At 60.4% G+C, this 222,409-nt stretch carries 220 protein-coding genes and 12 pseudogenes (1 of these 232 cut by a window edge); 117 read left to right on the plus strand and 115 right to left on the minus strand.

Translation table 11 applies throughout. From position 1 onward, the window contains the following. The first annotated feature begins 302 nt into the window (after positions 1-302). Positions 303-1,736 (plus strand): hypothetical protein, encoded by a 1,434-nt coding sequence (locus tag RPF88_RS31025; protein ID WP_024505398.1) that lies wholly within the window; start codon positions 303-305, stop codon positions 1,734-1,736. A gap of 358 nt (positions 1,737-2,094) precedes the next feature. On the opposite strand, the gene RPF88_RS31030 is transcribed toward RPF88_RS31025, so the two are convergent. Next, a complete protein-coding gene (locus tag RPF88_RS31030; protein ID WP_127218776.1) occupies positions 2,095-2,388 on the minus strand; it encodes a DUF6894 family protein in 294 nt (97 codons plus the stop codon). A gap of 394 nt (positions 2,389-2,782) precedes the next feature. Between RPF88_RS31030 and RPF88_RS31035 the strand changes: the two genes are divergently transcribed. Beyond that, positions 2,783-4,291, plus strand: a complete 1,509-nt coding sequence (locus RPF88_RS31035) for a phosphomannomutase/phosphoglucomutase (RefSeq protein ID WP_063174059.1) — start codon at positions 2,783-2,785, stop codon at positions 4,289-4,291. Positions 4,292-4,574: 283 nt separating this feature from the next. Here RPF88_RS31035 and RPF88_RS33475 read toward each other — a convergent pair. From RPF88_RS33475 to RPF88_RS31045, 3 genes and pseudogenes are all read right to left on the minus strand, one after another. After that, a pseudogene (locus RPF88_RS33475) lies at positions 4,575-4,717 on the minus strand (ATP-dependent DNA ligase); the annotation flags it as partial. A 495-nt stretch (positions 4,718-5,212) separates the two neighbouring features. Next, on the minus strand, positions 5,213-5,971 hold the full coding sequence (locus tag RPF88_RS31040; RefSeq protein WP_063174058.1) for a response regulator transcription factor: 759 nt from the start codon (positions 5,969-5,971) through the stop codon (positions 5,213-5,215). Positions 5,972-6,661: 690 nt separating this feature from the next. After that, positions 6,662-6,886: a hypothetical protein gene (locus tag RPF88_RS31045; protein ID WP_024505842.1), complete on the minus strand. Its 225-nt coding sequence runs from the start codon at positions 6,884-6,886 to the stop codon at positions 6,662-6,664. Positions 6,887-8,137: 1,251 nt separating this feature from the next. On the opposite strand from RPF88_RS31045, the gene RPF88_RS33480 reads away from it, so the two are divergent. The 8 genes and pseudogenes from RPF88_RS33480 (at position 8,138) to RPF88_RS31085 (ending at position 14,964) form a co-directional block, all read left to right on the plus strand. After that, positions 8,138-8,560, plus strand: coding sequence for an ArsR/SmtB family transcription factor (locus tag RPF88_RS33480; protein ID WP_127218896.1), 423 nt, complete (start codon positions 8,138-8,140; stop codon positions 8,558-8,560). Positions 8,561-8,966: 406 nt separating this feature from the next. Continuing rightward, positions 8,967-9,422, plus strand: a complete 456-nt coding sequence (locus tag RPF88_RS31055) for a MucR family transcriptional regulator (protein WP_027163549.1) — start codon at positions 8,967-8,969, stop codon at positions 9,420-9,422. Between the two features lie 486 nt (positions 9,423-9,908). Continuing rightward, the gene (locus RPF88_RS31060; RefSeq protein WP_063174055.1) at positions 9,909-10,865 is read left to right on the plus strand and encodes an AraC family transcriptional regulator; all 957 of its coding nucleotides are present in this window, start codon (positions 9,909-9,911) and stop codon (positions 10,863-10,865) included. Between the two features lie 130 nt (positions 10,866-10,995). Next, a complete protein-coding gene (locus RPF88_RS31065; RefSeq protein WP_027163551.1) occupies positions 10,996-11,697 on the plus strand; it encodes a nitroreductase family protein in 702 nt (233 codons plus the stop codon). A gap of 156 nt (positions 11,698-11,853) precedes the next feature. Next, entirely contained in the window at positions 11,854-12,771 is a 918-nt protein-coding gene (locus tag RPF88_RS31070) for an NADP-dependent oxidoreductase (protein WP_024505836.1), read from the plus strand. Positions 12,772-13,068: 297 nt separating this feature from the next. After that, positions 13,069-14,145: a TadE/TadG family type IV pilus assembly protein gene (locus RPF88_RS31075; protein WP_027163552.1), complete on the plus strand. Its 1,077-nt coding sequence runs from the start codon at positions 13,069-13,071 to the stop codon at positions 14,143-14,145. A 147-nt stretch (positions 14,146-14,292) separates the two neighbouring features. Next, entirely contained in the window at positions 14,293-14,667 is a 375-nt protein-coding gene (locus RPF88_RS31080) for an alpha-hydroxy-acid oxidizing protein (RefSeq protein ID WP_337123990.1), read from the plus strand. Beyond that, positions 14,567-14,964 (plus strand): annotated as a pseudogene (locus RPF88_RS31085) (alpha-hydroxy-acid oxidizing protein). Before RPF88_RS31080 ends, RPF88_RS31085 begins: the two are co-directional and overlap by 101 nt. 511 nt (positions 14,965-15,475) lie before the next feature. Here the strand turns inward: RPF88_RS31085 and RPF88_RS31090 are convergent. Continuing rightward, entirely contained in the window at positions 15,476-16,291 is an 816-nt protein-coding gene (locus tag RPF88_RS31090) for a class I SAM-dependent methyltransferase (protein ID WP_013525007.1), read from the minus strand. Positions 16,292-16,367: 76 nt separating this feature from the next. Here RPF88_RS31090 and RPF88_RS31095 point away from each other — a divergent pair, with 76 nt between their 5' ends. Continuing rightward, on the plus strand, positions 16,368-16,583 hold the full coding sequence (locus RPF88_RS31095; protein WP_013525008.1) for a hypothetical protein: 216 nt from the start codon (positions 16,368-16,370) through the stop codon (positions 16,581-16,583). Positions 16,584-16,627: 44 nt separating this feature from the next. Here the strand turns inward: RPF88_RS31095 and RPF88_RS31100 are convergent, their stop codons facing one another. From RPF88_RS31100 to RPF88_RS31125, 6 genes and pseudogenes are all read right to left on the minus strand, one after another. Beyond that, positions 16,628-17,176: a hypothetical protein gene (locus RPF88_RS31100; RefSeq protein WP_013525009.1), complete on the minus strand. Its 549-nt coding sequence runs from the start codon at positions 17,174-17,176 to the stop codon at positions 16,628-16,630. A gap of 9 nt (positions 17,177-17,185) precedes the next feature. Beyond that, complete coding sequence (locus tag RPF88_RS31105; protein ID WP_127366655.1) at positions 17,186-18,361, minus strand: zinc-dependent alcohol dehydrogenase; 1,176 nt, start codon at positions 18,359-18,361, stop codon at positions 17,186-17,188. A 213-nt stretch (positions 18,362-18,574) separates the two neighbouring features. Continuing rightward, complete coding sequence (locus RPF88_RS31110; protein WP_245469234.1) at positions 18,575-18,766, minus strand: hypothetical protein; 192 nt, start codon at positions 18,764-18,766, stop codon at positions 18,575-18,577. A gap of 14 nt (positions 18,767-18,780) precedes the next feature. After that, a complete protein-coding gene (locus RPF88_RS31115; RefSeq protein WP_337123991.1) occupies positions 18,781-18,993 on the minus strand; it encodes a hypothetical protein in 213 nt (70 codons plus the stop codon). Positions 18,994-19,191: 198 nt separating this feature from the next. Continuing rightward, a pseudogene (locus tag RPF88_RS31120) lies at positions 19,192-19,495 on the minus strand (DUF2269 family protein); the annotation flags it as partial. Positions 19,496-20,564: 1,069 nt separating this feature from the next. Continuing rightward, the gene (locus RPF88_RS31125; protein ID WP_013525012.1) at positions 20,565-20,891 is read right to left on the minus strand and encodes an MAPEG family protein; all 327 of its coding nucleotides are present in this window, start codon (positions 20,889-20,891) and stop codon (positions 20,565-20,567) included. An 810-nt stretch (positions 20,892-21,701) separates the two neighbouring features. On the opposite strand from RPF88_RS31125, the gene RPF88_RS31130 reads away from it, so the two are divergent. The 8 genes from RPF88_RS31130 (at position 21,702) to RPF88_RS31165 (ending at position 29,873) form a co-directional block, all read left to right on the plus strand. Next, positions 21,702-22,334 carry a hypothetical protein gene (locus tag RPF88_RS31130; protein ID WP_013525013.1) on the plus strand — a complete coding sequence of 211 codons (633 nt, stop codon included), beginning with the start codon at positions 21,702-21,704 and terminating at the stop codon, positions 22,332-22,334. 609 nt (positions 22,335-22,943) lie between these two features. Further along, positions 22,944-23,438, plus strand: coding sequence for a Csu type fimbrial protein (locus RPF88_RS31135; protein WP_024505608.1), 495 nt, complete (start codon positions 22,944-22,946; stop codon positions 23,436-23,438). Positions 23,439-23,461: 23 nt separating this feature from the next. Next, complete coding sequence (locus tag RPF88_RS31140) at positions 23,462-24,181, plus strand: fimbrial biogenesis chaperone (protein WP_013525015.1); 720 nt, start codon at positions 23,462-23,464, stop codon at positions 24,179-24,181. Then, positions 24,153-26,564, plus strand: a complete 2,412-nt coding sequence (locus RPF88_RS31145) for a fimbria/pilus outer membrane usher protein (protein WP_337123993.1) — start codon at positions 24,153-24,155, stop codon at positions 26,562-26,564. The genes RPF88_RS31140 and RPF88_RS31145 overlap by 29 nt, the downstream gene beginning before the upstream one ends. 14 nt (positions 26,565-26,578) lie before the next feature. Then, positions 26,579-27,523, plus strand: a complete 945-nt coding sequence (locus tag RPF88_RS31150; RefSeq protein WP_024505610.1) for a Csu type fimbrial protein — start codon at positions 26,579-26,581, stop codon at positions 27,521-27,523. 89 nt (positions 27,524-27,612) lie between these two features. Next, positions 27,613-27,813: a hypothetical protein gene (locus RPF88_RS31155; protein WP_024505611.1), complete on the plus strand. Its 201-nt coding sequence runs from the start codon at positions 27,613-27,615 to the stop codon at positions 27,811-27,813. 267 nt (positions 27,814-28,080) lie between these two features. Next, entirely contained in the window at positions 28,081-28,242 is a 162-nt protein-coding gene (locus tag RPF88_RS31160) for a hypothetical protein (protein WP_244507004.1), read from the plus strand. A gap of 1,175 nt (positions 28,243-29,417) precedes the next feature. Continuing rightward, a complete protein-coding gene (locus RPF88_RS31165) occupies positions 29,418-29,873 on the plus strand; it encodes a hypothetical protein (protein WP_244507003.1) in 456 nt (151 codons plus the stop codon). Here RPF88_RS31165 and RPF88_RS31170 read toward each other — a convergent pair. From RPF88_RS31170 to RPF88_RS31205, 8 genes are all read right to left on the minus strand, one after another. Then, the gene (locus RPF88_RS31170) at positions 29,870-30,184 is read right to left on the minus strand and encodes a hypothetical protein (protein ID WP_337123994.1); all 315 of its coding nucleotides are present in this window, start codon (positions 30,182-30,184) and stop codon (positions 29,870-29,872) included. The two genes, RPF88_RS31165 and RPF88_RS31170, sit on opposite strands and share 4 nt — an antisense overlap. Before the next feature lie 802 nt (positions 30,185-30,986). Continuing rightward, entirely contained in the window at positions 30,987-31,178 is a 192-nt protein-coding gene (locus RPF88_RS31175) for a DUF982 domain-containing protein (protein ID WP_337123995.1), read from the minus strand. A gap of 577 nt (positions 31,179-31,755) precedes the next feature. After that, on the minus strand, positions 31,756-32,121 hold the full coding sequence (locus RPF88_RS31180) for an SPW repeat protein (protein ID WP_442921314.1): 366 nt from the start codon (positions 32,119-32,121) through the stop codon (positions 31,756-31,758). 24 nt (positions 32,122-32,145) lie between these two features. Further along, positions 32,146-32,469, minus strand: coding sequence for a hypothetical protein (locus tag RPF88_RS31185; RefSeq protein ID WP_024505615.1), 324 nt, complete (start codon positions 32,467-32,469; stop codon positions 32,146-32,148). Between the two features lie 12 nt (positions 32,470-32,481). Continuing rightward, positions 32,482-33,249 carry an NADH dehydrogenase ubiquinone Fe-S protein 4 gene (locus tag RPF88_RS31190; protein ID WP_337123996.1) on the minus strand — a complete coding sequence of 256 codons (768 nt, stop codon included), beginning with the start codon at positions 33,247-33,249 and terminating at the stop codon, positions 32,482-32,484. Between the two features lie 71 nt (positions 33,250-33,320). Then, positions 33,321-33,830 carry an Hsp20/alpha crystallin family protein gene (locus tag RPF88_RS31195; protein ID WP_013525023.1) on the minus strand — a complete coding sequence of 170 codons (510 nt, stop codon included), beginning with the start codon at positions 33,828-33,830 and terminating at the stop codon, positions 33,321-33,323. Between the two features lie 73 nt (positions 33,831-33,903). Further along, a complete protein-coding gene (locus tag RPF88_RS31200) occupies positions 33,904-34,374 on the minus strand; it encodes an Hsp20 family protein (protein WP_013525024.1) in 471 nt (156 codons plus the stop codon). 237 nt (positions 34,375-34,611) lie between these two features. Further along, positions 34,612-34,965 (minus strand): hypothetical protein, encoded by a 354-nt coding sequence (locus tag RPF88_RS31205; protein WP_127367034.1) that lies wholly within the window; start codon positions 34,963-34,965, stop codon positions 34,612-34,614. Positions 34,966-35,250: 285 nt separating this feature from the next. Here RPF88_RS31205 and RPF88_RS31210 point away from each other — a divergent pair, with 285 nt between their 5' ends. Continuing rightward, a complete protein-coding gene (locus tag RPF88_RS31210) occupies positions 35,251-36,591 on the plus strand; it encodes a Do family serine endopeptidase (protein WP_245461868.1) in 1,341 nt (446 codons plus the stop codon). 87 nt (positions 36,592-36,678) lie between these two features. Beyond that, positions 36,679-36,840 (plus strand): hypothetical protein, encoded by a 162-nt coding sequence (locus tag RPF88_RS31215; RefSeq protein ID WP_337123998.1) that lies wholly within the window; start codon positions 36,679-36,681, stop codon positions 36,838-36,840. Between the two features lie 1,508 nt (positions 36,841-38,348). Here the strand turns inward: RPF88_RS31215 and ku are convergent. The 5 genes from ku to RPF88_RS31240 form a co-directional block, all read right to left on the minus strand. Continuing rightward, positions 38,349-39,173 (minus strand): non-homologous end joining protein Ku, encoded by an 825-nt coding sequence (ku, locus tag RPF88_RS31220; RefSeq protein ID WP_337123999.1) that lies wholly within the window; start codon positions 39,171-39,173, stop codon positions 38,349-38,351. A 91-nt stretch (positions 39,174-39,264) separates the two neighbouring features. Continuing rightward, on the minus strand, positions 39,265-40,125 hold the full coding sequence (locus RPF88_RS31225; protein ID WP_128338317.1) for an ATP-dependent DNA ligase: 861 nt from the start codon (positions 40,123-40,125) through the stop codon (positions 39,265-39,267). Between the two features lie 235 nt (positions 40,126-40,360). After that, on the minus strand, positions 40,361-40,681 hold the full coding sequence (locus RPF88_RS31230) for a KTSC domain-containing protein (protein WP_127413906.1): 321 nt from the start codon (positions 40,679-40,681) through the stop codon (positions 40,361-40,363). A gap of 594 nt (positions 40,682-41,275) precedes the next feature. Beyond that, positions 41,276-41,467 (minus strand): hypothetical protein, encoded by a 192-nt coding sequence (locus tag RPF88_RS31235; RefSeq protein WP_337124000.1) that lies wholly within the window; start codon positions 41,465-41,467, stop codon positions 41,276-41,278. Then, positions 41,464-41,604, minus strand: coding sequence for an entericidin A/B family lipoprotein (locus RPF88_RS31240; RefSeq protein WP_032809501.1), 141 nt, complete (start codon positions 41,602-41,604; stop codon positions 41,464-41,466). Before RPF88_RS31240 ends, RPF88_RS31235 begins: the two co-directional genes overlap by 4 nt. Positions 41,605-42,277: 673 nt before the next feature. On the opposite strand from RPF88_RS31240, the pseudogene RPF88_RS31245 reads away from it, so the two are divergent. Beyond that, positions 42,278-42,944, plus strand: a pseudogene (locus RPF88_RS31245) (OB-fold nucleic acid binding domain-containing protein); the annotation flags it as partial. An 85-nt stretch (positions 42,945-43,029) separates the two neighbouring features. Here RPF88_RS31245 and RPF88_RS31250 read toward each other — a convergent pair. From RPF88_RS31250 to RPF88_RS31260, 3 genes and pseudogenes are all read right to left on the minus strand, one after another. Then, positions 43,030-43,760 (minus strand): annotated as a pseudogene (locus RPF88_RS31250) (alpha/beta fold hydrolase). Between the two features lie 149 nt (positions 43,761-43,909). Beyond that, a complete protein-coding gene (locus tag RPF88_RS31255) occupies positions 43,910-44,620 on the minus strand; it encodes a hypothetical protein (protein ID WP_245475888.1) in 711 nt (236 codons plus the stop codon). Positions 44,621-44,625: 5 nt separating this feature from the next. Next, complete coding sequence (locus tag RPF88_RS31260) at positions 44,626-45,219, minus strand: SOS response-associated peptidase (protein ID WP_337124001.1); 594 nt, start codon at positions 45,217-45,219, stop codon at positions 44,626-44,628. A gap of 639 nt (positions 45,220-45,858) precedes the next feature. Between RPF88_RS31260 and RPF88_RS31265 the strand changes: the two genes are divergently transcribed. Then, entirely contained in the window at positions 45,859-46,005 is a 147-nt protein-coding gene (locus tag RPF88_RS31265; protein ID WP_337124002.1) for a hypothetical protein, read from the plus strand. A 121-nt stretch (positions 46,006-46,126) separates the two neighbouring features. On the opposite strand, the gene RPF88_RS31270 is transcribed toward RPF88_RS31265, so the two are convergent. Further along, positions 46,127-46,930 carry a DUF2243 domain-containing protein gene (locus RPF88_RS31270; RefSeq protein WP_337124003.1) on the minus strand — a complete coding sequence of 268 codons (804 nt, stop codon included), beginning with the start codon at positions 46,928-46,930 and terminating at the stop codon, positions 46,127-46,129. A 1-nt stretch (position 46,931) separates the two neighbouring features. Beyond that, on the minus strand, positions 46,932-47,102 hold the full coding sequence (locus tag RPF88_RS31275) for a hypothetical protein (protein WP_013525040.1): 171 nt from the start codon (positions 47,100-47,102) through the stop codon (positions 46,932-46,934). 154 nt (positions 47,103-47,256) lie between these two features. On the opposite strand from RPF88_RS31275, the pseudogene ctaD (RPF88_RS31280) reads away from it, so the two are divergent. Next, positions 47,257-48,914: pseudogene (ctaD, locus tag RPF88_RS31280) on the plus strand (cytochrome c oxidase subunit I). Positions 48,915-48,991: 77 nt separating this feature from the next. Here the strand turns inward: ctaD (RPF88_RS31280) and sdhD are convergent. After that, complete coding sequence (gene sdhD, locus RPF88_RS31285) at positions 48,992-49,381, minus strand: succinate dehydrogenase, hydrophobic membrane anchor protein (RefSeq protein ID WP_013525042.1); 390 nt, start codon at positions 49,379-49,381, stop codon at positions 48,992-48,994. A gap of 663 nt (positions 49,382-50,044) precedes the next feature. Here sdhD and cphA point away from each other — a divergent pair. The 4 genes from cphA to RPF88_RS31305 are packed head-to-tail and all read left to right on the plus strand — an operon-like array spanning position 50,045 to position 55,664. Further along, positions 50,045-52,825 (plus strand): cyanophycin synthetase, encoded by a 2,781-nt coding sequence (gene cphA / locus RPF88_RS31290; RefSeq protein WP_337124004.1) that lies wholly within the window; start codon positions 50,045-50,047, stop codon positions 52,823-52,825. Beyond that, entirely contained in the window at positions 52,825-53,727 is a 903-nt protein-coding gene (locus RPF88_RS31295) for an isoaspartyl peptidase/L-asparaginase family protein (RefSeq protein ID WP_337124006.1), read from the plus strand. The genes cphA and RPF88_RS31295 overlap by 1 nt, the downstream gene beginning before the upstream one ends. Next, a complete protein-coding gene (locus tag RPF88_RS31300) occupies positions 53,724-54,548 on the plus strand; it encodes a cyanophycinase (RefSeq protein ID WP_013525046.1) in 825 nt (274 codons plus the stop codon). The genes RPF88_RS31295 and RPF88_RS31300 overlap by 4 nt, the downstream gene beginning before the upstream one ends. Before the next feature lie 15 nt (positions 54,549-54,563). After that, on the plus strand, positions 54,564-55,664 hold the full coding sequence (locus RPF88_RS31305; RefSeq protein ID WP_337124007.1) for an alpha/beta fold hydrolase: 1,101 nt from the start codon (positions 54,564-54,566) through the stop codon (positions 55,662-55,664). A 602-nt stretch (positions 55,665-56,266) separates the two neighbouring features. On the opposite strand, the gene RPF88_RS31310 is transcribed toward RPF88_RS31305, so the two are convergent. Then, positions 56,267-56,749 (minus strand): DUF2269 family protein, encoded by a 483-nt coding sequence (locus RPF88_RS31310; RefSeq protein ID WP_337124008.1) that lies wholly within the window; start codon positions 56,747-56,749, stop codon positions 56,267-56,269. Further along, positions 56,749-58,035 (minus strand): SDR family oxidoreductase, encoded by a 1,287-nt coding sequence (locus RPF88_RS31315; RefSeq protein ID WP_337124009.1) that lies wholly within the window; start codon positions 58,033-58,035, stop codon positions 56,749-56,751. Before RPF88_RS31315 ends, RPF88_RS31310 begins: the two co-directional genes overlap by 1 nt. Here RPF88_RS31315 and RPF88_RS31320 point away from each other — a divergent pair. Then, positions 57,940-58,416, plus strand: coding sequence for a hypothetical protein (locus RPF88_RS31320; protein WP_164755343.1), 477 nt, complete (start codon positions 57,940-57,942; stop codon positions 58,414-58,416). The two genes, RPF88_RS31315 and RPF88_RS31320, sit on opposite strands and share 96 nt — an antisense overlap. A gap of 53 nt (positions 58,417-58,469) precedes the next feature. Here the strand turns inward: RPF88_RS31320 and RPF88_RS31325 are convergent, their stop codons facing one another. Beyond that, on the minus strand, positions 58,470-58,994 hold the full coding sequence (locus RPF88_RS31325; protein WP_337124010.1) for a YciE/YciF ferroxidase family protein: 525 nt from the start codon (positions 58,992-58,994) through the stop codon (positions 58,470-58,472). A gap of 550 nt (positions 58,995-59,544) precedes the next feature. Continuing rightward, entirely contained in the window at positions 59,545-59,679 is a 135-nt protein-coding gene (locus RPF88_RS31330; RefSeq protein WP_013525051.1) for a hypothetical protein, read from the minus strand. 480 nt (positions 59,680-60,159) lie between these two features. Between RPF88_RS31330 and RPF88_RS31335 the strand changes: the two genes are divergently transcribed. Both RPF88_RS31335 and RPF88_RS31340 read left to right on the plus strand, forming a co-directional pair. After that, positions 60,160-61,128 (plus strand): manganese catalase family protein, encoded by a 969-nt coding sequence (locus tag RPF88_RS31335; protein ID WP_024505775.1) that lies wholly within the window; start codon positions 60,160-60,162, stop codon positions 61,126-61,128. Between the two features lie 128 nt (positions 61,129-61,256). Beyond that, positions 61,257-62,306, plus strand: a complete 1,050-nt coding sequence (locus tag RPF88_RS31340; protein WP_063170815.1) for a chemotaxis protein CheB — start codon at positions 61,257-61,259, stop codon at positions 62,304-62,306. 326 nt (positions 62,307-62,632) lie between these two features. On the opposite strand, the gene RPF88_RS31345 is transcribed toward RPF88_RS31340, so the two are convergent. From RPF88_RS31345 to RPF88_RS31355, 3 genes are all read right to left on the minus strand, one after another. Then, on the minus strand, positions 62,633-62,878 hold the full coding sequence (locus RPF88_RS31345) for a DUF6894 family protein (RefSeq protein WP_063170814.1): 246 nt from the start codon (positions 62,876-62,878) through the stop codon (positions 62,633-62,635). Positions 62,879-62,920: 42 nt separating this feature from the next. Beyond that, on the minus strand, positions 62,921-63,304 hold the full coding sequence (locus tag RPF88_RS31350) for a hypothetical protein (protein ID WP_337124012.1): 384 nt from the start codon (positions 63,302-63,304) through the stop codon (positions 62,921-62,923). 727 nt (positions 63,305-64,031) lie between these two features. Beyond that, complete coding sequence (locus tag RPF88_RS31355) at positions 64,032-65,963, minus strand: hybrid sensor histidine kinase/response regulator (protein WP_127371795.1); 1,932 nt, start codon at positions 65,961-65,963, stop codon at positions 64,032-64,034. 241 nt (positions 65,964-66,204) lie between these two features. Here RPF88_RS31355 and RPF88_RS31360 point away from each other — a divergent pair, with 241 nt between their 5' ends. From RPF88_RS31360 to RPF88_RS31370, 3 genes are all read left to right on the plus strand, one after another. After that, positions 66,205-67,644, plus strand: a complete 1,440-nt coding sequence (locus tag RPF88_RS31360) for an ATPase domain-containing protein (RefSeq protein ID WP_013525068.1) — start codon at positions 66,205-66,207, stop codon at positions 67,642-67,644. After that, on the plus strand, positions 67,641-68,696 hold the full coding sequence (locus RPF88_RS31365) for a sensor histidine kinase (protein WP_127369690.1): 1,056 nt from the start codon (positions 67,641-67,643) through the stop codon (positions 68,694-68,696). The genes RPF88_RS31360 and RPF88_RS31365 overlap by 4 nt, the downstream gene beginning before the upstream one ends. A gap of 395 nt (positions 68,697-69,091) precedes the next feature. Further along, positions 69,092-69,727, plus strand: coding sequence for a hypothetical protein (locus tag RPF88_RS31370; RefSeq protein WP_245461061.1), 636 nt, complete (start codon positions 69,092-69,094; stop codon positions 69,725-69,727). A gap of 179 nt (positions 69,728-69,906) precedes the next feature. On the opposite strand, the gene RPF88_RS31375 is transcribed toward RPF88_RS31370, so the two are convergent. From RPF88_RS31375 to RPF88_RS31390, 4 genes and pseudogenes are all read right to left on the minus strand, one after another. Then, a complete protein-coding gene (locus tag RPF88_RS31375; protein ID WP_127413107.1) occupies positions 69,907-70,797 on the minus strand; it encodes a plasmid partitioning protein RepB C-terminal domain-containing protein in 891 nt (296 codons plus the stop codon). Continuing rightward, entirely contained in the window at positions 70,794-71,681 is an 888-nt protein-coding gene (locus RPF88_RS31380) for a plasmid partitioning protein RepB C-terminal domain-containing protein (protein WP_127388417.1), read from the minus strand. The genes RPF88_RS31375 and RPF88_RS31380 overlap by 4 nt, the downstream gene beginning before the upstream one ends. After that, positions 71,681-72,790 (minus strand): recombinase family protein, encoded by a 1,110-nt coding sequence (locus RPF88_RS31385; protein WP_337124015.1) that lies wholly within the window; start codon positions 72,788-72,790, stop codon positions 71,681-71,683. Before RPF88_RS31385 ends, RPF88_RS31380 begins: the two co-directional genes overlap by 1 nt. 133 nt (positions 72,791-72,923) lie before the next feature. Next, positions 72,924-73,250, minus strand: a pseudogene (locus RPF88_RS31390) (recombinase family protein); the annotation flags it as partial. Positions 73,251-73,515: 265 nt separating this feature from the next. Here RPF88_RS31390 and RPF88_RS31395 point away from each other — a divergent pair. From RPF88_RS31395 to RPF88_RS31405, 3 genes are all read left to right on the plus strand, one after another. Next, positions 73,516-73,830, plus strand: coding sequence for a glycine zipper 2TM domain-containing protein (locus tag RPF88_RS31395; RefSeq protein ID WP_127368942.1), 315 nt, complete (start codon positions 73,516-73,518; stop codon positions 73,828-73,830). 177 nt (positions 73,831-74,007) lie between these two features. Then, on the plus strand, positions 74,008-74,622 hold the full coding sequence (locus RPF88_RS31400) for a class I SAM-dependent methyltransferase (protein ID WP_127413106.1): 615 nt from the start codon (positions 74,008-74,010) through the stop codon (positions 74,620-74,622). Positions 74,623-74,727: 105 nt separating this feature from the next. Beyond that, positions 74,728-75,099, plus strand: a complete 372-nt coding sequence (locus RPF88_RS31405; protein WP_337124016.1) for a nuclear transport factor 2 family protein — start codon at positions 74,728-74,730, stop codon at positions 75,097-75,099. Positions 75,100-75,343: 244 nt separating this feature from the next. Here RPF88_RS31405 and RPF88_RS31410 read toward each other — a convergent pair whose 3' ends face one another. From RPF88_RS31410 to RPF88_RS31430, 5 genes are all read right to left on the minus strand, one after another. After that, positions 75,344-75,655: a hypothetical protein gene (locus RPF88_RS31410; RefSeq protein WP_127413105.1), complete on the minus strand. Its 312-nt coding sequence runs from the start codon at positions 75,653-75,655 to the stop codon at positions 75,344-75,346. 222 nt (positions 75,656-75,877) lie between these two features. Continuing rightward, on the minus strand, positions 75,878-76,087 hold the full coding sequence (locus RPF88_RS31415) for a hypothetical protein (RefSeq protein ID WP_337124017.1): 210 nt from the start codon (positions 76,085-76,087) through the stop codon (positions 75,878-75,880). A gap of 971 nt (positions 76,088-77,058) precedes the next feature. Further along, positions 77,059-77,322, minus strand: a complete 264-nt coding sequence (locus RPF88_RS31420; RefSeq protein WP_127368945.1) for a hypothetical protein — start codon at positions 77,320-77,322, stop codon at positions 77,059-77,061. Beyond that, positions 77,319-77,567 carry a hypothetical protein gene (locus RPF88_RS31425; RefSeq protein WP_337124018.1) on the minus strand — a complete coding sequence of 83 codons (249 nt, stop codon included), beginning with the start codon at positions 77,565-77,567 and terminating at the stop codon, positions 77,319-77,321. The genes RPF88_RS31420 and RPF88_RS31425 overlap by 4 nt, the downstream gene beginning before the upstream one ends. A gap of 129 nt (positions 77,568-77,696) precedes the next feature. Next, positions 77,697-78,002: a hypothetical protein gene (locus RPF88_RS31430; protein WP_127296085.1), complete on the minus strand. Its 306-nt coding sequence runs from the start codon at positions 78,000-78,002 to the stop codon at positions 77,697-77,699. A 187-nt stretch (positions 78,003-78,189) separates the two neighbouring features. On the opposite strand from RPF88_RS31430, the gene RPF88_RS31435 reads away from it, so the two are divergent. Further along, a complete protein-coding gene (locus RPF88_RS31435) occupies positions 78,190-78,621 on the plus strand; it encodes a hypothetical protein (protein WP_127368947.1) in 432 nt (143 codons plus the stop codon). Between the two features lie 248 nt (positions 78,622-78,869). Here the strand turns inward: RPF88_RS31435 and RPF88_RS31440 are convergent, their stop codons facing one another. The 3 genes from RPF88_RS31440 to RPF88_RS31450 all read right to left on the minus strand — a co-directional run bounded on the left by RPF88_RS31440 (position 78,870) and on the right by RPF88_RS31450 (position 82,366). Further along, complete coding sequence (locus RPF88_RS31440; RefSeq protein ID WP_337124019.1) at positions 78,870-79,367, minus strand: metallophosphoesterase family protein; 498 nt, start codon at positions 79,365-79,367, stop codon at positions 78,870-78,872. 439 nt (positions 79,368-79,806) lie between these two features. Beyond that, positions 79,807-80,154: a hypothetical protein gene (locus tag RPF88_RS31445; protein WP_063170798.1), complete on the minus strand. Its 348-nt coding sequence runs from the start codon at positions 80,152-80,154 to the stop codon at positions 79,807-79,809. Positions 80,155-80,731: 577 nt separating this feature from the next. Continuing rightward, positions 80,732-82,366, minus strand: a complete 1,635-nt coding sequence (locus RPF88_RS31450; protein ID WP_337124020.1) for a GMC family oxidoreductase — start codon at positions 82,364-82,366, stop codon at positions 80,732-80,734. A 561-nt stretch (positions 82,367-82,927) separates the two neighbouring features. Between RPF88_RS31450 and RPF88_RS31455 the strand changes: the two genes are divergently transcribed. From RPF88_RS31455 to RPF88_RS31465, 3 genes are all read left to right on the plus strand, one after another. Beyond that, a complete protein-coding gene (locus RPF88_RS31455; protein ID WP_027161855.1) occupies positions 82,928-83,236 on the plus strand; it encodes a hypothetical protein in 309 nt (102 codons plus the stop codon). A gap of 18 nt (positions 83,237-83,254) precedes the next feature. After that, positions 83,255-83,407 (plus strand): hypothetical protein, encoded by a 153-nt coding sequence (locus tag RPF88_RS31460; RefSeq protein ID WP_156949289.1) that lies wholly within the window; start codon positions 83,255-83,257, stop codon positions 83,405-83,407. A gap of 370 nt (positions 83,408-83,777) precedes the next feature. Beyond that, positions 83,778-84,677: an SIR2 family NAD-dependent protein deacylase gene (locus RPF88_RS31465; protein WP_013525092.1), complete on the plus strand. Its 900-nt coding sequence runs from the start codon at positions 83,778-83,780 to the stop codon at positions 84,675-84,677. Between the two features lie 1,684 nt (positions 84,678-86,361). Here RPF88_RS31465 and RPF88_RS31470 read toward each other — a convergent pair. From RPF88_RS31470 to RPF88_RS31485, 4 genes are all read right to left on the minus strand, one after another. Continuing rightward, positions 86,362-86,637: a hypothetical protein gene (locus tag RPF88_RS31470; protein ID WP_013525094.1), complete on the minus strand. Its 276-nt coding sequence runs from the start codon at positions 86,635-86,637 to the stop codon at positions 86,362-86,364. A gap of 313 nt (positions 86,638-86,950) precedes the next feature. Next, entirely contained in the window at positions 86,951-87,202 is a 252-nt protein-coding gene (locus RPF88_RS31475) for a hypothetical protein (RefSeq protein ID WP_024504642.1), read from the minus strand. Positions 87,203-87,441: 239 nt separating this feature from the next. Further along, a complete protein-coding gene (locus RPF88_RS31480; RefSeq protein ID WP_013525096.1) occupies positions 87,442-87,735 on the minus strand; it encodes a helix-turn-helix domain-containing protein in 294 nt (97 codons plus the stop codon). A gap of 996 nt (positions 87,736-88,731) precedes the next feature. Next, positions 88,732-89,661 carry an NAD(P)/FAD-dependent oxidoreductase gene (locus tag RPF88_RS31485; RefSeq protein ID WP_224673150.1) on the minus strand — a complete coding sequence of 310 codons (930 nt, stop codon included), beginning with the start codon at positions 89,659-89,661 and terminating at the stop codon, positions 88,732-88,734. 1,142 nt (positions 89,662-90,803) lie between these two features. Between RPF88_RS31485 and RPF88_RS31490 the strand changes: the two genes are divergently transcribed. Continuing rightward, on the plus strand, positions 90,804-92,576 hold the full coding sequence (locus RPF88_RS31490; protein WP_024504640.1) for an SLC13 family permease: 1,773 nt from the start codon (positions 90,804-90,806) through the stop codon (positions 92,574-92,576). 500 nt (positions 92,577-93,076) lie between these two features. Here RPF88_RS31490 and RPF88_RS31495 read toward each other — a convergent pair whose 3' ends face one another. The 3 genes from RPF88_RS31495 to RPF88_RS31505 form a co-directional block, all read right to left on the minus strand. After that, complete coding sequence (locus tag RPF88_RS31495) at positions 93,077-93,673, minus strand: hypothetical protein (protein WP_013525101.1); 597 nt, start codon at positions 93,671-93,673, stop codon at positions 93,077-93,079. A gap of 22 nt (positions 93,674-93,695) precedes the next feature. Continuing rightward, a complete protein-coding gene (locus RPF88_RS31500; RefSeq protein ID WP_024504639.1) occupies positions 93,696-94,439 on the minus strand; it encodes a DUF4142 domain-containing protein in 744 nt (247 codons plus the stop codon). An 800-nt stretch (positions 94,440-95,239) separates the two neighbouring features. Then, positions 95,240-95,617, minus strand: coding sequence for a low affinity iron permease family protein (locus tag RPF88_RS31505; protein WP_024504638.1), 378 nt, complete (start codon positions 95,615-95,617; stop codon positions 95,240-95,242). 474 nt (positions 95,618-96,091) lie between these two features. Here RPF88_RS31505 and RPF88_RS31510 point away from each other — a divergent pair, with 474 nt between their 5' ends. Next, entirely contained in the window at positions 96,092-96,391 is a 300-nt protein-coding gene (locus tag RPF88_RS31510; RefSeq protein WP_013525105.1) for a DUF1236 domain-containing protein, read from the plus strand. 114 nt (positions 96,392-96,505) lie between these two features. Here RPF88_RS31510 and RPF88_RS31515 read toward each other — a convergent pair whose 3' ends face one another. Both RPF88_RS31515 and RPF88_RS31520 read right to left on the minus strand, forming a co-directional pair. Then, entirely contained in the window at positions 96,506-96,823 is a 318-nt protein-coding gene (locus RPF88_RS31515; RefSeq protein ID WP_050580505.1) for an ArsR/SmtB family transcription factor, read from the minus strand. A gap of 398 nt (positions 96,824-97,221) precedes the next feature. Then, positions 97,222-97,470: pseudogene (locus tag RPF88_RS31520) on the minus strand (amino acid synthesis family protein); the annotation flags it as partial. 97 nt (positions 97,471-97,567) lie between these two features. Here RPF88_RS31520 and RPF88_RS31525 point away from each other — a divergent pair. Next, a complete protein-coding gene (locus RPF88_RS31525; RefSeq protein WP_164752019.1) occupies positions 97,568-97,732 on the plus strand; it encodes a hypothetical protein in 165 nt (54 codons plus the stop codon). Between the two features lie 510 nt (positions 97,733-98,242). Here RPF88_RS31525 and RPF88_RS31530 read toward each other — a convergent pair. Then, entirely contained in the window at positions 98,243-98,752 is a 510-nt protein-coding gene (locus tag RPF88_RS31530; RefSeq protein WP_024504634.1) for a ferritin-like domain-containing protein, read from the minus strand. Positions 98,753-99,407: 655 nt separating this feature from the next. On the opposite strand from RPF88_RS31530, the gene RPF88_RS31535 reads away from it, so the two are divergent. The 7 genes from RPF88_RS31535 to RPF88_RS31565 all read left to right on the plus strand — a co-directional run bounded on the left by RPF88_RS31535 (position 99,408) and on the right by RPF88_RS31565 (position 103,567). Then, complete coding sequence (locus RPF88_RS31535) at positions 99,408-99,707, plus strand: hypothetical protein (protein ID WP_024504632.1); 300 nt, start codon at positions 99,408-99,410, stop codon at positions 99,705-99,707. Positions 99,708-99,936: 229 nt separating this feature from the next. Continuing rightward, positions 99,937-101,334, plus strand: a complete 1,398-nt coding sequence (locus RPF88_RS31540; protein ID WP_013525109.1) for a cytochrome b6 — start codon at positions 99,937-99,939, stop codon at positions 101,332-101,334. Between the two features lie 59 nt (positions 101,335-101,393). After that, positions 101,394-101,996 carry a DUF4142 domain-containing protein gene (locus RPF88_RS31545; protein WP_013525110.1) on the plus strand — a complete coding sequence of 201 codons (603 nt, stop codon included), beginning with the start codon at positions 101,394-101,396 and terminating at the stop codon, positions 101,994-101,996. Between the two features lie 142 nt (positions 101,997-102,138). After that, positions 102,139-102,432 carry a DUF768 domain-containing protein gene (locus RPF88_RS31550; RefSeq protein ID WP_013525111.1) on the plus strand — a complete coding sequence of 98 codons (294 nt, stop codon included), beginning with the start codon at positions 102,139-102,141 and terminating at the stop codon, positions 102,430-102,432. Between the two features lie 50 nt (positions 102,433-102,482). Next, complete coding sequence (locus RPF88_RS31555) at positions 102,483-102,608, plus strand: hypothetical protein (RefSeq protein ID WP_023811906.1); 126 nt, start codon at positions 102,483-102,485, stop codon at positions 102,606-102,608. Between the two features lie 527 nt (positions 102,609-103,135). Further along, positions 103,136-103,336 (plus strand): hypothetical protein, encoded by a 201-nt coding sequence (locus RPF88_RS31560; protein ID WP_013525113.1) that lies wholly within the window; start codon positions 103,136-103,138, stop codon positions 103,334-103,336. Between the two features lie 9 nt (positions 103,337-103,345). Next, entirely contained in the window at positions 103,346-103,567 is a 222-nt protein-coding gene (locus tag RPF88_RS31565) for a hypothetical protein (RefSeq protein WP_013525114.1), read from the plus strand. 144 nt (positions 103,568-103,711) lie between these two features. Here the strand turns inward: RPF88_RS31565 and RPF88_RS31570 are convergent, their stop codons facing one another. The 3 genes from RPF88_RS31570 to RPF88_RS31580 all read right to left on the minus strand — a co-directional run bounded on the left by RPF88_RS31570 (position 103,712) and on the right by RPF88_RS31580 (position 108,635). Continuing rightward, entirely contained in the window at positions 103,712-105,100 is a 1,389-nt protein-coding gene (locus RPF88_RS31570) for a phospholipase D-like domain-containing protein (RefSeq protein WP_013525115.1), read from the minus strand. Beyond that, positions 105,045-105,371, minus strand: coding sequence for a low affinity iron permease family protein (locus RPF88_RS31575; protein ID WP_013525116.1), 327 nt, complete (start codon positions 105,369-105,371; stop codon positions 105,045-105,047). Before RPF88_RS31575 ends, RPF88_RS31570 begins: the two co-directional genes overlap by 56 nt. Positions 105,372-105,482: 111 nt before the next feature. Continuing rightward, complete coding sequence (locus RPF88_RS31580) at positions 105,483-108,635, minus strand: GAF domain-containing protein (RefSeq protein WP_050580501.1); 3,153 nt, start codon at positions 108,633-108,635, stop codon at positions 105,483-105,485. Positions 108,636-108,912: 277 nt separating this feature from the next. Here RPF88_RS31580 and RPF88_RS31585 point away from each other — a divergent pair, with 277 nt between their 5' ends. The 3 genes from RPF88_RS31585 (at position 108,913) to RPF88_RS31595 (ending at position 109,942) form a co-directional block, all read left to right on the plus strand. Beyond that, positions 108,913-109,161 (plus strand): hypothetical protein, encoded by a 249-nt coding sequence (locus RPF88_RS31585; RefSeq protein ID WP_013525118.1) that lies wholly within the window; start codon positions 108,913-108,915, stop codon positions 109,159-109,161. A 111-nt stretch (positions 109,162-109,272) separates the two neighbouring features. Then, positions 109,273-109,557 carry a DUF6894 family protein gene (locus RPF88_RS31590; RefSeq protein ID WP_013525119.1) on the plus strand — a complete coding sequence of 95 codons (285 nt, stop codon included), beginning with the start codon at positions 109,273-109,275 and terminating at the stop codon, positions 109,555-109,557. 196 nt (positions 109,558-109,753) lie between these two features. Then, the gene (locus RPF88_RS31595; protein WP_013525120.1) at positions 109,754-109,942 is read left to right on the plus strand and encodes a hypothetical protein; all 189 of its coding nucleotides are present in this window, start codon (positions 109,754-109,756) and stop codon (positions 109,940-109,942) included. Between the two features lie 3 nt (positions 109,943-109,945). Here RPF88_RS31595 and RPF88_RS31600 read toward each other — a convergent pair whose 3' ends face one another. The 3 genes from RPF88_RS31600 to RPF88_RS31610 form a co-directional block, all read right to left on the minus strand. Continuing rightward, entirely contained in the window at positions 109,946-110,185 is a 240-nt protein-coding gene (locus tag RPF88_RS31600; RefSeq protein WP_032899472.1) for a hypothetical protein, read from the minus strand. A gap of 225 nt (positions 110,186-110,410) precedes the next feature. Continuing rightward, complete coding sequence (locus RPF88_RS31605; protein ID WP_024504626.1) at positions 110,411-110,647, minus strand: DUF6894 family protein; 237 nt, start codon at positions 110,645-110,647, stop codon at positions 110,411-110,413. A 19-nt stretch (positions 110,648-110,666) separates the two neighbouring features. Continuing rightward, the gene (locus RPF88_RS31610; protein ID WP_013525123.1) at positions 110,667-111,401 is read right to left on the minus strand and encodes a Crp/Fnr family transcriptional regulator; all 735 of its coding nucleotides are present in this window, start codon (positions 111,399-111,401) and stop codon (positions 110,667-110,669) included. 391 nt (positions 111,402-111,792) lie between these two features. On the opposite strand from RPF88_RS31610, the gene RPF88_RS31615 reads away from it, so the two are divergent. Further along, positions 111,793-112,443: a hypothetical protein gene (locus tag RPF88_RS31615; RefSeq protein ID WP_245265378.1), complete on the plus strand. Its 651-nt coding sequence runs from the start codon at positions 111,793-111,795 to the stop codon at positions 112,441-112,443. A 474-nt stretch (positions 112,444-112,917) separates the two neighbouring features. Beyond that, positions 112,918-113,091: a hypothetical protein gene (locus RPF88_RS31620; RefSeq protein WP_013525125.1), complete on the plus strand. Its 174-nt coding sequence runs from the start codon at positions 112,918-112,920 to the stop codon at positions 113,089-113,091. Between the two features lie 587 nt (positions 113,092-113,678). On the opposite strand, the gene RPF88_RS31625 is transcribed toward RPF88_RS31620, so the two are convergent. Beyond that, complete coding sequence (locus tag RPF88_RS31625) at positions 113,679-113,954, minus strand: hypothetical protein (RefSeq protein WP_081714367.1); 276 nt, start codon at positions 113,952-113,954, stop codon at positions 113,679-113,681. Between the two features lie 388 nt (positions 113,955-114,342). Between RPF88_RS31625 and RPF88_RS31630 the strand changes: the two genes are divergently transcribed. Then, positions 114,343-115,572: a beta-glucosidase gene (locus tag RPF88_RS31630; protein ID WP_337124021.1), complete on the plus strand. Its 1,230-nt coding sequence runs from the start codon at positions 114,343-114,345 to the stop codon at positions 115,570-115,572. A gap of 87 nt (positions 115,573-115,659) precedes the next feature. Here RPF88_RS31630 and glf read toward each other — a convergent pair whose 3' ends face one another. Continuing rightward, complete coding sequence (gene glf / locus RPF88_RS31635; RefSeq protein WP_024504623.1) at positions 115,660-116,802, minus strand: UDP-galactopyranose mutase; 1,143 nt, start codon at positions 116,800-116,802, stop codon at positions 115,660-115,662. A gap of 2 nt (positions 116,803-116,804) precedes the next feature. Then, complete coding sequence (locus tag RPF88_RS31640; protein WP_024504622.1) at positions 116,805-117,977, minus strand: glycosyltransferase; 1,173 nt, start codon at positions 117,975-117,977, stop codon at positions 116,805-116,807. A 158-nt stretch (positions 117,978-118,135) separates the two neighbouring features. Between RPF88_RS31640 and RPF88_RS31645 the strand changes: the two genes are divergently transcribed. The 5 genes and pseudogenes from RPF88_RS31645 to RPF88_RS31665 all read left to right on the plus strand — a co-directional run bounded on the left by RPF88_RS31645 (position 118,136) and on the right by RPF88_RS31665 (position 122,413). Then, on the plus strand, positions 118,136-119,251 hold the full coding sequence (locus tag RPF88_RS31645) for a hypothetical protein (RefSeq protein ID WP_164752036.1): 1,116 nt from the start codon (positions 118,136-118,138) through the stop codon (positions 119,249-119,251). Between the two features lie 171 nt (positions 119,252-119,422). Beyond that, positions 119,423-120,261: pseudogene (locus RPF88_RS31650) on the plus strand (manganese catalase family protein). A gap of 318 nt (positions 120,262-120,579) precedes the next feature. Next, positions 120,580-121,188 carry a hypothetical protein gene (locus tag RPF88_RS31655; RefSeq protein WP_013525133.1) on the plus strand — a complete coding sequence of 203 codons (609 nt, stop codon included), beginning with the start codon at positions 120,580-120,582 and terminating at the stop codon, positions 121,186-121,188. Further along, a complete protein-coding gene (locus RPF88_RS31660; protein WP_013525134.1) occupies positions 121,185-121,577 on the plus strand; it encodes a phage holin family protein in 393 nt (130 codons plus the stop codon). Before RPF88_RS31655 ends, RPF88_RS31660 begins: the two co-directional genes overlap by 4 nt. Further along, positions 121,574-122,413 carry a DUF3618 domain-containing protein gene (locus tag RPF88_RS31665; protein WP_024504619.1) on the plus strand — a complete coding sequence of 280 codons (840 nt, stop codon included), beginning with the start codon at positions 121,574-121,576 and terminating at the stop codon, positions 122,411-122,413. The genes RPF88_RS31660 and RPF88_RS31665 overlap by 4 nt, the downstream gene beginning before the upstream one ends. 71 nt (positions 122,414-122,484) lie before the next feature. Here RPF88_RS31665 and RPF88_RS31670 read toward each other — a convergent pair whose 3' ends face one another. The 10 genes from RPF88_RS31670 to RPF88_RS31715 are packed head-to-tail and all read right to left on the minus strand — an operon-like array spanning position 122,485 to position 131,643. Then, a complete protein-coding gene (locus tag RPF88_RS31670; protein ID WP_337124022.1) occupies positions 122,485-122,901 on the minus strand; it encodes a c-type cytochrome in 417 nt (138 codons plus the stop codon). Continuing rightward, positions 122,882-123,760 carry a cytochrome c oxidase assembly protein gene (locus tag RPF88_RS31675; protein WP_024504617.1) on the minus strand — a complete coding sequence of 293 codons (879 nt, stop codon included), beginning with the start codon at positions 123,758-123,760 and terminating at the stop codon, positions 122,882-122,884. Before RPF88_RS31675 ends, RPF88_RS31670 begins: the two co-directional genes overlap by 20 nt. After that, on the minus strand, positions 123,757-124,098 hold the full coding sequence (locus RPF88_RS31680; protein WP_013525138.1) for a hypothetical protein: 342 nt from the start codon (positions 124,096-124,098) through the stop codon (positions 123,757-123,759). Before RPF88_RS31680 ends, RPF88_RS31675 begins: the two co-directional genes overlap by 4 nt. Position 124,099: 1 nt before the next feature. Then, a complete protein-coding gene (locus RPF88_RS31685; protein ID WP_013525139.1) occupies positions 124,100-124,705 on the minus strand; it encodes a cytochrome c oxidase subunit 3 in 606 nt (201 codons plus the stop codon). Then, entirely contained in the window at positions 124,702-126,678 is a 1,977-nt protein-coding gene (ctaD, locus tag RPF88_RS31690) for a cytochrome c oxidase subunit I (protein WP_337124023.1), read from the minus strand. Before ctaD (RPF88_RS31690) ends, RPF88_RS31685 begins: the two co-directional genes overlap by 4 nt. Beyond that, positions 126,675-127,667, minus strand: a complete 993-nt coding sequence (gene coxB / locus RPF88_RS31695; RefSeq protein WP_063170892.1) for a cytochrome c oxidase subunit II — start codon at positions 127,665-127,667, stop codon at positions 126,675-126,677. The genes ctaD (RPF88_RS31690) and coxB overlap by 4 nt, the downstream gene beginning before the upstream one ends. Positions 127,668-127,681: 14 nt before the next feature. Continuing rightward, a complete protein-coding gene (locus RPF88_RS31700) occupies positions 127,682-128,215 on the minus strand; it encodes a c-type cytochrome (protein WP_013525142.1) in 534 nt (177 codons plus the stop codon). Next, complete coding sequence (locus RPF88_RS31705) at positions 128,212-129,081, minus strand: substrate-binding domain-containing protein (RefSeq protein ID WP_337124024.1); 870 nt, start codon at positions 129,079-129,081, stop codon at positions 128,212-128,214. The genes RPF88_RS31700 and RPF88_RS31705 overlap by 4 nt, the downstream gene beginning before the upstream one ends. Continuing rightward, positions 129,062-130,942, minus strand: a complete 1,881-nt coding sequence (locus RPF88_RS31710; RefSeq protein WP_337124025.1) for a methanol/ethanol family PQQ-dependent dehydrogenase — start codon at positions 130,940-130,942, stop codon at positions 129,062-129,064. The genes RPF88_RS31705 and RPF88_RS31710 overlap by 20 nt, the downstream gene beginning before the upstream one ends. Beyond that, complete coding sequence (locus RPF88_RS31715) at positions 130,939-131,643, minus strand: heme-binding protein (protein ID WP_337124026.1); 705 nt, start codon at positions 131,641-131,643, stop codon at positions 130,939-130,941. The genes RPF88_RS31710 and RPF88_RS31715 overlap by 4 nt, the downstream gene beginning before the upstream one ends. A gap of 565 nt (positions 131,644-132,208) precedes the next feature. On the opposite strand from RPF88_RS31715, the gene RPF88_RS33485 reads away from it, so the two are divergent. Then, positions 132,209-132,412 (plus strand): hypothetical protein, encoded by a 204-nt coding sequence (locus RPF88_RS33485; RefSeq protein ID WP_275955479.1) that lies wholly within the window; start codon positions 132,209-132,211, stop codon positions 132,410-132,412. Continuing rightward, positions 132,366-132,671, plus strand: coding sequence for a hypothetical protein (locus RPF88_RS31725; protein WP_013525146.1), 306 nt, complete (start codon positions 132,366-132,368; stop codon positions 132,669-132,671). Before RPF88_RS33485 ends, RPF88_RS31725 begins: the two co-directional genes overlap by 47 nt. Positions 132,672-133,278: 607 nt before the next feature. Here the strand turns inward: RPF88_RS31725 and RPF88_RS31730 are convergent. The 3 genes from RPF88_RS31730 to RPF88_RS31740 all read right to left on the minus strand — a co-directional run bounded on the left by RPF88_RS31730 (position 133,279) and on the right by RPF88_RS31740 (position 137,206). Next, positions 133,279-133,791: a YciE/YciF ferroxidase family protein gene (locus RPF88_RS31730; RefSeq protein WP_063170775.1), complete on the minus strand. Its 513-nt coding sequence runs from the start codon at positions 133,789-133,791 to the stop codon at positions 133,279-133,281. 326 nt (positions 133,792-134,117) lie between these two features. Next, positions 134,118-135,590: a protein adenylyltransferase SelO gene (locus RPF88_RS31735; RefSeq protein WP_275954783.1), complete on the minus strand. Its 1,473-nt coding sequence runs from the start codon at positions 135,588-135,590 to the stop codon at positions 134,118-134,120. 671 nt (positions 135,591-136,261) lie between these two features. Next, on the minus strand, positions 136,262-137,206 hold the full coding sequence (locus tag RPF88_RS31740; RefSeq protein ID WP_337124027.1) for a tyrosine-type recombinase/integrase: 945 nt from the start codon (positions 137,204-137,206) through the stop codon (positions 136,262-136,264). Here RPF88_RS31740 and RPF88_RS31745 point away from each other — a divergent pair. The 7 genes from RPF88_RS31745 to RPF88_RS31775 all read left to right on the plus strand — a co-directional run bounded on the left by RPF88_RS31745 (position 137,147) and on the right by RPF88_RS31775 (position 143,695). Further along, a complete protein-coding gene (locus RPF88_RS31745) occupies positions 137,147-138,634 on the plus strand; it encodes an aldehyde dehydrogenase (RefSeq protein ID WP_337124028.1) in 1,488 nt (495 codons plus the stop codon). The genes RPF88_RS31740 and RPF88_RS31745 overlap by 60 nt on opposite strands. 39 nt (positions 138,635-138,673) lie before the next feature. Further along, a complete protein-coding gene (locus RPF88_RS31750; protein WP_127367613.1) occupies positions 138,674-139,747 on the plus strand; it encodes an LLM class flavin-dependent oxidoreductase in 1,074 nt (357 codons plus the stop codon). Next, the gene (locus tag RPF88_RS31755) at positions 139,747-140,577 is read left to right on the plus strand and encodes an alpha/beta fold hydrolase (RefSeq protein WP_127371476.1); all 831 of its coding nucleotides are present in this window, start codon (positions 139,747-139,749) and stop codon (positions 140,575-140,577) included. Before RPF88_RS31750 ends, RPF88_RS31755 begins: the two co-directional genes overlap by 1 nt. Continuing rightward, entirely contained in the window at positions 140,570-140,956 is a 387-nt protein-coding gene (locus RPF88_RS31760; RefSeq protein WP_337124029.1) for a carboxymuconolactone decarboxylase family protein, read from the plus strand. The genes RPF88_RS31755 and RPF88_RS31760 overlap by 8 nt, the downstream gene beginning before the upstream one ends. A 131-nt stretch (positions 140,957-141,087) precedes the next feature. Beyond that, a complete protein-coding gene (locus tag RPF88_RS31765) occupies positions 141,088-141,921 on the plus strand; it encodes a transporter substrate-binding domain-containing protein (protein ID WP_127415985.1) in 834 nt (277 codons plus the stop codon). 59 nt (positions 141,922-141,980) lie between these two features. Continuing rightward, entirely contained in the window at positions 141,981-142,955 is a 975-nt protein-coding gene (locus tag RPF88_RS31770; protein WP_337124031.1) for an amino acid ABC transporter permease, read from the plus strand. Continuing rightward, the gene (locus tag RPF88_RS31775) at positions 142,952-143,695 is read left to right on the plus strand and encodes an amino acid ABC transporter ATP-binding protein (protein ID WP_127415983.1); all 744 of its coding nucleotides are present in this window, start codon (positions 142,952-142,954) and stop codon (positions 143,693-143,695) included. Before RPF88_RS31770 ends, RPF88_RS31775 begins: the two co-directional genes overlap by 4 nt. 311 nt (positions 143,696-144,006) lie before the next feature. Here RPF88_RS31775 and RPF88_RS31780 read toward each other — a convergent pair whose 3' ends face one another. From RPF88_RS31780 to RPF88_RS31830, 11 genes and pseudogenes are all read right to left on the minus strand, one after another. Further along, the gene (locus RPF88_RS31780) at positions 144,007-144,495 is read right to left on the minus strand and encodes an SRPBCC family protein (protein ID WP_013525198.1); all 489 of its coding nucleotides are present in this window, start codon (positions 144,493-144,495) and stop codon (positions 144,007-144,009) included. Next, entirely contained in the window at positions 144,492-144,845 is a 354-nt protein-coding gene (locus RPF88_RS31785) for an ArsR/SmtB family transcription factor (RefSeq protein ID WP_013525199.1), read from the minus strand. Before RPF88_RS31785 ends, RPF88_RS31780 begins: the two co-directional genes overlap by 4 nt. Positions 144,846-144,881: 36 nt before the next feature. Beyond that, positions 144,882-146,219 carry a glycosyltransferase family 9 protein gene (locus tag RPF88_RS31790; protein ID WP_337124033.1) on the minus strand — a complete coding sequence of 446 codons (1,338 nt, stop codon included), beginning with the start codon at positions 146,217-146,219 and terminating at the stop codon, positions 144,882-144,884. 181 nt (positions 146,220-146,400) lie between these two features. Beyond that, on the minus strand, positions 146,401-147,015 hold the full coding sequence (locus RPF88_RS31795) for a hypothetical protein (protein WP_245268673.1): 615 nt from the start codon (positions 147,013-147,015) through the stop codon (positions 146,401-146,403). Between the two features lie 80 nt (positions 147,016-147,095). Next, positions 147,096-147,842 carry a hypothetical protein gene (locus RPF88_RS31800; RefSeq protein WP_013525202.1) on the minus strand — a complete coding sequence of 249 codons (747 nt, stop codon included), beginning with the start codon at positions 147,840-147,842 and terminating at the stop codon, positions 147,096-147,098. A gap of 226 nt (positions 147,843-148,068) precedes the next feature. Then, positions 148,069-149,463, minus strand: a pseudogene (locus RPF88_RS31805) (ATP-binding protein); the annotation flags it as partial. After that, positions 149,429-150,508: an ABC transporter ATP-binding protein gene (locus tag RPF88_RS31810; protein ID WP_337124034.1), complete on the minus strand. Its 1,080-nt coding sequence runs from the start codon at positions 150,506-150,508 to the stop codon at positions 149,429-149,431. The gene RPF88_RS31810 and the pseudogene RPF88_RS31805, both read right to left, overlap by 35 nt. A gap of 11 nt (positions 150,509-150,519) precedes the next feature. Continuing rightward, positions 150,520-151,452 carry a 3-keto-5-aminohexanoate cleavage protein gene (locus tag RPF88_RS31815; RefSeq protein WP_337124035.1) on the minus strand — a complete coding sequence of 311 codons (933 nt, stop codon included), beginning with the start codon at positions 151,450-151,452 and terminating at the stop codon, positions 150,520-150,522. Positions 151,453-151,481: 29 nt separating this feature from the next. Continuing rightward, positions 151,482-152,267, minus strand: a complete 786-nt coding sequence (locus RPF88_RS31820) for a carbohydrate ABC transporter permease (RefSeq protein ID WP_442921316.1) — start codon at positions 152,265-152,267, stop codon at positions 151,482-151,484. A gap of 59 nt (positions 152,268-152,326) precedes the next feature. Then, positions 152,327-153,262 (minus strand): carbohydrate ABC transporter permease, encoded by a 936-nt coding sequence (locus RPF88_RS31825; protein ID WP_027161988.1) that lies wholly within the window; start codon positions 153,260-153,262, stop codon positions 152,327-152,329. A 1-nt stretch (position 153,263) separates the two neighbouring features. Next, on the minus strand, positions 153,264-154,514 hold the full coding sequence (locus RPF88_RS31830) for an extracellular solute-binding protein (RefSeq protein ID WP_337124037.1): 1,251 nt from the start codon (positions 154,512-154,514) through the stop codon (positions 153,264-153,266). A 137-nt stretch (positions 154,515-154,651) separates the two neighbouring features. Between RPF88_RS31830 and RPF88_RS31835 the strand changes: the two genes are divergently transcribed. From RPF88_RS31835 to RPF88_RS31845, 3 genes are all read left to right on the plus strand, one after another. Then, positions 154,652-155,575: a BadF/BadG/BcrA/BcrD ATPase family protein gene (locus RPF88_RS31835; RefSeq protein WP_337124038.1), complete on the plus strand. Its 924-nt coding sequence runs from the start codon at positions 154,652-154,654 to the stop codon at positions 155,573-155,575. Further along, positions 155,576-156,598: an SIS domain-containing protein gene (locus RPF88_RS31840; protein ID WP_027161991.1), complete on the plus strand. Its 1,023-nt coding sequence runs from the start codon at positions 155,576-155,578 to the stop codon at positions 156,596-156,598. A 141-nt stretch (positions 156,599-156,739) separates the two neighbouring features. Continuing rightward, positions 156,740-157,930, plus strand: a complete 1,191-nt coding sequence (locus tag RPF88_RS31845; protein ID WP_064994965.1) for an ROK family transcriptional regulator — start codon at positions 156,740-156,742, stop codon at positions 157,928-157,930. A 33-nt stretch (positions 157,931-157,963) separates the two neighbouring features. Here the strand turns inward: RPF88_RS31845 and RPF88_RS31850 are convergent, their stop codons facing one another. Beyond that, the gene (locus RPF88_RS31850) at positions 157,964-158,392 is read right to left on the minus strand and encodes a hypothetical protein (protein WP_337124039.1); all 429 of its coding nucleotides are present in this window, start codon (positions 158,390-158,392) and stop codon (positions 157,964-157,966) included. A 39-nt stretch (positions 158,393-158,431) separates the two neighbouring features. Beyond that, positions 158,432-159,103, minus strand: a complete 672-nt coding sequence (locus RPF88_RS31855) for a GntR family transcriptional regulator (RefSeq protein ID WP_013525211.1) — start codon at positions 159,101-159,103, stop codon at positions 158,432-158,434. 132 nt (positions 159,104-159,235) lie between these two features. Between RPF88_RS31855 and RPF88_RS31860 the strand changes: the two genes are divergently transcribed. The 9 genes from RPF88_RS31860 (at position 159,236) to RPF88_RS31900 (ending at position 168,458) form a co-directional block, all read left to right on the plus strand. Beyond that, entirely contained in the window at positions 159,236-159,823 is a 588-nt protein-coding gene (locus RPF88_RS31860; RefSeq protein ID WP_027161992.1) for an amino acid synthesis family protein, read from the plus strand. Beyond that, positions 159,816-161,615, plus strand: coding sequence for an alpha/beta fold hydrolase (locus RPF88_RS31865; RefSeq protein ID WP_337124040.1), 1,800 nt, complete (start codon positions 159,816-159,818; stop codon positions 161,613-161,615). Before RPF88_RS31860 ends, RPF88_RS31865 begins: the two co-directional genes overlap by 8 nt. After that, positions 161,612-162,649, plus strand: coding sequence for an LLM class flavin-dependent oxidoreductase (locus tag RPF88_RS31870; RefSeq protein WP_013525214.1), 1,038 nt, complete (start codon positions 161,612-161,614; stop codon positions 162,647-162,649). Before RPF88_RS31865 ends, RPF88_RS31870 begins: the two co-directional genes overlap by 4 nt. Before the next feature lie 10 nt (positions 162,650-162,659). Further along, positions 162,660-164,129: an aldehyde dehydrogenase gene (locus RPF88_RS31875; protein ID WP_013525215.1), complete on the plus strand. Its 1,470-nt coding sequence runs from the start codon at positions 162,660-162,662 to the stop codon at positions 164,127-164,129. A gap of 59 nt (positions 164,130-164,188) precedes the next feature. After that, positions 164,189-165,193 carry an ABC transporter substrate-binding protein gene (locus RPF88_RS31880; RefSeq protein ID WP_064994960.1) on the plus strand — a complete coding sequence of 335 codons (1,005 nt, stop codon included), beginning with the start codon at positions 164,189-164,191 and terminating at the stop codon, positions 165,191-165,193. 58 nt (positions 165,194-165,251) lie between these two features. Continuing rightward, positions 165,252-166,103, plus strand: coding sequence for an ABC transporter permease (locus RPF88_RS31885; RefSeq protein ID WP_337124042.1), 852 nt, complete (start codon positions 165,252-165,254; stop codon positions 166,101-166,103). Positions 166,104-166,113: 10 nt separating this feature from the next. Next, positions 166,114-166,914, plus strand: a complete 801-nt coding sequence (locus RPF88_RS31890) for an ABC transporter permease (RefSeq protein ID WP_337124043.1) — start codon at positions 166,114-166,116, stop codon at positions 166,912-166,914. Continuing rightward, positions 166,911-167,987 (plus strand): ABC transporter ATP-binding protein, encoded by a 1,077-nt coding sequence (locus tag RPF88_RS31895; RefSeq protein ID WP_337124044.1) that lies wholly within the window; start codon positions 166,911-166,913, stop codon positions 167,985-167,987. The genes RPF88_RS31890 and RPF88_RS31895 overlap by 4 nt, the downstream gene beginning before the upstream one ends. A gap of 240 nt (positions 167,988-168,227) precedes the next feature. Then, positions 168,228-168,458 (plus strand): hypothetical protein, encoded by a 231-nt coding sequence (locus RPF88_RS31900; RefSeq protein ID WP_027161998.1) that lies wholly within the window; start codon positions 168,228-168,230, stop codon positions 168,456-168,458. Positions 168,459-168,898: 440 nt separating this feature from the next. Here the strand turns inward: RPF88_RS31900 and RPF88_RS31905 are convergent, their stop codons facing one another. The 7 genes from RPF88_RS31905 to RPF88_RS31935 form a co-directional block, all read right to left on the minus strand. Beyond that, positions 168,899-170,275, minus strand: a complete 1,377-nt coding sequence (locus RPF88_RS31905) for an MmgE/PrpD family protein (RefSeq protein WP_337124045.1) — start codon at positions 170,273-170,275, stop codon at positions 168,899-168,901. Between the two features lie 26 nt (positions 170,276-170,301). After that, a complete protein-coding gene (locus tag RPF88_RS31910; RefSeq protein WP_337124046.1) occupies positions 170,302-171,114 on the minus strand; it encodes an HpcH/HpaI aldolase/citrate lyase family protein in 813 nt (270 codons plus the stop codon). After that, the gene (locus tag RPF88_RS31915; protein WP_337124047.1) at positions 171,108-171,950 is read right to left on the minus strand and encodes an FAS1-like dehydratase domain-containing protein; all 843 of its coding nucleotides are present in this window, start codon (positions 171,948-171,950) and stop codon (positions 171,108-171,110) included. The genes RPF88_RS31910 and RPF88_RS31915 overlap by 7 nt, the downstream gene beginning before the upstream one ends. Before the next feature lie 11 nt (positions 171,951-171,961). Continuing rightward, the gene (locus RPF88_RS31920) at positions 171,962-173,092 is read right to left on the minus strand and encodes a CaiB/BaiF CoA transferase family protein (RefSeq protein WP_337124049.1); all 1,131 of its coding nucleotides are present in this window, start codon (positions 173,090-173,092) and stop codon (positions 171,962-171,964) included. Further along, entirely contained in the window at positions 173,085-173,825 is a 741-nt protein-coding gene (locus RPF88_RS31925) for an NAD(P)H-dependent oxidoreductase (RefSeq protein WP_337124050.1), read from the minus strand. The genes RPF88_RS31920 and RPF88_RS31925 overlap by 8 nt, the downstream gene beginning before the upstream one ends. 11 nt (positions 173,826-173,836) lie before the next feature. Then, the gene (locus RPF88_RS31930; RefSeq protein WP_337124051.1) at positions 173,837-174,985 is read right to left on the minus strand and encodes an acyl-CoA dehydrogenase family protein; all 1,149 of its coding nucleotides are present in this window, start codon (positions 174,983-174,985) and stop codon (positions 173,837-173,839) included. A 104-nt stretch (positions 174,986-175,089) separates the two neighbouring features. Further along, positions 175,090-176,025 (minus strand): LysR family transcriptional regulator, encoded by a 936-nt coding sequence (locus RPF88_RS31935; RefSeq protein ID WP_013893951.1) that lies wholly within the window; start codon positions 176,023-176,025, stop codon positions 175,090-175,092. A gap of 100 nt (positions 176,026-176,125) precedes the next feature. Here RPF88_RS31935 and RPF88_RS31940 point away from each other — a divergent pair, with 100 nt between their 5' ends. The 5 genes from RPF88_RS31940 (at position 176,126) to RPF88_RS31960 (ending at position 180,111) form a co-directional block, all read left to right on the plus strand. Continuing rightward, positions 176,126-176,698, plus strand: a complete 573-nt coding sequence (locus RPF88_RS31940) for a thiamine pyrophosphate-binding protein (RefSeq protein ID WP_337124053.1) — start codon at positions 176,126-176,128, stop codon at positions 176,696-176,698. 5 nt (positions 176,699-176,703) lie between these two features. Next, positions 176,704-177,291 (plus strand): thiamine pyrophosphate-dependent enzyme, encoded by a 588-nt coding sequence (locus RPF88_RS31945; protein ID WP_127368250.1) that lies wholly within the window; start codon positions 176,704-176,706, stop codon positions 177,289-177,291. An 8-nt stretch (positions 177,292-177,299) separates the two neighbouring features. Then, positions 177,300-178,778, plus strand: a complete 1,479-nt coding sequence (locus tag RPF88_RS31950; RefSeq protein ID WP_337124054.1) for an aldehyde dehydrogenase — start codon at positions 177,300-177,302, stop codon at positions 178,776-178,778. 97 nt (positions 178,779-178,875) lie between these two features. Next, positions 178,876-179,655, plus strand: a complete 780-nt coding sequence (locus RPF88_RS31955) for an SDR family NAD(P)-dependent oxidoreductase (RefSeq protein ID WP_337124055.1) — start codon at positions 178,876-178,878, stop codon at positions 179,653-179,655. Positions 179,656-179,661: 6 nt separating this feature from the next. Then, positions 179,662-180,111 (plus strand): VOC family protein, encoded by a 450-nt coding sequence (locus RPF88_RS31960; protein ID WP_013893956.1) that lies wholly within the window; start codon positions 179,662-179,664, stop codon positions 180,109-180,111. A 56-nt stretch (positions 180,112-180,167) separates the two neighbouring features. On the opposite strand, the gene RPF88_RS31965 is transcribed toward RPF88_RS31960, so the two are convergent. After that, positions 180,168-180,821, minus strand: coding sequence for a GntR family transcriptional regulator (locus RPF88_RS31965; protein WP_013525162.1), 654 nt, complete (start codon positions 180,819-180,821; stop codon positions 180,168-180,170). 106 nt (positions 180,822-180,927) lie between these two features. Continuing rightward, positions 180,928-182,106: an NAD(P)/FAD-dependent oxidoreductase gene (locus RPF88_RS31970; protein ID WP_337124056.1), complete on the minus strand. Its 1,179-nt coding sequence runs from the start codon at positions 182,104-182,106 to the stop codon at positions 180,928-180,930. 183 nt (positions 182,107-182,289) lie between these two features. Here RPF88_RS31970 and RPF88_RS31975 point away from each other — a divergent pair, with 183 nt between their 5' ends. Genes RPF88_RS31975 through RPF88_RS31995 form a run of 5 tightly spaced genes read left to right on the plus strand, consistent with a single transcriptional unit; the run spans position 182,290 to position 186,517 of the window. Next, positions 182,290-183,492: a pyridoxal phosphate-dependent aminotransferase gene (locus RPF88_RS31975; protein ID WP_013893958.1), complete on the plus strand. Its 1,203-nt coding sequence runs from the start codon at positions 182,290-182,292 to the stop codon at positions 183,490-183,492. A gap of 8 nt (positions 183,493-183,500) precedes the next feature. Next, positions 183,501-183,941, plus strand: coding sequence for an acetyl-CoA carboxylase biotin carboxyl carrier protein (locus RPF88_RS31980; protein ID WP_013893959.1), 441 nt, complete (start codon positions 183,501-183,503; stop codon positions 183,939-183,941). Positions 183,942-183,946: 5 nt separating this feature from the next. Beyond that, positions 183,947-185,320, plus strand: a complete 1,374-nt coding sequence (gene accC / locus RPF88_RS31985; RefSeq protein ID WP_337124057.1) for an acetyl-CoA carboxylase biotin carboxylase subunit — start codon at positions 183,947-183,949, stop codon at positions 185,318-185,320. Continuing rightward, complete coding sequence (locus RPF88_RS31990; protein ID WP_013893961.1) at positions 185,310-185,705, plus strand: biotin attachment protein; 396 nt, start codon at positions 185,310-185,312, stop codon at positions 185,703-185,705. The genes accC and RPF88_RS31990 overlap by 11 nt, the downstream gene beginning before the upstream one ends. An 11-nt stretch (positions 185,706-185,716) precedes the next feature. Then, a complete protein-coding gene (locus tag RPF88_RS31995) occupies positions 185,717-186,517 on the plus strand; it encodes a LamB/YcsF family protein (RefSeq protein WP_049802454.1) in 801 nt (266 codons plus the stop codon). Positions 186,518-186,567: 50 nt separating this feature from the next. On the opposite strand, the gene RPF88_RS32000 is transcribed toward RPF88_RS31995, so the two are convergent. Genes RPF88_RS32000 through RPF88_RS32025 form a run of 6 tightly spaced genes read right to left on the minus strand, consistent with a single transcriptional unit; the run spans position 186,568 to position 192,297 of the window. Beyond that, positions 186,568-187,593 carry a proline racemase family protein gene (locus tag RPF88_RS32000; RefSeq protein WP_013893963.1) on the minus strand — a complete coding sequence of 342 codons (1,026 nt, stop codon included), beginning with the start codon at positions 187,591-187,593 and terminating at the stop codon, positions 186,568-186,570. Positions 187,594-187,646: 53 nt separating this feature from the next. Further along, complete coding sequence (locus RPF88_RS32005) at positions 187,647-188,675, minus strand: Ldh family oxidoreductase (RefSeq protein WP_013893964.1); 1,029 nt, start codon at positions 188,673-188,675, stop codon at positions 187,647-187,649. 39 nt (positions 188,676-188,714) lie between these two features. After that, the gene (locus tag RPF88_RS32010; RefSeq protein ID WP_337124058.1) at positions 188,715-189,878 is read right to left on the minus strand and encodes an epoxide hydrolase family protein; all 1,164 of its coding nucleotides are present in this window, start codon (positions 189,876-189,878) and stop codon (positions 188,715-188,717) included. Then, a complete protein-coding gene (locus RPF88_RS32015; RefSeq protein WP_337124059.1) occupies positions 189,875-190,855 on the minus strand; it encodes a biotin-dependent carboxyltransferase family protein in 981 nt (326 codons plus the stop codon). The genes RPF88_RS32010 and RPF88_RS32015 overlap by 4 nt, the downstream gene beginning before the upstream one ends. Then, entirely contained in the window at positions 190,852-191,514 is a 663-nt protein-coding gene (gene pxpB / locus RPF88_RS32020; protein WP_337124060.1) for a 5-oxoprolinase subunit PxpB, read from the minus strand. Before pxpB ends, RPF88_RS32015 begins: the two co-directional genes overlap by 4 nt. A 6-nt stretch (positions 191,515-191,520) precedes the next feature. Continuing rightward, positions 191,521-192,297 (minus strand): SDR family NAD(P)-dependent oxidoreductase, encoded by a 777-nt coding sequence (locus RPF88_RS32025; RefSeq protein WP_337124061.1) that lies wholly within the window; start codon positions 192,295-192,297, stop codon positions 191,521-191,523. 240 nt (positions 192,298-192,537) lie between these two features. Here RPF88_RS32025 and RPF88_RS32030 point away from each other — a divergent pair, with 240 nt between their 5' ends. The 7 genes and pseudogenes from RPF88_RS32030 to RPF88_RS32060 all read left to right on the plus strand — a co-directional run bounded on the left by RPF88_RS32030 (position 192,538) and on the right by RPF88_RS32060 (position 198,768). After that, complete coding sequence (locus tag RPF88_RS32030; RefSeq protein ID WP_337124062.1) at positions 192,538-193,173, plus strand: RraA family protein; 636 nt, start codon at positions 192,538-192,540, stop codon at positions 193,171-193,173. A 148-nt stretch (positions 193,174-193,321) separates the two neighbouring features. Then, entirely contained in the window at positions 193,322-194,443 is a 1,122-nt protein-coding gene (locus tag RPF88_RS32035) for a branched-chain amino acid ABC transporter substrate-binding protein (RefSeq protein WP_337124063.1), read from the plus strand. Positions 194,444-194,562: 119 nt separating this feature from the next. Beyond that, positions 194,563-195,474, plus strand: a complete 912-nt coding sequence (locus RPF88_RS32040) for a branched-chain amino acid ABC transporter permease (RefSeq protein ID WP_337124064.1) — start codon at positions 194,563-194,565, stop codon at positions 195,472-195,474. After that, on the plus strand, positions 195,471-196,433 hold the full coding sequence (locus RPF88_RS32045; protein ID WP_337124065.1) for a branched-chain amino acid ABC transporter permease: 963 nt from the start codon (positions 195,471-195,473) through the stop codon (positions 196,431-196,433). Before RPF88_RS32040 ends, RPF88_RS32045 begins: the two co-directional genes overlap by 4 nt. 2 nt (positions 196,434-196,435) lie before the next feature. Continuing rightward, positions 196,436-197,200, plus strand: a complete 765-nt coding sequence (locus RPF88_RS32050; protein WP_337124084.1) for an ABC transporter ATP-binding protein — start codon at positions 196,436-196,438, stop codon at positions 197,198-197,200. Then, entirely contained in the window at positions 197,200-197,928 is a 729-nt protein-coding gene (locus tag RPF88_RS32055; RefSeq protein WP_337124066.1) for an ABC transporter ATP-binding protein, read from the plus strand. The genes RPF88_RS32050 and RPF88_RS32055 overlap by 1 nt, the downstream gene beginning before the upstream one ends. Positions 197,929-198,324: 396 nt before the next feature. Next, a pseudogene (locus RPF88_RS32060) lies at positions 198,325-198,768 on the plus strand (Lrp/AsnC family transcriptional regulator). 102 nt (positions 198,769-198,870) lie between these two features. Here the strand turns inward: RPF88_RS32060 and RPF88_RS32065 are convergent. Further along, positions 198,871-199,629, minus strand: coding sequence for a FadR/GntR family transcriptional regulator (locus RPF88_RS32065; protein WP_337124067.1), 759 nt, complete (start codon positions 199,627-199,629; stop codon positions 198,871-198,873). A gap of 155 nt (positions 199,630-199,784) precedes the next feature. On the opposite strand from RPF88_RS32065, the gene RPF88_RS32070 reads away from it, so the two are divergent. The 10 genes from RPF88_RS32070 to ampH (RPF88_RS32115) all read left to right on the plus strand — a co-directional run bounded on the left by RPF88_RS32070 (position 199,785) and on the right by ampH (RPF88_RS32115) (position 211,363). Further along, positions 199,785-200,786 carry a sugar ABC transporter substrate-binding protein gene (locus RPF88_RS32070; RefSeq protein ID WP_337124068.1) on the plus strand — a complete coding sequence of 334 codons (1,002 nt, stop codon included), beginning with the start codon at positions 199,785-199,787 and terminating at the stop codon, positions 200,784-200,786. A gap of 140 nt (positions 200,787-200,926) precedes the next feature. Further along, a complete protein-coding gene (locus RPF88_RS32075) occupies positions 200,927-201,877 on the plus strand; it encodes an ABC transporter permease (RefSeq protein ID WP_337124069.1) in 951 nt (316 codons plus the stop codon). After that, positions 201,874-203,418: a sugar ABC transporter ATP-binding protein gene (locus RPF88_RS32080; protein WP_337124070.1), complete on the plus strand. Its 1,545-nt coding sequence runs from the start codon at positions 201,874-201,876 to the stop codon at positions 203,416-203,418. Before RPF88_RS32075 ends, RPF88_RS32080 begins: the two co-directional genes overlap by 4 nt. Beyond that, positions 203,418-204,422, plus strand: a complete 1,005-nt coding sequence (locus RPF88_RS32085) for an ABC transporter permease (RefSeq protein WP_337124071.1) — start codon at positions 203,418-203,420, stop codon at positions 204,420-204,422. The genes RPF88_RS32080 and RPF88_RS32085 overlap by 1 nt, the downstream gene beginning before the upstream one ends. 10 nt (positions 204,423-204,432) lie before the next feature. Continuing rightward, a complete protein-coding gene (locus RPF88_RS32090; protein ID WP_337124072.1) occupies positions 204,433-205,491 on the plus strand; it encodes a Gfo/Idh/MocA family protein in 1,059 nt (352 codons plus the stop codon). Continuing rightward, positions 205,488-206,660: an L-rhamnonate dehydratase gene (locus RPF88_RS32095; protein WP_337124073.1), complete on the plus strand. Its 1,173-nt coding sequence runs from the start codon at positions 205,488-205,490 to the stop codon at positions 206,658-206,660. Before RPF88_RS32090 ends, RPF88_RS32095 begins: the two co-directional genes overlap by 4 nt. A gap of 395 nt (positions 206,661-207,055) precedes the next feature. Beyond that, entirely contained in the window at positions 207,056-207,247 is a 192-nt protein-coding gene (locus RPF88_RS32100) for a hypothetical protein (protein ID WP_337124074.1), read from the plus strand. A gap of 446 nt (positions 207,248-207,693) precedes the next feature. After that, positions 207,694-208,950, plus strand: a complete 1,257-nt coding sequence (locus RPF88_RS32105) for a M23 family metallopeptidase (RefSeq protein ID WP_337124075.1) — start codon at positions 207,694-207,696, stop codon at positions 208,948-208,950. Next, positions 208,919-210,160 carry a D-alanyl-D-alanine-carboxypeptidase/endopeptidase AmpH gene (gene ampH, locus RPF88_RS32110; protein WP_337124076.1) on the plus strand — a complete coding sequence of 414 codons (1,242 nt, stop codon included), beginning with the start codon at positions 208,919-208,921 and terminating at the stop codon, positions 210,158-210,160. The genes RPF88_RS32105 and ampH (RPF88_RS32110) overlap by 32 nt, the downstream gene beginning before the upstream one ends. 45 nt (positions 210,161-210,205) lie before the next feature. Beyond that, positions 210,206-211,363, plus strand: coding sequence for a D-alanyl-D-alanine-carboxypeptidase/endopeptidase AmpH (gene ampH, locus RPF88_RS32115; protein WP_127371199.1), 1,158 nt, complete (start codon positions 210,206-210,208; stop codon positions 211,361-211,363). 27 nt (positions 211,364-211,390) lie between these two features. Here the strand turns inward: ampH (RPF88_RS32115) and RPF88_RS32120 are convergent, their stop codons facing one another. Continuing rightward, complete coding sequence (locus tag RPF88_RS32120) at positions 211,391-213,106, minus strand: ShlB/FhaC/HecB family hemolysin secretion/activation protein (RefSeq protein WP_337124077.1); 1,716 nt, start codon at positions 213,104-213,106, stop codon at positions 211,391-211,393. Positions 213,107-213,215: 109 nt separating this feature from the next. Beyond that, a complete protein-coding gene (locus RPF88_RS32125) occupies positions 213,216-215,378 on the minus strand; it encodes a serine hydrolase (protein ID WP_127369170.1) in 2,163 nt (720 codons plus the stop codon). Between the two features lie 477 nt (positions 215,379-215,855). On the opposite strand from RPF88_RS32125, the gene RPF88_RS32130 reads away from it, so the two are divergent. The 5 genes from RPF88_RS32130 to RPF88_RS32150 all read left to right on the plus strand — a co-directional run bounded on the left by RPF88_RS32130 (position 215,856) and on the right by RPF88_RS32150 (position 219,133). Beyond that, the gene (locus RPF88_RS32130) at positions 215,856-216,086 is read left to right on the plus strand and encodes an ATP-dependent DNA ligase (protein WP_245465070.1); all 231 of its coding nucleotides are present in this window, start codon (positions 215,856-215,858) and stop codon (positions 216,084-216,086) included. Between the two features lie 711 nt (positions 216,087-216,797). Next, positions 216,798-217,280, plus strand: coding sequence for a hypothetical protein (locus RPF88_RS32135; RefSeq protein WP_442921315.1), 483 nt, complete (start codon positions 216,798-216,800; stop codon positions 217,278-217,280). A gap of 168 nt (positions 217,281-217,448) precedes the next feature. Next, positions 217,449-218,558: an extracellular catalytic domain type 1 short-chain-length polyhydroxyalkanoate depolymerase gene (locus RPF88_RS32140; protein WP_337124085.1), complete on the plus strand. Its 1,110-nt coding sequence runs from the start codon at positions 217,449-217,451 to the stop codon at positions 218,556-218,558. A gap of 113 nt (positions 218,559-218,671) precedes the next feature. Next, positions 218,672-218,902, plus strand: a complete 231-nt coding sequence (locus tag RPF88_RS32145) for a tyrosine-type recombinase/integrase (protein ID WP_337124086.1) — start codon at positions 218,672-218,674, stop codon at positions 218,900-218,902. A gap of 12 nt (positions 218,903-218,914) precedes the next feature. After that, positions 218,915-219,133 carry a hypothetical protein gene (locus RPF88_RS32150; RefSeq protein WP_063173950.1) on the plus strand — a complete coding sequence of 73 codons (219 nt, stop codon included), beginning with the start codon at positions 218,915-218,917 and terminating at the stop codon, positions 219,131-219,133. Positions 219,134-219,911: 778 nt separating this feature from the next. Here the strand turns inward: RPF88_RS32150 and RPF88_RS32155 are convergent. Both RPF88_RS32155 and RPF88_RS32160 read right to left on the minus strand, forming a co-directional pair. After that, positions 219,912-220,175, minus strand: a complete 264-nt coding sequence (locus RPF88_RS32155) for a hypothetical protein (RefSeq protein ID WP_013525235.1) — start codon at positions 220,173-220,175, stop codon at positions 219,912-219,914. A gap of 123 nt (positions 220,176-220,298) precedes the next feature. Next, positions 220,299-220,490, minus strand: coding sequence for a hypothetical protein (locus RPF88_RS32160; RefSeq protein ID WP_082827649.1), 192 nt, complete (start codon positions 220,488-220,490; stop codon positions 220,299-220,301). Positions 220,491-220,840: 350 nt separating this feature from the next. Between RPF88_RS32160 and RPF88_RS32165 the strand changes: the two genes are divergently transcribed. Continuing rightward, on the plus strand, positions 220,841-221,035 hold the full coding sequence (locus RPF88_RS32165; protein WP_337124078.1) for a DNA-binding protein: 195 nt from the start codon (positions 220,841-220,843) through the stop codon (positions 221,033-221,035). Positions 221,036-221,302: 267 nt separating this feature from the next. On the opposite strand, the pseudogene RPF88_RS33490 reads toward RPF88_RS32165, so the two are convergent. After that, a pseudogene (locus RPF88_RS33490) lies at positions 221,303-221,878 on the minus strand (Abi family protein); the annotation flags it as partial. 297 nt (positions 221,879-222,175) lie between these two features. Here RPF88_RS33490 and RPF88_RS32170 point away from each other — a divergent pair. Next, positions 222,176-222,409, plus strand: partial view of a sunset domain-containing protein gene (locus RPF88_RS32170; RefSeq protein ID WP_013525238.1) — the 5' portion only. Its footprint extends 108 nt past the window's final position; the window shows 234 of its 342 coding nt (coding positions 1-234); the start codon lies at positions 222,176-222,178; the stop codon falls past the right edge of the window.

Consider the following 222,409-nt stretch of genomic DNA (forward strand, 5'->3'; position numbering starts at 1 on the left):
TGGGTGTCATATCGCCTCTCCTCCTTATGGTGGATTCTAGACAACCCGCCCGTTGCCAGCCTTCGGTCCGTCACGCGCATTTCTTAGTGCCGACATAGATGCGGCCATTCAGCCCAGGATCGCATTTTGCGCCGGCCACTGCCTTCACCATCAAGGGCAAGGGCGATGGAGACGAGCGCGTCCGCTACCTCCCTTCGCGGGTGAAGGCTACCCCCTTTGACTCTCTTGCGGGGGATACTCACCTGCCGAAAGATTGGCCATCGGACAGCTTGCTGTATCCGCTCACCGGGAACTCGATCGGCATGCAGGTGTCTTTGCCGGGACTGCTAGTATGCGCGGCTATTTTGCTTGTTGCGTACTATTCAAGGGGAATGCTGATCATTGGCTTGATCGCTTCCCAGGCTTTCGGTGCGACGGCCGTGATGACCCTGAGCTTTCTGGGTGGCTCATCCCCCTTGATCTACACCTTATTCGCGGGCCTGCTCGTCACGGCCGTCGCCGCGAGACGGCGTATCTGGTTTGATCTTGGATTCGTGTTCGGAAGCATCGGGTCGATCTGGGTCCTTACAAGCCTTATGCTTTACGCAATCATCGGATCATGGCTGTTTCCGAGGTTCTTTGCGGGACAGACGACCGTATTCGTGCAGTCCAAGAACCGTGGAACAGTCGTAGAAGATTCATTGGCGCCCGTTTCAGCCAACATTTCGCAGACGGGCTACTTTATTCTTGGTGGCCTCGCCGCGATAGCACTTTGCGCCCTGCTGCTGCACTCCAACCGGATCGATCAAATCAGGCGCGGCTTCTTTTTGTGGTGCGGCCTGCACGCGGGAATGGGGCTGATCGATTTCATTGGCAAGACCGCGGGGGCGGGAGACTTTCTGGCCCCGATCAGAACCGCCAACTACGCGATTATATCGAACGCGGTCGAGGCAGGCTTTGTGCGGATCACCGGGCCTTTTTCGGAGGCCTCTTCGTTCGCCAGCGTTTCTCTCGCCTGCCTGGCATTCTGCTACAGCTACTGGAGAAAGACCAAATCACCGCTTGCGAAATGGCTGGCCGGAATCCTGCTCTTCTTGTCCATTCTGTCGACTTCATCGACGGCTTACGTCGGGCTGACACTGCTATGCATCCCCGTTGCGTTGTCCATGCTACAGTCGGTCATCAGGGGAAAAGTTGCGCGCGAAGAGATACTGATAATAGCTCTCATGGTGGTGGGCGGGACCGCCGTACTGGGCATTAGTCTTTACAAAGCCGAGGCGTTGGACCCGTTCGTCAGACTGATCAACAGCACCATCATTAACAAAGCGGATTCCGGGTCAGGCCATGAGCGCACTTATTGGAATGTAAAGAGCCTGCAGTCGTTTCTCGATACGAGCGGACTGGGCGTTGGTTTCGGCAGTTCAAGGGCATCGAGTTGGCCGATCGCTGTCCTGTCGCAGTTGGGTCTGTTTGGATCGCTGATGATAGTGGCCCTGCTCTATGTCGTGACCAGAGGCCTGGGCGCGGTTCGGGAACGGGTGGATGCAGAGACAGATGCAATCGTGACGAGCGTCAGGAATGCTGCCCTTGCAAGCATAATTGCAATGTCGGTGTCGGGTGGCAGCGCTGATCCAGGCATCCTCTTCTTCATCGCACTTGCAGTTGTTTGCGCCACGAGAGCCCGTGCTCGGCGCGGCGTAGCCGCCTTGGAACGAAGCGTTCCGGCGCCGGGCCACGCCACCGTCAACGTCCTGTAATCCAGTTCCGCCGAATTGGCTTCGCGGTGGCAAAGGTTCCTGGCGATGTGCCAGGCCCCCGTCCTGTGCAATATCGGCAGCGAAGTCGAATAAGGGACGGTCGTCGCGATCGAGCGTGCGACAGTACCGCGGCGGTCGCTTGCGAACGAGTAGAAGGGCTGCCGGCAATGTGCATTCGAAGCTTGCGTGGCTGTATCGAGGAGGTGCAGCAGCATCGTGCGGCCTTCTCCGCTTACGTGGTCTCGGGGTATAAAAGTGATCAGAAGCCGCTGCCGTAAGTCAAGTGCGGCCAGGACAGCTGCACAAAGCTTGCTGCATCCCGACGGAGCCAACTAGGTCCAGGGCTATCGGGAATTTGTCAAAAGACTTTTATGCTGCAATCGATATTTGCTTCCATAACGGGCCGACGACTTTCGTCAGAAACAGTCACCGAAAGGTTGCTTTGTAACCCGCCCTGAACTTCGTCCTGTGCCATGGCGACCAGCATTTTAACCGCGTCTACCCGGGCCTCGAGCGCACCAACGTAGTGGGTGCCCTCTGTATCGGGAGAATGGGATTTGCCGTCCCGGATATCGAAAAAAAACAGCGGCATTTTTGCGCCCGTGCTTAAAGCTGTGCGTTCGTCAGAGCAGAAGACTTGCTTCTTGCTCACGGCTGCTTAAGGCATTCCCCTGGGGGATTCTAGCAACCGCAGATGGTCAATGGGACGCGGCTGTGGAGAACTCGAATGGCGGCGATCACAAAATATTACAAGGTTTATTAACGCCAGGAAACGCTCCTTATGGGTGGTCCTGGAGGTCGCAATCCAGCCTACGTTGGAACGCGGCACGGTCGTCGATCAGATCGCGGCATCACGACATTCAGCGGTATTCGGATCTTTGCGGGCATCAGGGCTTGCAGGGCACCGCGGAAATAGCCCGACAACGATGCTCGCCGGCTTTCCATGTCGTGAAAGGGATCAACCAAACTGATAGATAGGCCGGAAGAACGGTTCCGGTAAGCTACCGCCTCGACAACCGCATTTGTGTCGTTCGGAGTGTCCTGTCTTGTCGCTGAATTTCGTTGACGAAGCCCGGCCCAACACGTTCGAGTTTGAAACCTCGGCGCTGATAAAGGCGTCCGGGTTTAGGGAATATGATGCGCGCTGGTGGTTTGGCCAGGTCGCGCCCGAACTTAACCTGATCGGCGTCCAGGCGCTCGGAATGGGGCTTGGCACGCTGATCCGCCGTGTCGGTGCCGGTCCCGATATCGTCACCGGGCATGATTTCCGCTCCTATTCGCTTGGCATCAAGCTGGCGCTGGTGTCCGGTTTGATGGCTGCAGGCGCTCGGGTGAGGGACATCGGACTGGCGTTGTCGCCGATGGCCTATTTCGCCCAGTTCGCACTGGACGTGCCTTCGGTCGCTATGGTCACCGCCTCGCATAACGAGAATGGCTGGACCGGGGTCAAGATGGGCGCGGCGCGGCCGCTGACTTTCGGGCCGGAAGAGATGAGCGCGCTGAAGCAGATTGTAATGGCCGGCGATTTCGACCTTGTCGGCGGCGGGTCTTATGATTTCGTTCCCAATTTTCGCGAAACGTATCTCGACGATCTGACCCGGGGCAAGCGCATCTCGAAAAAGCTCAAGGTCGTGGCCGCTTGCGGCAATGGCACCGCCGGCGCCTTTGCGCCTGAAGCGCTGGAACGGATCGGCTGTGAAGTGATCCCGCTCGATGTCGAACTCGACCACACCTTTCCGCGCTACAATCCCAATCCCGAGGATATGCAGATGCTGCATGCCATCAGGGACAAGGTGCTTGAGACTGGAGCCGATGTCGGCCTTGGCTTCGACGGTGACGGCGACCGCTGCGGCGTCGTCGACAATGAGGGCAATGAGATTTTTGCCGACAAGGTCGGTGTGATGCTGGCGCGCGATATCTCCAGCCAGCATCCGGGCTCGACCTTCGTCGTCGACGTCAAGTCGACCGGCCTGTTCAACACGGACAGCGTGCTGCGCGCCAACAGCGCCATCACCGACTACTGGAAGACCGGCCACTCCTACATCAAGCGCCGCGTCGCCGAGCTTGGCGCCGTCGCCGGTTTCGAAAAGTCGGGCCATTTCTTCTTCAATCCGCCGATCGGGCGCGGATATGACGATGGGCTGGTCACCGCCATCGCCATCTGCCAGATGCTGGATCGCAGCTCCGGCAGCTCGATGGCCGATCTCTACCGCGCGCTGCCGCTGACCTTTGGCACGCCCACCATGTCGCCGCACTGCGCGGACGATGTGAAGTATGGCGTCGTCGCGCGGGTGGTTGCCGACTTTCAGGCCATGAAGCGGGATGGAACGGTTTTTGCGGGCCAGAAGATCGCCGACCTCATCACCGTCAACGGCGTGCGCGTTGTCGCCGAAGACGGCACCTGGGGACTGGTGCGCGCCTCTTCGAACAAGCCGGAACTGGTCGTGGTCGTCGAAAGCCCGGTGTCGTCGCAGCGTCGACGGGAGATGTTCGAGGCTGTCGACACCGTGCTGCGCCGCAGCCCCGAGGTGGGCGCCTACAACCAGACATTCTGAGTATCCTTAGGCCGCCGGCTGACAGCCGCACGTCTGCCTGATCGATCACACCCCAACGCGCGCGCTGTTGGAGCTCGCGGCGTCAAAAGTACCGTTGTGGGTCACCTGCGCTTCGCCCAGTAATTGCAGGACCCATCCCGGCGTCCGAGTGAACCTTGGTGGCCGCTGGGATACGCATCATGATCGGAGACGCGCCGCTCGGCTGCAACAGGTGCAAACTTCCCCTGTCGGTGATGAGACCCAAGGATCAGTCGCTTGACCTGTCCTGGTTGTGGCGCGCTCTTCTCGTCAACAGGCGGATGCCATCTTCATCCATGATGAGCTGAGTGCGATACCCGTCGAATTTGATCTCGTGAATCCAGTCGCCCCGCTCGGGCGGGTGTCGACAAGCTCCGGCTCAATAGGTGGGATGAACTTCAAACGCATGAACTGCCTCGCAAGACTGCGATTCAATATAGCGTGCGCTAAAAAATGGTTCCGGACCATTTTAGACGAATTGAATGTTTGATAGCCATGGCGAATCCGACCTTGGACCACCAATCCCCGGCAAGCTGCACGGTGGCCAGCCAGCCCACGAGACGACAATTTCCATACCTGCCCGATTTGCGGTCAGCAGGTCGACATGCGCGACCTGCGCCGTCATTTGGCACGAACGGCCGAGGCACAGACCGCTGCTGCTGTTGGTTGATCAGGCGAGAATGCCGCTCGAACGGGGCGGCGTTTCGTTGCCCCGGACCCCTCCGACTGCCTCTTCTCAAAAGCTGTTCCATTGCGCGGAGCAAAGTCACGATTCAGAAGGGAGTCTCGCGTGGCATCGGTCGTGCGGCAACGCGAAATCCATCGACCTTCATTCAAATGTTCTGTTGACAAAAAACACGACCCGCCAGCACTAAACCAGGACGGGCCGTCTTGTTGATGCGATCACTCTTGGCCCAGAGGTCCTTCCGCGAAGAGATCGTTCACCTTGTAGGCGACCTCCGTGCGGTTGGTCGCCTTCAATTTCTTCATGATGTTTCGGATGTGAACCTTCACAGTGCTTTCGCGAAGGTTCAGTTCGTGGGCGATGATCTTGTTCGCCTTGCCGCGTCGCAGTGCCTGGGCGACCTCTGCCTGCCTGAGCGTGAACATGCCCGTCAAGGGCCGGGCGTCGCAGTTGCCTGATTTTATCAGGTGCCGCATGGAAAGGACACTACTGGCCGGAACGAAGATGCCTCCGGCTGCAGCCAAGTTGATCGCCTCGACACACACATCGATCCCGACCGAAGTCGGAATGTAGCCGCGTGCGCCGCATTCGAGAGCCGTCAGCACCTGTGCAAGATCTTCGGTGTCGGCCAGGATGACCACCGGAACGGTCTTGAACTCGGACGAAATATGCCTGATTTCTTCTGCAATGCCGTGATCGGTGACCTTCCGGCCCCCGAGGTTGAAGAGTATGGTTGAAAGGGGAGAAGCCGAACCCTTCCTTATGCGCCATTCCTCGATCGAACCCATGGCGACGACCACCATGCCCAATTCATGATCCTCAAGCGCCGAAGCGAGACACTCGCGGTCCAAGGCCCTCCCGTCCAGCATGAGAAGGTATTGCTTACCTGCTTCTTGGTGGAGATTTTCTGTGCCGCTGGACGGAACTCTTGATCGATTTGACGAACCGTAACTGTGCAGTCCTGCTGTAGAAACCATACCGATACTCACCCTTCCCCAACGAAGGTACCTGTGGCGCCCGATAAGTGCCCTTTCTTAGAATTGGAAGTTTTGGTACCCGACCCCTTTTCCACGCTCAAGGCTGATTGCGAACCTCAAGCAACGTGGCTGCTGACATCTAAAGCAGCCTCGGGAGTGTAGGAGCTATTTATTAGCATTCTCTAACATAAGTTAATTTTTTCGGTAAATTTTTACGTTGAGAAGACGGGACTCCAAACCGGTTTGACCCGCGCGAGCGGCCCGAACTAAGGCGCATGCCCGTGCCGCACCAGGCTATAGATATCCTCGGTTACCGCGCACTGTGTTGGTTGCACGCGCTCTTGCGATTAATTCGGCGGGTCTCATACGATAGGCGGTGGTTGGGTTTGCTCGCACCTCCTGACAACGCTGCATCATACCTCCAAAAGCTTCGTTGACGATGTATACACCACGCTGAACACTGGATTGCCGGCGTCTGCTCGAGCTTACGCTGCCTGTCTGCGAACAAATGCGGAGACAGGATAGGGGAGCCACCGCCGCCCAACACCCCATGGCTCCCCTATCGCTCCGCATGGCGACCCACTTCCGAAATTTGATTTTGAACGGCAAGCACGATCCGCCTGCAGGGCATGGCTGACGTCGGCAGATGAAGCGGTTCATCGTGAGCCTTCGCCAGACAACGTCCGGGTCTCAGGCGGTCCCCAGGGGGTTTGCTTCGCATAGCTGCTGAAAATCCAGAACCGTCCCGTCAGTCTGGATCTCGGCTTCGAATGCCTCGATCAGCCGTTTGGCGGCTTTGCTGGCAATGTGCGAATCGGGGTAAGTTGCCTCCACAACGCGCGCGCGCTCGTAGACTTCCCTGAATTGCCTGACCTGCTTGGGACCGAATACGCGATGTACAACCTGAGTGGTCATACCGCTTCTCCTCCTGGTGGCGGAACTTGAATTAACCTGCCCGTTGTCAAGCGCGCGCATGATTTCATCATCGGCACAGGATTACAACTGAAAGCCCAACAAGCCTGCGCCGGTATTGTAAGATACCAATTTCCTTGGTCGAGGCGTTCTTTAGTAGCGTTCGCTCGATTGCGAGTTAGCCGTTTGCAGGAGGCAGGTCGCATGGTGAAGATTGCCAGAACCGCTGACCAGCCTTCGTGACGCCTTGCTCGAAACAAAAAAGCCAGGAGGCTTTTGCCTACTCATCCCGATGCCGCCCAGGGACTACGCGAAGCTGGCGTCGTCATTGGCCATTCGGTGCTGATCGTGGTTGACATCGACCGGGAAGGAGATCTCAGCGGTTACGGCATCGCTCGCCCCCCTGTCGCAAGCAATCCTCATAATGATGGTGGTTGCTGGGCTACAGAGGGGGCCCGTATCCTTCAGAAAAGAGGGGCGAGCAACGATTTCGGGTCGGGGGCGCCGGTCACCCGTAGCACGAGGCCCATGGTTGCTACTCGATGCTCAGGCCTGCCACACGATTCATTTATGATCTTTCAAGGGGAACCAAGAGTGCTTGGGCAGAGCGATATCCAATCGGCTGGGGGCTCAACGAAGACCGGACGAAGCGACTGGCACTGTAGGTCGCGGATTTACGATTTTGGTAATCAATGGAGCCCATCAGAGGGAAGGGGAGGCGGTGTTGGTCATCGAACGACACTACATCGCACCGGGCAAGTCGATGTGTTGAAAGCTTCGGCCCGCCTGCGTCGGCGCCGAACAACGGAGGCTCGGTCGAAATGGGAAATAACCCATCCGCGCATCCCGTTGATACGCAATGCAATCATACCGTCAAAAGGGCTAACTTCGAAATGCGGTGGGGAGAACCCGCCACCTTAATCATAATGGAGGAGCCGACACTATCGACATGGCTGTGGTATTTTGTCTGCCGGGTCACGTAAAGGAGCGGTGAGTGGAACAGGTCACGACTTGCTGGGCCAGTCAGCTGGCGGAAGGACGCCTCAATGGTTTCGTGCCAATCCAACAACAGCGCTCAACGATGGCTGGACTTGAATCCGAGCGCGCCGAGAGGCATGCCAAGGCTTGTGGGTTGAGACGGCTTCGGTCCTACGCCCAGTGGCTCGTGCCAGATGATCTGGCCGTGTTCATTGAAGAGATCGATTGTTCCGCAGTCTTCGGGCGTGACGGCAAGTTGCTGGGGAAGAGGCATCCATGGTCTCGGACGGACTAAGGGCTAACGCCGCACGAGCGGCCGAATTTCTGGAGGTGCTGGGCAATGCGCGGCGGCTGCACATTTTGAGCTTGCTGCTCGACTATGAATTGCCGGATCGCAAAATTCGCGAACGGCTTAATATTAGCCGGACAGCCTCGTGGCACCACATAGCCAAGCTCCGGGAAGTTGGGCTCGTAAAAATCCGCCGGGACGGCCGGAATGTATATTTTTCCTCTGAAAATCGAGCGGTACGCGATCTGCTTTGCAAATGGAATGTTATGGTTGCTGTCCAGCAGTCTGGGCAAGCGGTTCCGCTCGGTGGCGGTGCCTTGGCGGTGACATGCCAGGATCTTGTGCACTCGGCCCCCGGTCTGGAAAACCGAGTTTGTCAAAGCGTCAGCGATTCCCGGAGGGACGAGTGATCATCCCCAGGAATCTCGATTAGACACCGTTGGATCGAGAAGATCACCCGCGCGATTGTTGCCACCCGCCGGTTTTCTCTGCGGCGTCAGCCCCCGGATCGCGAAACGGCTGACGCATACCCTGTGGATCGGCGAATGCCGCCGACTATGGTCGCGCTGACGACGCGCCCGATTGGACGTACTCCGACTTGCGCTATAAACACTCGGTATCCTGCTACTGCCTCAAGGCCGGCATAGAAATAAATCCTGCGGTCAGTCAGTTGCCAGCGGGTAGGTCAGGTGCGGTGCCACCCCTTAAAATATAGACAGGTTTCTTCGCGTGGAGCCCCATCCATGATCTTTGGGCCGTTGCACGTTGTAAAGTTCCTCAATAGAGACAAAGCCGATCAAATGGGAAACTCGAAATATGCAGAATGACGCTGAAGCACCGCAGGTCCAGTTGTTGCAGCTCACCGCCGACATAGTGGCGGCATATGTCCAGAAGAACGCCATTCCGGCGGCCGGTCTTCCCGAATTGATCGCCAGCGTCAATTCTGCCTTGTCGGGATTGGGTCGGCCGGTGGAAGCGACGCCGCCCGCGTTTGTTCCGGCAGTCAATCCAAAAAAGTCCGTGTTTCCCGATTACATCATCAGCCTGGAGGACGGACGCAAGTTCAAGTCTATGAAGCGCCACCTTGGGTTGCTGGGAATGACACCCGACGAGTACAGAGCCAGGTGGGGGCTCGCCAAGGACTATCCCATGGTTGCACCGAGCTACGCGGCCCAGCGGTCAGCCCTCGCGAAATCCAGCGGACTCGGCCGCAAGCCAACTGCAAAAACGCCGTTGAGGAAAACACCAGCGAATCGGAAAGCTAAGGCCTAACAACAAGTGTCTATCAAAGGCGGCGGGGCAAACTGGATCACTAGGCAAGCATCACAATATCGCTCGGCTCTAAAAATCGGCCTGGATAACAACATACCGTCCTCTGTTGAAAGTGACCGTGAGCCATCAGCAGCTCTGACGAATGCCTGGCAACCGATGGATGGTGAGACCACCGGACACTCATTGGGAGACCCCAGGGCGCAGCGTCCAATCTCATATGGTGCGGGGATGGCGGTAGGCTGCGGCGGCTGATCGGCCTCGCACCTGTTCAGAGGCAGGAAACTGCTCCATCCTTTTACCAGTTGCTCCGTTACGGCCGCAGCAATCTAGTGCGTGGTGCCTCCGCGCTCGGCATGTAGACAAGTTCTTCACCTGGAGACGCATTCATGATCGGCGGGCGTGTTGCCGTCTCTCTTGGTACTTTCGATTTGTGCAAACAATCCATAATTACGATAAGACGTTTCACTATCTCCGTTTCGAGGTCCAATGTCTGAAGTGGACTGGCTGAGCCATCTCCTGCAAATCATCACCGTGACCGGCCAGCTCGAGGTCCGCTGCGCCTATGGTGCACCGTGGCGCGTTGCCTGGAACAAGGCTGCCGCGAACGAAATTCCCTACCACGTCATAGTCAAGGGCCGGGCCATTCTCGAGGATCCGAAGACGAGAGCGGCGCGGGAGCTGCTGAGCGGAGATATTGTGCTGCTGCCTCACGGCGCGGCGCATGTACTGCACGACGGTAGCGGGCAAACACCAATTCCTACCCAGCAACGCCGGGGGTCAGCCGGATGGATGCTGAGCGAGAATGATGGCGAGGGCGAGCAACTGGATCTGCTGTGTGGGCGATTTTTTATCGCGCCACCCCATGATCGACTGATCCGCAACTACCTGCCCGCCAACCTGGTGACACGCGCTGTGGACAGCCATGGAGAAGACGGCATGGGGTCCGCATCCAACCAACTTGCCGGTCTTGTCGGGCTGATGCGGATGGAGTCCTCCGGTGACAGGGCGGGAGGGCGCGCCATTCTCAACGCGCTTTCCTCGGCGCTTTTCACACTGGTACTGCGCGCGGCGAGCCAATCCGGGAAAGCCCCCGAAGGCTTGTTGGCCCTGGCTGGCCATCCGCGGCTGGCACCAGCAATTGCGGCAATGTTCGCCGATGCGGCACGGCCTTGGAAACTGCCCGATCTGGCCGATTTGTGCGGGATGTCGCGCGCTACGTTCATGCGCCAGTTTCAGGACAAGCTGGGTCGCTCCGCCCTCGATTTTTTGACTGATCTGCGCATGAGCCTGGCCGCCAACGAGTTGAAGAAGCCAGCCATCAGCGCCGAGGCCGTGGCCGAGACCGTCGGGTATCAATCCGTTTCGGCATTCCGGCATGTCTTCGCCGAAAGGATGGGGATGACGCCGGGGGAGTGGCGGCGACTGGCGCACAAGGGCGAGTAACGCACACGGTCTGGGATCGCGAAGGCGCAGTTTGATCCTTTCGCGCATCATACTGAGCTGAATCAGTCTCGAAATAATCACTCGTCCTCGTAAATTGGGCTCCGCAATCACTTGATAAGGGAGCCATCCAATGAACTGCATCGCCACCACCGGACCCGCAACCCGCGTAGCCGCCGAGATCTTCGGGGAGAGCGGGAAGAGCGAAAACGCTTTCGCCACGAACGCCGTCATCGAAACGATCCTGAGCCGCAGTGCCGCAAAGTACTACGACCCTGCTGCCACCTTGAGCGACGACCAGATCCGCGACCTGGTGCGTATCGGCACGTCCGCGCCAACCTCCTTCCACCTGCAGAACTGGCGTTTCATCGCCGTACGCTCGCCGGAAGCCAAGGCCCGGCTGCGTCCGATCGCCTGGAATCAGCCCGCGATCACCGACGCGGCCGTGACCTTCATCATCATCGGCCAGCTGGCCGATGCCAGCACCGTTCCAGCCCGCCTGGCACCCGTAGTGAAAGCCGGCATCATGCCGGCGCACCTGGTGCCGGAGTGGGAAATCCCCGCTCGCGGTCTGTATGATGATCAGCCGCAGCGCCAGCGCGACGAAGCAGTGCGCTCCGCGACCTTTGGCGCCGCGGCGATCATCTACATGGCCCGGTCGCTGGGCCTGGGTTCGACGCCGATGATTGGTTTCGACGCTGAAGCCGTGCACCGCGAGTTCGGCCTGGCCGAAGACGAAGTGCCGGTCATGCTGTTGACCGTCGGACCGGAGCGAGCTGGCAACTGGCCGCAGAAGCCGCGCATGCCGGTGGCCGATGTGCTGGACTTCGCATAACGAAAATCCTGGAATCGCGGGCGCGCGAGAGCTCCGAGGAACCCAGGCAGGGACCTCAAGGTCGTCGTGGAGGACGCGAAGCCGACGCGTGAAAGCTCGAAAGAGCTGCCACGCCCGCTAATTACCCCAACACAAATGTCTGAGGAGACAATTCCCATGAAAGCGATCGTAGTGACGGACCAGGCTGCAGGAGAGGCCGGGATGAAGCTGGTACAGCGGCCCGAGCCGCGGGCGGCAATAAACGATGTTGTTGTGGAGGTTCATGCGGCGGGATTCGTCAACACCGAACTGGAGTGGCCTTCGACCTGGGCCGATCGAGCCTTCCGTGACCGGACGCCATCGATCCTCGGCCATGAGCTCGCAGGTGTGGTCACTGCGCTCGGCTACGGCACCACGGGACTGTCAATCGGTCAGCGCGTATTCGGCCTCGCCGACTGGCATCGCGACGGGACCCTCGCTGAGTATGTCGCCATGGAGGCACGCAATCTCGCGCCGCTGCCCGGCGACGTTGACTTCACGGTGGGTGCGAGCCTGCCGATCTCCGGCCTGACCGCGTGGCAGGGGCTGTTCCAGCATGGCCGCCTTCAGGCGGGGCAAAGCGTGCTCGCGCACGGCGCGGCCGGTGCCGTCGGTTCGATGGTGACGCAGCTTGCAAGGGAGGCCGGGGCCTATGTCATCGGCAGCGGACGCGCCGCCGACCGCCAGAAGGCGCTCGACTTCGGCGCGAATGAGTTCGTCGATCTCGACAACGACAAACTGGAGGAGGTTGGCGGCGTCGACCTGGTGTTCGACGTCATCGGCGGCGATATCCAGAAGCGGTCCGCGGCCCTGATCCGGGCCGGAGGAACGCTTGTGACAGTCGTTGGACCGACGGATATTCGACCTGCAGATGGCCTGGCGATTGACTTCGTCGTCGAGGCTGATCGCGGCCAGCTTTGGGAGATCGTTCAGCGGATCCGGGACGGACGACTGCGGACGAATATCGGCAAGGTCTCCAGCCTTGAAGATGCCGTCGCCACCTTCAATTCGACCGAGCGGCGTGCGGGAAAGACGGTCATCCGCGTTCGGCCGTGAGGACTCGGGGGAGAGAGGGCAGTTCCTCTCCTTGAAAGCCTAAGGTCCGCGGCAAATGCCGCAGCGTCAGATGTGATTGCATCTTGGGAGTTCGAGTTCGCTAGCCTCTGCCTGCAGCAATCCCGGTAGCTGGCGAGATTTTGATCCAATACTGCGTTGTTTGTTGAATCTGAAGCCTGGAGGCAAAGACCCAGGCTTGGCGGCGAGAGACGATTAAACATTGATCGATAGCTTTAGACCTTGCTTTGCCGTCGCGTGGTATATGCGCGTAGGCTAATGTCCGTCGGGAGTAGAAACATGCTGAGAATTGTTGGGCGGTTCGCGCGTTCCCATGACGGTTCGATGGCCCCGTTGTTTGTTTTCATGCTGGCGCCCATCATCACCGCCATCGGGTTCTCGGTCGACTATACCAGGGCGGTCCAGACCCGGTCCAACGAGCAGCAGGCGCTGGATGCCGCGGTCCTATCGATCACCGGTATGGACACAACCTCAACGTTGGCGCAGCGCCAGACTATGCTGCAGGATACCTTCATCGCCAACCATGGCCTGGGTACCCCGACACTGAACAGCTTTGTGGTTTCCGCCAATGGCACCGCCACCGCGCAGGCCATGGCAAGTTACTCCATGCCCACCGTGTTCATGCAGATCGCCAGGATCAACACGGTGCCGGTCGCCGTTGGGTCGGCGGCGAGCAAGACGCCGGCCCTGGTGCAGACTACCTTCAAGGTTTCCAAGGTGTCGGGCTGGTGGAACAAGACGATGACGCTCTACGGCACGACATTTGGAGCGACGGTGGCCAAGCCGCTGATGTCGATCGAGTATACCTATAACGGCTTCGGTGATCCGAAAGGCTACGGCACAACGAATGTGTACACAATCACCAACAACGGCGGGGCCGACATCAAGACGCTTGTCCAGTCGCAAGTTTGCACCACCGCCAGCGTGAGCACCTTCACGGGTCTGACTGCAGACGCGATACTCCAGACCAGCGGCACCAAGAAATATTCAACCACTTGCCTCAACACCATGTACCCAGCCAACAGCGCCGGCGCGTCGATCGACGTCAGCCAGATGGCTGGCCTCTCCCTGCAGATGTACGTGCCATCGGGCAACCCGAAGTACCTAAAGTCGGATGATCCGACCACCTCCAACCGACTCTACAGCGGCGTGGACGCGAACAACCTGACCGAGACCCCGACTGGGCAGAAGGTCGACATCTTCACCATCGTGCCTTGTGGTGTAACCAGCTATCAAGCCTGGGAGGACGGCGGCACAACCGTGCCGACGCCGTCTTCAAATGCCGACTTCTTCTACAGCGTCACCGGCAAGTGCGACTTCAACAAGCGCCCCTCGATAACGGCCCTGACACAGTAGGAGGTGCATCTCTTGCCTTTGGAAAGCGGCACGTGCTGCGCGTGTGACAAGACTTGATACCGGGATCACGCTCATCGGGCAAAGTCTGCCGCGTCCGATCATCCTGGCCCGATAGCATATCAGCGGCTGGTGCATCCGGAAGGCGAGGTGGCGGCGGCGCGCGGCGCCGGAGTGGCGGAAGCGGTGTTCACGACGGCAGCGATCGAGGATGGCGTGGCGGTGAGCCAGTCTCCAGTCTGGTTCCTGCTCTATCGGCAAAGCAATCGCGGTTTTAATGGCACGGCACTTGGCCAAGCGATCTGTGTAGCGGTCGACATGCCGAAGCCAGGCGATCGCCGTAGGCAGTTCCGGGCAGGATTCAAAATTCCCGACGGCCTCGCAACGCCATACTTCAAGGACCGGAACACCGGCGTGCTCAAAGTTGGCACTGCGCAGCGTCGGCCATGCCGACCTGGGCGGATATTGCCCGGCTGCGTTCGCTTCAACCCTGCCGCTTATCCTGAAGAGCATCCTCGATCCTGAGGATGCTGAGCAGGCGATCGGAACGGGTGTCGATGCCATCGCGGTCTCGAACCACGGTGCGCGTAACCTCGACACCCTCCCGGCAACCATCGACTCCCTGCCCGCCATCGCGGACCGGCGGCCGGACGGATTCCCATCATCCTTGCTGGAAGCGTGAGCCGTCGCGCCGACGTTGAAGATGCTTGCCCTGGTGCAACCGCAGTCATGATTGGCCGCCCCTATGTCTACGCCCTGGCAACCGATGGTGCCGAGGGCGCAACCTGCTTCGCCGAGACTTGGAGATGGCAATGGCGCTGACAGGCCGGGCGCGCATCGGCGAGATCGACCGGCTGGTAATCTGGTGAAGCCCGAAACTATTTTTCAGCAAGTTCAGCATTGCACTTTTCGCTTCACCTCCGTCGCGCCCTTTGTCCGGCCGAGCGCCGACTACCTGGATGTCCGATTAGATTTACAGCTGGCGGTCTGCTGTCGGCCACAATCGTGCCTTCGCATTTTGACTACTGGCGTCGAACTTGCCGTGAGGATGACTCGGACGGAGGACAGGAGCGCGATGCAACTGACTGCCTTTACCGGCTTCGTAGCCGTTTACCGGCCGTTATAGCACAATCGATGCCGGACCGAAGTGCACGGACAATGGCACCGTCGTGTACAATGTCGCACAATGGTATAGAAAGGCGGTGGTTCGCGAGCCGAACGAAACTGCGAACCATGGTGTTGCCGGTCGCTACTTCTGGTGCTGAGTTGCGCCAACTTCCCGCCGCCAAGGCGGGTTTTTTGTTTCTGCCCTTCGTTACGATCAAGGCTCCGATCAGGCAGGCTTCGAGACGATGATGGCCAGCGATGCCAATCTGCCTTCGCTCAGGCTACGGATGTAGTTCTTGCGTCGCTGCACGAATTCGGTGCCGAGCACGATTTCATTGACCTGACGTTGCACAGGCGAAGGAATGATGCCGGAACTGGCCCTTTGCATCGCCAGTTCGACATGTTCGCCGGTCTCGTCGATGACTTCGTCAATATGGAAGCCCGCGTCGGCGAACAGGGTCTTCAGGGTATCCCGGTCAACAAGGTGGCTGGTTTCCGGCGCAACCGCCCAGGGCAAGGGATAATTCGGCTCGCCGGCAGCCAGCACGGCTTCGGTCCAGATCAGTTTGCCGCCCGGCTTCAGAACGCGAAAAGCCTGCCCGATGACGGCGGCCTTGTCGGCGATGTTCATCCCGACATAGAAGCAGATTGCCGCGTTGAATGTGTTGTCGGCGAAGGGCAGTTTCGCCGCGTCGGCTTCGTGGAAGCGAACCTTGTCGCCAAGGCCGCTGAGCATGGTCAGTCGGCCGGATGCCTCGACAAAGACTGGTGTGAGGTCGACACCGTCGACCTGGCAGCCATAGGTGGCGGCCAGGAAGCGCGCCGGGCCGCCAATGCCGCTGCCGACATCAAGGATCCGGTCGGTGGGCGAGGGGGCAAGACGACCTCCATGGTCTCGCGTGGCGATGAGCTCGCGGCCGTGAAGCTGGTCGAACGGATAGAGCTGCGCGGCATTGATTTTATCGGGCTTCGCATCGGAAATCGCGGCCAATATACGCTCGACGATGCCGTCGCTGCCGTAATGCGTGGTGACGTTGCTCATTGCTGTCCTCCTCGAACAGCCAGCTTCCCATCAATAGGTTGTCTCCGCAACGCGCGCTGATTCAGGAGTGTGATTCATGACCCGCTACGCCACCGTCATCACCGATGCTGACGGCCGGGAAATCGTCAGCGCCATCGGCGAATTCGCAGGCACTGCGCCGCACCCACACCTGGGGCGTGGCGAGCAGGTCGCATCCGGCGTAGAAATCGGCATGGTGCAGGATGGGGCCGGGCCGATAGCAAGTTGCGCGGCTACAATCTCGTCGAGCTCAAAATCGGTAACCTGGTTTTAGGGCTGGAACCCCAGACTAGCTTATAGCGCAAGGTCGGCACTCTGTCAGGCGGCGCCGGACTCCTGGCCGCGCTCAGAGCGGGCAAAGTCGCGGGCTGCGGCAGTGCCTGCGGGAAAGCCGCTGCGATCGCTGTAGTCGCGCGGCTTGGTCCCCCTGCGAGAGTGGCGCGCGGTGACGCCTTTCGCACCGATGATGTCGAGCAAAGCGATTCCGGCGACCACGGCAAGCGCAATGCCCACGTTGTCGCGCTTTGGATTGTCATGCCGATAAGCTGACAGCAACGTCGCGATGTCCAGGCCGTCGCCAGCCACCCGGCTCCAAAGCCCAGCCTGCTTGTCCACGGAAAGCGAGAGTATGCCGCTGCTTATCTCCCGCGCCCCATAGGCTCGGATGAGATCTTGCTTGCCGCTCATGCCGAGCGCACCGGCAATCCGCTCGGCACCAACCAGTTCGACGACGCCCAGCGCGATGCTGAACCAGCCGAGCTTGCGGGCAAGGCCATCGAAGGCACCGGCCACACTCGGCCCGGCCTGCAGCACTTTGGGATCGCCAGGCGATCGGGTGATGTTGGTGAGTTTAGCGACCACGTTCATGACGATTCCCTACGGTTTCAAAACTACCTTGATGCAGCTGTCCTGCTTGTCGCGGAACACCTTGTACATCTCGGGTCCCTGCTCGAGCCCGACGGTGTGGGTGATGACGAAGGAAGGGTCGATCTGGCCGTCCACGATGCGGCGCAGCAGATCCTCGGTCCAACGGGTGACATGGGTCTGCCCCATGCGGAAGGTGAGGCCCTTGTTCATCGCCTGTCCCATCGGAATCTTGTCGACCAGCCCGCTGTAGACGCCGGGGATCGAGATCACGCCGGCCGGCCGGCAGACATAGATCATCTCGCGCAACACATGCGGTCGATCATTTTCCATCAGCATCAACTGCTTTGCGCGATCGTAGACGGTGTCGGGCTGGGCCAGCGAGACATGGCTTTCCATGCCGACGCAATCGATGCACTTCTCCGGGCCATTTGCGCCGGTGAGTTCCTGCAGCCGTTCGACGACACTTTCCTCGGCGAAATTAATGGTGATGGCACCGCCGGCCGCCCCCATGGAAAGCCGTTCCGGCAGGCAATCGATCGCCACCACCTGTTTGGCGCCGAGCAGCAGGGCGCTGCGTATTGCCATCTGCCCGACTGGGCCGCAGCCCCACACCGCAACCGTATCCGTAGGCTCTATGTCGCACTGTGCCGCGGCCTGCCATCCGGTGGGAAAAATATCGCCGAGGAAGAGAACCTGCTCGTCGGTAAGGTTGTCAGGCACCTTTAGGTGCGTGGCGTCGGCGAACGGCACCCGCAGGTATTCCGCCTGTCCCCCGGGATAGCCGCCCGTCAAATGGGTGTAGCCAAACAGACCAGCGGTGGTGTGCCCGAACACCTTGTCGCCGAGGTTCTTCTTGCGGTTCGTACGTTCGCAAACCGAAAAGTTCTGTCTCTTGCACTGGTCGCACTCACCGCAGATTATGGTGAACGGTACGACAATGCGGTCTCCCTTCTTCAGAGCGCCGTTGACGCCCCTGCCGACCTCCACGACCTCTCCCATCATCTCGTGGCCCATAATGTCGCCTGGCAGCATGGCTGGCACGTAGTTGTGGTAAAGGTGAAGGTCGGAGCCGCAGATGGCACAACTCGTCACCTTGATAATCGCGTCCCGTTCATCCTCAATTTCTGGATCGGAGACCTGATCGCAGCGTATGTCTTCCTTACCGTGCCAGACCAACGCACGCATAGCCCGCTCCTCTGTTGGCAAGGTCGATCGGGACCCGCGCTTGGCAAGCGGGCCATGCTATTCATCGACCGTGCCCGCCGCCTGTCGAACCGCAATGGCCGACCTATGTTCCGGGAGCTTGAGAGAATATTTGGGCCATTCCAAACGGCGCCTTCGCCTGACCGCGACTCGCTTGCCGCTCCGTCTGAAGTCGGCTCCTCAGTCTTGATGCAGCTACGGCATGTCTTCGTTGTTTGTGCCATGCACGTTGGAGCCGTGCAGGAGGGACTGGATTTCGTCTAGATCGATGTTGCCGTCACCATTCTCATCGATGCTATTGAACATCCTGCCGACCGCGCTTTGAACCTCGGCCTCGGACAGTGACCTGTCGCCATCCGTGTCCAACAGGCCGAACATAAGTCGCATGCCGGCACCGCGCATCATTTGGTGACCACGGTGTCGAGCCATTCTGTGTCCTCTGCCCCAGTCGCCACGATTTCGCCAATGGTCGCCATGCCGGCTAGCTTCATCGGGGCGGTCAGCATGCCCGTTGCGGTCGCCCTGGTCGTTGCGGCTATCTTCGTCACGGAAAGCTTCTTCAGAACCGCGATCCTGGTGCATCCTCTCCCGGACAGCTTGCTCAACCATCTCATGGCATGCCTCCATCGAACCATCGGCCGTGTTTGTTTGGGTCAAACTGGGGCTCGGTCAGATTGTTCCCTCAAGGGGATGAGGTCACGGCGAAGTTACAGGCCATGTGCCCGTGGGCGCAGGGCGACCACAACCAGAATGGTGGAGATGGTGTTTGCATTCATGTCGTCGTAGCCGCCTTCTGGAATGGCGGAACGTGCCAAGGTGTTGCAGCGCTGTGGTGAAGCTTGCTTCGCTGCCGCGGCCTGCAGGGCGAGAGATCGCGCATCTCGATGCATCCACACGACTGGAAGCCAGAACAGGCCGGTAATGAGGTAAAGCAGGATCGAAAAGCGCAATCCACCTCTCGGTCGGCGAATAGGCGGAATGCCAGGCGAGGGCATGAGCCACCACCGCGGTTGCAGTGAACACGAATTCAGCGATCACGGCGATGCGTGCGACCGCTACGATGGTCGCGGAATTTGCGGTCTGATGGGCGAGCAGCATGAAGAAGGCGATGCCGGCCGGACGGCGAGTTGTTCGCAGACCGCCTCGGACGGTTCAGTGCAAGGATCAATCCCCCTGCGCCGCTCATGGACGCAGCGCCAGCTCAGGGACCTGATCGGCGGGATCCGCGATGGTCATGGACCCGATTCCCGGCGGAAGTGCGGCATGTGGGCTGGATCGTTTGACAAGCGATCGGAATGTCAGGAAATCAGAGCGAGGCGGCGCGGCACAACCGGCGGCCAGCGCCTTGGCGAAGGTGACGCATGTCGACCTGCTGACCGCACGTCGGACAGATGTAGGAATATCCTTTTTGGGCTCGCCGCTGTAGAGCTTGCCGGGAATTGATCCACCAAGATCAGATAGCTCGTCATATCCATCGACTTGTCTCAAATGTTACCGAACTGTTCTGCGCATATTCCCGTCCGCTCGGTCAAAGTCTAACGATCAGGGAAGCACATTGGAAAGCACATGCGGTAACGGTTGATTCAACCATTGCTGGTATGTTGGTGTGGGTGGCGACTCCGACAGTTGGGCGGGCGCTTCAGTGCCGGAGCCGCCTGCGCAGTCCGGTTGGGGTTTGACCGCGCCGTCCTATAATGGGACAGCGCGGTCAACGATTCGTTAAAATGCTCCGGAGCTAATTAAACGTGTGCTAAATTGAATCGCAGTGTTGCGAGTCAGCTCATGCGTTTGAAGGAGGCTATCGCGCAGGAAGGACGAGGCGGTGTTAGCCGTCAGTCATTCTATCTCACGCGCTGACGACCTCTGGCGCCTTCCAAGTCATCACTTGTGACATCAGCCGTTGAATCGAAGCCGGTCCAACCGCCTGCTTCGTATTCGTTTCGCCGGAACCACCGATAGCTTCGCCCGTTGCTAAGCTGCCCCGTGACACACGGAATCATCGATCACTGCTTGATGTATGGCTAGCGACGGTGACTCACCAGAGACATGAACTCAGAAAAGAACCAACGAAGCTGGACCGCGTTTAACGTGTTGACTGGGCAGCCAGCAGACCCGTGGGCGCTACGGCTAAGCTATGCCCGGACTCTTGTTCGCCTTTTGACCGCTGTCGAGTTGAAGCGAAAGGTCACATGCGGCGAAAGATTGAATAAAGAAGCCGGGGTACCGCTTCAGCGGTGCCGACGGGAACCGTCATTATCCAAAGCAGTCCCAGTGCAGCCGCCCATGGCGCGCTCCAGTAGACCGCGAAAAGCCACATCGACGGAAGAAAGATCGGCAGCCATTCGATCGAGTTTGAATTAGCGCGGATTGTCCGCTCAAGCAGCGGATCCCCAGTCATGGTCGGGGCGAGAACGCCCGTCCTCTTGTGGGTTCTGGCGACTGTCAGCGCTATGCCAAAAATCATTAGGCTGCAAAGCAGCGTCACAATAGCCACCGAGAAATACCGTTCCATGCCTGCCTCCTCTCGTCGCGGAACAGGCAGGCAAGCAAAGGTTGTCGCCAGTGGCAAGCTGCATGTGCGTCATCCTGACAACCAATCGCCAGGATTTTGCGGCCGGCTTGAGCCGCGAGCTCATGTCTCTCCTATGGCGACAGGGTCTTTGCCGAAGGACGCTTAGAGCCGCTTATGCTAAGCTGCTTTCACTGCTATATCTGAAATGCAGGCAGGACGTCCGCAACCCCGGAAAGCCAAGGGATGGATTGGGATCGAGAACGCGACGATCGCGATCACCGTCGAAGGCATTGATCGCGCCGATTCCAATGTGCGCCGTGTCGGACTTCCGGCTTTTAGACCATGCGACAGCTCCCTGACTCGAGAGGCGAACCCACTACGGCGCACTAGACGCGGAAAGGGAGAATGCTGGTTCAGTGGGGGGCCTTTGGGCCCAACGGACCGCACCGGCCACTACGGAAGAGATTTGGACAGTCCGCGGTGCTCAAGCCATAGTTCGATGTGTTCATGGCGCGAGGGGCGCCTGCTATCTTGACATGGTACGCGGTCACAGCGTGGACCTCCTGAATGGCGAGGACCCGAAATATGGATGGCCGAGGCAATTCGCTCGTGTAGCAACGCGTCCGGGGCAACCGAGCCACAGTTGTTCTTAAGCATTTTAATAAAATATCAGCGTTGTCCTATATCCGCAGGACACTATACCGCCGGATCATACCGGTTATTGTGCAACTCGGTGGCGCCTTAGCGCGTACTAATATGAGCGGCAGGCGAAGCTTGCTGCACATCGTAAGGCAACCACAGGAGAGTGTCATGGCTAGTATCTTCGCGAGAACTGCCAAAACATTGGCGAGTGGCGTGATCATTTCAGTTTTGTGCATGCCGGCAAATGCCGCCGGAATTGGCGCCGGTGCGGGCGCATCCGTTGGGGGTAGCGGCGGCATCAATGCCGGTGCTGGTGCCTCTATCGGCGGCTCGGGCGGCGTGGACGCCGGAGCGGGTGCGTCTATCGGGGGTTCGAGCGGCGGCAATGCTGGCGCAGGCGCCTCAGTCGGTGGCTCCAGCGGCGTCAATGCCGGTCTGGGCGCCTCCGTCGGCGGCTCTAGTGGCATCAATGCTGGGGCAGGTGCGACGGTTGGTGGCACTAACGGCGTGACGGCAGGTGTTGGCGCAACTTTGGGCGGCACGAGCGGCATTGGTGTTGGTGCTGGACTGGGCGTTGGCAATGGTGTCAATGCCGGTGTTGGCGTTGAAACAAGCCCCTCCAACCCTTCCAATCCGAGCAATCCTTCTAATCCCAGCAATCGTAGACTGGTCAACGTCGTAGCTGACCTGTCGGATACGCAACTCGCACGGATGAAGAAACGTTGTGTGGACGTGCTCGGCAGTCAGGGGACCTACGATCGCGACTTACGCCAGCTTTGCCTGCTGATCTCCCGCCGCTAAAAAGAACAGCCGGGACGGAAGTGCGAACCAGCCGCAAGGCGGTGTGACACTCTCCTGCCTTTGGCCAGTCAGAAAGCCCGTTTCCGCAAGTGACGGGCTTTTTGCCGCCATTAGTTTAAATTGACGCTGCATCATTTCTTCCAATTATTTGGCGCCAATGTGAAGAAAACGGGAACGACGTGCTAATATCGAGTGTGCTCCAAATTATTTGATTTGCCGTGAGCGCTGGAGAAATACCATTCCAATGGCGTAAAAAACATTGGAAAGTGGCCGAAATATCATTGGCGCTAATGTGGAGATTTAAACTAAACTTTAAGATGAAAACCCGACTTTGATTTCTGTCGGGATATCTTACCATGTGAATTGAAGATCAGTATATTGCCACGAAGGTATAATACATGTGATGATTGGATCGTCATTTCCGGCAATACTTCCTAACTGAATTGCGGATACCATTAGCAACAGCAAATATACCTTTACGCGTTGAGCTCAGCGGTCTCTGAGATGTTAGTTGAATCTTAACGGAATTTGTGCCAAATGCATTTTGGGTCGGGAGCTTTCGACGGTTATCGCCATTGGCGAGCAGCCGAAAGATAAGGAGCACACTGAATGCGTGCCTGCCTCGCGGCCTTTTTGGCTCTCATTTCCGCGGCATCCCTGACCGACCCAGCCCTTGCGGCGGTCGCGACAGGCAACATGACGGTTCGCATTACCATTACCGCCGAATGCAAGGTTCAGACCGCCAGCGATCTGGATTTCGGCTCAAAAGGCGTAATCGACGCCAATGCCGATCAAACCAGTACCATCGGCGTGCAGTGCACTTCCGGTCAGACCTACAATGTGGGTCTGAGCGCAGGCGCGGGTGCTGGTGCGACCGTAGCAGTTCGCAAAATGACCGGCCCTGGTGCCGCTACGGTTAACTACATGCTGTACAGGGACACTGGGCGCACCCAGCCGTGGGGGATCACAGTCGGCACCGATACGGTTGCAGGAACCGGAAACGGCAACGTGCAAAACCTGACTGTCTATGGGCGAGTCCCGCCGCAAACAACGCCGGCCGCAGGCGTCTACACGGATACCGTCGCGATCACCGTGACATATTGAACTTCCCAAACGGAGGATACGACATGCGACCCATGCAGTCATGCATAGGGGCGGCAGCGCTCCTTTTGCTGTGCGTCAGCCTTTCGGCAGCCGCTTCCCTTAGAGTGGCCCCAACCAGCCTGGAGTTGATTGCGCCCGACAGCGCGGCAGTTTTGAATCTGCACAATGATGCCAAGCGGCCGATAAACGTGCAGATACGCGTATTCCGTTGGCGCCAGGCTGACGGCGTAGAGCAGTTGGAGCCGACCACCGACGTGGTTGCCAGCCCGCCATCGACCCAGGTCGGGCCGAATGCCGACTATTCCGTTCGCGTGCTCCGCGTCAGCAAGGCGCGAGTGAAGACCGAGGAAAGCTATCGCCTGCTTGTAGACGAGCTGCCCGACCCATCGCGCAGGAAGGCTGGGACCGTGACGCTGGTGCTGCGCTATTCCGTGCCGGTCTTTTTTCGCAATCCCGACTCCAAGGCACCTGACGTGTCCTTCAGCATGTCGCGGAAGGGCCGCAGCCTTGTTCTGACGGCGCGTAACAATGGTGAAAGCCGGCTGAGGTTATCCAACATCGATCTGACGCAAGGCGGCAAGAAGGTCGCCAGTCGCAGCGGACTTGTCGGCTACATTCTTGGCGGAGCCACCATGCAATGGCCGATCGGCAGCAGCAAATCGCTGGCCGCAAGCTCTGTGGTGCTGAAGGCACAGAGCGATTTTGGACCATTTGATGCTCCGGTTGCGATCAAAGGGCGGTAGAATCGCGGTCGTCGCTGCAGGCACCTTTCTAACTTTCCTGCCGGCGAACGCGCAGGCTCCGCAGACTCAAATTGCGGAACCCGCCCCGGACCAAACAGGACGTCGCGACCTTTATCTCGAGGTGTTCATCAATGACGTTTCGACGGAGCTGATAGGGACCTTCACGCAGTTCCCCGACGGGCGCCTGGCGGCGACGCCGGACGAATTGAAGCAGGTCGGCCTGAAGCCCGTAGATAGCGCAAACGCGGACGGGCTGGTCAGGCTGGACCAACTGCCCGATGTTGCCTTTCGTATTGATGAGCCGACGCAGCGCCTCTTTGTCACGACCACGAACGAGGGGCGCGCCGCCCGCGTCGTCGATGTTCAGGCCGCTGAGAAGGGAGATCGTATTCAGGCGCAGTCGGGTTATGGCGGCGTATTCAACTACTCTCTCTTCGCAAGTTCCAACTCCCTGGTTGAGAACAGGGTTGACCTGTTTCAGGGAATTTCAGGAGCCTTTGATGCGCGCGTGTTCAGCCCCTACGGCACGCTCAACCAATCCTTCATTGCCGGCTATTCCGATGGCGAGTTCGGTGGCTTCACACGGCTTAATACGACGTGGAGCTATTCAGACCCTGAACGGATGATGACCTACAGGGCGGGGGACTTCATTTCCGGCGGGCTGGCCTGGACGCGGCCGGTCTATCTCGGTGGCATACAAGCACAGCGCAACTTCGCGCTCCGGTCGGACCTGGTCACGCTGCCGCTGCCGTCCTTCGGCGGAACCGCTGCGGTTCCTTCCACCCTCGAAGTCTATGCCCAGAACGTCCGCACCTATACCGGAGAGATTCCCGCCGGTCCTTTTCAGGTCACCAATTTGCCAGTCTTTGCCGGAGCCGGTGAAGCGCAGGTCGTGTTGAGGGATAGCCTCGGTCGCGAGACCACAACGAGGCTCCCCTTCTATACCTCCAGCGACATGCTGGGACAGGGCTTGCTCGATTTCTCGGCGGAGATCGGGTTTCCACGGCGTAACTTCGGCACCGAGTCCAACGATTACGCCAACGGGGTGTTTGGGGTCGCCACCGCACGCTACGGTCTCACCAATTGGCTGACGCTTGAGGGCCATGCCGAGGGCGGCGAAGGATTGATCAACGGTGGTGTAGGCGCCGCCTTTCCGCTTGGACCATATGGCGCAGCCTCAGTCGCCGTCGCCGGCAGCCATCAGGACGGTCGCACGGGTTCGCTTGTCAACGCGTCTCTGGAAATGAGCTACGAAGGGTGGTCGATCTACGGTCGCATCCAACGCGCCTTCGGCGACTATGATGACATCGCCGCGGTGACGGCAGAGCCGACGTTGTCAGAGCCCGGTGACGTGCCGATCTTCAGCACGGGCGTGCCTCGCGCAATAGACCAGCTCACGCTCAGCATCCCGGCGCCGATAGATTTTTCCAGCCTCAATCTCTCCTACACGCATCTTGAAAGTGCCGAAGGCCAGAAGAGCCAGATCGTTGGCCTTTCCTACAGCCAACAGATATTCAAGCGAAGCAGCCTCTATGCCACTGCCTTTACCGACCTTGAGGATAGCGGCAGCTTTGGAGTCTTCGCCGGCCTATCGGTTCCGTTCGGTGACGATATCACCGCCTCCACGGGAATAGAGCAGGGACCGGACGGCCTGAATGTCGTCGCCGACATCGCCAAGTCGCAGCGGTTGGAAGACGGCAGCATTGGCTGGCGAGCACGAACCTCGGAAGGCGACACGCCCAACCGGTCGGCCGCAGCAAGCTATCGCGCGCGCTTCGCCCGCTTCGAGGCTGGCGTCCAACAATACGGGAAGGACGTGCGGGCAACTGCGCAAATGGATGGCGCGATTGCCGTGGCAGGCGGCGGGGTCTTTGCCACAAATCGCATAGACGATGCTTTCGCCGTGGTCGAAGTCGGCGCTCCTGATGTCGACGTCCAGTTCCAGAACAGGCCGGTGGGAAAGACCAATCGGCAAGGGCGCATCCTGGTCCCCGGGCTTAACTCCTACGAACCGAACACGGTCTCCATCGATCCAAAGAATCTGCCAGTGAATGCGGACGTTCCGGCAACCAAGGAAGTCGTGATGCCAGCCGATCGCAGCGGGGTCGTGGTGAAGTTCGGCGTTTCGGAAGCGCCCGAAGCAGCGGTCGTCACTCTGGTCGACAGCACAGGGACCCCTTTGGAAGCCGGCCTGAAGGGGCGCATGGAGGCTGGCTCCGAAGAGTTTGTCATCGGCTACGATGGTGAGGCGTACATTCGAGGCTTAAGCGCACAGAACACGGTCGTGATCGATCGTCTGGATGGCACCTCCTGCAAGGCCGATTTTTTCTACACGCCCGCACCCGGTCAGCAAGTCGCAATCAAGGACGTGGCATGCAGGTAAACATGGGAGAACGAATGCTCCGTCTTGTCATCTTCATGGCCTTTGCCATGTTTCCGTTGTCCGCTTTGGCGCAAAGCTGCAGCTTCAGCGTCTCGAACATGAATTTCGGGTTGGTTGACACCCTCTCGGGCAGTCAGACCAACACGACCGCGACCATCAACATGAATTGCAGCGGCATTGTCGGTCAGCGCATCCTGATCTGTGCGCATCTTGCGGCCGGCACAGGCGGCGCGTCGTCGGCGACGGCCCGCCAGATGTTTAGCGGAGCCAACGCACTCAACTATCAGCTCTATTCCGACTCGGCACGCAGCGTGGTTTGGGGTTCTTATGCCTGGGCCTACGCTTCCCGCCCTCCGGCACTGGCATTGACCCCAAATGTATTGGGCTCAGCCACTGGAACGGCGACTATCTATGGCGCCGTGGCCGGAGGGCAGGGAACCGTTCCACCTGGAACCTACCTTTCGACATTCTCCGGTGCGCAGGTCGAATTTCGCTATCGCTATACCTCCGGCAGCAGTTGCAGTACCGCCTCCGGTACGGTGGCGGCTGATCCGACTTTCACCATCAATGCGACGGTCGCCGCCAACTGCCTTGTATCGACGCAGAACATCGATTTTGGATCAAAGGGGGTACTTGACGGCAATGTTGATGCCACCGGCCAGGTGTCAGTCACCTGCACACCAGCAGCGGCCTACACGGTCTCGCTGAATGGCGGCACGACAGGATCGCCGCCGACAACTCGCAAGATGTCGAAAGGCGTGGAAACAGTGACCTATGGCCTCTACAAGAATGCTGATCGAACTCAGCCTTGGGGCGACGCTTCCGTGCCCGGCAGCACAGTGCCGGGAACTGGAACTGGGGTCCCGCAAGTCTTCACGGTTTATGGTCGCGTCCCGCCGCAGGCCACTCCTTCCGCAGGCGTATACACCGACACGGTTGTCGTCACTGTGACCTATTGAGCGATGAAGGCCTTTCCGACAAGACCTTGGTCCGAATTGACATTTAGCTGACCCGCTCGAATGATCCGGCCAATGCAGGGGCAGGGATCATGCTGGTAACAAGCATCGCGAACGGCACCTTCGAGCCGGAGGAACTGTCTCTTCTCCAGGGGCTGTTCGATATGCTTTGTGAGCTGCGCGGCATTAACCGCGAAAGCCCCGAAGCTACGACGGCTGCCGAAAGCCTGATTGCACGTTACAAAGCCGGCCTTCGCGGCGATGAACTTTTTCTATCGGTCGCGCCGGAGTAGCTGCAGCTCCAACTCTCTTCAGGCAATCCATCGGGAACCATTAAGGTCACAAAGGGGTTGGGCTCGGTCTAACCGTGCGGGCCAACCATGCAAGAGCTTTCTCCCGAGCAACAGCAGGCTACATCGCGTCTCATTCGGTCGTGGATTACTTCAGAGACGCTGCGCCATCAAATCCGCCAACTGCTGGGAGGTCCAGCAGATTGGGATGTGACCGAGCAGCATCGGTCCATGCTTGACGAGCTGGATCGGAAGCTGAACGAATGACCCATGGCACAGCAGCGGTACGACTTAAGGCAAGAGCCAGGTAGAAGCTGGACGGTGTTCGACGTGTTCACCGGCCTGACGGCTGATGCGTGGGGCGCGCCGGCTGAAGGTCTGGACATGGGACATGCCGACGATCTGGTTGGCCTGCGAACGGCATTGACCTGAAGCGTAGGGTCGCCCGAGGTGACTTCTAACCGTTGCTTCAACCTTCCCGCCGACCGCATCGACAGATGGTGATTTGGCAGGCTCGCCTATCGTGCTCTCTACCCGCTGCAGGATCGTATCGAGGGGCTCCGCGACCAGGATCTCGGCGAGCGGTCGATAGACGAATCCCAGGGACTCGGCGCGAGCAGACAGCTGAAGGCCCTTGCGATCCTCGGATTTGACTTCGCCGCGTCGGGAGTAACCCGTCCTTTCAGCGTGCGCAGCCCAATGGTAACTCCTGGGCGTCTTGCTCCCAGCGCTACAGCTCGAACCGCAGTTGACGTTGATCCGGCGGCAACACATCGCCTAGCGACGAAGCGTGACGCCATTCGGATGAGTTTCATGCCGCCCGTTCGCCAGTCGCTTCAATTGCCAAAGGGGGTGCGGTTCTATGTCAAAAGGGTAGGTCGGCACGATCAGTTTACCAAGCAAGGGTGACGGTGACCGTGCCGACCGGCACTGGTCATAAGGAGGGACCCAAACAACCAGATCTACAAACTACGCGCAAAACGGTAATCCCGCAACTAAGCCCCATGGCCTAGGCTGCCCGTCAGGGCCATTGCGCGATAGCACCATAGGCACCAGAGTTGGGTATATATTAGCTTGTGCTTGCGGCGGCCCACCCCCGCCCGCCCGGCCGGCGCCTAACGTCCCAACAAACCCGCCACAGGCGCCGGCCACCCCTCCAATCGCTTACCGAGATGTGTGGATTGTGGGGGATGCGCACCATGTGTCGGCGATGACCAGTCGATGCCCGTCCGCGTGAACGTCTGCGCCCGCCGTCCTCTCGAGTCAACCTGGGGAGAATTCGACCATGGAACACAGTTTGGCTGAAATAGCGGCGCGGCTCTCCCGCGATCGCCTGGGTCGCGGCGGCCCTTGCATGATATGGACCGTCTAGCTCCGATAGTTGGGCTTCGCCATTTGCTCGGCTACAATTAGAACCACTATGGCTCAAAGCCCCTCCAGCATCATCGGTTCGCCGGCTCAAGGATCAGGTAAGTTCCGGCTCCACCTCAGTGATCATCCCTGACGCCAAGGGAAGCCCGCTTTGAACTGCACATTTTACGTCGCGGACCCCATGTCGGTCTGGTCGCCATGTTAGCCGACGCTAAATCAGAGCGATGCGACACTTCTTGCTGGGCCTTACAGTCTGTCTCTATTGCACCACATTGCTTCGTGCCGAAGCATGGCAGCCCTTTGGCGTCCGGCAGCTTGGCTTTACATTCGATATTCCTCCAGGTTTCGTCCTCACCCAGCACTCGGATCAAGGCGCGGCTTTTCAGGGGCCGAGAGAAGCGTCCCTAGTCATTTGGGGCGCACGATTGGGCAAAGCCAGTTTTCGCGCCGAGATCGAGCACCGCATGATAGAGGACAAAAAGTCCGGTTGGCGACTGACCTATCGGCGCATAACATCCAGATGGGCAAGCTACTCGGGTGTCAAGAATGGCGAGATCCGCTATGTCCGCGCAATCACGGTCTGCGGCGACCGCGCCGCGCTTTTCACAATTGATTACAGGAAATCGGAAAAGAAGCCATATGAGCCTGTTGTCGTGCGCATGGTCCGGTCCCTGAAGGCACAGGGCTGCTAAACTGGGGGTGGGTGGGCAACGCAGATTGCTGCGCCCTGAATTGCTGCCCGGGAAGACGACGCGGACAGCATCATCCCGACCGCTTCCTGCAACGGAGGGGCGATCATTTCCATTACTATCGCCGTGTGCCCAGAGAGGTCAGGGACCTCGACGAGCGCTGCGTGCTCGTGCGCCGCGCCCTCGACAACACAGACCGGATAAAGGCGCGCACCGCCCGAGATCTCCATGAGGCTGCTGACAATGCTTTGTGGGCTTCGTTGATGCTGGTGAAAATCCACATCAAGCGCGTCGAGTCCCTGGGATTCGTCCATCGACCTCTCGCAGAGATATTGGTCGCCGAGCTCCTCGGCACGATCCTGCGGACTAGCCGAGAGCACGATAGGCGAGCCTGCCAAATCATCATCTGTTGACGCGGTCGGCGGCCGCCGAGAACAATACACACTGTCTATTCACTGCGCCGCTCGTTCGAAGACCGCATGAAGAACGGTAGGCTCGGCGAGGAGCTTCGGCGCATGTTGATGGGCTACCCGATCTACCGGCCGAAATATGGCGAGGACGGCGACATGAAGATGTGGCAACAGGAACTATGAAGATCGTGTGGCCGCTCGATCCTGGGATCGTATGACCCGCTGACGCACTGCGGCAAGACGTTCTTCCTTCGCCCGGTTGTCCTGCAAGGCGCGTTCCAAGTGGTCGTATAACGGGAGCCATGCCTCACCATGCTCACCTCGTGCCACAATGATTTCGGCGACGCGGTCGAGTACTCGCTCAATCCGCTGTGCCGTGACTGGTCGAGGCGTGGGCGAGTATCGCTTCACGGCTTCGCCCGTCCGCAAGGCCATGAATGCACCATGCCTTATGTGTAGCGGACTTTTTGGTGCAGTGAAGGCCTGTGTTCGGCTTGGGCTGCAATCGGCGGCTGCGGCTTGCAAATGTGAAAGGCTCTTTGCTCATCGGGGTTGGCAGCGGGAGGGCGATCGTCCGGACCCCCCGAATACGATAGCGCGAGTTGCCGGCGCAGCCCGTCCGTCATCTGGTCAACCGAGCCTCTCCTCCTCGTGAGCGCGTGGCAGATTGTTTGCTGCGGCGGCGTGATTGCCGCCGCAGAGAGTTTTAACGGTTAGTTCGTGTGCACTGCCAATCTTCGGCCCTGTCATCCAAGACGGCGCCAAAAGCAAACGCCTTGTGCGCGGCCTCGACCGACTTGCGACCATCATACGCCGAGTAGCATGTATCACAGGCCGCTCCGTGGAGAAGGCCGCGCCTTTCGACCGGCCATTCTTCCAGAAATTCTATGGCATCCATGACGCAACCGATCTTTTTGAGAACGAAACTGTCATCTCGCACGAAAGCTGTTTGAACGTAGCGCTCTCCATCTTGACCTCCCTTCAAGCCCTAAAGCGGCGCTTGTGTCTCTTCGGGTGACGCAGGATGATTCCTCGGCAAACATGCCGGTCTGCGTGACGCCTTCGGCACAGAGAGGATATTGGAAATGCCTCTTTTCAGTTCAAGAGAGAATTGGCCGGCCGAGCCCAGCAGCCTCTTGGCAATTGGCACCTCATCCCGCTGCCAGCGCGTCTGTCCGCGAGGCCCTCGGCCCACCAACCTGCACGTCGGCGATCTTGCCGTCGCGTAGCAAGGCCTCTAACCGGCTATTTGGATTTGCGTCACGAGCTGCGTAGCTGGAAGAGCATCAGCGCAGCGAAGGCGGCGTTGTGTTTTCCTTTACTCATGTCCATTGCGGCCACTCCACACAGCGCGGGATATAGGTCGTCAAACGGAGCGCATCAATTCTGGCACGTCAACGCCTTTCATCGCCGCCGGCATCGTCTCGCGAAAAAAAGAGCGGGCCCGGAAGAGTCGGACCCGCCAGCGGCTATGATCAGGCTGCAGAGAGCGGTCGGTCATTCGCGAGCCAAAGGCTGGCTGCTGCCAGGGCAGCAACCACAGCGCCAGCGATGGCGTGCGACCACATTGCTGCCGCCAGGCCGGCAAAGCCAAGCACCCAAGGTGCGGCCACAATCCACAGGCCGACGACAAGGTTCGCCCATTCCTCATATTTGTGGAACGCCACCAACGCGCGCGCTGCGATCAGAACGGTGATTACGCCCGCGATGAAGGCGTGCCAGACGGCAACAGCATCGGCAGCATAGCCAAGGAGCCAAGGCGAGAGCGCCAGCGCGATGCCGGCAAGGATGTTTACGACATCGAGCGCCGGCCTGCTGCTGTCGGTCTTCAACATCGTCATTCTCCTTTCCTGCGTTTCAGTACGTCAATGTACCGCCCTTGAGTCGAGGGCGGGTGCGGCAGCGGGCCTGTTCGGCCCGATGCCGCAAAGCTTCTTGGGTCCGGATTTGAAACGGACGCAGTCCTTCGGCGAGATCGGCTCAGTCAGGAGGAAGGGTTCGATCTCCCGAGGTTCGAACGCATTGCCGGCGATCTCACTCAATGCGAGATGCGGCCGGCTCTTCGGCCTGGCCGCCAGCCGGGGCGCTGCGCCGCGCGCCAGTGCGCGCGCCCGCCCTGCTGCCGCGACCGCAAGCGCGAAGGGGTTCGGGATGGTCCGTTGGGCGTCGAAGACGATCAGTGGGTCCATTCTTGCCTCCAATCATGCGGCTATCCGGGATCGTACCGGGCTGAGCCGAGTCTGGAATCTCTGGGTACTGCCTTCCAAGGCCAGCAGAGCGAGCTCAACCTCGTCCAATCGCGTCGGACGTGCATTTTCCGGCATGCCTTCAGCGGTGGCCAGGTCGATCAGGTACTCGTTCCAGGCCCAGTTCTTGAGCACGGCACGTTTCTCGTCGGGTGCGAGTACCGGGTCATCCACCACCTCCATCGGAGAGGCATAGAATGTCTCGGGCTCGGAAAGCGCCGTCTGTATGTGCGCTGCCTGTGCACCAGCGCCATAGTTGTGGCTTGCCTGGAGCCATGCCAATTGTAGCCGTTGCCAAACCACGTCGGAAAAGGCGTGCCTCTCCTCCGATGCTTGCCTGTTGCTGACCTTGGCCTGAGAGCCAGAAGATGGAGCCTGCACCACGTAGCTGAGGCCTTGGCGCTCCGCATAACGGATCGCCGCCCCCAGCGTCGGAAAATCCAGTTGAACCTGGGTCGGGGTGTCCCGGCCGCCCGTATAGCCCATCAGCGGCTCGATGAACGGGGCTGTGCGAGGTTCGAAGATCAATCGCCAGTCCTTGCGGGGCTTTGCCGAGGTCGTGGCCGAGCGGCATGGCTGGTAGATCCGTGCCGTCACGCCGTCCGGAAACACTGACCGCCCCATTGACAAAGCCGGTTCGTCGACACGAGGCCGATTGTCATTGTCCGGCCGGCCGGAAGTCCTTGTTGGGTTTCTGATGTCGCTGCTTTGAACTGTCTCCATTGTCTGTCCCTCCCATCATGAAGGGTGGTACGAGCAGCGGCCGTGACGGCCGCTGCTCATACTGCCGTGCGTCAGTTCTTGCCGTTGATTGCGATCCGCTTGGCCTTCGCCTGCGCCCGCTCGGTCTTGGGCAAGGTCACGGTCAGCACCCCGTTCTTGAAGGCGGCGTTGACCTTGTCTTCCTCGACCTCGTAGCCGAGCGGAATGAGGCGCTCGAAGCGACCGTAGAAGCGCTCGGAGAACTGCCGGTCTTTGTCCTCGGTCTCGGAACGCTTCTCGCCTTTAAGCTTGAGCGCCCCGTTGTCCAGCAGGACTTCTATGTCGCTCTCGTCCAGGCCGGGTATTTCCGCCGTGACGCGGACTTCCTTGTCCGTGTCGGAAATTTCGACGCTGGGCCAAGTGGCGGCAAAAGAGGGACTGAAGGCCGGCAGTCTGGCGCCGAAGCTGCGGAAGGCGTCATCGAACAGCCGGTTTACCTCCCGGTGGAGGGAGACGAAGGGGTCTCGATCTCCATCAGGGAAGAGACTGGGCGCCGAGTTTCCGTTGCCCCGGCCCCATGGGATCAAGTCACGTACGCTCATTGTCTTTCTCCTTTCGTAGGTCTGTGAGCCGGGCCGGACGCCCGGCTCAAGCGATGCCTTCATCGTGGATTGCTCAGGCCGCCAGCTTCTCGGTCTCGACCTTGGGGGCTTCGATCTTCGGCATGGGAGCCCCGCTGGAGATCTCGACCTTGCGCGGTTTCATCTCCTCGGGAACCTCGCGCTTGAGATCGATGCTCAGCAGCCCGTTCTCAAGGCTGGCGCCAGCAACTTTGACATGATCGGCCAGTTCGAACCGACGCTCGAAAGCGCGCCCGTTGATGCCGCGGTAGAGATACTGGCCGTTCTCATCGCCGGATTGCGACCCGCTCACGACCAGCATGTTGGGCTGGTGAGTGATGGTCAGCTGGTCCTGCGAGAAACCGGCGACCGCCATCGTGATGCGATAGTCATCATCATCAACCTTGGCGATATCGTAGGGCGGCCAGTTGTCGAACGAGGCCACACGGCTCGCATTTTCAAGCATGTCGACCATGCGGTCGAAGCCGATGCTGGACCGGTACAGGGGGGTAAAATCGAGGTTCATAACCACATCCTCCTTTGAGCAACATGGATCATAGGAGGCGCCAAGAGCCTTGCCGCCTCCTGGTCTTGCCGGCCCCATCAGGCGACCGGCGACCATCAATTTAGAATCGCGACTTGCACCTTCAAGAGGTATTAGGAAAATTTTCAGCGGCAATCCGGGCGAAACGCACCCATGCCACCCCCCGCCGGCGGGGTCACTCGCCGACGGGTCAATGGTTCACGAACAATCAGGTCGCGCTTAAATCCGATCGATGAATGGCACGAACCCGGCCACCATCGCGCTGTCACTGCCATCAGGACCGGCAAGCTCGTCCGATTGATCCAATTGTTGCAATGCATCCATGATCGCATCGAAGCTGACTGGTTCACCCGCCCCCGGCAGCATGCGAAGCGCTGGCACGGATTCTACCGCGCAGGCATCCGACGCCCATGACGAAAGGATGGCGCGCTTCTCCTGACCGTCCAGGGCAACGTCGGCCAAGACGTCGTGGGGATGTTTGAAATGCCGTGCCGGATGCAGCAATCGGTCCAGAAAAACATCGGGGGCCACGGGTTCAATCGAGGCAAAATGGGTCGAAATGGCTGCTTCCATTGATGGTCCTCCGCTTCAGACAATCTCCTGCGTGTTTGAGTTTGGCGGCTCTCGCGATTCCCGCCAGACGAAATTTTGGGACGTCTCAAGCAAGTTTCAATGGCTTGGCACGGGTCACATTTCCCGTGGTCAACGCCTTAGAACCATTTTATCCAGCCGGTGAAACAATCGGCGAGAATCTCAGTTCTGACGTCGGGCGAAAATCAAGGACCCGATCCGGCAGGAGAACCAGTCATGTCTTACCTCTCTAGGAACTTGTGCATTGGCTTGATCACAGGAGCCCTGATGCTCTCGACTGGCGGCCTTGCTCCGGCCACCGCACAGGAAATTCCGAACGACTTCAGCGCAATCGTGCGTCAGAAGCTGCCCGCGGTTGTCGCCATCACGACCAGGCAGATCATCCAGGATCAAACGACGCTCAACGACTTTCTCAATCCCTTCGACGGAGGAGGGCGTATCCAGCCCCAGGTGCGGGAAGCACTCGGCTCCGGCTTTGTGATCAGTCCCGAAGGCTACATCGTCACCAATAACCATGTCGTCGCCGACGCAACTGAGATTCACGTCGTGTTCTCCGACAAGGAGACGGCGCCCGCCCGGGTGGTGGGCCGCGATCCGGCAACCGACATCGCGGTATTGAAAGTCGAGCCTCGGCCCAACATGACGGCGACGGCCTGGGGGGATTCTGACGCGATGCAACCAGGGGCCTGGACCATCGCCATCGGCAGTCCCTTCGGTCTCGGGGGCACGGTCACTGTCGGCGTCCTTTCTGCCCGCTCTCGCGATATCCAGGCCGGTCCTTACGACGATTTCCTGCAGACTGACGCCTCGATCAACAGAGGTAACTCGGGAGGTCCTTTGTTCAACGCGCGCGGCGAAGTCATCGGAGTCAACACGGCAATCGTGTCGCCGTCAGGCGGTAGCATAGGCATTGGATTCGCGGTGCCCTCGCGCACAGCTCGGACTGTCGTCGACCAACTGATCAGCACTGGCCGCATCGAGCGCGGCTTCATCGGCGTGCGTCTTCAGGAGATCACGCCTTCCATCGCCGAGGCGCTCGGAATGCCGGGCGCCAAGGGCGCGCTGGTTGCCTCGGTCGAGGCTGGCAGCCCGGCGCAGAAAGCGGGAATCCAGGCCGGCGACGTGATAACCCGGTTCAACGACAAGGACATCCAAGGCGTCCATGACCTGACGCTGGCGGCAGCAAGCCAGAAGCCGGGATCGAAAGTGACCGTAACAACGAACCGGGGCGGCACAAACCAGGAATTGTCGCTGACTGTCGATCGACGCAGGGACCAGGAGGAACAGACCGGTGCCATTCCAAGCCTGGGTACTGAGGACCAGCGCCTTGGTATGTCGCTGAGCGCCATTCCGGACGAAGCGCGCCAGCAACTCGGCCTACAGGCCGACACCACGGGCGTGTTCGTCCAGGATGTCGCTCCCAACAGTCTTGCGGCCGAAAGCGGCATCCGGCCCGGCGACGTCATCGTGTCGGCCAACAACCGAAACATGACCCAGCCGTCTGACGTCCGCGAGGAATGGGCGAAATCCCGTCAGCAGAAAAAGCCAGTGCTGTTCCGTATCGACCGGCAGGGACAATCGCTTTTCGTTGCTGTGGCAAACTCCTGACTGACAGGCCAGAGACGGCGTCGCGATCTGTGCTGCTGGGCTGGCCCCCTACCGGAGCGCACCAGAGTTGTGAAGCCGATGAGCGGTATGTTTGAAGTGGCGGTCCGGCTCAACATGCGGCTGCGGGAACTGCTCTGCGGCTTTGCGCGCACGGTCGGCGACTCCGGTCGGCGAGGCGAAAGTCCTTACGTTTCGGCGCATCCGGCGACCACACAGGTGGACAAACAAAAGCCTGCGATCCGCTCCTGAGCGCGTGTGCTTTTATCGATGCAAGGAACTTCGCGCACAGGTTTAGACTAGCGATCTCTGGCGTGTGAACGCAAGAGAAGTCGGCGATCTCCGAAATCGGCTGTGTGATCAATGCTGTAGCGTTGTCCAGTGGCCAGCTGAGCCGCACGAGGCCTGTGATGCCTGCTATTCGGCGTACGATGGTCGGAAGTCTGGAGCCCACGCGCAAGACCCATGACTGAACTGAAACGGGCACAAAGGTCGGCTTCACCGAGAAAGTGTCTGCAACGCTGCCGTGGATGACAAGACCGAATGCACATGGCCAGCATGTCAACTTACCCCGAAGATTTGATTTATAGCTGCGATTTGCGAACACTCGGCCCCAAGCCATCTGATCCTCGATGGCGTAGCCGAATTAACCTTTGTAATTGCGGTGGCGCTGCACCGCGGCTATCCACGCGCCGCCGCCGGGCTCGGCGAAATGTCCCGAGAGCTTCTGAAGTTGAGCACGTGAAGGAATGGGGGTGATGCCGATTCTCATCATTATCGACCTTTCGAGTATTGCCTGCAGACCAACAGGATGGATTTGGCCATGAAAGGAAGCCGACCGGGTATTTCGTTGTTGGATTTCGACATACTCTCCCGGGCTCTTACGTCAGCCATCAGGGAGAGCCCGGAATCCGATTCGACGGTCCAGGCCCGCGAGCTTGTGTGCCTATACACCGGCAAAAAGTCAGCCGACCAAAATTTGATCGCGGCCTTGCTTCATGCCAGTCGCGCCCAGCTGGACGTGGAATCATCCAAGGCCAATCGGCCCGGCAAGAATTGACTGAGTGCCTGCATCTGCTCGATGTGACCTCTCGCCGGGTTGTCTCCTCGACGGAGCTACGTCCGAGACGAAGCCCAAGGGCCCGACCGACTGAGACGCAGAGCATAATTCGCGCCGGCGACAGGACGAATATCCTGACCGCGACACGATAGCCAGCAGGTCACCGAATGGACTTTTGGACGTCAAGGCAGCGGGGGTTTTTTCTGCAGGCTTGGAACCTCTTTCTGAAATCGAAGTTGGGTTCGCAGCCTGGCTCCCCGGGCCAGGTCTCAAAGCAAGGCCCGCCGCTGTTTGTGTCCTCAGTGGCGGGCCCACTTCGTTCCGCTCAACGCTACATTGCGATTGACTAAAGCAACGAACATCCAATGAACGCAATCTCACATGGCATCGGTCCATGGCCAGGTCGGCACGATCATTTTTTGGGTGATGGTGACCACGCCGACCAGTTGGTCACAAGGAGTGACCAAATGACGAGCCTATAGCTACGGCACAACGGCAATCCAGCAACAAGGGCCGATGTGTCTAGGCTGCCCGTAGCCTCCGCGATTTGTCGCGTCAGGCGTCATGGTCTTTCCTCCCGATCGCCGCAGCGTCGCATGCGACGAGCCGGTGAGATTGGCCGAAGACCTGACGCCGGAAACGCGCGAGCGCGCCAAAACTACTGGGTCATGCGCGGTGATGGTGGGATTGCTATTTTTAACTATGCCGATTTGCGGCTCTTGGCCTTTGGCCGGTCTTTGCCGATGCCTTCCTTGGCGAGGCTCTTTCGAAGAACCGAGGCCAGGTCGACCACGTTCTCCTGGGGCTTTGGCGCCGGTTTCGGGGGCTTTTTGCCCTTGCGCTTGGCGTCGATCATGGCAATCAACGCATCCTCGTAAGTATCCTCGAATTTCGAAGGATCGAACTTTGTCACCTTCTTGTCGATGAGAAGCCCCGCGATTTCGAGCAGATCCAAATCGTATTTTGGGCTTTTCACATCGTCGAAGACGGTGTCTTCCGACGTCATCTCATTGTGGGCGCGCAACTCGGTCAGCAGCATTCCTTTTTCAAGCGGCTGTATCAACACTTCGCGCCCGCGCTGATAGAGCACGACGCAGGATCGCGCCGCAACGCGCTTCTTGGCCATCGCATCGCGCAGGACAGAAAAGGCCTCCAACGAGGCGCCGTCAGCCGGGATTAGGTAGTATGGCTTCTCCAGGTAACGTGTGTCGATCTCGGCAACCGGAACAAAGGAATCGACATCAAGCGTATGCTGCGACGTCAGTTTCAGTTTCTTGATCTCGTCCGGCTCGACTTGTATGAACTCGCCCTTGTCCGCCTCGTAGCCTTTGATCTGATCCGCGACTTCGACAACATCGCCGGTCCCTTCGTCGACATAGGCGCTCTTGACGGGCAAGCCGTTCTTGCGGTTCAGAATCTTGAAGTGGATCTTGGATGCCTCGCTTGTGGCACCAACTATCTTCACCCCGCACGACACGGAACCGACCCTCAGAAAGCCCTTCCAGACCGCGCGCGGCGCCACCATGCCGTTTCTCCTAGACGTGCCGATGTCGGCACAACGTCAGCCACACGGTTCTGTTCCGCAACGTGGGCACTCATTGCCTGCAGCCCAAGAATTATTCCTCCCGGTAGTCCAGCAGCTTCGCATGGCGAAGCTTCTCCTCGCCCTTCAGGAACCGCACGCGACCGACCAGACCAGGCTTGAGCCATTCGGCCTTTTCTTTCTTTAGACCGATGGGCACTGGTCCGCCGACTTTCCCTTGCACGCGATCCCATAGTCGCTGGCGCTTGTCGGCTTTAAAGGCAACGAAGGCGCCGCCGGCGTAGCGGCCCTTGTCGGCCATGAGCACCATTGCCGGCTTCCCAGCCTCGCGCTGCACGCCAATAATGTCCATTTCCTTTTCGGCATAGCACTTGATCTTGCGCCAGTTCATCGTCGGTCCGCTGCGATAGACGCTGGCCTTGCGCTTCGAGACCATGCCCTCCAACCCCGCCCTGTCGACCAGGTGATAAACCGCGTCTCCGGTGCCGGGCATGGCTTTGCTGACCTGAATGCGACCGACGGCTGGAATCAGTTCCTGCAGGATCTCGCGGCGGTCTTCCACCGGCATGTTGCGCAAATCATGCCCGTTCAGGTGCAGGAGGTCGAATGCCACCAAATACAGATCGCGCGAAGGCTTACGACGGGTGACGGCTGACTGCAGGGCCTGGAAGTCGGACAGGCCGGCCTCGTTGACCGTGATTGTCTCGCCATCGATGATGAAACTTTCCGCCTCGATCGCCTCCGCCTCTCCGGCAAGTTCGATATAGCGGCCTGTCCAGTCGTATCCGTTCTTGGTGAACAGCCGGATCCCGTTTTCATCCTTGATGATTTGGGTCCGATACCCGTCGAATTTGATCTCATGGAGCCATTCGTCGCCCTGCGGTGGCGTTTCGACCAGCTCGGGTTCCATGGGCTTGATGAACTTCAGACGCATGCGCTGACTCGCATAGTGCGATTCAATTAGCGCTAGCTAAAATGGTTCCGGAACATTTTAGACGAATTGAATGTTTGATGGTTATGACGAAGCTATCCGACCTTGGACCGCCGATTCCCGGCACGCAGCACGGCGGCGAGCCTGCCGACGAGCGCGACAATTTCATGACCTGTCCGGTCTGCGGCCAGCAGTTCGACATGCGCGATTTCCGCCAGGTCGCTTGGCACAATCTGCCTCAGCATGAACCGCTGGAACCGGAGCTTGCCACTGGCCGGAACGCGAACTGGTTGCGGATCCGATCATTGAAATAGCGGCCCTTGGCAAAGGCAGATTTGAAATCGGCGACGATCTCCGGCGGTACATCCAGAAAGTCGTACTGCCTGCCACTCGCTACAAACCACACTGAGAGAACCCTGGTTTCCGGGTCGTATTCGAACTTGCGTATTGAGGTCGACGGCATGGTGCACCAGGTCATTGCCGGTGAGCGACCCGCGAGATGGCCCGCCCAGTGAGGAAGCAGAGAGCGGGCCGACCACGGCTGTACGTCCATGGCCATCATCGCCTCCACGGAAGGACGGTGACAGCATTCCAACTCCCATTGGATTTCGGCGTTCCACACATAAACAAAAAGGCCCGCCACCTCTCGGCAGCGGGCAGTGGGTCGCTAGGATCACCCAGCGGTACCTAAAGTACACCCAGCCTCGCCAAAAGGGAAATGTTAGATATCTCTAATGGATGAGTCGGACCCTGGGGCTGACCGTGGGGTATCAAATCCGAGAATATACAGCGGGCCAGGTGATAGCGGAATACCGAGCTGAGGCCCCGACATCCTATTGCGCCGCCGCACAGGCAACGAAAATGCCCGTGACGCTACACCGATCCGGAAACTACTTTCTTGAGGTGACCGATGCGAGCACGGAGGGTGTTCGCCTACCAATACGCCGATTTGCTCTACTGAGTGGCTTTGAGCAGCGGCTGCTGCTTCACCTCCGGGCCAAACCGGCCGCTCCCATTCATAGCCGCAGCGGGCTGTCCTAGGGATAGTTGGACTGGACGGTGTGTTGATTCACCCCTGCTGGATGGCTGAGGTGCAAAACCATGCAAACCACAATGCGCGGATACGCGACAGAAAGCCGTTGCATCGTCGACTTTATTCAAGCCGGAATTCAACCGCATGCTTGTCGTCCTCGCGAATGAGGCCACTGTCCATGGCGGCTTCGAACGCCTTGCTGAAATACTGATCATCGGAGGCCTCGTGATCCTGCTGCGCAAGATCGATCGGCAGCGCTCCGATCACGCGGCCCGTTGTCTTCTCGGTAACCGTGACGGTCCTCTGCATCATGGTTTGTTGACCGTGTCGTCGACTGCGTTGGCCGTTGCCTTGACGTCCCGGCCGACGCCTCGGACGGTGTTGGCGCAGGCCGCAAGGGCAAAGGCACAGGCAAGAATGACAATCGGTGTGATGCGTAGCAGTTTCATGGACGGTGATTATCAAGTCCGCTTTGCCGTAGCGCACCTGTAACCGCCATCACCTTGTTGTGGGCGGCCGCTTCATCTGCGTTGTCAAAGGGCGTTGCGATGGTCGTCCCACCAGAGCCAGTATCACAGCCAGGAACGGAAGGCCGATCAGCGGTGGTGCGTAGACAACGTACGCTGGGCGGGCATTCTTCATCGCCCATGTAGCACCATTTGTCGGTCAGGACCTAATCCACCTTAAAATGCCGATGCGCCTCTATTCTTCACATCGCCGACTTCCTGCACCACCGTGGCAAGCGATTCCTTCTATAGGAAACAGCCATGATTTTCCGTACCCCGACGGCAACACGACAACCTCGTTTGAGCGATAGCTAAGCGGCGGCAACTAGGTTGTGGCGCTGGCCAGGATAACGGAGGGTTGAGGGCAAGAGCGGTGACGAACGCCACGCGTCGCGATCCGGTGCGAACCAGCGGGCGAAGAACTTCGGTCGCGTTGGACGGCAAACTGGCACTCCAGATTGAGGGCTGTCCTGTCGAATTTGACCAAGACTTAGCCAGCCTTCCCAAATCCGGGAACGATGTTAGGGGGAGAGCGCTACATCGCAGGGGCCGACTATTGGGCGCGTCTTTTGCTACCGCCGGCATGCAGCGTGAGCAGTCGTGATCGATCGCAGCGGCACTCCGCGACGAGCCGCTGCCACTGTTTGCGGCGGCCTCCGGCAGCGAGCAGCGGACAGTATCGGAGATCCAGGAGCCCGTTGTCGCGCTGCGTGCGATGACCGCCGGCGGGCGAAGTGGTCGAGGACTACGGGCATGTTGGACTGACCCTGCGCGACCATCCTGTTTCGTTCCTGCGCGCCGACCTGGGGCGCAAGCGCATCGTCTCGTGTCGTGAGGCCATGCAGGCGCGCGACGGCCAATGGCGGGAGGCAGCAGGCCTCGTGCTGGTCCGCCAACGACCTGGCTCGGCCAAGGGCGTCATGTTCATTACGATCGAGGATGAGACCGGCATCGCCAATCTAGTGGTGTGGGTCAAGGTCTTCGAAAAATATCGCAGGGTCGTGCTCGGCGCCGGCATGATCGGCGTCTATGGGCGCATTCAGCGGGAGGGCGAGGTGGTTCATCTTGTCGCTCATCGTTTGAGCGATCTTTCCGCCGATCTGGCCAGCGTTGGCGATCGAGATGCTGCGTTCCCTTTGCCGCATGGGCGCGGCGATGAGTTCCATCACGGCAGCCCAACGCCAGACCCGCGCGGCATGCCGAAAGGACCGGGGCCGAGGAACATCATCGATCCCTATCTGCACATCGACCAGATCAAGGTGAAGACGCGGGATTTCAAATAGGGCGGTGCAAGAACGAGTCTGCCGAACAATGGCTGGGTTCGTCGATACGCATGAGCGATCGCTCAATCGGTGCTTCTGTCATTTTTCAGAGAAAGGCCTTGAACGCTGCTGCGAGAGCGGTAGGATTTTCTTCGGCGACATGGTGCCCGCTCTTGATTCCGTAGCCCCCACGTCGTCGGCCCGGTGCTTCCAGATGGCAACCGGATCGCCATAGATCTGCTCCAAGTCGTCGTCGAGCGACCAAAGGCAGAGCATCGGACAGTGCACCTTCCTGCCGTCATCTCGGTCTTCGCGGTCGTGGCGATGGTCGATCCTGATACCTGCGCGGTAGTCTTCGACCATGCCATGGACGATGGCGGGATCGTGGATGAATGAAACCAATTCGTCATAGGCATCGTGTCCCATCTCATCTGGCCGCAAGGCGCTGTACCATGCCATCGGGTCTGCAAGGATGGCCCGTTCCGGCTTCTCGGGTTGAGCAAAGAAGAACCAGTGGTACCAATCGCGGGCAAAGTTCCAGTCGGCCCGTTCCAGATGCTCGATAACTGGCAATCCATCCACGGCAATCAGTTTCGCACCAGGTTGGGATGGTCCATCGCCATTCTGAAAGCGACCAGACTTCCACGATCATTGCCCGGCGACGAAGAAACTATGGTGGCCCAAGCTTGCTGACAGCAAGTCCGCGACCTGGCCCCAAGTCATATGGGTGCGAGGATGGCCATGGATCAGAAGCAGAGGCGGCCCAGATCCGCCATGCCGAAGCCTTATCGGCTCGCCCTCGGTTTCCAACATTTCAAGCACGAAGTTGTCGAACATCTGCCATCCTCAAAAATGGGCGGTTGTCGGTTTGAAGAACTCCTTGAGCATGGATTGGTTCGGGACGTGCCAATCGCGACTGCAGATCGTTTCGGCTCCCGGTTAGCTTTCGCTCAGGGCTCATTCTGGACGCGAATGGCTAGACGGATTTAACGGAGCAGGCCCTCGTCGTCGAACGCGTTCCAGCCCTTCAACTTGGGCCGGGGAGCGTCATCTCTGGGGTCATTCCCGGCACCGCGAACCTTCTCGCTACCCTTTCCCGCCCGCGTCAGGGCAGCCTTGCCGGCGCCACGTCGCCTGTTCTCTGTAACTTGCTGCGCGTCCTCTTCACGCCAAAGGCTTGGCAGATCACGATCAAGGATGTCCTCGATGTGCCTGGGATCGAACACGTGGAAGGTGACGGCCTTGGATCGACCGCGCATCTTCACGGTGCGGGTCCCAATGCTTTGCAGCCGTCCGTCTTTCAGCCACTTGTGACGCTCACGCGAAGAGATCGCAAGGATGTCTTCGGCCTCGCGCGGCAGGACCGGGAGTACTGCGATGGTTTCCAGTGTCTTGGCGATCTTGTTCGAGGCGGCCTCGAACTCTTCGGCATCGTCTTCGCGCATCCGCAATGTCATGCGACCAGTCTCGGCTTTGACGTACTTCCTCACCGCCCAAGGCAGGCGGGCACGTATTTCACGCTCGATACCTTTCGTGCGCACCGACGAGCCAAGCGTCGCTGATGGCGGAAGGGGCCACTCGGTAATCAGTGACAACGAGGTGCTGACGCTTTGGCGAGAGCCGCGATCTCGAGGGGCCACAATTGCCGCAGCCAAGCCGCCAAGAATCTTTCGTGTTTGCGCAAAACGCACCGGCATCTGAGCTAGTCGCTTCCTTGTCGCACGGTTTCTACCGCCAGCGACCCGGCCGGCAGGGCCTTCAACAGCTCCACCTCGGGTTTCGTGAGGTGGATCCATGCCGCCCAATTATCCGGGCGCAGAACCACAATCTGGCGATTGTGGATGGGCGCCACGTCCAGGCCGGGTTCCGTCGTCAGCATAGCGAATGTCGGGGGCTTGTTGCCGTCGCCATCGCGCCACAGGCCGGCGATCGCCATGAACGAGGCGCCGTTGAGCGTGAAGCGATGCTTAGCCTTTGGAGACTTCTTTCCCGTGAATTCGAAGAAAGCCGACGCCGGAATAAGGCAGCGCTTGCTGTTGGAGAAGTTCCGTCCTTCCGAGCGGAAGTTGAAGATCGGCCCGCCTTTGGGCCCGGAGGGCGGAAAGGCAAAGGTCATGCGCGTGAGTTCGCTCGTGTCGCCGGCGGCGCGCATGATCGGGGCGAGATCACTGATGCGGATGTCATCCGCCTGCGGCAGATCCAGTTCGGTTTGATAAGTGGGAATGTCGAGCGCCAGCAATTGCATCATCCTGCAATATTCGGCCCAGGCGATATGCTGCTCATAGTCGTTGCACATGGCTGCCCACGCTTTCAGTCAGTTGATGACTTATAACAGATAACGCGGCTTGGCTGCGGCGCCACCATCCGGAGATTTTCCGCTATGCCCGAAATCTCGCGATCTGCTTGAGCATCGCGCAGTTGCCGTGATGACATCGCCGTGGCTCACAATGATGCGCTCAAGGTTTGGTTCATCAGACCATCTGCGGAAAGCCGTGCCCAGCAGGTACCGCCGCCAGGTATGGCTCGCTATGTCTGGACCTTTCCGACACCGCAGTACTGACCGAGATTCTGGCAGAGTTGGCCCGTTCTGGTGCTGGCTCCCGTCTCGATCTGATATGCAAGGTCTGCGATGCCAAGGGCAACGAATCCAGCAATTCAGGGTAGCGTTACGGGTCCTGAGAACCGCGACGTGATGCTTCACCGGCCAACCTGCCATTGAAAAATCCGCCACTGAGGGAGCAGTAACGGGCCTTCCGGTGTTATGCTCGGCCAGGGAAACCGAGCGCAATCCAAACTTCATTTTCGGAGCCATGTTGCAGTGGGTCCGCCCCTGCTGGCGGGCAGAGGCGGACCCGGCCAAGGCTTGGGACCCAGGCCCGGCAGCGGGGGACGCTGCCGCCGTTTCCAACCTGCCTCGACATATCAGGTTCCACTAATGCACAAAAAGCCCGCCACCTTTGAGCAGCGGGCCTTCCAAAGCTGCAATTCTCTTGATTACTCGATAATCCCGGAGACCCCGGATGAGTTGGGCGAAGCCGTCACCGACGACAGCCGCTCACGTTTCGTGAATGCCGGCTTCTGATAGCTGTTCTTCATCGATCTTACCCTTTGCCAATCCGCAATGTGCCACTCTTTGCCGTCGGCCAGGCGTGGCAACCGGCCGACAAAAAGCCCGCCATCTTTCGGAAGCGGGCTAGGATGCCTCACTGCTGGATGGGACGACTGCTCGCACCAGCGGCATCGGTCCAGGCGAGGCATCCGGCAATGACAGGCGTTGTGCCGACGACCAGGGCGCCGCGCGCGTGCAGGGTCATCAACCCGCGCCATGAGACTCTATCGACGGCCCAGATGGTGCCGCTGGCGTCGACCCACTTGAGGTCGGCGTCGGCCGCTTGAACCGCCTGCATCATCGCGGCCGGTTGCATCCCAGCTCGAAAGACGATGACGGAAGTGGCGGCACCGTTGAAGAGCGGGCCAGCACCCGCAGCCAGTCCTGCAAGCAGGACGATGCTGGTCAGAGCCGCCGAGGCACCTGCCGGTCCACCGCGGTTGGGCAGCACCAGCACCAACAGCAGCGGCACGATTCCGAAGATGACCAGCCACCCAATATCCCAGGCGAGCGGCATGTCGCTGTTCATCTTGATCCGATGCAGGCCGAGCAGCCAATGGAACACAATGGCGTCCACCAGATGCCAGACGCCGAACCCGATGAAGGCCAGCCGAAGGATCTCGGTCGTCGTTACGGCCCGCCTGCCTGCTGCCCTCGCCGCCACCAGCAGCACCGTGCCGGCAACGGTGAACACGTACATGAACAAGTGGAAGAGGCCGTCGGCCATGATCTGGAAGCGCAGGTCGGAACCCGCCGGGTCGGCGAGGCCCGAGAGAAGATGATGCCATTGCAGAATCTGGTGCAGGACGATGCCGTCGAAGAAACCGCCCAGCGCGAAGCCGAGCAGAAGCCAGCCGACTCTCGTTCTCGGATCGAGTTTCGCGGTGATGGTGTCCATATCAGGACGACTCCGCCGAAACCGGAGAGCCAAGTCTGGTTAGCAGCTCCAGGTGCATCGCCCTGTCCGGCGTCGGGTCGTGGAGATCATGACGGGCCTCGATCCAGAAGGCGGTAATCAGCCCGCCGACCACTGTCGTCAGAACCAAAGTCCCAGCAATGATTGCCAGCATGGATGTCGACCCTTCAACCGCGGGCACGCCGCGCCCGACCCGAACCTTGGCTTCTGCCGTATGTTCCCTCGCGTCGGGCGTTCTGGGGAGGAACAATCAACTTACATCATGGTTCGGATGCCCTGTTGGGGGATGGCTGAAGCGGAGAACATTCATGAGTGAATATTCGGCGGCGGCTCCGAGCAGCCGCGACGACCACAAGCGCGGGGCATCACCCGCTGGCTGTTTTCGACAAACCACAAGGATATCGGAACCCTCTACCTGATCTTCGCCTTCATCGCGGGGGTCATCGGCATGCTCTTGTCGGTGGGCATGCGAATTGAACTGCAGCAACCCGGGATCCAGGTTTTCCCCGGGTTGGGATCGATGATCTACGGCTACCAAGGCGACGCGGCCATAGATGCCGGCAAGCAACTTTATAACGTGTTCACCACGGCGCACGCGCTGATCATGATCTTCTTCACCGTCATGCCCGCACTGATCGGTGGTTTCGCCAACTGGATGGTTCCGATCATGATCGGCGCCCCGGACATGGCGTTCCCACGCATGAATAACATCTCGTTCTGGCTGCTGCCGCCGGCATTGATGCTGCTTTTATTGTCGATCTTCATGCCCAGCGTCCCCGGCGGATACGGTCCCGGGACCGGCTGGTTCCTCTACCCGCCCCTGTCGACGTCCGGCCATCCCGGTCCTGCCGTCGATCTGGTCATTCTTTCTCTGCACATCGCGGGAGCCTCCTCGATACTAGGCGCCATCAATTTCATCACCACGATCTTCAATATGCGCGCGCCAGGGATGACGTTGCATAAAATGCCTCTGTTCGTGTGGTCGATCCTCATCACCGGATTCCTGCTGCTGCTGGCCCTGCCTGTCCTGGCAGGGGCCATCCCAATGCTCCTGACCGATAGAAATTTCGGCACCACATTCTTCGCGCCGGACGGCGGCGGCGATCCTATCCTGTACCAGCATCTCTTCTGGTTTTTCGGCCATCCGGAAGTCTACATCATGATCTTGCCGGCCTTCGGCATCGTCAGCCAGGTGATCTCCACATTTTCGCGAAAGCCGATCTTCGGCTATCTGGGGATGGTCTACGCGATCGTCGCGATCGGAGCGATCGGCTTCGTCGTCTGGGCCCACCATATGTACACCAGCGGAATAGGGCTGGACACGCAGCGCTATTTCACCTTCGCCACGATGGTGATCGCGGTGCCGACTGGGATCAAGGTGTTCTCCTGGATCGCGACCATGTGGGGTGGTTCCCTTAGCCTGCGCGCCCCGATGCTGTGGGCGCTCGGCTTCATATTCCTGTTCACTGTCGGAGGCGTGACCGGCGTACAGCTTGCAAATGCCAGCCTGGACCGCCAATTGCACGACACCTACTATGTCGTCGCACACTTCCACTACATTCTCTCGTTGGGTGCGATCTTCGGCATCTTCGCGGGCTGGTATTACTGGTTTCCGAAGATGACTGGATATTTGTACAATCCGCTTTTGGCTGCAATCCATTTCTGGACGACCTTCGTCGGTGTGAATCTCGTCTTCTTCCCCCACCACTTTCTCGGAATGGCCGGCATGCCACGTCGCTATATCGACTATCCCGACGCTTTTGCCGGTTGGAACATGGTCTCCTCCTTTGGATCGTATCTGTCGGCCGCGAGTGTCCTGATTTTCCTTGCCGGCATCGTGGAGGCTTTCCACCGGCGACGGGCCGCCGGCATGAACCCCTGGGGGCCGGGAGCCACCACATTGGAATGGGAGTTGACCTCTCCACCGCCTTTCCATCAATGGGACAGGCTGCCGAAAATCAAATGAATCCGGCTGGCGAGCGCGACCGGCGGCGGGATCGGCGCTGAGTTGGAAGGCGCGCGCCGCGCTGGCCGTGAATTGACCTATCGGAAGCTGATCACGAGCACGGCGAAAAAGCTGGCGAGGGCTACTGCCCAGCAAAACAACCAGTTGGCGATCAGCAGGACAGATTTCAGCACCGTGGCGTGGCAATAATCTTCGATGATCGATTGCATGCCCAGCCGCATGTGGACGCAGTTCACCAGAATGAAGGCGATGAGGGCGGGTGCGACATAGATCGATCCGACTACGCGGATGACGACATCTCGAGGCTCTCCGCTCAGCCTTATGACGACCGCGACGATGTAGATGACGAGGATCAACAGTGCAGCAGATGTCAGTCGTTCCAGCATGAACGTTTCGGTTCCGTGTTTAGCCGACCCAAGGCCGCGCACTCGAGCTAGCGGAGTTCTGATCGAGCGTCGGTCAGCCATCTTGCTTCCCCAAACTCACCTGGTTCCGTTGCCCGTAACTCAAGCTGTTGCTGTCCAATGCTCGGGCTCGCGTCACGGACGGATAGTGCGCAAGCACGTTCTCCAGTTTGGCGAGGCGAGCTTTTTGGGCGGTTAGCTCGTATCCTGAACGCCATCCAATCTTCCCGGGTCTGCCAGCTTTCCACAACTCCTTTTCAAGGAGCGAGATGCTGAGGCGGACGGCGTCGATCTCTTTGACCAGCGCGGCCTTCACCAATTTCCGACTCTGCATGGCTTTAGTTCCGGTGGGCAAGGGTGGCGCCAAACACAGTGCATTTGGAAATGTTCCCCGGTGGGCGTCCGGCGTTGAAAATATAAATGCTTCGATGCTGCCCTCAAAGCGGTCGCCACAAGCCCACCCGGCACTCGGCACCTGGGATCTCTGTCCCCACCCTGGTCGGGTCTCGCCTCCAATGGGCCGCGGCTTGCCGGGCTATGCTTAGGAACAAGCAGGCGCATGCTTGGCCCGCCCCTTGCGGCAGGTAAGATGACCAGAATCTGTTATTTGGCCAACATATGTTAAACATGCTTTTTGTTTCTCGATCGCGCAAAAATATTTGCGTTTCATCGTCGGGAACGTATCGATCCTCAAGAAGTTTGCGGGGCTAGTCAGGAGAACGGGCTATGTCGGGCAACGAAATTCACCAAGACGCCTCGCGTTTTCGCACCAGAATCCGTGTCGTGGACGCTCGCGTGTTCCGCGGACCTCATCTCTACAGCATGAGTCCAATGGTCCGGATCCAGATTGACCTCGGGGCCCTTGAGGCGTTCCCGACAGACAAGCTGCCCGGGTTTACCGAGGACATCGTTCGCCTGTTGCCCGGCCTTGCGGCCCATGGCTGCAGCTATGGCGTCGCCGGCGGGTTCGTCCGCCGTATGCAGGAAGGAACCTGGCTCGGCCACGTCGTGGAGCACGTCGCCCTGGAACTGCAGAACATGCTGGGCCACCGGGTGACACGAGGAAAGACACGTTCGGTCAAAGGCAGTCCGGGCACTTACAACGTCATGTTCGCCTACAATGATGAGGTTGTGGGGCTGCTCGCCGGACGAGTTGCGCTCGAGTTGGTGGATGGTCTCCTGCCGGCCAATCTGCATGGCCTCGAGGGGCTCGACGAGATTGCCGAAATGGACGGGCCATTCGATTTCGCAGTGAGGCTGCAGCAGCTCAAGGCTCGCGCCGCCGAGCGTGCCTTGGGCCCCACGACCGCCTCTCTGGTGCGCGAGGCCGGGAGACGGGGGATTCCCGCGGCGCGGCTCGATGACAGCAGCCTGGTGCTGCTCGGCCAAGGCAAGCATCAGAAGCGAATCCGCGCCAGCTGCACCGACCTCACTTCCGAGATCGCGACCGAAATCGCCTCCGACAAGGACCTGACAAAATTTCTGCTGCAGCAGGCCGGGCTAACGGTCCCCAGCGGGGAACTGGTGCGATCGGCGCAGGACGCGGTCGCGGCAGCGGCACGGCTCGGGTACCCTGTGGTCACCAAACCACTGGACGGCAATCATGGAAACGGCGTCAACATCGGCCTCGCAACCGAGGACGAAGTCCGCTGGGGCTTCGAACAGGCGCGAGAACACAGTCGCAGCGTTATCGTCGAGCAGCACTTCGTCGGCTCGGACCACAGGATCCTGGTGATCGGAGGAAAGGTGGTGGCGCTTGCCGAGAGGGTCCCGGCACATGTCGTCGGCGATGGCCGGAGTTCTGTCGCCGAACTCGTCGAGGAGACGAACCACGACCCGCGACGGGGAGAGGGCCATTCTTCGGTGCTGACCCGCATCGAGATCGACGAATGTGTCGAGCATTTCCTGTCAAAGTCGCAGCTCACGCTTTCGAGCGTTCCAGCGCCGGGTCAAATGGTGCTCCTGCGACCCACCGCTAATCTGTCGACCGGCGGGACGGCAATTGACCGGACGGATGAAATCCATCCGGAAAACGCACTGATCGCAAGGCGGGCGGCACAGATCGTCGGTCTCGACATTGCGGGGATCGACTTCGTCTGCCCTGACATTTCCCGGCCGGTCAGCGAGACCGGCGGCGGCATCATAGAGGTGAATGCCGGTCCCGGGTTTCGCATGCATCTCGAACCGTCCTCAGGCCGCGCCCGCAATGTCGCACGGCCGGTGCTCGATCTTCTCTTCAGGGGTGGCAAGGACGGCCGCATTCCAATCTTCGCGATCACAGGGACAAACGGCAAGTCGACCACCGCCAGAATGCTCTCGCACATTCTTCAGGCGAATGGTGCAACGGTCGGGCTCACCTCGACCACCGGCGTCTACCTGAACGGCGAGCGGATCATGACAGGCGATTGCTCGGGTCCGCAAAGCGCCAGGATCGTGCTTCGCGAGCCAGGTGTCGATGTCGCCGTGCTGGAATGTGCACGCGGCGGCATCCTGCGCGAAGGCCTTGCATTCGACGCATGCGACATTGGCGCGGTGCTGAACGTCCATGGCGATCATCTGGGGCTGAGAGGCATCGACACTATCGACGACCTGGCGGAAGTGAAGTCGGTGGTCGTCGAGTCTGTCCGCCGCGGCGGGTGGAGCATCCTCAACGCCGACGACATTCACACCTCCGCGATGTCGCGCGAAGCAGGGGGCAGGATCTGCTACTTCTCGCTGGTGAACAGGAGCGACTGGCCCGATTTCCTGTGCAGCCACGTGGCGGAAGGCGGCCGCGCCGTGACGCGGGAGCGCAGCAGGGACGGTTGGGACATCGTCATCCACGAGGATGGGGAGTCGATGTTCCTGATGGACGTCGACGAAATTCCCGCGACCTTCGAGGGGGCCGCTGAATTCAATGTTGCCAACAGCTTGGCGGCCGTTGCGATGGCACATTGCCACGACATACCTGCGGCAACTATCCGCGCTGCATTGGCCGAGTTCACCACCTCGTTCGAGCATTCTCCCGGTCGCCTCAACGTCTTCGACGGGCATGGTTTCCGCACGATCGTTGACTACGCGCACAATCCCGACGGGTTGAAGGCGCTGGGAAAGCTCGTTTCCCATATGAAGCGCGGGTATCAGCGCACGATCGGCCTTGTCGCAATACCGGGCGACCGCCGCGATTGCGACATACGCGAGATGGGCGCGGTGGCTTCGCGAATATTCGACGTCATCGTCTTCAAGGAGGATGAACATGAACTGCGCGGCCGAGCCCCCGGAACGATCGCCGGCTTGCTGCGGGAAGGCGCCTTGAACGCCGGCTGCGCTCCAGGGCGCATACAAGCCGTCTGTCCCGAAAAAGAGGCCGTCGACGTGTGTCTCCAGCTTGCTCGGGAGAAAGACCTTGTCGTGCTCACCGTCGACGACGTTGAGGCGGTCTGGAGCCACGTGACCGGGTTTGAGGGCGCGGCACCTTCTCGGCGAGGGCCCGATCAGACCCGTGTTCGCCATCTGAGGGCTGGCTGATGTGGTCGCTCATCCTGCACGGCGGTGCCAAGGAGATCGATCCAGAAGAGGAGGAGGCGCATCGCAACGGGTGCATCAAGGCGCTTGAGGCCGGTCGCGCCGTCCTGGCCGGCGGCGGAACTGCAGTCGACGCGGTAGAAGCCGCCGGTCGTGTCCTCGAGACGGACCCGACGTTCAATGCAGGATATGGCAGTGCCCTAAATTCGGACGGCGAGGTCGAAATGTGCGCAGGCGTCATGGAGGGCAGGGACTTCAATGTGGGCGCCGTCGCTGTGATCAAGGGCGTGCGCCATCCCATCAGTGTCGCCAAGGCCATGCTGCATGAGGAGCCAATCCTGCTGGCGTCGGACGGCGCCAGGCGTTTCGCGGCCGATAAACAACTGGAGCTTTGCGATCCGGCTGATTTGGTCACGCCGCAGCAACGCGATTTGGCCAGCAAGTCGGAGGCGAAGGATACAATCGGCGTCGTTGCCCTTGACCAGTATGGGGATCTCGCCGTGGGCACTTCGACCGGGGGACTGGACGGCAGCGCTCCGGGCCGTGTGGGCGATTCTCCGCAACCCGGTTGCGGCTACTACGCCGACAACCAGCTGGGCGCCGTGGCCTTTTCGGGAGACGGCGAGCATATCGCGCGAAAGGCTCTCGCCGCTCGCGTCATGCAGGAGCTTTCCGCGCGGCGCGCACTTTCCTCTGGACAGACAGCTATGGCGGGCGTTGAGGAGGTGCTGGAGCCCTCCCTCATGGAGGTTGAGGCGATCGGCGGTGAAGCGGGAGCCATCGTGCTTACCCCAACCGGGAAGTCCGGGTGGGCGCACAACAGCCGGGAGTTCGCAGTCGCGTTCATGACCAGCGAGGACAACCATCCGCATGTCTTCGTGCGCAAGAGAGACGAGGGCAGATGACCGACAGGAAGAAAAGGCGCCCCTCCAATGGCAAAGCCGGAACGCTTGTCATTATCGGTGGCCACGAGGACCATGACGGCGATCGCGTCATATTGAAGGAGGTCGCAAGTCTCGTTCCGAACGGGCGCCTGGTCCTTGCGACCATCGCTTCGCATGAGCCGGATGGCTATCTCGAGAAGTATCAGAAGTCCTTCGGCGAGTTGGGCATCAAGGAAGTCGTCGAGCTCTACGTCAACGACCGTCTCGAGGCGGCGCATGAAAAAAAAATAAGCGCGCTCGCAAACGTGAGCGCTGTGTTCTTCTCCGGTGGCGACCAGCTCCGCATCACCAGCCAGATCGGCGACACCCCCATCGACGAGCGGGTGCACGAAATCTATGAAGCCGGAGGCATAATTGCCGGCACCTCCGCGGGCGCGTCGGTCATGAGCGATACCATGATGGTGAAGGGGCCGAACGCTGCGTCCTTTCGGATCGGCCATATTCGCATGGCGCCGGGGTTGGGCCTGCTGCCGAATGTCATCATCGACCAGCACTTTGCGGAGCGGGGCCGCATCGGGCGGCTCATCGGAGCGGTGTCGCAGAACCCACGGGTCCTGGGCATCGGCATCGATGAAGACACGGCGATCGTGGTGAATGGCGAGATGTTCAAGGTCATCGGCAGCGGCGCTGTCTATCTGGTCGATGCAGCCGGCGTCACGCATTCCAACATCGCGGAAGGTGAACCTGATGCCGCCCTTTCCATCCATGATCTGAGGGTTCACGTGCTGAGCTCCGGCGATGCCTTCGATCTCGCGATGCGACGCCCGGTCGGGGTTCCGTGAGGCTTCGATACCCTAATGGCAAAGATGCGGCGGGACAGGCTGACCGAATTGGCGACGTCGATGCCGATGCACAACCGCGACGCGCTCAACGGTGGGCCACCGTGCAGACCCAGCGCAGGAGTCAGTATGTTTTCAAACCGGATAAAACTCGCCACACTGTTTGCGGCTGCCGCCCTGTCGCTGGCGGCATACAATAACGCACGCGCCAGGAAGGCCTTGGCTCCCCGTTCGAGGGGACGCACTCTGAGGATCGATGGGGTGGACCTGAGTATCATCGAGAAAGGCAGCGGGCCTCCTTTGCTCCTGTTGCATGGCAATGGCTCGGTTGCGGAGGATTTTGCGGTCAGCGGCGTGCTCGACCTGGCGAGTGCCAACCATCGGGTCCTCGCCTTCGACCGGCCAGGTTTCGGCGGAAGCTCGCGACCGGCTCGAAAGCGCTGGTCGGCGTGCGAGCAGGCCGATCTCTTCCACGAGGCCGCCGCCAAAATAGGCATTCACAAGTACCTCGTGCTCGGACATTCCTGGGGCGCGTGGATCGCGCTGGAGATGGCCCGCAGGCACGCTCCCTCGGTCGCCGGCCTGGTCCTCGTCTCTGGATATTACTATCCCTCACCGAGGCTGGATCTCGCTCTTGCAGCACTACCGGCCGTACCGCTGATGGGCTCGGCATTTCTTCACACCTTGCTGCCGCTCGCAGTAAGGCTCGGCTGGCCGTCGGCCATGCGAAGGATATTCCGGCCCGGGCCGATCTCGAACGTTTTTTCCGTGAGCACAAAGGAGGTCGCCAGCCGCCCCTCTCAGTTGCGCTCAGTCTGTGTGGAGACAGCCCTGATGCTCGGCGCGGCGCTGTTTACGAAGCCTAGCTATCGGGACATCGACGTGCCGACCGGAATCGTGGCTGGAGCAGGGGACAGGCTGTTCGACGCTCGGCGTGAAGCGGAACGCTTGCATGCCGAAATTTCAGGGTCACTGATGGAAATAATCCCGAATTCCGGGCACATGGCCCACCACAGTGACCCGCAGGCGGTGCTCGGAATGATCGACAAGGTCACCTGTATGCCTCGTCCACCAAAAGAGGGTGGCAGCAGCGACGCGCTCTCGCCAGCTGCGCGCTGACCATCATCGATCAGGGCAGCCTGCGCCTTGTCGTATTGGCAGGGCAGGGTACTTGCGCCGAGCCGGTTCGCCGGGCGTCGCCCATTGCCCCCAGGCTGAGAGCCTACAGAAGATTCCGATTGCGCCCGACACCAAGCGGCCGAACTGCCTCCTGAAGGCACGGGTCACGCCGGCGATGGATCCGCAGCAGAGATCGCCGAACGAAAGGACTGCGGGAAACGCGTCGACGGTGGTCAAACGGCGCGTATCTCGACTGCGGCCGGACGGCGACCTCGCTGCACCGCTCGGCAACACGATCGAGGCCCCGCGGCATGCGGGAGCGCCGTGCTCGGTGACGACAAGCTCGGGCTGCAATGCCGCAAGTTGCCACCGAAGTCGCCGACGATGCATTTCGAAGCCGTGCACGGGCGACGTGGATAGACGTGTCGTCGGCAATCAAAGTCCCGTCAGCCTCCCGCCACAGAGGTGCTCCGGCGATGGCCGGGAACCTGTGCACCCGGTATGTACGAACGGAACGAGGCAGTCTGCGGCTGGCTCCATCGCCGCCCATTTGTTAGGCGCAACGATGTTGCAGACCGTGACGAGGGAGACGACGTCCGGTGCTACAAGGCGAACCAGTCGATCGAAGGTCGCGAAATCATCAGCCAGAAGATGGCGAGCACTGCCGCGAAGGCAGGAAAGCCAAAGGCGAACCAAAGCCGAAACAAGGTGTCATAGCGCTGTGGTGGAGGTTGCTTCTCTGCCGCGGCCTGCATAGCGAGATTGCGCATCTCGATCTGCATCCACACGACTGGAAGCCAGAACAGGCCGGTGATGAGGTAGAGCAGGATCGAAAGCACAATCCACCCCTCGGTCAGCAGATAGCCGGAATGCCAGGCGAGGAATGCACCGGTGACAGGTTGGGCGACGACGGCGGTTGCAGTGAAGATGAAATCGGCGATCACGACGATGCGTGCGACCGCCGCGATGGTCGCGGAATTTCCGGTCCGGTGGGCGAGCAGCATGAAGAAGGCGATGCCGGCGCCGGTGCCCAGCAGCACGGCTGCGCCGACGACATGCAGGAACTTGAGCATGAAGTAGGTCATCAGCGTTCCTCCAGGACCGCCAGCGCGACAAAATGCAGAACCAGGATCGGCAGGATCTTCAGGAATGGGCCGAGCGGCTCGTTCCACAGTTCTGGTCGCAGCATGGTCCCCGCGATCGCATAGAAAAGAGCCACCGCAATCGCCCCGAACAGCCCCAGCCGACTGGTCGGTCGCCAGGCGATCAACGCGCCGACCGCCATGTCGGCCAGCGCTCCGGCGATGACCGCCGGTTCCGCCAGCGGACCGATGGCCGTGCCGACCAGCAAGTCGACCCCGCGGCGCCAGCCGGTGGTCAGGGAAATGATGCCGGTCATGATCCAGAAGAAGGGCAGGACAGTAAAGATCGCCGGCTTGACGAAATAGAGACGGGCGAACCATCGCTCCTGCACCGTCGCGGGATTGAGCTTTAGCGCCGCTTCGAGGCTGGATGGTTGGATCCCTGTCGCTGTGATCCACGCCTGCGGGTCGCCGACAGCGCCCCGCACGATTTCCTTGGCCGCATTGCTGCGCATCGGCGGGCGCCAGCCGAGCAGAGCCGCCGCATCGCCGACCCGGTACAGGCCGGCCGCGACGCTACCGGGCAGAGTGAACTCTCCAGCCGGTCTCGACCCGAGCCAGCGGCGGTAGAGGCCGACCACCTTGCTCATCGGCAGCGCTTCAGGTCCGGCAAGGTCAAGCGCAAGGTGCGATGCGCTATCGGGCCGGAGAAAATGCAGGACAGTGGCGATCACGTCATCCAACTGTACGACCTGAAGCCGACCCGTGCTGGGCATCACCGGCAACAGTGGCAATGCGGCCAGTCCGCGAAACAGCGCACTGGCGCCGAACGCCGGCCGGCCCAGCACGACCGACGGGCGCAGGATGACCCAGTCCAAATCGCGCGCCATCAACGCCTGGTCGCCAGCCAGCTTGGTGGCCGAGAAGGCGGACGGCTGCAGCCGATCGACCCCGATTGCCGAGAAGTGAATGACTTTTCTCACCCCCGCCTGCTCACAGGCGGCAAAGAGTGCCGATGCGCCACCCGCATGCACACCGCCAGTGCTTTCTTGCGCGCTGTCCTGCAGCACGCCGGCGCAGTTGACGACCGCGTCGATGCCTATCAGATGCGGGCTCCAGTCCTGCGTCTGCAGCGCCTTTGCCATGTCGAGCAAGACAGGCGGCAAGCCTCTGAAGGGAGCGGCGCCGGCACGATGCAGCACGCGAACGATTTCATATCCATCGGTGGCCAGGCGCGCACAAAGAGAAGCTCCGATCAGACCCGACGCGCCGGTGACGAGGACCCTCACCTGGCACCTGAAAACTGCAGTGACAGTCGCGCCTCATCCTGTCTGCACGCGGAGCCGGACGAAACAGCGGTGTCGCTGCGATCGGGCCGCACGATCGAGCGATTCCGCGCGCCTCGCCGAGGGCAGATGGAAGCGAGCGTCGCGGCGCTGCTGGCGCGTCCGGCCAGAGCTCCGACAGTTTCGAGCAACGATATCGAGCGGAAGCTCGGGTTGATTGTTCCTTTGGTTTCTACCATGGGCGCTGATCCCAAGCTGCCACGGATGTTCCTGCAACCATTCATGGGCAAGGCGAGTTGTTCGCGCAGGAATGACCGCCTCGGACGGTTCAGTGCAACGACCGTATCCACTATTTGCTCATGCACGCAGCGCCAGCCAACCTGATCGACGGTGTCGATGGACTCGATCTCCCTCCCGCCCAACGCGTTCAGCTAGATCTAGGCGGCATCTTGCAGCGCCCTTTCATTTACGCTGGTTTCTCCAAGCTGCGTCAACGCGTCGTCCGTTGCCTTCTCTTCGTCGAGCGTCTGCTGCAGCAGCGGAACCGCGTCATTCAAGCCGAGCAGCCTTGCCCAGGTTACCAATGTCCTATAACGGGCGATCTCATAATGCTCGACGGCCTGGGCAGCGGCAACAAGCCCGGCGTCGAGGGCCGGCGCCGCCTGGAACTCCTCCAGTATCTCCCCGCCCTCCTCAATGATGCCGTCGATCGCGGGACAGGTCTTGCCCTGCGCGCGCTTGCCGAAAATCTCGAACACCTGCTGCAGCCGCTCAACCTGACCCTCAGTCTCGTCGCGGTGCTTCTCGAACGCGGCGGTCAACTCTTGCGATTCGGCACCCCTGGCCATTTTCTTGAGGGCACTTAAGATCTTACGCTCCGCGTAGTATATGTCCTTCAAGGCTTCGTAAAATAGATCTTCCAGGCCCTTTGTGCTGCTCTGGGCGCTTTTCTTCGTCGCCATCTCCATGTCCCACTTCGAGTTCAATGCTTCGCGGCATATGCAGCTCTAACAACCAAGGCCATCGGTTGTTCCTCGCCCTCAAAGACATGGTGGGAACACGAGCAAGGACCGTGATCTCGCTCCGTTCTGGTCGGCACAACCGGCGCCATGTCGCCTCTGCGCCTGGCTAGCCTCGCGGCCGCTTGTCAAGCCGCCTGCCGCGCCTTAACCGGCGTTCTCGCCTATCGAAGTCGATTGCTGGTCACGCTTTCGCCGATCAATGTTGATAAGACGGCGGTCGGGGGCCGCGGCGCCGGAACGACCTCTTCAGCGTTTTGTGGGCAAGCTGCTGTGAGACCAGATCGCGCGCTTTTCGGCACATATTGCAAGCCACAATGGTCGCTCGGCTGCCTCTGCCGGTCTAAACGGGACCCGGCCCGCGGCATGCCCGGATGGTTGAAGCGGATTGTTTAAAAGGTGTGTCGGGGTGAACTAGATCATGCGCCGCCATCGGTTGCGACGATCGAGCGACGATTGCTCCTACCGGCCGCCCGACCGCCGTTTCGCTTCTTCATCGATCCTGCGACCTGAGAATCTTGAGTGCCTCGTCCTTGGTGAGGCCGCACTTTCGGGCAAAGTAGTTCGCTTCGATGGCCCTTTCGCGATCCGTCCGAGACGCGGTGTTCTGCTTGGCCTTCTTGCCCATCGATGCTATCGCCTCGATTATATCGCCTGCTGGTGATCAAGCGCCTACGCCGTGGGAGGGCTCACGCGGGGATCGGGTCACCAATCTTGCAGCTCCGCTGCCTGGCTCGAACTGTGGTTTGGCGCGATTGTTCCGAGATCGCAAAACTTCGCAAGAGATGCCTGGCGCCGGACTTTGCTGTGGCCATTCGGGATCTGTCATCCCATCGCTGTGACCTGCAGACGAATGCAGAGCCTCAGCAGTTTTTTCGCCGCTTTCATCGTGGGTTAGTCCCGACAACATGTTCGTTCCAGTACCCGGAGGAAAACGTGCGCGACCAGTCTTTCTCCCATCTGGAGGCGCTCATTGATGTGCGTCCCGACACGAATTTCACCCCTAGCGCGCCATGGCCTCGCGGATCGGCCACTGCGTCACTCGATGCAATATGGAACAATCCTCGCAGGCGGATGTTGGGCAACCCAACCCCCTGGAGGATTGCCAATGTTCATGCACAACAAGCGCCTGCAATACACCGTCCGCGTTTCGGAGCCTAATCCCCGCCTGGCCTGCATGATCATGGAACAATTCGGTGGCGCCGATGGTGAGCTTGCCGCGGCGATGCGCTATTTCACGCAAGGCCTCGGCGAGGATGATCTTGGCCGTCGCGACATGTTGCTCGACATAGCCACTGAAGAACTCAGCCACCTTGAGGTGGTGGGATCGATCGTCACCATGCTGAACAAGGGGCTCAAGGCACAACTTGCCGAAGGCCAGATGAAAGAAGCGGACCTTTATATGATGATCGGCGCCAGCGGTACGACAGCCAAGGAATCCATCCTGTTTGGCGGTGCTCCCGCGCTGTGCGACTCAGCCGGCGTTCCCTGGACCGCGGCCTATGTCGACTCACGCGGTGAACCTACCGTGGATTTGCGGTCGAACATCGCCGCTGAAGCGCGCGCCAAGATCGTTTACGAACGCCTCATCAACATCACCGATGATCCGGGCATCAAGGACGCGCTCGGCTTCCTGATGACACGCGAGATCGCTCATCAAAAGTCGTTTGAGAAAGCACTCTACGCCATCGAAAACAATTTCCCGTCAGGCAAGCTCCCGGGCATCGAGAGGTACGCCAGCATGTACGTCAACACCTCTCAAGGTGACGGCGATACCAATGGTCCATGGAATTCCGGCGAAGAGTGGGATCGGATCGATGACCTTGAAGAGGTGATGCCCGTCGACGGCGGAGACGGCTTGGCAACCGTCAAAATGGGCGCCAGAGACATGAAGGTGGTGGCCAAGATGGCCGACCGTACTCTTTCTGATCCGGCGTCCGATCCGATCACGGGCGCTGATCTAGGTGCCGGTCCGGGAGCTGGCCGAACCAAGAACGCGGATTTTGGCGGCGCGGCAAGCATTCAGGAGGCCCCGGCCGTGGCCGAGGCTGCTGTCAAACGCGCACGTAAGCGTTAGTTTGGAGCTGACGTCATTGCGGGCAACTATGTTCGGGGTCAGGAAGCTAACGACGAAAGCAGGGGCATCCGACTGGCAGCAGCGGACTGGCCGGAGTGCTCGCTATTTGCTGAGTGGGTGAAGCACATATGGCCACCGCCGCACCACGATCAGAGTCGGAACATGCGGGGCAGTCGGAGAAGGTCCGTGCCTACGGTTGCGAGAACCGGTGCATTGTCGCAATCGGAGCCTCGGCGGGGGGCCTCGACGCGCTGAAGAGACTTGTCCGGGATATTTCGCCGGACATTCCGGCGGCCCTCCTCATCGTACAGCACGTCGGTCTCACGAGTTACCTCGGCGACATTCTCGGTCGCGCTGCCAACATGCCCGTAGCGAATGCCGCCAGCGGCACGAAGGTTAAAAACGGGCACATCTTCGTTGCACCGCCCGGAGCTCACCTGCTTTTACATGATGATCACATGCTGCTGCGGCGCGGGCCGCGGGAGAATTTGGCGCGCCCTGCCATCGATCCCCTTTTTCGATCAGCGGCCTGCAGCTTTGGCGGCAGCGTGATTGGTGTCGTGCTCACGGGCAGCCTCTCCGACGGGACCGCCGGCTTGCGCGCCATCAAGATTTGCGGAGGGGTCAGCGTGGTTCAAGATCCCGACGACGCTGCAGTACCCGATATGCCGCTGAGCGCCTTGCAGAATGTGGAAGTCGACCATTGCGTCGCCCTGTCCGAAATGGCTGGCCTGTTGCGCAGGCTTGCGTCCGAACTCGCAGGGCCGACACCAGAAATCCCGCCTGTCATCCGCCTTGAGGCTGCGATTGCTGCTCAGGAGCACAGCACAATGGAACAGACAGAACGCCAGCTTGGCATCCCCTCGACATTTGTCTGCCCCGAATGTCACGGACCGCTTTGGGAGATCGAAGACGGGCCGATTACCCGTTACCGTTGTCACACTGGACATGCATTCGGAGCGGACGTTTTGATGCAGGCCCAGGCGGACGATGCGGAACAGGCCCTTTGGAGCCTTCTAAGAGCGCACCAGCAGCGGGCCGAGTTGGCGAAACGGACGGCGCAACGAGAAGCCGCTCGGGAAAGACATAGCTTGGCCAGCCAAATGGCTACGCGGGCCGCGGAACACGAAGCCGACGCGAAACTTATTGAAGAAATTATCCATCGTCGAAGGCCGTGACAAAACACACGCCCCGACAACCATGACCTTATTTCGGTCCGGGGCTCACAGTACGGGGTTGGCGACTTGCCGGAAACCATGATCCCCACAGAGACAGCGAGGGTGGTCAACACGAGTCATTCTTCAAACATCCTTCAATGCCGGCGGCAAACAACGATATTAGGTCACATTAGCGTCAGGCGGACGACGTCATTTCTACCTCGACGGCAGAAGGCGCCAATCGCATTTTCAGGCGTCTTGCAGTTCGAAAGCAATGATGGCAGCCTCAGCGACCGCATGCCGCTGGCGTTGGTGCGCAGCCATAATGAATAGCTAGGGCCGCGTCCTCATCCGTCGGGCGGCTCACGCACCAACTCGAACGTGACCTTCACGGAGAATAGGAGCTTGCTGGTGTGATCGCGGACATCGATGGCAACCTCTCTGAAAGTGCCGTCCGGCATCCGGTCTTTGGCTATTTCAAGCAACGCTCTTGCTGCCTCATCTTCAGCGGCTTCCCGGCTCGCAATTTCGGTTCCTTCAGGATCGGGAAAGACTTCGCCATCGTCGGTTAAATCAAAGAAGAAGCGGGCCATGCGACCCTAATTCCGAGCCCCCAAAAAGGTTTCCTTGTAGCGCTACTTGCTGGTGATCCAATCCACCAGGCCGGTTTCCATCTGCTCGCACCCGGTGAATTCATGTACCAGGCTCGTGGCCAGATCACGCCATTGATACTCAGGCACACCCGTTTGCCTGACCAACTCTCGGAATGCCGATCGGAGAATGTCGGCGTCAAAGGCGGAGACGGCGAAGCTTGCCACGCCCGGATCTTCCCACCCTCGCGCCATGTCATCGTGGTGACGTTGGCGAAGGCGTTTGAGCAGTTCGCGCGATGTCTCGATTGCGCGCCTTGAACGATCCACGTCTTGGCGAAACTTGGCAGTTCCGATCATGGAATTATGCCGAACAAGATAGCCGGTTGCGATTACGCCTTGTGCAACTTCTAAATGCGTTCGAACCATCGCGGCCTCCCTTCCAGCGAAAGGAATTGTTTACCCTGTTGTCCAGCATAACCCCAACGGATTCGCTGTACGTTTTCAACCAATCGGCTATTCGGCGATTGTCGGCCAATTGCTGGGTTTTAGCTCCGGTGAGCGGCACTTCACCTCAAAGTGCCGCGGCGGCCGGCGCAGAGGTGCGCGAACGTTGGCGCCGACCAACAGAATCTGAGCGGTCATGCCTCGCGCTGGTGGAGTATATCGGCCCTTCGGGAACCACAGTGACGCCAAACGCAACGACCCGGAGAAGTCGGTGCGCACAGTCATTCATTTACAATATTAGCGCAGGCTGAAACTCGGACATGCAGGGTAGCTCGTACATGCCCTTAGCCCCGGTGAAGACCCAGCGCCGGCGCTTTTCTGTTTAGCTGCTGGGTAGGCCTGTCCGCACTCCTGCTTGACTGCGCGACTGCGAGAACAACGCCTCGCGGGTTCCCAATCCTTGCAAGTTAGATCCGGGAGCTAAAGTGCGGCATAGGCTGGTAGGGCAGGCGACCAAAGCGATCTTTCGAAGAACGAAGTCGTCCTCTCGCACGAATCGGCTGCCTGAACGTACACTTTCCATAGAAAACTCCCTTCTGACCGCCGAGCAGGTTGCCGCTTCGCAAGTACTCTCAGAGAAAAATATTGGAGGATCTTATCCCAGCTTAACGCATCAAGGAACTCAAAGGGGGTGGTCTCTAAGGCGACCCTACGCGACATTAGCGGCTGCTATTGCGTTCGCCAATTCTTCTTCAGTAAACGGCTTGCTGAGAATTTTGATGTCGCGAGTCCCCGGGAGTTCGGCGTAGCCCGTTGCTATAATGACGGGTACGTTCGGCCACTGGACTTTGATCGTATTCGATAGCTGCAGGCCCGTCATCTTCGGCATAGCATGATCCGTTATGACGAGGTCGAACGGCTGCTCCTCCAGCAACCTGAGGGCTGCCGCCGCAGAATGCGCCTCCGCGACAGTATGGCCGAGATCCTCGAGCATTGCCGCGGTATTCAAAAGGACCAGCGCATCGTCATCCACTGCCAGAATCCGCAGCGACGCCGTCTCAATGGCTTCCTCGGCAAGAACATCCGGCCCGCGCGCGACTTCCGAGCTCGCGGTGGCCACCGGCAGCCACAGTTCCGCCGTCGTTCCTGCTCCCTTGCGGCTCCTAAGCGTCAGGCGCCCGCCCATTTGTTCTGTCATCCCATGGACCATAGACAGACCGAGACCCGTGCCTTTGCCTACGCCTTTTGTGGTGAAGAACGGTTCTGTCGCCCGAGCTAGTGTTTCTTCGTCCATTCCTTCGCCAGCGTCTGCTACCGAGAGGCAGACGTAGGGGCCCGGGGCCAAGCCAGCCTCTTTGCTTTCGCCGACCTGTTCCATCCGAGTGGAGATGACGATCGTTCCGCCGCCAGGCATCGCGTCCCTGGCATTGACGCACAGATTGAGCAATGCGAGTTCGATTTGACTTTCATCAACCATCACACGATCAAGCGAGAGCGGAAATTTCGTCTCTATGATCGCCCTTGAGCCCAGCGATCGTTCCAAGAGATCCTTCATTCCGTGTATGAGCCCTATCAAATCGACAGGCTTTGGATCGAGTTGCTGCCGCCGGGCAAAGGCCAGCATGCGCTGCGTCAAGGACGCTCCCCGTCGCGCGCCGAGCACCGCGTTGTCGAGAAGACGCAGCAATTGTGGATCGTCGGGAAGCCGTTTGCGGAGCAGCTCAAGACTACCCAGAATCGCCATCAGCAAATTGTTGAAATCGTGAGCGACGCCGCCCGTCAGTTTGCCGATCGCATCCATTTTTTGGGAGTGGAAAAGGGCCTCACGTGCCTGATCCAGGGACTCCTGCGCCTTCTTCCGCTCCGTAATGTCGCGTGTGATCTTCGCGAACCCCAGGAGTTCGCCATCCTCGTGCCGAATGGCGTCGATGACCACGTGGGACCAGAACGCAGTGCCGTCTTTGCGTATACGCCAGCCTTCGCGCTCAACTCGCCCTTCACGGGCGGCGATCTCCAGGGCACTTTGCGGACTGCCTCGCTCGCGATCCTCGGGCGTGTAGAATTGCGAAAAGTGCTTGCCGATTATTTCGTCGGCCGAGTAACCTTTGATGCGTTCTGCACCCGAGTTCCAGCTCGTGATTACGCCTTCAGGATCAAGCATGTAGATCGCGTAGTCCGTCACGCCCTGAACCAGACGCTGGAACTGCTCCTGATTTTTCCGGATTTCCTCCTCCGCTTTCTTGCGCTCGGTAAGATCACGGGTGACTTTGGCGAAGCCGGTTAGTTTGCCGCTTGGATCGAGTATAGGATCAACCACAACGTGAGCCCAGAAAGGAGTCCCGTCGCGACGAACCCTCCAGCCCTCGGTCTCAAATTTGCCATCGCGGGCTGCTGTCTCCAGAGTCCGCGATGGAAGACCAGCTTCGCGATCCTCCTCCGTGTAGAAGCACGAGAAATGCTGACCGATGATCTCGCTCGCGGAATAGCCTTTGAACCGCTCGGCCCCCGCGTTCCAACTCGTCACGGTTCCCGAACGGTCCAACATATAGATCGCATAATCAGTAACGGCCTCGACGAGAACGCGGTAGCGATCCTCATCGGCTTTATCGACGGTCCCTTGAATCATACCCCATCCGTTCATTTGTTAACTCTGTGAAACTGCTGGCGTCTTGGATGGTTCCACAGACGATGGGAAGGCGTGCGCGCTGTGGCACAGGCCGTGACTGCCGTGGCCTGCAACGAGCTACTTGCCTGACGGGGGCGCGGCCGTTACAGAAATTGGAATTTCAGATACCGGGCCGGGCCGCCGATCGCTCCACCCAGTTCTACTTCGAACCTGTGATACTGGCGGCTTGCGATTCCTGTTTGGAGACGATGGCGGAATGACCGAGCGAAAGAAGCAGCCCGTTGTAAGTTCCGGCATTGCCGGCTTGGACGAAATTCTTCGCGGTGGATTGCCCGCTTCAAATTTCTACATCGTGCAAGGCGATCCAGGCGCAGGCAAGACGACCGCGGCGTTGCAATTCCTGCGCGCTGGTGTGGCAGCCGGTGAACGCTGCATCTATGTCAGCCTTTCGCAAACCGCCGCCGAACTGCAAGCGATTGCGTCCTCACACGGCTGGACGCTTGATGGCATCCGCGTTGAGGAATTGTCCGCTTCGGAGACCTTGAGCGGAGCGGCCGATCAGACGATTTTCCAGACTGCGGACCTTCGATTGGATGAGACGCGCAAGGCGATTGAACGCGCGATTGAAGAACACAAGCCACACAGGCTTGTTTATGACTCGCTGCTCGAGATCCGGCTGATTACCGGCGACACACCGAGGTTCCGGCGCGAGCTGATTGGTTTCAAGGCCTTCCTGGCCAAGCGGGGCATTGTGGCAGTGTTGCTCGACACCCAGACCAGCGGAGGCGATCACAATGGCGAGGAAATCGAGGGCATTGCCCACGGCGTGATCCGGCTTGATAAATCTCTCGAGGATTACGGCGGCGTGCGCCGGCGTGTTGAAGTCAGCAAAATGCGCGGCGTGCCGTTTGCAGACGGTTATCACGATATGGCCATTCGCGAGGGTGAAGGCGTTGTGGTGTTTCCGAGGATTGTGCCCGGGTCGCCTGCCGAAGTGACCAAGCCGCAACTGATCAAATCAGGGGTAGCCGCTCTCGACGAGATGTTCGGCGGCGGCCAGGAATCGGGAACCATAACGCTCGTGATTGGTCAGTCGGGGACAGGCAAGTCGACGATGTCGTCGCTTTACGCCACTGCCGCGCTTCAACGGAGCGAGAGCGTGGCCCTGTTCCTGTTTGAGGAGCGGCTGGAGACTTTCTTTCGCCGGTCCGAAGGCCTTGGGATGGATCTTCGGCAGTTCTACAAGGACGGCCAACTCGTCATCTACGATTTTAGTCCGAACGAAATCTCGCCCGGAGAGTTCGGCCAGATTGTGCAGCAAGTCGTCAGTCGCAACAATACCCGGGTAGTCGTGATTGACAGCTTCACCGGCTATCTGAATTCTCTTCCCCACCGGGAAAAGGCGGTGCTGGACATCCAGTCTCTCCTGAAACATCTCGCTCGCGCTGACGTGCTAACCATGCTCATTGTCGCCCAGCATGGTTTGCTCGGGCAGAATGTTGGGATCGACGTGGACGTCAGTTTTCTCGGCGACACCGTGCTTCTGCTGCGCATGTCCGAGCATGAAGGCCGCCTTAGGCGCAATATCACGGTTGTCAAGAAACGCCACGGTCCCCACGATCTCGATGTCCGGGAACTTTTCATCGCGAGTTCCGGCGTTTCCGTGGTTGCCTACAATCCTCTGCCCGAGACGTGAGCGACGTCGAGCGAAACGGGCTGGGAACACTGGATTGGGTGCTCATTTTGGCGCCTTACCGCAAGGATGCTGGTTACACCGCCTCCCTGCTGCAGGAACGTGGTTTACGGGCTCGAGCGGCGAGCCCCGAGGACTTAGAGGGATTGCTTGCACTGTCTCCTGGAGTGCTGGTTGTCACCCACGAAGCCTTGAATCCTCAGGCGATCGCAACAGTTGAAGGTTTCCTTCAGGCGCAGCCCAATTGGTCGGAAATTCCAATCGTTGTTTTGTTGGACCGTGGGGCACAACAGTCACGCATCCAAGCGGCGCTGAGTGCTGCCTGGCCACGTTCGCGCCAGATATACTATCAGCGTCCAGTGGCTGCGCTCGAACTGATAAGCGGAATCCAGTCGGCACTCCTCACCAGAATTCGCCAGCGCGACGTGCGTGACTATCTTGAGCGGGAGACGGAACTCCGCCTTGAGCTAAATCATCGAGTGAAAAACATCCTGGCGACCGTCATATCCATCTTCGATATGACCAGGCGCGGTGCGATCTCGGCAGAAGGGCTTGCAGAAGACTTCAAAGGGCGATTGAGAGCCTTGTCGGATGTTCATTCTGCAGTTTTTGCTGCCGGTGGCGAGACCGTGGCCTTGACGGATGTCGCAAAATCGGTCCTCGCGCCATACCTTTCCAAGAAACAAGCTGCCATCACGATCGACGGACCCGAGGTGCTGCTGTCGCGCGATGCCGGCACAACTCTTGCCCTCTCACTTCATGAACTAGCGACAAACGCCATCAAATATGGCGGCTTGTCCCGTCCCGAAGGCAGAATACGCCTGGAATGGAATATAGCGTCGAGCTCGGAACCAGTGCTGGCGTTGAGATGGACCGAAGCAGGAGGACCAACGGTAGTCGAGCCCTCGCGAGTGGGATATGGGACACGCTATATGCGCGCTGCCTTGACGAGCCTGTTCGGACAGCCTCCGGATCTCGACTTTGCGCCGGAGGGGCTGCGTTTCTCGATTTGCGGCCTAATCTCCCGCCTTGCACCCGATGAACGGCTAGGCTGATCGCGGCAGCGCCCTGTGGACCGTCTGGAAATCACATAATCGCATTGTCAGGCGGGCGCCCGCCTTGATCCGTCGTCGAAGAGATCCTGAAGTTTCTGGTTCGGCATCGGTCAGGAAAGTAAAAAGCCTTGTAGCTGGTCGCAGCCAGCTTGCGCGGGCATTCCGTCGGACGCTGGGAGAGCGTGCTTTCCGTAAACTCCAAACCGAGCCGCCGCGGATCCATTTGCGTTTCCTACAAGATGCCGACACTTTCGTGGCAAAGCTCGGATTGTTCAGTTGCAATCCGATACGTTCACTGCCAGGTCTCGATCGGCCAATGCACCCGGTCTAGGCCAGCGTGCGAGGGCTTCGACGCCCGTCATACTGTTGGTGTCGGCGGCGTAAAGCGACTGATAATGCACCCGGATTTGGCCAGGCGTTTGCAGCTCCTCGCGCAGGTCCAGTTCGAGACCCTTACGCTTGGCCAGCGTCTGATCCCTCTCATGCCGCTGCAACCTTCAACTCGAAATAGCGACGTTCGGGAAAGAAGATCCGCTTTCGGCAGTCAGGACAATGCCCCTGTGTCAAATTCGATTGCCCGCCCAACTCGGGTTTCCTGTGTGAAATGGCCACGGCAGGATTGCCGGCTGCTCCCGCGCGCCCATAGTCGCATCATGAATGCGCAGTACGTTGAACTCGTCTTGTTTGAACAGTCGCTGTCAAATCTAGGCTGCATGAATCGCCCGTTTTCCGAACGGGTGGAAGACGCGGCAGAAAAGACTGCCGGCTCGGTACTGTTCGACGTCCGTGTCGATGGCGACCGGCGATTTCAAAGAATTGCGGCGATCGGATACGGTGCGGACGGCACCGTTGCAATCGCTATGGGCAATGACGGACACCTTGTTTCGGCGCCCATCGATGGAGGCGAGGCCTTGGTTACCGAAATAGCGGCCTGGTGCTCGCTGAGCATGGCCGAGCAGTCATCTATCAGCTACAACGATGCCCCTACCAGACTCCTGGGATATCTGCGAAAGGCCGGCATCCTCGATTGAAACGGCCGCGCAGGCGGCAAGCAGTTGCCGTCGATTGGCGCGGCCGTAATCAGGGCGCGCCGAGTTAAGGTGGCTATCAAAATCTTTTTTCGCAAATAAGCGGCAAGGAGTGCTCATCGGCCGATTGCCGACCATGTCGGCGGCAATGCCTCTTCGCAGAAACTAGCTAGACAGGTGGTTCAGCCAGCAACGGCCATCTTCTGAAATTCCGAGAGAATCTCCGGGAAATTCTGCGCGAGATATCGAACGACACGCGCGTTCTCCAGCAACCGGCCGACATACCCCCTGGCCACCACCAGATCCAGGTGGTCGGATCCGTAGCTCTCCTCGACAAGCTGGTATTCCTTATCGAGTTTGGTTGATTCGTTCTCCATCAATGCGATCTGAGCATCGCTCAGTCCGGCTAGCTTTTTCGGCTGCGACGTATTGGCAAGCTGTGAGGGCGCGGTCGCGCCGACCAGCGACTTTGCGTAGTTGATGGAGAACTTGTTCATGGCGATCATCAGTTGCGCCGCCTCGATCTGACGCACGGCTGCCAGCTTTCGCAGTTCGATAAACGTGTTGGTCGGAACGAAGCGGTCCTTGAGCATGTCGATCGCTTCCGGGCATATCCCTTTTAGCAGATGCTTTTTGAGCCTGATTTGGCCGATGTTGACATTTAGGGTTCTCGCGATGGTCTCTTCGGGGACGCCGCTGTCGATGGCCTTCAGGATCATGAAGTGTTCCTGGATCGTCGCGAGCCGGCTTACCCGTTTGTTGTAGGTGAACGCCTCGTCATCGTTGGCGATCAAACAATCAACCTCAGTGATGCCCATCTCCCGCAAGATCTCAATGCGCATGTGTCCGTCGACCGAGAGGTACTTTCCAGGCGTGTCCTTGTCCCTTGCGACTACGGGCAGTTCCACCAGTCCGATCTCGCGAACGGACGACCTGACCTGTTGGTATTTTGGGGTTCCCTTGGTGCTTTCGGTGATCAGGTGAAGCGGCTGGATGTCTTCAAGCCGAAGGCGGATTGTATCACGCTCAAAAGCGGATTTTACGTCCGGAAGGGTAGGATGCTCTATGGTCATGCGGGCTCAACCCTGCTGATCCTGGCCGCCAGGTTTCGTGGAAGGGTGTTCAGTCCTTCCGCCGCAAGAAGGTCCTGGAATGCATCTTCTGCCAACAGCTGCCGCAAGGCGTGTGTTACAAACAGCAGGCGGTTTCGCGTCGCATCCGCTTTCCGGACCAGAATGCGTTTCCTGTCCGTGTCCGCTTTGAAAGCCTTGATCAACGCTGACGCTGAAGGATTTTTCGTGCGCTCTGGCAGGAACGTTCCCAGGCCTTTTCCCCGCCTGCGGCGGTTCTCAATGAGGCGGCGCGCTATCACAAGCTTATGACCACGCAGCTGGTTCTTTTGATAGGCAAGCTGAAGAACAGCCTGGATCCCGGGCTCGTCTGCGCTGGAAATATCGACTGCTACCGACAGCGGGATCTGGCCGGAGTCGACGGCCCGCAGAAGGCGCTGCTCGCCTTGCGACAGGAGGCGTGAAACTCCTCTGACATATTCGGTCGAAAGACCGATCTTTTCTGCGATGTCGGCGTCCGAATAGTTGCTTTCTTTCAGCCGGCCGATGTCGCGAAGAAGGTCATAAGCGGTGTGATACCGGCGAGCACAATTTTCCACCAAGCCTTTGAGCAGCGCCTCGGCGTCAGTTGCCTCTATCACAAACGCCGGAATCTCGGTCTGGCCAAGCAACCTGAAGGCCTCGATCCGTCCCTGGCCGCACACCAGGTCGTGCGTGAAAGCGCTTTCGTCGACATTCCTCGTGGTCACCGTGATGGGACGCTTCAGGCCGACGCTCTTGATGCTGTCGACAATGTCCTGGAAGGATTTCTTGCCTCGCGCACGCGGGTTGGTGATGTTGATCGCGTCAAGGCGCAGGAGCGAGATTGGTCTGTTGGCGGTGACCATCAGCGAGCGGCCGAGATGGCGTCGCGTTCGGCCAAGGCGAACAGCGGATCCAGCGATTTGTAGAAGAAAGTGTTGAATTCCAGCCTTTTGTTCAAGGCGCAGTTTAAGGGCTTCCCGCCAATCTCATTTGCTGGCGCAATCAGATAGTCGAGGATCGTCTGGTTATCCGGGCTCATGCGGATGGCCACTTTCACGTCCGCAGCGGGACCCCGTTGCGCAGAGGCCACCCAATGAGGATAGCCGTATGGCGTGTTGCGACAGCGACCCATCGCAATGGCTACGGTGAATTCATCGTTGACGCGAAGCACGCCGAGAGCACTCTGACGCACCGCAGTTCCGCCCGCCCGCTCGATGGTCGCGATTGTCGTATGCACGACTTCTGCGAAGATCTCACGAAGCCGCCTTCTGATATCAAGAAATCGATAGTTCTGAGATGGATCGTATCCAACGAGCTTGTAGGCCCGCAGCAGACTGCCGAATTTTTTCCTATAGCGGCTGCTTGGCGGACAGTCAGCCGCCGCGTCAATCATCGGGCCTGAAAGGGTACCGCGCCTCTTCAGAAGTTGGGCGAGCACAACCAACATCTGATCGTTGCTCATCTTAGATGAGCGGGCGTCGGCTATGGCCTGAGCCCGTTCGAAAAGTTTACGCTCTACAATGGGTTCAAAAACGCCATCGGCGCGCACCAATTGGGCAGGACCATTGGTCACCTTCCTTTGCTTGAGCTTGAAGGACTGCCGGTTCCAGACGTTGTTGCCCACATACTTCTCGTTGCTGAGTATCTGGTGAATGGATTCGCGTTTCCACGCTCGGTTGAGATCGGTGACCACTCCCTTGGCATTCAACGACCGCGCAATCTGAAGCTCGGTCCGACCAGCCTTCACGTATTCATTATAGATCCAGCGCACCGTCGCAATTTCATCAGGTGGTCCAGGCACGAGGATAACCCGGTCCGTCTGGAGGCTCTTGTACTCTTTGAGAGCGAGCATGATCTTTGTGCGCCCATGCTGGTCGATGAGCCGGCGCCTCAGGCCCAGGCCGGACGACCCTCCCTGCCGGTATCCCATTCGAATGAGCCTGGACTGGCCGGCAAACACCTTGACCGACAACACCCGACTGTGCTCGGCACGCCATCGTGCGCTTTATCGCCTTGAGCAGGTCTGATCCGATGCTGCCATCGTTTGCAAACTGTTCGCCACAATATTCAATTCGCACTCCGGCAACGCGACACCGATACTCGTACGACGCACTCTCATCGGGGTCCGGGAATCGCCCCCAGCGGCTCACGTCGTAGACGATGACGATTTCGAAATCTGCGTTCTTCGTTTCGACATCCGCCAACAGCCTTTGCAGGCCGGCGCGACCTTCAAGATTCAAGCCGCTGCGACCCGCGTCCTCGTATGTGGCCACGATGTCGTAATTCATCGCATCCGCGAATTCACGGATTGCATCCTTCTGATTGTCAATCGAGTAGCTCTGGTGGTCAGTGGACATTCGCACGTATTGAGCTGCGCGCACGCGTTGTGCGTTCTCAGCAGGTCGACGGACCGTGTGCGCCTGTTCCATCATTCAGTGCCTGAAAGGCAGATTGAACGTCCGCTTGGACCGGCAATCCTAGCGGTATGAGGCTACAATCCCGTTACACATTGATCGACACTTTGTATCGAATGAGACTTGTTGCCATAAACCGAGAAGCGCGGAAAATAGCAGGCAGACTCCTATCAATACCCGAGAAACCATGTCTTTTATCGTGAGGGCTCGTGCCCCCGTTCCGCCGCATTGCGGCCGCACGGGACGAGCCATAGGGATTTCAGGCATTCAAGGGAGACGTCAGATGAATTTTCGCAAAGCCATAGCCACCGTGCTGATGACCGCAGCACTGGCGGGGTGCGCGCAGACCGAAGGCCAGCAGCGGGCCGGAACTGGCGCTCTGATCGGCGGCGCCGGCGGCGCCCTCGTCGGTCAGGCCATCGGCGGCAACACCGAAAGCACGCTCATCGGCGCTGCCGGCGGCGCCCTGCTCGGCGCCGTCGTCGGCTCGGCCACTACGCCGCAACGGCGCGGCGAACAGATGTGCCGCTACCAGGACCGCCGCGGCCGCATCTACACGGCGCCGTGCGACGACAGGTACTATAACGGCGATTATTAAGCAGAGGGTAGTCTGCCCATCCGTTGTCCTAAGTGGGCAATGGGAACGGTTCCGTTGTAGGGAAATAGCCCTGGTCGTACATTTTTCTGATCGCGCCGCCGGCGGCGGCGCTGCGTTGTCATCTTTTGCCCATAACATAGTGCTACCAGCAAGGACGGCGGGGTTCTGGAGGTCGTTATGACTGATAGCCTTGCCGGCACCCTGAAGAGTCGTGGCAAACAGGCAGCCAAGCGGCTGCTTGGCTACGATTCCCGCAACTGGCTGCGCATCCGCCAGATCGAGGCATTCACGCTCTTTCTCGAAGCCGGCAACCGCAAGGCTGCCGACGTGATCGAGATTTCGCCCGGCTGGAACCGCTATTGGCGGGCGATGTGCCCCAATTACCGCTCGGTCGATTTCCCCGCCTTCGACATCTGCAGGGACCGCACCGACGAGCAATATTCCATCGTCATCGCCGACCAGGTGCTGGAGCATGTGCGCCGGCCGCAGGCGGCGGTGGAAAACATCCACGCCATGACCCGACCGGGCGGTTGGGCGATGGTGGCGACACCCTTCCTGTTTCGCGTCCACGCTAGGCCGCACGACTACAACCGGTGGACGCCCGCCGGCCTCAAGCAGCTGATGGTCGAGGGCGGCTTCGCGGAAGTCAACGTCAAGGTCCACGGCTGGGGCAACAAGGCCTGCGCGAGGGCCCATATCGGCGGCCCGGTCCGCGCCTATGGCCTGTGGCGGGATCTCCGTAATGATGAGGAATACCCGCTGATGGTCTGGGCGTTCGCTAAGAAGGGGTGAGTGGCGGAAGCCGCGCTCCATCCCGGTCATAGCCAGGGTGTCTGGCTGGACACTTGACCGGATCTGCCGCCAGTGACCTACTTCGAAATTCGAGGAGCCTCGCGAATGGACATTCGAGCCACATTGACGGAGCTGTGCGAGGCCTTCAACGCGCACGACCTCGGTCGCATTATGGCGTTCTTTGCCGACGACTGCGTTCTGGAGATGCCAAGGGGCGTCGAGCCTTGGGGAACGCGCTTCGAGGGCAAGCGCAGCGTGCGAGACGCGCTTGCGACACGCTTTGAGGGTTTGCCCGATGTGCATTACGGCAGTGGGCAGCACTTTGCGGACGAGGCTGCCAACACGGGCATGTCGAAATGGACCCTCACCGGCACCACCCGCGAGGGCGTCAAAAAGGAAGTTCAAGGTTGCGACTTTTACACATTTCGCGACGGAAAGGTGATCCGCAAGGATTCATATTGGAAGATCGTGGAGTAGGGGTTGCCAATTCCTGTCTGATCTTTTCGTCGTCCCGCATCCACCGCCATATTCACCCACCTAGGGTTAGCCTCGCGCGACCACGCAATGACGCCAGCATGCTTGTCCGCCAGTGTCTTGGCAGTGCGCATCGCTCTGTCCACTCGGCAGCTCTGCCCGGCCCGACGATGGGTTGGAGGTCGCCGGTCTCATTGTCGAAGGCCGTGGTTGCGATCAGCCTGGTGGCTTTGGGTTGGGAGAGCAATTATTTGACATGCAGGGTGTCTTTCACCAACAGCCGGTTAAAGTTGGGTGGCGCAGGGGGAAGAATCTCTGTCATCTCGAACAGAGGCACAGGGACTTCCCGCTCCGGTGCTTTCTGCTTGGCCTTCAGGTCCGTGATCTCCTCGTCCCGCCTCGCAATCCGGCTTTCCAGATTGGCAATTCGCTCCGCAAGGAAATAGCGCCCAACGGCAAAGCCGCCGCCGCCGAACAATACGGCAGACGTAGCAAAAGCCAGCGGGTTAGTCGCCACCAGCGCAGAGTTGCTTTGAATGAAAGCGATAAGGTCATGCATGGCCAAAGAGCACTCCTGTCACGCCGGGAACAATTCACACTGCCGGTTGTCGCGCAAGGGATCGTAATACCAAGTCGCATCCGGCCAGCTTATGGGCAATTTCGTCCTCCGGCCTTGCCCTGCCGTGCAGAGCGCCGCGAGTGCGTCAGGACTCGTTCCATTCATCCGCGCTATCGTCGTCATCGTAGGGCGGGACGGGATCAGTTCGCAATGTCCACGCAGTCATCCCACGACGGGGGGCGTATCGTCATAGCCAATGGAGACTAACCCCGGATGCCTGTGGGCTATAGCGAGTATCTGAGTCTCTAGCTCGCAGTTGTAGGTCATCAGCGCCTTCACGGTCTCAAGTGGGCTGTCGTAGCGGGCGATAAGCTTCACGGCTTCAGAGTGCAGCTCGGCTTTGGCCTCGGCGTCCAGGTACATCGTTCCCATCTCGGTTCTCCTTGCGTGTCGTAGGCGTGATGTAGTGAGCGCCATTGAGCAGCATTATCCGTTTGAGCGCCTTTATGTGGACTGCGATGATCAGCATAAGTCTGGCGGGCGGCCTCTCCGGCATGCGCAGTGAACAAAAAGGGAACATATATGTCAAGCACGAATCCATTCCTGTCTTGACGTTGCCCGCGAGAAGTCGGTCAGAGTATGCTGCAGCCACCCTCAACGGGCACACGGCTTCGCTCGGTCCTTAACCCGCACTGGTTGAGCACTGAAGCGTACGTGCCCGCTCATCGTGCCTTGTTCCATCATCACGAACGAGCCTCGCAAGCCGGATCATATCGATTGTGCCGCCAGTAAGGCTCGCGGCCTTGCATTGACGGTGCTCAGCGCATTCAGGAGCAATCCTGAATCGTCGCTTCAAGGCTGGTCGCCACGTATGCACCGTTGTCCTTGCGTCCTTCACCGCGACTTCGTTGAAGGGCTGAGCCTAGATTGTTGCGCATTGCGCCGGTCGTGCAGTGCCTGGAGGTACGCGTGCTTGTCGCGCAGCACCGGGTAATTCCAATGTCCTGCTCACCTCGGGTCAGAGGAGGATCCGTTGGTGGTGGTGGATAGCTGCCGGCGAATTTCCGACAACAGCATGCCCGCCGCGCTGTGGCGCAGCTCGTGAATAGCCGACCGAGAAGCGATTCACGGCGAGCGAAAGCATCGAACGCCGAGAGCGTGCACACGGGGGCATCCGCATGGCCACCGAAAGGTGGCATATGCGTGAAGTGGGGACGACCCGGGCCGGTCTCCACGGGCGAAGAGCGTACGCTGTCGAAACGTGGCAGGGTTCTGAGCGGCCCCTTGGACCCCTATGCAAGCGTGGCTGAGCGCGCGCGAGAGCCCGCCCATCGGGCGCGTGATGCGCGACCTCGCTAGTCGGCCCTCATAGCTGCGGAAGCGCTTGCGCCATTCCTCGCAGCTCAGAGCCCGAGGGTCTGACCCGTTTCCATCCGAAGGAAACCTGCCGGCGAATTCCGCAACACCGAGTCTTGGAACGCCTCGACGGCAGAGCCGTGGGTGATATCGACCAGCACGGCCGCTGCGGCTTCAACCTTATCGGCCGCTTCGTCTACCTTGTCGAAACGCATCAGCATTCGATCGTGTAGCATCGACAACCGCGTCGCGTGATAAAGCACGCTGCGCTTGTGATAGTCCGAGTCCAGCGGCTCAAACAATATTGTCATGACGACAAATCCTCCGTTTCATTGCGATAGGAGGTCATTTGATGACGCCCCGTAACGATGCTGGTCTGGCGCTCCCGAGCCTCCATAACGCAGTGTCGGGCTGCCCGAATCCTGCAGCACAAGGCAATATTGACCGCGACGCCATTTTCCCGGTCCGTTTCCTCCTTCGCGCGCGACAGCGATTTCTCGGCTCGTTTGACGCGTAACCTTGCACGTCCAAGTTCGAAATCAAGTCTTTCAGCCATTGTTGCGCTTCCAATTCGGTTGCGGTCCCTTCGACCGATAAAGTACGTCTGTTCTGTTTGGTTCCGGCCAACAAGAGCAATCGCGACCCGGCTCCCAGTTTTTAACAGGAGCCAGGCAAACGACTTATCTTAGTCGTCGTTGTCCTCGATGATCACGTGGCGCCGGTGATGGCGGCGTTCGATCGAGCCCGTGGTGACGACCACGTGATCGCGGCGATGGTGCTTGCGATGCCAATGGCGCTGGCCGTTGTCGTAAAAGGCTTCCGTGCCGTGACGGCGATGGTGAAGGCGAGCTCCATCCTCGTTGATGACGGCAATGCGGTTGTTATGGTGACGGTGATGCTTGTTCGTGGTGATGACGATTGAGTCCGCCGAAGCCACGGCAGGGGCGGCCAGGCAAAGGGCCAGCGCGCCCAGAATCAGGGTGGTTCTCATTTTCAACTCTCCAAGGAATTAAGATGCCCTTCGGTCAATAAACATCGTTTGCGCGCTTTGGTTCCTGAAGGTCAGCACGCAGTCATCGCGATCCATTCTCGGGTAAGGCCGCCTTATCAGCTCTTGTCAGCGCCTCGGTGCGCGATAATTTTTGTGGGGAAGGGACTTCAATCAAAAGGAGCCGACGATGGAACACCAAACTCTAAGCCAACTGCAGACAATTGCAGAAGTAGAACCCCTGTCGACATACCCGATCATGACCCGCCAACAGCGCATCGAGCGCTGGGCTGAGTTGCTGGAACAACATCCCGAGCGACGCCTGAGAGCGCTTACCGGCACTGAGTATCTGAAGCGGGAAGCTCGCGACGCAGCGCGCGGCGAGGGCTCGCCGATTACAGTGGCTTTCGAGGACCCGCTACTGCGTGCGTTGGGCCTGAAGGATGACACCTATGGGGAAGCAAAACGCTTCTTCGAACTGTCTGACGGGGAATTGCATGGCATCGTCTGCAGTTGCCATGTCGGAACCATGTTCAGAGGGCAGTGGGCTGCCGCTAGAGTCCGTCGGTCAATCGGAGGGAACAGGTTTCTTAAGTGGGTTAGAGAGAGAATGTGGCACTGAGGTCGCCAAGGACGGCGATTGAAGCTCGTTCCGAGATGAACGACTGGCGCGCCAGCGCTCCGCCGTGGTGACGACGGGGCCGACGCCTGTCCCAAGGTAGTGACGGCTGTGCAGACGGGTGGCGCGCTCCTCGGTCCCGCTTTACTGCAGTCCAGGCAAGGCTGCATACGCCTGGGGTGGGATTCTGGATTCTTCTTTGCGGCTAGCATCACCACGTGACGACGTCGATCGTTCGGCCATCTGCTGCGCTAACCTCGGCGGCGCCTGGCCTGAATGGCAGCAAAAGTCACTGGGCGAAAATCCCAGGCGTCGACCCCGACATCGTGCTGGCGCGTCATTGGCTTCAGCCGGCCATGAGAATGGCCGTGCAGGTTTATTGAATTCTTGCCGATCTGGTTCCAGGTGCGGAACGGGTAGTGGCAAAGAACCAGGAAACTGCCCTCGACAGTTAGCTCCTTGTAGTGTTGCACGCTAGCCCAAGCCGAAGCGCCGAGCGTTACCACGCCGTCGTTGTTGCCGATGATCAGGTGCTTGGTGCCGTGGAGACGGGACAGCAGCGAAGACACTGTCTCGGCAGATCCCTTGGCGAAGTCGCCGAGGTGCCAAACCTCGTCGCTTGGAGCAACAGTCTCGTTCCAAAGTTCAATCAGTGCTTGGTCATGCCCCGCCAATGAACTGAAGGGGCGGGGGGCAAGCCGCAGAATACGGGGATCGTTGAAATGCGTGTCGGAGGTGAAGAAGATCATGCGCCGCCGCTGGCTGAGACGAGCGATCGACGATCGCTTCTAAGTTCGGTTGCCGGAGCTCCTTTTGGGTCCATCATCGATCCTGATTTGGGCTTCCCTGAGCATCTTGAGTGCCTCCTCCTTGGTGAGGCCGCACTTGCGCGCAAAGTAGAGCGCTTCGATCGCCTGTTCACGATCCGCCGTGGCTTCTGAGGGCTGTTTGGGCTTCTTACCCATCGTTCCCAATCACTTTTTGATGCCACCGAACCATCACCGTGGCGGGTTGTTCCCCCTCGGATCTGCTAATCTGCTGAGCGCCGCCGCCTGATGTCGTTCCTGGGTTTGTATAAATTCCATGCCGGCGTGGGGAGGGATCGGCGGTGCGTTTTTTGGGTGAGCCAGTCTGAGGCGCTTCTAAGGGCCACGCCACCGAGCCGGCGGGCGAAGCATTGTCGTTGGTTCAAAGATCCGTTCTGGTCCGCCCTCGCTCAAAAACCGGAACGTCTTCATCATCTCCTTCGCTTAATCCCGTGGGGATGTCTTCCGCGAAGCTGCGGGTCATCTCTTCGGTCTCGCTCAACCCGTCGACCGTTTCATTTGCGCCGGCTCCCTCGTCGTGACGGCCCGTGATCTCGCTTCGAGGCTGCGCGCCGATCGGCTGTTCGATGTCGTGGGACCCCAAAACGCCCGGTCCCGCACCGTGTCTATCCTCGTGGCCGGCGATGCTCTCGAGTACGGCAGCATCCTCCTCGGGGATGGGTTTGTCATTGGCAAAGTCGCTCTTTTGCTTCCGGGTTGTTATCGGCATGTTGTGAACTCCTACGCAGTGAATCGCACAACGTACGACTACGGCCGAAGTTGCGAGGCGGCCGCTTTGATTTTAAGGAACCCCGACTTCGGGCAAGCGGTCGCAAAAATGGAGACAGCGGCGCACGTGCTGAAATGGAACAATCAAGCGCGCAAGTTGGCACGATGGCGGGATTTTGAACGAAGCACTCCTCTCCTCGCTATCGACTCCAGTCGGGTAAGGCCTGCTCCGAGCCACGGTTCTTGCACGGCGCTTTGCAAAAGGCGCCAATCGAGGCCGAACGAACTGCGCTCGGATGCTTTACAGCCGCCAACAGGCTGCGCGGTCGCGTCGTTTTTCGCCGCTTAATGGCACAGCGATGGCGAAGGTGGCGGACGAGCCTTAAGCACCAGCTAACGAGTATGCGTGCCTCGCTGGCGAGCTTGCCCACATTCGCGCGGCGCGAACTAGAGACGCTGCCGCGATACGTGCGGGCAGCAGATAGCCTGACACACAGGAAGCGGCCTGCGAATGTGATGAAGCAGCCCACGTTAGGCGCGAGTTGGGCGCAGTCACTCAGCAGCTGCCGGTGTGATCATCACCGGCGAAGCCTGTCGGCGAGACGGAGCCCAAGGGCCAAGATCGTCAAGGTGGGATTCGCCTGGCTGGATGTTGCCAGAACCGAGCCGCCCGCGATGTGCAGGTTCATCAGTCCATGAACTCGGCATTCAGCGTCAACAACCCCGTCGGTCGGGCTCGCAGACATTCGCGTGGTACCGAGGTGATGACCGTCCATGGCGCCTGATTTGCCTGCCATTTCGATCACATGGCCAGGTTCAAATCCTGAAATGGTAGCTCCGATCTTCTCCAACTTCCAACCGAGCAGTCGATAGGCGCGCGCGATGCTTTGGAGATCGTTGCTCGTGGTTTTCCAATCGACGCGCAGCTTCGGCATACCCAATCGGTCGCGTTCGCTCACCAACGTCAGTCTGCTTGCGGGGTTCGGCTCCTGTTCCGAATGAAACTCAAGATTGACCACATTGGCGCGCGGCCCCAATACGATGGAGGGCAGCTTTCGCCGTGCGAAAGTTCTGTTCGCCATCCAGCGCAAACCGAAGCGCCCGAGGCGCACTGGCGAGGATACGACGTTCTGAACGTGCGCGAGCTTTTCGTCCAGCGTCATTGAATGTTGCAGCCGACCTCTGAGCTGTTTCGGGAGAAATGTCCTTTTCACGAGATACATCGCCGAGAGGATCGGGTCGTTGTGGCTGGGATCGGCTGGATCTGGGAGATGGGTGCGGAAGATCTGGTTGAGCAAGCAATGCTCCCGCTGCGCTCGCTCCGTGAGCGACAGCCGCCTTCGGCAGTAGATGCCGGCCGCGTCCCGGTCGTAGCCAAAAGCAACCGCCTGCTGGGCGTTCGGCAACTTTAGTGCTCCGACTGTGCCTCCCAGATGGGCCATATAGAAACGACCGAGCTGATCTCGGGCGTTGCCGATACCAGCTGGCATCACATCATTCGAGGCAAGTAGCAATCGGGTGGTCTCAAAGCCGCCGGCGGCTACAATGTAATGGCAAGCCGTGACCTCACGCTTTGTGCCCTTCAAGTCAACACAGTCGATGTGGTGGACGCAACGCCCGTTCGGCGCCAGGCGAATTCCCGTCGCCGCAGCGTTTAACCAGATGTGGATATGACGCGAAGTCCGCAGCAACCCGGAAAGCCGTTTCCACACGTTGGTTGGTCGACTAAACCGCTCCAGGCGGGTCCTGAACAAATCGCCGTCGACGCCCTCGAATAGTTCAACGCGAGAACCAGGCAACGCGCTTGTTGGATCGTAGTCGTAAGACCCGACCTCGATCACCTCGTGCGCCCGACGGTAGTAGGGCAGCAGGGTTTCATAGGTGATCGGCCAGCCCGAATTGCACACCCATTCCCGCTTCTGGAAGTCGATGCTATCGAACGGCACGCAGCGGCCACCCCATGCTCGGCTCGATCCTCCCAGCGCTCGTATCCGGAAATTCTGGACAGGCGGGTGGACGAGGGGATCTGCGACAATGCCGTGGTAGAGCTCCTGCGATCTCTTGGTCTGCCACCTGCCGCCCGCTTCCAGAACGCAGACGCGTAGCTTTGCATTTTCGAGCGCCGCGGCAATGGCCAGGCCGACAGTGCCACCTCCGACAATGCAGATGTCGTAGGCAAGTCCGTCGCCCGCTGCGGTGAATTGAGCGATCAACGTTCACTCCGGATTTGTTCGATCCCCGAAGGCACGCTCCCACCCTTCGCGCCCGGCTTGGGCGAAGCAGGTAGCGCGCGAGGAGCAGTTGGCAACCACCCGATTGATCGCATTTGAAGCGCCGGCCCAAAAGAGGTGGCTTTGGTGGCGAGGTCCGTGACGACTTCAAGGGGCCCGAACCGGAAGAGTTTTTGTTGCGACCACCCTCAAAGGGCATGGTTATGGTGAACGCACTTCTCAGCCTGAGTTCGGTGGTGGTATTCCGGTTCCATTCGCGAGATTTCCCGCCCATGGCTCGCCGACAGACACGCTGTTGGCTCCGGCTGAAGCCTTGCCTCTGCTTGCGAGGTTGCCATGGCGATCCGGAACCTCGAGGCATGTGGAGAGTTGTCCAGCAGCCCAGCGGAGATCCAAGCCATGGCGCTACCAGATGCCAGTTCCGGCGCGGCCGCGCAGCCGAAACGCTCTAGCAAGCCGGCAATCCCATCGCCGCACGCCACAAGGCTTCCGGAGCAGGATTATCGATAGACGGGCGCCCAACGATATGAAGGACAATGGCCCATGAACGTCGCCAACCTGCAATTGGAAGGTTTGCTTATGGCGGTCGCTGCCGTCAATAACGCCTTGGTCCGGAGGGGCCTTCTTTCGGTTGATGATATCGATATGGCTTTGAAAACCGCGGAGGCCTCGTTCACGGCTGATGAGCGCCTCTTCGAGGACATGTCGCCCGCCAACCGGGACGCAGTCTGTTTTCCTTTGCGGCTTTTGCGGTTGGCTAACACCAAACAGTTCGAAGCGGGTGTGCCACCGTTTGCCGAGCTGGCCAGGCAAGTCGGGATAACCAAGCAGCCCTACAACGATCAGATGTGAAGGGAGGAAGACAGGCAGGTGCAGGAAATCGTCGTGGTCAACAAGGTGGTCGAATTCCGGGGGGAGGCGGTGACCGCATACCGTGACGGTCACGCACACTGCAATGCCACCGCTTTCGGCGAGGCGGGCCGCGACCCTGGACGCGAGACCATTCCCGCATTGAACCCGTAGCTCTGGCGAAGGCACCACATGGAATATTTTCGAGCACAAGGAACATGTCAGCCCACGGGTGTTTAGGCCGCAATGACAATCATCGCCGTCACGACAATGAACTACCCTCTCGCCGTCTTCCCTGGCCCGAAGCGACGCAGGCTCTCAGCAATTGCGCGACTGGAACGAAGCCGCGGCAAGTGGCTGGCGCAGAACCGGATCCACATGACCGGTAAGCAGAAACAGGAGCCGGTCGCGGGCAGCGAACCACAATGCGGCTGCCATGAGCCGTGCGGTTCCAGATGGTTGGCTGCATTCCAAGATCGACAGCAACCGAAACAACAAGCGCCTTTAGGGTCTGCCTGCGCGCGTGGCCTCGAAAGCCTTGGCCATGAACGATGACCCTGTAGATTCGCTCGCCAACGCAATTCACCACCGCAGCGCAATTCTGTTTGTTGGGGCAGGGGTGTCGATCAGTGTTGGACTCCCTTCTTGGGAGAAGCTGATAGAGCGAATGGCAAAGGAGCTCGGTGTCGACGACGAATTTTCCATGCGACGCGATCGTTTTCAAACCCTGGCCGAGTACTATCGGATCAAGCATGGCAGCATCGGGCCACTTCGCAGTTGGATGGACCGAAATTGGTCTGTCCCCAAGGACCGGATCGAGAAATCCGAGTTGCATCGTCTCATCGTGAAGCTCGATTTCCCTGTCATCTACACAACCAATTATGACCGTAACCTGGAACTGGCTTATGAAATATACGGTCGGGACTACGTGAAAGTGGCCAATGCACGCGATGTGGCGCAGGCCCGCCAGGGCGTTACCCACATCGTCAAATTCCATGGTGATTTCGACGAGGATTCTTCCCTCGTCCTCACCGAGACGGACTACCTTGATCGCCTCTCCTTCAATTCTCCGCTGGACGTGCGTTTTCGCTCGGATGCACTCGGCAGCACGATCCTTTTCATTGGCTATAGCCTTTCCGACCCAAACATTCGGTTGTTGCTGCACCGTCTCTGGCAGACGTGGCATCGGTCCGGCTATGAGAAAGATCGCCCGCCGTCGTTCATCTTCATGACCAGCCGAAACCCTGTGGAGGAGGCCGTGCTTGGACGTTGGGGCATTTCGGTCGTCGTCGGCGAAATCGACGAGCCGCAAGCTGCTTTGGTGGACTTCCTCAGCCGGCTGGCGGAGATGGTTGGGGACGGAGCCGAGCCTGGAGAGACGACCCATGAGGGAACCGTCGTCAGACAAAGAGCGATTGAAACAGTCAGGTCCAGGGGCAGCTAGGCGGGCTCTCAAGGAACGCCTTACGGCAGAGAACGTCGTTCCAGAGGCGATCATAGCCAGTTTGTGTGGCCAGTTTGAAAATCGCATCCCATAGAGCATGCGATCTCCCATGTGAGCTTTCAACTATTCTGGCGGACGCGCTGGAACATTCTCGCATCAACAAGCTTCGAAGGGGGCACTGTTCCCGTTCAGTGTGTTTTCCCCCTGTGAGACTGCCCGCCGCCGAAAGGTGGCGGGCTTTTTTGTTGGGACGCAACCTTGGACATTATCATCGGTGCCGAAGTTGGCGACAGCTTCGAAGTCCTCCCGATGCGATCGCAATTTTTGGGATAGATGTTCGTGTGGTGCCTGTCGGCGACCTGGACGCTGCCTACCAGAACCGGCCTCCTCCGGTCCGAACCACGGCGCTGGAACCCTTGTGAAAAGATCGATGTTCGGCATGCAGCTTGGCCTGCACAGCCAAGCGGTCTGGTGCGGCCCGTCGCCGCCTGGTCCGTTCAGCGGCGGGCCTTTGTGTGGTGATGACGCCACCGGCATTATTTGGCCAAGCTGGGAACCTGTGTCGCGAATCAAAGTTTGGGTGGCAGCTTGGCTTACAACCCCGGGCCAAGTGGTCTCAAAGCAAGACCCGTCATTGCTGATCAATGACGGGTCTTCGCTGTGCATCGATCGATTGACCAACATCCCGAAGCTCAGCGCCGCGCCCCGTCCTTCGCACAGAGCGTTGGCGTCACACGCCTGTCATGGGACGAGCTTATTCGCTGAAGAACCGGCCTGCGGCCAGCGACCTGCGTTTTTAGGATGGCTCGACGCCGAGGTCGGTCCGCTCCTGCCTACCTGGCTGCCGTTGCCGGTCGGAGGGCGGGAGAGGAATGACCTCCTGCTCACTGCGCCCGGCAGCTTCGCCGAGTTTGTATGCCGCATATAAGGCGCCGATTCTGACTAGCCAACGGATCATCGCGATCTCCTTTGGCGCCAGAACACAGCGGCTTTCGATATGTTCCACATGCTGGAAGCGCCACCCTCCGCATCGTGCAGAATGGCGAGTGCTACAGACCATCGCGGCATGCCGACGTTTGGCATGTCTATCAGTGTCGATGCTCTCATCAACGCCTCGGCAATCTTTATCATTTCATCTCGGCCATCGTAATCTGTGCGCCGCGGCAAGGTGCTTGCAGCGGATGAAGGCCGCTCGATCATGTGGCGGCCGCTACGGGACGCCGTCCTAAACGTGAAGCCAGGCTCAAACGAACCTCCTCGGTTTTATGAACCAAAGCTCTGCCGTCGTCGCTGTCATGCAACGAGATGGTCAGAGAACGAGTGATCGAACCAAGCATCAGCCGGACGTGCTGGCAGGCGAACACTCTTCCGCTGCCTCGTCGGTTACCCTTCCCGTCCCGGTGGAGCGTCACTGGCCTTGTCGTTGCCTTGTAAGCTGGGGCACTCGCGCGGCCTCGTTGTCCCTCGCTGCGAGACTGTCGTCAGACGCTTGGTATATCTGTCGAACAATTCCACCTTTTCTGGATAGGTAAGGCGGTGTAAACGCTGGCAACCTTCGCACCGATAGTGGGCGGCAGCGATGAACCAACGCCCCGGTTTGATGAAAGCCGTTCCGCATGCCGGACATTCGAGCGTCATCTCAATCGAAGACAGTGTCTGGGGGAGCGGCATCAGGTCCCGTGGCTCAAACCGCCGCCGCCAGAAGCAGCGTTATACCCACGACCGTCGACCCACAGATCGTCGCTAGAAGCACAATCGGCCGCGGATACTCGGTGGGTGCTGCGCTGGTGAGGTCGGAACCTCGAAATCTCACGGCGCTGGGCGACTGGACGTCGGCAGCGGTAGACTTGTCATTGCACGCTAGCACAGAAAGACGCTGGGCGATATCGGCGGCGATGAGAGGATCGTCCGACACCAACTTCGACCAGTCCGAAACAGTGCCGATTTCGTGATGCAACATCGTTCCCTCCCAGGTGATCGCACAACTGCGAGATCTGACCTTTGTTCCTTTGATTTTTGCGAGGGGGGAAGTCGCGCCCGCTGCCTCGATGGACGGCGGGTCACATGCGACTGATCGCTATTTCCGGGGCTCCGGGAACTTGATTATCGTCGCGCTGTCTTCCGGCTCCAGCGGCTCGTGGCCAGGCCGTTCGTGCCACATGACTTGCCGCAAATCGGTCTGATCGACTTTCTGGCCGCAAGATGGACACGCGTAGAAGCGGTCCTTTTCGCGAATGCAATTACCCCCGTTGCGGGGGATGCGAGGTCCAAGGTCAGACAGTTTTGTCATGGCGACGAAAATCACCGCCGGAGGAAAAAGTTCCCGCCATTTCAGCAAAAACCAACGGAACACTCTTTGGCGCCCGAGGTTCGATGAGCTGAAAGCATCGTGACTGCATGGACGCTTCCGCCAGCCCATCGACAGCCTCTATGGCACGATCCACGATGCCATCTCCACTACGATCCTGGTTTGACCGGATGATGCTCGCGGCCGCAGGTTCCTCGACGATTGGATCGCGAGCCATCTGCCGTTTCCAGAACCGGCTCCCCCCATGGCTGCCAGCGACCTTGCGGACCAGCCGCCGGTGATGCCGGTACCAAGCCTGACGAGGTCAATGAAGAAGTCAGGAGCGTATCCGAAGTAATGTTCAAACGATGCATACAGCAACGACGCCTCACCGGCTTGACCGGTTTCTTGGCTCGCCCCTTTAGGTGGGCCGTGGGTCAAGTGGATTGCTAATACGAGGCTCAAGGACCTTTATCGTTATGCTTGTCTCTGCCGGCTGCGCCACATTCTATTGGTGGTGGAGAGACTGCTATGCCCTTCAGGGCGGGCTAGCGATGGAGCGCCTTCGAAGGTGAAAGCAATTCCCGCGTCCTCAAACGCCTGACGCATGGCCGCGATCTTGTGGGGACGCGGATTTCGAATACCGTTCTCAAAATCTCTGATCGTCATTTCGCTAACGCTCGCTTTTGCGGCAAGCCGTACTCGCGGCCAGTTCAGCAGGGCGCGTGCTGCTCTCGATTGAGCTGGTGAAAGTTGGGTTCGGTTGTCCATAGGATTTGAACATTCGATACGTCTAAAATGTTCCTTCGATCTATGCGACGATCGAAGGATCGAGCAATTCCCGTCGCGGGGGACGTCACGAGCGATGTCTCAGCAATGCATGCGACAGGCAATAGGCGGGCACCGGGACGGGGGGCAAGCAGTGGGCGCCTGAAGCGAGCGCTGCGGGTTGGCGGGCGTCCGCCGCTATCGCAACCAACCCTGTTGCGGCTCGTTGACCTATGCTGGTTGGTCCCAGCACACTCCAGAACCTGCCCGCCACTTCGCGGTGGCGGGCTTTTTGTGAATCAGCGGAACCTGATATGTCGCGGCAGGTTGGAAAAGCGGCAGCGTCCCCCGCTGCCGGTCGAGGTCCCCAAGCCTCGTCCGGGTCCGCCTCTACCCGCAAGTGGGGCGGACCCACTAAATATGTTGCGGATCAAGGCGACCTGGTTTCCGAAAGCCGTTATTGCTGGTCGTTGACGGGCGTTCAAGCTGGCGCTGCTACACACCTCCTGGCAAGCACTCTATCTTGTCTGGGCCCGACCAAAGCCCGACATGGAATCGCAAAGGTCTGACCTGTGAAACAAGGAAGCCTTTTCCACATTTGGAAATGTGACCGTCGATCATCGTCCCTTCATCGTCGGTTGGTTGATACCCGCCACGGCTCGCTTGGCGTGGCGGGTACTCATTCATGGAGAGCGTATGCAGCCTGGTGAGATCATCGCGAATGTGTTTGCAGCGGGGTTGGTAAGCGTCCTGGTAGCAGTCGTTTTCCTGATTTTCGGGAACCCGCTCTGGCCTGAACGACACGTCCGGATGGTCATCATCCCGCCTGTCCATAGAATGACAACCACCGCTATCAAAAATGCCTGGCCAGACCTGCCGGACAAAATTGATTTGAACGTTTCGCGCCCGAGGCCGGCCACCGATGAGCGGATCTGAAGCGTCCTTCGAAGCGCACTGACCTGGAGCGCTATGGCGCGCGCCCTGTGCTAGGGTGGCCGGTCAGCTTTCCGGTCTAGACTGAAGTGCATTGTGGATATGTGTTGCTGCGGTGGCGGCATGGCCAAACGCAACGGCAATTTGATTGAGGCCCTCAGCCACGTCTCCAATGGCATAGAGACCCGCAGTCGACGTTTCGAGGTGTCGGCTGACCAGAACATATCCTTGCGCGTCACACTCTGCACCGAGTGCGACGGCAAGTTCAGAGCGCACATCAGACCCCATTGCGGGGTACACCACATCCAATTCCCGCATTGGCGCACCGTCGGCCATGACAACGCCGAACCCGGTTGCTCGAGCAACAAGATCCTCGACGGTGTCCCAGATTTCGATGCCGCCTGCCGAGGCCATGCCGCGGGCGGCATCGGAAATATCCTCCGGATAGTTGGCAAGCAAGGTAACCTGACCGCTGTACTCCTTCAAAAACAGGGCTTCCTTGAGCGCCAGATGCTCTGGGCCGACGACGCCGATGCGCTTGCCCACGGCCTCATAGGCGTCGCAGACCGGACACAGTCGGACGGTGCCGGCCGCGACGGCCTCCTCCAGCCCTTCTATTGCCGGGGCCTTGTCCACGATCCCGGTTGCAAGAACCACGCGCCTTGCTCGGATGGTCCCGAAGGTGGTCGTCAGCACAAAGGTCCCGTCGCGCTTCTTGGCGCCCGCTACACGACCGTCCACTACGCCTGCACCGTATCTCTGTGCCTGGGCTTTGAGACGGCCGAGCAACTCTGACCCGCCTACGCCGTCCGGGAAGCCAGGACAGTTATGCGATTTTGGAATGAGCTTGGCTCGTGCGTCGCCAGCGTCGACCACGATCACCGAATGCAGGAATCTGGCCAGATACATGCCTGCCGCAAGTCCTGCGGGGCCGCCGCCGACAATAGCCACGTCGAATTCATGACCGGGGGAAGAAATTGGCATTTCGCCCAACATTGCAAACAGGATCTTGTTCCCTGCTTTGGCAGAGGGGATGAGCGACGGTCAGGCCTCCAAACGTGATTTACGCGGCAACTCGTCGAGGTCCCTTTCACCGGGCGATGGCGCGCGCCTCAATCTGATTTGCGCAGTCTTCGCCATCAAGCGATTCCAGCTTCTGCAAATCAGGCTTCAATTCGAGGTGCCCGAAAATGCCGACATGGCATTTCACAGGCCAACTTGTTAGACCTGCGACCGTGCGCATTTCCCAAGCCGACGCGATTCGAATCGGATCGACCTGCCGGGAAAACCCACCTGATAGCCCCGTCCTTCCGATCCGGAGGGCGCAATGCCGATCGTCTGAAGGGCCGCTCAAATTTACTGACCCAGTCGAGGTGCAGACTATCATAGTTGATTGTTGCTGCCGGTGACCTCGCGTAATCAAAGGCTCACGAGGCTTTCCAACAGAGGACGGTATGTTGTATCCAGGTCGATTTTTGGAACCGAGCGATATTGTGATGCTTGCCCGTGTTTGTGCGACGGTCTGCGAACAGCGCGGCGTACCTGTTGCTTCGTGGGCCGGAGAACGGACAGCTGCGCACGTACTCAGGCTGTTTCTGAACGGCTTGACTGGGGAGAATGAGCTGATCGATGCTGAGAAGAACTGGGCTCGCGGGAGTGATCTGGCTTTCGAGGGGGCTCCTGTCAGCTACGAAAACAAAAGAGAGGCCGCGTGATTCAAGCTTCCTGAGAATCGAATGTAGCCAAGAAAACTGCTCGCCCACGGGTCAGGCACCAGAGGCACCTCCCTGCATATCGGGGGTGTTGCTGTGGCACTTCAGGTGAGAAAAAGATCTCCGCACGCCGCCCGATCCGTGGTGTCCGGGCGATTTTCCAGGTGGACTCGACATGAGGCAAGCGCATCCTTTTTGATCCCGGCTCGGCCTTCCTGGTTTGGGGCTGAAGCGTCGGATTGGTCAGAGCACATCGATGTCTGTCAAAGTCCGAAGACCGCTTCGTAAAATCCGTTTCTAAACGCTGCCGATCCGCTCCTGGCCCAACGCCGCCGGACCGCTTTGGCCCAGCAATGAGCGAAGCAACAAAAGGGGCGGTTTGGCCGTTCTCATTAGTCGCACTGGCGGGCCGGGGCATTCGAAGACATGACTACGCCGCAAATTTTGTCATTTGCCGTAACCTTCGTGATGATGGCAGCGTTCGTGTGGGGTCGCTATCGATATGATCTGGTCGCGGCTGTGGCACTGTTGCTTGCTGTCGCGGTTGGCATTGTGCCTTTTGACGAAGCCTTCAGCGGGTTCAGCGACGATATCGTGATTATTGTCGGCAGTGCTCTGCTGGTGAGCGCAGGGATAGCACGCTCGGGTATCATGGAGGCAGCGATCAAGCGCTTTGCTCCGAAATTATCGGGAGTTCGGTCGCAACTGGCGCTGCTGGTGATCGTGGTCACGATCCTCTCTGCCTTTGTAAAGAATATCGGGGCGCTCGCTATCATGATTCCGATCGCCTTCCAGTTCGCGCGCCGGTCTAACATTTCACCCTCGATATTCCTGATGCCCATGGCATTCGGGTCACTGCTCGGCGGACTAATGACGCAGGTGGGAACATCACCCAACATCGTAGTGTCCCGAGTGCGAGAGGAGCTGATCGGAACCGCCTTCACAATGTTCGACTTCACACCTGTTGGAGCTGCCATAGCCGCTGCCGGAACGATCTTCCTGCTGTTTTTCTATTGGTTGTTGCCGGTGCGCGAAAAGCATGGCGGGTCACTGAATGAAGCCCTCGACATCAAGAATTACCTCACAGAGGCTCGAATTGTCGCCGACTCCACGGTGCTCGGGAAAACCGTCGCAGACCTCATGAAGCTCGCCGGGGGCGATGCAATCGTGACGTCGATCCTGCGCAATCGCACGATGCGGATGACGCCACTGCCCGACGTGGTCCTCAAGGTGGATGACATCCTGTTGCTCGAGGGCGACCCAGAAGCGCTGGATCGCCTTGTCTCCCAGGGCAGGCTCAGCGTGACCGGGGATAGGGGCGGTGGTGACGACACCACCAACGAGATGGTCGCTATCGAAGCCGTAATCGGTGAAAGCTCCTCTTTGATCGGCTGGACCGCCCAGCGCCTTGCCCTTTACGATCGCTTCAACGTCAACCTCCTGGCCGTCAGCCGTCGTGGGGAGCGCCTCGACCGCAGGCTGGCCGCAGTCGAGCTGAGGCTCGGGGACGTTGTCGTCTTGCGGGGCAGTGCAGCGAGGATGCCCGAGATACTTCGTGAACTCGGCTGCTTACCGCTGGCAGAAAGGGCTATCCTTCTTGGTAGCGTCCGCAAGGGTATCGTGCCGGTAGTGGTCCTTGCTCTCGCCATGGTGGCGACGGCGTTTGGGCTGCTGCCAGTGTCCGTCGCTTTTTTCGCGGCCGCGGTCGCGATTGTGCTTTTCAAGGTCATTCCGCTCCGCGATGTTTACCAATCGCTCGATGGGCCTATCCTCGTCATGCTCGCCGTTCTCATTCCAGTGAGCGATTCACTACGCAGTACAGGAGCTACGGGAGTAGTTGCCGGCGAGCTTGCTAGACTGGGGACCCTCCTTCCGGCGTCCGGCGCACTGACGCTCATCCTTGTCGCCGCCATGGCCGTTACGCCATTCCTCAACAATGCCGCCACCGTCCTTGTCATGGCGCCTATCGCCGCCGAATTTGCTAGTGATCTGGGCTACAGGCCCGAACCGTTTTTGATGGCTGTCGCCATTGGCGCCGGCTGTGATTTTCTCACCCCGATCGGACACCAGTGCAACACGCTTGTCATGGGGCCGGGTGGCTACCGCTTCAGCGACTATCCGCGTCTGGGACTTCCCCTGTCTTTCCTCGTAGTCATTGTTGCTGTGCCGATGCTTATGATCGTCTGGCCAATGAACTGACATCCGATATTCGGATGCCTTCTTGGAAATCCCACACGACACCACAATCGTGAATGAGGTCGCCGCGCAAGCCTGACGCGGGCTGGCCAACCTGCGGTCAGTGTCGCCAGCAGTTCCCCTCTCGTCCCGCCCGCGGCAACAGAAACTGTGTTCCGGCCGCTCTATCGGGGCAAAGGGAAAGCCAGCAAACAAACCTTAGGCCATGGACTATACACCGCAGCGAGATTGTCAGGGGCTTGGCGGAGTATTGACGTCGTTTCTCACCTAGGAAAAGCCGGTTCACCTTCGTGATGACGACAGGCCGATAACGCTTTCTTCGAGAATACGAGGCCCTTTCGGGCTGCGATCAGCATCACAAGTCGTGTGTTGCTCAGCGGCAGGGCCCTGGTGAACTGCAAGTCGTCGCGACGACCATTCGACCTTGGTGCTACCTGAGATACCAGCGTTGCACATCGCGCAGGAAGGACGAGGGCGGCTGTTAGCCGCCCAGTCATTTCATCTCACACGTTGCGACGACCTCTGGCGCTTTCCAGGTCATCACCTGTGTAGACTTCATCCGTTGGATCGAAGCCGGTCCAACCGCCTGCTTCGTATTCGGTTCGCCGATGGGCTATGTCGACGGAATTATATTGCTTCAGTATCTGTTCCGCGTCGGGGACAAGGTCGTCTTCGACCCTGGCTATAACCATTGTTCCCCCGCGCCGAACGCCTTCGGCATAAACATGTGCGTCGCTTTCCGGCACACCGGACTCTGTCATCGCGCCGATGATGCCGCCAGCTGCGCCACCGACCACGGCACCGCCGACAGCGCCGACCGCAGTCGCTGCCAGCCAGCCCGCGGCAACCACGGGGCCGAGACCAGGTATGGCCATCAGGCCAAGGCCGGTGAGCAGGCCGCCGGCCCCGCCGACTACGGCGCCGACACCAGCCCCTGCTGCCGCATCCTCGCCAGCCTCCGACGCTTCGCCCGTAAGCCGGCCGCCCGAATTACCCGCCACGATGCTAATATCGTCGTGCGGAACGCCCGTGGCTTCAAGCTCGCCCACAGCGTCGCTTGCTTGATCATAATTGTCGAAGAGGCCTGTTACGGTTTTCATTTGATTTGTCCTTGGTTGGAGATCAATTCTTGCCGGCAACGACGTTGCCTTGAAAGTCGAGGGCGATGGGTGCTGCTTTGCCGTCCTTGCTCGCCGTTCCACGCCAGATGCCCTTGTCATCCTTCGTCAGGGCGGAGACGTCCGAGTAGCCCGCCTTCTCGATGGCGTTCTTGGCCTGGTCCTCGGTGAAGCTGTTGGCGCCAGGCACCGGGGCCACAGAATTTGTGGCGGCCGCATCGGACGCGGCTGGCGCGGAACTGTCGGGGGCAGGAGCGGCAGCCGCGACCTTGCCAACCATCTCCTGATGCATCTTGAGTGTCGGCAACGTCTCGCTTGCAAACGACTTGAGAGCGGAATTGTCGCCGTCCCTGGCGTAGCTTTCAAACATGCTTACAGCATCGGCATGCGCCGTCTTCTGCATGTCGGCATAGGTTGCATCGACTGGCGCCGCAGCTGACTGCAACTTGTCGACGTCGCTCTTGTGGGCAGCGTCGAGGTCGGCGGGCACCTGCAATTTCTGTTCGCCGGCAATACTCTCGAGTTTGGCGTTCGCAGCACCGTGGTCGGAGATCATCTTCTGCGCGAAATCCTTAAGGGTCGGATCCTGGAGCTTGCTTTGAGCGACCTTGCTGGACTGCACTTCGAACATCCCGCCGATCGCGGCCTTCGTGACGAAGTCCTGGGCCGTCTCTGCTGACAAGGCAGGCAGTACAGCGGTCATTGCGGTCGCGATCGACAGCGATGCCATGCGTAGTTTGGTTCTCATGCTTAGGTTCCTTGGTTGAGGAGGACGATGAACTCCAATCTCCCGGCGCCATCTTTGTTCCGGGCCTTGATAAATGTCGGATATTTTCGGGGCGCCATTCCCGCCGTCACGAGCTGGGCGGAGTGACACCGATCCCAGATTGTCCAGGAACCCCAGACCGATCGAAGAGTTGCCATTGCTCGCAGAGGGGACCTGATGGCGGAAAACCAACGGTGAATTTGGTATGCTTGCCGGCAAAGAGCCTGAAGCAGACGGGACGGCCGACCAGAAGATCACCACACGGCGGAAAGATGTCAGTAGCGCAACAGATTGCGCTTACCCAGGCATCCCGGCGGCGTCAGCAGGTCGACATGCGTGACCTTCGCCAAGTAAAATGCCGGCCAAGGCTCGTTTCTGAGGGTTAGCTTATGAAAGCCCGCCGCCCCATTTGCGAAGCGGCGGGCTTCATCCGCCCCAACTTGTCAAAGCAACTTTGATGCCAAACCTTTTTGGCTCTTTATAGGACAATGGCCCCTCCGACAGCGATCAAACAGACATCCAAAATGCCAGCAGCAGGGCGCATAAGGACGAGACGAGGGCAGCGGTGGCAAAAAACACGCCCTGCCAATCTGGCGGTGGCTCGGATATCAACTTGTCGGGGGGCGGCTGATTGTCATTCATGAAAGCAATTTGCGACGCCAAGTGTAGTTCCCCCTGATCCTTCAGGTTGTCGGCGGAAATGCTCGTCGCCTACCGAAGGCCAAAAAAACTCAAAATCGCCAAGACGACGACCACCGCACCAACGAGCCAAATGAGATTGTTCATGATCTCTCTCCTGTTGCTTTCGAAAGTTCGCGCCTGGCAGCCCCGATCGTTTGGGACGCTTCTTCTTCGAGTTTTACAAGCTTCTCCCTGATCTCGTCCGGCTCGGCATGCTCCAATCCGACAACGTCGTTCCTGGTTTCCTTCAGTGAAACGATGATCTCGTCGAGTTTTGCGTGAATGGCGGCGGTATCGCGATAGCCTTGTAAAAGGACAACACCGGTGATCACGATGGCGGCAACCGACAGGGCATAGGTGACCGCATTTGTCAGTCCAAAAGGCACCAGGGCGGTGCACAAAACCATTGCCATGAGCATGACATAGAAGCCTGGCGGCCGAGATAGGAAGTCGGAGGCCGCGAAAAGGAACCGATTCATATGCTGGCCAAGGTCATCAAGGCGACCAGTGCGGTAATCGCCACACAAACAGGCACCGCCGCCAACAGGCCTGCCTCTAAGATCCGACTCTCCTTGTCGCGCAACATCAGGTCACCTACTGCAGGTTAAAGATACGGGTTCGGCGTCGGAAGGGACGTTTGCCCGCCGATCCACCACATGCCAGCCAAGAACGAGTGCCATCACGAGAAAGGGAACAGCCGCGAATAACCAGCGTGCTTGGTCCACACTTTATCCATCTGCATTCTTCCAAATTCGAGAGACAACAGCCGCGGAAGCCAAGCGTTCCAGCCGCTGCCGCTGACAGGACCAATGCGGTTTCCAGAACCAGACTTAGGTCCCAAGGGGACTAGACCTAAGTACCTAGGGCGGAACGTTTAGGGCGGCTCCATGTTCAACTTGCCGGGCGGCGCGGGACGATGATCGTGTTGCGCCCGTCCCTACAGGAGTGCAGATATGAACATGCTTCTAAAGAACACCGCAGCAGCGATGTTGCTATTGGCTGGGATCGGCTCAGCCGCCGCGGACGACATCATCATCCAGCCGGAACAGGACACCGTCATCCGCGAATATGTGAAGAAGCAGCCCCTGGCGTCGGTCAAGCTCCCCGGCGTGGAACTGAATGTCGGGACAGCCCTGCCGGAAACGGTTGAGATCCATGAGGTCCCCAACGTCAAATATCGCTACGTTGTGGTCGACAACCGCACGGTGCTGGTGGACCCGGGCACCCGAAAAATCATCAAGGTTTACGACTGAACGAACCATCCAACCCCGCCGCCATCGCCTGGCGGCGGGGTCGAAGCTTACAAATCTCCACAATCCGGTGACGAGCCTTGAGTCCCGACATCGCAACCTTCCAAAGGTCCGGCTTTATGGATGATGGTCGCCGCCAGGCAGAGTTTTCCGCTCAACAAGCCAGTCCAGGAGCTCAAGGACTTTCAGGGCAAGATCTGTGCACGAGTAATACGCTTTATGGCGCTCCTGCCTCCGGGTGACCAGACCAGATTCTCGCATCATGCCGAGATGCTGGGAGAGTGCTGAGTTGCTAAGCCCCAATCGCGGCGCCAGATCAGAAACGGACATTTCTCCGTCAGCAAGAATCATTAGAGCGAGAAGGCGCTTTTCATTAGCCATGGCAGCGAGCAGCTCGGCGGATGGCGCATAAATGCTGGGCTTTTCGGGATTCATGATGTTCCCCTCGCTCACGCGTCGAGCGCGCCTTGCGCCGGCCTCCTTGACGGCAGCGGCGGGCGCCCCAATGAGGATGTGCCGGGATCGTCGCGTGCCCGGCGCGCTAGAACTATTAGCGTGGTGTATGTTCCATCAGAAGGGCGTCGCTGTCTCACGGCCAGCCTCGGCGGCTAAGCGCCTTAGCTCCTGGATCGGCCTTTCTTCGAAGCCTGGGGACCCTTGGCTTCGGCAGCAAGGCGTTGTTCTCGAAGTCGCGCAGTTTTCAAATAACGCGCCTCTCTCTCGGCCGCGTTAGCAACTTTTGCCTCGCGGTCTGCGCGCTCCAATCGGTCTTTGTCGACGCTTCGCTGGGACACTTTTGCCTCCTACCAGAAGACCGTTGAATTTACTGTTCGCTAAATTGTTCCCGTCAATCGGCGACTGCCTTCCTGACGCATGCCGACCCAGCCGCCGTCCGCAGCACCGATGGCCACGACGATCTCGTCGGCAGCCGGGCCGTCTGCGATCTGAAAATTGGCGGTGATGAAGTGTGAGCGGCGACCGTTCTCACTCTTGTGCATCATCGGAAGCGACAGCAGCGCGCCAGGCGCGCTGCGTGTGTTGCAGAATTCGAGATAGGTCGTGCCGCCCACGAGGTGAAGGAAATTGCTTCTCGCCTCGCGGATAATGGCGTCATTAACATGGGCTAATGCGAGAGACCCTCCGAGAGGGTATTGGAGAGCTTAGCGAAAGGGCTGAACGATGACGATAGTCGAACTGGCTTTCGATTTGCTTGCGAAGAAGCTCGCCGCCCGCACCGGCATTTCCAGCGAAGAAGCTAGTGACCTCGTCGCCACTATGGGAGCTGATTGGTCGTCACTCGTGCGAGCAGCAAGGGTAATGAAAAAATACTCCGGTGTTGCCTGACCCGCTCGGCCTGGAAGGACTTCCTCCTCGCATGAGGGCACAAACGACCAGCTTGATGGGACGAATCGTCAGGCCATAACGGAGGCCGCGTGGCACGCGCATTTCCCAGAACGCACTCGATCACCTGCCAAGAAAACATGGCGGTGCGGGTCGCCCCAAACTCCCGAGACAACGCCCGACCGCTGCCGAATGTTTCGTGGCCCGGCCCGACGGAGGTTCTCACTTCAGTGGCCTAACGATGCTTCTTGCGACTTGCGTCTTGATGCAAGATGCCGCTCTCTCAGTTCCTGTTTTCAATCGGAATGACGCTCCACGCCCGCATGAGGAACTGCCGTCATCAGACCAGGTCGTTTTGTCGTTGCCGCCCAAACAGGACGGTCACCCCCAAGACCGATACGAATATTACCTGGTCAAGGTAGTTGCTATGTGGGCCCGCGCCACGGCGGTCAGCGTGGGCCCGTACGCTGCGCTGACCGGTGCTCACTATCGCCTGCGAGCCACGATCGTAGATCAGCGCTTGGCGTTGTCACTCTCCGAGTCGGCCCGCGCGAGGAACTGCTCGGCTGTCGCTGGAATATGGCTTTTCAACCAGTCCGCCATCGCAACTTCCTCACGCAGATTCTCTTCGCAGAGCTGGGCGACCTCTGCTTCGCCTAGCGATTTGGCGGCGGCGATCAGGATTGTGTAGGAGGCGATTTCCATGTGCTCGAACGTGTAGCTTGCAAGCGATCCCTTCATCACTTCGTCCCCGGCGAACACCCCACTGAGCGACTGCGCCATCGCCGTCAGCTTGCCGCCGGCATCCTTCAGTGTGGAAGATCCTTGTCCGATGCGGTCAAGACAGGTTTCCAGCCGAGCAGCCTGCTGTCTGGTCTCCTGGATGTGCTGGCGAATCCGCTCGCTGAGCTCAGGATAGTTCTCTATCCGGTTCAGTTGCCCATTCAACATGGTTTCGGCCTGCTCCTCCATGGCGTGAGCATCCCTGAGCCATTGGACAAGCCATTCGCGTGATTCTGACATTTCATACCTCCTTCATGGGTCGGCCAGAACTTTCAAAGGGAGATATTGTTCCTCATCGGTTGAGCTGCCGAGTCAGCCTGTATTGCAGGCTCCTGGAGGTAGGCGCTGCAAGCGGGCGCTTGGCACCAGGAGAGAGTGGCGGGCGACGGGCATGGTCGCGGTGTCCGCGTTGGCAAAACGCATTCCTGCAGAAATGACGAAGCTGCTGCCTGCCGCGGGTTCCGTGATGGATGATCTCAATGAAGCGTTTCGCGTCGGCTCGCATTCCAATACCCGCACCGCGACGTGTCAGGCTGTGTCTTGCCCGAGCGCCTTGGCCGTTGCTATTCGTCTTGCGAAATCAGCCCGTTGCCGGTGCGCCCCAGCGAGGCAGGTTCAACAACGGAGATCATATCACGATGGAACGTCACGGCCTTTCGCAGGTTGGTATTGGGGTTTTCGCGCTAGGGAAAGAGCCATGACTTCTTCAGACAAGTCTTCAACTGACATATCACACCGCCCCGAGAAATCGAGCGGCAGGACCCCGTCAAAGTCGGCGACACCTTCACCGGCCCCAGAGAAAATATCCGGAGCAGGCCCTGCGGTCGCCGAGCATTCGAAAGACGCCAAGGCGCCCAGAGGCGGGCGTCAACCTGGGGCCTATGTCAAGGATTAGATGGCCGAGCTGGGTGCGTTTGTCTGGCCAACAGGAAGCGACGAGGAGGTTTTTATGCAGATGATGGGAGTTGTCGTCAGCCGAGACCAGGCTCCGGTCGTGGAATTTCGGGGCGAGGGAGGCGAGTGTATTACAGTTACCCTGCAGGCCGGGCATACTCTTCCCGACGATGAACTCATTGCAAAGGCCAGGGCTATGATGGTTCAGGTCGCTCAGTTCGGGACGGACCAGATCAACAATGCGGCGATGTCTGACGGGTCGTCGGCCGATGGGGTGATACAATCCGGAATGTCGGGATAGATAGCTTCGCTCGGTGCGGGCTACAAGGCCACGAGTCGGTAGCGGACGTGCACTCATCAGCCAGAAGATGGCGAGAGCGGCACGCAGGCAAGGCACGCAGATCGCACCCTCCAAAGCAGCGACACCGGCGATCATCGAAAGCCGAGCGTGAGCGTTGGGGCTATCAAAGCTATGGAACAAAGCTGGCGCGCACTGGTTGGGGCCAAATTCAACGCTGTGGGGAGGGGATATGTCGCGCATCTTCAATCTTGGTTTGCCGGTCCTGCTTGGCGCTGCAACGTTCACGCTCAATGTTGCTTCGGACCCGCTGCCGCCGGATCTGACGTATCGACCATTGCCAAGCTTGCCTTTTTCTGCGGTCAAGGAAACTGACGAGGCGCAAAAGCCGGCTGTGACACAACGGCAACGCGGCCTGCTCGAGAGCCGTTACGATCTGGCCGACCGGCCGATGCCCGGCGTCATGATGTCGGGCGGGCGCAAGGCTGTACAAGAAGGCTCGCGAGTGAAACTGCCGGCAGGCGAAACCTGGAGCAGCCTGGCAGCGAAAACCCCTCAGGAAATTCGTGATCGTGGTCTGTTGCCGCAAGGCTTCCTACCGTTGCCGCACGTCAAGCAGGCCGCCGGAGGTCAGGTCTTTCCTGAAAGTGAGATTAGAGAGATCGGCGCTGATGAAGGACGCGATCTGCGCCGCTTCGACGTCGATTTCGATCTACCGGATCACCTTACCCCGGAGTTTCCACCTCCAATATTTCTGACCACGCACCCGGAGCTTGGAGATGTGTCGCGAGGGGATCTGCTGACGATACGCAACTTCTACGAATACATGAACGGCATCATCACGCCCGTGCAGATGGAAGGACTTCGTCTGCTGCTGACGCCATTTCCGCAGGAGGAATTCAACCAGACCGAGGACAGGAAGGTAGCGATGCAAAGCACGGGTGTCGCTTGCCTCGATTGCCATTCCAATTTCCACACCAACGGGGCGTTTCACCTCACCCCGGACGTGCGGCCGCAAGCCGAGCGCTTCCGGCTCGACACAACCAGCCTGCGCGGCTTGTTCAACCAGCAGATCCACGGATCCAAGCGCTCGCTGCGTTCCGTGGAAGACTTTACGGAGTTCGAACAGCGCACCGCCTATTTCAACGGCGATCACGTGAGCGCCACCCGCAAGGGCGTGAACCTGCCGGATCGGCCCAACCAGGTCGCGATGATGGCGCAGATGCAGAACATCATCGATTTTCCTCCGGCACCCAAGCTCGATCCCTTTGGACGACTTGACCCGGCTACCGCCAGTGCGCTGGAGATCAAGGGCGAGCAGGTGTTCATGGGAAAGGGCCGCTGCGGCGAATGTCATGTTCCAGCCCAGTCCTTCATGGACAACAATATGCACGACCTGAAGCTCGAGCGATTCTACAAAGTTGGTCAGACGTTCAACGACCAGGTTGCCATTCCAGATGGACCCATCAAGACCTTCACGTTGCGCGGGATCAAGGATTCTCCGCCCTATCTTCATGACGGCCGTCTGATGACGCTGGGCGATACCGTTGAGTTCTTCAACCTGGTGCTCGGAACGAAGCTCGACCAATCGGAAAAGGAAGCATTGGTGGCCTATTTGCTCACGCTCTAGACATCATCCGGGAAAAACCGTGGCCGACAATTAACTAGGTATTGAATGGAGGACAGTTCATGCGTGCCGCCATAATGACAGTAGTCCTGGCAGTGTCGCCCTGCTGTGCGCTGGCGCAAATCGGCAATCCAGCCGGTCTTGCCCCCGATACCAGTATGGAGAAGCCTGGAGTTCCAGCACCGCACCAGACGAATTATCAGGATCGGCTTTTCGTACAGCTAATTACGGCAGGCGGCAGGGCCGAGATAGAGTTCGGGCGACTCGCGGCTGGAAAGACAAGCCACGAAGACCTCCGTGAATTTGCAAATCGGATGGTCGATGATCACAACAAGGCCAATGAGCAGCTGAAATCCGTGGCCGATAAAAGCAAGATTCCACTTCCCGAAGGGCTCGATCCAGATCACAAGAACATCCGTTCCGATCTCGAAAAGCTCGACGGCGCCGCGTTTGAGCTGGCGTACCTGAGGGCGCAGATCGTCGATCACCAAAGGACGGCGCAGCTCCTGGCTTGGGAGATAGGCTCGGGCGAGGATGCAGCGCTTCAGCGCTTCGCCTCCGAAAAGCTGCCGACGGTGCTTGAACATCTTGACCTGGCCCGCACGTTGCACGCGAAGCTGGCAGGCCAAGCCCTGTTCGCGCCGGATACGCAAAAGGCCAAATGAAGCGGCGGTCATGTGGCACCTGAAAGTTCAGCTGCCTTCCGTGAATGTCAGCGCACGCGCTTCTGTTCGTCTGATTGAGAAAGTGACGCCATGGCGGAACTTCGGATCGCCGCCGCGCTTAATCCGGTGGAGGAGTTATCCGATGAACGCGACCAAAGAGTTTTTTGAAAGCTGGCTGCAGGAGAATGTCGGCACTCTTGCCGGCCAAGAGGAAGTGAGCTTCGCCGTGCTGGCTCAGCAATTCGAGCAGGATGCCGAAGCGGCCGGTTATGGTCGCGAGGTGCGTGAGGACGAGCTCGGAAACATTGAAGATGCGATCGAGCAAGCGCTCAAGAAAGCGCGAACTGGCGTGCATGGTGACGCCGCTGGCGAACCCAGCGATGTGGCAGCCCTCATGGATGCGCTGGAGGTCGAAGATGCCAAAAGCGGGCCGTAGGCCATACCAGATCAGCTCTTTTCGTTTGTCGAAGTTGCCGGGGTAGCCCCATGGAGCAGTTTCGCAAGGACATGGCCGCCTTGGCAGAGCCGGCTTTCTGGGTGACGATAGGTTTGCTTCTGGTCCCTTATGCGCTTGGAACGGTGCTGCTCGTTTGGACCTGCGGCTGCCTGTAAGGTGCTACTGACACACCCCGGTGGTGGTTCAACGGCCCTAACGCCATACAATACCCAGCTAATGCGCTCGCGGGGGGATCCTGCGCTGCAGCAATGTCCGAACGATCTCGTCGCCAGGAAGTTCATCGTCGACACCAAGCTCCTTTGCTGCCGGTAATCGCACCGCCGCGGCTGACAGCTTTTGGGAGAGGGCCGCCGTGTGCAGGCGCCGACGCTATCTGCGCTCTCAAAGTTCCAGCTACGGCCCCCTGTCACGGTTCCCCGATCACGCGCCTGAAGCGCGTTTCCTTGCCTCGAAAATAGCCCAGCAGCTTGCGCGTTGCCTTGGAACACTTGTGTCATATCGAAGTTCGGCCCGCATAGGAGAACCGAGATGGCCATCCCACAAGCGGACAACGACAACCACCTGCGCATGAAGCCGGCTCATCGAGGCAAAATCTCGCCCAAGGGGGCGATACACCAGGTTAGAGCACGACCCAGGTACAAAATGGCTCTGCGGGCGACAAGAATTAAGGCGAGGCGCTGAGATGCCGCGGACCAATAATGACGCTCGCAACGAGAAGACCACATCAGCTGCAGCAATCATTGTCGACAAGGAACGTGCTGAGCGCGCCGCCAAGACGGCGCGGTTAAAGGAAGCGCGCCTCGCACAGGCCATCACGCCGTCTCCCATAGAACGCAAGCAGCGTGTCACCAAAAAGGTTCGCAGGATTTTTGTTGCTGGCTAGGAGGTGTCCGTGACGCGCAATCATGACAAGGAAAGATACGACCGCGCCAAACGCATCAGCCAAGAGACGCTGGACGCTGAACGCGCACAACGCGCCGAGAAGACGGCGCGGCTGAGACAAGCAAGGCTTGCACAGCGTCCGGTGGAGTCGTCGCCGGCGCAGCCGCAAACTCGCCGCAAACCCATCCAGGCTCTCAAAAAGAGAAGCCGTAAGGTGATCGAAGTCTTTTAGGCTCTCCACATCCGTGCGGAACACTGGGAGAGTCCAGCGGCGAGCGCGGCTGGGAGGGAGGGCTTCCGCGACCTGATCCAGCAAGGCTGCGAAATACCTGGCGAGCAATCGCGGGGACTTTGGATCTCCGCCTCCTCGCCATTATCAGAGCTGGGAGCGAAACCTGCTCGCAAAGTAGTCGGTGACCTTTTCGCTTAGCGGACGCGCTTGCCATTCTTCCAGACTGACCTGCCTTGATCGCTTCAGGTCCTCGTTGAAAACGTCTATTTGCGTCCGCGCGAATTCCAAGCCGTAGACGTTCAGACTGGCCTCATCGTTGAGGCGCAAGGATCGCTCATCCAGATTAGCCGAGCCAAAGCTCACCCAGGCATCGTCGACGATCAAAAGCTTGGGATGGTACATTGTGGGTTGAAACTCAAAGATGCGCACACCGGCCTTGAGCAATTCGCCCCAGAAAAAGCGCGAGCCCTTTCGCACCACAGGCACATCCGTGAGCCAATTGGGAACGATGACATCGACCGAGACGCCTCGCTTCCTTGCATCAAGAATCTGCTGCAGCGCGATGTCGTCCGGCACGAAGTAGGCCATGCCGATGCGCAGATGATCCTTGGCCGCGGCTATTGCCGCCAACATCATCAACTCCATGTTCTCCGAGCCGTTTGGCTGCGAAGAAAGTATCAACTGCGCATCGAGACCGCCAGCGGCCGCAACTGCAGGGTAGAACTTCCCGCCCTGCAATGTCTCGCCGGTCGTCTCAAGCCAGTTTTCGGCGAACGCCGCCTGGAATGCGGGCACGGCTGGTCCTTCGATCCGGTAATGCGTGTCGCGCCATTCATTTGAGTTGCGTGCGTTCCCGCGCCAATCATCGGCAATGCCGACCCCGCCAGTGAAAGCGATCCGGCCATCAACGATCAGCAGCTTGCGATGAGTTCGGTTGTTTACACGGTCCAACGTATACCAGCGTAGCGGCCGATAGCGTTCGAACCGCACACCTGCCGTCGTCATGATGCGGATCAGGTCCTCGTCGAAGGGAAGGCTGCCAACCCAGTCGACGTTCACGCGGACTTCCACGCCTTCGCGGGCCTTCGTCGCCAATGCGATCGCGAACTCGTAGCCGATGGCTCCTGACCAATAAATATACGTTTCCATGTTGACGCTGGATCGAGCCGCCCCGATTGCTTGCAGCATTGAGGGAAATATTTCGTCTCCGTTGACGAGAGTTTGGACCGCGTTGGAACCGAACATCTGCCCTTGCGAATAGCTGCTCATCGTCTTGGGAAATTGGGGATCCGTAGCGTCGAACCGGTGGGGGACGATAGATCGTAGAACGCGCGGCTGTGGAGTGAGGTTTATGATCAACACCGTGAGCAGGCTGCCGATGGCGGCAATGGCCAGATAGATGAGCACCTTTCGCCAAGGCGCAATGCGGGAGGTCTTCTTGCGGGCGCCTGACGCAACGGAACCGAAAGGCTGCACGTCAATCGCCCAGTTGCTGGCGATGGCGATGTTTTTCGATCTCCTCAGGCTCTTCATCGTCGATCCGGGTGATGTTTGAAGCCGCGTGATCTGACCGCAGGATCTCGTCCAGCTTGGCGTGGATCGCTTGAGTGTCGCGGTGCTCCGCGCGCTGGATGAACAGCGTCATCGCCCACGTGAACAATGTTGCGGCTCCATGCCAATCCAAGCTCTGTCGCTCGAAAATCATCCAAAGAATTGCGTAGGCCAACAAGACCAGGAACGCAGCGGGACGGGAAGTCAGTGTGCCGATTGTGGTAAGGGCGCTGGTGATCGGATGATTTGCCATTCCAGAGAACTCGCGGCAGTCCCCCCTGGTTCCAGCGAGACATCATACCGCCCCGCCGTGCCTGCAGTGGATTTGGGTCGGCCGCTTGAGTACATCGCCTCTGGCCGATCGTTACTTTCGATCGAGCACCTTTCGGACCTTCTCGGCCAGCTCGTCGATCGTGTAGGGTTTGGTCAAAAGCTCCGTTCCAAAATCGAGCGTGCCATTGTGAACAATCGCGTTTCGCGTGTAGCCGGTGGTGTAGAGCACCTTTAGTGACGGGTGCGATGTCCTGACCTTGTCCACCAGTTCGCGGCCTGACATTTCCGGCATGACCACATCGGTGAACAGAAGCGAAGGCACATGCCCGCTCTCCACGGCGGCAAGTGCATCTCGTGGCCCCGACATTTCCAGGACGGAATAGCCCAGTTCTCGCAGCGCTTCTGCGGCCATCAGGCGTACACGATCTTCATCCTCGACGATCATGATGACCTCGTCTGAATGTCCCGGATGCTCGCCCGCCAAGGCGGCGGCCGGGCTGTCGGGAATGCCGCCATGCGACCGCGGTAGATAGATCTTCAAGGTGGTTCCGACACCGAGTTCGGAATAGATCTTGACGCTGCCGCCGGACTGACGAACAAACCCATACACTTGGCTAAGTCCCAATCCGGTACCCTTGCCGACTCCCTTTGTGGTGAAGAACGGATCGAAGGCTCTTGCCAGCACGTCCGCAGTCATGCCCGTTCCGGAATCGGTGACCGCTATCATCACATACTGGCCCGAGGAGATCGCGTTTTCTCTCGCATACCGATCGTCAATATGGGCGTTAGACGTTTCAATCGTGAGCTTTCCGCCGCCGGGCATGGCATCGCGTGCGTTGACGCAAAGGTTGAGCAATGCGCTTTCCAATTGCCCTGCATCGGCCTCCACATGCCACAGCCCAGCGGCGAGCACCGTCTCGATTGCTATGGTCTCTCCAAGCGTTCGGCTCAGCAGTTCGCTCATGCCGGAGACGAGTCGATTAGGATTCAGGCGCGTCGGTGCCAAGGGCTGCTGGCGAGAGAAGGCAAGCAGCCGCTTGGTAAGTTCCGCAGCGCGTTGTGCCCCATCGATTGCACCGGTGACGAAGTGGTTCACGTTCGTGTCGCCGTTTCGGAGCTTGCGCTGCACGAGATTCAAACCGCCAATGATGACAGCCAGCATATTGTTGAAGTCGTGGGCGATGCCACCGGTAAGCTGTCCCACGGCCTCCATCTTCTGCGCCTGGCGCAGGTGCTCTTCTGCTCGGACGCGTTCGGCAACTTCCTCAGCCACACGCTGCTCAAGAGTGGCGTTGAGCGTCTGCAGCGCTTTGAACAGTCGGGAGTTGTCGATTGCCGTGGCGGCATGACCGGCCAGCCCCAGCAAGGCTGTCTCATGCTCTGCGGCAAAGACACCGCAACCGGAATGTCCGAAGAACAGCCCACCCAGCACTTCGCCCGATCGCGAAATGACCGGCACGGCAAGATAGGATCGCACGGGAAGATGGCCTTCCGGCATTCCCTTCCTCGGCGAATTTTTTCCATAGCGCACATCCATGAGGATATCATCGGAACGCACCACGCCCGTCCCGCGAAAAGTAGGCTCGAACACGGCCGTGTTGCGTGGCATGGGAAAATTTTCGAAAGCGGAGCGTGGCGCTCCCGACAGGGCGTAGAGCACATAGCTGTCCCCCTTGTCATCGAGGACATTGTAGAAAAAAGCTCCGAATTGCGCGCCTGACAGCGCGACGCCAGCGTCGGTGACAATCTGGACAATGCGCTCCACGTCCAGCTCGGCTGCCACGGCGGCGGCAGTCGCATTCATCATCTGAAGCTGGTTCTCCACCCGCTTTCGCGCGGTAATATCCATGACGGTGCCGATGAAACGCACCGCGCGTCCGGACCGGAAAAGAGATTCGCCCGTTGCAGCTATCCAACGCTCCTTTCCGTCGCGCAGCCCGATCGTCCGATATTCGATGTCGTAGCGGGAAGACTCGCCCGGCGCGAGCGCCCGGCGTACGGCCTCATCCGCCCGTTCACGGTCTTCTGGATGGAGACCGGCCAGGAACGCGCTCTCATATGTCACCTCCGCCTCAGGTGGCAGACCGAAGAGAGCTTTGCATCGGTCGTCCCAACGCAGCACCCTTGTGATGGGATCATAGTCCCACGTTCCGATAGCGGCTGCATCGGTCGCTAGCCTTAGCCGCTCCTCGCTCGCTCGGGCAGCCTGTTCCGAGCGGACGCGCTCGATGTGAGCCCATGACCGCTCTGTCACCTCCGCCAGCAAGGACAGTTCGCGCTGCGACCAGACGCGGCGCTGCGTGTCGTGAACGGCCATTAGCGCAGCCAGCCGGCCTTGCTTGACCAAGGGCATGCAGATCGTTGCCGTTATGCCGATATCCTGAAAGGTCTTTGCTTCCTCGGGCGCAATTTCCTCGAGATTGTTGTTGATGACGAGCGGCCGATTGGCGGTCAGATTGCCAACAGCGAGGCGACCGAAATCGGCAAGACTGTAGTATCCCCTGATGCTAGGCGAGCCAGGAGCGCTCCAGTCGCCGCGAATGGTGAAGTGGTCCTGGTCCGGCTCCATGTCAGCGTAGGCGCAAATCGAAACGCCTAGATGTTCGCCAAGTAGACGGGTGGTGACCTCCATGACAGCGTCGGCATCTGTCGCCGGGGATATCTCTCTGCCGAGGCGATCCAGAAAGGCCAGGCGCTCGGCATTTTCACGCAGGGCCTTCTCCGCACGAAGCCGTTCAATTGCGGTGCGCGTCCGGTCAGCCACTTCCGAAACCAGAGCAACCTCGGCCGGCGTCCAGTGTCTTGGCTCGGAGTGATTGAGGTACAATAACGCAACCAACCCGCCGCGCTCCGTAACCGGCATGTTGATGACGGATTGGGCGCTGATTGCTTTGAGAGCCTCGGCATGGTCGTGGGTTCGCGGGTCTGTCTCGGCATTCTCGAAGACGACCGTCTCGCCTCGTTTCAAATCATCGACATAGGAGCCGTAGTCCCTGAAGTTCAGAGTTCCGGCCAGACTTCGGATTCCCGGCGCGTTCCAGTCTCTGTCGATGACTATCGTTTCTTTCTCGAGATCGATCGTGCCATATCCGGCTCGACTGATGCCAAAATGCTTCCCAAGCAATTCCGCTGCCGCAAATGCCAGTTCGGCAGGATCATCGATCTCCCGAATCCTGTCACCCAACCCCGCCAGAAGCTGGAAGCGCTGCACTTCAGACGAACGTTCGCGTGACGTGACTCCCATTTCGCCCCCGGTTGGTCGGACTAGATAATGCCGTCAGTCGCGAAGAGTTCCAGGCGCCGGACAACAGGTCGGGGCTAGGCCGCCGACGCATTGCGAAGAAACTTGCGTCACGACAGCCAAGGACAACTCCGTATGCGCCCTCAACGGGCGAACGACGCGCCGTGCATCATAGTTTAATGACACCTGCTGGGCTGTGCCGCATAAAGCCATTGTCAGCGGCTGTGTAACGGGCGCCGCTGCTGGGAGCAATCCCACTGTAGCCGAATAGGAGCGCCTGATGCTTAGCCGACCAACCCGCACGAATACGGAAGCTCTCTACCCCAGTGACCTGAACATCCTTCGCGACGCGTTCGACGCGCTGTGCCAGGAATTTGCTATCTTGCCCGACACGGCGGCGGCCAACGCCGTAGCGAGAGAGCTGATCAGGTTGTTTGAAACAGGAATGACGGAAGCGGCCACACTGATGATCGCCGTGCGCGCACGTTGGCAAGGCGACTGGGAGATGGGAGGCAGCAATGCTGCCTGAGGTTTGATGATCAAGCGCAATCAACCCGCTGCATCCTTTTCGACACCGCCGCGTTGAGCGTCAAACCTGCCAGAAATGTCCGATGCGCTGGCACAATGACTGGAGCGACCGTTGCCGAAATTTCGCTTCGAGTTTATCGAAGGCATGGCCCAGCCTGCAATCTTTGCCGATATGGCTGATCGAGATGAGGCTGTCAGAGAGGCGAAGCGTGCAGCCAAGGAGGCCATGCTCGACGGAATTGTCGATGGCGTGGACCCGACCAGTTGGGTGACGAAGGTTTACGACGAAGCAGGCTATCTCGTCGCCACTATCGGATTCCAGGATCTGGTCGCCGCGCCCAGGGATACCGAAGAGTTCAAGGAAACAGAGGAGCCAGGCGTCTTGCGATCGGGTTGAAGCCGGTTTCTCCGCTGTCGCCCTCGAGCCAGATGTTGCGGCCGCCGGGCAGATCACGCCGTGAACCCGAAAAAGACCGTTTTCTGGCTGGTGCGGACAGCCTTTTTGTTTAATCTCCGAAAGACGCGCAGAGGCTGCAACACGGCTTCAGCCCACCTCGACGCTCTCGAGACGGGCGCGCGGGAGTTGAGATGCGATGCATAGAGACGCCTTCACCCCATCAGAACTTGCCCTGCTCAGTCGCGTCTTCGCACGCAGCAAAATCAAAAACGAAACCGCAACCGAGAAGGAGCGGCGCGCATCACGTATTCTGGCTTACTACCAGGCTGGGGTAACGGATGAGGATGAGCTAGAACTGCTTTCTCGCCAACCGCTCGGAAGGTGACGATTAGTCTTCCTTCTTCAGAGCTTCCGCCTCGTCTTTGAGCTTCGGCCAATCGGCGCCATGCCTGCGAAGCAGCGTTCGTGCCTGCTTGGGGTCAATTTCCGTGAGCTCGACCAGATGTTCGACCTCAAGGTCCTGGCCTTTCGCAACCCGGCTTGCCTCGTTCGCTTTTCGTTGCATCTCGACGACCCTCTGCTGAGACAACATGAACGAGCGCTGAGAGTGCGCGTTCCAGAACTTCATACAAAAATCGCGACATCGATTAAATCAGTCGGATTGCGCCACTGAGGCGGGCATGCCCTTCTGCTGCGGCTTTCCGATTTGTCCAATGTGGAGAACCCGAGCTGGTCGCAAATGGCGGCGGCATCTTCGTGCGTCAGTCCGGCCACGCGGCATTCGGTTTCGTCGCCGCTCCGTTTGGTGTGCCGGCGTTCGGCAGCGTTCTGTCGCAGCAAGTCCTATCGCACGTTATCTCATCAGCTTGATCTGAAGCGAGATGCTCAGCCTCAGTATCCTGTCGCCGTTTTCGTTCCGCACTTCAACAAATACTTGCTGCCCGTCCACCTCGGTCAGTGCATCTTTCGTAAGGTCGATAAGGCCTTCGAAGCCCACGCGGCGCACCTCCTCCAGACCGGCACATTCGATGCCGATTTCGTCCTGGATGACCACATCGTGATCGCCACTATCAAAGAAAAATCGTGCCATCCGAAAGCTTCCGTCACCACTAAGCTGCGGGGTTCCTTTGGTGCAGGTAGGTCGTTTCGAAATCACCTGCACGAGTGAGGCCGGGCCAATCAAGAGCCTGCACCCTTGGGCCTGTGGTGGCGATGAGGCCTCTACGTCGAAGTTCCTGAAGCATTCGGTTGACGTGGACTGTAGACAAGCCCAATGCATCGCCAAGTGCTGCCTGGGTAATGGGAAGATCCGCGACGTGATCCTGGATGCGTCCAACCGAGCGCAAGCGAAAGATCAGTTCGCACAAGATGTGAGCCATGCGCGTATAGGCCTCTCGTCGTCCCACATTCGTTACCCATTCCCTGTAAATCGCTGCATCGATCAGCGTCGAGCGCCAAAAAGCCGTCGCGATTCGGGGATGCTGTTCGCAAATGGCTCGAAGAGCGTCATGTCGCATGAAGCCCAGTCTGGCTGCTGTCAGGGTCGTGAAATTGCAATCCATGACCGACAGATGCAGTCCATGCAGATCGGGAATGTCCCCAGCCACAAAGAAGGATGTAATCTGCCGTTTGCCATCGCCGGTAAGTTTGGTGGAACCGAGCAGGCCATCCAAAACCACGAACGAATTGACAGGGCGGTCACCCTCACGCACCAGGTCGTAATTGGCAAGAAAATCCTTCTCCTGAATTTGGATGTCTTTCAAAACATCAATATCGCCCTCTCGGAGATCCGAGATGCTCTGGAGCTTGCGGATAAGTACATCCGAGGATGAAGTGGGTGACAAAGTGGCTACCTAGCTGATGTTGGTTATCGAACTTGCATCCGCGTCAAAAGTTCCGGATAGCCGTAACGAGGCGCCGGACTGCTGGTCGGGAACTGGGAATTCAGGATGCCGAGGCAGGTCCTTGGCCGGGACTTCATTGCACGGGGCACAGGAGTGCTGCACACCCATAATCGAGCCCCTCGAGCAGCGCATTAACCTATGACATAGGCTGCGCTCGCAATGGTCGCTGCGACATCACATGAGGTGGTTGATCCGCCAAGGCCTGACGCTGCAACCTCACCTATGAGGGCCAGATGGCTCCGGCCAGGCATCAGGCAAAAGGCGTCTCACCTGAAGCGAGAAATCCGGCCTTGCAAATGGGCATCTCAACGAGCCCGCTTGAGGTGCGGCCGTGCAATGTCGCTACACGGTTGACGAGCGGCTATCTATTGGGGTCACTCATGGTTCATCAGGCGTCTCCAAAATCCGGCCTGGTGGGGAATGGAACTTTCTGCCGATCAGTGGGCTTTCGGATATGTCCTTCGGAAACGATGTGGAGAAATTGATGCGGAACCTTATACTGGCCTTCGCAGCACTTGCCCTACCCGCGTGCCAATCGGCTCCTGAACCGCTGCAATCCGCCGCTATCGAACCTGCTGCCATTCCCTCCCAATCCGCCTTGGATCCTGCCGTTGTTCCCCCCGGCCCGGCAATAATGGATCAATCCGTGGCAATCATTCCTCCTTCAAAGGGCGTTCCAACAAAGTACGCCGCTTTTTCGGGCAATTGGGTCGGGCGATTGGAAGGCACATATGAAGGTAAACTGTCTGTTCAATCTGTTTCTTCAAACGGAAAGGTGACCGTAACCTACGCATGGGGAATTCTGAGCGATGACAATCCGGGTGAGGCCGCGGGCGAAGGAAAAATTGTAGGGAATACGTTGAAGCTGGGGCGCCTCCCGAATGGCGCGGACGTCAGTTTTAGGATGATGCCCGACGGCACGCTGTCCGCAACCCATACGCTCGCCGGCCAGACCTATACGGGCATGTTCATCAGGCAGTGATCAAAGAAGATACGGCCGCGTTCCCGCGGTTTTTGATCCGAGCATCCCGCGCCCTTGGACCATCTCCCATAGCGGCCCTTGAAATGCCAGGCCCTGGCGTCATAGCCGCTACGTTCGAGGACCGTGGCGGCCCCGGACCGAAGCATTTCCTCAACATGGAGGTCAGGAGACCCGCCTGACCGCCCACGTCCCAAAACACACCACCGATGCCAATCCCCCATTAATTCTGAGGGGCTGCGGGGCGTTTCGGCGCGGCTTGCACGGGGTTCGCGCAGGTTCTGTTGGGACCCGGTTTGCGTACGTTATCGAAGGTGTGCGGTGTTGGTTCGCCCCAGGTGGACCTGCTTTGCACCGCCTGCGACAGTCCCGAGCGAATGGCGCTATCCTCGCTGCCGCGAATCGGACGCGGGCTTTTTTCGTGTTTCGTGAAACGAAAGGTCATTCCGCAAGTTGGCTTCCCAAAGGAGGAACCCAATGAAAAAGGATGGCGATGGCCGAGTCGAAAAGGGCAATCAGCAATTGCTTGCCCGACGTCTGTCTGAAGAAGTCGGTATTTCAGAGCCGGATGCGCGCGGTCTGATCAAGCTTATCGGCACGGATTGGAATTCGCTGCTTCGTGAAGCCCGATTTCTGAAAGAGAGGCACTAGAACGCTTCTGCCGGTCACATGATCTCGACTGAAAATATTATTGCTCTCGCGGCGGTAGTTTCTGGGCTCCGCCGGCTGTGAGCGAAGAACATGCTTCCGCCCCAACGGAGGGTGTCATGACTGCTCCCGCTACCACGCGCTTTCAGGCTGTTGAGCCGCGCACCTTATGGCTGGATCAGCTCATTGCCAGAACAGGACCGTCCAAGGGAACTGCTGCAGGTGGCGCCTGGGCCAGATGCCAAGGAAACATTGGCTGTTTCGAATAGTTGAGTTCTGCTGGGGTATTGTCACTGGCATCCGACGAAGGCTAGTGGGTCATACCTCGGCCGGGCCGCGCTATTGGTCCCTCCATGGCACGGCCTTCTTGGGAGAAGAGATTGACCCGTGGGTACGGGTTGGCTCACGCGCGACTGTGCCGCGTAGCGTCGCAGGCGGACCGAAGCGATGGCGCGATGAAGAGGCGCAGGCCAACCGCCGTTGATCTTCAGGCCGTAAGCCCGGCCCCACACCTCAAACGTTGAAGCCGTTCGCTCGGCATTCCACGCCGTGCGTGGTGCCCGTCAGAGGCGTGAGCCTTGACCGTGGGGTCATCTGCAGTGACTGGCAAAGGTAAGATCATTCGAGCCGGCGCCGTATCCCTCCATACAGCTTGCGGCTTGCTCAACTGCGACTGATTTATGCCGATCGTCGGCGCGTTGCGATGGCACCTCGCAGGAAGGGTCTGCGCGGATAACCGGCTCCAGATCGTGGGGGAAGTTCGGCGCATGGACAGGCAGTGCTTCGGCCGAATTGTCGCCCTTTTGAGCCATCGCTGGAAGGATTTCAGCGATCTCGACCAGGATTTCCTTGACCAGATGTCTCATCTGCGCGCCCGCCCTGCGGCCCCTTGCTATGGCGATCAAACTTGCTGACGTAGCCAATGTTCCCGCTTGAGCTGAATGGCGCGCGCTCTGCCGGCAAAGATCGACGGAGCGGCTTGACGCGACGGGCCGCGTCCCTCTCGCCTGCATGATCGATATTGGAAAGTCGAAATTTGAACGGACTGTTGCCTGCCTTCGTCGGAGCGTTGGATGATCCGATCACGGCATGTGCCTGACCCCCGACTTGCCGCGCGCAGCTTCTTCCCTGGCTGCTCTCTGCCTCTGACGGGGTCGACGGGAACAAAGGCTCGATCATCCGGTTTGGAACCATCCCGTTAAGCACAGGACGAAAGTGCAGCGTGGCGGATGAGATACGGCAGCCGGATTGCTCATGGCTGCTTCGATCTGCATTCGGCAGCCGAGACTGAGCCCAAATGCCTGCAGGAGACTTCGTATGAGCGAAGCACGACACAGCGAAGGCAATGAGGTGACTTCGATTGCGGGCACGTCGCCCTTCGCCAGTTTTTTCATGGCTGGCTTTGAGTGCTCGTCGCACCGGCGCAAGGACGGCGTCCGCCTCGATCTTATCCGTGCGACCTCGCACTATTTGCACGCCCTGGGCGACTACCGCGGTTGCGCCGAACTCGGTCTTCGTACCGTCCGCGACGGGTTGCGCTGGCACCTCATCGAAACCGCTCCTGGAAACTATGACTGGTCAAGCTGGACGCCGATGGTCGAAGCAGCGCAATCGGCAGGTGTCCAGGTCATCTGGGACATCTTCCACTACGGATGTCCAGACCACGTTGATCAAGGGTCGATGCATTTCATCGATGCCTATGCCTCGTTCGCTGCAGAAGCTGTGAGGGTTCATCGTTCAATCGCCGGTACAGCGCCTTTGTTGTGCCCGATCAACGAAATCTCGTTTTTCGCCTGGGCTGTTGAGGTTGGCTATTTCCCGCGCGTTGGCCCGAAGAAGCGGGGATGGTTCAAGAGGCACCTCGTGAGAGCTGCAATAGCTGGCGTTCGCGCGATGCGCGAGGTCGATCCCGCTTGCAGATTTGTCTGGGCCGAGCCGCTTATCCACATTGCCCCTCGCGACCGAACGCGGACCGAACGGCGTCGGGCCGAAAATGCCCGTCTCGGACAGTTCGAAGCTTACGACATGCTGCTGGGCCGGGCAGAGCCTGAGTTGGGGGGCAGCGACGATGTTGTCGATGTCGTTGGCCTGAATTTCTACCCGCACAATCAGTGGTACCTCAACGGGCCGACGATTCCCATGGGGCACCACGAGTACCGTGCCCTATCCGAGATGCTGATCGAGGTCGCGCATCGATATGGCAAGTCGATGTTCATCGCCGAGACCGGCTCCGAGGGATCAGGCGGGGCGGCGTGGCTCCATTATGTCTGCGACGAGGTGCGTGCCGCAATTGACCTCGAAGCGCCGATCGAAGGTATTTGCCTATACCCGATAACCGCCTATCCGGGCTGGGACAATTCGCGGCATGCGGAGGTGGGATTGTTTTCGGTCGTCCAGGCGGACGGCAGTCGGCACGTCCGCAAGCCCATCGCGGAGGAATTGGCCCGCCAGCGAGCTTTGTTCGCGGCGAACCTGACGCGTTAATACATGAGCGGCACGAGGGATGTTGCGAGCGCCTGTCGGCGCCGCCTTGCCACGCTCGATGCTCCCAGGTACGTCCGGGTGGGCGAGCTACAGCGCCCCTTCGGCCAACGACGCCTTCCCCGCGCTCGCCCATTCCGGGACGCTCTTCTGGATGCGGGCGAAGGTTGCCAGGGCCTGCCCGACCACCTGATCCATGTTGTAGTAGCGGTAGGTTGCCAGTCGACCGACAAACCACACGTCGGGACAGGTTGCGCCAAGCGCTTCGTAGCGCTTGAAGAGCTCTTCGTTTTCGGCCCGCGGCACCGGATAGTACGGGTCCCCGATATCGGTGGGATATTCGTAGGTCAGACTGGTCCGCGCGTTCTGCTGGCCGGTCAGATGTTTGTACTCGGTGATGCGGGTGTAATCTTCCGTCTGGGGATAGTTGACGACGGCAACCGGCTGAAACTGCTCTTGGTCGAGGGTGACGTGCTCGAAGCGGAGCGAACGATAAGGAAGACGCCCCAGCTGCCAGCCGAAGTACTCGTCGATCGGGCCGGTATAGATCAGGCGGTTGAACGGTATCTCGTCACGAATTTCGCGGAAGTCGGTCTGCAGCATGATCTTGATGTTCGGATGGTCGAGCATGCGCTCGAACATCCTCGTGTATCCGCCGGCAGGCATCTTCTGGAAGCTGTCGCTGAAATATCGGTCATCGCGGTTGGTCCTGGTCGGCACTCGTGCCGTCACCGATTTGCTCAGCTGGTTCGGATCGACGCCCCATTGCTTTCTGGTGTAGCCACGGAAGAATTTTTCGTAGAGTTCGCGTCCCACGGTGCTGACGACAACATCCTCGGCCGTTCGCACGTCCTCTACCGTTTCGCGTCGCGACGCGAAGAACTCCTCCAACTGTGCAGAATTCAGTTCGAGGCCATAAAGGCGGTTTATCGTGTCGAGATTGATCGGGATGGGGAGCAGTATCCCATCCACCGCCGCCAGAACCCTATGCTCGTATGTGCGCCATTGGGTGAACTGCGAGAGGTAGTCCACGATCGACTGGCTGTTGGTGTGAAAAATATGTGGCCCATAGCGGTGGATGAGGATGCCGGCTTCATTATAGCAATCATAGGCGTTGCCGCCGACATGGCTGCGGCGATCGACCAAGAGAACGCTTTCATGACGCTGCGAGGCTATTCTTTCGGCAAGCACGCTGCCGGCAAACCCCGCGCCGACGATCAGCCAATCGAACATGGCTATGCGCTCCTGCGCAACGGGACGACCTTCTTGCGTCGGTAGGCGCCCTCAATGTGAGCGGCCATGGCCGTCCATGTTCTTTCCCACGACATGTCAGCCAGATAGGCATCGACTTGCGGCAGCAGCATCTCACGCGGTCGCAAAAGCATGGAGCGCAGCTTGCTCTCCAAGTCGTCACTGTCGGCGATTTCCACCAGTCCAGCAGCGCCGTAGCTGCGCACGACGTCAACGATCGCCGTCGAGATTACGGGCAGGCCCGCAGCCAGGAACTCTGGCGTCTTGGTTGGGCTGATGAACCGGGTCGCCTCGTTGAGTGCAAACGGCATCCAGCCGGCATCCCAATGGCGCAGATAATCGGGCAGGTCGCAGTAGGCCTTGGCACCCAACCAATGCAGGTTGTCGGCCTTCGGCAGGATTGCAGGATCGATTTTGACCACGGGGCCAATCATGACGAAATGCACGTCCGGCATCGTCCGCGCCGCTAGCGCCACGAGTCCGGCGTCCAGCCGCTCGTCGATGACGCCGAAATACCCCACCCTCGGGTGAGGAATGCCGGCCTGATCGGCTGGGTCCTTTCCTGGCAGCCTTGCCTTGTGAAAGTGTTTCACGTCGATGCTGCTCGGAAAGGGGTAAATAGCCTGATGCAGGCGGCGCTTGGTCTCGAACAGGCTCAGGCCACCGGTGAAAACGAGATCGGCGCGGCGCAGAAGTGCCTTTTCCATCTGCGCCAGTTCGGGCGGCGCATTCTTGAAAGCGGAGAGTTCGTCCATGCAGTCGTAGACGCATATGTCTGGGTCAAGAAACTCCGTGAAGCGGAGAGCCATCGGCGTGTAATACCAGGCGATCAGCCGGCTGTGCGGCATAGAAGCTATGATCTGCTGAACAAACCTCCGCTGCACGGCATCTGATTTCGCGGCCGACGCGCCGAGCGGCAGCACTGGTGTCACGATCAGGATGTTTGGCGATGCCTCGCTCGTCCGCATCTGCGGCTGTGGCAGTTCTTCGAAAACAGGCTCCTCAAAGTAGACCACTCTCTGCTGCTCGGATGCGAGGGTGAGGATATGCTGCGGCCGTTGATGAACGAAATTCCATCGCAAGTGGGAGAAGCAAACCAGTAGATTTTCCCTGCCAGTGTGTTTACTGGCGGATACCCTGCCCAAGGCTGCTTCCATTGAGATGTTCCTTCCCGTAATCTTTAGTTTATGTTACGACTAACATTTGTTAAGCGCGGATCGAGGAGAAATAGACTTCGATGCCAGCTCCTAACTTTCCAGCGCGTGAGTTGTTCCAAGGTGAAGTGAAGAGCTCTCGGTCACCGCTCGGATCACGAATGCGACCATATTTCCGCGAAGCTGAGAACGCCCGCCGCGCATCGCCGGGCTTTGAAAGCGTGAGCGACGGGGGAATGTCGGTGGAGAACGGACCTGCCGTATTTGCGTTGAAGTCGCTGGCTATAAAATGCGCAGGACATCAAGTTGATTCGCCCGCATCGCTGGCGAGTCCGTGCCAGGCGAATTCCGGGGCTGATATGAAGATCGACTTTGCGACCAACGTTTTTCCGCTGTTTCATCCGCAAAGCGTGGATGACCTCAAGGACCCTTGCCCCGTCTTTGATGGCAGCCTGTGGCACGTCTTCGGCTCGAGCGGCACGGTGACCACCGAAACGTGGACGATACTGCACGCCACGGCGCCGGACCTTTATGGGCCGTGGACCGAGCATCAGTCGATCGAGCTTCCAATCAATGGGAGTGGTGTTGCGGCTCCGGGGGTCATCCACGAAAGCGGCGTCTTTCACATGTTCATCCAGACCGAGTTCATGAAGTCTGGCGGCCGCTGCGAGCATGCGGTTTCCAATGACGGGTTCCAGTGGGTGGTTCTTAGCCCCGCCATCCTCGCGATCCCGGACACGGAGGAAGATGGCATTTACGATCCGCATCCCGCACTTATTGGCGGCAAGCGCTACCTCGTCTATTCCGCCATGCCAAAATTCACCAGGGTGCCGCAGCCCGACATCTATCTCGCACGCAGCCAATCCGACTCATGGTTCGGTCCCTGGAAGCGGATCGGCAAGATCCTCGACCACAATGATGTGCCTCACCACAACACGAGAGAGGATCCCGACTATGAATGGGGCATTGAGGGCGCACAACTGGTCGAATTGCCGGACGGTCGCGTGCTTCTCAATGCCACTTGCTTTCTGCCCAATGGCCTTCGCGGGAACCGGCAACGCGTGTTTTTTGCCATCGCGGATAACGTTGCTGGACCTTACGTCTCGATCGGCCCGGTGCTGGAACCAGGCCAGCCGGGAGAGAACGGCCACTCGACAGTGATGATCGAAGGCAGCCAGCTTTCACTGTTTTATCAGAGCCGGGTCGCCACGACTGATCATCGGTGGCGCTACGGCTTGGCCAGATGTGACGTCGCTCTGCTTTCCAGGGTCGCGTGATCCGGTCGGCGCCACTCGTAGCGACTGCATCAACGAACTGGACGGCTCGCATTGCGAATAAGCGTCCGTGGCTCGAGACATTCCCGCGGAAAACTGCCGCAATTAAGTGTTCCTCGCACGGAACAATGCATCAGAGCTGAGGTTCGGCTGACTTCCAACCAGGAGTCAGCCATGTATTACACCGACAAGAAATTGCAGTACCCGGTTCGTGTGGAAACGCCCAATCCAGTCTTTGCCCGTGCCTTGCAGCAGGCCATCGGCGGAGTAGAAGGCGAGATCCGCGTGGCCTTGCAGTATTTCTTCCAGGCATGGGGATGCCGCGGGCCGGCCAAATACCGCGACCTGTTGTTGAACACGGCGACCGAGGAGCTCGGCCATATCGAAATGCTGGCGACTGCGGTCGCCCTCAATCTTGAGGGTGCACCACGCAGGAGGACATCTCGTCGGACACGGTCGGCGGCTCGGTCCTCAACGGGATGAACTTCCGCCATATCTTGTCGACCGGCCTGGCCGCACTGCCTGAAAACGCCAACGGCGTTCCCTTCAATGCTTCGCATGTCTATGCCAGCGGCAATCTTGCCGCGGATATGGTCGCAAACGTCACCGCGGAAGGAAGCGGCCGCGTGCTTGCGACCCGCCTGTACAACATGACCAGCGATCCCGGCATGAAGGACATGCTGTCCTTCCTTATTGCGCGCGACACCATGCACCAACAGCAGTGGCTCGCGGCAATCGAAGATATGGGCGGACTGAACGCGTCTCTGCCGGTCCCCAACTCCTTCCCGCAGGAAAAGGAGCATCAGGACGTATCCTATGCCTTCATCAATTGCTTCGTCGAAGGTGTCGAACCAGCGCAGGGTCGTTGGAGCGAAGGACCGTCGATGGACGGCAAGGGCGAGTTCTCCCTGGTCGCCGGTTCGCCAATGGGCGAGGAGCCCATGCTGTCGCCGCCTCGGCCAAGTTCCGGCGCCCAGAGCGAGCAGATGATCGACAGGCGGGCAGCCGAATAGGCAAAGATAGCAATGCCGGAGGCAGCCGGCACTCGGCTGTCTCCTGCTAGCGGCTCCTGCGGAGTCGGGCGCACCCGGTGGTACCGAGCAACTGGCGCTCCGCACGAGGGATAGCGCGACCCATTGGTGACTGGTGCGTGCCTGACGAAGCTCTCCATTTCCGCTTCGACATAAATGCTTCACCTAGGGAACATCGCCGGCTCCGCGAAGTTGGACAGCCACGGAGGACGTGCACATGAACAGTGTCATCTATCTTATCGGCGTTATCGTTGTCGTGCTGGCGGTCCTCTCCTTCCTCGGTCTTCACTAGGTGGCCCCATGCAGCATGAAAACGATCAGGGCGGACAGCCCACCGATTTCGACAAGGCGAAAAGCGACGTTTCCGAAAGGCTTCGCCAGGAAAATGAGCGTGCCAGCGAGTTGCTTCACGACGCGCGTGACGAGGTGACCCGCAAGGCTGGCGACTATGCATCTGAAGCCAGGGAGGTCATCTCCGACAAGGCGCAGGAAGCGCAGCGCGACATCGGATCGAGCCTGGCGGCGCTGGGCGGCGCACTGCGCGCGGCCAGTGACCACCTGGCCAACAACGATGAAAGGAACGCATCGAAGTTCGCATTGGATGCTGCCGGTGGCCTGGAGCGGCTTTCATCGTCATTGAAACAGAAGCCGTTCGGCCAGGTCCTGGAGGACGTGCAGTCCTTTGGCCGGCAAAATCCCGGTGTCCTGCTTGCCGGATCGGTATTGGCCGGATTGGCTCTCGGGCGGTTCATCAAGGCCTCGCCGCCGGCGGGTCGAGAATTTCAGGATGCGCCGGGAGACCTCAAATCCCACACCGATCAGGCACAAGGTTGGTCCGCTGATCGGTCGCAGGATTCGGGCGTCGTCGGCGATGATGGGGCTATGCAGAGCGCGGAGCAGGACAGATGAACACCCAGGACAACCCAAGCCTTGCCGGGCTGATCACCGACTTGGCCCAGAATGTCACCACTTTGGTGCAAACCGAGGCCAGGCTGTTTCGGGCCGAGCTTTCTGAAAAGCTTGCCAAAGCCGGAGCAGGTGCCGCGGAAGTTCTGGGCGGCGCGATCTGCCTGCTCGCCGCGCTAATGGTGTTGCTGCAGGCACTCGTTATTGCACTGACGCGGGCAGGACTTGGCGCGGGGTGGTCTTCCCTGCTGGTCGGCGTGGTCGTGGCGGCCCTCGGCATTATCCTGCTGCGGACCGGGACGGCCAGCATGGCGCCTTCGGAACTTACCCCCGACCGCACCCAGGAACAGCTCAAGCGCGACGCGAGCGTGATCAAGGAACAAGTGAGATGACTGAGAAATCCGCAGCCGAACTTGAACGCGAGGCCGAGGCAGCCCGTGCGCGGGTGATGGAGACCGCCGAATCCATTCGAGGCAGGATGACGCCGGGACAATTGCTGGATGAGTTCACCGGGCTGTTCTCGGGAGGGGAGAGTTCGGCCATGCTCGCCAACCTCAGAACGCAGGTCCGAGACAATCCTTTGCCGGTCACCATGGTGGGAGCGGGTCTGGCTTGGCTGATGTTCGGCAGTGGTACCGCAGACACCGCCCGCGGTTCGGCTGGCTACTCAATGCCCTCGGCGCCGGGACGACATGATGAACGGGAACGTGGAGGCTTGGGCAGCACGCTTTCCGATGCCGCCGCATCTCTGTCATCGGCTGCCACCAGCGTCGGCGATACCGTTTCCAGCGCGGCAAGCAGCGCCGCGGAGGGTTTGACGGGCAGCACGGCCACTGCAAGATCGGTGACCGGCGACATGGCGGCGAAAGCCGCCCGCTCCGCGCAAGATCTGTTGGAGAACCAGCCCTTGGCCATAGCGGCCGCGGGTCTCGCCATCGGCGCCGCCATAGGTGCAATGCTGCCCCACACCGCAACGGAGGATGAGCAGCTAGGCGCCTATGGCGACAAGCTTCGCGATACCGCCGAAACCATGCTCGACAGGGGTCTCGACGAGGCCAAGCAGGTCGCCGCCGAAGCCTATGGAACCATCAAGCAGGAAGCTGGCCGGCAACATATGGAAGCAGACACGATCGCCGATCAGCTCGGCGAGATCGTGAAGTCCACAGCAGACAAGACCGAGCACGCCGTGCGTGAACGGATTTCCGATCCATCTCAGCGTCAAACCTAGCTTGAATGGATCAACGATAGTCGGTCTCGTCAGAAGGGCCGGCGTTGTTGTTCAGACGATGAACCGCTCAATCATTTCAGAGCGTAGAGGTAGGCCGCGATATCGCGCGCCTGCTGCTCCGAAATTCGGGTCGATGGCATGGCCGTGCGCGGATTGATTTCCCTGGCAGATCGTATCCAGCGGATCAGGTTCTCTGGATTGTTGGCCAGCCCGCCGCCGATAAAGGTGCGGTCAGCAAGACTGGCGTCGAGGCGTGGACCGACCTGCCCTTGCGCGCCCGGCACGCCCGAAATCGTATGGCAGCCGGAACAACCATTCGCAGTCATGATCGGCATGGCGCGCGCAATGTCACCTCCCGTGGCCGCCTCCGCCTCGTGGCGGATGTGCGCCGCCTGATCGGACCACCAGGTCATTCCGGCCACGCCCGCAACGAGCAGCACCAGCACGGCGCTGGCGCCGGCAAGCAGCTTAGACAAGCTCGTAGGCATGCGCAGCCTCCCCCCTTCCGCTCGCCTTGATCCACAGCGCGGCCAGCAGCAGCGCTGCGCCGCCATAGATCAGTCCAGCGGGAACCCACATCACCAGCCCGGCAAGTTGCTGGTCTTCCAGGGGGCTCAAATTCCATAGTGCCGCACCCACCGCGTTCTGCGGGTACCAGAGCCGCGGCGAGAGCAGCAGGAGCACGCCAAGCAGGCCAGTGTGCAGCGAGGTGACGAAAAGATGCATCACTGCGGTCCCATAGGCATGCTGGCGGCCGGGACGCGGCAAGAGTACCCACCAGAACAGCAGCCCTGTTCCGAAGAAGCTCGCGTGCTGTGCATAGTGCATCACGCCGCGTTCGAGCGCAGCCTCGAACAACGCCGGAAGGTGCCAGATCCATATGGCCAGGCCGTGGGCAATGGTCGCGCTGAGCGGTCGAGTTACGAAAGACCAAACCGCATTCAGCCATCTGCCGTGCCCGGCCATTCCAAGAATGCGCCGGACCCCGGCGGGAAATCCCCACATCAAGGCCGCAGCCGGGCTGGCGGAGACCAGCAGCGGCGCCGCCACGGCCATCAGCAGTTCATGCTCGATCATATGCGCCGCAAAGATCTGCTCACCGAGTGCATGAATCGGGCTGACCAACGCGGCCGTCAACACGCCCCATCCGGCCGTGAACAGCAGAGCCTGGCGCAGCCGCAGAGTCCTGCCGCGGCTGCTGCGCCGCCAAAGCCGGCCAGCTCCAACGACATATATCAGGGCAAGCACGGCAAGTGGCAGGGTGATGGGCAGCGCGAGCGTCCACCCGGCCTCGGGTGCGCCGGCGCCGTAGCAGATGGAAGTAGAGAACAGCCCGTCCAGATTCATCGCAGGCACTCATCCAGGATCAGCGCCGCGCTGCCTTGCATGAGGATCACAAGCGCAAACAGCAAGGCCGACAGCATGCCGAGATTGGCGACGAAGCGCTCTGTGGCGCGCGTACGCTCCGGCTTGAATGCGGCACCGCCTCGCCGCTTCGCCCGCCACGACAGCGCCCCGCCGAGCAGCGACAACAAGACGAGCAGCAGCGCCACGGGAAGCACGACCGGCACCTGGCGATTGCATTGCCAGGGCACCAGCGCATAATTCAGCTGTGTCGAGACCGCCCACGCCAGCGGCCCTGACAGAAGACCACCCCAAGACGTTCCCAGGCGTAATGCACGCATCTCAGCCTAGCCTCGGCACCCAGTAGATGAGCAGATAGATCGGAATCCAGGTCAGGACCACGAAGTCCCAGTAGAAGACATTGTCGCCGACATCGCCGAAGCGACGGCCGCTATAGCCGTGGCGCGTGAACATCAGCACAGTCAGCACGATGGTGTCGCCGACATCGGTGATGAGATGGGTGGTGTGCAGCCCGAGCAGCACCCAGAGCATCGATCCATAGGCATTGGTGTCCCAATAGATGTTGAGGGCCGGGAATTCGAACCAGCGCACGACGAGCGGAGCGATGCCGAGCAGCGACATGACCATCAGCCCGATCCGCACCGGCACCATCGAACATTGCTTGGCATAGCGGTGGAGGATGTGGTTAGGCACAAGGCTGACGATGAACAAAATGGTGACGATCGTTCCGGGCCAATGGTTCGGGCGCGGTGCGCTGAGGGGCCAGTCTGGCCATGACTGCGCAAGGTAGAGATAAGCGCCGGCCGCCAGCGCGAAGCCCGTGCCTTCCAGCGCCATGAAACCCAGCGTGCCCCACCAGGTCGGGCTGCGCGGACCGTGCCCGAAGGTGGGCAGGCCAGAAAGATCGGCGGCGGCGCGCTGCTTCATTCCTCGTCCTCCGGATCGCCCTTGGGCCAGAACCATCCGATCAACGTGATGGCGATTGGCGCGGCGCCCCAGACGATCGCCCAGGGCGTGAAGATTGAATAGAGAAACGTGCCGCCGACGGCCAGCGCCGCTAAAAGCGGCCAGATCGAAGGGGCGGCCGATTTCTCGCGAATGTCGGGATGAGCTTCGGCCACGGTCGAGATGAGGAGTTCGCGCGCGTCGACGCGGAGCCCGGTCGCTACAGGGAGCGCCTCGCGCTCGGCCCAGAGCGGCTCGATATGAGTCACGATGGGAATGCGTGCGAAATTATAGCTCGGCGGCGGCGAGGATGTTGCCCACTCCAAGGTTCCTGCGTCCCACGGATTGTTGCCGGCCGAGGTGCCTTTCAACGCGCCATGCACAAGGTTGAAGGTGAACAGGACAAAGCTCAGGAAGAAGAGTAACGCCCCAGCCGAGATGAAAAGGTTGATGTTGCCCCAGCCAAGCTCGGCCGGATAGGTGTAGACACGTCGTGGCATGCCCCACAGGCCGACCAGATGCATCGGGAAAAAGGCTGCATTGAACCCGATGAAGGCCAGCCAGAAATGCCACCGCCCGAGGCGTTCGCTCATCATGCGGCCGGTGACCTTCGGGAACCAGAAATAAGCCGCGCCAAGCAGCGGGAACACCGAGCCGCCGATCAGCACGTAATGGAAATGAGCGACGACGAAATAGGTGTCGTGGACCTGAAGATCCAGTGGCACTGAGGCGAGCATCACGCCCGTCAGCCCGCCGATGACGAAGATGAAGAAGAAGCCGAAGACGAACAGCAACGGAGTTCGGATCACCGGTCTGCCGTCCCATAATGTTGCCAGCCAGCAGAAGATCTGTACGCCGTTCGGGATGGCGATCATCATGCTGGATGCGGTGAAGAAGCTGGCGCCAAGCTTTGGCAGGCCGGTGGCGAACATGTGATGGACCCAAAGCCCGAACGAAAGGAAGCCGACCGCGATCAGCGACAGGACCAGCCCGAGATGACCGAATGTCGGTCGCCTGGCGAAAACAGGAATGATCGAGGACACCATGCCCGTCGCCGGCAGGAAGATGATGTAAACTTCCGGATGGCCGAAGAACCAGAAGAGGTGTTGGAACAGCAGAGCATCCCCACCTTCGGCCGGGTTGAAGATGTGCGTGCCAACCAGCCGGTCAAGGATCAGGAAAGTCGAGGTGATCATCACCGCCGGCATCGCGAAGACGACGACGAAGGAAGTGACCAGCATCGCCCAGACATAGAGCGGGATCTTGTCCAGCGACATGCCGGGGGCTCGCTGCTTGAAGACCGTGACGATGGTCGCCACCGCGACGGCCAGTGACGACACTTCGGTATAGGTGATCATCTGCGCCCAGACGTCAGCCCGCTTGCCCGGTGCGAATTCGGGGCCGGACAGCGGTACGTAGGCGAACCAGCCCACATCAGGGGCCATGTTGAGGGCGAAGGACACCCAGGCGAAAGCGCCGCCCGAGACGTAGACCCAATAGCTGAACGCGTTCAGGCGCGGAAACGCGACGTTGCGGGTGCCGACCATCAGCGGCACCAGGTAGATCCCGGTCGCCTGCACGATGGGCACGGCGAACAGAAACATCATCGTAACGCCATGCATGGTGAACAGCTGATTGTAGAGGTCGGGCCCGATCAGCCCGCGTTGCGGTCCAGAAAGCTGGATGCGCATGACGACAGCGTTGAGGCCGCCAAGACCAAGGAACACGAAAGCGGTGATCAAATAGCGTCGTGCGATCACCTTGTGATCGACGCTCGACAAGGCTCCGACGATGCCGGATGGCGTCCGCCAGGTGCGCTCGAGCCAGCGATGCAGGCCGGCATCATCCATGCCGGTGTCGCGCGGTCCGTCATGCTCGGGCGCGATGTCGCCTTTTGCAGATACCTTGCGCTCCGGCGGCAGGTCGCGTTGGCTTGTGAGATCCGCGCTGCTCATTTCAGACCCTCGAGATAGGCGACCACGGCATTGAGCTCATCGCCGCTGAGCTCCACCACCGGCATGTGGGAGCCGGGCTTGATGCCTTGCGGGTCGGCTATCCAGGCGGCGAGATTGCCGCGGCTCATCGTCAAGGTCCCGGCAGCGAGCGTCTGCCGGCTGGCTATGTGGGTGAGATCGGGAGCCACCGTTCCGCCGGCCGGCGTCCCCCCGATCCTGTGACACATCACGCAGGGGCGTTTGAGGAACAGGTCCGCACCGACCTTGGCTTCGCCGCTCGCCGGCGCGCCGGCCGGCTGCAACTGGTCGTTCAGCCAGGCATCGAATTTCGGGCGCGGCTCGGCGATGATCAAGGTGCCCATGTTGGCGTGCTGCGCACCGCAGAATTCAGCGCATTGACCACGGTAGACGCCTGGCTTGTCCGCCTTGATATCCAGCACGTTCATGTGGCCCGGGATAAGGTCGAGCTTGCCGGCCAAGCTTGGGATCCAGAAGGAATGGATCACATCGGTCGAGGTCAAAAGCAGCCGCACCGGCTCGCCGGCAGGGATATGAATCTCGTTTGCCGTCGTCAGGATGCGGCTCGGCGTAGCATCCTCGTAGCGCACCTCCCACCACCACTGGTGCCCGGTCACCCTGATTGTCAGCGCAGCCTCCGAGCCGATCGCAGCCAGCGTCCTGTTGGCGAAAAAGCTTAGCAGCGTCAGTCCGATCAGGATGATGGTGGTCACTCCGACGGCGGACACGACCACGCGCATCTTGCCGCGTTCGGCCGCTTCGTCGAGTAGGAGGGGTTCATCGCCGGAACGCGATCGCATGACCAGCGGTGCTGCGAGAGCGATCATCACCAGCGCCCAAACAACCGCGCAAAGCGCGGTAAAGAACCAGATGAGCCAGGCCAGCTCGCCGGCTGCGGGGCCCTTCGGGTCAAGCGCCGACTGCCAGCCTGCGCATCCCTGCAGAAACAGGACACAGAAGGCGAAGGCCATCGAGGCCGGGCGCTTCACGGTGATTTGCCCAGTGTCGCGGCATCCGGCAGGCGGTTTTCCGAGGGATGCACCATCATGTCGTCATTGCGTTGCGGCGCGGCGGAAGACGGCGCGTTGCCGCCCAGTGCGCGCACGAAGGCTGCCAGCTCCCATATCTGGTCGTCGGGTATCTTCTGGCCGAAGCTTGGCATCCCGTTGGGCCTGCCGTCGCGGATCGTGGCGTGGATGCTTTCCATCGAGCTGCCATAGATCCACTTCTCGTCCATGAGCGCCGGACCCATGCCGCCACCGCCATTGGCATGGCAGCCCGAGCAGTTGAACCAGCCGAACAGGCGTTTGCCCTCGCTCATGTGGAAGGCGTTGGCCTCGAAGCTCGCCGCCTTGTTGTCTGTGGGGGAGGGTCGCTGTCCGCCCGGCTCCAACGTGGTCACAGGCGTCGGCTGCTCACCTGAGCCGAGCGCCGATTGCGGTCGCGTGTCGCGCTCCTCGCGCTGGCAGGCGACCAGGGCCAGTGTCAAGGGCAGCAACATCGCCAGAGCGCGCCTCATCGGGCCGGTCTCCCGGCCATGTCCAGACGCGGTACGCCGTATCGCGCCAGAACCGCGTCGATCTCGGCCTTGTGTCGGGCAAGCGCGCTATTCACATCGCCACGCAGCGCATCGTCCTCGCGTCGAACACCCATTGAGATGTCGTACATCAGCGGCAGTTGCGGTCCATCGATGCGAGGCGTGACCGGCGTGATCCGAAGCGGCACCTTTTGCCTCTGCGCGAAATAGCCGGCGAGCGGACCCCAGACCACGGCAAGGTCGATCTCGCCGTTCGCGACAGCTTCGACGATGCGCGCCGGCGGGTTGGGAGCAGAGTAGTCGCCATAGACGGGGTAGCCGATGAGGTGCCCGACAATGCCGCGGCGGCCAAGCGCCTGGACAGGCGGCGAGTTGGCGCCATCGTCGCCGATGAGCTGAACACCGATGCGCAATTCTTGCAACCGCGGGTCGTTGAAGGACGTCACGTCCGGGCCGCCCTGGCGGGTCACGAAGACATAGGACGAACGGTAGTAAGGCGTGGTGGTGCGCAGCATTTCGAGATTGGCAGGCGTGCCGGGCACGAGATCGCAAAGGCCTGCCTTCAGCGTGTTGCGGATGAAGCCACGGCGCTGCGCCCACCAGGTATACGTCAGCTTGGCGCCAAGATCAGTGGCGACAATTTCCGCGATCCTGTTCTCGAAGCCTTGACCGGCCGCATTGGAAAACGGCATGTTGTTCGGGTCGGCGCACACTCTCAATTCACGTGCGTTGGCAACAGCCGGAAAGAGCAACAAGGCGAGCCCGGCCATGCCGATCGCCACCCGTTGGAACGCCTTTCGCGCCGGACGTACGGTCAAGTTCAATCCATCAAGGCAGCCGGAACACATAAAGCGTGCCTCCCGCCGTGGTAGCGTTCTTCAGATCCTTCATCGCGTTGACGAAGCCAAGTGCCGCGGTGGCATCGCGTGGGTCTAAGTCGCCCGAAACGATGGCGCCGGCCCAGCCACCGACGCCTGACAGAATTGCGACATACTGGTGCCCATCGGGGCCGCGATAGGTTATTGGCTGGCCGATGATGCCGGACGATGTCTTGAACTGCCAAAGCAGATCGCCGGTCCTGGCGCTGACCGCCTTGAACCAGCCTTCCATGGTCCCGTAAAAGACGACATCGCCGGCAGTGACGACGGTGCCGCTCCATACCGGAAAGTTCTCCTTCAGGACCCAGGCCGGCTTGGCGGCGGCAACATCCCAGGCGGTGAAGGCACCACGATTGCCGCCCGGCCCGGGGATCATGCGTACGTTCATGCCGACATAGGGCGTGCCTGCGATGTAGTTTACCTCGACGCCTTCTTCATCCATGCAGAGATTGTTGTGGGGGATGTAGAGCAGGCCGGTCCTCGGCGAAAACGCCGATGGCTGCCAGTCCTTGAGGCCGGACGCTGTCGGGCAAATGTCTCGGACCACCTTGCCGGTGCCGGTTCTCTTGTCGGGATTTGCAATCAGGCGGCCGGTCTTCAGATCGACGCCTTTGCTGGAATTGACCGGGCCATAGGCTGTGGCCGATAGCACCTCTCCAGTGGTCCGATCGAGGATATAGAGGTAGCCGTTGCGTTCCGGTCGGACAAGGACCTTGCGCGGCTTGCCTTGCCAGGTCATGTCCAGAAGGATCTGCTCGTTGATGCCGTCATAGTCATGGAGGTCATGCGGGCTCCACTGATAGAACCACTTCGCCGCTCCGGTATCGGCGTCACGCGCGAAAATACCGGACGTCCATTTGTTGTCGCCTGGCCGCAAATCCGGATTCCACGGTCCTGGATTGCCTGTGCCGTGGAAGATCAGGTTCAAGTCCGGATCGTAGGAGATCCAGCCCCACATATTGCCGCCGCCGATCTTCCAGGCTTCCGGTGGCCATGTCGTCACGCCAAGGTCTGTGCCCCTGTCCATGTCGTAGTGGGGCTTGAAGTCCGGGCCGATCAGCACATCCTTGTCGGGTCCAGTGCCATAAGCCGTCCAGACAACATGCCCGTCTCCGGCATCCAGCGCCTTGACCCAGCCGCGGACGCCCATTTCGCCGCCGGAATTGCCGACCAGAACTTTGCCCTTCACCACCAGCGGCGCCATGGTGATGGTCTCGCCGATGTTGATGTTGCCGATATGAGTGTTCCAGATCGGCTTGCCCGTATTGGCATCGAGCGCGATCGTGTGGCCGTCCAGCGTGTTGAAGAAGATGCGTCCGTTGGCGAAGGCCGCTCCGCGGTTGACGACATCGCAGCAGGCCACTCCTTGTGCCGCCGGCTCGGGGTTGGGCTCGTACTTCCACTTCATCGGCGCGCCGGGCCTGGAAAGGTCGAGCGCGTAGACGATGTTGGGAAAGGGCGTGACGATGTACATGTTGTTGCCGACGACCAGCGGCGCTGCTTCCTGGCCCTTGTTTACGCCGGTCGAGAAGGTGAAGGCGACCTGCAGGTTCTTGACGTTGCCTTCGTTGATCTCGCTGAGTTCGCTGAAGCGGGTCGACGCGTAGTTCTTGGCCGGCATTGTCCATTGCCCGTCATCGGGTGGCGCCGCGGCGGCGGGCGGCGCGATAGCCGCCGCCGATGCGGGCTCCGAGGCACCGCTCAGAAACAGGCCGCATGCCAGCAGCATCACCGAGAGTATGCCCGTGCGAAAGGAATTCTCGGTCGCCAATGCGCGGGCGCCTTGTCCTGCGTCAACGCGCGCTGGTGGCGGGTGCAGCATGCCTTTCATTTGTGGATCGAGCCTCCCACGCCGGCGCCGAGCTCCGCCGCGATGTCAGCCTCGGTGCCGGCACAAAGCGGATGGCCCCAGCCCGAGGCGCTTTTGCCGCCGGGATCGACATCGTAGACGATGGCGTCCTTGCGATTGGGATTGACCCCGGCGGGAACCTTGTCGAGGCCAAGCGCCGCGCGAACACGCCAGGCGACATTGTGATCGGCGCATGAGGAATCTCCTGAGACCCCGAGGCCTCCGACGATGCTCTTGCCGTCATAGAGGGCAAGCCCGCCGCCAAACACGACGACGCCTCCGATTGGCTTGCCGACGAGAGGATCGCTGACACTTCCAAACGTTTTGGGATCGCCCGCGTAGGCTGCGGCCTGGTTGACCGGGTTGGTCTCCTGCAAGCCGAAAAGCGGCCCGCCCGGCTGCGTCCCCGCGTAGAGATTGGCCGTCGATAGGGCCATTTGCGCCAGGCTGAGCCCATTGGCTGTATTGGCCTTCTCCGCCGCGACGAGGCGACTGCCTGGCCATTGCGAATCGGCGGTGGGACCGCTGAAAGCGATCGCGCACACCGCGCCGTCGCGAGCAACGACAGCGGCCCATTCGTTGGTCTCAAAGCCTCCGTTGGCAGGTCCGCCGCTTGCTTTCACATTGGCCTTGAGTGCGGCGACCAGCTTATCGTGGTCGGCCGGGCAGGGCGCCTGTGCCATGGCTTGGCCCAGTGGGAACAGGCCACTCGTCAACAACACCAGACCAAAGGCTGATAGCAAACGCCGACAGCGATACATTGTCCTGCCCATTCGTTCGAGCATCAAAGAACCCCGGAGCATTCTGGCAGCCTGGAAAATGCGAAAATGAGTCCGTGGTCCAATGCCGTCGCTATTTAACTTGGGCGATGCAGCTATGTTCCTGCTTTTGCAAAAAATTGCGCAGCCGCGTGCGCCGATGCAAGGTTGCCGTCTGTCCGTGTCGCCGGCGCAATATCCGCGGCCGAGATCGTGGTACCTACTGTCATACGTGTATTGTGATGCAAACGACACCCGGCGAGAAGGAATAAACGTAGCCAAAACAGGCAGTTGACGGGCTGACTGATCCCTGCCCATTGTGCCGGCACCTATGAACGTTGCGCCAGCATTGCCAAGGCAACCTGTCGGCCCTTGGCAATGGGAGAAAACCTGCATGTCTTGAGGACTCGGGCACGCCTTTGCTTGGTCGAGGCTCGCCTACATCCAACCAGACGCCTCCAACTGCGGCGGTGTCACGGGCTGGCTGCGGGTGGCAGCACTTTCACGCAAGGCCAGGATTCCCATCTGGAGTCACGGAATGCAGGAACTTCCTGTCAGCCTGGTTCACATTTGCGCCTTTGCCCGCAGCGTCAGCCGATGGAACATGATGCCGGTCGCCGCCGTTGGAAGAGCTTGGAGGCGGCCGCATGCACCTTGTCCAGATCCTGCTTCCTCGTTCCGACAACGCGGGTGAGCCCTTCGCCAAGGAAGACTTCGATCGTGTGAAGGACGAACTCGCCAATACGTTCAAAGGTGTCACCGCGTATTTTCGGACGCCCGCGGAAGGGGTATGGAGGGAGGGAAAAGAGTCCGACATGGACGAGATTGTCATCTTCGAGGTGATGACGGAAGAAGTCGATCTGCCCGATTGGCGAAGGCGCCGAGCGGAGTTGGAGCGCCGTTTCCGGCAGGACGAGATCATCATCCGCTACCTACCGATAGCATTGGTCTAAAGGTCCAGGCGCCTCCGGGATTGGGTTTTGCCACCCTCCTTCCCGAGCTGAACTGCATTCGAAATCTGGAATGGCCTATTAGAGGTTTAATTACGATCCTTTGGACCTGCGTAATTCATTCAGTGGGTCTTCTGTAGGGCATAATATTGCGCATCGGTCGAATTAGAGAGGAAGGAAATATAACATACGTTCCATCAACCATTTAGACCGTTTGTCGATGTTTGTACTGATGACACTGTTATTTTACTGCTTGCAAGCCTTGCGAGTCGACCTGACGGGGTCAGTCTGGACAGGACCGAACCGCCTGCTTCAAAGGGTTGACCGGAAATGGGCGCATTGTTGGCTGTCCAGTGACTACGCTCCTACGGCGTCGGTCATTTTTCTTTTGCTGCCGCCGATCGGTTCTGGCCGGTCGGCGCCGTTGTCTTCGCGTCTTTCGAATGCGCTGCTATTGCAGGACCCGCGCCAGTCGACTTGCGCATATCGCCGTTGCCAGCGGGGCCGGGCTTCTTGCCGAGTAGTCTTGAAACGAGCGTACCTAGATATCCCATTGATACCTCCCGTGAGATTCGCGTAGCGACGGGCCAGTCTTCGCCTGGTGGGGCTACTACACGTTTTCGGCAGCCATGTTGACAGCCGGTTCAGCGAGTTGTGTCAGCGCCTCGTCGGTCGCTTTTTCCTCTCCAAGGGTTAAATTGAGGAGCGAAACAGCTTCATCCAGCCCCAGTTCGGAGGCCCAGGTCTTCAGTGTGCCATAGCGTGAGATTTCGTAGTGCTCCACAGCCTGGGCCGCAGCCAGCAGGCCAGCGTCCAGGGCAGGTGTGCCCTTATATTCCTCCATGATCTCGGCACCTTCATCGGTGATGCCCACAATAGCCGCACACGTCTTTCCCTGCGGCTTCTTGCCGATCACTTCGAAAACCTGTTCGAGCCGGGCAACGTGTTCTTTCGTTTCCTCGCGGTGCTTTTCGAACGCCGCCTTCAAATCTGGGCTTTGAGCGGCCTTTGCCATTTTCGGCAGCGTCGCAACGATCTTCTTTTCGGCGAAATAGATGTCCTTCAACGTGTCGTGGAAAAGTTCGTTCAGGCCCTTCGGTGATGCCTTCTTAGTGGGTGCCATCCTGTGTTCTCCCGTTCGCGCTCAAAAGCGAGGCGGAATAGCAACTCGATGCGGGGCAACTGGTTCCGGAGGGTGTTCTCTGATTGCAGTGAAATTGAACGCGACCAATTTATTGCGGAGCCTTGACGCTCAAGATCTGTCTCCCAGCACCCGCCGCCCGACGCTCAGGTAGTCCTAGCTGCAACGGTGGAAGCATCGGCACGGGTGATCGACAAGCTTCCGTGAGTCCATAATCGTCATAGATCAGACGCTTCCGACTACTCACGACGGTAGCTTGCGAAGGGTCTTCCGCATTTGCACACGTTAACCGGCCATCATTCAATGTCTCATGTGCCGCAGAATGTCTGTAGGACGCGTTCATCCGGGCGTGGCGGGTCAGCATAGCGTTCCATGTCCGGCTGCTCATCGAAGGGCCGGCTGATGACCCTCAAAATCTCCTCGAAAGGTGTGAAGTCCCCGCCCAGCGCCGCCTGGATCATAGCCTCGATGCGATGGTTGCGAGGGATGAATTTGGGATTGACGGCATGCATGACCGCCCGGCGCGCGGCCGTGTCGGCAGCATCGCTTGCGATGCGCTCGCGCCAGCGCGCCGACCAAACATCGAATGCGCCTGGATCCTCAAACAACTGCCGCGCCCCGCCCTGATCGTCCGGGGCGGCGAGGTCGTCGCCCAGACGCCGGAAGGCGAGCGTAAAGTCGGCTTCGCCGCGAGCTAATACATCCAGAAAATCAGCCGCGAGCTGCAAGTCGCCTTCCGCCTCGGTCAGCAATCCGAGTTTTCTGCGGAAGCCGCGCTGCAACACAGTCTCATATGAGGACTGGAAAGACCCAAGCACCTCTTCGGCTTCAGAGACGGCTTCACTCTCGTCCGTGCTCATGAGCGGCAGCAGAGTCTCGGCAAAGCGTGCAAGATTCCATGTCGCCACATGAGGCTGGTTGGCATAGGCATAGCGGCCGACACGGTCGATCGAACTGAACACCGCGCTCGGGTCATAGGCGTCCATGAAGGCGCATGGGCCATAGTCGATCGTCTCGCCCGAGATCGTCATGTTGTCGGTGTTCATGACGCCATGGATGAAGCCGACCAGCATCCAGCGCGCCACCAGATCGGCCTGTGCAGCGACAACGGCCTCAAGCAAAGCGCGGTACGGCCGCGCTTGCCCGACCAGCTGCGGGAAATGGCGTTCAATGGCATAGTCGGCGAGGATCTTGAGGCCTCCGGTATCGTGGCGCGCAGCGAAATATTGGAAGGTGCCTATCCGGATATGGCTGGCCGCCACTCTTGTAAGGACAGCGCCGGGCAGCCGGACCTCGCGATATACCGGGTCCCCGGTGAGCACAGCCGCCAAGGCTCGAGTCGTCGGAATGCCCAGCGCGGCCATTGCTTCGCTGACGACATACTCGCGCAGAACCGGGCCGACGGCTGCGCGGCCGTCGCCATTGCGCGAGAACCGCGTCGGTCCCGATCCCTTCAACTGGATGTCACGGCGAATGTCGTTAACGTCCACCACCTCGCCAAGCAGCAGAGCGCGCCCGTCGCCGAGCTGAGGCACGAAGTTTCCGAACTGGTGACCTGCATAGGCCAGGGCGATTGCCTGCAAGCCTTCCGGAAATCTATGGCCAGAGAGCATATCCAATCCATCCGGGCTGGTAAGCTGGTCGGCATCGAGCCCGAGTTCCTCCGCAAGTGGCCGGTTGAATCGGATCAGCCGCGGTTCGGACACCGGCTTTGGATCCGTGTGCGCGAAGAAGCGCTCGGGCAATTGCGCATAGCTGTTGTTGAGGGCGAGAAGCCGCATCTGAATGCCCTGGGTTTATTCGGCGGTCGCAGGTGCCGTCATGAAATCTGGCTCTGACGGAAGGACCCAACAGCTCCCGTCTCGAGGAGACTGTCTTCACTTGTCATATAGGACACAATCTCGCTGGTACCATTCGGATCCATCAGGCCGGCACCGGATAAGCTTTGAACTACCCGCCTACGTCGCGTTTCGGGGCTACCGTGCGACGAAAGGCGACAGGCAAGCTGACCCCTTCTGCTGTCTTGACCTCAGAAGGCCTTGTGGATCCATTGTCCATGACGACGATCTTGTCGGGTCACCCTCATGGCCGTACTAGGCCGCAGGCGAAGGAAAAACTGTCGAGACTACGTTGCAGCTGGGGCGCCTCCCGAATGGCGGACGTCAGTTTTATGATGATGTCCCCGACGGTACGCTGGCCGCAACCCATACGCTCGCCGGGCGGATCCGTACGGGCATGTCATCAGGCGAGATCAAAGAAGATAAGGTCGCGTTCCCGCGTTTTTGATCCAAGCGATCGCGCGCCATTGGACACAATCACCCTAAGGGGGTCCTTCAAATGCCATCCTTGGCGTCATAGCCGCTACGTTCGAGGAGAGCATGGCGGGCCCGAACCGAAGCCTTCCCTGGTGGAAGGCCCTCCGGGCCCACCATCGGCTTTCGCCGCCGTTGATTTAATTGGGTTTTTTGTACTTTTTTGTCCCGCTCTCGTCCACCCCCTCCAAAAGTGGGACATTTTCGTTCTCGTTTCGATCGAATACCAATAGCGTCCGGGCAGACTGCGCCACTACCCGGCGGCGTGCCTTGCGGATGTAATGATCGGGCTGCTGATACGTCGTCCAGCCGTAAATCGCCTTCAGCTGTTCATGCGTGGCACCGTTTTCTGCGGCAACGGTGGCGCCTGCCTTGCGGACCCCGTGGGCGCTGCAGCCCGGGAGCCCCGCTTCGTCGCACCATTGGCGCATCTTGTTGCCAAGGCCGTTTTCCGAGAAAGGCCGACCATACTCGGTGACGAGGAATGTCAAGTTGCCGGCCGGGGCGAAGGAAAGCTCATCCTCGAGTTCTGGGAGCAGAGGCAGTTCGACGACAATCGCTTCCTTGCGCACCTTGCTCTTGTCGGTCTTGCCAGGCTTGATCCTGATCCACTTCTCCCAGGTCCCGGTATCCTTGTTGCGAACCTGGGTAATGTGTTGTCTGCCAAAGATTGCTGCATCGGACAGTCGCAAACCTGTGAACATGAAAATCGCCAGCGCCATACGAGCCATGGTGCCGCGCGCATGCCGTTTCTCATACTGGACGATCTCCGACACTTCCCAGGTGTGGAAACCTTCGCCATTGCCCGAAGTCAGGCGCTTTATTCCGTTTGCCGGATTGACCTCGACCAGCTCGGCATCCTTGGCCCAGGCGAACATTGCGCTAATGGCTTTTGTAATATTGTTGGCTGCCCCCGGAGCGTCTGACCGGGTATCACGAAGCTCCTTGACGTGAGCCCGCTTCATGGCCGCGAATGGTAATGAACCCTTCGTCGAAAAGTCCGGATTGACCGGCCCGCTCAGCGGGTGAATTCCCGCCAGCAGCTGTTCATCGGCGGCGGTTTCGTCGCACCGAAAGGCGGGCAATATATTCCAAGCTACGATCCAACGACCGCCAGGCCCTGGTATGAGCTGGCCGAGGCCGACGCATCCGATGTCGATGCCGCAGTCGCTTCAGCGCGGGCAGCCTTTGCCGATCCGGCCTGGCGCCGCATGACCCAGACCGACCGCGGCAAGCTTGTTTACCGCCTGGCGCAGCTTGTGCTCGAACATGCCGACGAACTGGCGCTGATCGAGACGCGCGACAATGGCAAGCTGCTAAAGGAGATGCGGGCGCAGATGCGCGCCATGCCGGACTCCTACAGCTATTTCGCCGGGATGGCCGACAAGCTGCTGGGCGACACGATCCCCGTCAACAAGCTCGACATGCTCAATTTCAATATGCGCGAACCGCTCGGCGTCGTCGGCATGATCACGCCATGGAATTCACCGCTGATGCTGCTCACCGGCACGCTGGCGCCGTGCCTTGCCATCGGTAACACCGTTGTCATCAAGCCGTCCGAACACGCCACCGCCTCGACGCTGGCGCTGGCCGAACTGATCATGGAAGCCGGCTTCCCCGCCGGCGTCGTCAATGTCGTGACCGGCACGGGCACCAGCGCCGGCGACGCGCTGACGCGTCATCCCGACATCGCCAAGATCGTCTTCACCGGCAGCACGGCCACCGGCCGGCGGATCGCCACCAACGCGGCCGCAAACCTGGTTTCGTGCCAGATGGAGCTTGGCGGGAAATCACCTCAGGTCGTCTTTGCCGACGTCGACTTGGACCATGCCGTCAACGGCGTCGTCTCCGGCATCTTCGCGGCCGCCGGCCAGAGCTGCGTTGCCGGATCGCGCTGCTTCGTCGAGGCCAGTATCTATGACCGTTTCGTCGACGCGCTGGTCGAGCGCGCCAAGCGGGTCAGGGTGGGCCACCCCCTGAATGACGATACCGACATGGGTCCGCTGGCGCTGTCGGCACAACTTGCCAAAGTTGAAAGCTACGTCGCCTCGGGCGTCCATCAGGGGGCGAAGATCGCGGCCGGTGGCCGCAGACCGCAATCGGCCGAGCTCGCGGAAGGCTGGTATTTCGAGCCAACCGTCATGGTCGACGCCCGCAACGACATGGACTTCATGCAGGAGGAAATCTTCGGTCCGGTCGTCGGCGTCATCCCCTTCTCGTCGGAAGAGGAGATGACCGCGCTCGCCAACGACACGCGCTACGGGCTGTCCTCCGGCATCTGGACCAAGGACATCGACCGCGCGCTGCGCTTTGCCCGCAATGTCGATGCCGGAACTGTCTGGATCAACACCTATCGCGCCTCGTCCTTCATGTCGGCCAATGGCGGCTTCAAGGAAAGCGGCTATGGCCGCAGGGGAGGCTTCGACGTGATGGAGGAGTTCTCGCGGCTGAAGAACATCATGATCGATTATTCCGGGGTCATGCAGGACCCATTTGTCATCCGCCTGCGCTGAGCATCACCCACACCGACCACAAAGGACGGGACAACAGAAATGAAATTTGCAGTGTCGCTGACCATGGAGCGCTTCTCGCCCGACATGCCGATGTCGAAGGTGAAGAGCAATCTGCTCGAGCTGGCGCAGATGGCCGACGCGGGCGGCTTCGAGACGCTGTGGACGGCAGAGCATCATACGATCGAGTGCACCATCTCGCCCAATCCGTTGATGACCCTGACCTGGCTGGCGCAGCACACGCAGCAGATCCGGCTTGGCACCTCGACGCTGGTGGCGCCGTACTGGAGCCCGATCCGCCTGGCTGGCGAAGCCGCCCTTTGCGATCACCTGACCGGCGGCAGGCTGGAGTTCGGCATAGCCCGTGGGTCCTATCAATACGAGTTCGACCGCATGGCCGGCGGCATGCCACAGCAGGAGGGCGTCGCCTACCTCAAGGAACTGGTGCCGGCGGTGAAGAAACTGTGGGCCCATGACTATGCGCATGACGGCCACTACTGGAAGTTTCCGCTGGCCGCGGGCGTGCCCAAGCCATTGCAGACGCCGCATCCGCCGATCTGGGTGGCGGCACGTGACCCCGGCACATTCGACTGGGCCGTAGGCATCGGTGCCAACATCCTGTCGACGCCGCTTTCAGCGCCCGCGGCCGAGATTGCCGTGCTCGGCGAAAAATTTCGCAAGGCGGTCGCCGACCATCCGGAAGTGCCGCGCCCACGCCTGATGATGCAACGCCGCACCTGCATCTACGATCGCCCGGAGGACTGGGAAGTCGCGGTCCGCCACGCCATCGACTACGGGCGCTCCTTCGAGAACCTCTTCCAGAACATCGGCACGGTAAAGAACGGTTTCCCCGAGGCTGTGCCTTATGAAAGCGTCAAGGGCAAGGACAACTACAATCCAGAGAGCATCCGCAAGAACCTGATGTTTGGCACCCCAGGCGAGATCATCGAGAAGCTCGAGGATTATGAGGCCGCGGGCGTCGACCAGTACTGCCTGGGACTCACCTTCAACCTGCCGTTCGAGCTGCAGAAGAAGACGATCAGGCTGTTCGTCGATGAGGTCATGCCGCACTTCGCCACGCGGGATCGCACCAGGGCTGTCGCGGTGGGGCACTGATGGCGATGGCGACCGGTTCCTTCGTTCACGGCGATGTGGCGCTCAACTATCGTGTCGACGGGAACGGGCCACAGAAGCTGGTCTGCATCCATGGCGTCGGCTCCTATCTGGAAGCGTGGAGCGGCGTCGTCGCTCGCCTGCCGGATCAGTTCACCGTGCTCACATTTGATCTACGTGGCCATGGCGGGTCGGCGCGCATCAAGGGACGCTACGAGATTGATGACTTCGTCGGCGATACGCTGGCGCTGGCCGATCATGCTGGCTTTGCGCGCTTTCATCTTGCCGGCTTCTCGCTGGGCGGCCTTATAGCCCAGCGCCTGGCACTGACCCATCCCGATCGGCTTCAAAAGCTGGTGCTGCTGGCGACCGTCGCCGGGCGCTTGCCGGAAGAACGGCAGGCGGTTCTGCGTCGTCTCGCCGCTTTGACCGCCAGCCAGCCGAGTGCGCACCATGCCGCGTCGCTCTCGCGGTGGCTGACCGAGGAGTTTCAGGAGCGCAACCCGGATGTGATCGCCGAGCTGCATCGGCGCGACGCCGAGAACGATCCTGCGTGCTACGCCGCCGCTTACCGGGTTCTGGCCGAGACGGATTTCGGCGGCATCCTCGACCAGATCAGGTCGTCGACACTGATCGTGACGGGGGAGGACGACCAGGGATCCAACCCGCGCATGGCGCGTCATATGCACGACCAGATCCGCGGCTCGCGGCTCGAGATCCTGCCGGGGTTGCGGCATTCGATCCTGATCGAAGCGCCCGGGCCGGTCGCTGGCCTGATTGCGGATTTCCTGAATGACCACTCACGACGGGCAGGGGCGACCAGCCATGGATAGCAAATTGCAGAAAGCCGGCGAGGCAGTCCGCCGCAAAGTACTGGGCGACGACTATGTCGACCGCGCAATCGGCAATGCCGACGACTTCTCCAGTCCCCTCCAGGGCATACTCAACGAGTATTGCTGGGGCACATGCTGGACTGACGCCGCGCTCGATCTCAAGCAGCGCAGCCTGCTCAATCTCGGCATGCTTGCGGCACTGGGGCGCATGCATGAATTCGGCGTGCATTTTCGAGGTGCGATGCGCAACGGGCTTGGCGACGACGAGCTGCGGGCGGCCCTGATCCAGATCGCGGTCTATTGCGGCGTTCCGGCAGGTGTCGAGGCCTTCCGTGTCGCGCGTGCGGTGCGCGACGAAGCAAAGGCCGACACGCCATGACAAGCGTTTCGCGACCGTCGGCTTACCTTCGTTCCGAGCAATCGGCGCGGCAAACCTCCTCTGCCTCGCCGGAAGACGGCGACGGCAGTCTCATTTCTAAATTGGCAACAACAACAAGGGGAACGGTGCACATGAAAACATCTCTGAAATTGGCGACATTGGCGGCTTCGCTTGCCCTGACATTGACGACGCTTCCGGCTCAGGCCGGCGCGGTGCTGGACCGTGTCGTGGCGGCCGGAACTCTCAAGGTCGCAACTGACGCCAACTGGGCGCCGCAGTCCTTCCTCAATGCCAGCAACGAACTGGACGGCTTCGACATCGATGTCGCCAAGGAGATCGGCAAGCGCATCGGCGTCAAGGTCGAGTTCGTGACACCGGGCTGGGACATCATCACCGCCGGCAACTGGGTCGGCCGCTGGGACATGCATGTCGGCTCGATGACGCCGACGAAGAAGCGCGCCGAGATCTTCGATTTTCCCGCTGTCTACTACTACACGCCAGCAGCGGTTGCGGTTCACAAGGACAGCAAGGCCAAATCGTTGAGCGATCTGGATGGCAAGGTTGTCGGCGCGACGACGACATCGACCTTCGAAGCCTATGCCAAGAAGGATCTGACGCTCGACGCGGCCGGTGCGCCGCCATTCGAATACAAGCTCAACCCGAAGGAAGTGCACTCCTACGAGAACTCCACCACCGCTTTCGACGATCTGCGGGTCGGTGACGGCGTTCGGCTCGATGCCGTCGTCTCGTCGCAGCCCAGCATCGTCGATGCCGTGAAAGCCGGTTATCCGATCAAGCAGATCGGCGATCCGGTGTTTTATGAGCCCCTGGCTGTCGCAATCGAACACGGTGACCCGGAATTCTCGGCCAGAATCGCCGATGCCGTGAAGGCCATGAAAGGCGACGGAACGCTGAGCACGCTCTCCAGGAAATGGTACGGGGTCGACTACTCGGTCGTAAAGTAGTTCCGACGTTCGCTGGCGGCTCGCCTGTGCGGGCCGCCGACCATTCGAAGGGACAGGCTATGCTCTACCCCGATACCGTCGAAGCTGAAGTCCTCGTGCACAAGCCGTGGTTTGTGGCGACGATGTTCGGCGTCGTCTTTGCGATCTTCCTCGCCTTCAACCTGACGTCGACGAGCTTCGGCGAATTGATGCGCCCGGTCATCGGCGAACCCGCACATAGCGGCCTCTACGGCAGGTTCGCCATCGCATTCACGATCGCGCTGCTGTTCGTTTTCAATGTCGTCCTGATCGGCTTCGCCTCGCTGCGCGTCCAGATCGCCATCGTCTGGCTGGAACTGCTGCTGCTCTTCCTTGCCTTCTTCGAAACCTTCCATCTCAGCCTGCCTTTCATCTGGGAGAAGCTGCCATTCCTGATTTCACAGGGCGTCGTCACCACCCTTTATGTCTCTGCGGTCTCCATCATCATCGCCTCCCTGATCGCCATACTGGGTGCCGTAGCCAAGCTGTCCACCAACGGCTTCGCCTATGCCATCGCAAGCTTCTACACCTCGTTCTTTCGCGGCCTGCCGCTGCTGATGCAGGTCTATCTGATCTATCTCGGCCTGCCGCAACTGGGCTTCGTGGTCGGTGCGGTTCCCGCCGGCATCCTGGCGCTCTCGCTATGCTACGGCGCCTACATGACCGAAATTTTCCGATCGGGAATCCAGAGCATCGACCGTGGTCAATGGGAGGCATCGCGCTCGATGGGTTTTGGCTTTTCGCTGACCATGCGCCGGATCATCCTGCCGCAGGCGCTTCCGGTCATCATTCCGCCGACCGGCAACCAGTTCATCTCCATGCTCAAGGACAGCTCGCTGGTGTCGGTCATCGGCGTCTGGGAGCTGATGTTCCTTGCCCGCACGCTGGGCCAGAAGACCTTCCAGCACATGGAGATGCTGATTTCGGCCTCTCTCATCTACTGGATGCTGTCGATCTGCCTCGAACTGATCCAGTCCCGCATCGAACGGCACTATGCCAGGAGCAAGGTGCGATGAGCGCTGAACCCATCATTGAAGCCAGGGCCGTCTCCAAATGGTACGGCCAGTTCCATGCCCTGAAGGACATCAATCTGACGGTCCACAAAGGCGAACGCATCGTCATCTGTGGTCCGTCCGGCTCCGGAAAGTCGACACTGATCCGCTGCTTCAATCGCCTCGAATCGCATCAGGAGGGCGACATCGCCGTCAACGGCATCCATCTTCACCCAAAGATGAAGAACGTCGCCGACGTGCGCAGCAATGTCGGCATGGTGTTCCAGCACTTCAACCTGTTTCCGCATCTGACCGTGCTGATGAACTGCATGGCCGGGCCGATGTGGGTTAAGGGCGTTTCCGCCGCCGAGGCACGCAATACCGCGCTGCAGTTCCTGGAGCGCGTGCGCATTCCCGAACAGGCGAACAAATTCCCGGTCCAGCTGTCGGGCGGCCAGCAGCAGCGCGTCGCCATTGCGCGAAGCCTGTGCATGAAGCCGGCGGTGATGCTGTTCGATGAGCCGACATCGGCACTCGACCCGGAAATGGTGTCGGAAGTGCTCGATACGATGACCGCGCTAGCGCGCGACGGCATGACTATGGTTTGCGTCACTCATGAAATGGGCTTTGCACGGGCGGTGGCCGATCGCGTCATCTTCATGGATGTCGGCCAGATAGTCGAGGAAGGCAAGCCGGACAGCTTCTTCGGAAATCCTCAGCACGATCGGACCAAGCTGTTTCTCAGCCAGATACTGAAGCACTGATACGCACATTTTGCCGTAGCCAATGGCGGTAAGGGTAGTGGGTCAGTTATTCAGCGATAACGCGGACGGTCTCCGCTATGGTGGAGCGCAAGTCTTCCACCCGTGCCGTCGCTCGCATCTGGAAGCGTCGGGCGCTTTCAACAGCAAGATGGTTAGGCTCCCACTTGCTGATCGGGATAAGGCTCGTTGCGGATTAGCTCGAACGTCGCTTTTACCACAAACAGCGGCGCGCTTGTACCGTCATGAACCTGCAATGCGACTTGGCGGAACGTGCCGTTCGGCATCTGGTCCTTGGCTATCGCGGCACGGCGTCAGGGCGCCCGACCGGTGAAAAGATCGTGGAACCGCTGCAGGTACAGCGGCCAGCCTTGATCGCTATCGACCCCACCGCGCACGCTCTCCCAGCCTTCGCCGTGGCGCTCGAAATTCCTGTGCTCGATCTCAACCCTGGTCCGGTTCTCCGTCTCCGCCGTGAACCGGACTTCCCATTCGCTGGTCTTGTTCAGGTCGGTCTCAATCTGCCACCGCGGGTTGATATCCCAACTCAGAACCAGCCGGCTCGGCGGATCGTAAGTCAATACACGAGCCCAGCGACACTCGCTGCCGTCGACGCCGCGATCGTAAACGTGCCCCCCAACCCAGGCTTCAAAGATCGTCTCAGCAATGGGCACTTTGAGAAGATTGTGCTCGCGAGGTTTGAACCTGCCGAAATCCTCGGTGAAGACCTTGAAGGCACGCGCCATAGATGCCTCGACGACGACGGAGTGCCTTACAGGCTCGGTAGCAGGATGCTTGCTCATACCTGGTCCTTCTTTGGAGGCTCGACGGCTAGTTTGTAGCCCGCCAGGGTCTTGCTCCAGAACTGATCGACTTCCGCGCGCAGACTTGCCAGGCCGCCGGGATCGATACGATATATGCTTTCCTTGCCCGAGCGCGTGTCGGCAACAAGCCCGGCCTCCTTGAGTACCTTCAGGTGCTGAGAGACCGCTGGTCTGGTTACAGGCAGCGCACGAGCAAGTCCGCTGACCGAACAAGGCTGTTCGAGCAACAGTTCGAAGATCGTTCGTCTCGTCGAATCTCCGAGCGCAGTCCAGTAGTTCGCGTTAGTGGCCACTAACGCGAACTTAAATCGACGGGCCTTCCATGTCAACCTTGGAGTAGTCGACGGGCGGCCCGTTGACTCTGATTAAGCCGCCTTGGCGGCCCCGTCTCGTCGCGCCTCCCGGGCGAGCCGCGGCGCATGCAAAAGCGCGAGCCGATGAGAGCGTTGCAGGACGATCTTGCCAAGGACCCGGACAGCCGATGCTGAGGTCATTACTGCAACCGGCTCCGATCCTGAGCCGATGGGAGGATCAGCGCGTCGCCGCCGGGAGAAAGGTGAATTGACGGATGCATTCCCCTGTTGTCTCACCGCCTCTATCAACTCATGTGTTGCTTGAGCGACCTTGGCAACGGGCAATCGGTGCACGCAGTAGACGCCGCCCGGGTTGTTGGGTTTGCACAAATGGGGAGCAACACACTGGCAAGGCAATGGCGGCTCAACCGTGCGGTAAGGCACGCCAACTGGCCCCCAGACATCTGGGGGAGTGAGCCCGTAGAGGCCCACAACTGGAGTTCCGACCGATGCGGCCAAGTGCATTGGGCCGCTCTCGTTTCCCAGGAAGATAAACGCGTCCGCAAGCAATGCTGTTAGTGTCTCAAGCGAGGCTTTGCCAACAACGCTTGCCAACGGGTTGACCGCCACATTCAGGATACGTTGCGCGATTGCGCTCTCGTCAGGTCCGCCAATCAGCAGTGACCGCAGGCCCGTCGTTTCATAAACCTCATCGATCACTGCGGCGAACCGTTCAGGTTGCCAGCACCGCCCTTCGAACCTTGCTCCGGCGTGCACCGCGACGAAAGCTTTTGCATTCAGATTGCTCTGAGCCAGAATCTGGGTCGAAGCGCCTCGTCCGATGGATGTGGGCTCAAGCCTCGGTGTCACTTCACTCGACGTTATCCCGAGCGCTCTCAGCGGCGAAAGATATCGGTACAGGTAATGCGCGCCTCCCTGGCCGAAGGTTTCAGCAAATATATTGGCAGGCTGACTTTCCCAAGATTTTAGAGGCACTTCGGGGGGATCGTATCCGACGCGCATTGGGGCGCCGATCAGCTTGTGTATTATCCTCGATGTCTTCGAGTCGGTCAGATCGATGGTGAGATCGAATTTTCGGCGGCGGAGCTCAGCGACCAAGCTTGAATATTCCTTCAAGCGCCTGGTTAGGCTTCTACCACCACCTCGAGGGTCGAATCCGATGGCTATGTCTGCGATACTCTGGCTGACCACCAAGTCTCGCAGGCCAGGAGCGCAAAGCATGGCCATGATGGCGTGTGGGTAGGCGACGCGCAGATTTCGCATAAGCGCCGAGGTCAGAATGACGTCCCCGATGTACTTCGCCTGGATAACCAGAATGGATTTGACAGCCAGCCGATCAGCCATCGAGATATTCAGCACGTCAAAACGATGGGGCAGGATGTTGGTCATTGGGCGCGCACAAACGTCCAAGAGAGCTCATGTGCCGCTTGTGGTGATCGATGGATCGGCAGCCTTGGAACCTCCGACCCATGCACCTCTCGTTTGTTCCACAAACAAAAAGGCAATCCCACGCAGCGCTCGCTGCCTGGGAGGAGCGGAACCGGGGCCTGTCGGTCTGCGGATGCCGTGGTCATGGCGTCTGTCCCTGCCAAAGCGGCAATCCGCTTTCTCTGGCGAAGTCTCTATCTTCCGCGTAGATGGGCTCGCCTCTTCTCGCCACCCGCCGAAGCAAATCCGCATCTTCGTCGGCATGATATCGGAAGGCGTTTCGGCTATCGTATCCATGCCCGGCCTGAGACAGGGAAAACCCGCTGACCACAACCGGAGCGAAGCCGGCGAAACGCGCAAGCATGACAGCGAAAGCCCCCGTGGAGATGTTCCGGTGCCAGCCGCGGGATACGTGAAATTTGCCGCTAAGCCGCCAGACGATGTTGGCAAGCTGCCACCTGGTAAGCGCCTGCAAGGTGTCGTAACGATAATCGAAGGTGCGACAGCCGGCTTTCAGCTTGTCCTCCACGTCAGGCCAGATCGGGACGATCAGATGCTTTGCCTGCCGCCCTTTTAGCAAGTCACGCTTGTAGAAGTCCTGCTCACCTTGGCCAACCAGAATGCCGCGACGCATCAGCGCCATATCAGGAGCGGCGAGGCCAAAGGTTTCCGCCAAAATCTGGGAAGCGTTGACGGTTACAAGCGCCCAACCGGCATCATGTCCGTACGGGAGGCGAAAATTCGGCGCCGATCCCATGACCAAGACGGGACCCGTGAGCCTGGGCAAGCGGAGGATGGGCTTTGAGAGCACGGGCAAGAGATCCGAAAGCGGAGGTTTCATGCGGGGATCTGAACCGCATTTTCCTCAAACGCACGCAGAATGCTTTCTTCTCGGCTCCACAATTCGTCCCATTGTGTGGCGCCCGACCAACCGGCAAACCAGGGACCGCCGAGCGTGTAGTGCGCCAGCGACACCTCGGCGGGGTCGAGTTCGGAAGCCGACGCCCCTACGAGGTAGTTCCATGCCAGAGGCAACTCCCCGATCTCATGATCCTCGAGCCATTTGAAGGCGTGGAGGTCACGTCCGGGCCACGTATTAAGCATTTCGTTCGTCAGTCGTTTGTTGGCGGGATGGTCTAGATTCCACAAAACGACCGACGACCAGTTCTTGCGCCGATAGAACGTCTGCGTTTGTCCGTCCATCTTGACGGCTTCAGACTCGCGTTGCCGGTGCTTAACCGCCATGATCGCGTAGGAAGGATCGACCAGGTCGAGCAGCTTGACGGGATCCTGCAGAAAAAGAACGTCACAATCGCAGAACATGGCCCAGCCGCCTTGCCGCATAAACGGAACGGCAAAGCGCGATATGGCAAACTCGGTCGCCATCGGTGCCTCGGAGATCGGGCACCAGAGCCTACCGTCACGTACCTCCATCGGTCGCTTCATTATTCCTTGGGCTTCAAGGTCTTTGAGCACCAGTGGGTGGATCTGCAACGGCGTGCTTGTCCGGCGGAAGGCGCTCCATCGCGCCACCTCGAGGACTCGGGCTTCGCGTGGGTCGTACCCGATGTAGATTGGCATCATAGTGTAACTCTGCAGTTGGAAGTGAGTTTGCCCGCATTATGCAAGGTTGCGCGGCTGGCGGTAGACCCCAGGTAAATGGATCAACCCGCCGCGATGGCGATCGTGCAAGGCCAGAGCGCCACAGTCGGGATATTGTTGCAGTCAGGCCGGAGTCAAGCAACCGTGAGCGACGGTATTTCGTTTGGCTCGACGGAACATTGGCCGGGCCGGCGGCCCAAATAAAGCGAACAGATGTTATCGCGCTCGCTAGCTCCTTTTCCGTGAATGGCTTGCTGAAATTTTGATGTCGCGAGTCCCCGGGAGTTCGGCGTAGCCCGTTGCTATAATGACGGGTACGTTCGGCCACTGGCCTTTGATCGATAGCTGCAGGCCCGTCATCTTCGGCATAGCATGATCCGTTATGACGAGGTCGAACGGCTGCTCCTCCAGCAACCTGAGGGCTGCCGCCGCAGAATGCGCCTCCGCGACAGTATGGCCGAGATCCTCGAGCATTGCCGCGGTATTCAAAAGGACCAGCGCATCGTCATCCACTGCCAGAATCCGCAGCGACGCCGTCTCAATGGCTTCCTCGGCAAGAACATCCGGCCCGCGCGCGACTTCCGAGCTCGCGGTAGCCACCGGCAGCCACAGTTCCGCCGTCGTTCCTGCTCCCTTGCGGCTCCTAAGCGTCAGGCGCCCGCCCATTTGTTCTGTCATCCCATGGACCATAGACAGACCGAGACCCGTGCCTTTGCCTACGCCTTTTGTGGTGAAGAACGGTTCTGTCGCCCGAGCTAGTGTTTCTTCGTCCATTCCTTCGCCAGCGTCTGCTACCGAGAGGCAGACGTAGGGGCCCGGGGCCAAGCCAGCCTCTTTGCTTTCGCCGACCTGTTCCATCCGAGTGGAGATGACGATCGTTCCGCCGCCAGGCATCGCGTCCCTGGCATTGACGCACAGATTGAGCAATGCGAGTTCGATTTGACTTTCATCAACCATCACACGATCAAGCGAGAGCGGAAATTTTGTCTCTATGATCGCCCTTGAGCCCAGCGATCGTTCCAAGAGATCCTTCATTCCGTGTATGAGCCCTATCAAATCGACAGGCTTTGGATCGAGTTGCTGCCGCCGGGCAAAGGCCAGCATGCGCTGCGTCAAGGACGCTCCCCGTCGCGCGCCGAGCACCGCGTTGTCGAGAAGACGCAGCAATTGTGGATCGTCGGGAAGCCGTTTGCGGAGCAGCTCAAGACTACCCAGAATCGCCATCAGCAAATTATTGAAATCGTGAGCGACGCCGCCCGTCAGTTTGCCGATCGCATCCATTTTTTTGGGAGTGGAAAAGGGCCTCACGTGCCTGATCCAAGGACTCCTGCGCCTTCTTCCGCTCCGTAATGTCGCGTGTGATCTTCGCGAACCCCAGGAGTTCGCCATCCTCGTGCCGAATGGCGTCGATGACCACGTGGGACCAGAACGCAGTGCCGTCTTTGCGTATACGCCAGCCTTCGCGCTCAACTCGCCCTTCACGGGCGGCGATCTCCAGGGCACTTTGCGGACTGCCCCGCTCACGGTCCTCGAGAGTATAGAATTGGGAAAAGTGCCTGCCGATTATTTCATCTGCCGAATAACCCTTGATGCGTTCCGCACCCGCATAATGCGCTGACCCTTGGCGTTGAACAATGCAACTGGGTGAGGTTCGGCGCCAGGAAAACCTTCTGGCCCGGCATCACGGAAATCCGCTCGCGCAGCAACGCGCTCAGCGTGTTGTTGCCGGCTTTGGCCATGACAAGGGTTTCCGCGCCGGTCGGCTCGACCACTTCGACCACCGCCGGCACGCCGCTGTCTGAGAGCTTGAGATGTTCGGGCCGGATGCCCCAGGCAAGCGCACTTTCGCCCTGTCCCAACCCAGGCAGCGGAAATACCGTGCCGTCGCTGGCGACAAAACCGTCCGTAGTGGTGCGGCCGTCCAGGATGTTCATCGACGGCGAGCCGATGAACTGGGCAACGAACAGATTGGCCGGCCGGTCGTAGAGATCGAGCGGGGCGCCGACCTGTTCGACGATGCCGCCATTCATGACGACGATCTTGTCGGCCATGGTCATGGCTTCGACCTGATCGTGGGTGACGTAGACGATGGTGGTTCCCAGGCGCTGGTGCAGCGCCTTGATTTCGGTGCGCATCTGCACACGCAGCTTGGCGTCGAGGTTGGAGAGTGGCTCGTCGAACAGAAAGACCTTCGGGTCGCGCACGATAGCGCGGCCCATGGCGACACGCTGGCGCTGCCCGCCGGAAAGCTGGCGCGGATAACGATCCAGCAAGTCCTGCAGTCCGAGGATCGTCGCGGCGCGCGCAATCTTGGCGTCGATCTCGCTTTTGTCGGTCTTCTTCAGCGTCAGTGCGAAGGCCATGTTCTCACGCACCGTCATGTGCGGGTAGAGCGCATAGTTCTGGAAGACCATGGCGATATCGCGCGATTTCGGCGCGACCTCGTTGATGATCTTGCCTTCGAGCGCGATCTCGCCGGCGCTGATGTCTTCCAGTCCGGCGATCATTCGAAGCAAGGTCGACTTGCCGCAGCCGGACGGGCCAACCAGGATGACGAATTCGCCCGACGCGATGTCGACGGACACGCCGTGGATGACCTTGGCCTTGCCATAGGCCTTCTCGACACCTGATATGGTGAGCGCACTCATTGGTGTTTTCCTTAGAAAGAGACCTTGTCGCCGCCCTTGAGCTGCAAGATCTGCCGCGCCTCGTCAGGGGTGGCGACCGAGGCGCCAAGCCCCTCGATGATCTGGCGCACCTTGAGCACCTGCTCGGCGTTGGATTTCGCCAGCTGGCCCTTGCCGATCCAGAGCGAGTCCTCCAGCCCGACGCGCACATTGCCGCCGAGCGCGATGGCCTGGGTGGCGATCGGCAGCTGGCTGCGGCCGGCGCCCAGCACCGACCAGTGGTAGTCCTGTCCAAACAGCCGGTCGGCGGTGCGCTTCATATGCGCGACATCCTCCGGATGGGTGCCGATGCCGCCCAGTATGCCGAACACGCTCTGGACAAAGAACGGCGCCTTGACCAGGCCGCGCTCGACGAAGTGCGCGAGCGTGTAGAGGTGGCCGATGTCGTAGCACTCGATCTCGAAACGCGTGCCGTTTTGCGCGCAGGTCCGCAGGATGTGCTCGATGTCGCCAAAGGTGTTGCGGAAGATGCGGTCGCGCGAGCCTTCGAGATAGGGGCGTTCCCACTCATGCTCGAAGGTCTTGAAGCGCTCCAGCATTGGGTAGAGGCCGAAATTCATCGAGCCCATGTTGAGCGATGCAACTTCCGGCGCAAAGGTCGCCGCCGGCTTGACCCGTTCCTCGACGCTCATTGTGGCGGCACCGCCTGTGGTGATGTTGATGACGCAGTCCGAGCGTTGCTTGATCACCTTCAGGAAGGGCGCAAACGCCTCGGTCGACTGGTCGGGCCGGCCGTCGGCGGGGTTGCGCGCATGCAGATGGACGATGGCCGCACCGGCCTCGGCCGCGCCGATCGCGGCGTCGGCGATCTCTTGCGCGCTCACCGGCAGATGCGGCGACATGGACGGCGTGTGGATCGAGCCGGTAACCGCGCAGGTGATGATGATCTTGTTCTGGTTCGCCACTTGAAGAATCCTCGTCTATTTGACCGCAGCTATTTCACCGCGCCTTGGGTGATGCCGGAGATGAACTGCTTCGACAGCACGATGTAGAGCAGGGTGATCGGCAGCGCTGCCAGTGTCAGTCCGGTGAACAGCACGCCCCAGTCGGTGGTGAACTCGCCGACGAAGACGGTGAGGCCCTGCGGCAGCGTCTTGAGATTGTCCGACGTGATCAGCACCAGCGGGAAGAAGAAGTCGTTCCAGATCGGAACGGCGTTCTGGATGGCGACGATGACCAGCGCCGGCCGCGCCAGCGGCAGCATGATCGAGCGCATGATGCGAAATTCGCTGGCGCCGTCCATGCGTGCGGACTCTTCCAGTTCGCGCGGCAAGGTCCGGAGGAAGCCGGTCATGATGAACACCGCTGAGGGAATGCCCATGGCGACATAGACCAGCACCAGGCCGGCATAGCTGTCGACCAGCCCAAGCGACTCCAGCTGGATGAACAGCGGAATGATCGCCAGTTTGAGCGGCACCGTCATGCCGCTGAGGAAAAACATCAGCACCAGCGCGCTCAGCCTGAACTGGTAGCGGGCAATCGCATAGGCGGCCATGGTGCTGAACAGGAGGATCAGCGCCACCGCGGCCATGGTGATGCCGACGGAATTGGCGAGGTAGCGGACGAAATTGGTTTCGCTCCACACCCGCTCGGCATTGGCCAGCGAAAAGTGCGCCGGCAGGGCGAAGGGCGAGCTGAAGATTTCGGCGTTGGTCTTGAACGACGACATCACCATGACGAACAGCGGATAGATCATGATGACGGCGTTGATCGCCAGCATCAGCTGGATGGCGCCATTCTTCAGCAACTCGGCGGGTTGCCCGGTGCGGGCTGTCGCGCTCACAGCTCGATCTCGCGACGGCGCAGGTAGCGAAGCGCGATTGCAGTGACGCCTGCAACGATGATGAACATCATCACGGCCAGCGCGCTGCCCTGGCCGAAATCCTGGATCCCGGTCGTCGTCGAACCGAAGGCGGTGCGGTAGAAATAGAGGCCGAGCACATCTGTCGCGCCGCCGGGCGAACCGGTGAGGCCAGCCATGACATAGGGGATTTCGAACCAGTTGAAGCTGCCGATGAAGGTCAGGATGGTGACGATGGTGACGCTCGGCGCAATCAGCGGCCAGATAATCCTGGTCATCAGCACATAGTCGCCGGCGCCGTCGAGACGGGCAGCCTCGATGACTTCCTTGCTGACGCGCTGCATGCCGGCCAGCAGCACCAGGGTGGGGAAGCCGAGCCAGTGCCAGACGTTGGCGAACAGGACGCTGCCGAGTGCGGTGTGTTCGTTGCCGAGCCACGGTATGGCGCCGATGCCGACCAGCGCCAGCGTCTGGTTCACCAGGCCGAACAGCGGATGCAGGAACAGTTTCCACAGGAAGCCGACGATGACCGCCGACAGCACGACCGGAAGAAAGACGATGACCTGGTGGATACGGTGGCCGGGCAGCGCCTTCAGCAAGGCATAGGCGAGCAGGAAAGCGGTGCCGTTCTCGAACACCATCAGCGCCACGAAGGCGATGATGTTGTGCTTCAGCGCATTCCAGGTCCAGTCGCTGTAAGGCTGTTCAAACAGCACCTTGCGGAAGTTTTCGAAGCCGATGAATCCGGTCGGCTGCAAGCCGTTGAACTCATAGAAGGCAAGGCGGAAGGCTGAGAGCAGCGGCCAGAGCACGAACAGCACCATGACCACCAGGGCCGGTGTCAGCAGGGACGCGATCCAGAGTGACCGGCGCCACGGAAAGGCTTTTGTGGTGTGGCGCCGGCCGCTGTTCATGTCACTTGCCCTGGAAAGGCTTGTACCATTTGGCGAGGCCGCTGGTCAGGTCGGCGGCCAGCTGGTCCGGGGTGATCGAACCCGACATCATCTTGGTGATGTCGCCCTGCAGCAGCTCCGATCCCGTCGGTTTCTCGAAACGGAAGTAGACGACATTGATATGCGGCATGGCGGTTTCGTTCAACTTGGCGACATGGGCGAGAAGCTCGTCCTTGATGACGACGCCCTTGATCGGCGAGATGTTGCCGAGCAGAGCGGAGAACTTGTCGCCGAACTCCTTTGTGCCCATCCAGTTGACCAGCTTGAGCGCGGCCTCCTTGTTGGCCGACTTGGCGTTGACCGCATAGCCGCCGTCGAAGAACTTGGTCACCTGCGGCGTATCGCCGGCCTTGACCACTGGCGGGGCGACGAAGTCCATGTTGATGGCCGGGTTCTGGGTGCGATAGCTGGCGATGTCGAAGCTGCCGCCGGCAAGCATCGCCGCTTTGCCGCTGATGAACAGCTGGCCGGCGGTGTCATAGTCGATACCTTCGAAGCCGGGCGGCATGTAGTCGCGCAATTCGAGCAGCTTGCCGAGTGCGGCGACATAGCGCGGGTCCTTGAAGGTGGTCTTGCCCGACGTCAGGTCGCTGACAAAATCCTGGCCGAGGAACGGGTTGGTGAAGATGGCGACGAACATCTCGTTGAACCAGCTTGTGCCCATGCCGTTGGCGAGGGGATAAATACCCTTGTCCTTCAGCGCCTTGCTGACGGTTATGAACTCATCCCATGTGGTCGGCGGGGTCAACCCGGTCTTGGCGAAGACGTCCTTGTTGATGAACAGGCCGAGCGTCTGCGAGGCGAAGGGCAGGGAATAAACCTTCTTGTCGGCGCGGTAGGTGCCGGCCACCAGCGCATCGGCGGGCTGGTTAGCGAGTGAAGGCACCGTGGTCAGATCCTGCGGCTCGAAATAGCCGGCCTTCACGAACTGCTCGAGCCAGCCATAGGCGTGGGTGTGGATGACGTCGCCACCCTTGCCGGCGGCCAAGGCCGTCGAGACGATCGTCGGATAGTTCTCGTCCGGGAAGGACTCGAACTTCACATGGATGTCCGGGTTGGCCTTGGTGAAATCGGCGAAAAGTTCGTTGTAGGCGGCCTTGTCTTCCTGGCGCCAGGTCCAGAACGAGATGTCGGTGGCATGCGCCACGCTGGCTGCCAATCCCCATGCGAAAGACGCGGCCGCGAGGGCCAGCCCAATCCTTCTCCTGCTCATGTTGCAATCTCCCAATCGCGCTTGATGCGCTTTTTACGACGATTATCAAATCATAGTTCTTGCCGTCTGGAAAGATAGTTTGTAAAGTTTCCTAACTAACGTGGATTGGACGCGGCAGCCCGGCTTGCGCGGTGGATATGGTGACCCAGAAAATCATTGCAGGCGTGGATATAGGCGGCACCAAGACGCGCATCATGGCGTGCCAGGGCGAGCGCATCGCCGACGAGGTGCTGGTGACGGAGAGCTGGCGCATTCGCCAGATGGAGACTGATGCCGAGACACTGGCTGGGATCGTCGCGGGATTGTGCGGCGGGGTCGCGCCCGCTGTGCTGGCCGTTGGCGCGCATGGCTGCGACACGGGTGAACAATGCCTTCGCTTCCAGGCGCTGCTGGCAAGCAGGACCGGTGGTGCGGTGCAGGTGGTCAACGATGCCGAGCTGATGGTTCCTGCCGCTGGCTATATCGACGGCATCGGCGTCGTCTCCGGCACAGGCTCGATCGCGGTGGCACGCACGGCCGATGGCAAGATGCTGGCAGCCGGTGGCTGGGGCTGGATCCTTGGCGACGAGGGCAGCGCGCCGGCATTGGTGCGCGAGGCGGCGAAAGCAATCCGGCACAGCCTCGACCGGGGCCAGAATGGTGACCCGCTGATTGCCGGGCTGATGCGCGAACTGGGTACAGACGACCAGACCAAGCTTGGCATCCTGCTCAACGAAACGCGTGGTGCCGCGGTCTGGGGCCGCTATGCCAATGCCGTATTCGACGCGGCGATCGCCGGCTCGGCTCTGGCTATCCGTGTTATCAGCGAAGGCGGGGCAGGGTTGGCCGCATTGGTCGAACTCTTGATCGAACGCGGCGCCAATCCCGCCCTTGTCGTGGCTGGCGGCGGGGTCATCTCGGAGCAGCCGATGTTGATGACGGCATTCGTCGAGGCCATGGCAAAGGTCTCGCCGTCGAGCCAGGTGCTGCTGCTGCGCGAGCCGCCGGTGCTGGGTGCGGTCGCCTTGGCGAGACGACTGCTGGTCGGTCAGGGCCAATCTTCGGGAATTGGAGCGGTTTGAATGATGAAGCGTATCGGCTATCGCCCGGCGGTGGCGCGCCAGACGGAAAGTCTCGAAATCGGCCGGCGTTCGGTGGCCTCGTCGCTTGACGACCTCGATCTCGGCGCTTTTGCCGGCAAGACGATCGGGCTTGCCGGCATCGGCGCCAGCTATCAGGCGGCGCTGGCCGGTGCGCTTTATCTGCGCGCCTCCGGTATCAAGGCTTTTGCCTATACCCCGACCGATCTCTATGGCCGGACGGATGCAGCCGCCGATGCGTTCATCGCGCTGTCGGCCTCCGGGCAGAGCCGCGAAATCTACGACGTCATGCGTGAGGCGTCGGGCGCGCCGCGCCTGGCGGTCTGCCGTGGCAGCGGCAATCCGCTGGCTGATCTGACTGGTGCTGTGCTTGCCACGGATTCTGGCGCCGACAATGGCGCAAGCTCCACCGGCTATACCGGGACCTTGCTGGCGCTCGGCATGCTGATCGACAGGCTCGCCGGCAACAGATTCGACTGGACGACTTTGTCACCTGCAGCCGCCACCGTCCTTTCCGGTGCGCAAAGCGCTGCCGGGCAGGCGGCCCGGCTGCTGCAGGGCAGAACATCCATCGACATCGTCGCCGCCGGTGTCGGCTTCGCCAATGCCGGCGAGGCGGCGATGCTGATACGCGAGGCGGTGCGGGTGCCGGCATCGGGATGGGACACGCTGAACTATCTGCACGGGCCGATGGAATCGCAGGATGCGGCGACCGGACTGATCGCCATCGGCGACGGTCGCGAGGTGAAGATCGCGCAGGATCTTGCGGCGCTGGGCTGCCCCTCGGTGCTGGTGACGCGGCGCAGCGATGTCGCTCCAGCCGACAGGCTGGTGGTGATCTCGATTCCCGCGCTCGGCAACGCCATCGCTGATGCCATACTGGAGATCATCGCCATCCAGCTCATTGTCGGCGACATGCAGGACGCGGCCGGCCTCACCGACATCGTGTTCCGCTACCGCCAGACCGATACCAAGCTGAAGCCGTGGTCGCCGACCGAAGTCTGACGTCCTTGTCCGGACATCGCGGAAATTGCCAAACCGGTCAGCAATGAGGCATTGAGGACAGGATATGGCTTTCGAGTCGGGGCAGCGAATGCGCTTTCGCCGACCGGAGACAGGATTTCAGGCAAAGGTCGAACGGCTGAGATGGCGGCTGCGGAAATCCCCAATCTGACCGACAGCGCCCGGGCGGTGCTGCGCCTGCTTGCCTCGCACGGGCCGGTGACGCGGCCAAAGCTCGGCGCCATGCTCGACCTGTCGAAGCCTACCATGTCGGCGGCGGTGTCGGAGCTGAGCGCGCTCGGCCTCGTCGCCTCGCGTGGGATTGAGCGCGGCGCCATTGGCCGCACGGCGACGATCTACGGCATCGGTCCAGGTGCCGGCTACGCGATCGGCATCGATGTCGGCGCCGCCCAGGTGCGCGCCGTCGCCTATTCGATGGATGCGCAGAAGCTGGCGTCGGTGGAAGAACCGATCCCGGAAACGATAGCCGGCGATGCCGACGCGGTCGGCGCCGTCGTGCTGTCGGTCGCTCGTGCCACAATGGCCAAGGTGGCCAAGAGTTTTCGCGCGCTGCGCGCCATTGCGGTGGCGGTGCCGCGCATCGTCTCCAATGATCGTTTCGACCGGCCCGGGGGGCCGTCCGCCGTGCTTGGCCTGCTGCGGCGCAGCATCGAGGTGCCGATCGTCCTGGAAAACAACGTCAACTGCGCGGCTATTGGCGAGATGCATTTTGGTGCCGCGCAAGGCCACCAGACCTTCGCCTTTCTGCAGGTCGGCGTGCGGGTTGGCCTCGGCTTCATCACCGAGGGGCGTTTGTTTCGCGGCGCCGGTGGTGCGGCCGGCGAAATCGGCCGCATGCCGTTTCCATGGTCGGCCAGCGAGACGCCCTATCGTGAAGGGCTCGAACATTATCTCGGCTCTCGGGCGCTAATAGAGCGCTGCCGTGTCGACTGGCCCGCTGGGGAAGGCGCGCCGCCCGACTCGGCCAAGGATCTGTTCGCGCGTGCTCTGGAGGGCTCAGCACCGGCGGTGGCGGCTGTCGCGCGCCATGCCGCCGATATCGGCAGGCTGGCCGCTGGCTGTATCGGCATACTCGACCCTGGCCTGATCGTGCTTGGCGGCGGTGTCGGCAGAAACCCGCTGATGACGGAAAACGTCGAGCGTGTCGCGGCAGAGCTTGCGTGGCCGACACGGATCGCCGTCAGTTCCCTGGGGGACGACGGGACCGCGCTGGGTGCCGTGAAGCTGGCGGTTGATTACACTCTCGGGCTGATGCTGCGCGAAGGGCGCCACCCGGCTGTGGTGCTGCCCCCAACGTCAAACGTGGAGCCTTAGAGGTGGTGTATCGTGGAGGACAATACCTCCTCGTCACTGAGCATTGCTGGCGCTCATCGCGCCAAAGAAGCGCCTGACGGACGAGAGAGAGAGCCATATGGATTTCGTTTCTTGCGGTGTTCGGGAACGTGCTTTCGCTCGGCCCTGCGCTCGTTTGGCGCGCCCACGTACTGCGACGAGACTTTTTTCCTTCGCCTGAAGATCCTGCATCGCTCGTTCTAGGTGGTCGTATAAAGGAAGCCATTCCTCGCCTTGGTCACTAGGTGCGACGATGATCTCCGCAACGCGGTCGAGCGCTCGCTCGATGCGCTCCTCCTCATGAGAAATTTCAATGGAATATATGCTATTTAAACGATCGAGTGGGCATCCAGTTCCAGGCTCGAAGGCGGACGGCAGCTTTGCGCCCCATCTCAGTCGTAAAGTTGCATTTTTCAATTGCCCGGAAGCAGACACTTTCTTCAAGGCCCTTCGACGGGTTGGATAGGCTGAACTCACCGGGATCTAGACCAGGCGAAGTTTATCTCGAGCGATCTGCCAAGCCGATTCGACATGTCGCCGTGCCGCCGCTTCCGCCTCATCGGGCTTGCGCGACCTTATCGCGTCCATGATCTCGTTCATCTCGCTGATCGCAGGCTCGCGGCGGTTCTCCGAAAGAATGGTCATCGAACGAAGCTGATTGATTCGGACATTCAGCCCGCTGACGATTTCCCAGGCGACACGCTTGTCGGCGGCCTCGAACAGCGCCTCATAGAATTTCGTCGTCGCCCGCATCACTGCCGGCGGCGTCGCCGACGCCCATGCCCCGAACAAGTCCGCCAGCGCGCGTTCGAGCGTTGCCAGTTGCTCGCCGGTGGCCGACAGGGCGCAGGCGCGTGCCGCAATGCCTTCAAGCAGTGCCCTCAACTCATAGATCTCGTCGGTGCGGCCGAGATCCGGCCTGGCTACGGCCGGCCCGTGCCCAGGGATCATCTGCACGAGCCCCTCGGCCTCCAGTTGCCGCAGCACCTCGCGCACGACGGAACGGCTGACGCCAAGCTGGTCGCAAAGCGGCCGCTCGACCAACCTTTCGCCAGGCTGGAAGTGGAAATCCATGATGGCTTCGCGCATGCGCTCCAGCGCCAGCGTTCTCAAGGTCTTGGCGCTGCGGTCGATGCGAAGGGTGTCGTCTGGCATGTCTTGGCTCCTGACCGCCACGAAAACAGATTCCATGCCCGGTTGACAAGGTACTTGGTGCTCCATAGCATGGTATACCATAAGATGATACAGAGATCGGACGGTCCCTGGCATCGCCGACCCGAGGATTCCATGCAGCCTGCCATCCGCAAGATCGTGACTTATACCGAGAACACGCTGATCGAAGGCGGCAAGGCTGCACCGCGGCCGCTGCGCCTGATCGGCGTCGCCGCGGTGCTGACGAACCCTTGGGCGGGACGCGGCTTCACCGACGATCTGTCGCCCGAGATCCGCGACTGTGCGCCTGTGCTCGGAGAGACCCTATCCCGCGAGATCATTGCCATCGCCGGTTCCGGCGACGCGATCGAGGGTTATGGCAAGGCAGCCATTTGCGGCACGTCTGGCGAGATCGAGCATGCCTCGGCGCTGATCCACACGCTGCATTTTGGCAATCATTATCGCCGCGCCGTCGGCGCCAAGACCTATCTTGCCTTCACCAACCTGCGCGGCGGGCCGAACACGCCGATCATGATCCCACTGATGGACAAGAATGACGAAGGACGGCGCTCGCATTACCTGACCGTGCATTTCCAGATCGGCGATGCGCCGGCGCCGGACGAACTGGTGGTGGCGCTTGGTGCGTCGATCGGCGGTCGCCCGCATCATCGTATCGGCGATCGCTATCAGGACCTCAAGGAGCTTGGGGACGTGCATGGCTGACGCTTCCACCTGGGCGCGACAGGGCACAACGTTCGATGGCACCTGCTTCATCCGTGCCGGCGCTGGCACGCCGGTGCTGTTCATCCACGGCGTCGGCATGAACGCCGCGATCTGGCAGCCGCAGTTCGAACGCATGGCCGACAGCTTCGACGTCATCGCGATTGACATGCTCGGCCACGGCCAGTCGCCACTGCCGCCGCAGCACCCGGAACTGGCCGACTACGCCGACCAGGCCATTCGCCTGCTCGACCATCTTGGCCTCGACCGGGTGTCCGTCGTCGGCCATTCGATGGGTGCGCTCGTTGCCCAGGAGTTGGCCCTGCGCGCACCGGAGCGCGTCCGCCGCATCGTTTCCCTGAATGCCGTGTTCCGGCGGCCACCTGAACTGGCCGAAGCCGTTCGCCAGCGCGCGGTGGCGCTCAACGGGCGCAGCGATACGGCCGGCACGGCACAGACCATTGCGCGCTGGTTCGGCGATCCGGTGCCGACCGAGCTGGAGGCGGCAGCGCGGAACACGGCATACGCACTGATCGCGGTCGACCCGGAAGGCTATGCCCGCACCTACCGCCTGTTCGCTCGTGCCGACGGCGATCATGCCGACCGCCTGCCGACGCTGGCCGTACCGGCCCTGTTCATGACCGGCTCCGAGGACAGGAACTCTTCGCCGGCAATGTCGGCCGCGATGGCACGGCTGGCGCCGCATGGCCGCTGCACGGTGCTGCCGGGCGAGAAGCACATGATGGCGGTCGCGGCGCCGGACCTCACCACGCGCCATATCGTTGACTTCCTCGCGGAGGACGAAGCGATCGAGCGAAGCGGCACTGCTGAGGCGAATACCGGGTTCGACAGCGGCGAGTTCCGCCGTGCGCTGGGATCCTTCCTCACCGGCGTCACCATCGTCACCACCATCGGGCCAGAAGGCGAGCCGCGCGGCTTCACCGCCAACTCGTTCACCTCAGTGTCGCTCGATCCGCCCCTGGTGCTGGTCTGCATCGCCCACAAGGCCTTAGGCCATCCTGTCTTCGCGACATCGAAAAGCTTCGCCATCAACATCCTCAACGAGGGCCAGAAGGCAGCGTCCGGCATCTTCGCCTCGAAAGCCGCCGACAAGTTCGCCGCCGTAGCATGGCGGCCGGGAAGGACCGGCAGTCCCGTTTTGGACGGCTCCGTCGCGTCCTTTGACTGCGACATGGAGCGGCTGGTCGAGGCCGGTGATCATTCGATCCTCATCGGCCGCGTCCGCGATTTCGAGCACAATTCCGCGCAGCCGCTCGGCTATTGCCGCGGCGCCTATGTTGCACCCGGCCTGAGCCAGGACGCGCTGGCCGCCACCCAGCCCGGCACCGATGTCGGCGCCATCCTCGAAAATGGTGGCCGGATCCTGTTCGTGGAAACGACGGACGGTTACGAACTGCCGCGCGGCCGAGGGTTGGGTTCGGCAGGCGATGGCAATAGTCTGCGTGGACTGCTTGCGGCAAAGGCCATCGAGGCCCAGCTCGGTTTCCTGTTCGCCGTCTGGGACGACGCCGGACCTGTTTCGCGCACGCATGTCTACTATCGCGGCACGTTCGACGTGCCCGCTTCCAGCGATCGCGGCATTCGGCTCATCGAGATCGACGCGATCGAAGGATTGAAGATCGCCGATCCGGCGATCCGCTCGATGCTCACGCGCTATATCAGGGAATGCTCGGTAGATGCATTCGGCGTCTATGTCGGCAACGATGTCGAAGGCGAGGTCCGGCCGCTCGCCAGACCCAGCGCTTCCACCGTCAATACAGGTGCCCACGGATGAAATTCTCGCTCTTCGTGCATATGGAACGGTCGGATCTGGCCAAGCCGCATTCCGAGCTTGTGACCGAGCTCGAAGAACTGGTCCTGATGGCCGAACAGGCATGCTTCGAGACCGCCTGGATCGGCGAGCATCACGGCATGGAATTCACCATCTCGCCCAATCCCTTCATCAACATCGCCTATCTCGCCGCCAAGACCAGCCGTATCCGCCTCGGCACCGGAACCGTGATTGCGCCCTTCTGGCACCCGATCAAGCTTGCCGGCGAAGCGGCGATGGCTGACGTCATCAGCGGTGGCCGGCTGGACATCGGCATCGCGCGCGGCGCCTACAGCTATGAATATCAGCGCATCTTCCCAGGTCTTGACGCCTGGGGCGCCGGCCAGCGCATGCGCGAGATCATACCGGCGATCCGCGGCCTATGGGACGGCGACTTCGAACTCTCCGGCGAGTTCTGGCAATTCCCCGCCACCACCTCCTCGCCCAAGCCGCTGCAGAAACCCTACCCGCCGATCTGGGTGGCGGCCCGCGACCCGAACTCGCACGATTTCGCCGTCGCCAACGGATGCAAGGTCCAGGTAACGCCGCTGGCTTCCGGCGATGACGAGGTGACGAGCCTGATGCAGCGCTTCAACGCCGCCTGCGCCGCGCATCCCGAGATCGAACGACCGGAAATCATGCTTTTGATGCACACCTTCGTTGCCGACGACGCGGCTGACGCCGATCGCCTGACGCAGGACCTGTCGACTTTCTATTGCCAGTTCGGCGCCTGGTTCCAGAACAAGAAACCAGTGCATCAAGGCATATTGGAGCCGCTGACGCCGGACGAGATCGCGGCCATGCCGCAATACGCGCCCGACAAGATCAGGCAGAACCTGGTGATCGGCGAGGCCGATGAGGTCATCGCCCGGCTGAAGACCTATGAGGCACTCGGCTACGACCAGTATTCGATCTGGATCGACAGCGGGCTTTCGCACGAGCACAAGAAAAAATCGCTGCAACTGTTCATCGACCGGGTGATGCCGGCCTTCCTTTGATCGCGAGCCCATGACCGACGCCCCCTTCAGGAACTTCATCGACGGCCGCTTCGACGAACCGTCCGCTACTTTCGACAGCGTCGACCCGTCGACCGGGGCGGCCTGGGCAAGGATGCCGGCGGCGAGCGAAGCCGATGTCGACCGCGCCGTCGAGGCGGCGCACCGCGCCCTGCGTTCCGGCCCATGGCGTAGGATGACCGCGACGGCGCGTGGAAAGCTGCTGGTCAAGCTGGGCGACCTCGTCGCCGCCAATGCTGGGCGACTTGCCGAGCTCGAGACCCGCGATACAGGCAAGATCATCCGCGAGACCCGCGCCCAGATCGCCTATGTCGGCGACTACTACCGCTATTATGGCGGGCTTGCCGACAAGCACGAAGGCGCGCATGTGCCGATCGACAAGCCGGATCTCGACGTCACCATCCGCCGCGAACCGATCGGTGTCGTTGCCGCGGTGGTTCCGTGGAATTCGCAGCTCTTCCTCTCGGCCGTCAAGCTCGGTCCGGCGCTCGCCGCCGGCTGCACCATCGTGCTCAAGGCCTCCGAGGATGGCCCGGGGCCGCTGCTCGCTTTTGCCGAACTGGTTCATGAGGCTGGCTTTCCCCCAGGCGTCGTCAACATCCTCACCGGTTTGGGCCATGATTGCGGCCGGCGCCTGACCAGCCATCCGCTGGTTTCGCGAGTGGCCTTCACCGGCGGTCCCTCGACGGCGCGCGCCATCGTCAGGAGCACGGCGGAGAACCTTGCGTACACCACTCTGGAACTCGGCGGCAAAAGCCCGGTCGTCGTCTTTGCCGACGCCGATCTCGACAGCGCCGCCAATGCGGTGGTCGCCGGCATTTTTGCCGCGACCGGCCAGAGCTGCGTCGCCGGCTCGCGGCTGCTGGTCGAGCGTTCGGTCAAGGATGAATTCCTCGCCCGCCTGAAGCGCAAGGCCGAGGCGATCCGCATCGGCGATCCGCAGGATCCAGCGACCGAAATGGGTCCGCTCGCCACGCTGCGTCAGCGCGACTGGATCGAGAAAGTTGTCGCGGAAAGCGTCGCCGGGGGCGGCACGCTGGTCACCGGCGGCACAAGGCCAGCCGGCAGCGGCTTCTACTATGCGCCGACCATCATCGATGCCGGCGCCAGCGACCTGCCTTGCGTGCGCGAGGAACTGTTCGGGCCAGTGCTCAGCGTGCTTGCCTTCGACACCGAAGCGCAGGCGCTGGCGCTCGCCAACGACACGCCCTTCGGCCTCGCTTCAGGCGTGTTCACCAGCAATCTCGCTAGGGCGCACCGCATGGCGCGCGACATCCGTGCCGGAGTCGTCTGGGTCAACACCTATCGCGTCGTATCGCCGCTCGTTCCCTTCGGCGGCTACGGCCTGTCGGGGCTCGGCCGGGAGGGTGGGCTCGACACCATCAGAGATTACACACGCTCGAAATCCGTCTGGATCAACACCTCGGACGAGCCGATCCCCGATCCCTTCGTCATGCGCTGAGAACCGCGGGACGCAGGTGCACTGAGAAAAACAAGAACAGACCAACAGAGGAGAATGACATGAAACTGATTTTGACCGGCCTGCTGGCCGGGCTACTCACGGCAACCGCCGCCAAGGCCGATGAGATGGCGTTCACCAGCTGGGGCGGCACCACGCAGGAAGCGCAGACCAAATCCTGGGCAGCCCCCTTCGAAGCCAGCTCCGGCATCAAGGTGCTGCAGGACGGACCGACCGACTATGGCAAGCTCAAGGCCATGGTCGACGCCGGCAATGTCACCTGGGATGTCGTCGACGTGGAAATGGATTTCGCCATAAAGGCCGCCAAGGACGGGCTGCTGGAGCCGATCGACTATGCGGTCGTGCCCAAGGCCGATCTTGACCCGCGTTTCAGCAATGAGCATGCCGTCGGCAGCTTCTACTACTCCTTCGTGCTCGCCTGGAACAAGGGCGCCGTCTCGGGCGAACCGACCGGCTGGGCCGACATGTTCGACACCAAGAAGTTTCCCGGAAAGCGGACCTTCTACAAATGGTCGGCGCCGGGCGTCATCGAGATCGCTTTGCTGGCCGACGGCGTGCCGGCGCACAAGCTTTATCCGCTTGATCTCGACCGTGCCTTCAAGAAACTCGACACCATCAAATCCGATATCGTCTGGTGGGGCGGCGGCGCTGAATCACAGCAGCTGATTGCCTCCGGCGAGGCTGCCTTCGGTCAGTTGTGGAACGGGCGTGTCTTCGCCCTCCAGCAGGATGGCACCGACGTCGGCGTCGCCTGGAAGCAGAACCTCACCGCCGCCGACGTGCTCGTCGTGCCGAAGGGCGCCAAGAACAAGGACAGCGCGATGAAGTTCCTCGCCGCCGCCACCAGCCCGACCGGCCAGGCGAAATTCGCCGAGGCAAGCGGCTATGCGCCCATCAACACCAAGGCCAAGGCGGAGATGCCCGCCGATGCCGTCAAGGCCCTGCCTGATGCCCATGTCGACGGCCAGATCAACCTCGACATGAACTACTGGGCCGAGCATCGCGACGAGATCGCCGCGCGCTGGTATGCCTGGCAGACCAAGTAACACCGTTGCAGACCGACGGGGCGCAGCTTGCGCGCCCCGTTTGAGACAGGACCGCTCGATGCAGGGAAGTTCTTTCAGACGCAGCTCGGTTGCCGGCCTGCCAGCCGGCAGCGGCAGCGCCTTGCCGGCCCTGCTTCTGGTTGGCCTGTTCTTCATCGTGCCGGTGGTTGCCCTGCTGCTGCGCAGCGTCACCGATCCCGAACCCGGCTTGCAGAACTACGCGGCGCTGTTCGGCAGCGACACCTATGTGCGGGTGTTCCTCAACACCTTCCTGGTCGCATCGGTCGTCACAGCCGTCACCATCCTGGTGGCTTTCCCTGTTGCCTGGATGCTGGCGATCATGCCGCCGGCCCCGGGCTCGATCGTCTTCGGCATCATCATTCTGTCGATGTGGACGAACCTTCTCACCCGCACCTATGCGTGGATGGTGCTGCTGCAACGCACCGGCGTCATCAACAGGGCGCTGATGGGGTTGGGCATCATCCATGAGCCGCTGCCGCTCATCAACAACCTCGCCGGGGTCACCATCGGCATGGTGTACATCATGCTGCCCTTCATGATCCTGCCGCTGGTCGGCACTTTACGCGCCATCGACCCTATGACGCTGCGCGCGGCCGCCCTTTGCGGCGCAAGCCCGTCCGAGGCCTTCCGCCGCATCCTTTTGCCGCTGTCGCTTCCCGGCATCGCCGCCGGAGGGCTGATGGTCTTCGTCATGTCGCTTGGCTACTTCGTCACGCCTGCCCTGCTTGGCGGCACATCGAACATGATGCTGGCCGAGATGATCGCCCAGACGGTGCAGTCGCTGCTCAACTGGGGGCTTGGAAGTGCGGCCGCCTTCGTCCTGCTTGTCGTCACCATGGCGCTCTACGCGATCCAGCTTCGCCTGGTCGGCGCCAGGCGCGCCGGCTGAGGGCTCTGACATGCTGCTCGACTATGACCGGCTCGGATGGCTGCGCGTGGCACTTGTCGGCTTCACGGCGGCAGTGGCGGCTTTCCTGTTGCTGCCGGTGGTCTTCATCGTGCTCCTGTCGTTCGGCTCGTCGCGCTGGCTCGCCTTCCCGCCGCCCGGCTGGACGCTAAAATGGTACCAGCAGTTGCTGGCTGATCCGACCTGGATCGATGCCGCGCTGACCAGTGTCCGGATTGCCGCCATGGCCGCCATCCTCGCCGTCGTCATCGGCCTGTTCGCCTCCTTCAGCCTGGTCAGGGGTGAGTTTCGCGGACGCCAGGTCCTGCGCGGCTTGCTGTTGATGCCGATGGTGCTGCCAGTCGTCGTGTTCGCCATCGCCATCTACGCCTTCTTCCTGCGCATCGACCTTGCCGGCACCACGGTCGGCTTCGTCATCGCCCACACCATCCTGGCGCTGCCTTTCGCCATTATCCCGATCACTGCGGCGCTAGAGGGTTTCGACAAATCCATCGAGGACGCGGCCATAGTCTGCGGCGCCAGCCCGCTGCAGGCACGGTTGAGGATCACCTTGCCGTCGATCAGGATCGGCATCTTCTCCGCGGCGATCTTCTCTTTCCTGGCCTCATGGGACGAGGTCGTGGTGGCGATCTTCATGGCAAGCCCGACCTTGCAGACCTTGCCGGTCAAGATCTGGGGCAGCTTGCGCGCCGACCTCAGCCCGGTCATCGCCGCCGCCTCCAGCCTGCTTGTCGGCCTGACCTTGTGCCTGATGATCGTGACCGCACTCCTTCGCAGGAAAATGTCAAGATGACCCGGCCATTCCTGTCCATACGCGCGGTGAGAAAGACGTTCGGCGCCTTCGTCGCCGTCCATGACGTCACCATCGATGTGCCCAAGGGGGAGTTCCTGACGTTCCTTGGCCCGTCGGGTTCCGGTAAGTCGACGACACTCTACGCCATCGCCGGTTTCCAGGATCCGAGCTCGGGCGATGTGCTCCTGGAGGACAGGTCGCTGCTTTCGGTGCCGTCGCACAAGCGCAACATCGGCATGGTCTTCCAGCGCTACACGCTATTTCCGCATCTGAGTGTCGCCGAGAATGTCGCCTTTCCGCTGCGCGTGCGCCGCCGACCGGATGGCGAGATCAAGCGCAAGGTCGCCGACATGCTGGCGCTGGTGCGCCTCGAAAACTTCGCCGACCGCCATCCGGGCGCGCTGTCGGGCGGCCAGCAGCAGCGCGTGGCGCTTGCCCGCGCGCTCGCCTACGACCCGCCGATCCTGCTGATGGACGAGCCGCTGTCGGCGCTCGACAAGAAGCTGCGCCAGGAGATCCAGGCCGAGATCCGCCGCATCCACCGCGAGACCGGCGTCACCATCCTCTATGTCACGCACGACCAGGAGGAGGCGCTGCATCTTTCGGATCGCATCGCTCTGTTCAGGGAAGGCCGCATCGAACAGATCGGTACTGGCGAGGATCTTTACCTCCGGCCGGCGAGCGAGTTCGTCGCCGGCTTCATCGGCAACTCGAATTTCCTGCCGGCTGAGCATTTGCAAACCGCAGATGGCGCATCGACGATCCGCCTGGCCGGCGGCTCGATCGTGACCGGCGTCAAGGCGACAACGTCGTTCGGCCAAGGCCAGAACGTCCGGCTGATGGTGCGCCCGGAAGCCTTCCGCTTGACGCCTACGCCGACAAGCGTGGCACTCGCCGTCGAGATCGTCGATACCGCCTTCTTCGGCGACCGACGGCGGGTCGTGGCACGCACGGCCGGCGGAGTTGAGATCGACGTCAGGCCAACCTCTGACGCAGAGGTGGGCGATGGCACCGCCACATCAGGTCAGCGCATCTTTTTCGATCCCGCTTCGGCGTTCCTGTTCCCGGCCTGATGGCCGGGATTGCGCATGTCAAAGCGATTCCGTTGCGGAAAGAAAGTCCGCTTGTGAAAATGCGCGCTTAGAAGCTGTCAGTCCGCTTCAGGCCCCTTATCTGCCAAACAAAGTTGCTTATGGCTTAGCGAGAGGGTCAGACGCCTCTGGCTGGAAAGCTGTTCGGTTGCCATCGCACGCCTGCTGGTCTGCAGTCCCCTAACACCCCGCCGACCAGTGTCCCTGGCCTGCGCGTTATGCATGCGGCACCTCTACCCCGAGCGCGTGCGGTGGCCGCTCTTGCTGCGATCGGCCGAGGCGTTTATGCAGGTGGAGGATCGCCGCGAACAGCTGGACGTCGTGAGACGCCGCGACTGCATCGTCGCTCAGCTCGCGCATTTGCTCAAGGACCAGGGCGCACGCGCGACCTCGGAGCTGAGCAGCGTCAACCTACATCTGGTCGAGGATGACATTGGCGTCTTGCATACCTGAATATAATCAGGTTACGGAACATTGTGTGCAAAAAACGCACAAGAAAGTTCTGCTTCTCTTCTTTTTTCGTTCCTACGAGGGAGCCGCCGGTAGCCCTTTCGGACGCTCTTCTGCCGACGATATTGACCGCCCCAATGCGAATGTTCGCCGGTGTATTCGTAAACCTCATTGTCCGCAGCGCCGTTCAGTCTGCTTGGGTTTCCTAGAAGCTTTTCGAACTTTCTGTCTTGCGGCTCCCGTCGAGATGCGGGCCCTTCTGGAGGAGGTCGGGGTGTTTTGGATCCGCTGTGGTGCAACCTTGATCCAAGCATTTATGGGGGTTCGAGTCGGTAGAGCGCTACCGCCTTTCCCCCCGCTCATTGGCCTGCCAGTTCAAGCTTCGTTGCTGCGGTTGAACAGCGGTCAACCTGCTAAGCATCGAAAGCCTTCGCTATAGCGGACTAGCGCTCAGCAAATATTTCCGCCGTGCTTCCTGGCTGATCGAGCTTCCAGACACGGGCTATGCAGCGGCGCATCTCATCAGCGGTGGCCCCACCTCGAAATTCGGCGAGACGAATGGCCTTGGATTCCAATTCCTGCCTGGCAAGCGTGTTGCCTGGATCGCCCTTGACTTCGTCGACCCGGGCAGTCAGCTTGCGGCCGTCAACGGTCGTGACGCTCACCTTGCCGACCCATCGCCTCGGATAAAGGCTGTCGATCTCGGCATCGAATTCCATACGCACCTTCGAGCGGAAGCGCGTTACGCCAGCGTCGGCAAGTGCCTGGCGTTCGAACGCGTCGAGGTCGGCGACGCCATTGACGGCGATGAGCCCCAACACCGTGCCCATGGAGAACTTCGCCTGGTGGACCGTCTGAGGGATGTCCACCGCACCCAGGACATCGATGGCGCCCTGGTGGACATGGGTGACCACCTCCGCGATGTCGTCCGGGCCGAGCCCCTCGCGGCGCATGAGCAGCTGAAGTGCGTCGGCTGCCGGATGGGTGTGGCGACAGGAGGCATGCCATTTGAAGGACGTCTCCTCCGTTGCCCAACGGCTGCCGAGCCCGTCCGTCAATCGGGACGGATCGGCATCGCTGGACATGCCGGCTGACATGCCCTTTTCCCCTTCGAGGATCCGCGCGGCGCCCTTGAAGCCATCGCGTGCAAGATAGGCGGCGAACAGACCATTGGCGGCTGCGCGCGCGGTATGAAGCTGCTTCGAATCGGCGGCATCGCGCAGGAATTCCCACAGCCCCGCCGCCTGCGTGCCGGCGGAGCCGAGCGCATGGTTGAGGCCGGCTGCGTCAAGGCCGATCAGCTTGCCGACCGCCGCTGCCGCGGCGACAGTGCCGGCCGTGCCCGTTGTGTGGAAGATCTGGTAATGTGACCGCCCCAGGAATTCTCCAACCCGGATGCCAACCTCGTAGCCGGCGATGCAAGCAGTCAGGATTTCACGCCCGGTCTTCCCCTCTGCTTCCGCAACCGCCAAAACGGCTGGAAAGATCACCGCAGCTGGGTGAAAGACCGAGCCGTTGTGAACGTCGTCCTGTTCCACCACATGGGAGGCCGCAGCATTGACCATCGCCGCGAAGTAGGGGCTCGTGCGTCGTCTCGTCGGGATGACGATGCTTGGGCCGTCCGCCGGCCCCATTGCACGAGCAAAGCCGTCGATGATCTCGACCTGGCGCGCGCCCTTGCCGGCGAGGGTTGAGCCGAGCCAGTCGATCATCAGTCCTTTCGCGAAATGAACGACGCGCGGCGGGATCTGTTCGAAGTCGAGTTCGGCGATGAACGAGCAGAGCCTGGCGGTCGGCCAATCGGCGGTGTCCTTGCTCATCTGTTGCTCCTCCTCTGGCATGCCCTTTAGACCAAAGCGGCCCGGCGCAGGACCTGCCTTGCACGTTCGATGACCGGCCGATCCACCATCTCGCCGTTCACCTGGACAGCTTCACCCGACGAAGCCGCGCCGACGATGTCGCGTGCCCATATGATTTCTTTGTCGCTCGGGCGAAAGGCAACGCGAATCGGCTCGATCTGCCTCGGATGGATGGCCATCTTGCCCCCAAAACCCATCTTCATTGCATGGCGGGCGTCATCCTCGGTGATTTCGGGACTGCTCAGGTCGGTCGTCACACCGTCGATCGGCGCGGCACGGCCGGCCGCGCGCGAGCGCCAGACAATTTCGTTGCGGGCCGCAAGCAGGGTCAGCCGATCATGCGCGCAACCAAGATCGAGCGAGAAGTCGACCGAGCCGAACGCCACGGCAACGACGCCGGACGTGGCCAGTATGGCCGGCAGGTTGGCAAGGCCGACAGCGCTTTCGACCAGCGCGATGACGGAAACGCTGCGTGCCATGTGCCTAGCCATATTAGCAATGTCTTCTGGACGTTCGACCTTGGGCAGCATGACGGAGACGCCGTCGAGGCGCCGTACGGCATCGATATCCGCTTCGTGCCAGGGTGTGCCGGCGGCGTTGATGCGGACCACGATCGCTGATTTCAGCATGGCCGCATGAGCAACGACCACTTCGCGAGCGAGGTCCTTGTTGCCAGGGGCGACGGCATCCTCAAGGTCGAGAATGACCGCATCCGCGCCGCTGTTGTCGGCCTTGGCAAACCGCTCCGGCCGCGAGCCCGGCACGAAAAGCGACACGACAGGCGTGACGAAGCTCACCATTGCGCCGTGGCCTTCACCGTCACATGGCCGTCGGCCGACCGTACCTCGAGAGCCATGCCGTCATTGCCCGGACACGTTGCGCTCAGAAGCAGGCGTTGCGGTCTGGTCGCCGGATGCACGCCCCGGAAGGAGAAACGGCGCGGCGAGGAGCCGAAAACGACTGTGGCAAAGTTCAGGAGCAGCGTCGCCTGCAGCGGGCCATGGATGACGAGCCCGGGATAACCCTCGACCGTTGTGGCGTAAGGCGCGTCGTAGTGGATACGATGCCCATTGAACGTCAGCGCGGAGTAACGAAAGAGTAGCACCGGATCCACGTCAACCCAGCGCTCGTTCGATGCCGCCGGGGGTGGAGTTCCCGGCGCGGCAGGGGTCGCCGCCGTAGCGCCGGCGGCGCGATAGGCAATGGTCTGGTCCTCCTCGATCACCGGGCCAGCGTCGTTGGCAATGTCGTGTCGGACCGTGACGAAAGTGAGCGGGCCAGTGCGGCCCTGCTTCTCCTCGATGGCGGTCAATGTCGAGCGACGGCGGATGCGGTCGCCGGAGCGGATCGGCGCTAGGAAACGCACATCGCTGGCAGCCCACATGCGTCGCGGAAGCGGCACCGGTGGCAGGAAGTCACCTTTGGCCGGGTGCCCGTCAGGTCCGAGTTCGCGCCTGTCGGCAATATCGGGCGTCAGGCACCAGTGCAGGCCGGGCGCGGCCGCACCCTCGGCAGTTTGCGCTGCGTAGTCCCCAAGCGTGGCGCCAAAGCTGGCCAGCAGGCGCGAGGTCACAACGTCCTCGACCTCGTGTATGCGTCCAACCCATTCCTGCAGCGTGCTCGTGTCCGGGCTCATGAGCTTCCTCGTCAGGCGGCGAACTCGGACCGGATCCGGTCCGTATCGGCGCCAAGAGCGGGTACTCTGGGGACGGTTGCGAATCCCTCCGACCGCCCTGCCGGCATCGGCACGGAGATGCGCCTGCCGTCCGGCAGCGCCACCTCTGTCCGGCGCAACGCCTTGTGGCGCGGCAGGTCGTGCATTGCGCTCACCCGGCCCCAGGCGATCTGCGCACCATTGAGACGGTCTATGGCCTCTTCGCAGTCGATTGCCGCGAAGATCGGTTCGATCTCGGTGTCGAGCGCCGTGCGGTTGGCGACCCGCCAGGCATTGGTGGCGAAGCGTTCGTCGGCGAACAAATCCTGCCTTTGCAGCACGACGGTGCAGAAGCGCTTCCATTCATTGTTCTGCTGGATGGACACGACCACGCTGCCATCCCGACAGGCATAAGGTCGATAGGGGTAGATCGAAGCGTGTGCCAGGCCATATCTCTGCGTCTCGCGGCCCGCATATTCGTAGTGCAGCAGCGGCACGGTCATCCAGTCGGCCATGGCGTCGAACATGGCAATTTCGACAATGCGACCGCGCCCGGTCTTCTCGCGCGCCAACAAGGCTTCGAGGATCGCTGCATGGGCATTCATTCCGGTGGCGATGTCTGCGGCGGAAACCCCTATTTTGCTCGGCGTGTCCGGCGTGCCAGTGACGGCGCAGATGCCGCTTTCGGCCTGCACCAGCATGTCGTAGGCGCGCATAGCTGCGTAAGGCGTGTTCTGTCCGTAGCCGACGATGTTGATGGCAATCAGCCGAGGAAATTTTTCCGCGATTGCTTCTGCGGAGAGGCCGAGCCTGTCGATGGCGCCCGGCGCGAGATTCTGCACGAGAACATCCGCTCGCGCCACCATCCGGTGCAGGATAGCGAGGTCGTGCTCGGCTTTCAGGTCGAGAACCGCACTTTCCTTGCCGCGGTTGAGCCAGACGAAGTAAGCCGACATGCCTTCAACGGTGGAATCGTAATGACGCGCGGTTTCGCCCTCCGGGCGCTCGATCTTCACGACGCGCGCCCCGGCATCGGCGAGGCGGACCGTGCAAAGCGGAGCGGCGACCGCCTGCTCGATCGAAACGACGAACAGACCCTCCAGCGGGTGGGCGCCGTCAGACATTGCGCTGTACCCCCGAGCGCGCCAGCACGCCTGGCTTTAGCCGCTCGTTCTTGCCGTAGTCCTCGGCGGCGTGGAAGAAAAGCCGCGGCGTGCCGTCGATGTCCTCGAGTCGCTTGGTATAGGCTTCCAGATAGGCCTTGCGGCCATCGTCGCCGACACGGCCCGGCATATAGGCGACGAAGGGCGGCAACACGTCGAAGCCGGAGTAGCGTAGCAGGCCATTGTGGATCGGCCACAGCACCGTGAGGATGTCGCCATCGATGCCATCGGGCGCATAGGTGTCGGCCGAAGTGCCCGTGGTGGCGGCCACCATGGCGAGCTTTCCCCTGAACATGCCGGTGTCGTATTTGCGCCCCGGCAGATACGCAAAACCACGCGCGAACACACGGTCGGCCCAGCCCTTGAGCATTGCGGGCATTCCGAACCACCAAACCGGGAACTGAAACAGCACGAAGTCCGCCTGTTTCAGCTTTTCGATCTCGGCCATGATGTCGGCCGAGAGCGCGTCGGCCTCGTACGCCGCGGTCTGCTCGTGCGGCAGGCTGAAAAAGTCCGGATCGTTGCGCTCGCCGGATATGTCGCCCGGCCCTGCGACAGGATTGAAGCCCATCGCATAGAGGTCGCTGACGACCACATCGTGGCCTGCGCGGGTCAATGTTTCCACGGCCATATCCTTCATGGCGCCGTTGAAGGATTTTGCTTCCGGGTGGGCGTAGACGATGAGGACGTTCACGGCGGCAACTCCTAGTAGGAACGCGGCAGTCCAAGCACGTGCTCGGAAAGGTATGACAGGATGAGGTTGGTCGAGATCGGCGCGACCTGATAGAGACGCGTCTCGCGGAACTTGCGCTCCACATCGTACTCTTCCGCGAAACCGAACCCGCCATGCGTCTGGATGCAGACATTGGCGGCTTCGTTAGAGGCATCGGCCGCCAGCATCTTGGCCATGTTCGCTTCGGCACCGGGGTTCTTGCCGGCCTCGTAGAGGTTCAGCGCCTCGCGCACCATCAATTCGGCCGCGCGCATGTTGGCGTAAGCCCTTGCGATTGGAAACTGGATGCCTTGGTTTTGGCCGATCGCTCGGCCAAACACATGCCTTTCCTTCGCGTAGACGCTCGACTTTTCGATGAACCATTTCGCATCGCCGACGCATTCGGCTGCGATCAGGATGCGCTCGGCGTTCATGCCCGAAAGGATGTAGCGGAATCCCTTTCCCTCTTCGCCGATCAGGTTTTCGGCCGGCACGCGCAGGTCGTCGAAGAAGACTTCGGTGGTGGCATGGTTCATCATCGTGCGGATCGGCCGGATGGTGAGGCCCTTGCCAACGGCTTCGCGCATGTCGACGATGAGGACGGAGAGACCGTCGGTCTTCTTCATGCCATCCTTGAGCGGCGTGGTCCGCGCCAGAAGCAGCATCAAATCCGAATGCTCGGCGCGGCTGGTCCAGATCTTCTGGCCCTTGACTACGAAATGATAGCCGTCGAGGCGAGCAGTGGTCTTGAGAGCGCCGGTGTCGGTGCCGCTGGTCGGTTCGGTGACGCCGAAGGCCTGCAGACGCAATTCTCCCGCGGCGACCTTCGGCAGGTATCGTTGCTTTTGGGCTTCAGAGCCGTGGCGAACAAGCGTGCCCATCGTGTACATCTGGGCATGGCAGGCGCCGCCATTGCAGCCGGCGCGCTGGATTTCCTCCAGCACGGCGGCGGCGGCCGAAAGCGGCAGGCCCGAGCCGCCATACGCCTCCGGGATCAGGATCGAAAGCCAACCAGCCTCCGTCAATGCTTCGACGAACTCGCGGGGATAGGCCATGTCCCTGTCGAGCGCGCGCCAGTATTCTCCGGGAAAGCGCGCACACAGCCGGGCGACGGCATCGCGAATGTCCTGATAGTATTCCATGGGGTTTGTCCGGCTTTCGTCGTGCTGCGGGCCTCACTATCGCGCCGCCGCGTCCTGTCAGCAACGCAAAGCTGGCGTGAGCAGACATAACGGAATTCGAATGCTTACAGCGAGGGGCCGAGGAGTTGGCCAACCCAGATCGCCCGCCCTACGAGGTCCTTGGCGATGTCCTCTATTGCTTGTCCGGCAAACCGCGCCAGCCGAGAGGCAGGTCGGTCTGCCGGATATGCAAGGATCAGGCGGCGCACCGGCACGGGATCGATCAGCGGCGCGGCGGTGAGCAGCCCCGCGGTTACATCGGCATGGATAGGAGCGAGCGGCAGGATCGTCCAGCCATGGCCGTTGCGCACCAGGTCCTTCAGCGCGGCGTAGGAATCCGCCTCGATGCCGACATCGAGCGTGATGCCGGCATCCGTGGCACAGCGTTCTACGATGATGCGCAGACCGTGCTTGATGCTGGGCAGCAGCAGGCGCTTGCCGGCAAGCGAGGCGAACGATACCGCGCGCACGGTTGAAAACCCCGCATCAGGCGGCCCAATCAGGAAGAGATTTTCCAGAAGCAACGGGCGCGAGCGCAACGAACGCGCCATGCGCGGGTCGTACAGCACGGCGACGTCCACCTCGCCTCGGTGCATCCAGTCGAGCAAATAGCCGGTGTAGGCGCTGACAAGCCTCAGCTTCGCCTTGGGATGGTTCTTGGCGAAGGCGGCAGCCAGCGGCAGCGAAATAATGTCCGCGACGGTGGGTGGCAGACCGATCGCCACTTCACCGGTGAGCGGCGCGTCGGCTGGCGTGGCCGTGGCACGGATCTCATCGATCTCTGCCATCACGCGCATGGCGTGCGTCAGCACCTGCTTGCCCTGCTCAGACAGCACCATGCCGCGGCCGTGGCGCACGAACAGGGCAAAGCCCAGTTCCTCCTCCAGCATGCGCACCTGCCGGCTGAGGGCAGGCTGCGCGATGTGTAGCCGATCGGCAGCCTTGCTCAGGCTCCCGAGTTCGGCGACGTGGATCAGCGTACGCAGTTGCGATAACTCCATAAGCTATCGAATATCATTATATCTGATCACAAGAAAGAGACGACGATTAGATCGGATAGCCGAGATAACCTGATGCCAATCCAAATCTCGGAGTTCCAACGTGACGGCGAGCGTAGAAGCAAAACATCCGGAAACAGCAACGCCTGGGGCCGCTCCGGCGGCGTCTGAAAAGCAGTGGCCAGATCAGGTCTATGATGTGCTCAAGGCTGCCGGCATCAGCCACATGTCTTATGTGCCCGATGCTGGACATACGACCCTGATCCGACGCTTCAGCGCGGATCCCGAGGTCGTCGCCAACGTGCTGACGACGGAAGAAGAGGGCATCGCCGTCGCCGCCGGCGCCTGGCTCGGCGGCAAGCGGAGCGTCGTGCTCATGCAATCGTCAGGGGTCGGCAACTGTATAAACATGCTGTCGCTTCCCGTGCAGGCACGCTTCCCCTTACTCGTTCTGGTGACGATGAGAGGCGAATGGGCCGAGTTCAACCCCTGGCAGGTGCCGATGGGGCAGGCGACGGAAGCCTCGCTGAAATCGATCGGCCTCAAGGTGCTGCGCGCCGAGACTGGTCCAGACCTCGTGGAGACGGTGGCTCAGGCAGCCCTGATGGCTTTTGACGCCGATCAACAGATCGCGGTGCTGATCGGGCAGCGCCTGCTCGGCAAGAAGAAGTGGTGAATGAGATGAATTTACCGACAATGGACCGCCGGGTTGCGGTGAAGAAACTCCTTGACGCCCGCGACGGCGCATTGGTCGTGACCGGTCTCGGCTCGCCGACCTACGACGTGCACGCCGCCGGTGACCGCAACGACAACTACTATCTCTGGGGCGCCATGGGGGGTGCTGCACTGATCGGTCTCGGGCTTGCCCAGGCCCAGCCCGACAAGCGGGTCATGGTGATTACTGGTGATGGGGAACAGCTCATGGCGTTCGGCTCGCTGGCGACGATTTCGGTGGCGCGGCCCAGCAATCTCGACCTGATCGTGCTCGACAACCAGCATTTCGGCGAGACGGGCATGCAGTCGAGCCATACCGGTCGCGGCATCGGTTTCGACAAGGTCGCGGCCGCTTGCGGGTTTTCGAAAACCGCCGAGTTGCGCTCGCTGGAGGAGGTCGACACGCTGTGTGAAGAGCTGCGTCGCCCGGCCGAAGGTCCACGCCTTTTCGTGCTGAAAATCACCGCCGAGAACCTGCCGCGCTCGCTGCCACCGCGCGACGCGGTCGAGGTCAAGAACCGCTTTCGCGCTCATCTGGGCTTTGCCACTTGTTGAGGACCGATATGGCGCTGGTCAGTTTCCAGAACACGGTCGGCGGTCGGCTGCAATCGACAGCCGATACATTCGAGAGCCATGATCCGTTCACCGGCAGGCCCTGGGCGCTGATCCCGCGTGGGGGAGCAGCCCAGGTGGACGCTGCCGTGGCGTCCGCCAAGGCGGCATTCCGGTCGAAGGAATGGGCCGGCATCACCGCCACTGCGCGTGGCAAGCTGCTCGTGCGGATGGCCGACCTGATCGCCGACAACGCGGAGCGCATTGCCGCCATCGAGACGCGCGACAATGGCAAGCTGCTCACCGAAATGACGGCGCAGCTGCGCTATATCCCGGAATGGTTCCGCTATTTCGGCGGTCTTGCCGACAAGATCGAAGGGGCGGTGCTGCCGATCGACAAGGCTGGCATGTTCGCCTTCACCCGCCACGAGCCGCTGGGTGTCATTGCAGCCATCGTGCCCTGGAATTCGCCGCTTTTGCTTCTGACCTGGAAGCTAGCGCCGCTGCTGGCGGCCGGCAACACCGTCGTCATCAAACCGTCCGAACACGCATCGGCCTCGACGCTGGAGTTCGTGAAACTGTTTGCGCACGCTGGGTTCCCGCCAGGCGTGGTCAACACCGTTACCGGCATGCCGCTCGATGTCGGCGTGCCGCTTGTTGCCCACCCCGACGTCGCCAAGATAGCCTTCACCGGCGGTGAGCCCGGCGGGATCGCAGTCTATCGAGCGGCTGCCGACCAGCTCAAGACCGTCACGCTGGAGCTTGGCGGCAAATCGGCCAACATCGTCTTTGACGACGCCGATATCGAGAGCGCGGTCAACGGCGCGATCTCAGGCATTTTCGCTGCTGGCGGCCAGACCTGCATCGCGGGTTCGCGCCTGCTGGTGAATCGCAAGATCCATGACCGGTTCGTGGAGGGCGTCATAACGCTGGCGGCCAGTGCTCGATTGGGCAATCCCGCTCTGGCCGAGACGCAGGTGGGGCCGATCACCACGCAAGCCCAGCGCGAGAAGGTGCTGTCCTATCTCGGCATAGCACGCCGCGAGGGCGCACTATGCGTGCTCGGTGGCGGCAAGCCTGCGTCCAGTGAACTGGCCGAGGGCTGGTTCGTCGAGCCGACCATCTTCACCGGCGTGAACAACACCATGCGGATCGCGCGTGAGGAGGTGTTCGGGCCGATCCTGTCCGTCATCCCCTTTGACGACGAGGACGAGGCCTTCGCCATTGCCAATGACAGCCCCTATGGGCTGGCGGCCGGGATATGGACCAGCGACATGGGCCGGGCGCTGCGCGGCGCGGCCGTGATGGAAGCGGGAATGGTCTGGATCAATTCATACCGCGCCGTCTCCTATATGGCGCCCTTCGGCGGCTACAAGAGGAGCGGTATCGGTCGCGAGAGCGGGCAGGAGGCCATCAATGCCTATCTGCAGACCAAGACGGTGTGGATAGATACGGCGGGCAAGACCGCCAATCCCTTCGTGATCCGATAGGGTAGGCTTCGGTGGGAGAATTATCCTTATCCGTGGCCAAGCTCGGCACACCGCTCACTGAGACGGGGGTCGACTTATAATGATCGAGGGATTGGACATGAGACAGGCAGGAAAGGTGGCTGTTGTCACAGGCGCGGCGCGCGGCATCGGACGCGCTTGCGCGGAACGGTTTCTGGCCGAGGGCGCGAAGCTCGTGCTTGGCGACATCGATGCGACGGAACTGAGAAAATGTGCCGTGAAAATCGGCACCGCCGACAGCGTCCTGGCGGTCGTTACGGATGTCAGCAAGAAGGAGCAGGTCGATGGGCTGGTTGCGGCGGCGGTGGCGAAGTTTGGCCGTGTCGACATCATGGTCAACAACGCCGGCATCGCTCCGGTCCAGGACTTTCTCGACATCACAGAGGCGGACTACGACAGAGTTCTCGCCGTCAATCTGAAGGGCGCGTTCATGGGCACCCAGGCCGCAGCCCGCCAGATGATTGCGCAGGGTGGAGGCGGTGTCATCATCAACATGTCATCGATCAATTCAGGCCTCGCCAATCCACGCGTCGCCACCTACGCGATCTCCAAGGGCGGCATGAACCAGGTCACCAGTACCGCGGCTGTTGCCTTCGCTCCCCACGGCATCCGCGTGGTCGGTGTCGGCCCGGGCACCATCGCCACGGACATGGTCATGGACGGGACATTCATCGATTCGGAAGAAATGCGACGGGCGGTTCTTTCGCGCACACCGCTCGGTCGCCTCGGCACGGCAGCCGAGATCGCCTCGGTCGTGGCGTTCCTGGCCAGCGACGACGCTTCCTACATCACCGGCGAGACGATCTACCCCGACGGGGGGCGCCGCGTTCTCAACTATACGGTCCCGATCAAGGAGTGAGAGAATATGGGTAACTTCGACAAGCTGCATCATCTCTGCATCGTCGTGCACGATATCGACAAGGCCCAGGCCTATTACGACTCCATCGGCATTGGGCCATGGGAATCCTATCCGCCGCTGGCGGAGTACGAAGAACTCGAGGTCCCAAGTCCGAAGGGTTTCCATGCCATGCAATACCGGATCTGCAACCTGCCGAACGTCCAGCTGCAACTCTGCCAGCCGAGCCATGATCCCTCACTGCAGCGCATCCATCTCGATACCAAGGGTGAAGGCGTATTCCATATCGGCTTTGAGGTCCGCGATGCGGATGCAGCCGAAGCCAAGGCGAAAACCGACGGGCTTTCCGTGCTGATGCGCGGGCGCCGGGAAAACCGCACCGGCTTCACCTACTACGACACAGCCGAAAAGGCAGGCGTGATCCTGCTGACGCGGGCGACCAATCTGCCTGGCAAATGATTCCACCAACGCAAAGGATTGGGGAGGTCGATGAGGCCCAGGAACGACGGGGGCCGTCAGCTTCCCCGCAATTCCTGAAGCCGGTCGACCAGGAATTTGCCGCTGGTGATGATATGCATTTCCAACAGGCCGACGGCGCGCAGCGTATCCTTGGCTTCGCACAGGTCGATGAGTTGCCAGTGGTCGCGGTCGGACTGGGCCTGGATCTCGGTTAGCGTCACCATCATGCGTGTGTAGCGTTCCAGCTGCTGGTAGATGCGCCCCACCAGTTCGATCGTCGCCTTGCGGCCGGACGGCTGGTAGAGCGCGGCGTGGAAATTCCAGTTGAGCTGGTTCGAGTACTCGCCGGTCTTGCCCTGCTCCTGATGCTGTTTTGCGCGCTCGCGGGCCAGCGCGAGGTCGGCCTCCGTCATCCTTGGAATGGCCAGGGCCAGTAGCCATGTTTCGATCCGGGCCCGCAATTCGTAGAGCTCGAGGATCTCGTCCAGGGAAATGGAGGTGACGACGGCGCCCTTGTGGGAAACCAGCGTGACGAAGCCTTCCGAATGAAGCTGATGCAGCGCCTCTCGCACCGGAATTCGGCTGACGCCGAACTCGGTGGCCAGATGTTCCTGCCGCAGCTGGAAGTTGGCCTCGTATTCGCCGATCAGGATCTTCTGCCTGATGGCATCGGCGACCTGGGTCGAGATGGTTTTCTTCTGTACGAGCATGAATCAGCCTGGGGCGGCCGCCTTGTTTGTCGACTGGCGCCGTTTTGATTGAAGAAGTGGACGCATAGCACCGTTGTCACTGCGATGCCATGTCGCCCGTTTCGCTTCAGTAGACATGTTCCTCGATAGGCTTATTGCTGGCGATCCGTTCGTAGCGGAAGGCCGAAAGGTCGATGGAGCGGTACTCGCCGTAGGCAATGAGGTCGCTGACGCCCGACCCGGTCGCCGCCGCATGCATCATGCCGTGGCCGCTGAAGCCGGTGGCCAGGATGAAGTTCGAGACCTCAGGATGCCGGCCGATGATGCCGCTGTGGTCGAAGGTGTTGTACTCGTAGAGTCCCGCCCAGGCGCGCAGCATGCGCAATTGCTCGAAGCCGGGCACACGATGGGCCAGCGCCGGCCAGATCAACTCGTCGAACAGGTCGTAGTCCACATCCAGGCCAAAATCGTCCGGCTCGTTCTCGCGCACCGGCGGAACACCGCACAGGAAGAGCTGACCTTCCGGCCGCAGCCAGAGGCCGCTTGTGTCGAAGATGAAGGGGCAGTTTTCGATCCTTGTCGGCGTTTCGAAGACGAAGACGCAGCGCTTGCTCGGGACGACCGGCAGTTCGGCGCCGGCCATCCTGGCAATGCCCGCGCTCCATGGCCCGGCCGCGTTGATCACCGTGCCGGCGGCAAGCCGGTCGCCATTGTCCAGCAGCACTTCACCCACCTTGCCGGAAGATGCCATGGTCAGTCCGGTCACTGTCGCGGCAAGATAGTCCACGCCCTGTGTGCGCGCCTTGCGACGGAATGCTTGCATCAGGCCAGGACCGTCGAACCAGCCTTCGCTGCCAAGGCCAAGCGAGCCAAGCGCGAGATCGTCCGTGTTGAGCCACGGGAAGCGTTGCGCCAGATCGACCTGCTCGATCAGTTCGGCGTCGACGCCCATGCTGCGCTGAACGCGGTTCTTGGCACGCTGCGCGTCGGCCCGCTCGGGCGTCGCCAGCACCAGATAACCGGGCTCATGCAGGCCGATGTCGGCCAACTCGTCGCCAATTGCTAGCCGCGTCTTCACCTGGCGCAGGAAGTCGATGCTGAACTTCGACATCGCGATGTTGGGCGCCGTGCCGAACTGCTGGCGGATGGCGCTGGTCGACAAGGAAGACGAGGAGGCCGTGTAGTAGGGGTCCCGCTCGATCACCGCGATCCTGCCGTCGAAATCCGGGTTGGTTGACAGGAAGTAGGCGATCGAGCTGCCGACAACGCCTCCGCCAACGATCACCACATCATAGTTTGTGCCCATTCCAATCGTGTTCCCTATTTCGAATATCATCCGTGGCGACCAAGGATTGGATACTTTCCTCTATCGACCCACCTCCAGGATGAGACATACCCCGGTCTTAGACGCAGAAAAAGGGGTTTGACGCGAAAATCAGAATACATTATCCAATCTGTAGCAAATATCTTACATGCCGAGGATTGTTCCGTGGGCCTCATCGCTCCCCGTCTCGACGTCATCAAGCCAAGTCCGAGCATGGCGGTCACCGCGCGGGCAATCGAAATGCGCTCGGCCGGCATCGACGTTATCAGCCTGAGCGCCGGCGAGCCGGATTTTCCCACGCCTCCGCACATCGTCGAGGCGGCCTACGAGGCGATGCGCAGGGGCGAGACGCGCTATACGGCGGTCGACGGCACCACCGCGCTGAAGAAGGCGGTGGCCGAAAAATTCAGGCGCGAGAACGGCCTCGACTACAAGCCTTCGCAAATCAGCGTCGCGGGGGGCGCCAAGCAGATCATCTACAACGCCCTGCTGGCAACGCTGGCCCCGGGTGACGAGGTGGTTGTCCCAGCGCCCTATTGGGTTTCCTACACCGATATCGTCCTGCTCGGCGAAGGAAAGCCCGTGGTCGTTCCCTGCACGGAGGCGCAGGGCTTCAAATTGACGCCGCAAGCCCTGCGAGCTGCGATCACCGGGCGCACCAAGTGGCTTCTGCTCAACACGCCTTCCAACCCGACAGGCGCCGTCTACAGCCGCGACGAACTCGCTGGCCTGGCCGAAGTGCTGCTCGACCAGCGCCACGTCCACGTGCTGACCGATGACATCTACGAGCATATCCTGTTCGATGGACGTACCTTCCATACCATCGCCGGCGTCGAGCCGCGGCTGAAGGACCGTACGCTCACAGTGAACGGGGTATCGAAGGCCTATGCCATGACCGGCTGGCGGATCGGCTATGCCGGCGGGCCGGAAGCGCTGATCCGCGCCATGGCGACCGTGCAGAGCCAAAGCACGTCGAACCCGTCATCCATCTCGCAGGCCGCGACCATTGCCGCTCTGGAAGGTCCCCAGGACTTTCTTCGCCCTCGGGCGCTCGAATTCCAGGCTCGGCGCGACCGCGCTCTGGAACTGCTGCGCAAGATTCCCGGCCTCACCTGCCAGACGCCCGAGGGCGCCTTCTATCTCTATCCCAACTGCTCGGGCCTGATCGGCCGTCGCCGCCCCGACGGCACTCCCATCGGCAGCGACGACGACTTCTCGCTCTACCTACTCGATCAGGCACGAGTCGCGGTGGTGCAGGGCTCTGCCTACGGCCTGTCTCCGCATTTCCGCATTTCCATAGCCACGTCGATGGACCTGATCGAAAAAGCGATCGGGCGCATCGCCGAGGCCGTCGAAGCGCTGCGGTAGGGCCGGCGATGGATCTTGAGTTCGTCCAGAAGCTGATCGAATTTGTCTCGCGCTCGCCCATTGCCGAACTGGAGATCGAGCGCGACGGCGTTCGCGTCCGCATGTTCAGGCCTACGGCGTCGGCGCAATCCGCGTCGCAGGTGCAGCCTGGACCTGACGTAACGGTCCGTTCCCCAGATCAGACGTCGACATCTCTGCCCATCGCACGCCATTCGATCCGCGCGCCGCTGACGGGCGTGTTCTACTGCTCCGGCACCGAAGGCGAACCGCCGCTGGTTGCCGTTGGCGATGTGGTCGCGGAGGGGCAGAAAATCGGCGTCCTCGAAGCCATGAAGACGTTCAATGTCGTGGAATCCGATCGCGCTGGGCGCATCGTCCAGATCGCGTTCAACGACCATGCAGCGGTGCAGTCCGGCGACGTGCTGTTCGTGCTGGAAGATGAGGGCTGAGGGCGATGTTCGATACCGTCCTTATCGCCAACCGCGGTGAAATCGCGCTGCGCGTCCTGCGCGCCTGCCGCGATCTCGGATTGAAAACGGTGGCGGCGCACTCGGAGGCCGATGCAAGCCTTCGCCATGTCGCACTGGCGGACAAGGCCATCTGCATCGGACCGGCTGCCACGACGGAGAGCTATCTCAACATCGCCGAGATCATCGCGGCTGCGCAACTCACCGGCGCGGGCGCGATCCATCCGGGCTATGGTTTCCTTTCCGAGAACGCCGCCTTCGCCGAGGCTGTCGAAAACGCCGGCCTCATCTTCGTCGGGCCATCCGCGACGGCGATCCGCACCATGGGAGACAAGGTCTCCGCCAAGCGCACGATGATAGCCGCCGGCGTTCCCTGCGTTGCGGGCTCGGAGGGCGCGCTGCCGCAGGATGAGCAAGAGGTGCGCGCCATTGCAGAGGCCATCGGCTATCCGGTCATCGTCAAGGCAGCGGGTGGCGGGGGCGGGCGCGGCATGCGTATCGTTCGCGATGAGCAGGCTCTGATGGAAGCCGTTTCCATGGCGGTGAAAGAGGCGGACCGGGCCTTCGGCAACCCGCAAGTCTATCTGGAAAAATTTCTCGAGCAGCCGCGCCATATCGAGATCCAGATTCTGGCGGACAAGCACGGTAGGGCTGTCTGGCTCGGCGAGCGGGATTGCTCCATGCAGCGCCGCCACCAGAAGATCATCGAGGAGGCGCCGGCGCCCGGCATCGCCCGCGAGGCGATTGGCGAAATCGGCGACCTCTGTGCCCGCGCATGTCTGACCATCGGCTATACAGGTGCCGGCACGTTCGAATTCCTCTACGAGGACGGGCGCTTCTCTTTCATCGAGATGAACACCCGCGTGCAGGTGGAGCATCCCGTCACCGAGCTCGTCACCGGTATCGATATCGTGCGCGAACAGATCCGCATCGCCCGGGGCGAGCCGCTGTCGTTCAGCCAGGAAGACATCCGCATTCAGGGCCACGCCGTGGAATGCCGCATCAACGCTGAAGATCCATACAGCTTTCGGCCGCATCCGGGCCGGGTCGAGCGCTGGACGCCGCCCGGCGGTCCCGGTATCCGCGTCGAATCGCATCTCTACTCAGGCTACACCGTGCCGCCGCACTACGATTCGCTGGTGGCGAAGCTCCTGGCGCATGGCGCGACGCGGGCCGAGGCTATCGGGCGCATGCGCGGGGCGCTGGGCGAGATGGAGGCAGTCGGCATCGCCACCAATGCGCCGCTGCACGGTATCCTGATGGAGGAGCCCGGCTTCGCCGCCGGAGGCTTCGATATCCATCATCTCGAACATCTCATTGAAGGCGGCCTGCTCCAGGGACGAGGCGGCGATGACGATTGAGGAGATCGAAAGGCTGACCGCCTGGTGTGCAAGCGCCGGCATAGGCGAGATCGAAGTGTCGGAGGCCGGCTTTTCGCTGCGGCTGCATATGCAGGCCGTTGTTGCCGAAACACCTGCGGCTGCGGCCGAAGCGCCGGTGCCCGAAACGGTCTTCAAGGGCGTGCGTGCGCCCGGAGTCGGCGTGTTCCGTATCGATCATCCAACGACCGGCCACCCTGTTGCCGGACCTGGCCAGACGGTCCGCAAGGGCGAGACGGTCGGCGTCCTGCAGGTCGGCCCATGCCTGAAGGCCGTGCTCGCGCCGGCAGACGGCGTGCTGGGCGCGGCACTGATCAAGGACGGAGCGGTCGTCGGTTACGGCACGCCGCTCTACGAACTGGTGTGAAGGCAAAGGCGATGGTTCGAACCACTGAGGAAAGCGCCGTGGCGGCCGAAGGATTGCAGGTCGATATCAATTCCGACATGGGCGAGGGTTTTGGAGCCTACAGGCTCGGCGACGATGCGGCTATCCTCGACATCGTCAGCTCCGCCAATGTGGCCTGCGGCTTTCATGCCGGTGACCCCGAGATCATGGCGGCCACGTTCTCGATGGCGCGCGACAAGGGCGTCGCCGTTGGCGCGCATCCGAGCTTCGCCGATCTGTGGGGGTTCGGACGCCGCGTCATCCCGCATTCCATGGATGAGATCGAAAGGCTGGTCGCCTACCAGATCGGCGCGGCACAGGCGCTCTCCGCCTATGCCGGCCACCCGATCCGCTACGTCAAGGCTCATGGCGCGCTGGGCAATCTTACCCAGACCGATCGTGGCGTCGCCGAAGCGGTGACGCGCGCGGTCAAGGCGGTCGATCCCGGCCTGATCTGCCTGGCCATTGCGCTCGGCTTCCAGGACAGGATCGCGCGTGACGCTGGCCTGGCGGTCAGGTCCGAAATCTTCGCCGACCGCGCCTATACGGAGGAAGGGTTTCTTGTATCGCGCAAGCTGGAGGGCGCCGTCATCCACGATGCCGAGAAGGCTGCTGAACGGGTCGTGCGGATGGTCAAGCAAGGCGCCATCGAGACGCTTTCCGGGCAGTTGCTGCAGACGCCGATCGATTCAATCTGCGTCCACAGCGACACGCCAGCGGCCGTCGCCATCGCCGCGCATGTCAGGAGACGGCTGGAAGCGAACGGTGTCAGGGTCCGAGCGTTCGCTGCCTGAGCACGGCCGAACGGTTACGCGGCCGCGCCGAGGGCACGGCCGCGTCCGTTTCAGAACCAGACGTCGCTGAGGCGATGGCCGCGTGGATAAGGGTCTGTCGGGTCGAGGCCATATTGGCCAATACTGGTGATCCAGGCTTGTCCAGCGATGGTGACCACGACCGCGTCGCGGTCGCCGACGTGCGCATTGGCGATCACGCGGGAATCGAAATGGGTCCCGATGATCGACCTGTTGCGGAACAGCTCGCCTTTGGCGATCTGGCCCTTTGCCGACATCACCGCCAGTCGCCCGGTGGTGCCGGTGCCTGTCGGCGAGCGGTCGAGCCTGCCATGCAGGCATACCGTGCCGTTGATGCTTTCCACGCGCCCGTCGACGCGCTCGATCGGACCTTCGAAAATCACGTTGGACACATCGCGGATCTTCGGGTTCTCCGGATGCACGACAACGAGCTGCTCGTTGACGGCTTTCTTGATGCGTTGGCCGATCAGCGACATCTGGTGTGCCTCGTCGGGTTTGACAGCGAACCCTAGTGCGCGCGCATTGACATGGGCGAAAGTCATGCCGCCATAGGAGGTGTCGACGGTGATCGTACCGAGCCCCTCGACTTCGACTGGCGTGTCGAGGTGGACTGCGAAAGCCGGCACATTGGTGAACTCCACCTGCTTCACCTTGCCATTCTCGCAGAGGCAGCGCACCTCGATCATGCCTGCGGGTGCCTCCATGCGCAGCCGCGTCTCGGGTTCCTTCATAGGCACCATGCCCGTCTCCAGCGCCACGGTGGCGACGCAGATGGTGTTGGAGCCCGACATGGGCGGGTATTCAGTGCTTTCGAGGATCACATAGCCGAGGTCGGCCGAGCGATCGCAGGGCGGCAGGATGATGTTGGCGTTGACGTAGGGCGCGCCGCGCGGCTCGAAGAGGACGAGCCCGCGTATGTCATCCATATGCTCCTGGAGATATTCTTTCTTTTCGAACATGGTCTTGCCGGGCACGTCCATGACGCCGCCGGTGATCACATTGCCGACCTCGCCCTCGGCATGGCAGCCGACGACCGTGAATGTTCTTGACCAGCGCATTTTTTCTCCCTTTCCCCTTGATGACCAAATCTGAGTGAGGCGGACGGATCACCTCAAACGCCGCCGAGTCCTTCTTCAAGAAATCGATCGAGTTGTTCGATCTCCTTGGCCGAGAGGCTGATGCCGTTACTCTCCGATGCTGCTCGGGCAATGAATCGCCGCTGCGAGGGCAGGCGCGCGCCCTGGCCAAGGATCGCCTCGAACAGAGCTTCCGCACGTCCCAGCGGGTTACCGGGACGGCTTGCGGAAAAAGCCTGCGGCGAAAAGGCGATGATCAGCTCTCCATGCGATGGATAAAGCGTCGTGGTGCCGAGCAGATCGAGCGCCTCGGGGCTGGTCAGGTCGCCGATCATGATCCCGGCGAGCAACTCGATCATCGTCGCGATGGCGGAGCCCTTGTGACCGCCGAAGGGAAGCATGGCGCCCGCCAGGGCAGCTTCGGGATCGGTTGTTGGCCTGCCGTCAGAATCCATGGCCCAGCCTTCCGGCAGCTTCTGGCCTGCCCGGCGGTGGAGCTCGATCTCGCCGCGCGCGGCAACCGAGGTAGCGAAGTCGAAAATATAAGGCTGTCCGTCGCGCGGCCAACCAAAGGCAAACGGATTGGTGCCCAGCAACGGTCCGTTGCCACCGGTCGGAGCGACCGTGGCATAGCTCGGGCACATGGCAAGGCCGGCAAGGCCTGCCTGCGACAAGGCTTCGACCTCCACCCAAAGGGCGGAAAAATGAACGGCATCGTTGATTGCGAGCGCGGCGATACCGCACGAGCGTGCCCGTTCGACCAGCACCGGCAGACCCAGTTCGAAGGCTGGGTTGGCGAAGCCGTGCTTCGCATCCACTTTGACGATTGCCGGCGCGCCTTGCGACAACAACTCGGGCACCGCGTTCGGGTTTACCTTCGCGGCCTTGATCGTCCGCAGGGCGCCTTCGATCCGGTAGACACCATGCGATTTGCAGGCGTCGCGTTCCGCCGCGACGATGACCCTTGTGATGGCGCTGGCCTGGATGGGGTTCACTCCGGCCTTGCGGAAAATTGCATCGACGCGCTCATGCAGGGCATCGATGGTGAGAACGGTGCTGGTCATTTCTGGCCTTCGGGTTTGGCTGCGCGAATGCAGGTGCCGTTAAAAATCCAGACCACCGGCAAAGGCTCTCAAATCCTGTGCAAGCAAAGCGGGCTGTTCGAGGGCTGCGAAATGACCACCGCGCGGCATCGCTGTCCACTGGCGGATGTCCTTGAAGACGCGCTCGACCCAGCTCCTTGGCGGCATCGGCAGCTCTTTGGGAAACAACGCCACCGCAAGCGGGACGTGGATCGCCGTGCCGGGCGCGAATGCAAGCGGACTGGCGCGCGTTTCCCAATAGAGCCGCATCGACGAAGCGACGGTCCGGGTGAACCAGTAAAGCGAGATGTCGGCGAGCATGTCGTCGCGCGAAAATGCGGCGTTGGCCAGATCGCCATCGCAATCGCTCCAGTCGCGGAATTTTTCGATCATCCAGGCTGCCAGTCCGACCGGCGAATCCGTCAGCCCGTAGGCAAGCGTTTGCGGACGTGTGCCTTGAATATGAGCATAGGCGCCGTGAAGGTCCGCCCATCCGGCTTTCCGTTCCAGGAAGGCGCGTTCTTCCGGCGTCAAGTCACCATCCGGGCTTGCATCGTGAGGCGGTGAGAATGAGCCGGGGATGAAATTCAGATGCACGCCGGCGAGACTGTCTGGATGTGCGTGCGCCAGACAGGTCGACACGCTGGCGCCCAGATCGCCACCTTGCGCGAGATATCGCTTGTAGCCGAGACGGCTCATCAATTCAGCCCAAAGGTCGGCAACGGCAAACAGGTTGAGACCAGGCCTAGTCGGCCGGCTCGAAAAACCATAGCCGGGAATCGACGGAACCACGACGTTGAAGGCATCCTCCTGTCTTCCGCCATGCGAAAGCGGGTCGGTCAGAAGCGGGATCAGCTCATGAAATTCGAAGACGCTGCCTGGCCAGCCATGGGTGAGTATGACCGTTCTGCCGGTCGCAACAGCGGCGCGTGCATGGATGAAATGGATGGTTTGGCCGCCAATATCCGTCTGGTAGTGCGGATGGATGTTCCAGGCGGCTTCCTGCTTGCGCCAGTCGAAGCCGGTGCACCAGTGCTGCATAAGCCGCCGCAGTTCCTCGTGCTCCGTTCCTTGCGCCCAGCCTATTGCCTGCAACTGGTCCGGCTCGCGCCAGTTCGAGATGCGCTTCCTCAAATCGTCGATTTCGGACTGGGCAATCTCGATGGTGAAGGGACGAATTTTCATGGAGCCCTCTGCTCGCCGGCCATGAGGTTGCGGGCGGCGATAAAGTCGCGACGTCGCTGCCTGTTCGCGCGAAGCGCTTCCGTCGACGCTTCGATCGAGACTGCTGAGAAACGCAGGCGCGCGCCGACCGGCGCTTGTGCGAGCCGCCACAGGTCGGCTTCGATCACCGTAGCGATCTTCGGATAGCCGCCGCACGTGTTGGCATCGGCAAGTTGGATGATTGGCTGGCCGGACGGTGGCACCTGGACAGTGCCGGGTACGATGCCGTGCGACAGCAATTCCATCGGTGACACGAGCGAGAGCGTCTCTCCGGAAAGGCGATATCCCATCCGGTTGGCGTCGTTGGTGATGCTCCATTCGCTTCCGGTGAAGGCTGCCTGGGACTCAGGGGTGAAGGCGTCGAACTCGGCTGCCGGCAGAACCCGCAACTCGATTGCCGAGGCCAAGCCGTCTGCCGCACCTCGTCGCTCCTCCAGCGCCGCGCCGATGCCGCCCGCGGGGAGGCGGCATTGCGCCGGGTTGAGCGCAAGCCGGTCACCGCGTGACAGGCCGCGTCCGCCGAAACCGCCGAAACCGCCTTTCACATCCGTCGCGCGCGAGCCCATGACGGAAGGCAGATCGAGCCCGCCGGCAAAGGCGATGTAGGAGCGAGCACCAACGCGTGGTGCTTCAAGGACAAGGGTCTCGCCGGCGCGGATCGTCATGGCCCACCAGGGCGGGCAGGGCCGGTCGCCGACGCTGACGGCACAGTCCGCGCCGGTGACGGCGACGGCGGTGTCGATATGCGCGCGCAGCCGGAACGGATGAAGCGCGACCTCGATCCCGGCGGCCGAGGGATCATTGCCCAGCATTAGATTGGCGATCGCCAGCGCCTGCTTGTCCATGGCGCCACCATGGCTGACCCCCAGGGCCAGATGACCGGGCCGGCCGAGATCCTGGACCGTGTTCGGCAAGCCGGTGGTGAGGATCTCGATCATGCCTCGATCCCTGCGATTTCGAATCGGATCTTGTCTCCAGGCCTGAGCAGCACGGGCAATTCCGCTTCGGCGTTGAACAGCTTCACGTCGGTATGGCCGATCATGTGCCATCCGGACGGCGCAGTCATCGGCATGACGCCCGCCTGCGCACCGCCGATTATGACGGCGCCCTCAGTGACCTTCAGGCGAGGCGTGCTGCGCCTTGCCCAGGCAAGCCGTGGGTCGAGACCGGACAGATAGGGAAAGCCCGGCATGGCGCCGATGGCGGCGACGGTGTAGGCGGCTGCCGCGTGGCGCCTGACGGTCTCGTCGACAGACAGGCCGCAATGCGCAGCCCAGCCGGCGAGGTCCTCGCCGCGCGAGCCGCCATAGCTGACAGGAATAGTATGATGCGTGCCGGTCACCGCATGGGCATCGGTGCTGGTCCAGAGCGACATCAACTGATCGCCGACACTGTGGGCGTCCGTGGCGAGCGGGTCAAACACCACCAGCAGGTTGTTCATGCCGGGAACGGTCTCGCGCACCCCTTCGAGGCTCAGCGCAGCATTCGCTACCGCCCAGACCAGCTCCTGGGTGGCATCATCGAAAGCCCCCTGCGCCCCGTCGAGCAGCAGCGCGGCCGATCCCGCAAGACTGATGTGGGGCGTACCGACAACCATTGGCGGTCAGTCCTTCACCGGCATCGTATAATTCAGGATCAGGCGGCCGCCATCCGGATAGATGGTCTGGCCGACAATGTAGGAGGCGTCGTCGCTGGCCAGGAAGGATGCGACGCTGGCGATCTCCGAAGGTTCGCCACAGCGGCCGCTCGGCGTGCGCGACAGGATGGTCTGACGCTGCGCTTCGCTGGCCATGACCGAGCTCTTGACCATGTCGGTCAGGATGGTGCCGGGGCCGATGGCGTTGACGCGAATGTTATGCGGAATCAATCCGACGGCCATCACCGCCGTCAACTGCTTGATGCCACCCTTGGACACGGCATAGGCGACGGAATTGGGAATGGCCAGGATGGCGTTGATCGACGACATGTTGATGATCGAGCCGCCGCGTCCCTGCGCGATCATGGCCCTTGCCGCGGCCTGCCCGAGAAGGAAGGGCGCCTTGAGATTGACGCGCTGAACCAGGTCGAAGGCTTCCTCGGGGAAGTCAACGAAATCGTCCAGATGGATGATGCCGGCATTGTTGATGAGGACGTCGACACCGCCGAATCGCTCCGCGGCCTTGGCAACAACATCGGCTGCCATCTCCTGGGTGCATTCGGAGAGATCCGCCGATAGCCAGGCGGCACGCTCGCCAAGACGTTCGGCATGCTCGCGTCCGCGATCGGCCTGCACGTCGACAAGCACCACCTTGGCGCCATCGGCATGAAAGCGCTCGGCGCAGGCAAGGCCCAGGCCTTGTGCCGCCCCGGTGACGATCACGACTTTTCCTGCGTGCTTCACAACCCAATCCCTTTTCACAATCATGGCATTTATGGATATGTTATCCAATCTATCTTGAACTTTGACGCCATTGCAAGTCCGAATGGGAGGAGCGGTTGGGCCATTCTGGCCATCACTGCGCCATTTCCAGGTCGATCTGGCTTTTTTCTGCCGACCATCGCAAGGTCGGTTGACTCCACCGAATTAAGTGTGATTGGATACTATATTCATAATAGGTGCCGACGACGAGGAGTGCAGGCGATGGCGGATGGATCACAGGAAAGCGAACTGATCGACGCGTTCCGCGCTCTTGCGACGCCGTTGATCAGCGACAATCTCGCTCGTGTTCCCGGCGCTGTCGGGTTGCGGCCGTTTCATCGGGTGAGCGGCGTCATGGCGGGGAGAGCGCTGACGGTCAGGACTCGTCCCGGGGACAACCAGTTCATCCATCGTGCGCTCGATCTGTTGCAGCCAGGCGACGTCATTGTCGTCGACGGCGGTGGCTATGAGGGGCGCGCACTGGTCGGCGAGATCATGACAAGTGTCGCGGCTTCGCGCGGCGCCGCAGGCATTGTCATCGACGGCGCCATTCGCGATGCCGGTGCCATCGGCCGCAATCCGTTCCCATGCTTCGCGCGGTCGGCCATCCATCTCGGACCTTACAAGGATGGTCCGGGAGCCATAAATGTTCCGGTCTGCATAGGCGGCATGGTCGTCGGTCCAGGCGACATCGTCGTCGGCGACGAAGATGGCGTCGTGGCATTTCCAATGGACGGTGCCGCGACCTTGCTGGCCGCCGTCCGGGCGCAGGAAGCACGCGAGGCCGAGATCATGCAGAGCATCCAGGAGAACCGCTATCAGGGAGCCTATGCCCGGGCTTCCAGCGGCAGTCACTGATCGGCGGATCAGGAGCCTGCCGGTGAGAAATCGCATGGCAGGCTGGCGATCTTGCTCAACAAAACCGCTCCGCAACTAACCGAGGGGCGAAACAATGCATTTCGGGCACGCCGCCTGGATGCGCCAACAGGGGAAATGGAGAGAATTAATGGTTGTTTCCTTCAAGAGGCTTGCCAAGAGGCTGGCTTGTGCGACCGCCCTTGCCGGGCTGGCTATGACCACGATGGCAGCGGCTGCCGATATAAAGATCGGCATCGTGGCTCCCATGACTGGCCAACTGGCCAGTGAAGGGCAGGATATGGAGAACGCCGTGAAGATGGCGATCGACGCCGTCAACGCCAAAGGTGGCGTCAACGGCGACAAGATCATCACCACGACCGCTGACGACGCCTGCGACCCGCAGCAGGCGGTGACCGCAGGCAGCAAGCTTGTCTCGGAAGGCGTGACCGCCATCGTTGGCGGCTACTGTTCGGGTGCCGTCTTGCCGACATTGAAGATCTACGGCGACGCCGGCATTCCGTTCGTCATCATCGGAGCGAACTCGACCAAGCTGGTCGCCGCCAATCAGGGTAATGCCTTCCTCGCCAATTCGACCGGCGACATGCAGGCGACTACAGCGGTGGAGCTCTTCAAGAAGAACGGCTACAAGAAGATCGCGGTCGTGGACGAAGGCGATGCCTATTCATCCGACCTGGCCAAGCTGACCGCCGAAGCCTTCAAGGGCGCAGGCGGCGAAATTGCCGCCAAGGAGACCACCACGGCCGGCGAGCAGGACTATTCGGCGGTCGTCACCAAGATCAAATCAAGCGGCGCCGACGCTGTCTTCTGGACCGCCTACCATGCCGGCGGCGCACTGCTCACCAAGCAGCTTCGGCAGGCCGGTTTCCAGGGCGGCATCGTGCTGGGCGACGGCAACAATTCGCCGGAGTATCTGGAAATCGCCGGGTCGGCCGGTGAGGGCGTGTATCTGTTGTCTCCGCCGACCGTCGACCTCTTGTCCGGCGCCGCCGACTTCAAAGCCAAGTACAAGGAAACCTATGGTCGTGACGCCGGTGCCTATGCAGCTCTCTCGTATGATGTGGGCGACCTAATCGCCGATGCCATCACGCGGGCCAAGTCGGCGGATCAAAAGGCGATCATCGAGGCCCTCAAGGCGAGCGACTTCAAGGGCCTTGCCGGCGAAATCAAGTTCACCGACAAGAACACGCTCCAGACCTCGAACTTCCGCCCGGTGATCGCCAAAGGCGGCAAGTGGGTGGTTGTCGAATAAAGGCTAATCGGATTGATGCCGGGGCGGCCCTTGTGGCGGCCTCGGCGTCATCGCCGATTATCTGGCGCGCCGACGCTGCGCCCAGACGAGACTTTTTCAATTCTGCCCCAGGAGCATCAATGACGCTCGACCTGCTTATTCAGCAACTGGTGAACGGTCTTATCGTCGGCTCGTTCTATGCCCTGATCGCGCTCGGCTACAGCATGGTCTTCGGCGTCATCAAGCTCCTGAATTTCGCCCATGGCGACATCTACATGAATGGCGCCTTTGTCGGCCTCATTGTGTTTTCCTTCGTCGGTATCTGGGCCGGTAATGGCTGGCTGGGCGTGGTCTGCGCCCTGCTGGTGTCGATGCTGGTCGTCGGCTTGCTCGGCGTCGTCATCGAACGTTTCGCCTATCGGCCGATGCGCAATGCGCCGCGCCTCTCAATCCTTATCACGGCGCTCGGCGCCTCAATGGTGTTGAACGGCACGGCACTCGCCCTGACTGGCGGGCGGCACTATGCCTTCAACACGGATCTCGGTTTTGCCGGCATCGACATTTCCACCGTTCACATCACCTACACGCAGGTGGTGCTGGTGGCCGCCTCGATCGCTCTTATGACCGGGATGCAGGCCTTTGTCTCACGCACCATGTACGGCAAGGCGATGCGCGCCGTGTCCATCGACATGGGGGCGAGCCGCCTGATGGGCATCGATGTCGACCGGGTGATCGCACTGACCTTTTTCATGGGCTCGGCGCTCGCGGCCGGCGGCGGGGTCATGGCCGGCGCGTACTATGGCAGTGTTCATTTCTTCATGGGTTTCATCATGGGGCTCAAGGCCTTCACGGCAGCCGTCATAGGCGGTATCGGCAGCGTCCCAGGCGCCATGCTCGGCGGCTTGCTGCTCGGCCTGCTCGAGGCTTTCGGTTCTTCATTGCCCTTCGTCGGATCGGAGTGGCGTGACGTCTTCGTTTTCGGGACCCTGATCCTGTTCCTTGTGTTCAAGCCGACCGGCCTTCTTGGCCGCTCTGTCGTGGAGCGGGTATGATGATCGACGAAGTGAGAACCATGCCGGCCGCCGGGCAACCGCAATTGATGCGCTGGTCCGTCGTGCTGCCCGGCCTGGCGGCACTCGCCGTCGCGCTGGTGTTGCCGCAGTTCGCCAACGCCTACGTGACGGAGGTGGCGACCACGGCGCTGCTCTATGTCGTGCTGTGCCTCGGCCTCAACATTGTCGTCGGCTATGCCGGCCTGCTCGACCTCGGCTACGCCGCCTTCTTTGCGGTTGGCGCCTACACGTCAGGCATCCTGACCGCGGAATTCGGGTTCAATTTCTGGCTCACCATACCGGTCGGCATGGCGGCGGCCTGCGTGGCCGGCATCATTATTGGTGCGCCGACCTTGAGGCTACGCAGCGACTATCTGGCGATCGTGACGCTGGGCTTCGGCGAGATCGTCCGCATCATCGCCCGCAACCTCGACATCACCGGTGGCGCGAGTGGCCTCATCGGTATCGAGCGGCCGGAGATCTTCGGCTTCAGGCTGATGCAGGTGCAGCATTTCTATTATGCGTTCCTGGTGCTGGCGCTGCTCACCGCCTTCGTCTGCCTGAGCGTCGAGCGGTCACGAATGGGACGAGCCTGGTTGTACGTTCGCTATGATGAGGACGCCGCCGCCGGCATCGGCATCAACCGTGTCACGGCCAAGCTGCAGGCCTATATGATGGGCGCGGTGATCGCTTCGGTTGCCGGGTGCCTCTACGCCGCCAAGATGACGGCCATCTCGCCGGAGAGTTTCACCTTCAACCAATCGCTTCTCATCCTGCTTGGCGTCGTCCTGGGCGGCATGGGCCGCATTCCAGGCGTCGTCCTGGGCGCCATTCTCGTGGCCCTGCTTCCGGAAGTGCTGCGCGGGGCGGGCACCTATCGTCCCCTGGTGACTGCGGTTGCGTTGCTGGCAATCATGCTCTTCAGGCCGAACGGACTGTGGCCGGACAAGCGGGTTTGACCATGGCCTTGCTGGAAGTCCGCGATCTGCGCCTGAGTTTTGGAGGACTGAAAGTCCTTCACGATATTTCGTTCTCGGTTGAGAAAGGTGCCATCAACAGTCTCATCGGGCCGAACGGCGCCGGCAAGACGTCGCTCTTCAATTGCCTGACCGGCTTCTACAAGCCGAAGGGCGGCTCGATCAGCCTGAGCGGCCGGCCAATTACCGGTTTGCCGCCGCATCGCATCACCGCGCTCGGGCTCGCCCGTACCTTTCAGAACATCCGGCTGTTCAAGGAGATGAGCGTTCTTGAAAACGCCATGTCCGGCCAGCACTGCCGCAGCCGCCACGGGATTGTGTCGGCGATCCTGCACTTGCCGGCACAGCGGCGCGAGGAGGAGGCGATCCGCGCGATCGGCATGCGCTGGCTCGGTTTCGTCGGCATCGAGCAGCATGCGCATCGCCGTGCGGGTGGTCTTTCCTATGGCGATCAACGGCGGCTAGAACTCGCAAGAGCCCTGGCCTCGGCGCCCGAGCTCATCCTGCTGGACGAGCCTGCCGCCGGCCTGAACGAGCGCGAGAAGCTGAACCTCATACATCTGATCCGCCGTATTCGCGATGAGACCGGCGTCACCGTCCTGCTGATCGAACACGATATGGGGCTGGTCATGCAAGTGTCGGAAAAGATCGTCGTGTTCGACTACGGTCAGAAGATCGCCGATGGTGCGCCGGAGGCCGTCCGCGCGGACCCCAGGGTCATCGAAGCCTATCTCGGCAGGGAGGATTGATGGACTCCGAGATTGTTCTCAGCGCGGACCGTATCGTTGCCCGCTATGGCGCCATCGAAGCGCTTCATAGCGTCAGCCTTTCGGTCAAACGCGGTCAGATCGTCGCCCTGCTTGGCGCGAACGGCGCCGGCAAAAGCACGGTACTGCGCACGCTGTCCGGCCTCATTGCGGCGTCCTCTGGAAATGTCCGCTTCCTGGGCGAGGACATAACCAAGGCCCCGGCCCATCGGCTGCCGCATCGCGGGCTCGTCCACGTCCCGGAGGGTAGGCGTATTTTCGGCGACATGACGATCAAGGAGAACCTTGACCTCGGCTCGTTTACGCTTGCCGACGAAGCCGAGCGCCGGCGGCGGCTGGATCACGTTTTTGAACTCTTTCCCATTCTGGCGCGCAGAAAGAATGGCGATGCAAGGAACCTCTCTGGAGGAGAACAGCAGATGCTGGCGATCGGCAGGGCCTTCATGGCCGCGCCCAAAGTGCTCCTGCTCGACGAGCCGTCGATGGGCTTGGCGCCGCAATTGATCAAGGAAGTCATGAACATCGTGCAGCGCCTCAACCGCGAAGGCGTGACCATCCTGCTTGTGGAACAGAACAGCAAAGTCGCCTTGAAACTCGCCGACTACGGCTATGTTCTCAAAGCCGGGCGCGTTGTTCTTGAGGGACCCGGCAGCGAACTCGCGAGCAATGAAGCGGTCATCAGCGCCTATTTGGGCGGCGTCGCTACGTAGCTGGCAAAGCCGCCAACACCCGGATTCTACAAATGATACCACCCGTCTTTCTTCGACAAATAGCCGTGGGGAAGGACTTGGCACTCTAAGCCGGTCTGGAGATCTTGGCTTAGCCGTTGGCGCCGATACCTACGATGGCATCTTCTTTAAGGCAGGCTGCGGCTCGCAAAGGCCGCAGCAGTTTCGAATATGGTAGGGGTGGGGTTTTGAACCCCCGAAGGGAAACGTGTTTGTCATCAAGCAGTTGGCTCGGCATGCTCAGTCTCCTGCGGGCTATCTGGACGTTTGCAGCCAGCGTACGGCCAAGCAATACTGATCAAAATCTCAACATCGCCCTGCAAATTGCGCAAGGATAGCAAATATGCCCAATGAAATTGTCAAATCGGTCAATATTCGATGATCGGCAGCGACATCGCAAAATATGCCCCCGATGCGCTCGACCGGGCAATCATCGCCCATCTGAGGGTAGACGCGCCTCGCTGGCAAAACTTGCCGAAGCCGTGGGCGTCGCGAGAGGCACGATCCAGAACAGGCTCGACCGGCTTCTGGCCACGGGAACCCTCATGGGCTTCACGGTCCGCGTGCGGGAGGACTACGACGACAAACTCAGTCCATGCCGTCATGATGATTGAGGTCGTCGGCAAATCGACGACACAGGTGAACCGCAAACTGCGCGGTCTTCCCGAGGTGCGCGCCTTGCATACGACGAACGGCAACTGGGACCTCGTCGCCAATATTCGTGCGGCGAATCTGAGCGACTTCGACCGCGTGCTGCGAGAGGTCCGGATGATTGAAGGCATTGCGAACAGTGAGACGAGCCTACTCTTGAGTAGCGTATAATCAGTGGTCCTTGCTGGCCGATACACCCTGAACCCGAAACAGTGACCAAGTGGCGCGCAATCGGACCAAAACGGCCGATGCGTCGATGGGAGCCAAGGCGCCCTAGAACGCGGTGCTGACACCGGCCGATGGCATTCCGCCAGAAGACAAACGGTCGGGGCGTGTCATCCGATCACGCGCACCATCGATATGGGCCATCATCGCAAAAGCAGCACGTTCAGGATCCTGAAATTGGATTGCGGCAAGGATGCGCTGGTGTTCGTTTATTGTGACCTGTTTGACCTTCGGATCATGGCTCGCGGATCTAGCCACGCGGATGGATTCGCGTAGCAGACCTCCCAGATATGCGAGAAAATCGACGTAAAAACCATTGTGACACGCGGCAGCTATGCTCTGGTGAAACATGATGTCGGCCGTGACGCCTTCCTCGCTCCAATCCTCTGATGCAAGCATGGCATCATGAGCTGCATGCAAATTGGCAAGGTCTTCTTCCGAGCGGCGCGCCGCCGCCAATCTGGCCGCACTGACTTCCACGGGCTGCCGCAGCTCCAAAAGTTGTAAGACAACATTGGGATCAAACGCATGATTGATGTCCACCTTGAACGACTTTTTGTCTGACAAATTTTGCACATAAAGGCCGCTTCCCCGTAGGGATCGCACCAAGCCATCGGCTTTCAGTTGCGAAATGGCCTCTCTGACGACGGGCCTGCTTACCTGAAACTGCCGTGCGAGTTGCAACTCGGTCGGCAGGCGGTCGCCGGAACGGAAGGCCCCTTGCGCGATCCGGCCGTTAATAAATTCAACAATTTCGTTTGCGATTGAGTGGGTTACGCCCCTTGCTCCGGTTGTCGCAGTGGTCATCGTTGCGGTTCTCCATTCTCCACCACGCTACACTAAGCCCGCCAATCAACAATATGTCTTACAAAAATAGTTGTCTTACATATTGGGATAAGGTAAGCGGTCTCCATGCAGCATCGTGCGAGCGTGCACGCCCCGGCTGCCTGGAGGAGGACCCAATGAAAATCACCCGCAGGAATTTTACCGTAGCCATGTTGGCTGCGTGCGCAGCTTCGGCAGCGCTGCCCGGCTTCGTCAAGGCACAGGATGGAAAGGCAATTGCAATCTTGTTCGATAGTCTGCAGTCGCCGTTTTGGGTCACAAGCTTCGCGGTGCTGAAGGAGAAGGCCGCCGCCGCCGGTTGGACGCCGCTCGAGGCGATTTCGAACCTCGACGACAGCAAGCAGTTCGAGCAGGTTCAGTCGATGCTGCAGCGGCAGGTCGATGGCATCATCATCGTCCAGACCGATTCGAATGCAGTGATCCCGGCCATCCGCGAGGCCAACAAGGCTGGCGTGCCGATGGTACACTTCAACCGTCCGCCGGCAAAGAGCGACGCGAAGTCCGTTGCGATCCAGGCCGACAACAAGGAGATCATGAAGTCCACAGTGCAAGCGCTCGTCGACATTGCCAAGGCCAAGGGCGGAAAGTATCAGGCGGCGATCCTGATCGGCGATCTCGGCGACCAGAATGCAGTCCAACGCAGGGACGGCTTCTTCGAAGTGGTCGAGCAGTACAAGGATATGATCGAAGTCGTCGCCCGCATTTCCACGGAATGGAACGCTGACAAGGCGTTTGCCGACCTCACCAACGCTTTGCAGGCAAACCCCGGCATCAACTTCCTGGTGACCTCGTCCGACTTCCTGATCCCGCAGATCAGGCAGGCGCTTACCGTCGCCGGCAAGTGGAAGAAGTCCAATGAAGAAGGGCATGTCCTGTTTGCCGGTTTCGATGGTGACGAAGGCCAGTACCAGGCTCTTTCCGAAGGTTATATGGATGTCGGTGGCGTGCAGGATTTGTTCTTTGAGGCGGATCTCGCCATCAATGCGATCAAGAAAATCAGGGCTGGCGAACAGGTCGACGCGCTTCTGCTTGATCCAGGCTTCGTGCTGACGCAGGCAACCCTGGAGGCCGACCGGGATCGCTCTTGGGGCTATACGGTCTGGAAGGCACAGAACTAACCTCCTGTGCGCGGTGGCTAGGCCACCGCGCTCTTCAAGGATTTGCAATGTCAGTCATCTCGCCTAGCGGGGCCCCAGCCGCAGCTGGCCGCCTGTCGCTCGCCACGCTGCTGCGCCGCATCGTCCTGTCGGACTATCTGGTGTTGCTCCTTACGGTCGCATACGTGCTTTGTCTCTGGCCCTACGTTCCCGCAATCGTCAGTTGGGCCACCGCACGTGAAGTTCTGATTGCCATGATACCGCTGTTCATCCTGGCCGTTGGGCAATCCTTCGTCATGGTGATTGCCGCCATCGATCTGTCGGTTACCTCGATCGCAGCTCTCGCGAGCGTCGTCGGCGCGTCGATCATGACGGGGCAGGGCGGATATCTTGCCGGCAGCCTTATGGCAACACCGGTGGCATTGCTGGCATTCTTCGCTGTCGGGCTCGCTTTCGGAGCGGTCAACGGCTTGCTCGTATCGCGTGTCCAGATGCCGCCCTTCATGGTCACGCTTGTGCTGCAAATGTTTCTGTCGGGTGCAGCTATCTGGTACACGTCGCTGCATTCCGAGGCCGTCAGCATCGGCGAGCTGCCGCGCAGTTTCGTCGAGATCGGCAGCGGCAGTTTTCTCGGTATACCCTATGCCATCATCATCGCTGGTGTCGTTGCGCTTAGCGCGCACTGGATTCTGAGCCGAACAATCTTCGGCCGCTGGCTTTACGCCGTCGGCACCAATCCGCGGGCCGCGCTCGTTTCGGGGGTCCCAGTCCAGAATGTCATTTTCTTCGCGTTCGTAATCAGCGCCTTGTGTGCCGTCATCGCTTCAATCGTCTACACGGGCAGGCTTGAAACAGGTACTCCAGTCCTTGCCCAACGTGTGTTGCTTGACGCTATCGGCGCGGCGGTCATCGGCGGCGTCAGCCTGTTTGGCGGCAAGGCGAAAATCTTGGGCGTGCTCTTTGGGGTCCTGTTTCTGGCGGTGGTCGACAAGGGTATGCAGTTGCTCGGCCTTTCGCAATCCGTCGTATTCGCGGTGAAGGGCGGCGTCATATTGCTCGCGGCATTGCTTGACGCCCTGCGCAATTATCTGCTGGTGGAGAGCGGACGATGACGGCGGCGACGGCAGTTTCACATCGCGCGCTTCTTGAAGTCAGCGGTCTTTCCAAGCGGTTTTTTGGCGTGGAGGTGCTCAAGCAGGTGAGTTTTTCGGTGGGCGAAGGCGAGGTCGTCGGGCTGATCGGAGAGAACGGCTCGGGAAAATCGACGACAATGAACCTGATCAACGGCACATTGAGGGCCGATGGCGGAAACATGGTAATACAGGGGCGACCCTATAGCCCGCAAAATGCCCATGATGCCACGGTGGCGGGAATCGCGTTGATCCACCAGGAGCTCAACCTTTTCTCCAATCTCTCCGTGGCCGAGAACCTGTCGATCAAGTCATTTCCGCGCAGGTTCGGTCGCCTGCCGTTCATCGACCGGAGGGCGGTGTTTACTGCAGCGGCGGACTTGCTCGCCGAAGTGCAGCTCGATGTCGATCCGCGCACGCCGGTAAGTCTTCTAGCGCCCGGAGAGCGCCAGCTGGTGGAAATTGCCAAGGCATTGGCCCTAAAGCCACGCCTGCTGATCTTCGATGAGCCCACGACCTCCCTGACAGCACGCGAATCCGAAAGGCTATTTGCACTGGTCGAACGTTTGCGCGCCAAGGGAATGGGGATGATCTATGTCAGCCACATTCTAGAGGACGTTAGACGGCTTTGTTCGAAGATCGTTATCCTACGCGATGGGAGGATGGCAGACGGGGCGCCAACCTGTGAGATGGATATTTCACGCATGGTCCATGGAATGCTGGGCCGCCCGGTAGACGAGTTATTTCCAGTGCGCTCGCCAAGTCGTATCCAGCCAACGCTGGCATTGGAAGTCAATGCCCTGACACGTCCAGGCCAGGTTAAAGACATTAACATCCGTGTGGCGCGCGGAGAGGTGGTTGGTCTTGCCGGCCTGATGGGATCCGGACGTTCCGAAACCGCGCGATCGATCTTCGGCCTCGACCTGATCTCCGCCGGCGAGGTGCGCATTGGCGGTCATGTCGTCGAGCCGCTGTCGCCGATCAGATGCATGGCGGCGGGCGCTGCCTTCCTGACGGAGGATCGGCGCGGCGACGGGCTGCTCATGCCGGAATCCATAGAGCGGAATGTCGAACTGGCTTATCTTTCGGACCTGCCCGCCGGGCCCTTGTCTACGGTGCCAGTCAAGAAGGTTTCCGGGGCTACGGCGGACTTGGCACGTTCCATGCACATCCGTGCGCACAACCTTGACAGTCAGCCGGTGCAAAGCCTTTCGGGGGGGAACCAACAGAAGGTCGTCCTAGCCAAATGGCTGCTGCGGAAGCCGAATCTGCTCATCCTCGACGAGCCCACCCGCGGCATTGATATCGGCGCCCGCAGCGAAATCTATCTTCTGATCGAGCAGCTTGCCGCCCACGGAACCGGTGTCCTGATGATCTCGTCCGATATGGATGAACTGTTCGGAACCTGCGACCGCATCCTGGTCATCGCGCACGGCGAGATCGTCAGCGCTTTTGACGGACCAGACTATTCGAGAGCTGAAGTGCTTGCGGCAGCAATGCGGCCGCAGGCGGGAGCACATTGATGAATTTCAAGCAAAGACTTTTGTTGAACCTGTTGCGCGGCGCGCCGGTGTTGTTGTTTGTCGCGATCGTCACTGCGCTGTCGACGACGGTGCCGCGCTTCCTGGACGGTCCAAACTTCGTCAACATCCTCTCCCAATCGTCCCACATCGCGATTATAGCAATCGGCATGACATTCGTTCTGCTGATCGCCGGCATCGATCTTTCGGTTGGCGCTTCGATGTATGTATCGGCCTCTATTGTCGGGGTCTATTTCTCCGGCCTCCCGGTCTACCTTGCGCTGCTGATGGCAGCGCTGCTCGGGGCTGCCTTCGGTACTGTCAATGCCATCCTGATAGTCTATTTCCGGATCACGGCGTTTGTGGCGACGCTTGCCACGCTGTTCATCGGCCGGGGACTGGCCCTCTATCTCTCCGAGACGAAGATGGTGTTTGCTTCCCCGGCCGTGCTCGGCTTTGGACAAGGCGGATGGTGTGGAATATCCTTGGCCATCTGGCTGCTGGCGGCCATCGCGCTCGCCGCCTTTCTGGTGGAACGCTCCACGCCATTCGGCCGCTATATGTTTGCGATCGGCTCGGATGGCAACGGAGCAATCAAGGCTGGCCTTCCGGTCAGGCGCGTAACCTTCAGCGTCTATGTGCTGTGCGGACTGCTGGCCGCAGTCGGAGGTTTCGTGTCGTTCAGCCAGACGGCCGTCGCCTCCTCGACCTTCGGGCTGCAGAAGGAATTCGCGGTGGTCGCAGCGGTCGTGCTTGGGGGTACAAGTCTGTTCGGCGGGCGCGGCGGCGTGCTGGGGTCGCTGTTCGGCGCGGTGCTCATCCAGACGGTGCAGAACGGCCTCGTGCTGATGAACGCCAACCCCTATGCCTATCCGATTGTCGTCAGCACGATCATTTTCCTCGCCGTCCTGATCGACAGTGTCCGAACCGGGCTGCTTCACAGATTGACGCAACGCCGGATCCGGATCGAGCCCCATGCGCGGGCGCGGACCTCCGCCGCAAACTGAATGGTGATTCATGACAGTTTACAAGGGCGCGCTGGTCGGCTGCGGATTTTTCTCGGCCTACCATCTCAACGGCTGGAGAGGGTTGGCGGATCGGGCGAGAATTGCTGCCGTATGCGATCTCGATCGCGGACGGGCGGCAGCAATGGCCGAGCGCTTCAATATCGAACACGTCTACAATGACCTCGAAATGATGCTCGATGAGCAGGCGCTTGATTTCATCGACATTGCGACAACCCCCTGGTCGCATCTTGCGATCGGCGAGGCATGCGCACGGCGGAAACTGCCGGCGATCGTGCAGAAGCCGATCGCGCCGGACTGGGAGCAATCCGTCAAGCTCGTGGACGTGATGGAACGCGCAGGCGCGCCACTCATGGTCCATGAAAATTTCCGCTATCAGTCCGCAGTCATGGCCGCCGCCGATCGCCTTCGGTCCAACCGCATCGGCATGCCCAAGTTTGCCCGCTTCTCGTTCCGGACCGGTTACGACATCTACAAAGGCCAGCCTTATCTCGCCGAAATAGAGCGCTTCATACTTCTAGATCTCGGAATCCACGTGCTGGACGTGGCTCGATATTTAATGGGCGAGGTCGTAACCGTCTATTGCCAGACGCAGGCGATCAAGAGCGGCATCAAAGGCGAAGATACCGCGACCGTGATGCTGCGCCATGAAAACGATGGCGTCAGCGTGGTCGACATCAGCTATGAAAGCCATCGCCAGCCCGACTGCTTTCCACAGATGCTGTTCGAGATTGACGGGACGTCGGGCGGGTTGAGGGTCGAGCCGGACTATAGGCTTGTCACCACCAGGCGGGATGGGACGCTCAACGTCGAGACCATGGCGCCCGCGGGCTATTCGCCCGCCTCCGACCGATGGCTGCCGACGCAAGACAGCGTAGTCTCGATCCAGCGCCACTGGTTGGAATGCCTGGACACGGGCGCCGAGCCGGCGACCTCCGGCCGCGACAACTTGCGCACCTTCGCGCTTGTCGAGGCAGCCTATCAATCCGCGGCACGCAACGAAGCCGTTCGTCCTCGGATACACAACTCTCCTGGCACGGTGCATCAATGATTATCAAGTCCGTAAGAAGTACTGTCTATGAATGGAAGGGGCCTACATCGCCCCCACGCGCTAATCTAAGTGCCAGCCCGATGGACGCCCTCGGCGGCCTCACCGATGCCATGAGCAGTTTCCGCTTCCACCAGTGGCTGGTCGTCGAGGTCGAGACCGACTGTGGGTTGGTCGGGCTCGGCAACTGTGCGCTTGCGCCGCCTATCGCCAAGCAGATCATCGACGCCTACCTGACCCCGATCGTGGTCGGACGCGATCCGTTCGACGTGGAGGCAATCTGGCAGGCCATGTACCGCAGCACCATCGCTTGGGGCCGCAAGGGCATCGGCATGGCCGCGATCTCCGCCGTTGATATCGCGCTATGGGATATTATGGGCAAGGCGACCGGCAAGCCAGTGTTCAAGCTGCTCGGCGGGCGGACGAAGACGAAAATTCCGGTCTACGCATCGCGGCTCTACTCGCAACCTCTCGAAACGCTGGCTGAGGAGGCGCAAAGTTACCTCGATCAGGACTTCACAATGATGAAGCTAAGACTTGGCTGGGGGCCGAACGACGGACCGGCAGGCATCGCCAAAAATATCGACCTCGTGCGAACCGTTCGAGAGGTGGTGGGCGACGACATCGACGTGATGATCGAGTGCTATATGGGCTGGACGCTCGAATATGCAAAGCGCGTCATTCCGCGCCTTACCGAATTCAACCCGCGCTGGCTGGAAGAGCCGGTTCTGCCTGACGACATCGGCGGATATGCCCATCTGAACAGGCACAGCGGTGTACCGATCGCGGGCGGCGAACATGAGTTTACTCTGTTCGGCTTCAAGCAGCTTCTCGATGCCGAGGCAGTCAGCGTCATCCAGTACGACACCAACCGGGTCGGCGGCATCACCGCGGCACAGAAGATCAATGCCTTGGCGGAAGCTTACCAGGTTCCGGTCATCCCGCATGCCGGCCAGATGCACAACTACCATCTGACTATGGCGAACCTGAACTGCCCGATCTCGGAGTTCTTCCCCGTCAACGAGGTCGAGGTCGGCAACGAGCTATTCTACTACCTGTTCGAGGGCGACCCTCAGCCGGTGGGCGGACACATCAACCTCGACGACACTGTTCCAGGTTTAGGGATCAGCCTCAGCCGAAAGCACATGGACAATTTCATCGCGACCACCTGATTTCTGCTTCTTTGTCGGTGATCGGAAGTAGCGAGCCAACATTCCCGCACCAGGTTGACCGTTTTCAAAGATGTGGCGACTGGTGCGGGAGCCAGCGGTACAATCGTTCCCGTCGTTGCAAGTGTCTGCCTCGATCCTCCAGCCGGACGACGCCATCATCGTCAAAATCAAGGCGTCGCCGCTGGACGTCTTCGGCAACGCCGGACGCCGATTTCTTTTGCATCGAACCGTTTCAAATGCGTGGACCACCCACCCCGGCCACGGCCTGACCAGACTCGAGCAAAACGGATCGATAGCTGGGCTGATGCGGTTGTGCTGGATGCCTTAGGACCCGGTCGGCAAATCTACGAGCAGAGATTGGGCCGATCGAACTCGATAGAATTGGGGAGCGCCGAATGATGAAGTTCTACTTCGAGGAACCTTCCGCTGGTGACGTCGATGCGGACCTGTCGGCCCAATGCCAGGGACAATTGCTGCTTGTCATCCGTGAGATCGTCCAGGCGGCGGTCGCGGCGGGATGGAACCGGGACGACGTCCTTCTGGAATTAGTCGAACTCGCATGGGATTTGTACGAGGAACGCCGTTGATCATTCTCGCGGCTCGAGTCGACTCGTGGGGCTTGCCCGGCGTGAAGAACAGCGGCACATAGGCCGCGTCACCCACCCCTGCGCGCGCCAGCTCTTCGCCTAGCTAGTGGAGGACGGCGTCACAGCCACCCTCTACCGAGACCGCAAAGCTCTTCATCTATCCGGATCGGTTTTCGAATAGATGCCTAACGCTGACAAACACCACGCCTACGGCGCGATCGACCCAAAGGTGCAGCCGGTAGGGAATGATGCGGATGAGCCCGGTGGGATGATCGGTCAGGACGGCCAAGGGTCGCGCCGCGCCACCGGCAACAACCCTAGAGCCACATTGCGACTGGTGCCGACATCTTTGTTGCGGAGGCCCAGGCAGCTTTATTCCCGTAAACCAGACATGCCAACGACAACACTTGAGGCCGCGCTTGCCCCAGGTTCGGCGAATCTTCCATGTGCCGCACGCCACCTTGGCTCCCGGCCTTCATTGTCGTACCCTCGCGTCGCAAAGTCAGCGTGTGCAGAGGAGGCGCGTTCGAATGCGGGTTCCAATTTGGCTCCTTTCGACCTTTGTGCTGTTGTTGGCAACATTTCCATCCGGGGTGCACGCTGCCGGCGACAATCCGAAGCTCACGCCACTCGTTGCGGAGATCATCGCTCCCCCGCATGTGATTCCAGGCTCGGACGGCAGGCGTCACATCGTCTACGAACTGGCAGTGACGAATATCACTGGCGGCGATGTCCGTTTCGAGAAGCTCAAGGTCGTCGATGCCGACAGCGGAGCACCGCTTGCAGAACTCGGCCCGGATGAATTGCGCACGCGCGTCACGCCGGGCGCAAGCCGCGGCAACGAAAACCGCGAGTTGGCCGCCTATCAGTTCGCCGTCATCTTTCTGCATGTCGTGCTTGCGGACGGCGCGGCGGTTCCGGCTCGCATTACCCACGAGATCACGGCGTTTTTCGCGGTCATCGGCGCCGACATGACGGTGACGATTGGCGAGGGTGCCGTCGTTGCGAAGGCACCGGTGGCTCTTGGGCCGCCTTTGCGCGGCAAGGGTTATGTCGCGGCTGACGGCTGCTGCGATTCCATCCGCCATGTCCGCGCCCTGCTGTCGCTCGACGGCAAGTTCTACCTTGCCCAACGTTTCGCCATCGACTGGGAGCAAATCGACGACAACAACACGCTGGTCGTGGGCGACCTTAAGGTTCCTGCGAACTACCACATCTATGGCAAGCCTATCCTTGCCGTTGCCGACGGCACCGTGGTCGGGACGCGCGACGACTTGCAGGACCAAGTGCCCGGTGCGCTGCCCGCCAACTTGCCGATTGACGAGGCCGACGGAAACTTCGTCGTGCTCGACATCGGCTCGGGCTTGTTCGTCAACTACGCACACATGCGGCCGGGGAGCATTAAGGTGAAGCTCGGAGACAAGGTGCAGCGCGGCGATCAGATTGGCGAAGTCGGCAATACCGGGAACAGTCAAGCGCCGCATTTGCACCTGCATGTCATGGACAGCGCTTCTCCGTTGGCCTCGGACGGCCTCCCCTACGTGTTCGACAGCTTTACCATCACCGCCGTCGGCGAGGCCACCGAGGATTTTGACATGGCGGAAGCGACCGGATCGCCGATGACGCTTACGCCGCGCGTCCCGCCCCAGAAACTGGAAGACGCGCTGCCGCTTGACCTTTCTGTTGTTGACTGGCCACAGTGATCGCCTTGTAAAAGGCAGTGGACAGTCCGCCCTGATTTCCGAAATGGTGAGCTCGAAGCCGATGACCGCCACCCGCACAATACCCTTACGTCTTTTCCTTGCCGCTGCCGTCCTTACCTGCGCAAGTCCTGCAAACGCCGATCGGCTGCTGGACGAATCGGTCGAATTCACCGGTACATTCGCTTTTGTGAGTTCAGGCGCGCCGGGCCTGGTGATCGCCGGCGTTCGCAACGGCGAGACGGCGTTTGCCGGTTTCGGCGAAACGGTCCGCGGATCCGGCATAGAGCCGAATGCCGACACAATGATGCGAGTGGCATCCATTTCGAAGGCATTTTGCGGAGACGCTCTCGCCAGTTTGTTGGTAAAAGGAGAGATCGGCCTGACTGACCCTGTTCAGACGCACCTGCCTGACGGTTTCGTGGTGCCGGAGAAGGATGGGCGGACCCTAAGGATCATCGACCTCGCGACACAGACATCCGGCCTGCCGCGCGAGATGGCCCAGGCAGGTGGAACACCCAACGATCCCTACGCCGGCCACACAAAGGAAGCGATGATCGCAGCCATGCACGGGGAGCCGTTTCTGTTTCCTCCCGGAACTGGCGCGCTCTATTCGAACCTGGGCTTCGACCTCCTGGGACTGGCGATCAGCGGAGCGGCTGGCAAGCCGTACGCTACCGTCTTGGAGGAGCGTGTGTTGCGGCCACGCGGCATGGTGGACACGGTCTTCAATCCGCGACCTGGTGACGAGGGCCGGCTGATGCAGGGCCACAATTTCGACGGCACGCCGCTTCCCTTCGTGCCGACATCGGTGACGATGGAATGCGCCTCGGGGCTTTATACGACGCCCAACGATATGCTGAAGTGGATCGCCTGGCACTTGGCTCAAGGCGGCTCTGAGGACGATGCACGCCGCATTATCGACCACGCCAGCCTAGTCAGGAGGGATGGGCTCTCTCCGGCGCTGGGCCTCGACGACGGTGGCGCGCCGATGGATGCGATGGCGCTCGGTTGGGTTGTGGTAGAGGCCGACGGCAACCGTCCGCTGGTGCTTCACAAATCCGGAGGGCGACAAGGCATGTTTACATATGTTGCCATCGCGCCGACGCGCGGCGTCGGCGTCTTCGCGGCGATCAACCAGTTCAGCGCCGGGGGCTTTGAAGCAATGGTGCACGCAGTAAACGAACTGATCTATCAGCTCGCGCCCCGCTGACTGCGCTCTCGTCTCACAATCAGATTTCTCGTCGAGGACATTCCAATGACCGGTTCAGGCCACAGGCGCTTGCTCATCCTCTGCTTCACGGCAGCCTGCGTCCTTGCGGCTCCTCACGTCGCCGCCGCCAAAGATCGTCTGCTTGAGGAAGCCGTGGGATTTGCCGGCGGCATCGCCTTCCTGGGCTCGGGCGCTCCTGGCCTCGTGATCGCCGCGGTTCGCAACGGCGAGACGGCCTTCGCTGGCTTCGGCGAAATCCGCAAGGGCTCGGGGCAGGTGCCCGACGAACATACGCTGATGCGGATAGCCTCGATCTCCAAGACCTTCTGCGGCGATCTGATGGGCTCGATGATTGTGGATGGCGTCATCGGCGCGACCGATCCCCTTGCCAAACACCTCGGGAAGGACTGGACCGTGCCTGGGCGCGAAGGACGAACGCCGAGGCTCATCGATCTGGTGACGCAGGCATCCGGCCTGCCGCGCGAGGTACCGAACCAGACAGGCGGCACGCCGGACGACCCGTTCGCCGGCAATACCTTCGACCTCAGCCGCGCTGAGCTTGCGAAGCCAGAACCCTATCTTTTCCCTCCCGGCACGGGTGCCTTTTACTCGAACTGGGGTTACGATCTGCTCGGCCTCGCGCTCGCCAATGCCGGTGGCAAGTCCTATGGCGATCTGCTGGCCGAGCGGGTGCTCACGCCCCGCCAACTGACCGACACCAAGCTCAACCTGGCGGAAGGCGATGCGGCGCGGACCATGCAGGGCCATTTCTTCGACGGCACACCGTTGCCCCTCGTTCCTTCGCCGGAAACGATCGGATGCGCGGGCGGGCTCTACACCTCCGCCGCCGACATGATGAAGTTCATGGCCTGGCACCTTCGCAAGGATGCGGCCGGCGATGCGGAGCGTACCGTCGACCATGCGGGCTGGCTCTGGCGCGACGGTCTCTCGCCGGTAATCGGCATCGACGATGCGGGGCCGATGGGAATGATGACGCTTGGCTGGGTCGGAGTTCTGGCCGACAAGGACAAGCCCATGATGCTCAACAAGACCGGCGGATTGCAGGGGCAGTTCAGTTATGTGGTGTTGGCGCCAACGCGCGGTGTCGGTGTCTTCGCCTCGATCAATCAGTTCAGTGTCGGCGGGTTCAAGGCGATGGTCGCAGCAACGAATGATCTCGTCGCGCAACTTGCGCCAAGATAAGGGCAGTCCAGGCGGGAGCTACGCCACCTAATACGAGCTGATTAGCTGGAACAAAAAACGCGTGCCGGTATCAGTCAGACCTCGGTTATCTCTGAACGGTACCGCAACAAGCGCCCTTGCATTGAGGTGTTGCCCAAATGCAGCCTTTGCACCTATTCCGGCCGAGCCGAGTTCCGCCTCGATGTAATCCACGCCCGTATCGTGGTTCCAGACCGCACCGTAATCGACATAAGCAAACACGTTCAGATTTGGGATCGGCAAAGCCTCCGGGAGTTCGATGTTGCGTCCCAATTCCAGCGAGGCCGCTATCCCGCTATCGCCTGAAGCGGCCGAGCCATCGAAAGCCAGGCCATAGGGATCGCCGCCGAGCACCAACTGGACCGACGATGGCACCGCCGTCGGCGCATATTGCGCAGCCACTCTGAGGTGGGCGACGGCCAGCGAAGCGATCTCCTTGGTAAGGTCGAGGTCGCCCCGAAAATACCTGTAGTCATCAGGAACGCCTGGACGCGGTGCAAGCGGATCGGTGCTGCTGCTCGCGCCAAAGCCGTCGAGGCCTTGGCCGAAAGTACCTGTCACCGTGATGGCGCCGTTTTCCAACTCACCGGTATACTTAAGGGAGGCCGCCAGCCATCGGAGGTCCTCATCCGTCTGCGTTTCGCCGCCCAACGCCAGCGAGTTGTCCTTGAAGTTCAATTCAAGGCGGCTAAACAGGCTGTGGTCAATTGTCCGCAGCAGTGGGTAGTTGGCATACGCGCTGCCGAACCTAGAGGCTATGTCGAGATCGAGAGGCTTGAGGTCGGCGCCCGGCTGGGAAGAGACATAACCGATGCTATAGCCTACATGCAGTCCGTCATACCCGATCGGGACATCGTGCGAAGCCAGCACGAACTTCAACTCCTCGGGACTGTCCGGAATGGTCACCAGGGCGATGTTCGCCACATCGAACAGCCTAAGCGCATCGTTGAAGGTGCCGGTGCCGGTCAGCTGAAATGGGCCGACGGCATTGCTGCCGAGATCGTCGACTATTGCGTTTGCGCCGGCCCGCTTGAAGCCAATGTCGAGTTTCAGATCACCGCCGGCGGAGGGCGTTTCGGGCCGAATGAAAGTGCCTTCGATGGTCAGGCCGCCAAGATCGCTCATCAGCAACAGCACGCGCTCGGCCTCCTTGATCCGGATTGGCCGCATGGCGACGATGCGATCGATGTAAGGTTTCAAACGCCGCTCAATATCAGGGATGGCGCTGTTGATGGTGACCCGGCGCACGTAGGATTCGTAGAGAACGATGACGACGTTGCCGGATGAAAAGTCCTGCTCGGGAACGACGGCCCACGAGAAATATCCGGCCTTCTGGTAGATCTCGTCGATCCGCTCGGCGATGGCGTAAAGGTCGGCGGCGCTTATCTTTTTGTTCCGCTGCGCGGCCCACGCTTGCTCCAGCGTAGCGCTGGGCACCGTCACCGCGCCTCGAACGGTTATCGACCTCAAGGTAAACATTGTTTTTTCGGCTTGTTCCGAGCTCGTTGCCTTGCGTGCATCCGGAACTGACAGGTCAATCGTGCCGGGCTTCCTCGGAGCGGAATAGCGTCGGATGATCTCGTTCTGATCCGAAACCACCGAATCGATCCGCTCGGGGATCGTCTGGCTAAGGCTCGGTCCGACCATGAAGGCACTGGTTGCAAGACTGAGGGACACGCGACGTACTGCGTCGAACCAGTGGGACAGCGCCTTGCGAAGAGGCATCAATCAAACTCGCTGACATGTCGTGGCAGGGAAAATCAACGGTTATTCGAAACTTGGTTTAGCAAATTAGCAAATATGTCGGGGTCCGTCATCCCGCGATGCACACCCGTCAGTGCCCCAACAAAGCGCAGACCGCCTGAGCCTGAACCTCCCGCAAGCGGTCGAGCAACGCGCCAGCCGGCTCAGCGATGTTCAGCGTGGTGGTGACCGAGCGCGTCCCGTCGGCGGTTGATGCCGCCCACTGCGTGTAGCCCGGGAAACTGCCGGTGTGGCCATAAACGACACCGCACGGCGTGGTGTAGCGGAACAGTCCGAGACCGGCCTCGTTCGTCCCGGGTCCGGGCGGACTGGAATTGCCGGCCACGAACTTCATCTGTTCAATCTGCTCGGCAGCGCCGAAGAACTTCAGTCCGAGATCTGCCCGTATGAACATCGACAAATCATCAGGCGTCGACACGATCGCGCCCGACGCCCACGCACCGCTCGGGCTGACGAAGGTCGTGACATCTTTCGGCTCGGATCCGGGCGCGACGACATAGCCGTGGATGGCGGGCCCAGGCAGCGCGATGTCGCGCGTGGGGAAACTCGTCTGGGCGAGGGCGGCAGGACCAAACGCGATGTTCTTCAGCAGCGTCCCGTAGGGCATTCCTGTGACCGCCTCGGCGATCAGCCCGACGACGACGTTGTCCGTGTTGGAGTAGGTATACTGGGTGCCGGGCGTAAACTCGAGCGGGTCGTTGCGGACCCAGCCGATGATCTCAATGGGCTGCACGTAACCTTGAGGATTTGTCGCGACCTGCTCGGCCAAGCCCTTGGACTGCAAGTAGTCGGGCAGGCCGCTGGTGTGGTTCAGCATCTGGCGGACCGTGACGGCCGACCATGCCGCCGGCAGATCAGGCAGGTGCTGGCCGATGGTGTCGTCGAGGCCGAGCCGGCCCTTCTGGACGAGGTGCAGGGCAATGGCGCCGTTGAATGCTTTTGAGATGCTGGCGATGCGCATGTATTGGTCGACCCCCAGCGCCTCACCCGATATGACATCGGCGCGCCCCGCTGTGAGTACGGTCATGCGACCGTCGCGGTAGAGCGTGGCGATCGCCCCGGGAGGTCCATCCTCTGCATCGAGGAGCTCCTGTAGGCCGGCCTGGACCTTTGCATCGGCTGTTCTCAACTGAGCCGCGGTTAAGCCGGTCGAGCGTGCCGGGCCTTCGCTATCAGGATGTTTTACATAGAGATCCGGATTCATCTCTTCAGAAGACACGATGACTTCGTCATTGACGCCCGAGTCAATATAATCATCGGTAATTGAAAAGCCTGCCAGAAGCTGTTTGTCCGTGAGAGGATACCAGGAGCCGAGTTCGTGCGAGTAGGCGGCAATGGCCAGCATCGCGAGTTCACGATTGCTATACAGGTCGACTTCATAATCTTCGACCAATTTGCCATCCGAATATTTCTTATATCCATCAATGTAAGGATCGCGGGAATTGTCGCCTCTATACTTATCCACAATGTCGCCGACGGTGACCTTAGACTTGTTTCCGTGGAAATAGATCTTGCGGAGGAGAAAACCCCAAGCAGCTACCCCATACTCTGGGGTTTCATAAATGGCAGTTTGGTTGCCGTACCGGTCTGGCAGAGTGCAACCCACATATCCTCTCATGCTGTCTCGCTGCCATTTCGAGATGTTTATGGCGCCGGGATTGTTTGTTCGAAGGGCCCTCCGAGTAAGCGCATTTGAGGAACTATAGTCAGCGTCCGGCAGGCTGCTAAAGAAATTGCCGATCCCGACCAGACTTCTGAAGTTGAATTCAGTAGCTTCAGGATATTTCGCATCGTCGCGAAATGGCGGGGCTAGACTGCGCGCCTTGTTCGCTTGCCAAAACGGCAGCCCGAGTGCACTACCGGTCTGCATCCCCACTGTGCCGTCAACGGGCATTCCATATGTGCTCTGGAAGGACTTCACAGCGCTTGCTGTCTGCGAACCAAACACTCCATCAATCGCTGAGGCGTAAACAGATTTGTCCGTGAGTACGCTCTGTAGAAGCGCAACCCTACGATCAAGAACGTTGCTTCGTGTTTGCTGAAAGACCGGACCGACGGGTTGACGCTTGTCGCTGATGCTGAAGTTGCTGACCCATTCGCTCGACCCGGAATAATCGTCAGGTGCTCCGCATTTCAGGGGATTCGCTGCGCTAACTTCATCCGGGCTTTCAAAAGCGAAGGCCGGACCGGAAGGCAAGAGGGCCAGGAGCGCAATGCCAAGCCAACCGCCCATCCCCGGCCTGAAACAACCGCCTATCATTTGGCGACTTCACCGCATGCGTCGACTGCATCGGTCTTCGACATGCATCCTCCGATCTTCGGCGAATGTCAGTTCGCCTCCTTAACCGACATTCTCGTCTCCCGAGCACCTTTTCCATATCATCCAAAGAGTGGATGACGGAAGGTGAACTCGATTCTGATCTGGCGAATCTTTGTCAGAAACGCCGCTATCGCCGCGGCAGCCTGCAACTTCAGCGCCGAGAGCTTCCGCTTGTCCGACGTGAACTCGGAGCGAGCCATGTTTACGAGCTCGTATCGGCGAGAAACAGTCCTTTCCGGCGAATGGTTGAGCCGTGCGGTCTCCGATTGGAGCAGACCCTGACATGCGGAATTCCGATCCCCTATCAAGGGGTGCGCTTACGCACCTTCGGCGACCAGCGCGCATTTGCAGCCAAGTGGAGTCACTTGGCGTCGCGAAAGTGCGGCTGTGTTGAACGATGCCGGCCTGTCTGACTTCGCCGAGCTGCGCAAGGCGATCACACGACGGCAGCACGACCTCTACTTTGTCGCCTTCGACCTGCTGCACCTCAACGGTCATGACCTGCGCGACATGGCACTGGAGGAACGGCGTGAGATCCTTGAAAGCGTGATCCCCGCCAACATCCGCATCCAATTCAGCCAGGCGCTGCCCAGCGAGGCCAATCCATCACCTGATCGATGAAGCCGGTCTGGAGGGGCTGGCATCAAAGCCACGCCTGATCGGCGCCAAAAGGCATGAAGCGTGAAGCATGTGCGTGGCGAGGCAGACTCTTGCCATGCATGGCTGCAGGACTTTCGGGAAGAATGAGCAAGCGGGGAAGCGATTTTCTCTCCCATTGGATATCGGATGGTGATCGATATGGCTGTGGACGCAAAACGGGCAGCGCGAGCCAGGGCATTCCGGGCCAGGAGATCGATGAAGAGATCGGCCCGATCTTCGAAGACATCATGCAGGGTTGCGGGGCGCCACGCTTCGCCGCTGCGAGGAGGACTAATGCTCGGCAGCCGAGGGTTCGACAAGGTGTTGCTAATATGCAGCAGCGGCGGCATCTCTGACGGCCACCGCCTGGAACCGCTTCTCACGGCTGGCTGTAGACGTCAAAATGAGAACGAAAATCGGGAGGTGACGAAGATGGATAAGCGAGAGAACAGGATCATTGAGACGTGTTGCCTCATAGCCGTTCCGGTATCGATGGCTCTCACTATGGTGCTTGCTCAACTGATCCTTGGCTGAACCCAAGGCACCGACCAGGCAAGACATGAGCCGTATTACGCGACCGCTAAACCGGCAGGCGATCTGGCAACGCTAGCTATCGTTGCTCAGGTGGTTTCAGGATTACCTGAACATCGCGGGCAAAATCTACTACGAAACCCACTTGCTCCGCTGATGCGGATGCAAGCATTTTTCAGCGAGGTCGCGCTGGACCTGGTCTGCGCGGATGGATCGACCCTTCCTGTCCTCGTCAACGCCGCGGAGCGGCGAGGCGAATCGGGCAATCTGCGGTTCATCCGAATCACCGTCTTCAATGCGTCCGACCGCCGCCGCTATGAACGAGAGCTTCTGGAAGCGCGCCGCACTGCAGAGCGGGCCAACGCCGAACTGCTTAAACTCCCATACACTCGAACGTCGCGTGGCCAAGGCGGCCGAGGTCGCCTGAAGAGCGAGCGGGCACTTCACCAGGCGCACAAAATGGAGGCGGTTGGCCAACTGACCGCCGGCATCGCCCATGATTTTAATAACATGCTCTCAGTCATTGTGTCGTCGCTCGGGCTACTCGAGAGGCGGCTTGCAAACGGCGAGGACGTTTCCCGGTTTGTTTCCTCCGCAAACCCGGTTTGTTTCCTCCGCAAACTTAGACTAGCGCTGGGCCTCTGAGTTCGCCTCACCGAGCATTCAATCTATAGGTTCACGGACGCAACGGCTTGTTCTTGTGCATCGCAGCAACGATATTGCTGCATGTGCGTTGTGCAGGACCGTGCCATTCCGGCGCACAAGGACACCGACTTGCGAAATATATCCGATACGATCGCTCGCCTGAGCGCGATGCACGCGCGGCCAGCAGCTGGATCCGGAGAACGGAACGACGCTCACTTGTCCGAAATTACAGGGTTCGGGTCCAATCCCGGAGCCTTGCGCGCGAGGCTTTATCTTCCGAAGAACCTGGCCCGGCAGGCGGCGCTGGTCGTCGTGCTGCATGGCTGCACCCAGAAAGCGGCCAGCTATGATCATGGCTCCGGCTGGAGCGAGCTCGCCGCCGAGCATGGTTTTGCGGTGCTGTTCCCCGAGCAGCAGCGCGCCAACAACCCCAATCTTTGCTTCAACTGGTTTGTACCAGGCGATATCAGGCGCGACAGCGGCGAGGCACTGTCCATCCGCCAGATGATCGAGGCGGCAGTGGTTACGCATGGCCTCGATCGCAAGAGGATCTTTCTCACCGGTCTGTCCGCCGGCGGCGCTATGGCGGCGGTGATGCTGGCGGACTATCCCGAACTGTTTGCCGGCGGCGCGATCATTGCCGGGCTCGCCTATGGAAGTGCCTCGACGATCTCCGCAGCCTTCGACCGCATGCGCGGCCATGGCGGTCCGTCCCAAGCCGACCTCCAGCGGCTGTTGCGGGCGGCCTCGCCGCACAAGGGTCCGTGGCCGCGTATTTCGATATGGCAGGGCTCGGCCGACACGACTGTTGTGCCTGCCAATGCGGATGCAGTCCTGGCGCAGTGGCAAAGCGTGCACAATCTCGGCGAAAAGCCAACACGCATAGAGAAGGTCGACGGCCAGACGCGGAAGGTCTGGAGCGACAGCAACGGGCGCGAGGTAGTCGAGACGTTCACCATTGCCGGCATGGGCCATGGGACGCCACTGCAAACTGGCGGCGGCGATGGTCTCGGCAACGCAGGGCCTTTCATGCTGGATGTTGGGATTTCCTCGACACGCCACATCGCCCGCTTCTGGGAATTGACGAAGCCGGACGTGCGACGCAAAGCCAAAGCCAAGGTCGCTTCAGGCGCCGCATTGCAGTCCTTTGCACCCACGGAAAAACCGCGGGCAGTCCGAAACGATCCCACGCCGGAGCGAGCCAATGCGCGCGGTCCGGAAAGTGGGATTTCCAAGGTCATCGAAAATGCTCTGCGCGCTGCGGGGTTGATGCGCTGAATTGTTGTGGCGGAGGAGCTCTTTGTCTGGACCCTGCTGAACCAAGAGCCAACCATCGATAAGGCAGTGAACCCCTGCTTACCCAAGACAGCGGCGTCGTTTGGGCCAAGGCTATTTACCATCGGCCCTGGAAAGCGCTCTTGAAACAGGCCGGCCTGTCGGATGTGACGCTACATGAGCTGCGGCATACCTACGCCAGCACGATGGTTCGAAATGGCGCTCCGTTGATCATCGTGGCACAGGCCCTTGGTCGCAGCGACACCCGAATGGTGGAGAAGCACTATGCTCACCTCGCCCCGTCCTATGTAGCGGACATCGTTCGCCGACTCGCACCCGACACTTAGAGGACAATCGCAATGGCTGAGGTCGTAATTGCCTGCTCACTTGCCGTGATCGCGTGCTTCTGCGCGTTGTGCATAATCGCGTTTTTCACGCTGGCGAAGTCCGCTACCCATCCTTCTTACCTTGAACAGAAAGATGACGCCGCTCGGCGCTTGGCCGAGCCATTAGGTCCAACCGTGCGAGAAGCTGTAGCCACGGCGATGGCAAAGGCACGGCGCTCCGAAACCTATTAAGCTCAACTCGACCTACGCCATTGCCGTGAGGCGCTTGCCCGCGCGCTCGTGCACGAAGGTGGCCATGTGAATAATAGGACCGGACCGCCCCACCTTCCGTGGCGTTACAGCTATTCAGAGCGATCGACAGGTCCACGCATTTGCGATGCCGCTTGGGCTTCGAAAAAGCTGACCGGCTTATCCGACGTCGCCCAGACGCAAATTCCGTAGGCAATCCCGAAGGAGATCAACAGGGCGGGCAAGATGGGTAAGCGGTGCATGGATCGGCTGGGCCTCTTTGTTGCAGACCCGCCCACAACCTCCTGCAACCCGATCGGTTCGACATAAAATATTTACCGTGTTGGCATGGTTTACGGATGGTTTCGCAGGCCATCGCGGATGCTTGCCACTGTGTCTGCTGGCGAAGACAAAAAAAGCCCGCTGCCGGGAGGAAGTGGCAGCGGGCTCGATTTTCGAATGTGGCGCGGGAGGAGGTGCGCCTCATTCAGCGCCGGCATCGCATCTGGGAGGAGTAGATGGCCGACAATCAAAATCTACCCGCTGCCCAGCGATTTCTGCAATCGTGGATCGTGCATAGCTGCTGTGCAGATTTGCTTGTGCCGACACACGTGTAGCATCAGGCCTCCGAATTGGGCAATTTTGTAAGCTCAGCAATCGAGAAAAGGCCGGTCCCGATCCTTGGAGGCGACACCAAGGCCATTCGCGACGCAGAGGAAGAGGACGTGTTCGACAAGATCGCCGCCCCGCCCCGGAAAAAGTTTGCCAGCGGGTCGGAACACTACTGCTGCTCCGGCATTTCAGTATTTTCCTGAGGGTCTTTTTTCACGCCCGGGCTGGGTGACGTATCCACTGGCGCATTACCGCCCTGGTTTTGCACAGGAGCACGCTTGAACGGTGCCGTCTGCCAAGAGCCGTTCGATAAGGGCGTGAGTACAAAGAATGCCATTAGGCCTAGGAAAATGACGGCAATAACCGCCACGCCCCACGCCATGAGTCTTCGCGTGCCGCGTTGTTCTTCCCTGCGAGATAGATTGTCCACCATTGCTCCGGCCTCTCGTGAAGTGGCGCCTGTTGCGAAAGCATCTCCCTCCTCGAACTTCGCTATTGCATCAAAGTTCCGGCCCCGGTGCAGCATCCGCGAAAGAGCATTTTTAAGCTTAGCGCTCTAACGGCGTCGCCGGCGCATTGGGGGAATAGGCTTCGGGTTTAGCCTTAGCCACTGACCGGCGGCGAAGTTCCTCGCGAATTCCTCGGTCTCGAAAAGATGCTGGGTGGTTTCGCCATTCTCGACGAGTTGTACCGCCCACTGGCCGTCGATGTGTTCGATACGAACACCAGCCCTTTGGTCATCGTCCACGGCCCGCACTCCCACACACGACGAAGGCACCAACAAATCATAGCGCCCAAAGCGCTTCAACGTTCGAAATGTACAAAGCGAAGGAGAAGTCCTGTGACCGGCGTGGTGCGCACACTTCTGGAACGCTGGCAACCGAAGGGTCGATCACGAAGACGGTCATAGGCGAAAATGCGACTGACGCGGCATCCCTGGATTGCTCGGTCGCGCTCGGTACGCTCGGCCTGGAGGTCACTGGGCTGGAATGCCGTCGTGCGGATGATAATAGGGCGCACTCGTTGGATACCAGGGTCACCGGCTTCATCAATATAGGCTACGTATTCGTAGTCTGGCGCGTCAGGAAAAACAGATAAATGACCAAAGACTCAAAAGAGACTCAACACGAAAAGTTTCAGAGAGTAGCACGGGAACTTGAAACCGATGAGGCAGAGGAAGCCTTTGACCGCGTGTCGAAAAAGGTGGTGAAGTCGCGGCCGCCGAAGGGCGAAAAGGTCGCTAGTTCCAAAGTGGCAAAGCGGCCCAATTCGCCGGAAACCCCGCGTGACTGATCTTGATGTTTGGTGCTGTAGGAAATTGCGCCATATGAGTCTTAACCGATCGGCCCAATTGGTTCGCGGATTAATTTGTTTCAGTAGCAGCCTCATTATGGCCAAAGCCGCGTAGAGCCTGCGGTTAGCCCCAGCCATCTGCGATAGGTGGTCGAGATCAGGGATTTCCCCATGGTTCGGCAAAGCCGGTTGATCCACGAGCGGCTTATTCCAATGCCGAGAATGATGCGCGCAAACGTTCCGTATACCGCTGAGTGACCGCGTCCATGACTTGATAAGGAGTGGGCGCAGGCCACCATAGCTCGCAGAAATTGCTTGTACGTCTGAGTACCGCATCCCCGACAAGAAGGGGGATAGTGGGCCGAAATCCAACAACTCGACTGCGATCCAAACGGGCATCGTTTCGCCCGGATTCTTGGTTCTGAAATGGACGGCAAATTCCTCTTTGGAAGTCGCCGCTCGTTCATCTAGCTTTCTAAGCCATCCCGTATGCATCGAGTCCACAAAGGCGGGGTTTTTTGCAGTCGTGAATCTCTTATCAAGCAGAGCTGGTTCGCATTGGGCACGAGGATCGTGCCGGCCAATTGAAAGCGCCACCTCTGTTCGAACGGAGATTTCGATGCGTTCGATTGCATCGAGTACCAAAAGCCGAAGTCCCTTGTCGAAGGCGTACAAGTTCGTCGAGTGCTTGAACTGGGTACCCGCTTTAAACGCATTGCCGAGTGCGAAAGAGTTGTCTTGCTGCTGAACCAGTTTGCGAAACGGATACCAATATGCGCTGAGCCGGTAGTACCCTATTTGCTGTAAATATTCGTCAGCTTTCGGCACATCAGGTACGGCCATATCCCTCGATTCCAGCAGCGTACGCCGCTGAGGGATCGTCAAATATGGCTTGATATGGCATGAAAAATAAAAAGGCCGACGCTTGCATTGCAGGGGCGCCGGCCGTGTCGACCTTGTAGGTGGGTGATTTGACGGTAATGTCAAGTCACGCGATTTCCCCTCCTACCGCGTGTTCACGAAATAATACTTAGCTGGTTACTGACCAATTGCCAATGGCCCTGCCATTCCCCCACAGCTGGGTAGCGCCATCTGGACTCCAACAAGCAAGAGTCGCATTCTTCCCATGGGGAGAGGGTTATGGGCGTCCACAAACAGAAGCCTATAATGCGGCGTAGGCGTTCGCTGTTAGAGCAGCGGGCGCTGATCCCAGTTTTGCTTTGCGGTGTTGCCGGGGCAAGCTATCTCATGCCGCCGCAAGCCAAACAGCATCCCCTTCCCACAGTGCACCGTCTGGGTAGCCCTAGCTCGCCAAGTGGATGCAACATTAAGGGCAATATCAGCGTAACAGGCGACCGTATCTATCACATGCCA

The organism is Mesorhizobium sp. ISC11 (genome assembly GCF_037162595.1).
Taxonomy (GTDB): Bacteria; Pseudomonadota; Alphaproteobacteria; order Rhizobiales; family Rhizobiaceae; genus Mesorhizobium; species Mesorhizobium ciceri.

What these genes read in the sequence shown, in the direction of transcription:
- RPF88_RS31025 (WP_024505398.1), top strand. Translation starts at nt 303, where the DNA reads ATGCAGGTGTCTTTGCCGGGACTGCTAGTATGCGCGGCTATTTTGCTT.
- RPF88_RS31040 (WP_063174058.1), bottom strand. Translation starts at nt 5,971, where the DNA reads ATGGTTTCTACAGCAGGACTGCACAGTTACGGTTCGTCAAATCGATCA.
- RPF88_RS31045 (WP_024505842.1), bottom strand. Translation starts at nt 6,886, where the DNA reads ATGACCACTCAGGTTGTACATCGCGTATTCGGTCCCAAGCAGGTCAGG.
- RPF88_RS33480 (WP_127218896.1), top strand. Translation starts at nt 8,138, where the DNA reads ATGGTCTCGGACGGACTAAGGGCTAACGCCGCACGAGCGGCCGAATTT.
- RPF88_RS31055 (WP_027163549.1), top strand. Translation starts at nt 8,967, where the DNA reads ATGCAGAATGACGCTGAAGCACCGCAGGTCCAGTTGTTGCAGCTCACC.
- RPF88_RS31060 (WP_063174055.1), top strand. Translation starts at nt 9,909, where the DNA reads ATGTCTGAAGTGGACTGGCTGAGCCATCTCCTGCAAATCATCACCGTG.
- RPF88_RS31065 (WP_027163551.1), top strand. Translation starts at nt 10,996, where the DNA reads ATGAACTGCATCGCCACCACCGGACCCGCAACCCGCGTAGCCGCCGAG.
- RPF88_RS31070 (WP_024505836.1), top strand. Translation starts at nt 11,854, where the DNA reads ATGAAAGCGATCGTAGTGACGGACCAGGCTGCAGGAGAGGCCGGGATG.
- RPF88_RS31075 (WP_027163552.1), top strand. Translation starts at nt 13,069, where the DNA reads ATGCTGAGAATTGTTGGGCGGTTCGCGCGTTCCCATGACGGTTCGATG.
- RPF88_RS31090 (WP_013525007.1), bottom strand. Translation starts at nt 16,291, where the DNA reads ATGAGCAACGTCACCACGCATTACGGCAGCGACGGCATCGTCGAGCGT.
- RPF88_RS31095 (WP_013525008.1), top strand. Translation starts at nt 16,368, where the DNA reads ATGACCCGCTACGCCACCGTCATCACCGATGCTGACGGCCGGGAAATC.
- RPF88_RS31100 (WP_013525009.1), bottom strand. Translation starts at nt 17,176, where the DNA reads ATGAACGTGGTCGCTAAACTCACCAACATCACCCGATCGCCTGGCGAT.
- RPF88_RS31105 (WP_127366655.1), bottom strand. Translation starts at nt 18,361, where the DNA reads ATGCGTGCGTTGGTCTGGCACGGTAAGGAAGACATACGCTGCGATCAG.
- RPF88_RS31110 (WP_245469234.1), bottom strand. Translation starts at nt 18,766, where the DNA reads ATGCGACTTATGTTCGGCCTGTTGGACACGGATGGCGACAGGTCACTG.
- RPF88_RS31115 (WP_337123991.1), bottom strand. Translation starts at nt 18,993, where the DNA reads ATGAGATGGTTGAGCAAGCTGTCCGGGAGAGGATGCACCAGGATCGCG.
- RPF88_RS31125 (WP_013525012.1), bottom strand. Translation starts at nt 20,891, where the DNA reads ATGGAACGGTATTTCTCGGTGGCTATTGTGACGCTGCTTTGCAGCCTA.
- RPF88_RS31130 (WP_013525013.1), top strand. Translation starts at nt 21,702, where the DNA reads ATGGCTAGTATCTTCGCGAGAACTGCCAAAACATTGGCGAGTGGCGTG.
- RPF88_RS31135 (WP_024505608.1), top strand. Translation starts at nt 22,944, where the DNA reads ATGCGTGCCTGCCTCGCGGCCTTTTTGGCTCTCATTTCCGCGGCATCC.
- RPF88_RS31140 (WP_013525015.1), top strand. Translation starts at nt 23,462, where the DNA reads ATGCGACCCATGCAGTCATGCATAGGGGCGGCAGCGCTCCTTTTGCTG.
- RPF88_RS31145 (WP_337123993.1), top strand. Translation starts at nt 24,153, where the DNA reads ATGCTCCGGTTGCGATCAAAGGGCGGTAGAATCGCGGTCGTCGCTGCA.
- RPF88_RS31150 (WP_024505610.1), top strand. Translation starts at nt 26,579, where the DNA reads ATGCTCCGTCTTGTCATCTTCATGGCCTTTGCCATGTTTCCGTTGTCC.
- RPF88_RS31155 (WP_024505611.1), top strand. Translation starts at nt 27,613, where the DNA reads ATGCTGGTAACAAGCATCGCGAACGGCACCTTCGAGCCGGAGGAACTG.
- RPF88_RS31160 (WP_244507004.1), top strand. Translation starts at nt 28,081, where the DNA reads ATGGCACAGCAGCGGTACGACTTAAGGCAAGAGCCAGGTAGAAGCTGG.
- RPF88_RS31170 (WP_337123994.1), bottom strand. Translation starts at nt 30,184, where the DNA reads ATGGACGAATCCCAGGGACTCGACGCGCTTGATGTGGATTTTCACCAG.
- RPF88_RS31175 (WP_337123995.1), bottom strand. Translation starts at nt 31,178, where the DNA reads ATGGATGCCATAGAATTTCTGGAAGAATGGCCGGTCGAAAGGCGCGGC.
- RPF88_RS31180 (WP_442921314.1), bottom strand. Translation starts at nt 32,121, where the DNA reads ATGACGATGTTGAAGACCGACAGCAGCAGGCCGGCGCTCGATGTCGTA.
- RPF88_RS31185 (WP_024505615.1), bottom strand. Translation starts at nt 32,469, where the DNA reads ATGGACCCACTGATCGTCTTCGACGCCCAACGGACCATCCCGAACCCC.
- RPF88_RS31190 (WP_337123996.1), bottom strand. Translation starts at nt 33,249, where the DNA reads ATGGAGACAGTTCAAAGCAGCGACATCAGAAACCCAACAAGGACTTCC.
- RPF88_RS31195 (WP_013525023.1), bottom strand. Translation starts at nt 33,830, where the DNA reads ATGAGCGTACGTGACTTGATCCCATGGGGCCGGGGCAACGGAAACTCG.
- RPF88_RS31200 (WP_013525024.1), bottom strand. Translation starts at nt 34,374, where the DNA reads ATGAACCTCGATTTTACCCCCCTGTACCGGTCCAGCATCGGCTTCGAC.
- RPF88_RS31205 (WP_127367034.1), bottom strand. Translation starts at nt 34,965, where the DNA reads ATGGAAGCAGCCATTTCGACCCATTTTGCCTCGATTGAACCCGTGGCC.
- RPF88_RS31210 (WP_245461868.1), top strand. Translation starts at nt 35,251, where the DNA reads ATGCTCTCGACTGGCGGCCTTGCTCCGGCCACCGCACAGGAAATTCCG.
- RPF88_RS31215 (WP_337123998.1), top strand. Translation starts at nt 36,679, where the DNA reads ATGTTTGAAGTGGCGGTCCGGCTCAACATGCGGCTGCGGGAACTGCTC.
- ku (WP_337123999.1), bottom strand. Translation starts at nt 39,173, where the DNA reads ATGGTGGCGCCGCGCGCGGTCTGGAAGGGCTTTCTGAGGGTCGGTTCC.
- RPF88_RS31225 (WP_128338317.1), bottom strand. Translation starts at nt 40,125, where the DNA reads ATGCGTCTGAAGTTCATCAAGCCCATGGAACCCGAGCTGGTCGAAACG.
- RPF88_RS31230 (WP_127413906.1), bottom strand. Translation starts at nt 40,681, where the DNA reads ATGGCCATGGACGTACAGCCGTGGTCGGCCCGCTCTCTGCTTCCTCAC.
- RPF88_RS31235 (WP_337124000.1), bottom strand. Translation starts at nt 41,467, where the DNA reads ATGATGCAGAGGACCGTCACGGTTACCGAGAAGACAACGGGCCGCGTG.
- RPF88_RS31240 (WP_032809501.1), bottom strand. Translation starts at nt 41,604, where the DNA reads ATGAAACTGCTACGCATCACACCGATTGTCATTCTTGCCTGTGCCTTT.
- RPF88_RS31255 (WP_245475888.1), bottom strand. Translation starts at nt 44,620, where the DNA reads ATGCCGGTGCGTTTTGCGCAAACACGAAAGATTCTTGGCGGCTTGGCT.
- RPF88_RS31260 (WP_337124001.1), bottom strand. Translation starts at nt 45,219, where the DNA reads ATGTGCAACGACTATGAGCAGCATATCGCCTGGGCCGAATATTGCAGG.
- RPF88_RS31265 (WP_337124002.1), top strand. Translation starts at nt 45,859, where the DNA reads ATGCACAAAAAGCCCGCCACCTTTGAGCAGCGGGCCTTCCAAAGCTGC.
- RPF88_RS31270 (WP_337124003.1), bottom strand. Translation starts at nt 46,930, where the DNA reads ATGGACACCATCACCGCGAAACTCGATCCGAGAACGAGAGTCGGCTGG.
- RPF88_RS31275 (WP_013525040.1), bottom strand. Translation starts at nt 47,102, where the DNA reads ATGCTGGCAATCATTGCTGGGACTTTGGTTCTGACGACAGTGGTCGGC.
- sdhD (WP_013525042.1), bottom strand. Translation starts at nt 49,381, where the DNA reads ATGGCTGACCGACGCTCGATCAGAACTCCGCTAGCTCGAGTGCGCGGC.
- cphA (WP_337124004.1), top strand. Translation starts at nt 50,045, where the DNA reads ATGTCGGGCAACGAAATTCACCAAGACGCCTCGCGTTTTCGCACCAGA.
- RPF88_RS31295 (WP_337124006.1), top strand. Translation starts at nt 52,825, where the DNA reads ATGTGGTCGCTCATCCTGCACGGCGGTGCCAAGGAGATCGATCCAGAA.
- RPF88_RS31300 (WP_013525046.1), top strand. Translation starts at nt 53,724, where the DNA reads ATGACCGACAGGAAGAAAAGGCGCCCCTCCAATGGCAAAGCCGGAACG.
- RPF88_RS31305 (WP_337124007.1), top strand. Translation starts at nt 54,564, where the DNA reads ATGGCAAAGATGCGGCGGGACAGGCTGACCGAATTGGCGACGTCGATG.
- RPF88_RS31310 (WP_337124008.1), bottom strand. Translation starts at nt 56,749, where the DNA reads ATGACCTACTTCATGCTCAAGTTCCTGCATGTCGTCGGCGCAGCCGTG.
- RPF88_RS31320 (WP_164755343.1), top strand. Translation starts at nt 57,940, where the DNA reads ATGCAGCACGCGAACGATTTCATATCCATCGGTGGCCAGGCGCGCACA.
- RPF88_RS31325 (WP_337124010.1), bottom strand. Translation starts at nt 58,994, where the DNA reads ATGGCGACGAAGAAAAGCGCCCAGAGCAGCACAAAGGGCCTGGAAGAT.
- RPF88_RS31330 (WP_013525051.1), bottom strand. Translation starts at nt 59,679, where the DNA reads ATGGGCAAGAAGGCCAAGCAGAACACCGCGTCTCGGACGGATCGCGAA.
- RPF88_RS31335 (WP_024505775.1), top strand. Translation starts at nt 60,160, where the DNA reads ATGTTCATGCACAACAAGCGCCTGCAATACACCGTCCGCGTTTCGGAG.
- RPF88_RS31340 (WP_063170815.1), top strand. Translation starts at nt 61,257, where the DNA reads ATGGCCACCGCCGCACCACGATCAGAGTCGGAACATGCGGGGCAGTCG.
- RPF88_RS31345 (WP_063170814.1), bottom strand. Translation starts at nt 62,878, where the DNA reads ATGGCCCGCTTCTTCTTTGATTTAACCGACGATGGCGAAGTCTTTCCC.
- RPF88_RS31350 (WP_337124012.1), bottom strand. Translation starts at nt 63,304, where the DNA reads ATGGTTCGAACGCATTTAGAAGTTGCACAAGGCGTAATCGCAACCGGC.
- RPF88_RS31355 (WP_127371795.1), bottom strand. Translation starts at nt 65,963, where the DNA reads ATGAACGGATGGGGTATGATTCAAGGGACCGTCGATAAAGCCGATGAG.
- RPF88_RS31360 (WP_013525068.1), top strand. Translation starts at nt 66,205, where the DNA reads ATGACCGAGCGAAAGAAGCAGCCCGTTGTAAGTTCCGGCATTGCCGGC.
- RPF88_RS31370 (WP_245461061.1), top strand. Translation starts at nt 69,092, where the DNA reads ATGCACCCGGATTTGGCCAGGCGTTTGCAGCTCCTCGCGCAGGTCCAG.
- RPF88_RS31375 (WP_127413107.1), bottom strand. Translation starts at nt 70,797, where the DNA reads ATGACCATAGAGCATCCTACCCTTCCGGACGTAAAATCCGCTTTTGAG.
- RPF88_RS31380 (WP_127388417.1), bottom strand. Translation starts at nt 71,681, where the DNA reads ATGGTCACCGCCAACAGACCAATCTCGCTCCTGCGCCTTGACGCGATC.
- RPF88_RS31395 (WP_127368942.1), top strand. Translation starts at nt 73,516, where the DNA reads ATGAATTTTCGCAAAGCCATAGCCACCGTGCTGATGACCGCAGCACTG.
- RPF88_RS31400 (WP_127413106.1), top strand. Translation starts at nt 74,008, where the DNA reads ATGACTGATAGCCTTGCCGGCACCCTGAAGAGTCGTGGCAAACAGGCA.
- RPF88_RS31405 (WP_337124016.1), top strand. Translation starts at nt 74,728, where the DNA reads ATGGACATTCGAGCCACATTGACGGAGCTGTGCGAGGCCTTCAACGCG.
- RPF88_RS31410 (WP_127413105.1), bottom strand. Translation starts at nt 75,655, where the DNA reads ATGCATGACCTTATCGCTTTCATTCAAAGCAACTCTGCGCTGGTGGCG.
- RPF88_RS31415 (WP_337124017.1), bottom strand. Translation starts at nt 76,087, where the DNA reads ATGGGAACGATGTACCTGGACGCCGAGGCCAAAGCCGAGCTGCACTCT.
- RPF88_RS31420 (WP_127368945.1), bottom strand. Translation starts at nt 77,322, where the DNA reads ATGACAATATTGTTTGAGCCGCTGGACTCGGACTATCACAAGCGCAGC.
- RPF88_RS31425 (WP_337124018.1), bottom strand. Translation starts at nt 77,567, where the DNA reads ATGGCTGAAAGACTTGATTTCGAACTTGGACGTGCAAGGTTACGCGTC.
- RPF88_RS31430 (WP_127296085.1), bottom strand. Translation starts at nt 78,002, where the DNA reads ATGAGAACCACCCTGATTCTGGGCGCGCTGGCCCTTTGCCTGGCCGCC.
- RPF88_RS31435 (WP_127368947.1), top strand. Translation starts at nt 78,190, where the DNA reads ATGGAACACCAAACTCTAAGCCAACTGCAGACAATTGCAGAAGTAGAA.
- RPF88_RS31440 (WP_337124019.1), bottom strand. Translation starts at nt 79,367, where the DNA reads ATGATCTTCTTCACCTCCGACACGCATTTCAACGATCCCCGTATTCTG.
- RPF88_RS31445 (WP_063170798.1), bottom strand. Translation starts at nt 80,154, where the DNA reads ATGCCGATAACAACCCGGAAGCAAAAGAGCGACTTTGCCAATGACAAA.
- RPF88_RS31455 (WP_027161855.1), top strand. Translation starts at nt 82,928, where the DNA reads ATGAACGTCGCCAACCTGCAATTGGAAGGTTTGCTTATGGCGGTCGCT.
- RPF88_RS31465 (WP_013525092.1), top strand. Translation starts at nt 83,778, where the DNA reads ATGAACGATGACCCTGTAGATTCGCTCGCCAACGCAATTCACCACCGC.
- RPF88_RS31470 (WP_013525094.1), bottom strand. Translation starts at nt 86,637, where the DNA reads ATGTTGCATCACGAAATCGGCACTGTTTCGGACTGGTCGAAGTTGGTG.
- RPF88_RS31475 (WP_024504642.1), bottom strand. Translation starts at nt 87,202, where the DNA reads ATGGCTCGCGATCCAATCGTCGAGGAACCTGCGGCCGCGAGCATCATC.
- RPF88_RS31480 (WP_013525096.1), bottom strand. Translation starts at nt 87,735, where the DNA reads ATGGACAACCGAACCCAACTTTCACCAGCTCAATCGAGAGCAGCACGC.
- RPF88_RS31485 (WP_224673150.1), bottom strand. Translation starts at nt 89,661, where the DNA reads ATGTTGGGCGAAATGCCAATTTCTTCCCCCGGTCATGAATTCGACGTG.
- RPF88_RS31490 (WP_024504640.1), top strand. Translation starts at nt 90,804, where the DNA reads ATGACTACGCCGCAAATTTTGTCATTTGCCGTAACCTTCGTGATGATG.
- RPF88_RS31495 (WP_013525101.1), bottom strand. Translation starts at nt 93,673, where the DNA reads ATGAAAACCGTAACAGGCCTCTTCGACAATTATGATCAAGCAAGCGAC.
- RPF88_RS31500 (WP_024504639.1), bottom strand. Translation starts at nt 94,439, where the DNA reads ATGAGAACCAAACTACGCATGGCATCGCTGTCGATCGCGACCGCAATG.
- RPF88_RS31505 (WP_024504638.1), bottom strand. Translation starts at nt 95,617, where the DNA reads ATGAATCGGTTCCTTTTCGCGGCCTCCGACTTCCTATCTCGGCCGCCA.
- RPF88_RS31510 (WP_013525105.1), top strand. Translation starts at nt 96,092, where the DNA reads ATGAACATGCTTCTAAAGAACACCGCAGCAGCGATGTTGCTATTGGCT.
- RPF88_RS31515 (WP_050580505.1), bottom strand. Translation starts at nt 96,823, where the DNA reads ATGAATCCCGAAAAGCCCAGCATTTATGCGCCATCCGCCGAGCTGCTC.
- RPF88_RS31525 (WP_164752019.1), top strand. Translation starts at nt 97,568, where the DNA reads ATGACGATAGTCGAACTGGCTTTCGATTTGCTTGCGAAGAAGCTCGCC.
- RPF88_RS31530 (WP_024504634.1), bottom strand. Translation starts at nt 98,752, where the DNA reads ATGTCAGAATCACGCGAATGGCTTGTCCAATGGCTCAGGGATGCTCAC.
- RPF88_RS31535 (WP_024504632.1), top strand. Translation starts at nt 99,408, where the DNA reads ATGGCCGAGCTGGGTGCGTTTGTCTGGCCAACAGGAAGCGACGAGGAG.
- RPF88_RS31540 (WP_013525109.1), top strand. Translation starts at nt 99,937, where the DNA reads ATGTCGCGCATCTTCAATCTTGGTTTGCCGGTCCTGCTTGGCGCTGCA.
- RPF88_RS31545 (WP_013525110.1), top strand. Translation starts at nt 101,394, where the DNA reads ATGCGTGCCGCCATAATGACAGTAGTCCTGGCAGTGTCGCCCTGCTGT.
- RPF88_RS31550 (WP_013525111.1), top strand. Translation starts at nt 102,139, where the DNA reads ATGAACGCGACCAAAGAGTTTTTTGAAAGCTGGCTGCAGGAGAATGTC.
- RPF88_RS31555 (WP_023811906.1), top strand. Translation starts at nt 102,483, where the DNA reads ATGGAGCAGTTTCGCAAGGACATGGCCGCCTTGGCAGAGCCGGCTTTC.
- RPF88_RS31560 (WP_013525113.1), top strand. Translation starts at nt 103,136, where the DNA reads ATGCCGCGGACCAATAATGACGCTCGCAACGAGAAGACCACATCAGCT.
- RPF88_RS31570 (WP_013525115.1), bottom strand. Translation starts at nt 105,100, where the DNA reads ATGAAGAGCCTGAGGAGATCGAAAAACATCGCCATCGCCAGCAACTGG.
- RPF88_RS31575 (WP_013525116.1), bottom strand. Translation starts at nt 105,371, where the DNA reads ATGGCAAATCATCCGATCACCAGCGCCCTTACCACAATCGGCACACTG.
- RPF88_RS31580 (WP_050580501.1), bottom strand. Translation starts at nt 108,635, where the DNA reads ATGGGAGTCACGTCACGCGAACGTTCGTCTGAAGTGCAGCGCTTCCAG.
- RPF88_RS31585 (WP_013525118.1), top strand. Translation starts at nt 108,913, where the DNA reads ATGCTTAGCCGACCAACCCGCACGAATACGGAAGCTCTCTACCCCAGT.
- RPF88_RS31595 (WP_013525120.1), top strand. Translation starts at nt 109,754, where the DNA reads ATGCATAGAGACGCCTTCACCCCATCAGAACTTGCCCTGCTCAGTCGC.
- RPF88_RS31600 (WP_032899472.1), bottom strand. Translation starts at nt 110,185, where the DNA reads ATGAAGTTCTGGAACGCGCACTCTCAGCGCTCGTTCATGTTGTCTCAG.
- RPF88_RS31605 (WP_024504626.1), bottom strand. Translation starts at nt 110,647, where the DNA reads ATGGCACGATTTTTCTTTGATAGTGGCGATCACGATGTGGTCATCCAG.
- RPF88_RS31620 (WP_013525125.1), top strand. Translation starts at nt 112,918, where the DNA reads ATGAAAAAGGATGGCGATGGCCGAGTCGAAAAGGGCAATCAGCAATTG.
- RPF88_RS31625 (WP_081714367.1), bottom strand. Translation starts at nt 113,954, where the DNA reads ATGAGACATCTGGTCAAGGAAATCCTGGTCGAGATCGCTGAAATCCTT.
- RPF88_RS31630 (WP_337124021.1), top strand. Translation starts at nt 114,343, where the DNA reads ATGGCTGCTTCGATCTGCATTCGGCAGCCGAGACTGAGCCCAAATGCC.
- glf (WP_024504623.1), bottom strand. Translation starts at nt 116,802, where the DNA reads ATGTTCGATTGGCTGATCGTCGGCGCGGGGTTTGCCGGCAGCGTGCTT.
- RPF88_RS31640 (WP_024504622.1), bottom strand. Translation starts at nt 117,977, where the DNA reads ATGGAAGCAGCCTTGGGCAGGGTATCCGCCAGTAAACACACTGGCAGG.
- RPF88_RS31645 (WP_164752036.1), top strand. Translation starts at nt 118,136, where the DNA reads ATGCGACCATATTTCCGCGAAGCTGAGAACGCCCGCCGCGCATCGCCG.
- RPF88_RS31655 (WP_013525133.1), top strand. Translation starts at nt 120,580, where the DNA reads ATGCAGCATGAAAACGATCAGGGCGGACAGCCCACCGATTTCGACAAG.
- RPF88_RS31660 (WP_013525134.1), top strand. Translation starts at nt 121,185, where the DNA reads ATGAACACCCAGGACAACCCAAGCCTTGCCGGGCTGATCACCGACTTG.
- RPF88_RS31665 (WP_024504619.1), top strand. Translation starts at nt 121,574, where the DNA reads ATGACTGAGAAATCCGCAGCCGAACTTGAACGCGAGGCCGAGGCAGCC.
- RPF88_RS31670 (WP_337124022.1), bottom strand. Translation starts at nt 122,901, where the DNA reads ATGCCTACGAGCTTGTCTAAGCTGCTTGCCGGCGCCAGCGCCGTGCTG.
- RPF88_RS31675 (WP_024504617.1), bottom strand. Translation starts at nt 123,760, where the DNA reads ATGAATCTGGACGGGCTGTTCTCTACTTCCATCTGCTACGGCGCCGGC.
- RPF88_RS31680 (WP_013525138.1), bottom strand. Translation starts at nt 124,098, where the DNA reads ATGCGTGCATTACGCCTGGGAACGTCTTGGGGTGGTCTTCTGTCAGGG.
- RPF88_RS31685 (WP_013525139.1), bottom strand. Translation starts at nt 124,705, where the DNA reads ATGAAGCAGCGCGCCGCCGCCGATCTTTCTGGCCTGCCCACCTTCGGG.
- ctaD (WP_337124023.1), bottom strand. Translation starts at nt 126,678, where the DNA reads ATGAGCAGCGCGGATCTCACAAGCCAACGCGACCTGCCGCCGGAGCGC.
- coxB (WP_063170892.1), bottom strand. Translation starts at nt 127,667, where the DNA reads ATGGCCTTCGCCTTCTGTGTCCTGTTTCTGCAGGGATGCGCAGGCTGG.
- RPF88_RS31700 (WP_013525142.1), bottom strand. Translation starts at nt 128,215, where the DNA reads ATGAGGCGCGCTCTGGCGATGTTGCTGCCCTTGACACTGGCCCTGGTC.
- RPF88_RS31705 (WP_337124024.1), bottom strand. Translation starts at nt 129,081, where the DNA reads ATGTGTTCCGGCTGCCTTGATGGATTGAACTTGACCGTACGTCCGGCG.
- RPF88_RS31710 (WP_337124025.1), bottom strand. Translation starts at nt 130,942, where the DNA reads ATGAAAGGCATGCTGCACCCGCCACCAGCGCGCGTTGACGCAGGACAA.
- RPF88_RS31715 (WP_337124026.1), bottom strand. Translation starts at nt 131,643, where the DNA reads ATGGCACAGGCGCCCTGCCCGGCCGACCACGATAAGCTGGTCGCCGCA.
- RPF88_RS31725 (WP_013525146.1), top strand. Translation starts at nt 132,366, where the DNA reads ATGCACCTTGTCCAGATCCTGCTTCCTCGTTCCGACAACGCGGGTGAG.
- RPF88_RS31730 (WP_063170775.1), bottom strand. Translation starts at nt 133,791, where the DNA reads ATGGCACCCACTAAGAAGGCATCACCGAAGGGCCTGAACGAACTTTTC.
- RPF88_RS31735 (WP_275954783.1), bottom strand. Translation starts at nt 135,590, where the DNA reads ATGCGGCTTCTCGCCCTCAACAACAGCTATGCGCAATTGCCCGAGCGC.
- RPF88_RS31750 (WP_127367613.1), top strand. Translation starts at nt 138,674, where the DNA reads ATGAAATTTGCAGTGTCGCTGACCATGGAGCGCTTCTCGCCCGACATG.
- RPF88_RS31755 (WP_127371476.1), top strand. Translation starts at nt 139,747, where the DNA reads ATGGCGATGGCGACCGGTTCCTTCGTTCACGGCGATGTGGCGCTCAAC.
- RPF88_RS31760 (WP_337124029.1), top strand. Translation starts at nt 140,570, where the DNA reads ATGGATAGCAAATTGCAGAAAGCCGGCGAGGCAGTCCGCCGCAAAGTA.
- RPF88_RS31765 (WP_127415985.1), top strand. Translation starts at nt 141,088, where the DNA reads ATGAAAACATCTCTGAAATTGGCGACATTGGCGGCTTCGCTTGCCCTG.
- RPF88_RS31770 (WP_337124031.1), top strand. Translation starts at nt 141,981, where the DNA reads ATGCTCTACCCCGATACCGTCGAAGCTGAAGTCCTCGTGCACAAGCCG.
- RPF88_RS31775 (WP_127415983.1), top strand. Translation starts at nt 142,952, where the DNA reads ATGAGCGCTGAACCCATCATTGAAGCCAGGGCCGTCTCCAAATGGTAC.
- RPF88_RS31780 (WP_013525198.1), bottom strand. Translation starts at nt 144,495, where the DNA reads ATGAGCAAGCATCCTGCTACCGAGCCTGTAAGGCACTCCGTCGTCGTC.
- RPF88_RS31790 (WP_337124033.1), bottom strand. Translation starts at nt 146,219, where the DNA reads ATGACCAACATCCTGCCCCATCGTTTTGACGTGCTGAATATCTCGATG.
- RPF88_RS31795 (WP_245268673.1), bottom strand. Translation starts at nt 147,015, where the DNA reads ATGGGATCGGCGCCGAATTTTCGCCTCCCGTACGGACATGATGCCGGT.
- RPF88_RS31800 (WP_013525202.1), bottom strand. Translation starts at nt 147,842, where the DNA reads ATGATGCCAATCTACATCGGGTACGACCCACGCGAAGCCCGAGTCCTC.
- RPF88_RS31810 (WP_337124034.1), bottom strand. Translation starts at nt 150,508, where the DNA reads ATGAGTGCGCTCACCATATCAGGTGTCGAGAAGGCCTATGGCAAGGCC.
- RPF88_RS31820 (WP_442921316.1), bottom strand. Translation starts at nt 152,267, where the DNA reads ATGCTGGCGATCAACGCCGTCATCATGATCTATCCGCTGTTCGTCATG.
- RPF88_RS31825 (WP_027161988.1), bottom strand. Translation starts at nt 153,262, where the DNA reads ATGAACAGCGGCCGGCGCCACACCACAAAAGCCTTTCCGTGGCGCCGG.
- RPF88_RS31830 (WP_337124037.1), bottom strand. Translation starts at nt 154,514, where the DNA reads ATGAGCAGGAGAAGGATTGGGCTGGCCCTCGCGGCCGCGTCTTTCGCA.
- RPF88_RS31835 (WP_337124038.1), top strand. Translation starts at nt 154,652, where the DNA reads ATGGTGACCCAGAAAATCATTGCAGGCGTGGATATAGGCGGCACCAAG.
- RPF88_RS31840 (WP_027161991.1), top strand. Translation starts at nt 155,576, where the DNA reads ATGATGAAGCGTATCGGCTATCGCCCGGCGGTGGCGCGCCAGACGGAA.
- RPF88_RS31845 (WP_064994965.1), top strand. Translation starts at nt 156,740, where the DNA reads ATGGCGGCTGCGGAAATCCCCAATCTGACCGACAGCGCCCGGGCGGTG.
- RPF88_RS31855 (WP_013525211.1), bottom strand. Translation starts at nt 159,103, where the DNA reads ATGCCAGACGACACCCTTCGCATCGACCGCAGCGCCAAGACCTTGAGA.
- RPF88_RS31860 (WP_027161992.1), top strand. Translation starts at nt 159,236, where the DNA reads ATGCAGCCTGCCATCCGCAAGATCGTGACTTATACCGAGAACACGCTG.
- RPF88_RS31865 (WP_337124040.1), top strand. Translation starts at nt 159,816, where the DNA reads ATGGCTGACGCTTCCACCTGGGCGCGACAGGGCACAACGTTCGATGGC.
- RPF88_RS31870 (WP_013525214.1), top strand. Translation starts at nt 161,612, where the DNA reads ATGAAATTCTCGCTCTTCGTGCATATGGAACGGTCGGATCTGGCCAAG.
- RPF88_RS31875 (WP_013525215.1), top strand. Translation starts at nt 162,660, where the DNA reads ATGACCGACGCCCCCTTCAGGAACTTCATCGACGGCCGCTTCGACGAA.
- RPF88_RS31880 (WP_064994960.1), top strand. Translation starts at nt 164,189, where the DNA reads ATGAAACTGATTTTGACCGGCCTGCTGGCCGGGCTACTCACGGCAACC.
- RPF88_RS31885 (WP_337124042.1), top strand. Translation starts at nt 165,252, where the DNA reads ATGCAGGGAAGTTCTTTCAGACGCAGCTCGGTTGCCGGCCTGCCAGCC.
- RPF88_RS31890 (WP_337124043.1), top strand. Translation starts at nt 166,114, where the DNA reads ATGCTGCTCGACTATGACCGGCTCGGATGGCTGCGCGTGGCACTTGTC.
- RPF88_RS31895 (WP_337124044.1), top strand. Translation starts at nt 166,911, where the DNA reads ATGACCCGGCCATTCCTGTCCATACGCGCGGTGAGAAAGACGTTCGGC.
- RPF88_RS31900 (WP_027161998.1), top strand. Translation starts at nt 168,228, where the DNA reads ATGCGGCACCTCTACCCCGAGCGCGTGCGGTGGCCGCTCTTGCTGCGA.
- RPF88_RS31905 (WP_337124045.1), bottom strand. Translation starts at nt 170,275, where the DNA reads ATGAGCAAGGACACCGCCGATTGGCCGACCGCCAGGCTCTGCTCGTTC.
- RPF88_RS31910 (WP_337124046.1), bottom strand. Translation starts at nt 171,114, where the DNA reads ATGGTGAGCTTCGTCACGCCTGTCGTGTCGCTTTTCGTGCCGGGCTCG.
- RPF88_RS31915 (WP_337124047.1), bottom strand. Translation starts at nt 171,950, where the DNA reads ATGAGCCCGGACACGAGCACGCTGCAGGAATGGGTTGGACGCATACAC.
- RPF88_RS31920 (WP_337124049.1), bottom strand. Translation starts at nt 173,092, where the DNA reads ATGTCTGACGGCGCCCACCCGCTGGAGGGTCTGTTCGTCGTTTCGATC.
- RPF88_RS31930 (WP_337124051.1), bottom strand. Translation starts at nt 174,985, where the DNA reads ATGGAATACTATCAGGACATTCGCGATGCCGTCGCCCGGCTGTGTGCG.
- RPF88_RS31935 (WP_013893951.1), bottom strand. Translation starts at nt 176,025, where the DNA reads ATGGAGTTATCGCAACTGCGTACGCTGATCCACGTCGCCGAACTCGGG.
- RPF88_RS31945 (WP_127368250.1), top strand. Translation starts at nt 176,704, where the DNA reads ATGAATTTACCGACAATGGACCGCCGGGTTGCGGTGAAGAAACTCCTT.
- RPF88_RS31950 (WP_337124054.1), top strand. Translation starts at nt 177,300, where the DNA reads ATGGCGCTGGTCAGTTTCCAGAACACGGTCGGCGGTCGGCTGCAATCG.
- RPF88_RS31955 (WP_337124055.1), top strand. Translation starts at nt 178,876, where the DNA reads ATGAGACAGGCAGGAAAGGTGGCTGTTGTCACAGGCGCGGCGCGCGGC.
- RPF88_RS31960 (WP_013893956.1), top strand. Translation starts at nt 179,662, where the DNA reads ATGGGTAACTTCGACAAGCTGCATCATCTCTGCATCGTCGTGCACGAT.
- RPF88_RS31965 (WP_013525162.1), bottom strand. Translation starts at nt 180,821, where the DNA reads ATGCTCGTACAGAAGAAAACCATCTCGACCCAGGTCGCCGATGCCATC.
- RPF88_RS31970 (WP_337124056.1), bottom strand. Translation starts at nt 182,106, where the DNA reads ATGGGCACAAACTATGATGTGGTGATCGTTGGCGGAGGCGTTGTCGGC.
- RPF88_RS31980 (WP_013893959.1), top strand. Translation starts at nt 183,501, where the DNA reads ATGGATCTTGAGTTCGTCCAGAAGCTGATCGAATTTGTCTCGCGCTCG.
- accC (WP_337124057.1), top strand. Translation starts at nt 183,947, where the DNA reads ATGTTCGATACCGTCCTTATCGCCAACCGCGGTGAAATCGCGCTGCGC.
- RPF88_RS31990 (WP_013893961.1), top strand. Translation starts at nt 185,310, where the DNA reads ATGACGATTGAGGAGATCGAAAGGCTGACCGCCTGGTGTGCAAGCGCC.
- RPF88_RS31995 (WP_049802454.1), top strand. Translation starts at nt 185,717, where the DNA reads ATGGTTCGAACCACTGAGGAAAGCGCCGTGGCGGCCGAAGGATTGCAG.
- RPF88_RS32000 (WP_013893963.1), bottom strand. Translation starts at nt 187,593, where the DNA reads ATGCGCTGGTCAAGAACATTCACGGTCGTCGGCTGCCATGCCGAGGGC.
- RPF88_RS32005 (WP_013893964.1), bottom strand. Translation starts at nt 188,675, where the DNA reads ATGACCAGCACCGTTCTCACCATCGATGCCCTGCATGAGCGCGTCGAT.
- RPF88_RS32010 (WP_337124058.1), bottom strand. Translation starts at nt 189,878, where the DNA reads ATGAAAATTCGTCCCTTCACCATCGAGATTGCCCAGTCCGAAATCGAC.
- RPF88_RS32015 (WP_337124059.1), bottom strand. Translation starts at nt 190,855, where the DNA reads ATGATCGAGATCCTCACCACCGGCTTGCCGAACACGGTCCAGGATCTC.
- pxpB (WP_337124060.1), bottom strand. Translation starts at nt 191,514, where the DNA reads ATGGTTGTCGGTACGCCCCACATCAGTCTTGCGGGATCGGCCGCGCTG.
- RPF88_RS32030 (WP_337124062.1), top strand. Translation starts at nt 192,538, where the DNA reads ATGGCGGATGGATCACAGGAAAGCGAACTGATCGACGCGTTCCGCGCT.
- RPF88_RS32035 (WP_337124063.1), top strand. Translation starts at nt 193,322, where the DNA reads ATGGTTGTTTCCTTCAAGAGGCTTGCCAAGAGGCTGGCTTGTGCGACC.
- RPF88_RS32040 (WP_337124064.1), top strand. Translation starts at nt 194,563, where the DNA reads ATGACGCTCGACCTGCTTATTCAGCAACTGGTGAACGGTCTTATCGTC.
- RPF88_RS32045 (WP_337124065.1), top strand. Translation starts at nt 195,471, where the DNA reads ATGATGATCGACGAAGTGAGAACCATGCCGGCCGCCGGGCAACCGCAA.
- RPF88_RS32050 (WP_337124084.1), top strand. Translation starts at nt 196,436, where the DNA reads ATGGCCTTGCTGGAAGTCCGCGATCTGCGCCTGAGTTTTGGAGGACTG.
- RPF88_RS32055 (WP_337124066.1), top strand. Translation starts at nt 197,200, where the DNA reads ATGGACTCCGAGATTGTTCTCAGCGCGGACCGTATCGTTGCCCGCTAT.
- RPF88_RS32065 (WP_337124067.1), bottom strand. Translation starts at nt 199,629, where the DNA reads ATGACCACTGCGACAACCGGAGCAAGGGGCGTAACCCACTCAATCGCA.
- RPF88_RS32070 (WP_337124068.1), top strand. Translation starts at nt 199,785, where the DNA reads ATGAAAATCACCCGCAGGAATTTTACCGTAGCCATGTTGGCTGCGTGC.
- RPF88_RS32080 (WP_337124070.1), top strand. Translation starts at nt 201,874, where the DNA reads ATGACGGCGGCGACGGCAGTTTCACATCGCGCGCTTCTTGAAGTCAGC.
- RPF88_RS32085 (WP_337124071.1), top strand. Translation starts at nt 203,418, where the DNA reads ATGAATTTCAAGCAAAGACTTTTGTTGAACCTGTTGCGCGGCGCGCCG.
- RPF88_RS32090 (WP_337124072.1), top strand. Translation starts at nt 204,433, where the DNA reads ATGACAGTTTACAAGGGCGCGCTGGTCGGCTGCGGATTTTTCTCGGCC.
- RPF88_RS32095 (WP_337124073.1), top strand. Translation starts at nt 205,488, where the DNA reads ATGATTATCAAGTCCGTAAGAAGTACTGTCTATGAATGGAAGGGGCCT.
- RPF88_RS32100 (WP_337124074.1), top strand. Translation starts at nt 207,056, where the DNA reads ATGATGAAGTTCTACTTCGAGGAACCTTCCGCTGGTGACGTCGATGCG.
- ampH (WP_127371199.1), top strand. Translation starts at nt 210,206, where the DNA reads ATGACCGGTTCAGGCCACAGGCGCTTGCTCATCCTCTGCTTCACGGCA.
- RPF88_RS32120 (WP_337124077.1), bottom strand. Translation starts at nt 213,106, where the DNA reads ATGCCTCTTCGCAAGGCGCTGTCCCACTGGTTCGACGCAGTACGTCGC.
- RPF88_RS32125 (WP_127369170.1), bottom strand. Translation starts at nt 215,378, where the DNA reads ATGGGCGGTTGGCTTGGCATTGCGCTCCTGGCCCTCTTGCCTTCCGGT.
- RPF88_RS32135 (WP_442921315.1), top strand. Translation starts at nt 216,798, where the DNA reads ATGCAAGCATTTTTCAGCGAGGTCGCGCTGGACCTGGTCTGCGCGGAT.
- RPF88_RS32140 (WP_337124085.1), top strand. Translation starts at nt 217,449, where the DNA reads ATGCACGCGCGGCCAGCAGCTGGATCCGGAGAACGGAACGACGCTCAC.
- RPF88_RS32150 (WP_063173950.1), top strand. Translation starts at nt 218,915, where the DNA reads ATGGCTGAGGTCGTAATTGCCTGCTCACTTGCCGTGATCGCGTGCTTC.
- RPF88_RS32155 (WP_013525235.1), bottom strand. Translation starts at nt 220,175, where the DNA reads ATGGTGGACAATCTATCTCGCAGGGAAGAACAACGCGGCACGCGAAGA.
- RPF88_RS32165 (WP_337124078.1), top strand. Translation starts at nt 220,841, where the DNA reads ATGACCAAAGACTCAAAAGAGACTCAACACGAAAAGTTTCAGAGAGTA.